Genomic DNA, 228,947 nt, shown 5'->3' with positions numbered 1-228,947 from the left:
CCGCGCGACGAACCCGGCGATCCGGCCGGCCATGCGGGCGAACAAGGGCCGCGCCGCGCGCAGCCGGACGACGAAGACATCCTCCACACCATCTGCGAACGCCTCGCCGGCGATGCCGACGTGGACGCCAGCGAGATCGACGTCAGCGTGCGCGATGGCCGCGTGCTGCTGGCCGGCATGGTGCCCTCGCGCCAGACACGGCGCGATGCGGAAGCGATCGCCGAAAGCGCACGCGGCGTGCACGAAGTGGAGAACCGGCTGAAGGTGGAGAGCGAGGACACGCCGCCGTTCTGACGCTCAGATCACCAGCCAGCGCAGGCCCAGCTTGTGCAGGGAGCGCACCACGCCGCGCGCGTCGAACGGCACCGGCGACGCGGCGTCCGCACCCGGCGACGACCACACCGAAGCCATCAGCCGGCCGCCGATGCTGTGCAGCGCGAAGACCGGATAGGCCGGCAACGGACGCGCCGCATCGCCGGCCAGGTATTCGCTGCAGGACTCCGCGGGGACGATCAGGAAGGCGATCTCCCACGGATGCTGCCTGCGCCATGGCGCGAGATCGTCGAGGCTGCGCAGGTGCACCATGGGGTTGCGCAAGCCAGCCTCGCGCAGGCGTTGCGCCGCGCGTTCCACCTCGCCGCGCGCATCGGGCACCAGCATCACTACGGGTAATTCGGACATCGCCTCTCCTGCGCGCGCGGCAAACGCACCGCTTCCTGCGCAGCAAACGGTGTGCCATCGGATCACGGATGCTGTGTCGGCCTGTCCACGCGATTTAGACGAGGTGTGCACCCGAGCCCATGCACCATCGATAGCGCACGACACACCTCTTCCGCGGAACGCCCCGGTTTCCGCGGCATTCCGGCAACGCCCGGCCGCACGGCGGCGCGCCTCGCCGGCTCACGCCCGCTTGAGAACTCCATGACATCCATTGCACCCATGATCTTGCTGGTCGACGACGATCCCGGATGCCTGCAGGCGACGACGGCCCACGCGAAACTCAAGGGTTGCAAGGTGATCTCCGCCGCCAGTTTCGCCGCGGCGAGCGATGCGGCCACGGCGCATACCTACGACCTGGCTTTGATCGATGTCTCTCTGCCCGACGGCAATGGCCTGGATCTGCTCGAACGCATCGCACTGTCGCGCCATGGCCAGGCCATCGTGCTTACCGGCTTCCCCACGGTGGACACGGCGATCCGCACGGTGCGGCTGCCCGCGGCGGACTACCTGGTCAAGCCGATCCGCGGCGACAAGCTCGAGGAACTGCTGGATCGCGCGCGTGCCAGCGCCGCCCTGCGCCAGGCCGGCGAAGGCCAGCAGACGCACTGCGGCGCGCTGATCGGGCATAGCCGCGCGATGCGCGCGGTGTTCGAGAAGATCGAGCGTGTGGCACCGATGGACATAACCGTACTGATCCACGGCGAGAGCGGCACCGGCAAGGAACTGGCCGCGCGCGCCGTACATGAATTGAGCGGGCGCAAGGGCCGCTTCGTGGCGGTGAACTGCGGCGCGGTGGCGCCGGAGCTGCTGCCCAGCGAGATGTTCGGCCACGAGCGCGGCAGCTTTACCGGAGCGGTGCGCGACCATGCCGGCTATTTCGAACAGGCCGAGGGCGGCACCTTGTTCCTGGACGAATTCACCGAGATGCCCCTGGCGCTGCAGACGCATCTGCTGCGCGTGCTGGAGGAACGGCGCGTCACCCGCGTCGGCTCGAACAAGAGCCAGCCGGTGGACGTGCGCGTGGTGGCGGCCTGCAACCGCGTGCCGGCGGAGGCGGTCGACCAGGGCCTGCTGCGCCAGGACCTGTACTACCGGCTGATGGACTTTCCCATCCGCATGCCGGCGCTGCGCGAGCATCCGGACGACATTCCCTATGTCGCGGCGCACCTGCTGGAGCGGCTCAACGAGCGCTATGGCACCAACAAGCAGTTTTCCGCCGACGCCATGACGCGGCTGCTGGCGCACCATTGGCCCGGCAATGTGCGCGAACTCCGCCACGTGATCCAGCGCGCCTTCGTGCTGGCGGAAGATTCGATCGACATACCCGCGTCGCTGCAGGCGATGGACGCGCCGCTGCGCGACCGCACCCGCTTCGACATGCACGTGGGCATGTCGCTGGAGGAAATGGAAAAGCGCGCGCTGCTCGGCACGCTGGAGTACTTCAACTACGACAAGGCGCGCACCGCCGACGTGCTGGGCATCAGCCTCAAGACCATCTACAACAAGCTCGCCCGCTACGCGTCGACCGACGACGAGCTGGCACACAAGCCCTAGGTGCGGCACCAGGCCATGACGAGCCTCCCTGTTCCCGCCGGTGAACGCATGGTCGACAGCGCGTCGCCACGCCGTGTCCGCCGGCCCGGCCGGCGCGAGAGCCGGCGTGTAATTTCTTCCTTCGCTTGCACTTACTACCAGCAGCGCGCAGCCATCCGCGCGGCCGCGCGCCGCCCTGGCGCCAACGACGCGCTGGCGAACGCTGGCATGGATGTTGCGATACCCGATGCGGCGGCACTGCCGCCGCATCGGCGAGGCGTGAGGGTTCACAGCACGCCCATCAGGAGCAGCACGATCACGATGATCAGCAGTACGCCGAGTCCGCCGCTGGGCCCGTAACCCCAGGCACGGCTGTAGGGCCAGGCCGGCACGGCACCGATCAGCAACAGAACGAGCACGATCAAGAGGATCATCGACAACGACATGACGTTTCTCCTGTCTTCGGTGGCAGCTTGAACGCAGCAGCAACCGTGCCATGCGGCGCCGTCCGCCACCGGACATTCATCCCCCCCTTAGCGGAGACTATCCATGACTGCCACCAACCAGCACGACGTCAAGGTTCTCAACGACCTCATCGCCACCACGCTCGACAGCGCCGACGGCTACGCCGAAGCGTCCAAGGACGCCAAGAGCTCGCAGTTGGCCAGCCTGTTCCGCGACCGCGCGGCCGAGCGCGAACAGGTGGTGGGCAAGCTGCAGCAGCGCGTGGCCTTCCTCGGCGGCAAGCCGGAGGACAGCGGCACCGTACTGGCCTCGGCGCATCGGGTATTCACCAATCTGCGCAACAGCCTGAGCAAGAGCGACGCGGCAGTGATCGACGAGGTCGAACGCGGCGAGGACCACATCAAGCACAAGTTCGAGCACGCGCTGGAGGATGGCGAGGTGACGCAGGATACGAAGGCCATCATCGCCGACGCGAATATCTCGGTGCGCAGCGGACACGATCAGATGAGCCGGATGAAGCACATGCTGCATTCGTAAGCACGGCACCCGCTACGCATGGCGTGGGTTGGGGTGAGCCAAAGGCGAACCCCAACGTGCCCGGCACCGGGAACACCGCGTTGGGGTTCGCTGCGCTCACCCCAACCTACGGCGGACCGCGAGATCGGTTACATCGACAGCAGGCTTGCATCGATATCCTCGATGCCCTGCTCGATCTCGCCGAAGCCCTCCCACGGATCCTTGCGCTGCCGCTTCAGCCGCTGCACGGCCGTGCGGATATCGAACGCATCGCCGCCTTTCAATTTCCCCAGCTCGTCCCAGCGCAGCGGCATCGCCACCGGCGCGCCCTTGCGCGCGCGCAGCGAGTACGAGGCGATGCTGGTCGAGCCGCGGGCATTGCGCAGGTAGTCGACGAAGATCAGCCCTTCGCGGCGGCTCTTGCTGGCCTGGGCGATGAATTCGTCCGGCCAGGCGCGCGCCAGGGCATCGGCAAACGCATGCGCGAAGCCCTTGACCTGCGCCCACGCGCAGGCCGGGCGCAACGGCACCACCACGTGCAGGCCCTTGCCGCCGGTGGTGCGCAGGAAGGACGCCAGGCCCACCTGCCCCAGCAGCTTGCGCACCAGGCGCGCGGCCGCCACCACGCGCGGCCACTTCACGTCGGGCGCGGGGTCGAGGTCGAACACCATCACGTCGGCGTGCTCCGGATCGCTGGCCAGCGCACCCCAGGGATGGAATTCGAGGACGCCGAACTGCACCAGCTCCATCACCGCCTCCGCGTCGTCGGGGCATAGATAGATCGCGCTGTCGCCGCGCTGTTCTTTCAGCTTCGCGCCGCGCACGTGGTGCAGGCCTTTCATCATGTGCTTCTGGAAGAAGCAGTCGCCCGCGGTGCCTTCGGGGCAGCGCAGCACCGAGACCGGCCGGCCGGCCACGCCCGGCAGAAACACCGGCATCACGGACTGGTAGTAATCGGCGACGTCCTGCTTGGTGATGCCCAGGTCGGCATAGATCACGCGCTCGGGATGGGTAATGGTCACCATGGCTGGCTCCTGCGCGGACGAGGCGCCGCGCCTGCGTTTCGATGGCCTGGCCGATGCGGCGGATGCGCGTTCGCGTTCGCGCTCGCGCTCGCCCTCGCCCTGGCCCAGGTCGCCGATGTCCTTGTCCAGGCGCACCGTCTTGAGGCTGGGCTGGCGCAGCAGGCCGTGGTTGCCGTAGCCGCGAAAATACACCTCCACCACCACGGCGGGCGCCACCCACGTGGCCTGGCGCAGCAGGGGATCGATGGTGTCCTGTTCCACCGGCGGCGATTTGCGTATGTGCCGACGCAGTTGCGCGGCTATCTGCCGCAGCTGCTCCGCGCCAAAACCCGTGCCCACGCGGCCGGCGAAATCCCAGCCGCCCTTGGCATTGGGCCGGCCCAGCAGCAGCGAACCGAAACCCTCGCGCGTCCCCTTGCCCGGGGTGTAGCCGACTACCGCGAACTCGTCGCTTTGCATCAGCTTGGACTTGCGCCAGTCGTCGCCGCGGCCGCCGCGGTAGGGCGAGTCGGCCAGCTTGGAGACGATGCCTTCGACCTTCCATTTTTCGGCCAGCTGCAACATGCCCTCGCCGCCACCGGTGTGGTGGGCGCTGAACAGCAGCTGGTGCTGCGTATCGGGCGCGGCGGCCAGCAGGCGCTGCAGCAGCTGCTTGCGCTCGTGCAGCGGCGCGCGGCTGAGGTCGTGGCCCTGCAGATGGATCAGGTCGAAGATCGCATACATCAGCGGCGCGCGCGATTCGCCGGACAGCACCTGCTGCAGCGTGCCGAAGTCGCTGTGCCCATGGCGGATGGCGATCAGCTCGCCGTCCAGGCGCGCGCTGTCCAGGCCCAGCAGCTCCAGCGCATGCACGATGGCCGGCACGCGGCCGGTCCAGGCGATGCGGTTGCGCGACCACAAGGTGACTTCGCCGTCGGCGATGGCGGCGAGCAGGCGGTAGCCGTCCCATTTCACTTCGTGCAGCCACTGGTCGCCGCGGGGCGGTTGTTCGACCAGGCGGCACAGTTCCGGCGCGAAGTATTCGGCCTGGATGGCGGCCTTGCGCGCACCCGGCAGCGCGGCGGCCTGCTTGGCCAGCGTGGCGAGCGAGGCGCGCCGGGCGGTGCGCTGGCGGCTGGCCTTGGCATGCTTCGCCGCGGCGGGTACCGCTTTCTTGCCCGCTGTCTTCTTCGCCATGCCTTTCTTCGCGCTCTTGCTCGCCGCCGGCCCGGCTGCCTCGCCGTCCTCGACCGCATAGCGGTCGTGCGCCTTGATCAGGAACCACGACGGTTGCCGCTCCTTGCGGTGCCCGCGCACCAGATGCCAGCTGCCTTTCAGCCGCTGCCCATGCAAGGTGAAATGCAGATGTCCCTTGCGCAACTGCTGGTCGACATCGCCCTCGGCGGACCACACGCCGCGGTCGTAGCAATCCACGTGGCCGGCACCGTAGTTGCCTTCGGGAATATCGCCTTCGAAATCCGCGTAGGCCAGCGGATGGTCTTCCACCTCCACCGCCAGGCGCTTTACCGAAGGATCGAAGCTGGGTTCCTTCGGCACCGCCCAGCTCTTCAGCACACCGTCGATCTCCAGGCGGAAGTCGTAGTGCAGCCGCCGCGCCGCGTGCTTCTGCACCACGAAGATGCTGCCGCCGGCCTTGGCGCGCGCCGTGGGCGGCGGCTCGGCGGTGTGCCGGAAGTTGCGCTTGCGTCGATATTCCTGAAGTTTCATGGCGGGACCGGCCGGCGCCGGCGCCGCGCCGGCAGTGGGGCCAGCCTAGTGCTGCGGCTGTGACCATAAGGTTGATAGCCGACATCGGTACAGCGGACACGCAGCGGTCACGCCCGCTTTACCCGTGCCACGCTTTGCTGCGATCCCCCTTCCGCTATCCGGGTGGCCCCGCCATGCCTCGTCCGATCTGGAACGGCTCGCTTTCGTTCGGCCTGTTGAATATCCCGATGTCGCTGATGCCCGCGGAGCGCAACGTAGACCTGCATTTCCGCATGCTGGACGGACGCAACAACGCGCCGATCCGCTATGAGCGCGTCAATACCGAGACCGGCGAGGAAGTGCCGTGGAAAGACATCGTGCGCGCCTTCGAATACAAGAAAGGCAGCTATGTGGTGCTGGAGCCGGAGGACGTGCAGGCCGCCCGCTCGGAAAGCAAGGAGATGGTGGAAATCGAGGCGTTCGTCGAGGCCGATGCCGTGGGGCCGGAGTATGTCGAGAAGCCCTACGTGCTGGTGCCGGCGAAAAAAGCCGAGAAAGGCTATGTACTGCTGCGCGAGATCCTGGCGCGCACCGGCCGGGTGGGCATCGCGCGGGTGGTGATCCGCTCGCGCGAATACCTGTGCGAGGTGGTGCCGCGCGACAAGGCGCTGTACCTGATGCTGCTGCGCTATCCGCAGGAGATCGTCGACGCCAGCGAGTACAGCATTCCGGACCAGGCACCCTCGCATTACCGCATCTCTGCGCGCGAGATGGACATGGCCGAGCAGCTGATCGAGGCGATGAGTACGAAGTGGAAGGCCGACGATTACAAGGACGAATACCGCGACCGGCTGAAGAAGACCATCGAGAAGCGGATGAAGTCCAAGGGCGTGGTCACGCCGGTGGAACGGGAGGAAGAGCCGGCCGAGGAAACGGCGACCAATGTGGTGGACTTCATGTCGCTGCTGCAGAAGAGCTTGTCGGATAACAAGCGGACGCCGGCGGCAAAGAAGGCGCCAGCCAAGAAGGCGGCGGCGAGGTCGAAGCAGAAAGCCCCGGCGAAGAAGGCGGCAAAGCGGGCCGGCCACCGGCGACGCTGAAAGAACGCCACGCCGCACGGCGTAGGTTGGGGTGAGCCAAAGGCGAACCCCAACGCATTGCATCGTGGTCGCATTGTTGGGGTTCGCCTTTGGCTCACCCCAACCTACACACGAGGGTAGCGTTTCAGAAACGCAGCCGCACGAACAGCGAAGGCCCATTGACCTTCATATCCAGCTGGTCGTCATACGCATTGTGGCGCTGCTTGATCTTGATCTTGGTGTAGCCGTACTCCGCGCCCACGCCGACGTTCTTCCAGGGAAACCATTCCAGCCCGACCGCCCCGTTGTAGATATGGCCGCCCAGCTTGCCGCCGTTCTTCTTCACGCCCGAGGCATCCACATACACGCGGAACTGGTCGTTGATCGCATAGCGCCAGCCCAGCTGCAGCATCGGCGCCCAGGCGTTGTCGTCGCTCTTGGCGGTGGCCTGCGCCGTCTGCCCAAGCACGGTTGCCTCGCCGCTCAGCCGCGTACTGACGCCGTAGTACGCGGCGCCGACACCGAGGCCGAATACGCCATTGCCGCTGCCGAACCACCAGTGATATGCGGCGCTGCCGAAATCGAAATTCAATTTGCCGCTGACCTTGGCCGAAGCGCCATACGTCACGCCGCGATAATCGATGGCGCGGGCGATATAGCGCGTTTCCTCGCGATTGATCGTGTAGTAATCGAACGAGAAGCCCTGGTGTTCGCCGAGCAGCACGTCGACGCGTGCCCGCGGGCTGAGCTTGTGATCGGGAAAACCGAGGTCGTCTTCCAGATTGATATGGCCGCGGACCAGGTTATTGCGGTCATTCGCGCTGATTCTCGTATCCGTGTTGGCATAGAAGCCGCCCAGCCACACGCTGACGTTATCCAGCGCGGGCGATTGCTGCGCGGCGACGGCGCCGCTGCCGCAGGCGAGCAGCACGGCGGCCGAGAGCTTGGCTGCGACGCGGACGTTCGAGCGCCGGTTCCGTTCGTTCATGCGTGGACTCCTGATGTCGAGGTGCGCTGGAAATCTAGTCAGAACGAAGTCGACATCATGTTGGCCGACCGTGAAGAGCGCGACGACATTGCGTATGGCAAAGAACGTGCGATGAATGCGGCTGCTCGCCAGCGCATGCTTCGCGTGCAACAGCCCGTTCACGGGCGCGTGCCGCGGACTTGAACCGTGCGTGCCCACACTGCGGCAGCATGCATACCGTCGGCGATTTCATTCTCGAACGCCTCAGCGACTGGGGCATCAAGCGCGTGTTCGGTTATCCGGGCGACGGCATCAACGGCTTGATGGGCGCGATGGGCCGCGCCGCGGACCGCTTCGACTACGTGCGTGTGCGCCATGAGGAAATGGCAGCGTTCATGGCCTGCGGGCACGCGAAGTTCACCGGACAGATCGGCGTATGCCTGGCCACGTCAGGGCCGGGCGCCATCCATCTGCTCAATGGCCTTTACGACGCGCGGCTGGACCATATGCCGGTGCTGGCCATCGTCGGCCAGCAGGCACGCTCGGCGCTGGGCAGCGACTACCAGCAGGAAGTGGATCTGCAATCGCTGTTCAAGGATGTCGCCAACTACGTGGAAACCGTCACCACGCCAGCGCAGGTGCGCCACGTGCTGGACCGCGCGATCCGCATCGCGCAGGCCGAACGCGCCGTTGCGGTGGTGGTGGTGCCGCACGATCTGCAACTGCTGCCTGCCGTGCCCAGTCCGCCGCGCAAGCATGGCAACGTGTATTCCGGCGTCGGCCTTGCCCTGCCCCATCCGCAACCGACGGCCATGGAAATGGAGCGCGCCGCCTCGGTGATCAATGCGGGCCAGCGCGTCGCCATCCTGGTCGGCGCGGGCGCGCTTGACGCGTCGGCGGAAGTGCGCGAACTGGCCGAACGGCTCGATGCCGGCGTGGCCAAGGCATTGCTGGGCAAGACCGTGTTGCCGGACGATCTGCCTTACGTGACCGGCCCCATCGGCCTGCTCGGCAGCAAGCCGAGCTGGGCGCTGATGAACGGTTGCGACACGCTGCTGATGATCGGCACCACGTTCCCGTATTCGGAATTCCTGCCGCCGGACGGCCAAGCGCGCGCGGTACAGATCGATATCGCACCGCGCAACATGTCGCTGCGCTACCCGGCGGAAGTGAACCTGGTAGGCGATGCGGCCGCGACGATCCGCCGCCTGCTGCCATTGCTGCGCGAGAAGCGCAATCCGGACTGGCGCGAGCGCATCGAATTGAACGTGCGCAAATGGTGGCGCCTGCTGGAAGACCGCGCCATGGCGCCGGCTACGCCGATCAACCCGCAACGCGTGTTCTGGGAGTTGTCCGCGCACTTGCCCGACAACGTCATCGTCTGCGGCGACTGCGGTTCGCACACCGGCTGGTTCGCGCGCGACGTGAAGCTGCGCGATGGCATGCTCGCCTCCCTCTCCGGCGGCCTGGCCACCATGGGCGGCGGCGTGCCTTATGCGATCGCCGCGAAGATGGCCTGGCCGGACCGGCCGGTGCTGGCCATCGTCGGCGACGGCGCGATGCAGATGAACGGCAATGCCGAACTGGTCACCGTCAAGCAGTACTGCAAGCGCTGGAGCGATCCGCGTTTCGTGGTGCTGGTGGTGTCCAACCGCGATCTGAACCAGGTGACCTGGGAACAGCGCGCGCTGGCCGGCGATCCGAAATTCGACGCGGCGCAGGACGTCGAACCGTTCCCTTATGCGCGCTACGGCGAGCTGCTGGGATTTCGCGGCCTGTGCGTGGATCGCCCCGAGCAGATCGCCGAGGCGTGGCGTGCCGCCTTCGCGGCGGACGGCCCGGTGGTGATCCAGGCCGAGACCGATCCGGACGTGCCGCCGCTGCCGCCGCACGTGAACTGGGAGCAGGCCCGCCACTACCTGAGCGCCCTGGCCGGCGGCGATACCGACCGCGCCGGCGTGGTGCGCCAGACGGCGCGCCAGGTGCTGGCCGGCCTGTTCGGCGCCGAAGATTGAAGCGAGGTACCTCACATGCCCAAACCACCCGCCAACCGCCCGCACGGCAGCGGCGACCGCAACGTCAACGCCGTGGCCCGCCAGGACCGTAAAGGCCAGAAGGACCGCGACCGCAAGATCCGCGAAGGCGAGAAGGCCACCGACAAGGCGGCCAAGCGCGACACCGGCGTGCGCTAGCGAGGCCCGCGCATGGCCAAGGCGCGCATCGGCATCTCGGGCTGGCGCTATGCGCCATGGCGTGGCGTGTTCTATCCGGACGACCTGCCGCAGCGCGAGGAGCTTGCCTATGCTTCGCGCCAGCTCGCCAGTATCGAGATCAATGGCTCGTTCTACAGCCTGCAGCGTCCGTCCAGCTATGCGCGCTGGCGTGACGACACGCCGCGTGGCTTCGTCTTCGCGGTGAAGGCGCCGCGCTATGTGACGCATATGCGGCGCCTGCGCAACGCCGAACAGGGCCTGGCGAATTTCTTCGCCTCCGGGGTGCTATGCCTGCGCGAGAAGCTGGGACCGATCCTGTGGCAGCTGCCGCCGAGCCTGCGTTATGACGAGGGCGTGCTGGAAGCGTTTCTCGCGCAATTGCCGAAGGACACCGAAAGCGCCGCCGCCTTGGCGCGGCGCCATGCGGATCTGCCGGCATCGAAAACCGCCTGGGAGACGGATCGGCGGCGGCGCCTGCGCCATGCGATGGAAGTCAGGCACGAGAGCTTCCGCGACCCGGCCTTTATCGCGCAATTGCGCCGGCATGGCGTGGCGCTGGTGGTAGCCGATACGGCGAAGCGCTGGCCCCTGCTGGAAGACGTCACCGCCGGCTTCATGTATCTGCGCCTGCATGGCGACAAGAAGCTTTACGCCAGCGGTTATTCGCCCGCGGCGCTGCGCGCATGGAGCGCGCGGCTGCAGGCATGGATGCGTGGCGCGCAGCCGCGCGATGCAAGGCTTGCATCGCCCGACAGCAAACCGCCGAAGCGCGCCGCGCGCGATGTGTATGTGTATTTCGACAATGACCAGAAAGTGCGTGCGCCATTCGATGCGATGGCCTTGGCCAAGCGGATGAAGCGCTGATTTTCAGGAAGGGGGAATGGGGATTAATGCGTTTATCTCTAATGGCGGGGCGTGTTCTCGCGCCGCCTTGATTGCTGGGATATTCGAGTGGATTTCGGGGTACATTTTCCCTGGGTGAAATATCGATGATTATGAGGTGAAATGGGAATAATCGTTACGAAACGAACCAAGTATTAATTCCCGCTTTTCACAAAGCTCAATAGCGACAGGCCCTCGGATTCACGTGAACTTGGCGAAGTTTTGATCAATCTTTTGACGCAGTTCACATTTTGCCACTTGTAGCTTCCCGCCCGGAAGCGCAAACCACAGCACAGTGCCACGCCGTGGTGCTGGTTGAAATCAGATGCTTTATTACGGCATCTTTCTAAAATTCACAGTTTGCAAATGGAGGGGACGCATATGCGGCATCTGCCGACTTTCGGTTTCAAGGCGCTCGCAGCTATCGCGCTGCTGGCGGGAATGGCGGTCAGCGCACCTGCCATCGCAGCCAATCAGAATGGCCTGGGCCAATCCTGGCCGAATGCACAAGACGTGAGTTCGAGTCCGCGCTGGCACGTCTATGTATTCGAACGCAACGGCATTCGCTACGTACAGATCAACGACCTCAACGGCAATGTGCGCGCCGCCTTCGCCGCCCAGGGCGGCAGCTTCCTGGTCCTGCCCATCGGCACCGACGCCTCCCGCGTCGCCACACCCCAAGACCCGCAGCCCGCTCCCGCGAACACGCAGGGCGAGATCGTCTACCAGGACAACGACGTCAAGGTGCAGGTGACCCCGCAGGCGAACAGCGTGATGACGATGCAGGCGGTGGATTCGACTTGCAGCGATCCGGTGGAGTGCAGTTCGCGCGTGAACTGAGCTAATTGTTTTGAAGCAACGTTATGGGCGCGGGTGAAAACACCCGCGCCCATGTTTTTATGTGGGAATGCAAAGACAACAACGCACACAACATGAGCGAGGGCGAAGCCCGATGCTCAGTGCGCTTTCGCAGTTGATCTTGATCTTGATCTTGATCTACCGGGTCCCTTGGCGCCGGCGGTGAGGGCTGGACGAAAAGGCCCCGCAGGGGGCGAGGACAGGACGTCCTCGCCTTTTTGATCAGGGCATGGATGCCCTGTCAAAAAGCCCGGCCAGCCCTCACGGACCCTCAGCAGCGCAGCTGCTGAGGGCGCCAAGCAGGGTGCCCTTCTCTTTGCTTACTTTCTCTTGGGCACGCAAGAGAAAGTAAGTCGGGCCGCGGCAGCGGCACGAAACACTCGCCGTAGGCGAGACTCACCAACGTCAACGCGACAACCGCGCGATACCGTCACTGGATGATTCGCTTCGCTCACCCCTTCGGGGCCGCCCTGCGGGCGTTCTTCGCGCTACGCGCTCGTCCGGCCTACGCCGGAATGACGAGGATTGGAGGGTGCGGTGAACTCAGCCCCCCGCCCCTCTCCACGAAGAGGAGAGAGACACATACTCAGCACTCGCAAGGCGAAAAAAAAGCCGCCGCAGGCCCCAACCCTCAGGGTGCGGACACCCGCGCCCCATCCACCCGCCCCCGCAAGGCATCATGCAACAACACCGTCACCCGCAACCCCAGCGGATTCTCCCGCACATGCGCATCGCCACCATAAATCTGCGCACGCTCGCGGATCGTCTCGATCCCCTGCCCGCTGGTGCCCAGCAGCGACATCGCCTTCTTCCACTGATCCTGCGCCAGGCGCATCCCGCCATCGGTGGCCGACGCGCGATGGCAATCCATGCGCATCACCACCCAGCGCATGCCCTGGCTGTGGCCGCCGCGGATCACCAGGTCCACATGGCGCGTGGCCTGGCGGCTCAGCGCGTACACCAGCGATTCGCCGGCCAGGCGGTACAGCGTCATGTGCACGTCGGAGGCCAGATGCTCGAGATCCTGGCCCACCAATTCGCATTCGTAGGTAGCGCCGATCGCGGCCGCGGCCATCGCCACCGGTCCGTCGCGCAGCTGCACCGTCGAGGTCTCGCCCTGCTCGCGCCACACGCGCGGATACAGCGCATTGGTGAGGCGATGCATCTCGTGCTGGGCCAAGGCGGCCTGCCGCGTATAGGCACGCTCTTCGTTGGCTGGGATGCGGTCGCGCAGATGGTCGAGCAGGCGGTTCTGCATATCGCGCATGGACTGGCGCACCTGCTCCAGCGCCTCGGCCGCATGCTTCATGCGCAGCTCTTCCTGGTACAGGCCCTGCTGCGCGAGCAGCAGGCCGTATTCGCGGTCGACGCGCTCGCGCTGCGCACTGGCTTCGCCGCTGGCGGTCTGCGCCAGGCGCGTGCCGAGCATCAGCAAGGTGGAGATGGCGAAGGCGATGATCGCCTGCGCCTGGATCACCGAAGGATCGCGCACGATGGTGGAGGTGAGCGCCACCGCGCAGCTGGCCGCGGCGCCGCCGAAAGCTGCACCGCGCCAGCCATGGCGCAGGGTGAGCCAGGCCACCGGCACGAACATCGCGATGCGGCAGACCTGCATGGCATCCGCGTTCTCGCTGGCGTAGCCGATGCCGGCCAGTGCCGTGAGCGGCAGCAGCAGGCTCATCGCGCCGTCGCGCAGCAGGCCGCTGCGGCGCAGCGATGCCCAGGCCACAGCCGGACGCGTACCGGCCAGCCAGCCGCGCACGGCGAGCGCGAGCGGGGCCAGGGTCAGCGCGCCGAGGTAATTGCCCAGGAAGTAACCGAACACGATGCGCGCAGTGATCGCCGGCGCCGGCTGCCCCGCGGGCATGTGCACCGAGGCCAGCGCGGCGACGTTGCCGGCGGCCGTGAGCACGGCGCAGGCCAGAGCCGCGGTCAGCACGGCGGGAATATCGACGCGCCCATCCGCCTGCACGACCATGGTGCGGCGGCGGAACCAGGCCATGAAAGGCGCGCACAGCGCCATCGGCGGGAAGGCGGCGAAGCTCGCCCAGGCCCAGCCGAACATGCCGTGGCTGAGCCAGGCCTGGTAAGCGACCGGCATCGCCTCGCCGAGCACCAGCGCGGGCCAGTAACGCATGGGCACCAGCAGCAGCGCGGCAAGGCGCAGGCTGGCGGGCAGGTTCCAGTTGGATACCGAAACACTGCGCAGCAAGACGTACGCGGCGGCATAGCCGACGGCCACCAGCAGGTGGCGCCACCATACGAACCGGATCGATTCCTCCTGCATAGCCTCCCTCCCCGTCGTCGCCATCGTCCTCCGACCGTTTGCGTCGGCCGCCTGTGCTCAATCGTTGATCGCCACCCCTGCGCCGCTCGCCTCCCCGGCGTCCTGCTCTCCGGCGGCAAGGGCATCAAGCTGCAATGATCGAACAAAAAAAGCCCGCGGGTTACGTCGTCGGACCGGTAACAAAGAAGCAAGTCTTGAAATGTGTGATGCGCTTCACGCTCGATTGGTGGCGTGAGCTGGGCGAGAGATCGAGCCCTAAGAAGTATCTACTGCGTAAAACCCACCGCGTCCGGACGCTTATTTTGCCACGCGCCAGCGGTCAACGTCAGTGTGCATCGGTTATCTGTCTTGCGGATGACGTAAGAAAGAAGCGTGCCATGGCGGACGGCTAGACCATTGGTCATAGGAATAATTCCAGTCCAGTCCTATTCGTCATGAAAAGACGTCTATCCGCCTGGGCGGATGCAAGCCCCTTGAAAGACTGGCCGCCAAATTTCCAGCGTTTCCTGGTGAATTCACCCAGAAATCTCAGGAAACACGGACGCCGCGCCTCACGGTGGGCAACGCCCACCCGCCGCGATGGTGGACATGCGGCCAAAACCGACCCTATGCGGCACCCTGCCGCAGCTTCGCGGGAAGCGTGCCAGTCCGCTCAGGCCTTGCGGTGCAGCCAGGCGGCGAAGTCGATCGGGTGCGAATCGGTGTGCGGGCCGGCGGGCGCCGGCACGAAGCGGTGGCGGCGGGCGCCGGCGGCAGCGTCGGTGAACAGGGTGAATTCACGCGGCTGGACCGTCACCACGTCCCCAACGGCAAGGGCGTGCGCCGCTACCTCGGCGGCGTTCCATTCGGCCTCCAGCACCAGGCCTTCGCCATGCATCGCCAGCCGGGCACGGGCCACCGGGCCAGCCAGGTCCAGGTGCTGCAGCCGGCCGCTCCATCCGGCCAGGCCGCGGGCGGCGAGCGCCAGATGTTCCGGCCGCAGCCAGGCTTCGACTTCGCGGCCGGCGAGCTCGGCCGGCAACTCGCCCTGGAATACGTGTCCGCCCAGATGCAGGCGGTCGCGCTCGACGTGGCCGCGAAGCCGGTTGGCGCGGCCGACGAAGCCGTGCACGAACGGCGTGGCCGGCTCGCGATAGATCTCGCCTGGCGTGCCGACCTGTTCGATGCGTCCGCGATTCATCACCACCACCCGGTCGGCCAGTTCCAGCGCCTCGTCCTGATCGTGCGTGACCAGCACCGTGGTGAGGCCGAGCGAACGCTGCAGCTCGCGCAGCCACAGGCGCAGCGTGCCGCGTACCTGGGCGTCGAGCGCACCGAAGGGTTCGTCGAGCAGGAGCAGCGACGGCTCCACCGCGAGGGCACGCGCCAGGGCGACGCGCTGGCGCTGGCCGCCGGAAAGCTGGGCCGGATAGCGACGGCCCAGTTCCTCCAGCTGCACGCGGCGCAGCAGGTCGTCCACGCGCGCGGCGATGTCGCGGCGCGAAGGCCTGCGCGCGCGCGGCCGCACGCGCAGGCCGAAGGCGATGTTGTCCGCCACGGTCATGTGCGGGAACAGCGCGTAATGCTGGAACACGAGACCGATATCGCGGCGCTGGGCCGGCAGCGCGAGCAGGTCGGTGCCATCGCGCAGCACGTCGCCGCGGTCCGGATCGTCCAGGCCGGCGAGGATGCGCAGCAGGCTGCTCTTGCCGGAACCGGACGGCCCCAGCAGCGCAACGAATTCACCCTCGGCGATGTCGAGCGAGAAATCGTCCAGCGCGGCGAAGGCGCCGTAGCGGCGGGTGAGCTGGCGGATCGAAAGACTCATGCGGAAGACTCGGAACGTCGGGGGGAGTGCGCCAGTTCGCCGCCATGGCGCGATTCCATCAGCCACTTGGCCAGCAGCGTGACCAGTCCCAGGCAGGCCAGCAGCGAAGCCAGCGCGAAGGACGAAGCGATCGCGCTGTCGCTGCCGCCGTTGTAGACCTGGTCCACCTGCAGCGGCAGCGTATTGGTGAGGCCGGGGAGATGTCCCGACACCACCGATACGGCACCGAACTCGCCCATGCTGCGCGCGGTGCACAGCAGCACGCCGTACAGCAGGGCCCAGCGGATTCTGGGCAGGGTGACGCGGAAAAAGATCTGCCAGCCACCGGCGCCGAGCGTACGGGCCGCCAGTTCCTCGTCGCTGCCCTGCGCCTGCATCAACGGGATCAGCTCGCGCGCGACGAACGGGAACGCCACGAACACCGTGGCCAGCACCAGGCCGGGCCAGGCGAAGATCACGCGCAGGCCGTGAGCCTCCAGCCAGCCGCCATACCAGCCGTGCACGCCGTAGACCAGCACGCAGACCAGGCCGGCGACCACCGGCGACACCGAGAACGGCAGGTCGATCAGGGCCTCCAGCAACCCCTTGCCGCGGAACTGGTGGTGCGTCAGCAACCATGCGGCGGCCAAGCCGAACACGGTATTCGCCGGCACCGCGATGGCGGCGACGGTCAGCGTCAGGCGCACCGCGGCCAGCGCATCGGGGTCTGTCACGGCAGCGGCGAACACCGCCCAGCCCTTGGCGAAGGCCTCGGCGAATACCGCCAGCAGCGGCAGCACCAGCAGGCCGCCGACGCACAGCAAGGCGAGCACGATCAGCGTGGCGTGCCGCCAGCGTCCGCTGCGCGAACGGCTGGCGGGATGATGCACGGCATGGGCGGCGACGGCAGCCATCAGGACACCACGCTCCAGCGCCGGCTCCAGCGCTGCAGGCCGTTCACCGCCAGCAGCACCAGCAAGGACACGGCGAGCATCACCGCGCCCAGCAGCGCGGCCGGTGCGGTGTCGTCGCCGGCATCGATCTTCTGCACGATCAGCAGCGGCACGATTTCCGTGCGCATGGGCAGGTTGCCTGAGATGTAGATGACCGAACCGTATTCGCCCACCGCCCGCGCCAGCGCCAGCGCAAAGCCGGTGAGCAAGGTGGGCGCAAGCAGCGGCAGCAGCACGCGGCGGAAGCTCTGCCAGGGCGAGGCGCCGAGGGTAAGCGCGGCTTCTTCCACTTCGCGTTCCAGGCTCTCGATGACCGGCTGCAGGGTGCGCACCACGAACGGCAAACCGACGAAGACCATCGCCAGCAGCACGCCCAGCCGCGTATAAGCCACCTGCACGCCCAGCGGCTGCAGCAGGTGCCCGATCCAGCCATTGGGTGCGTACAACGCGGTAAGCGCGATGCCGGCCACGGCGGTGGGCAGCGCGAAAGGCAGGTCGATCAGGGCATCGCATACGCGGCGCAGCGGGAAGCGGTAGCGCACCAGCACCCAGGCCAGCAGCAGGCCCAGCAGCAGGTCGATCGCGGCCGCCGCCAGCGCTCCGCCGAAACTCAATTGCAGGGCCAGCAATACCCGGCGCGTGCCCAGGTGCTGCCACCACAAGGACGGCCCCAGGCTGGCCGCCTTCCAGGCCAGCGCCGTCAGCGGCAGCAGCACGATCCCGCCCAGCCAGGCCAGGGTGACGCCCAGGCTGAGGCCGAATCCGGGCAAGGCGCGGCGGCTCATGGCCTCAGTGCCCCGCTTCGCTGAGCTGGTCGTAGATGCCGCCGTCGGCGAAATACGTGGCCTGCGCCTTGCGCCAGTCGCCGAACTGCTCGGCCAGGGTGAAGGTCTTCACCGGCGGAAAGGTCGAGGCGTACTTCGCCGCCGCGGCGGCATCGCGCGGGCGGTAGTAATGCCTGGCCACCAGGGCCTGGCCCTCCGGCGAGTACAGGAACTTGAGATAGGCCTCGGCCACCGCGCGGGTGCCGTGCTTGTCGACCACCTTGTCGACCACGGCCACCGGAGGTTCGGCCAGGATGGTCAGCGAGGGCACGACCACGTCGAACTTGTCCGCGCCCAGCTCCTGCCGGGCCTGCAGCGCCTCGCTCTCCCAGGCGATCAGCACGTCGCCGATGCCGCGCTGGACGAAGGTGTTGGTGGCGCCGCGCGCGCCGGTGTCCAGCACCGGCACGTGCTTGTAGAGCTGGGCCACGTAGGCGCGCGCCTTGTCCGCATTGCCGCCGGGCTGCCGCTGCGCCCAGCCCCAGGCGGCCAGGAAGTTCCAGCGGGCACCGCCGGAGGTCTTGGGATTGGGCGTGATCACCTGCACGCCGTCGCGGACCAGGTCGGGCCAGTCGCGGATGCCCTTGGGATTGCCCTTGCGCACCAGGAACACCACGGTCGAGGTGTAGGGCGTGCTGTGCTCGGGCAGGCGCGACTGCCAGTCCTTGGCCAGCAGGCCGCGGTCGGCCAGCACGTCGATGTCCCAGGCCAAGGCCAGGGTGACCACGTCCGCTTCCAGGCCGTCCTGCACCGCGCGCGACTGCTTGCCGGAGCCGCCGTTGGAGGTGGTGATGCGCAGATCCTTGCCGGTCTGGCGCTTCCAGGAGGCGGCGAAGGCGGTGTCGGCGTCCTTGTAGAGCTCGCGGGTGGGGTCGAAGGAGACGTTGAGCAGGCGCACGTCCTGCGCCTGGACGGTGGCGCCGAAAGCAAAGCCGGCGATGGCGAGCAGCAAGGTCGGGCCAAGGCGTTTCAAGGTCGGACTCCAATGGCGGATGGGGATGGCGTGGGCGCCTGCGCGCTCCACCCTGATGGCTTTGTCCCATGCCAAGCATTCAGAGAGCGTCAGTGGCGTGCTAGGGCGCCGTTGGTCCGGATGGACACGGGCAGGTTGCCGGGTTTTCGGCGGGCAACGAAATGATCGATGCGCATAAGCTCATACGTTCGGCCATATAGACATCCAGATCGAAAACCTTGCCGGACGAGCCCCGGCGGGAGCCAGGGCTCGCTGGCACGCGGCGCAATACTCAAAGTGCGTAGCTGCCCTGTACCGCCAGATGGCTGGCCGCCTGCTTCGCGCGGACGCGCAGATACCAGGTGCCCGGCTGCGGCCGGCTTATCGCGATCGCTTCGTTATTGCCCGCGTGGTCCGAGATGGCATCTGCGTTCGCGCCATCGACGGCTGGTGCGAGCCCGGATTTCAGATAAAGCGTTGCGTCCCCCTTCCCACCCAGCGTACGCAGATGGAGATGGCGTGCACCGGCAGGAACCGCGATGGCGTAGAGCAGGCTCTGGCCCTGGGCGATGGATGGTTCCGAACGGAGCACGCCGCGTTCCAGCGGGATGACGGACTCGGCCGGGGCCGCGCTGCCCAAGGCTTTCATCACCGCCGCGTGCGCATCCAGAATGCCGGCCCCGATCGGCCGATCCGGTGCGACAGGGAAAGCCCGGGCCGTATCGACCAGCAGTTTGCCCACCTGCTCCGCGTCCAGCGCGGGCAGGCCGGCCTGCTTCACGGCACCGATCACCAGCGCAGCGGCACCTGCCACATGGGCGGCAGCCAATGCCGTACCGCTGGATCCGCCATAGCCCGGATCGGCCGGCACCGTCGCTCCTTCGTTCGACAAGGACCAGATCAGATCCTTGGCGCTGCCATCCGCCGCCTCGCCACCGCCCGGGGCAGCCAGCGCGACGCCCGAACCGAAGCTGGAGTTGCCGGCGCGCCCACCCCTGATGCCGTTGGCGGCAACGGCGATGACACCCGGACAGCTCGCTGGAACCGCCAGGTCCACATCGCCGCCGAAATCGCCGGCGGGAGCGATCACGACCGCGCCGCGGAGACGGGCTTCCGCAATGGCGCTTTTCAGGCTGAAGGTTTCCGTGCAGCCGTCCTCGAAGCGGTCGCCGACGCCCAGGGTGATGACCTGCGCCGGATGCTTATTGTCCGGCACGCCGCGGACGCGCCCTCCCGCGGCCCACACGATGGCATCGGTGATGTCCGATAGATAACCCGCACCGCAATGCCCTGCCACGCGGACCGGCAACACTTTCGCCCGATAGGCGATGCCCAGGTTTCCCGTGGGGCCGCCAGCCAGCCCTGCCACGATGCCGGCCGCCCGCGTGCCCTGCCAAGTGCTGGCTTCCCCACCCGGCTCATCGAAGCAGTCCTCGTATTCGGGCGTGTTGCTCCAGTCGCCCGGATCCCAGCCTCCCGCAGCGCGGCCATACTCGTCGCGGCCGGAGGTCAAGGGATCCCTGGTGAAGTCGTAACCGGCATCGGCCAGTGAAAGATCGAGTCCGGGGTGCCGCGTGATGCCTGTGTCGAGCACGGCGACGACGACGTCCTTGCCGTCGGCAAGCTCCCAGGCCTTCTCGACGTTGGCGCCGCCGCGCGGATCGCCGTAGTTCCACCGGGCCATGGGGAAAACATGATGGGAAGACATTCCACGCGGCGATACTTCAGCCGCAAGCCGCGAACCGCCCAGCGCATGCAGACGAACGTCGCGCTCGACATGCAGGACGGCGGGATCCGCCGCGATCGCGCGCATCAGCTTGCGTGCCTGCACGTCGTCCAGCGAATGCGATACGCCGATCAGGTCGCCGCCCGCGGCAAGTTTGCGCACGTAGCTGGCGTACAAGCGCCGAATGCCCAAGCCCAGGTCCTTGAACACGGCCTTGTCCAATCCGCTTCTGCTCACCGCCGCGCTCACGTTCTGCAGGGCGGCGCCCTGGTCGCGGGCTTCGCTGCTGCCTTGCCGGTAGGTGACGATGAAGCGATCGGACGCGCTGGCCTGGCGGGGCGCATCCATGCCGGCATGAAACCCATGCGCATGGAGCTGGGGAACCGATGCCGCCATCGCGGCGATGAGGGTCACGATCGGAAAGCCGATGAGATGTCGTTTCATGCGAATACCTCGGGAAAGGAGCCGGACAAGGTTCGGAGAGGTGGCCACGGCCGCGCGAAGACCTGCGGCTCCCGGTCGCCGCGCGGCATGCGCGCGGCCGGGCCACCAACGGGGTGGCGCGCTCCTGTTACGGGGCGTGCCCTGCACTCATCGGCCGAAGCTCAGGCCATGCGTTCCACTGGATTCGCCGCAGGTGCTCCGCCAGCAGGCCTTCCGCTGCCGCACACGAGGCACCGAAGCGGAAGCGCGCGGCGTGGTCGCCGTCGCTCTTGCCGTAGATCGAACCGGCAAGCGGCCAGGCATCGTGCAGAGCCTTGCTGTGCATCCTTTTCATGCGGTGCTCCATAACGGCGGGGAAGTGGCGACGCAGGCGTTGGCGTCGCGCCGATGGAGTCAGCTTTCCGCAGATCGGGCGGGCGATCACTCACGCTTCCCAACCGGACATCACCTGGCACTGGCGTGCCACGGCTTCTTGCTCACGCAGCGCTGCACGCAAAGCCTGCCGCCACGCGCATCCGAGGGGCAAAACATGACTTGCCGCAGCAGGAGAGAAACTCACGCGGGCTGCATGGGACACCGCGCTTTTAGGCCCGCTCCTACGCCGATCCGCCGCGTCCGACGAAGGCATAGCCGCCACCGCGCACCGTGATCAGCGGCAGCACCGGCATGCCCAGCGCCCTCGCCTTCCGGCGCAGGCGGTAAATGAGCATTTCCAGGCGATGCGGGTCGAACTCGGCGTCCTCGCCATGCCAGGCGCCGATCAGCACCTCCCGCGCCACCGCCCCGCCGCCGGCGGCGAACAGCGGGCGCAGAACGCAGCGCTCGGAAGCGGACAGCGGGATGGACTCGCCCGTGGGAGCCACGAGATTCCAGTCGTCGGTCGACAGGCGCCATCCGGCGGGAGCGGCATGTGCCGCCGCTTGGATGGCCGGTGCCGGCGAAGCCAGTCGCGGCGCACCCGGCAGGCGCCGGCCCACGCTATGCAGACTCGCCGCCAGCAGCGCCATGCCGGCCGGCTTGCGCAGGTAGATGTCGGCGCCCGCGGTAAGCGCGCGGATCTCATCGTGTTCGGCCGTGCGGCCGGTGAGCACCACGATGCCGATCTGCGAACAGCGGCGCAGGTGCCGCGCCACCGAGAGGCCGTCTTCATCGGGCAGGCCCAGGTCCAGCACCGCCAGGTCGAAGCGTTCGGCGAGCATGCGTCGATAGAGTTCCGCCGCGCGGCCGATGCCGACGGCTTCGAAACCGAAGCTCAGCAGCCCCGGTACGAGCACGTCCTCGCGCAGGCGGCAATCGTCCTCCAGCACGGCGACCCGCCATGCACCCTGCCCGCCCGACGAGGAAGAAGTGGCCTGCATCTGCGTCTCTGCCGTGATCCGCTGCGGCGGGCTTTATAGCAGCGCGCCGGTGGCGCCGGCGTATGGACGTCCAAACCTTGCCGCGCTACGCAACAGCAGCTCGGGCATTTCGCGGCGGCAAGCTCCAAGGCGCCATGCGATCACTACCCGCCAGCGCAGCTTCCCCCGGACCCGGAACACAGGCATAAAAAAACGCGGCAGCTCGCGCTGCCGCGTCTTTCACCAGCAGACGGCTTAGCCGACCGCGGCGTCCTTCAGTTTCTTGAGCGGACGGATCTTCACCTTCACCGTGGCCGGCTTGGCGGCGAACCACTGCTCTTCCTTGGTGAAGGGGTTGATGCCCTTGCGCTTCGGCTTGGCCGGCACATTGACCGCGGTGATCTTCAGAAGACCCGGCAGCGTGAACGAGCCGTGGCCCTTCTTGTGCACCGAACCGGCGACCGCACCTTCGAGCGCACCCAGAACAGCGCGCACGTCCTTGGCCACCACACCGGTGGTTTCGGCGAGGTGGGCGACCAGGCCGGACTTGCTCAGAGCGTCCTTGATCGGCTTCAGCGCAGCCGGCTTGGCGGCGGCCTTGGCGGTGGTCTTCTTGGCGGCTTTCTTGGCCATACATTCCCCGTAGTTTTGATGGGTTTGGTTGAAACCTGTGCCTTTCGGCAGGTGGAATGTATGGCATGTGAGCGATGCCGCCAAGACGCAAACGCATAAATGTGTCTTACGGCATGGTGTTTTTTGCGACCGCGTCATGCGGGAGCGCCGTTTTCCCGGCGAAAGACCGCCCGTCGCTGTCCGCCGGAGCTGATTTGCAGGGGTGGCGGCGCGGCCGGCGATGCGTGTGCCGGCGGCGGCGCAGCACAGCCGCGGATACGAAAAGGCCCGCTCCGCGGTGGCGTCGCCACCTGGGAGCGGGCCCGGTGTCCCGCGGCATCGGCCAGGGCTCAGCGCCCGAAAATGATTTCCTTGCCTTCGTGGTCGCGGTCCCAGCCGCGCAGTTCGTCGCGGATGTGGGCGATGCGCTGGCGGCCGAGCGCGTTGCGCTCTTCGTCCAGCACCTGCCCGTCCAGCAGCTCGGCCAGCCGCTGCGCCGTGGGCAGCATGGCGTCCCAGGCGTCGAGCGCGGGGATCGGCGCCGGCAGGGTCATGAAGAAGCTCAGGCCCGGCGAGCGCAGCGCGTCGAGGCGGCTCAGGTCGAAGTTGCCGGGCTTCAGCATGTTGGCCACGCTGAAGATCGGACCGTGTTCGCGCTTGCCGTCGAGCAGGCGGTGATAGATGCCCATGTCGCCGAATTCGAGGCCGGCCTTCTCGGCCGCCACGATCAGGTCGGGCCCGAGGAACACCGCGCCTTCGCGCGCCACCACGAACAAGGTGACGATGCGCTCCACCGGCAACTGCGCCGGGCGCTTGCCCAGCTCCGAACGCGGCGGCACGCGCGGCGCCGCTGGCGCGGGCGCCGGCGCGGCAGGCGGCGGCACCGGTGCCTGCGCGCGCGGCCTGGTTTCCAAGGGCCTGGGTTCCAAGGGCCTGGTTTCCACAGGCCTGGTTTCCAAGGGTGCGGACTCGACGGCCGCGGGCTTCACCGGCTCGTCGACATGCCCCTGCGCGGCCAGGAACTGCTCCGGCGGCGCACGGAGCGCCTCGATGATCGAGGCCGCGGCGCCCATCGGCTTGGCGCTCACCGGCGCGGGCGCGACGCGTTCGCTGGACAGCGTGGCGCCGAGCTTCTCCAATTCCTCGCGCAGGCCCATGTCCAGCTCGCCCTGCTTCGGCTTGGGCTCGTCGAGCGGGTCGAGGCGGAAGTCGTCGCGCGCGCTGAAGCCGGGCGCTTCGTCGGCCACGTCCACGTCGTCGCCGAAGGTCGGCTCGCGCCGCTCCTCGCCGCCCTGCGCGGCGGGCGCGCGGCGGCGGCCCTGTTCCTTCTTCGGCTGGCCGAACAGCCAGATCAGGGCCAGCACGATCGCACCCACGATTAGCAGCGGGACGCCTACCGCGGGGTTCCAGGCCAGGGCGAGCACGGGTTGCATGGTCATGTCGGATTCCTCAGGCTGCGCCGGCAAGTTTGGCCGCTTCGGCCAGGTCCACCTGCACCAGGCGCGACACGCCGGGTTCGCGCATGGTCACGCCGCACAGCTGCGACGCGGCCTCCATGGTGGCCTTGTTGTGGCTGACGAAAATGAACTGCACCTTCTCGCTCATCTCCTTCACCATGTTGGAGAAGCGGCCCACGTTGGCCTCGTCCAGCGGCGCGTCCACCTCGTCCAGCAGGCAGAACGGCGCGGGGTTGAGGCCGAAGATGGAGAACACCAGCGATACGGCGGTCAGCGCCTTCTCGCCGCCGGACAGCAGCGAGATGTTGGAGACGCGCTTGCCCGGCGGACGGGCCATGATGGCCACGCCGGTATCGAGCAGGTCGTCGCCGGTCAATTCCAGATACGCGTGGCCGCCGCCGAACAGGCGCGGGAACAGCTCCTGCACGCCGGCGTTGACGCGGTCGAAGGTTTCCTTGAAGCGCTGGCGGGTTTCGCGGTCGATCTTCTTGATCGCGCCTTCCAGCGTTTCCATGGCGGAGGTCAGATCCGCCAGCTGGTTGTCCAGGTAATTCTTGCGCTCGCTCTGTTCGGCGTGCTCCTGGATCGCGGCCAGGTTGACCGGCTCCAGGCGCTGGATCTTCTGGCCGATGTCGGTGAGCGCGCCGCGCCATTGCGAGGCGTCGGCGTCTTCGGCCAGCTCCGCCAGCAGCGGTTCCAGCTCCAGGCCGGAGGCGGCGATCGCTTCGGCCAATTGCTGGGCGCGCAGTTCCAGCGCCTGCGCGGCGAGGCGCTTCTGCGACAGGCTTTCGCGCAGGCTGTTGAGGCCCTGCTCGATGCGCTGGCGCTCCTGCTCCAGGCGGCGGAATTCCGCGTCGCAGTCTTCCACCGCGCGGCGCGCTTCCACCAGCTGCTTGTCGACCAGCAGGCGCTGGTCCAGATAGGCCTGGCGCTCCGCTTCCAGTTCCGCGATGGGGTCGGAGCCGGCGGCCAGCTGTTCTGCGATCTCGCCGCGGCGCGAGGCGATCTGGCGGATCTGCGTGTCCATGCGCGCCAGGGCCTGGTCGAGCGAGGCCAGCGCGGAGCGCTTGGATTCCATCGACAGCGCCAGCGCATGCGCCTGGTCGGCGGCCTCGCGCGCGTTCATGCGCGCTTCCTCGCGCGCTTCCAGCAGCGCGCGGCGCTCGTTTTCCAGCTCGCGGCGCTGGTCTTCCAGGTCGCCCATGTGGTTGACCGATTCGTCCAGGCGCGCGCGCGCGTCGCGGATCTGCGCCTGCAGTTCGTCCAGCTGGCCGATGATCTCGCCCAGTTCGCCGCTGACCTTTTCGGCGCGGGCGCGGGCGGTTTCCATCTTGCCGCGGTGGCTCTGCAGCTGGCCTGCCAGTTCGGACTGGCGGCGATGGGCGTTGTACAGCTCGCGCTGAGCGTCGTCGCGCGCGCGCTCGGCTTCGAACTTGCGCGTGCGCAGGTCGTCGAGCTCGCCGGTGGCTTCTTCGATGCGCGCTTCCAGCGTGGCGATCTGCTCGGCCAGCAGGCGCATCTCGCGCTCGCGCGCCAGCACGCCGACCTGATTGCCCTGCGCGCGGCGCACGCGCGCCCAGCCCGGGCCGAGCCACTCGCCGGTGCGCGTCATCACCGACTGGTACGGCGCCAGCGCGGAAAGGCCGGCCACGCGCTGGTGCGCTTCGTCGAGATTCTCGGCGGTGAGCACGTGGCTGAGGATCGCCACCGCGGCGGACGGGCCGCGCACGTGCGCCGCCAGCGTTCCGGCGGTGTTGGCGCCGCCCTCGGCGGCATCCAGCAGGGCGAGATCCGCGTCCTTCAGCTCGCCGAAGTCCTTGGCGTAGTCGTGCGCGCCGTCGACCAGCACGCTGTCGAGGAACCCGGCCAGCGCGGTTTCCACCGCCGTCTCCCAGCCCGCTTCCACCTGCAGCGACTCGCCCAGGCGGCGCGATTTGTCCAGGCCAAGCCGCGCCAGCCAGCCGCTGGCGGCGCTTTCCTCCTGGCCCAGCGCGGCGTGCTGCAGCGCTTCGAGCGAGGACTGGCGCCCGCGCGCGGACTGCAGCTGCTGGCGCGCCTCGTTGAGCGCGGACTGCACCTGGCGCTCCTCGTCCAGCACCTGCTCGTAGCCGAGCTTGTGCTGGTCGAGCAGGCCGCCCAGGGTTTCCAGGCGTTCGCGCTGGGTTTCGTGCTCGCCCTGCAATTGTTCGAAGGAAGCGTCCAGCGCCTCGATGTCGGTGGCCTTCTGTTCGCCCTCCAGCGCCTCGCGGCGCTTGGCCAGGTCGATCGACTGGCGGTCCAGATAGGCCAGCTTGGTGCGCTCCACTTCCGCGGCGCGGGCGGATTCGCCAGCGGTGCGGGTGTAGGCGTCCCAGCGCTGCTGCCAGTCGGACAGCTTGGTTTCGGTGTCGCGCTGCGCGTCGGCGGTGTCGTCCTGCAGCTGCTGCAGGGCTTCGAGCTTCGGCTCGCCCTCGGCCAGCGCCAGGCGCAGGCTTTCGGTCTGTTCGCGGTCGGCGGCGATATGCGCGGCCAGTTCCTCGTGCTCGCGCTCGGCCTCGGCCTGGGCGCGCCCCAGGCGCTCGGCGGTCTCGCGGTTGAAGCGCACCTGCTGTTCGACGCGGGCGATCTCGGCGCCCACCTTGTACACCTCGCCCTGCACCTGGCCCAGGTGCTCGTTGGCGGCGGTGTGGCGCTCGCGCACGCTTTCGAGCTGGGCTTCGACGTGGCGCTGCGCGGCCACGCGCTTCTCGATCTCGATCTCGGCGGCGGAAAGCCCGGCGCCTTCGCCGTCGTGCTGGCTCTTGAGTCCGCGGTATTCCAGCGCGCGCAGCTCGGCTTCCTTGCGCGTCTGTTCTTCCTTCAGCGCCTTCCAGCGCTCGGCGGCGCGGGCCTGGCGGTTGAGGTGTTCGAGCTGCTTGTCCACTTCGTCGCGCACGTCTTTCACGCGGTCGAGGTTTTCGCGGGTGGACTTGATGCGGCTCTCGGTCTCCTTGCGGCGCTCCTTGTACTTGGAGATGCCGGCGGCTTCCTCCAGGTGCACGCGCAGTTCTTCCGGCGCGGCCTCGACGATCTGGCTGATCATGCCCTGCTCGATGATCGAGTAGCTGCGGGGCCCGAGGCCCGTGCCCAGGAACAGGTCGGTGATGTCGCGGCGGCGGCAGCGCGCGCCGTTGAGGAAATAGGCGGACTGGCCGTCGCGGGTGACCTGGCGCTTCACCGAGATCTCGGCGTACTGGCCGTATTCGCCCTGGATGGTGCCGTCGCTGTTGTCGAAGATGAGTTCGACGGTGGCCTGGCCCACCGGCTTGCGCGAGTTGGAGCCGGAGAAGATCACGTCGGTGAGCGAGTCGCCGCGCAGGCGGCTGGCCGCGCTTTCGCCCATCACCCAGCGGATGGCGTCGATGATGTTGGACTTGCCGCAGCCGTTCGGACCCACCACGCCGGTCATATTGGTCGGCAGGTGCAGGGTGGTCGGGTCGACGAAGGACTTGAAGCCGGCGAGTTTGATCGTGGTCAGGCGCATGCGGATTCCGCGGCAGCTGGAGAGGGGCTTGCGATTCGACTCGAAGCCTCTCTCCCGTCGGGAGAGGGGTTGGGGTGAGGGTACAGGCGAAGCGAGGCGCCCCACTCCGCCCGTACCCTCATCCGCCTGCCGGCACCTTCTCCCGGAGGGAGAAGGATTCCAGCGGGAAGACTTGAGGACGCAGGATAAGGCCTATGTCCTGGCCGCTCAAAGGCTTTCAGGTATCCGGCGGACGCGCGTCGATGGAAAGCGCGTGGATGCCGTTGTCCATCAGCCCTTCCAGGGCCGCATAGATCATGCGGTGGCGCTTCAGCGGCGGCTGGCCGGCGAACACCGGGCTGACGATGCGCACGTGGAAGTGGCCCTTGCCCTCGTTGGCGTGGCCGGCGTGCTTGTGGCCTTCATCGGCCACGTCCAGCTCCACCGGCGCCAGCGCGGCCTGCAGGCGTTCGCGGATCCGGGCGGCCATCGAGGCGGTCATGTCAGGGCAGCACCTTGCGGAAGGGTTTGACCGAGACGGCAGCATAGACCCCGGCCGCCACGTACGGGTCGGCATCGGCCCAGGCCTGCGCTTCGGGCAGCGAGGCGAACTCGGCCACGATCAGGCTGCCGGTGAAGCCGGCGCTGCCCGGGTCTTCCGCATCGATGGCCGGGAACGGGCCGGCCAGCAGCATGCGTCCCTCCGCATGCAGCTGCTGCAGGCGGGCGACATGGGCCGGACGCGCGCCGAGGCGCTTCTCCAGCGAATCGGGAACGTCGGTACCGACGATGGCGTACCACATGGCTCAGGCCTCCGGACGCATATAGGGGAACAGCAGCACGTCGCGGATCGACACCGCGCCGGTCAGCAGCATCACCAGGCGGTCGATGCCGATGCCCAGGCCGCCGGTGGGCGGCAGGCCTACCTCCAGCGCGCGGATGTAATCGGCGTCGAAGTGCATGGCTTCGTCGTCGCCGGCGTCCTTGGCCGCCACCTGGGCGCGGAAGCGGGCTTCCTGGTCTTCCGGATCGTTGAGCTCGGAGAAGCCGTTGGCCAGCTCGCGGCCGTTGATGAACAGCTCGAAGCGGTCGGTGATGCCTTTGTCGGTGTCGCTCTCGCGCGCCAGCGGCGAGACCTCGACCGGGTGCTGGGTGATGAAGGTGGGCTGGATCAGCGTGTGCTCGACGGTCTTCTCGAAAATCTCCAGCAGCAGCTTGCCCCAGCCGTAGCCCGGCTTGACGTTGCAGCCCAGGCGCCTGGCGTGCGCGGCCATCGCTTCGCGGTCGCGCAGCTCGTCGCGGCGGATCTCCGGGTTGTGCTCCAGCACCGCGTCTTCCATCGACCAGCGGCGGAAGGCCGGACCCAGGTCGATGTCGGCGCCGTCCCAGTGGATCTGCGTGCTGCCGATGACGTTGGCGGCGGTGTCGCGGATCACGCCTTCGGTCAGGTCCATGATCTCGGTGTAGGTGGCGTAGGCCTGGTAGAGCTCGAGCATGGTGAATTCGGGGTTGTGTCGGGTCGACACGCCCTCGTTGCGGAAGTTGCGGTTGATCTCGTACACGCGGTCGAAGCCGCCCACCACCAGGCGCTTCAGGTAAAGCTCCGGCGCCACGCGCAGGTACAGGTCCAGGTCCAGCGCGTTGTGGTGGGTGATGAAGGGCTTGGCCGTGGCGCCACCGGGGATGATCTGCATCATCGGCGTTTCCACTTCCATGAAGCGGTAGGGTTCCGCCTCCAGCCACTTGCGGATGTAGCCGATGATGCGCGAGCGCAGCACGAAGGCGCGGCGCGATTCCTCGGTGACGATCAGGTCGACGTAGCGCTGGCGGTAGCGCTGCTCCACGTCGGCCAGGCCGTGGAACTTGTCCGGCAGTGGGCGCAGGCTCTTGGTCAGCAGGCGCAGGGTGTCGACCTTGACCGACAGCTCGCCGGTCTTGGTGCGCATCAGCAGGCCTTCGGCGCCGACGATGTCGCCCGCATCCCAGCCCTTGAACGCGTCGTAGGTGGCTTCGCCCACCGTGCCCTGGTGGATGAAGAACTGGATGCGGCCGGACATGTCCTGCACCTGCACGAAGCTGACCTTGCCCTGCACGCGCTTGAGCACGATGCGGCCGGCCATCTTCACGCGGCGCGCGAGCGCGTCGATCGCCTCGGCGGTGTGCACGTCCTTGTCGGCGTATTCGGCCTGTAGGTCCCCGGCGAAGGCGTCGATCTTGAAATCGTTGGGGAACGCGACGCCCTGCCCGCGCAGCGCGCGGAGTTTCTCGCGACGCTCAGCAACAAGCTTATTTACGTCTGGCTTGTTCTCGTCGATGGGCAGGTTGTCTGTCGTTTCGCTCATGGTGATTCCGTGATGTCGGCCGTCGAAGTGGCGATGGCCGGGATGTTGGCTAATGGCCGAAGAGTGCGGGATTGTTCTTCTTGAGGACGCTGTACGGGATGACCGACCAGTCCGGGTTGTCGCAATTGCGCGCCACGCGCGCGAAATAGGCGCCGACGTACAGGCCCTTGTCGGTGAGATACCAGGGACCGAAATCCCACACGCCGGGATCGGTGTAGTCGCAGCCGTCGTCGCCGTCGCTCTTCATGGCGTCGGGATAGAGCTTCTGGAACAGCTTCACCACGGCCGGCGCGTAGACCTTCTCGCGGTACTGGTACCACGCGTCGGAGCGCTCGGCCGGCTTGCTGCCGCTGCCCAGCCAGTAGACGTCTTCCAGCGCCAGCTCCTTGCCGGTGGCGGCGTCGATGGTGGTGCCGCTGATGCCGAAATCCGGATGCGCCGCGCCGTAGCAGCTCCAGCTGCTGGAGACGGCGTAGCTGACGAAACGCTCGGTGAGGTAGTGGCTGGACACCTCCGCCGACTCCTGGCCGGAGCCGCCCTCGCCGTTCGCGCAGCCGAAATACCCCTGCAGGCCGCCGTAGAAACCGGTGTCGATGGTGCGGTTGATCGCCGCCATCGCCGCCTCGGGATAACCGCCGACCACATGGAACATGGCGAGCTTGGACAGCGGCTCGGAGAACCACTGGATCTGGTACTTGCCGCCGACGGTTTCCTTCTTGCCCGGCACGAAGCGGAGATCGGCCAGGCGCAGCTTTTCGTAGTCCGACAGCGCACGCTCGAACTTCAGATCCGGCCGCGGCTCATGCACGGAGCCGGCGGCTACGTCGTGCAGTTCGACCGGCAGGCTGGCGCCCTTGCCCGCGCTGAAGCTGCCCTTGAAGCCGTCGCCGGCCTTGGTGAGCACGAAGTGGTCCGACTTGGCTTCGTCGGTGTCGTAGGCGGCCGAGCTGAGCTTGTAGCCCTGCCTGGCAGGTTCGCCGCGCAGCGGGATGTCCTGCTTGAACTTCTCGTAGAAGTAGGTGCCGGAGACGGTGCCGTCGGACTCGTCCAGCTGCATCACGATCGGATACTTGCCCACCGTGCCGCGCAGCAGGCGGCTTTCCGCGTGCAGCGTGGCGGCGGCCAGCAGGCTCACGGCGAACAGAGCGATCGAGGCGCTTCTCATGCGTGGGTCTCTTCCCTGGGAGTGCGGCTCGCAGGCACGAGCGGTGCGCTGCGCATTCAGTCTTCCTTGCCCACCGCGTGCTTCACCGCATGCTTGGTGGCGTTCCAGCCGTCGCGCGCGCCGTGGCCGATCTTGAGGCCCACGTCCTTGGCGCCATGGCCGACCTTCAGTCCGGCATCGCGCGCGCCATGGCCCACCTCGACGCCCGCATCGCGCGCGCCATGCCCGACTTTGACGCCAGCGTCGCGGGCGCCGTGCCCGACCTTGACGGCGGTGTCGCGGGTGGCGTGGCCGACGTCGCGGCCGGCGTCGCCGACCGCGTGGCCGGCGGCCTTGGCGTCCTGCTTGATGCCCTGCCCCGTGCTCTCCTGCGCGCTCGCCATGCCGATGCCTGCCGCCAGTGCCGCACAGGCGATCAGGATCCGGGAGATCTTGCTGCTGCTCATGCGGTCACCTCGTCGGCGGTCAGGTGGAATCGGTGGCGGAGCGCTCAGGCGTCGATGCGCTTGGCGCCCGCGTCCAGGCCGGCCTTCAGGCTGCCTTCGACGAATTCGTCGAGGTCGCCGTCCAGCACCTTCTGCGTATCGGAGCGTTCGATGCCCGTGCGCAGGTCCTTGATGCGGCTCTGGTCCAGCACGTAGTTGCGGATCTGGCTGCCCCAGCCGATATCGGACTTGGTCGCTTCCAGCGCGTCCTTCTCGGCATTGCGCTTCTGCAGTTCCAGCTCGTACAGCTTGGCTTTCAGCATCTTCATCGCGCGGTCGCGGTTGGCATGCTGGCTGCGCTCGGTCTGGCAGGCCACCACCACGCCCGAGGGCATGTGGGTGATGCGCACGGCCGACTCGGTCTTGTTCACGTGCTGGCCGCCGGCGCCGGACGAGCGGTACACGTCGGTGCGCAGGTCGGCCGGATTGATCTCGATATCGATGTCGTCGTCGACTTCCGGCGACACAAACACCGAGGTGAAGCTGGTGTGACGGCGGTTGTCGGAGTCGAACGGGCTCTTGCGCACCAGGCGGTGCACGCCAATCTCGGTCTTCAGCCAGCCGTAGGCGTAGTCGCCTTCCACGCGGAAGGTGGCGGACTTGATGCCGGCCACGTCGCCGCCGCTGACTTCCAGCAGCTCGGCCTTCCAGCCGCGCGATTCGGCCCAGCGCAGGTACATGCGCAGCAGGATTTCCGCCCAGTCCTGCGCCTCGGTGCCGCCGGCCCCGGCCTGGATGTCCACGAAGGCATTGGCCGAGTCCATCTTGCCGGAGAACATGCGCTGGAATTCCAGCTTGCTCACCTGGGCGTCGAGCTTGCCGAGGTCGCTGACGATGGACAGCACGGTGGATTCGTCGTCGTCGGCGACGGCCATCTCCAGCAGGTCGCCGGCGTCGGCGAGGCCGGCCGTGAGCGTGTCGATGCCGCTGACGATGGTTTCCAGGCGGGCGCGTTCGCGGCCCAGCTCCTGCGCGCGCGGCGGATCGTCCCAGACGTTGGGACTTTCCAGTTCGCGGCTTACTTCTTCGAGACGCTCACGCTTGGTGGCGTAGTCAAAGATACCCCCTAAGCGACTCGACGCGGCCCTTGAGGTCCGCGATCTGCGCAAGGATCGGATTGGTCTCGATCATGGATGGAATGGCTTGGAAAATGGCCGAACAGGATAGCAGGCGCACCTCGCCCACGGTAGGTTGGGGTGAGCCGCAGGCGAACCCCAACGGACGTCCGGTCAGCATGGAAGGTCCGTTGGGGTTATCACCCCAACCTACAGTGCCTGCTGATGCACCCCGCGCACCGCGCGCCCCGACGGGTCGGCCGCGGCGGCGAAGGCCGGATCCCAGGCCAGCGCGGCCGGTGAGGAACAGGCGATCGACTTGCCGCCCGGCACCGTGGCCGCGCAGGCCTCGCCGGGGAAGTGCTGCTCGAAGATGCGCCGGTACAGGTAGGCCTCCTTGGTGGCCGGCGGGTTGTGCGGGAAGCGCGTGGAGGCGGCGGCGAATTCGCGGTCGCTGACCACTTGTTCCGCATGCGCCTTCAGCCCGTCGATCCAGCCATAGCCGACGCCGTCGCTGAACTGCTCCTTCTGCCGCCACAGGATCGAATCCGGCAGCGCGCCCTGGAAAGCCTCGCGCAGCACGGCCTTCTCGATGCGGCCGTGGCCGGCCATCTTGTACTTGGCGTCCAGGCCCATCGCCACGTCGAGGAATTCCAGGTCCAGGAACGGCACGCGCGCCTCCACACCCCAGGCCATCATCGCCTTGTTGGCGCGCAGGCAGTCGAAGCTGTGCAGGGCGTCGAGCTTGCGCACGGTTTCCTCGTGGAAGGCTTCCGGCGACGGCGCCTTATGGAAGTACAGATAACCGCCGAAGATTTCGTCCGAACCCTCGCCCGACAGCACCATCTTCACCCCCATCGCCTTGATGCGCCGCGCCAGCAGGTACATCGGGGTGGAGGCGCGGATGGTGGTGACGTCGTAGGTCTCGATATGGCGGATCACTTCCGGCAGCGCGTCCAGGCCTTCCCAGAAGGTGTAGACGAAGCCGTGGTGCACGGTGCCGAGCGCATCGGCGGCCACCTGGGCGGCGGCAAGGTCCGGCGAGCCTTCCAGGCCGATGGCGAAGGAATGCAGGCGCGGCCACCAGGCTTCGCTGCGGTCGTCGTCCTCGATGCGTTCGCGCGCGAAGCGTGCGGCGCAGGCGGCCACCAGCGAGGAATCCAGGCCGCCGGAGAGCAGCACGCCGTAAGGCACGTCGGTCATCAGCTGGCGATGCACGGCCTGTTCGAAGGCGCCGCGCAGTTCGGACGGTTCCAGCTGCTGGCCATGGGTGACTTCATAGGAACGCCAGTTCCTGCGGTAGTAGCGCGTCACTTCGCCGGTGGCGCTGTCGTAGACATGGCCCGGCGGGAAGGCGGAGACGTCCGCGCAGATGCCGACCAGGGCTTTCATTTCCGAGGCCACGCACAAGCGCCCTTCCGCGTCGTGGCCCCAGTACAGCGGGCAGACGCCGATCGGATCGCGGGCGATCAGGTAGCGCTGCGTGGCCGCATCCCACAGCGCGAAGGCGAAGATGCCGTTGAGCTGCCTGAGGCCGCGCGCCAGGAACTCCTCCGGCCCCAGTTCGCGGTACAGCGCGTTGATGACTTCGCAGTCCGAGCCCGTGGTGAAGTCGTAGCCGCTGGCGGCGCGCAGCTCGCGGTGGTTGTAGATCTCGCCGTTCACCGCCAGGGCCAGGCTCTCGTCGCGCGAGCGCAATGGCTGCGAGCCGCTGGCCGGGTCGACGATGGCCAGGCGCTCGTGCACCAGGATCACCCCGGCGTCGACGAACACGCCGCTCCAGTCCGGCCCGCGATGGCGCTGGCGCTGCGAGAGTTCCAGCGCCTGCCGGCGCAGGGCGGCCAGGTCGTCGCCGGGTTGCAGGTCGAACATGCCGAAGATGGAACACATGGTTTGACGCTCCTGAGGTTGGATGACGCGCAAAACTGCGTACGGGGAAAAAGAAAGGGCCCGCTTGTCGGCGGGCCCTTTTGCGTGATTCGAGACTTTTTTCGTGTCTACACGCCGGCCCACCCGTCGATGCGGGGATTGTTATTGGCGTTGTTATTCAGCGCGTTCGCGGATGCGCGCAGACCGGCCGCGTAGGCGGCGAAGGCGGAGCGCTGGATGGCGAAGGCACAGGACATGAGGCCGACTAAAGCACAGCTTTGCTGCGCCGCGCAAGAGCTTTTTTACCTTCCTCGCGGCCGGCGCAGGTTGGGGTAAGCGCGGCGAACCCCAACGGTGCGGCAGCCTGCGAGGTCCGTTGGGGTTCGCCTATGGCTCACCCCAACCTGCGTGCTACGTGCTCACCCAGTTCCGCGCTTCTTCCAGCTGCGCCGTCTCATACAAGCGAAACTCTCCCGGCGACAGAAACCCCAGCGCCTTGGCCAGGTTGCGCATCCAGCCCACGTCGGTGACCAGGGCCGCGCGTTCCCAGCCGCTGAAATGGCGGAAGCCCAGCTTGGCGTCGTCCCACATCGCGGCGGCGTCGAAGCCGGTGAAGTCCTGGTCGATGTGGAAGATCACCCGCAGCTTGCGGTTGAGCGCGAAGGCCGCCTCGATATCGGGAATCACCACCCGTTCGTAGTCCGCCGCGGTGACCTGGTTGTGCGCGGTGAAACCGATCACGCCGGGCGGCAGTCCGGTCATCTGCACGATCATGGCGCCAGCTCCTCGATGGTTGAGACTGACCCTATCCAAGCGCGGCGCTCGTTGCGCCGGCAGCTAGGCGCCGTGAAGAAGCGCCCAACAAATCACCGCGGCAAATCACAACGGCTCGATATGCCGCAGCAGCAGGCGCGGGCTTTCGCGGCCCTGCCAGTCGTTGATGGTCAGCTCGTAGGCGGCGCGCAGCCGCGCCGGCGGCGGCTGGCCGGTATAGGCGCCGAACATCACCGCATCCAGCACGGCGCCGTCGCGCGGATCGCTCAGGCTCAGGCGCAGATGGGTTTCGCCCATCACGCGCCAGCTGGCGCAGGCGAATTCGTTGTCGAACACCGGCTCCGGAAACGCCTGGCCCCAGGGGCCGCCATAGCGCAGCTGCCGCGCCAGCTCCAGGGTGGCGGCGCCGGGCGGCAGTTCGCCGTCGGTATAGAGCACGTGTTCCAGGCAGGCTTCGTCCAGCCATTCGCGCGCGATCGCGTCGAAGGCCGCGGCGAAGCGGGCGAAGTCGCTCGCTTTAAGGCTCAGGCCCGCGGCCATGGCGTGGCCGCCGAAGCGTTCGATCAGGCCGGGCTGGCGCGCATCGATCGCGGCCAGCGCATCTCGGATATGGAAGCCGGCGATCGAGCGGCCGGAGCCGCGCAGCTCGCCGGTGTTGTCCTCGCTCGCCGGAGCGAACGCGATCACCGGGCGATGCAGCCGCTCCTTCAGCTTCGACGCCACCAGCCCCACCACGCCGGCATGCCACGAGGGTTCGAACAGGGCCACGCCGACCGCATCGATATCGGCGGCGCGCGCCACCATCACCTCGGCTTCGGCCACCATGGTCGCCTGCAGTTCGCGGCGCTCCTGGTTGATCGCGCTCAGCTGCTCGGCGTAGCGGCGCGCCACGCGGAAGTCGTCGGTCAACAGGCATTCCACGCCCAGGCGCATGTCTTCCAGGCGGCCGGCGGCATTGAGCCGCGGCCCCACCGAGAAACCCAGGTCGCTGGCGCACAGCGTGGCGACGCTGCGCTTGCCCGACTCCACCAGCGCCGCAATGCCCGCGCAGGCGCGCCCCGCGCGGATGCGCTTCAGGCCCGCCTCGACCAGCACGCGGTTGTTGTAGTCCAGCGGCACCAGGTCGGCGACCGTGCCCAGCGCCACCAGGTCCAGCAGCGTGGAAAGGTCGGGCTCCTTGCCCGCGGCGAACGCGCCCTGCCCGCGCAGCGCCGCGCGCAGGGCCAGCAGCAGATAGAACATCACGCCGACGCCCGCCAGCGCCTTGCTCGGAAACGCATCGCCGGCCAGGTTCGGATTGACCATCGCATCGGCCGCCGGCAATTGCTCGCCGGGCAGATGGTGGTCGGTGACGATCACGCGGATGCCCAGCGCCTGCGCCGCGGCCACGCCGCTCAGGCTGGCGACGCCGTTGTCCACGGTGATGATGAGCTGCGGCTGCGGCTGCAGCGATTCGACCAGGGCGGGACTCAGGCCATAGCCGTGGATAAAGCGGTTCGGCACCGCGTAATCGACGTGGCGCGCGCCGAGCATGCGCAGGCCGCGCACCGCCACGGCCGTGCCGGTGGCGCCGTCGCAGTCGTAGTCGCCGGCGATCAGGATGCGCCAGTCGCCGCCGATCGCCTCGGCCAACAGTTCCACCGCGCGTTCCAGGCCGCCGAGCTGGTGCGGCGCCAGCATGCAGGCGAGCCGGTGATCGGCGTCGGCGGGACTGAGCACGCCGCGCGCCGCATAGATCTGGCGCAGCACCGGATGCACGGCATCGCTCCAGCCTTGCGGCACGCCTTTCGGCGCGCGGCGGCGCAGGCTCAGGCGCGGACTCATCGGCGGCCACCGCGCCAGAAGCGCAGGCGATGCCAGGGACGCTGCAGCCAGCGTTCGCCGCTGGCGAAGGACAGTTGCAGCGGAGCCGCGGCAAGACGCTGCAGCACCGGCCACCAGGCGCCGCCGATCTCGCCCGCCTGCAGGTCCTGCAGATCGATCAGCCAGCCGGTGCCGGCCTTGGCGATGGCTTCGGGCGCACGCGGCACGACATCGACGCCGGCGCGCGCAGCCAGCGCGCCGAGCAGCACGTCGTCGCTCACGCAGGCTTTCAGTTCGCTGCGCACCTTGGTCGGCAGATGGCCGCCGCCCCACAACCACAGGCTGTTCACCGGCGGCAGTCCGCGCTCGCGCCGCTGCGCATTCAAGGGATGCTGATGCAGCAGCACCTGCGCCTCGGTGAGGATCACGCGCCAGCGGCGCCCTTCGGCGCCCTCCGGCAGATGCTGCACGAGGTTCTCGCCCAGCGCCTCGTCCGGCGAGGCGAACGAAGGCAAGGCGATGCCCGGCGGCACGCGCACGTGCCAGCGGTCCGGCGTGCCGACTTCCAGCACCATGCCGGCATCGGCGAACACCGGCTGCAGCGCATCGGCCAGCGTGCGGGCTTCTTCGAGGCCCAGCTGCATCTGCCCGCAGGCCAGCAGGCGCGCGCCGTTGAGATCGGGCTGGATCCAGGCCGGGTCGGCGCTGAGCCAGGTGGCTTCGCCGGCATCGCCGGCCAGCAGCTCACGTGTCAGCGCCGCCGGCGCGAAACCGTCGGCGCAGTCGAAATACGCGGCCAGCCCGCCGAGAAAGCCGCGCGGGCCGTCATCGATGCGGTCGGCGCGCGCCAGCCAGGCGCGCAGCGGATGGTCCGGCTCGAAGCGCGGCAGGTCGGGCAGCCACAGTTCCAGCGGTCGCGCCGCCTCCGCCATCGCCTCAGGCCTCCAGCAGTTCGTACAGCTCTAACCACTGCGCCTCGAGCGTTTCCTTCTCGCGGCGCAGTTCGGCCTGGCGCTGGCCGAGCTTCATCATCTCGGCGGTGGCGCCGTTGTAGACCTCCGGATCGGCGAGCTTGGCCTCCAGCTTGCCCAGCTCCTCGTCGATCGCGGCCATGCGCGTCTCGATCTTCTTGACCTTCTGCCGCGTGGCCTTTTCGTTTTCGCGCTGCGCGGCGGCCGCACGGCGGCGGTCGGTGGCGGACACGGCCGGCGTGCTGTTGGCCGACGTGCTGTTGGCCGGCGCGTTCTTCTTCGGCGAGGAGCCGCGGGCACGCAGCCAGCGGGCGTAGTCGTCGAGGTCGCCGTCGAAGCCTTCGACCTGGCCGTCGGCGACGCGCCAGAAGCTGTCGCAGACCATGCCCAGCAGATGGCGGTCGTGCGAGACCAGCACCAGGGCGCCGTCGAAATCGGCCAGCGCGTCGGCCAGCGCCTCGCGCATGTCCAGGTCCAGATGGTTGGTGGGTTCGTCGAGCAGCAGCAGGTTGGGCTTGTCCCACGCGATCAGCGCCAGCGCCAGGCGCGCGCGTTCGCCGCCGGAGAAACCGTCCACCGATTCGAAGGCGCGGTCGCCGGCGAAATTCCAGCCGCCGAGGAAGTCGCGCAGCACCTGCGTGCCGACGCCGGGGGCTTTGTCCTGCAGATGCTGCAGCGGGCTGGAACCCTCGTGCAGGCTCTCCACCGTGTGCTGGGCGAAGTAGCCGATCTTCAGGTCCTTGTGCATCTTGCGCTCGCCGGCCAGCGGGGCCAGTTCGCCGACCAGGGTCTTGACCAGGGTCGACTTGCCCGCGCCGTTGGGGCCGAGCAGGCCGACGCGGTCGCCGGCTTCCAGGCGGAAGCGCACGTCGTGCAGGATCGCCGCGGGCGCGCCGCCGCCGTCGTCCGGATAGCCGGCGGTGACCTCTTCCAGCTGCAGCATCGAATCGGGCAGGCGTTCGGGCACGGCGAACTGGAAGCGGAACGAGCGCTCGGCGCGCACGGCCTCGGTGCCGGCCATCTTCTCCAGCCGCTTCATGCGCGACTGCGCCTGCTTGGCCTTGCTGGCCTTGGCCTTGAAGCGGTCGATAAAGGACTGCAGGTGGGCGCGCTCGGCCTGCTCGCGCTCGTGCGCGATCTGCTGCAGGCGCAGGTGTTCGGCGCGCTGGCGCTCGAAGGCGCTGTAGTTGCCGGTGTAGAGCTTGGCGCGGCCTTCGTTCAGATGCAGGGTGTGGGTGATCACGCCGTCGAGGAATTCGCGGTCGTGCGAGATCACCAGCAAGGTGCCCTGGTAGCGGCGCAGCCATTCTTCCAGCCACAGCACGGCGTCGAGGTCCAGATGGTTGGTGGGCTCGTCGAGCAGCAGCAGTTCGGACGGCGCCATCAGCGCGCGCGCCAGGTTCAGGCGCACGCGCCAGCCGCCGGAGAACTCGCGCACCGCGCGCTCGTGCGTTTCCGGCGCGAAGCCCAGGCCGTGCAGCAGGCGGCCGGCGCGGGCGCGGGCGTCGTAGCCGTGCAGTTCCTCGATGCGGTGGTGCGCCTTGGCCATGGCTTCGGTGTCGCCGCGGGCCTGGGCATCGAGTTCGTCGCGCAGGGCGATGGCCAGCTCCTCGTCGCCGCCCATCACGTATTCGATCGCCGGGTCCGGCAGGGCCGGGGTCTCCTGCGCCACCGAGGCCAGGCGCAGGCGCGCGGGCAGATCCAGCTCGCCGGCGTCGGCTTCCACCTGGCCCTGCAGGGCGGCGAACAGGCTGGACTTGCCGCAGCCGTTGCGGCCGACCACGCCCAGCCGCCAGCCGCTCTGGATCACCAGGTCGATGTCGGAAAGCAGCAGCCGGGCGCCGCGGCGCAGGGCGAAATGACGGAAGGCGATCATCGGAACCACAACCCATGGACAGGGCGTGCAGCCGCCCTCAGCCGCCCATGATAGCGGACGCGGCGCCCTGCCCCATGGCCGGAATGTCCACCCCATCGCAGTCGCGAGCGGTGCTCGTAGCTTCCCCGCCGCGGTTTCTGCTACAACGACGCCGCACTGCGCAGCGGCCTCGCGCCGCTGCCGCTCGGGGGCAATCGACAGACATATGACGTGCGGAGGCGCAGCCTGACTGCCCCCGTCAACGTGGAGAGGGGACCATGACCAAGTTCGGCATCAGCCTGCCCATGCTCGTATTGCTCGCCGCCGGCGCCGCCGCGCCGCAGCTGGCCCGGGCCGACAACCTGCTGATCAATCGCGTCAAGCAGGAACAGGGCATGAACCTTCCGGCCCGCGGCATGAGCATGGAGCAGGTCGAACAGAAGTTCGGCGCGCCCAAGCGCAAGCTCTCGCCGCGCGGCGGCGATACGGCCAAGCATCCGGTGATCAATCGTTGGGATTACTCCAACTTCATCGTGTATTTCGAGCACAGCCATGTGATCCATGCGGTGCTGAACACCCCGGCCGGCAACAACAAGAATCCCGATACGGTGAACTGAGGGCATCGCCTTCCGGGCGGGAATAGGGAATAGGGAATAGGAAATCGAAGAGCTGCGGCGCTTGCCGCGGCTCTTTTTGCTATTCCCGATTCCCTATTCCCTATTCCCGCCCCCTACAATTCGCGTTTCCCCTTGCAACGCGAGTCCCCCCACATGAGCCACGCCACCTTGCGCCTGCCGGCGGAATGGGAGCCCCAGTCGGCCGTCCTGATCGCCTGGCCGCATGCCGATACCGACTGGGCCGAGCGCCTGGCCGAGGTGGAAACCACCTATGTGGCGCTGGCCGCGGCGGTCACCCGCTTCGAGCCGCTGATCGTGGTGGTCGCCGACGCCGGACTGCGCGCGCATGCCGAAGCGAAGCTGCGCGATGCCGGCGTGGATCTCGCCCGCATCCGCTTCGTCGAACTGCCCTACGACGACACCTGGCTGCGCGATTCCGGCCCGATCACCCTCAAGGACGACCAGGGCGCCTTCCAGCTCACCGATTTCCGCTTCACCGGCTGGGGCGGCAAGTTCGGCGCCGAGCAGGACGACGCGCTGGTGGCCGGCCTGGTGCAGGCCGGCGTCTTCGGCCGCGCCGCGCACAAGCGCATCGACTGGGCGCTGGAAGGCGGCGGCATCGAGAGCGATGGCGCCGGCACCGTGCTCACCACCTGGCGCTGCCTGGTGCAGCGCCATCCGGAGCAGTCGCGCGAGGAGATGACCGCGATCCTGCGCGACGGCCTGCACGCCGGCCGCATCCTGTGGCTGGACTACGGTTATCTGGAAGGCGACGACACCGACGCGCATATCGACACGCTGGCGCGCTTCTCGCCGGACGGCGGCATCGTGTTCCAGGCCTGCGACGACCTGGGCGACGCGCACCACGACGAACTGGCGCGCATGGCCGGCGAACTGGCCGCGCTGTGCACGGTGGACGGCAAGCCGTACGCGCTGCACCCGCTGCCCTGGGCCGAGCCGATCCTGGACGAAGGGCGCCGCCTCGCGGCCTCGTACGCCAACTATCTGATCGTCAACGGCGGCGTGCTGGTGCCCGCCTATGGCGACCCGGCCGACGACGAAGCGGTGCGGATCATCGGCCAGGCCCATCCGGGCCGCGAGGTGGTGCAGGTGCCCTGCCGCCCGCTGATCTGGCAGAACGGCAGCCTGCACTGCATCACCATGCAGTTGCCGGCGGGCATCTACGGCTGAATCTTCTTAAGCATCGGCCGGCGTAGGTTGGGGTGAGCAAAGCGAACCCCAACGTTGCGACACAGTGGCGGGCCTGTTGGGGTTCGCCTGCGGCTCACCCCAACCTACTTACTACGTACAATTGCCCTTTCGCCCCCAGCGAGCAGGACTCCCCATGACCCGCAAGACCCTCAAGGTCGCGTTGCTGCAGGAAACCCATCGCGGCAGCCGCGACGCCAATCTCGACGCCATCGAAGCCGGCCTGCGCGAAGCCGCCGCGGCCGGCGCCGAACTGGTGCTGCTGCAGGAGCTGCACAACGGCCCGTATTTCTGCCAGCACGAGTCCGTGGGCGAGTTCGACCTGGCCGAGACCATCCCCGGCCACAGCACCGAGCGCATCGGCAAGCTCGCCGGGGAATTTAAGCTGGTGGTGGTGGCTTCGCTGTTCGAGAAGCGCGCCACCGGCCTGTACCACAACACCGCGGTGGTGTTCGACCGCTCGGCGAAGATCGCCGGCAAGTACCGCAAGATGCACATCCCGGACGATCCGGCGTTCTATGAGAAGTTCTACTTCACGCCGGGCGACCTGGGCTTCGATCCGATCGACACCGCGGTCGGCCGCCTCGGCGTGCTGGTGTGCTGGGACCAGTGGTATCCGGAAGCCGCGCGCCTGATGGCGCTGGCCGGCGCGGAGCTGCTGCTCTATCCCACCGCGATCGGCTGGGACCCGAACGACGAGCAGGCCGAGAAAGACCGCCAGCGCGAAGCCTGGGTCACGGTGCAGCGCGGCCACGCGGTGGCCAACGGCCTGCCGCTGCTGGCCTGCAACCGCACCGGCTACGAGCCGGATCCGTCGGGCGTGGGCGCCGGCATCCAGTTCTGGGGCACCAGCTTCGTGGCCGGGCCGCAGGGCGAATTCCTCGGCCAGGCCGGCACCGACGGGCGCCAGCTGCTGGTGGTCGAGATCGACATGGCGCGCAGCGAGCACGTGCGCCGGATCTGGCCGTTCCTGCGCGACCGCCGCATCGACGCCTACGGCGACCTGCTGAAGCGCTTCCGCGACTGAAGCGTGACCTCCGGCCGCATGGCTTGCGCCTTCCGGCCTTCGACCCCATGCAGTGATTTCCCTTACGCACCGAACCGACGCATGAGCCTGGACGCCACCGACACCGCCCTGCCCGCCGCCCTCGAAGGCCAGCCGATCGAGCGCGTGCTGCGCGACGGCGTCGAATACGTGGTGCTGGGCACGGCGCATGTGTCGCGCGCCAGCGTGGAAGCGGTGCGCGAGCTGCTGGCGCGCGAGCGCTTCGACGCGGTGGCGGTGGAGCTGTGCCCGAGCCGCGCGCAGGGCATGCGCGATCCGGATGCGCTCAAGAAGATGGATCTGTTCCAGGTGATCCGCCAGGGCAAGGCCGGCATGGTCGCCGCCAGCCTGGTGCTGTCCACCTTCCAGAAGCGCCTGGCCGACCAGTTCGGCATCGAACCCGGCGCCGAAATGAAAGCCGCGATGGACGGCGCCGAACAGCGCGGCGTGCCGGTGTGGCTGGTCGACCGCGAGGTCGGCACCACGCTCAAGCGCGCCTGGCGCAGCGTCGGTTTCTGGCAGCGCTTCGGCCTGATGGGCGGCCTGCTCGCCAGCGTGTTCGAACGCGAGGCGATCGAGGAAAAGGAAATCGAGAAGCTCAAGGAAGGCGACATGCTGGAAAGCGCCTTCAGCGAATTCGCCAATCAATCCGAGCCGCTCTACCGCAGCCTGATCGCCGAGCGCGACGCCTACATGGCGGCGCGCCTGCGCGAAGAAGCCGGCCTGGCCGGCTACGGCGGCGAGCCGCGGCGCGTGCTGGTGGTGATCGGCGCGGGCCACTTGAAGGGCCTGAGCGAACTGCTGCGCACGCAGCAGGGCGATGCGGCCGCGCAGGCGGCCGAGCTGGCCAGGCTGCCGGTGAAATCGAGCTGGCCGAAATGGATCGCCATCGGCCTGGTGCTGCTGGTGTTCGTGGCGATCGGCATCGCCTTCCACCGCAACAGCGCGCTGGGCGCGCAGGCGCTGCGCGACTGGGTGATGTACACCGCGGGCTTCTCCGCGCTGGGCGCGATCATCGCCGGCAGCCATCCGCTGAGTGTGCTGGCCGCGGCCGTGGCCGGACCGATCAAGCCGTTCCGCCCCGGCGTACCTTCCGGCGCGATCAGCGCGATGGCCGAAGCCTGGGTGCGCAAACCGCGCGTGGCCGACTTCGAAACCCTGCGCGACGACATCGGCCACTGGACCGGCTGGTGGAAGAACCGCGTGGCGCGCACCCTGCTCAACTTCCTGCTGGTGTGCGTGGGCACGATTGCCGGCGAGTACACCGCCGGCATCCATATCTTCAAGAGCCTGTTCTGAGGCTTGCGCTCAGGGCTGGTGCAGGCCCTTGACCAGCACGTCGAGCAGTTCGCTGTCCTTGTCCAGGCTCTGCTCCCAGTACATCGCGCCGCCCAAGTGCCGCGACTTGATGAAACCGGTCTTGATGCGCAGCGACTGCGGGTCTTCGTAGCTCACAAACGTGTGCGTCTTCGCATTCCACAGATACGGCACCTGGGCCTGCTCGTCCCAGTAGCGCACGTAGCCGTTCTTGCCGATGTAGTCCGCTGTCAGTTCGCGCCATGAGGGCGCGCCGAAGAACTTGCCGTACTTCTGCTGCAGGCCGTTGTGTTCCGGCGCCACGTCGGTAAACGCGCGGCCGTAGAACGGCACGCCCAGCACCAGCTTCGAAGCCGGCACGCCCGCTTCGAGATACTGCTGCACCGCCTTGTCCGCGGCGCGGTCGCCGGATGGATCGAGCGCCGACGGATGCAGGCCGGCGTGGTGGCCGGTGGCGGGCGTGAGGCTGTTGTGGAAGTCGTAGGCCATCATGTTGAACCAGTCCAGCGAACGCGCCACGCGCGCCAGCTCGATGCCGGCGACGAATTCGTTGTCGGCCGAGGCGATGGTCAGCAGGTAATGCCGGCCCTGGTGCTGCTTGCCCAGCGCGTCCAGGCGCGCGCGCACGGCTTCCAGCATCAGGCTGAAGTTGCGGCGGTCCTCGGGGCGGTGGCTGATGTTGCCGCCGGGGAGCGTGGGGTATTCCCAGTCGACGTCCAGGCCGTCGAGGTCGTGCTGCCCGATCAGCTTCGCGGCGTCGTCGGCGAAGCGCTTGCGCGAGGCTTCGGTGAGCGCGGCCTCGGAGAAATGCCCCGCGCTCCAGCCGCCCACCGACAGCACGATGCGCAACCGCGGGTTGCGCTGGCGCAAGGCCACCAGGCTGGCCAGCGAGGCCGTGGCGTGCGGGCTGCGCAGCACGATGTGGCCTTGTTCGTCGAGCGTGCCGAAGGCGTAGTTGAGGACGTCGACCTTGGCCGGGTCGATGGCCGGCAGCGGGTCGGCATCGGCCACATAGCCCACGATGCGATAGCTGGCTGGCGATTCTTTCGCCACCGCGGCGCCCATCAGCAGCAGGGCCGCCAGGCCCAGCATCCACCGGAAAGCCGCCGGGCGGCCGTGCGACGCAATCCCCACCATGCCGTGTCCTTATCTATCAAGTGTCTTGGTTCTTCGAGTGGCTGGGCAAGCCGCCGGATGGCCCATCGGCGTTGTTGTCCCTGCTCGGACCCACCGACTATACTTCCGAGACTTTAACGCCATGTACCCGTCGGAATCGTGGGAATGATGATGACTCGACTGCAATTGCTCGGCCTGACCGTCGCTGCCGCTCTACTCGTCACTGGCAGCGCGCATGCCGAAGGCGACAAGGCCGCCGGCCGCAAACTGATCTACACCTGCAATGGCTGCCACGGCGTCGAGGGTTACGAAAACGCCTATCCGCGCTACCCCGTGCCGAAGATCGCCGGGCAGAACGCGCAGTACATCATCAACGCCCTGCACGGCTACAAGGCGGGCGACCGCAGCCATCCGACCATGGGTGCCCAGGCGCAGAGCCTGTCCGACAAGGACATCGAGGACATCGCCGCCTACCTGTCCAGCCTCGCCAAGTAAGTAGCCCAAGGGATTCCGATGAATCGTGCGCTCACCCTGCTTTCGTTCGGCGCCGTCCTGGCGTTCGCTTCCCTCCAGGCCCCGGCCGCCGGCAACACCGACGCCGGCAAGCAGAAGGCCGCTGCCTGCTTCGCCTGCCACGGCGCCGACGGCAATTCCGTCGATCCGCAGTACCCGCGCCTGGCCGGCCAGTACAACCTGTACATCCAGCGCGCCCTGCACGAGTACAAGAGCGGCGCGCGCAACAACGCGATCATGAAGGGCTTCGTCGCCACGCTGTCCGAGCAGGACATCGAGGACGTGGCGGCCTATTTCTCCGCGCAGCCGAGCAAGCTCAGCACGCTCGAAGGGCATATCCAGGGCGACAAGTAAGCCCTGAGCTTGCCGCATGAAAAGGCCCGCTCGCGCGGGCCTTTTTCTTTTGCCCCCTCCCCCTCCGCGGAGAGGGTCGGGATGAGGGGGCGGGCGGAGCAGCGGGCGAAGGATCGCCATAAGCTCGACCGTTCTTCCTGATCAGCCCATGGCCGAGTGCCCTTCCCGCTTGCTGTAGTACGGATTGCTGCCGCCCGCGTGGTCGGTGGCATCGCGCACTTCGGTGATCTCCGGCACGCGTTCACGCAGCGTCTTCTCCACGCCTTGCTTGAGCGTCACGTCGACCATGCCGCAGCCGTGGCAGCCACCGCCGAACTGCAGCACTACCACGCCTTGCGCACTCACCTCCAGCAGGCTGATGCGGCCGCCGTGCGCGGCGATGCGCGGATTGACCTCGGCGTCGAGCACGTAGCGCACACGCTCCACCAGGCCCGCTTCCATGCCCGGCATGTCGCCCTTGATGCGCGGCGCGCGGATATTGAGCTGGCCGCCGGTGGCGTTGGATTCGTAGTCGATGCTGGCGCCGTCGAGCCAGGGCGCGCTGTCGCCCTCGATCTGGAACAGGAAGCCCTCGCATTCGATGGTCCATTCGTTGCCGGTGAGCTCGTCCGGCTCGCAGAACTCCAGCTCGCAATTGGCGGCGGGCGTGCCCGGCGCGGTGACGCGCAGGCGGATGCTGAGGCCTTCGATGCCCTGCTGCGAAAGAAGACGCAGGAAATGCCGCTGCGCGCGTTCGGAAATGTCGATCATGCCTGCTCCGGGGAAACGGCCTGGCGCGGGCTGGGGAGCCGCGCCGGAAACAGCACCATTTTAGTCCTCTTTCGCGCCGGCTGCATGGTTTTGACTTTTCGCCACGCAACTTCGACGCTTCGCGTTTTGAATCTTCCGGAGTCCCGACCATGAGCTACGCCGACCTCGCCAGCCAGCACTGCACCCCGCGCAAGGGCAAGGAGCACGCGCTGGATGGCGCGCAGATCGAGGCCATGCTGGCGAAACTGCCGGGCTGGACGCTGGCCGCCGCAGGCAAGGCGATCGTGAAGGACTTCAAGTTCGCCGATTTCCACCACACCCTGGGCTTTATCAATGCGGTCGGCTTCATGGCCAACCAGGAAGACCACCATCCGGATCTCGAAGCCGGCTATGGGCACTGCCAGGTGCTGTGGTCGACGCATGACGTGGGCGGGCTTTCGCTCAACGACTTTATCTGCGCCGCGCGCGTCGAGGCCTTGCTGGCGCGCTGAGCTTGGGCGCGCGCCTGCCTGCTGCGGTTCGCGTCGCCAGCTTCGTGCTGGCGGCGGCCTTGTTGCTGCTGGGGCTGCGCGCGCTGGCGGGCTGGATGGTGGAAAGCCATCTGCGCCATGAGGCGGAGCGCGAACTGCATGTGCTGCAGGCGGGCGAGCCGCTGTGGCGATGGCGCCTGCGGCAGCCGCGCGATCTGGTGGCCGGGCGGGCGTTCGGGAATGCTTCGGTGGCCGCGGATGGGACCGGTCTGAAAGTGACCAGCCGTGACGGGCAGGCTTTCGAACTGGGCCTGCCGGTGCTGCAGCCGATGGATCTGGCGCACTGGCCGTTGCTGCATCTGGACCTCCGCGGCAGCAAGGCCGGATCGCTTTATCTCATCGTCCAGCCGCACGCGCGGGAGCCTTCGTGCATGGCCGACGCTGGCAGGATTCCTGTCGGCGACACGGCCACCCAGGTCTTCGATCTGCGCAAGCTCGACTGGCGGCACGGGGACGCGTCGCCCTGCGCGATGCCGGCCACCGTGGCGTATCTGTTCCGCCTGCGCGCGCAACTGCCGGCCGGCGGGACGCTCGAACTGCGCGACGCGGCGCTGGTGGCGGAGCGGCCGGTCCCGTTGCCCGGCTCCGCTCCCACGGTCGACCTTTCGGCGGGACGGGAGATCGATCTGCGCGAACAGCTGACCGTGGCCCCCACCATGCCGGCCGTGCCGCTGGTCTGGCTGCCGCGCGAAGGCTCGGTCGAAAACTGGCTCGGGCTGCGCGACCGGCTGCGCGATCGGTGGCCGGCCGCCCTCATCGTTTCCGCCGGGTCCACCCCTGTCGCCACCGCGCATGAAGCCGCTCCCGCCTGGCTGGCCTGGTCGATCTGCGCGGCCTACCTGCTGGTGCTGCTGTATACGGCGCGGCGCGATACCCATCCCGCCTGGGACGTGCTGGCCGTGGCGGCCGGCCCGCTCTGGCTGATCGCCGGCCTGCAATGGGGGCTGCGCGCATCGCCGCCGGCGGTGGCGGCTTTTATCGGTGCGCTGGCCTGGGCCGGGTGGAAGGAGACGCGGCGGCGCCCGGCGGATTGGCGCTGGATCGGCGGCAAGCCGAAGGACTGGCTGGCGCCGCTGGCGCTGCTTCCGGTGGCCGCGATCGTGGTGGCCGTGTTCGGCCATGGCTACGCCGCGCCGGAATGGCGCCACGCTTTCTTATATGTCGCCTGGGCCGGCCTGCAGCAGTGGCTGATGCTGGCGGTGGTGCTGCGCCGGCTGGAGCACTGGCCGGGGGGAACGGCGCTGCCGATCCTGGGCACCGCCACCCTGTTCGCCCTGCTGCACACCCCGAACGGAGCGCTGATGCAGCTGTGCTTCCTGGCCGAGCTTGGGTGGGCGTGGTGCTTCCTGCGCTCCCGCCGCCTGCTGCCGGTCGCCCTGGCTCACGCCGGCTGCGCGCTGCTGGTGGAAAGCGGGCTGACCGGCGGGCTGCTGCGCTCGCTGGAAGTCAGTGCGCGTTTTTTCCTCTAGGGCGGTAGCCCTCGGGATTTTTGCCTTTCACGGCAAGCACATCGAGGAAGTTCTTCAAGTCTTCTGGCAAAGGCGCCGAGAAGCCGTAGGCGCGCCCATCGAGCTCGAAGCTCATATGCGCGGCATGCAGGAACAGCCGCTGCAGGCCCATCTCGCGGTACAGCTTGTTCGCTTCCTTGTCGCCGTACTTGGCGTCGCCGGCCAGCGGGTGGCCGACGTGGGCGGCGTGCACGCGGATCTGGTGGGTACGGCCGGTGCCCAGGGTGGCCTGCATCAGGCGGGCGCCGCGGTACTGCTCCATCTCGCGGAAAAAAGTAAGCGAGGGCTTGCCGTTATCGGACACTCTTACCATCCGTTCGCCGCCCTGGAGCACCGATTTCTGCAGCGGCGCGTTGACGTCGAACTTGGCTTTGTTCGGATGCCCGACCATCAGGCAGAGGTATTGCTTGGTCACCGTATTGGCGCGGATCAGCGCCTGCAGCCCGGTCAGGCCGGCGCGGGTGCGGGCGAACACGAGCACGCCGCTGGTGTCGCGGTCCAGGCGGTGGACCAGCTCCAGGTGCTCGTTCGGCCGGGCCGCGCGCAGCAGCTCGATCGCCCCGTGGCTGACCCCGCTGCCGCCATGGCTGGCGATGCCGGCGGGCTTGTCGATCACCAGGAAATGCTTGTCCTCGAAGATGACAGCCTCCGCGACGGCTTCCATCAGCGCGGCCGAAGGCGGCTGCTCGCCAGTCTTCTCCGGGGCCATGCGCACCGGCGGAATACGCAGCATATCGCCGGCGGCGAGACGGGTTTCCGGCTTGGCGCGCTTGCCGTTCACGCGCACCTGTCCGGTGCGCAGCAGACGGTAGATCATGCTTTTCGGCACGCCCTTGAGGATGGTCATCAAGGCGTTGTCGATCCGCTGGCCGTCCCTTTCCGGGCCGATCTCGACTTGACGCACTCCGTGAGGTGCGTCGTGGGAAGTTGCCGTCTGCATTGAAAAAAACCTGACTAAATAGGATACTCGGCCGGCGCTACGTCCTAGCCCGCCGAAACCGGTCCGGGCCGGGACGCCCGCCCGTGACGCCGGCGAGGATAGCGCCGGCCGCTCACCCGGCAGCCGGTCGCTGCTCCCTTTCATCGTAACGGTTCGGGTTGCCGTTTGTCCGATTGTTAAGAGAGATTTCTTAACGAATCGGCGCGGCTGGCGTGATGCCACGAATACCCCGGAGCCGGTAACGGCGCCGTCTTTATGCCGCTTCCCCGCTGCGGCGCGATCCCCGGCAGGCCGCCCAGAAGGCGCCACCGCGGCACGCGACGCGCGGCAAGCCAAGGAAAACTACAATGAAACGTATGTTGATCAACGCGACTCAGCGTGAAGAGTTGCGCGTGGCCATCGTCGATGGCCAGACCCTGTACGACCTCGACATCGAAATCCCCTCCCGCGAACAGAAAAAGGCCAACATCTACAAGGGCCGCATCACTCGCGTCGAACCCTCCCTGGAAGCCTGCTTCGTCGAATACGGTGCCGAGCGCCATGGCTTCCTGCCGCTGAAAGAAATCGCCCGGGAATATTTCACCCCCGGCCTGGATCCGAACAAGGCGAATATTCGCGACCTGATCAAGGAAGGCCACGAAGTGGTCGTCCAGGTCGAGAAGGAGGAGCGCGGCAACAAGGGTGCCGCCCTCACCACCTATATCAGCCTGGCCGGCCGCTACATGGTGCTGATGCCGAACAACCCGAAGGCCGGCGGCGTCTCGCGCCGGATCGAGGGCGAGGACCGGCAGGCCCTGAAGGAAGCCCTCGAGCACCTGACGGTGCCGGACGACGTCGGCCTGATCGTGCGCACCGCCGGCATGGGCCGCGACGCCGAAGAGCTCCAGTGGGACCTGGACTACCTGCTGCAGCTGTGGAAGGCCATCTCGGCCGCCGCCAGCGCGCAGAAGGCGCCGTTCCTGATCTACCAGGAATCGAAGCTGTTCATCCGCGCCCTGCGCGACTACCTGCGCAATGACATCGGCGAGATCCTCATCGACGAGGAATCGCTGTTCAACGACGCGCGCGAGTTCATGCAGCAGGTCATGCCCAATGCCCTGCGCAAGCTCAAGCTGTACCGGGACGACACCCCGCTGTTCTCGCGCTACCAGATCGAGACCCAGATCGAGAGCGCGTTCGACCGCCAGGTCCGCCTGCCCTCGGGCGGCTCGATCGTGATCGACCAGACCGAAGCGCTGACGGCCATCGACATCAACTCCTCGAAGGCCACCAAGGGCAGCGACATCGAGGAAACCGCGTTCAACACCAACTGCGAGGCGGCGGTGGAAATCGCCCGCCAGTTGCGCATCCGCGATGCCGGCGGCCTGATCGTGATCGATTTCATCGACATGGACAGCCCCAAGCACCAGCGCGAAGTGGAAGAGCGCCTGAAGGACGCCCTGAAGCTGGACCGCGCCCGCGTGCAGGTCGGCCGCATCTCGCGCTTCGGCCTGCTGGAAATGTCGCGCCAGCGCCTGCGCCCGAGCCTGGGTGAAGCCACCCAGATCGTGTGCCCGCGCTGCGAGGGCCATGGCCACATCCGCAGCGTGGAATCGCTGGCGCTGTCGACCCTGCGCCTGATCGAAGAGCACGCCATGAAGGACAACACCGGCCAGGTGCTGGTGCAGGCCCCGCCGGCGGTGGCCAACTTCATGCTCAACGAGAAGCGTGCCGGCGTGGTCGAGATCGAGCTGCGCAACAAGGTCCACGTGGTGATCGTGGCCGACGACCAGCTCGAGACCCCGCACATCCAGATCCAGCGCATCCGCGAAGCGGAGATGGGCGAGCACAGCAAGCCCAGCTACGAGCGCCGGACCGTGGTGGAAGCCGCGCCGATCCCGAAGATGGGCCAGGCCCTGGGCAGCGGCGAGCAGCCGGCCGTCAGCGGCATCGTGCCCGCCTCGCCCGCCCCCGTGCGCGAGGAAACCGCGCCGGCTCCGGTCGCCGCGCCGCCGGCCCGCCAGGCTCCGCGTCCGGCCGCCGCGCCGACGCCGAGCGGCGGCATGATCTCCCGCTTCCTGGGCTGGTTCCGTGCCGCCCCGGCCCCGGCGCCCGCGCCGGAAGCCAGGCGCGAAAGCACCCCGTCCAACACCGGCGGCCGCAACCAGCGCCGTGACGAGCGCGGCCGCGGACAGCAGCCGCAGAACCGCCAGCAGCAGCAACCGCAGCAGCGCCGCGACCAGCAGCCCAAGCAGGGCCAGGCCCAGCAGCAGCAACAGCAGGGCAAGGGCAATCGCCAGCGCGGCAACGAGCAGCAGCCGCGCCAGCAGCAGGGCCAGGCCAAGCCGGAACAGCAGCAGCGCCAGCAGCAGCCGAAGGCCGCCGAGGCCCAGGCCGGCGAGCGCAAGCAGAACCCGCAGCAGCCGCGCCAGGAACAGGCCAAGCCCGCCCAGCCGCAGGCCGCGCAGGCGCAGGAACCGCGCCAGCCGCGTCCGGCCGCGCAGCCGCAGCAGGCTGCTCCGGCCGCCGCCGCAGCCCAGCCGATCGCTCCGCAGCAGCCGGCCCCGCAGCCGCAGCGCCCGGCCCCGGCGCCCGCCGATGAAGCCGCGCAGGACGCCGCGCTCGCCGCCAAGCCGGTGACCGATGCCGTCGCACCCGACGCGCTGGATCCGGCCGCCGCCGAAGCCGAAGGCGGCCAGCCGCGCCGTCGCCGTGGCCGCCGCGGCGGCCGCCGCCGCCGCCGTCACGAAGACGCCGCCCAGGCCGGCTCGCCCGACGCGCAGCAGGACAACGAGTTCGATCTGGACGACGAAGACCGCGAGGAAGATGGCGCCGGGCAGCCGGCCAAGGCCGAAGCGCGTCCCGCCGCAGCGGCTGTCGCCGCGACCGCGGCCGCCACCGTGATCGCCGTCGAAGGCATCGAGTCGGCCCATGCTCCGGCGGCTCGCGCCGAACTCGAGGTCCCGGTGGTCGAAACGCCCGCCCCGGCACCGGCTTCGTTCAACCTGCCCGCCCTGCCGCCGGTGCCCGCGAAGGCGGACGAGCCGGAAGCCGTGGCCGCACTGCCGGCCGAGCCGGTGGTGGCGCACGCGCCGGTGGAAGACGCGCCGGTCGCCGCCGACGTATCGGCGCCGCCGGCCACCGTGGCGGAAAGCGAGATCCGCGCCGCCGCGACGGTGACGACGCTGGAGTCCGCTCCGCTGTTCGCCGCCGCCGAGGCCGTGGCAGCCGAACCCGTCGCTGCCGCTCCGGTCGCCGAAGCGCCCGCGGTTGAAGCCGCGCCGGTGGTGGTCCATGTCGAGCCGGTGCTGCCGGTCGAACCGGCTGCCGTGGAACCGATGGTCATCGAACCCGCGGTTGTCGTCGTCGAGACGGTCAAGACCGAGCCGGAAGTCCAGGCGCCGGAAGCCGTCGAGACGAAACACGAAGCGATCGCCGACGAACCCGCTCAGGCGGAGTTGCCGTCGGAAGTCACCGTGGTACCCGCACCGGTCACGCAGCTGCCCGCACAGGGCGATCTGCTGGGCCACGTGGCGCCGCCGGCGCCCCACGCAAGCACGGACGAAGCCGCCGCGCAGGACGACGCTGCTTCGGAAGAGAAGAAGGACAGCCACGCTTCCAACGGCTGATCCGGCGCATCGTGCAACGAAAAAGCCGGGCTTATCGCCCGGCTTTTTTTTATGCCGCGAATCGACCGCAAGCCGCGGTTCGCTACGCCGCGCTCAACCGCCGCCGATCTGGTTGTTGTGCGTATCCAGCAGCCCGTGGATGGTCATCAGGTGCGCGAGGCTCACGATGTGATCCACCTGCAGCTTCTCCATCAGGCGCTGCTTGTAGGTGGACACCGTCTTCGGGCTCAGGTTGAGCTGCTCGCCGATGGTGGTGAGCGCCTTGCCGCGCACCAGCATCATGGCGACTTCCAGCTCGCGGCTGGACAGCGCGTCGAACGGCGAGGCCTCGCCGTCCAGCGTCGCCAGCGCCAGCTGCTGCGCCACCGCCGGCGCCAGGTAGCGGCGGCCGCCGGCGACCTGGCGCACCGCGCACAGCAGTTCGTCGGCGGTGCAGCCCTTGGTGAGGTAGCCGGTGGCGCCGGCTTCGAGCAGGCGCTTGGGAAAGCGCGCGTCGTCCACCACGGTGATGATGATGATCTGCGTCGGCATCTTGGCGCGGGCGACGCGCTCGGTGAGCTCGATGCCGCTCATGCCGGGCATGTGCACGTCGACCAGCGCGATTTCCGGCTCATGCGCGCGGATCAGCTTCAGTCCCTCTTCCGCCGTGCCCGCCTCGCCGCAGATATGCACGTCCGGCTGCTGCTGCAGGATCATCCGAAAGCCGGTGCGGACGAGCTCGTGATCGTCGATAAGAACCAGATTGATCACGTCCCCGCCCTCCGTGGGTCAAGTTCCTGAAAGTAGGCGGCATGCGCAGACGATGCAAGCACCCCCCTGTAAGTGGCGTCCACCAACATAAAAACTTTTTCTCGCCTCCCTTTCCCGGAGCGTTGCCGCCTGGACTTGCGCAAGTATCTTCGATCGCCCTGACCGGGTCTGTCAGTCATGACCTACGGTGTGTCGTCATAAGCTGGCGAGTGTTATCTCCCCGTGATGATTTTCGCGCTTTCCAGAGGCTCCGGACGTGCGTTGGCGCCAGGAAATCCCTAGCGCCTCAAGCAGGTGCCCGCTGACAGCGCAGCTCCCGAAGGCCGCATGGTTTTAGGAGTGATTCCGGCCTGGCTGGCGGTTTTCGCTGGGCCGTGTCTGCGGTGTCGTCCTACATCAGTGGTCGGTGCGATGTCAGGAAAACTTCACCCGCAGATGGATGGACGAAGGCATCCGCCCCTCAGCGCGGCCGTCGCGCAAACGGAAGCACCCACCGCACGCGAAACGAACACGCACGAAACGGACGCCGTGACGTCAGCCAGGGAACAAGAGGAAGACATGGTGCCCGGAGCGGGGGTCGAACCCGCATAGCCTTTCGGCTGAGGGATTTTAAGTCCCTTGCGTATACCAGTTTCGCCATCCGGGCCGAGCGACATGATGCACGTGCGGTGCGCGCCGCCTGCGATATCGCGGCGCATCCTAGCATGCGTGCGTGGCCGGCACGCCGCGTCCTCTGCTGCGCGGATCCCGCTCATGCGGGCAACAAAAAGCCCGCGCATGGCGGGCTTTTTGAATCTTCGCAATGGAGGCCAGGGTCGGAATCGAACCGGCGTACACGGCTTTGCAGGCCGCTGCATGACCACTCTGCCACCTGGCCATTGCCGGCGCATCGTAACCGGAAAGATCACGCTGCGCCTTAAAAAACAAAACCCCGGCGGTCCGAGGTTTTGCTGAAGACTGGAGCGGGAAACGAGACTCGAACTCGCGACCCCGACCTTGGCAAGGTCGTGCTCTACCAACTGAGCTATTCCCGCATCAGAGTCAGAAATCATAGCAGAAGATCGGGATTTGTGAAGAGGCGGCGACGGATTAATTTGCCCGCGCTTACCGCTTTCATCCCCTTCCGAGCCCGCCGGCGCGTGGACCCCGGAAACGAGAAAGCCCCGGATTTACCGGGGCTTTCATCGAAACTGGAGCGGGAAACGAGACTCGAACTCGCGACCCCGACCTTGGCAAGGTCGTGCTCTACCAACTGAGCTATTCCCGCATCGGAGTCGCGCATTGTAATGGCTAAAGCGCGGTCGTCAAGCCTCTGTCACACGGTGCCGTTTTCCTCGTTCGCCGGCTCGTTGCGCGGCGGTTCGCCGCGCAGCATCGGCCATGCGGCGCGCAGGTAGTACAGGCCGGACCAGATGGTCAGCACGCCCGCGATCACCAGCAGCGCCTCGCCGATGTGATACAGGCGCAGCGCCTCGGCGCTCTTCTCGTGCTGCACGATCAGCACCACCAGCGCGATCATCTGCATCACGGTCTTGAGCTTGCCGACGAAGGCCACCTTCACCGCCGCGCGCATGCCGATCTCGGCCATCCACTCGCGCAGCGCGGACACGCTGATCTCGCGCCCGACGATAATCGCCGCCGTCACCGCCATCAGCACGCCGGCCCAGCCGCCGCGATGCGATTCCACCAGCAGGAACAGCGTCACCGCCACCATCAGCTTGTCGGCCACCGGATCCAGGAAAGCGCCGAACGCGGATGTCAGATTGAGCCGGCGCGCCAGGTAGCCGTCCAGCCAGTCGGTGATCGCCGCGAGCAGGAACACCACCGCGGCGGTGATGTTGTGGCCCGGGAACTGCCAGTAGAACACCAGCACCATCACCGGCAGCAGCGCCACGCGGAACAGGGTGAGCCAGGTCGGCAGATTGATGCGCATAGGTTCCTTAGCTCTCATCCGCGCAGTGTCGCATGCGCGCGTCGTGCCCACAGTAACGAAGGTTCAGCCATGCAGGGCCGCATAGATGCGCTCCGCCAGGCCACGGTCGATGCCCTTGATCCGTGTGAGTTCCTCCACGCCCGCCGCTTCCACGCCGGCGAGTCCGCCGAAGGCCTTGAGCAGCGCGGCGCGGCGGCGTGCGCCGATGCCCGGCACTTCTTCCAGCACACTGCGCTCGCGCGCCTTCTCGCGACGCTTGCGATGGCCGCTGATGGCGAAGCGGTGCGCCTCGTCGCGCACGGCCGCCACCAGGTGCAGCGCCGGCGACGCCGGGCCGGGATGCAGCTCGCGGCCGCTGTCGGCGAGGATCAAGGTCTCCTCGCCCGCGCGGCGGCCCGGCCCTTTCGCCACGCCGACCACGCGGATGCCGCTCACGCCCAGTTCCTTCAGCACGTCCAGCGCCTGCGCTACCTGCCCGCCGCCGCCGTCGATCAGCAGGATGTCGGGGCTGGCGCCCTCGCCTTCCGCCACCTTGCGGAAACGGCGCGTCAGCGCCTGGTGCATGGCGGCGTAGTCGTCGCCCGGCGTGATGCCGGCGATATTGAAGCGGCGGTAGTGCGATTTCTCCGGCCCTTCCGGACCGAACACCACGCACGAAGCCACCGTCGCCTCGCCCATGGTATGGCTGATGTCGAAGCATTCGATGCGACGCGGCGATGCATCCAGCTCCAGCAGCCGCTGCAGGTCGTCGAAGCGCGCGCCCAGCGTCTGCCGGCTGGCCAGGCGCGCGGTGAGCGAGGCCTGCGCATTGCGCTCGGCCATCTGCAGGAAGCGCGCGCGTTCGCCGCGCACGCTGGCTTTCAGTTCCACCGTGCGGCCGGATTGCTGGGTCAGCACCTCGGCCAGGATTTCCTGGTCCGGAATCGGCTGGCACAGGATCAGCTCGCGCGGCACCGGGCGGTCCAGGTAGTACTGCGCGATGAACTGGGCCATCACGTCGCCCGGCTCGGCATCCAGCGGCAGGCGCGGGAAGAAATCACGCGTGCCCAGGCTGATGCCGTTGCGGAAGAACAGCACGCTGACGCAGGCCATGCCGGCTTCGATGCGGCAGGCGATCACGTCCATGTCGGCGCTGGCGCCATGCACGTGGTGCTGCGCCTGCAGGCCGCGCAGCGCGGCCACCTGGTCGCGCATCGAGGCGGCGCGCTCGAATTCCAGCGACTTGCTGGCCTGCTCCATCGAACCCACCAGCTCGTCGATCACCGCGCTGCTGCGACCTTCCAGGAACATCTCGGCATGGCGCACGTCGCTGCGGTAGTCGTCAACGGTGATCAGCTGCACGCACGGCGCCGTGCAGCGCCCGATCTGGTGCTGCAGGCAGGGCCGCGAGCGGTTGCGGAAATAGCTGTCCTCGCACTGGCGCACCTTGAACAGCTTCTGCATCAGGTTGAGGCTTTCGCGCACCGCGAACGCGCTCGGATACGGGCCGAAATAGCGGCCCGGCAGGTTCTTGGCGCCGCGGTGGAAGGCCAGCCGCGGATACTCCTCTTTGCTGGACAGATAAATGTACGGATAGCTTTTGTCGTCGCGCAGCAGGATGTTGTAGCGCGGCTTCAGCGACTTGATCAGCTGCGATTCCAGCAGCAGCGCCTCGCCCTCGGTGCGCGTGATGGTGATCTCGGCGCGCTCGATCTGCGACACCATCGAGGCGATGCGTGGCTCCATCCGCGGCTTGAGGAAATAGCTGCCGACGCGCTTTTTGAGATTGCCCGCCTTGCCGACGTAGAGCAGCTCGCCCTCGGCATCGAAATAACGATAGACGCCGGGCGAGGTGGTCAGGGTGCGGACGAAGGCCTTGCCGTCGAAGGCCTGCGGCGGAGTGGGCTGCATAGGGTGAATTCTAACGGGATTCGCCCCTCTCTTATGGAGGCCGGCGTCGCCATTGCAATGGCGCGGATCAGCGCCGGCGCAGGCGCTCGATCAGTCCGGCCACGCCGCGTTCGGCCAGCGCCACGCAGGCGGTGAAGCCTTCGGGGCCGCCGTAGTACGGGTCGGGGAAATCCTGCGGCGGCGCGGCGCCGGTCCAGGGCAGGAACAGGCCGGTTTCGGCGCGTGAGCGAGATGTGACGAAGCGCTGGATGCCGCGCAGATTGTCGCTGTCCATGGCGAAGACCAGGTCGTATGCGTCCAGGTCCGCGGCCCGCAGCTGCCGTGCGCGGTGCGGCGAAAGATCGAAGCCCGCCGCCGCGGCCGCATGCACCATGCGCAGGTCGGCGCCCTCGCCCACATGCCAATGGCCGGTGCCGCAGGAGGCCACCTCCACGGCGAGTCCCGCCTCGGCGCAGCGCTGGCGCGCCACGCCTTCCACCAGCGGCGAGCGGCAGATGTTGCCCAGGCACACGAACAGGACGCGCGGCGCGCTCATCCCTGCGCCGCCAGCCATTGCTCGGCGCGCAGCACGTCGGCTTCGGTATCGATCCCCGGCGGGAACGGCTCCGGCGTCAGGCGCACGGCGATGGCGTGGCCATGTTCCAGCACGCGCAGCTGCTCCAGCGATTCGGCCTGCTCCAGCGGCGTGCGCTGCAGCGTGGTGTAGCGCTGCAGGAAGCCGGCGCGGTACGCGTAGATGCCGATATGGCGCAGGAACGGCGTATCCGCCGGCAGCTGCTCGCGGCTGGCGGCGAAGGCATCGCGCGCCCAGGGCAGCGGCGCGCGGCTGAAGTACAGCGCGCGGCCGGACACGGTGCGCACCAGCTTCACCACGTTCGGATCGAACAGTTCGTGCGCATCGAGGATGGGCGTGGCCAGCGTGGCCATCGGCGCATCGTCCTCGGCCAGCGCACGCGCCACCTCGCGGATGCCGGCCGCCGGAGCGAACGGTTCGTCGCCCTGCAGGTTCACCACGATGGCGTCGTCCGCCCAGCCGTAATGCGCGGCGCATTCGGCCAGGCGATCGCTGCCGGAAGCGTGGTCGGCGCGGGTCATGCAGATATCGATGCCCTGCTGCCCGGCCAGCGCATCGGCGACGCGCCGGTCGTCCACCGCCACCACCACCCGGGCCGCGCCGGCCTGCAGCGCACGCTGGGCCACGCGCACCACCATCGGCACGCCGCCCAAGGCGCGCAGCGGCTTGGCCGGCAGGCGGGTGGAGCCGTAGCGGGCGGGGATGGCGACGATGAAGGGCGGGACGTGTGCGGACATGGCGACCTCGTGTGGAGGCGCCAAGCCTAACCGCTGGGCAAGGTTGACACGAGCCTGGCCCGCGCAGGTTGGGGTGAGCCGCAGGCGAACCCCAACGTTGCCGCGCTGTTGGGGTTCGCCTGCGGCTCACCCCAACCTACGTCAGCCATCGGTGCGCAGTTCGAAGCCGCAGCCGTTCGCCAGCTCCATGAAGCCCGGGAACGACGTAGCCACATTCGCGCAATCCGCGATGCGGATCGGGCCCTGCGCCATCAGGCCGGCAACGGCGAAGCTCATCGCGATGCGGTGGTCGCCGTGGCTGTCCACTTCGCCGCCGCGCAGCGCGCCGCCGTCGATGATGGCGCCGTCCGGCGTCTCCTCGATATTCGCGCCGATGGCCTTCATGCCGGCGGCCATGGTGGCGATGCGGTCCGATTCCTTCACGCGCAGCTCGGCCGCGCCGCGCACCACGGTGCGCCCCTTGGCCGCCGTCGCGGCAATGAACAACGCGGGGAATTCGTCGATCATGTCCGGCACCAGCGCCTCCGGCAGTTCCACGCCATGCAACTGCGCGTGGCGCACGATCAGATCGCCCACCGGCTCGCCGCCGCTCTCGCGTTCGTGCTCGACCGTGATGTCCGCGCCCATCAGGCGCAGCGCCTGCAGCAGGCCGGTGCGGCGCGGGTTGAGGCCCACCGCCGGCAGGCGCAGTTCGGCGCCGGGCACGATGCTGCCGGCGACCAGGAAGAACGCGGCGGAGGAGAAATCCGCCGGCACGTCCACGTCGGTGGCGCGCAGGCGATGGCCGCCGCTGAGGCGCGCGCGGCCGGGCTCGAATTCAATCGGCCAGCCGAAGGCGGCGAGCATGCGCTCGGTGTAGTCGCGCGTGGGATGCGGCTCGATCACTTCCGTCTCGCCCTGCGCATACAGGCCGGCCAGCAGCAGCGCGGACTTCACCTGCGCGCTCGCCACCGGCAGCGTGTAGCGGATGCCCTTGAGCGGCTGGCCGCCGTGCACGCGCAGCGGCGGCAGGCCATCCTGCGTATCGATGCGCGCGCCCATCGCGGCGAGCGGCTCGGTGACGCGGCGCATCGGGCGCCTGGACAGCGACTCGTCGCCGATCAAGGTGCTGTCGAAGGCCTGCCCCGCCAGCAAGCCGGCCAGCAGGCGCATGCCGGTGCCGGCGTTGCCGCAGTCCAGCGCTTCGGCGGTGCCGCGCAGGCCGTGCAGGCCGACGCCGTCGACCACGCGCTCGCCGGCGCTGGGCGTTTCGATGCGCACGCCGAGCTTCTGCAGCACCGCCGCGGTGGCGCGGGTGTCCTCGCCTTCGAGGAAGCCGCGGATATGCGAGCGGCCTTCGGCCAATGCGGACAACATCATCGAACGATGCGAAACGGACTTGTCGCCCGGCACGCGCACGCTGCCGTGCAGCGCGCGGGCGGGCTGGCTCAACCAGTCGAGTCGGGTCACGAAGCTTCTCCGGGCGGCGGCCGGCGGCCGCCGCGGTCTGGGATCAGGGCAAGGCCACCGGGTAGGAACCGAGCACGCGCACCTGCGCGGCGGCGCCGTCCATCTCCTGCATCGCGGCCTGGATCGGCGCGTCCTGCACATGGCCGGACACGTCGATGAAGAAGGCGTACTGCCACTTGCCGGTATGCGCCGGGCGCGACTCGATGCGGTTGAGGCTGACGTCGTGCTTGGCGAACGGGCTGAGCACGTCGTACAGCGCGCCGGGCTTGTCGTTCACGGTGATCAGCAGCGAAGTGCGGTCGTTGCCCGAGGGCGGGAACAGCGAGCGGCCGATGACCAGGAAGCGCGTGGTGTTGTCGGCGCGGTCCTCGATGCCGGTGGCCAGCGTCTTCAGGCCGTACACGCGGCCGGCCGTTTCGCCGGCGATCGCGCCCGCGTCGTCCGCATGCCGCGCCATGCGCGCGGCTTCGGCATTGCTGCTGACCGCGATGCATTCCACGCCCGGCAGGTTGATGCGCAGCCAGGTCTTGCACTGCTGCAGCGACTGCGCGTGCGCATAGACGCGCTTGATGTCTTCCATTCTGCCGCTCTGCGAATGCAGGCACTGGTGCACGCGCAGCTCGATCTCGCCGCAGATGGTGGCTGCGGAAGTAAGGAACATGTCCAGGGTGATCTGGATCATGCCCTGGCCGGAGTTCTCCACCGGCACCACGCCGAAATCGGCATGGCCGGCGGCGACCTCCTGGAATACTTCCTCGATGCTGCCCAGCGGCAGGCCATAGGCGGCATGGCCGAAGTGCTTGCGCACGGCCTGCTCGCTGAAGGTGCCTTCGGGGCCGAGGAAGCCGACCTTGAGCGGGTCTTCCTGCGCCAGGCAGGAGGACATGATCTCGCGGAACAGGCGCACCATTTCCGTGTCGGACAGCGGCCCGCGGTTGCGGTCCACCACCATGCGCAGCACGTGGGCCTCGCGCTCGGGGCGATAATAGTCGATCGCCGACAGCCCTTCGCCCTTGACGCGCGCCACTTCCTGGGCCCAGGTCGCGCGCTCGGCGATGAGCTCCTGGATCTGGCGGTCGATGCTGTCGATGCGTTCGCGCACCTGTTCGAGCGAGACTTTTGATTCGGTCATGAGCTGAGGTTCGGGGGTAAAGATGTCCAAACGGGGGAAACGCATAGTGCCTGATCGGCGGCGGTAAAAGCGATCAGGCACGCCGGTCAACCATGCCGCGCGGCGAAGTCGCGCATGAACTGCACCAGCACCTGCACCGCCTCCAGCGGCACCGCGTTGTACAGCGAGGCGCGCATGCCGCCCAGCGCCTTGTGGCCCTTCAGCGCGAGCAGGCCGGCGGCTTCGGATTCCTTGAGGAAATCCGCGTCCAGCGCGCTGTCGTGCAGGGTGAAAGGCACGTTCATGCGCGAACGCGCGGCCGGTTCCACCGGGTTGCGGTAGTAGCCGCCGGAACCGTCGATGGCCTGGTACAGCAGCGCGGCCTTGTCGTGGTTGCGGCGCGCAATCGCATCCAGGCCACCCTGCTCCTTCAGCCACTGGAAGGTGAGCCCGGCCAGGTACCAGCCCCAGGTATTGGGCGTGTTGAGCATGGAATCGTTGGCGGCGTGATCGGCGTAGCGGAAGATCTTCGCCATCGGCCGCGAGGCGCGCTGCAGCAGGTCGCGGCGCACGATCATCACCACCAGGCCGGAGGGGCCGATGTTCTTCTGCGCACCGGCGTAGATCAGGCCGAAACGGCTGACATCGAGCGGCTCGGACAAAATGTTGGACGACATGTCGGCGACCAGCGGGACCTCGCCCACGTCCGGCACGTCGTGGTACTCGACGCCGTGGATGGTCTCGTTCGGCGTGTAGTGCACGTACGCCGCGCGCGGATCGAGCTGCCAGCTGCCGCGCGGCGGCAGGCGCAGGTAATGCTCGTCCTTGCTGCTGGCGGCGACGTTCACCCGCACGTACGGCGCCGCTTCGCTGGCCGCCTTCTCGCCCCAGTGGCCGTTGACGATGTAGTCGGCGCTGTCGCCCTCGCCCGCCAGGTTCAGCGGAATCTGCGCGAAATGCTGGGTGGCGCCGCCCTGCAGGAACAGCACGGCGTAGTCGGCCGGGATGCGCAGCAGTTCGCGCAGGTCCGCTTCGGCCTGTTCGGCCAGGCCGATAAAGCGCTTGCCGCGGTGGGACAGTTCCATCACCGAGGCGCCGCTGCCGTTCCAGTCGAGCAGTTCGCGCTGCGCGCGTTCCAGTACCGCGGTGGGAATCGCGGCCGGCCCCGCGCTGAAATTCCAGACCCTGCTCACGAGCGACGCCTTTATGAAGGGAATAAGCGCCGCATTATGCCGCGCCGCAACAACCCAGCGTCAACCGTAGAAAACCGTTGCTTTAGAAACGGACGAGCAAGATCAGGGCGATGCCCAGCGCCAGCACGGCGGCGGTGACGATCAGCCACCACACCTCGCCGCGCGGGCCGGCATCTTCCTCGGGCAGGTGCTCCGGTTCCGGCGGCGGCGGCGGCAGTTCCGGCTCGCGTTCCAGGCCCGGGGCATCGACCACGAAGCGGTGCATGGCCAGGCCGATCTGGTCGCCCGGATGCAGCGCCACCCGCTGCACCGGCGCGCCATTGACGCGCAGCGGATAGCGTTCGGAACCCTGCAGCGATTCCAGCCACACCTGCCCGTCCTTCCAGGCCAGGCGGAACGAGGCCGTCTCACCCTGCGGCAGTTCCAGCGGATAGCGGCCGAGCGGGCCGAATTCCAGCGCGCCGTCGACCGGGATCACCCGGCCCGACAGCGGGCCGCCCATCGCCCGCAGCGCCACCGCGCAGCGGGCCGCATCGGACACGCTTTCGAGCGGGGCGCGGGCCTCGGGCAGCTCGTCGGCGCACAGCAGCATGCGGCAATCGCCGACGCTCAGGATGTCGCCGGCGCGCAGCAGCGCCCGTTCGCGTACGGGCCGGGCATTGACGTAGATGCGGTTCCCCTGCGGCAGCACCTGCAGCACCCAGCCGCGGCGATCCAGCTGGATGCGCAGGTGGTGGCTGCCGGCCTGGCGCTCGGCCAGCACCAGATCGTTGTCGGGCGCGCTGCCGATCCTCAGCAGCGGCTGCTCCCAACGAAAATCTTCGCGGGCCGAATGAGGAAACTCGATGCGCATCTGTGAACCAGTCTAGAGACCGGCGGGACTCTAGCAGATACATGCGTCCGCTCCATGCGGCCTGCGCTGAATGCGTGGCTATCGCTGCCATGCGTGGCTATCGCCGCTAATATGCGTGGTTTCTCCGCAGGAACCGACCATGCCCAAGATCGACATCCGCCGCCCGCACCAGCTTTCCGTGCCCGAGGCCCGCGCCGTGGTCGAGCAGGTGGCGGCGCGCATGCGCGAGAAGTTCGGCATGGAGGGCAGCTGGCAGGGCGACACGCTCAGCTTCCAGCGGCCGGGGGTCAACGGCTCGATCGAGGTGGGAACCGACGCCATCCAGGTCCGGGCCGAGCTGGGCATGATGCTGGCCCCGCTCAAGGGGATGGTGGAACAGGAGATCCGCCGCAAGCTGGACGAGCACTTCGGCTGATGATTCTTTAACCATCCGCTATTCCATGGCATAATCGCCCGCTTACGCGGCCGCGACGGCCGCCCTCTTACCGACCGGAACGCATGGCCAAAGACGACGTCATCGAAATGGAAGGCACGGTCATGGAGACCCTGCCGAACACCATGTTCCGCGTGCAGCTGGAGAATGGGCACGTGATCACCGCCCACATTTCCGGTCGCATGCGCAAGCACTACATCCGTATCCTCACCGGCGACAAGGTGAAGGTGGAGATGACTCCGTACGACCTGACCAAGGGTCGTATCACCTATCGCATGAAGTGATGCCGGCCGCCTGCCCGGACGGGCGGGCATCCGGATCGGCCCCACCAGCGGGCCGGGTTCCGCAAACGAAAAGGCCGCGCTGAGCGCGGCCTTTTCTTTCTGCCTGCGAAACCGCGGCGGCTCAGGAAACCACCGCCGGCAGTTTTTCCGCTTCCTCGGTGTCCACCTTCAGCTCGCCGTCGGCGACGCTCAGGCGCACCTTGCCGCCCTCGGACAGCTTGCCGAACAGCAGCTCGTCGGCCAGCGGACGCTTCACCTTCTCCTGGATCACGCGGGCCATCGGGCGCGCGCCCATCTGCGGATCGAAGCCGTGCTCGGCCAGCCAGCGGCGGGCGTCGGCGTCCACGTCCAGCGACACGTGCTTTTCGCCCAGCTGGGTCTCCAGTTCGATCAGGAACTTGTCCACCACGCGCAGGATGTGCTCGAAATCCAGCGCGTTGAACTGGATCACCGCGTCCAGGCGGTTGCGGAACTCCGGCGTGAAGGTGCGGCGGATCACTTCCATCGAGTCGGTGGTGTGGCTCTGCTTGACGAAGCCGATGCCGCGGCGGGCCGCCTGCTGCGCGCCGGCATTGGTGGTCATCACCAGGATCACGTTCTTGAAGTTCGCCTCGCGGCCGTTGGTGTCGGTCAGCACGCCGCGGTCCATCACCTGCAGCAGGATGTTGTACACATCCGGATGCGCCTTCTCGATCTCGTCCAGCAGCAGCACCGCGTGCGGATGCTTGGTCACCGCCTCGGTCAGCAGGCCGCCCTGGTCGAAGCCGACATAGCCCGGAGGTGCGCCGACCAGGCGCGAGACGGAGTGCGCTTCCATGTACTCAGACATGTCGAAGCGGATCATCTCAATGCCCAGCTGCATCGCCAGCTGGCGGGTGACCTCGGTCTTGCCCACGCCGGTGGGGCCGGCGAGCAGGAAGGAGCCGATCGGCTTGGACGGATCGGCCAGGCCGGAACGCGCCATCTTGATCGACGAGGCCAGCGCCTCGATCGCCGCATCCTGGCCGAACACCACCATCTTGAGGTTGCGTTCCAGGTTGCGCAGCACGTCGCGGTCCGAGGCCGAGACCTGCTTGGCCGGGATGCGCGCCATCTTGGCCACGATGTATTCCACTTCCGGCACGTCGATCTTGCCGGTGCGCTGGTCGACCGGCAGCAGGCGCTGGCGGGCGCCGGCTTCGTCGATCACGTCGATCGCCTTGTCCGGCAGCAGGCGGTCGGGAATGTGCTTCACCGACAGGTCCACCGCCGCCTTCAGCGACTCGTTGGTATAGACCACGTTGTGATGCTCTTCGAAGCGCGAGCGCAGGCCTTTCAGGATCTCGATGCTGTCGGCCACGGTGGGCTCGACCACGTCGATCTTCTGGAAGCGGCGGGCCAGTGCGCGGTCCTTCTCGAAGATGCCGCGGAATTCCTGGAACGTGGTGGAACCGATGCAGCGCAGCTCGCCGGAGGCCAGCATCGGCTTGATCAGGTTGGAAGCGTCCATGGTGCCGCCCGAGGCGGAACCGGCGCCGATGATGGTGTGGATCTCGTCGATGAAGAGGATCGAGCCCGGCTGCTTCTTCAGCTGGGTGATCACCGCTTTCAGGCGCTTCTCGAAGTCGCCGCGGTACTTGGTGCCGGCTACCAGGGCGCCCAGGTCCAGCGACCAGATGGTGGCGTTTTCCAGCACCTCGGGCACGTCGCCGTCGACGATGCGCTTGGCCAGGCCTTCGGCCAGGGCGGTCTTGCCCACGCCGGCCTCGCCCACGTAGAGCGGGTTGTTCTTGCGGCGGCGGCACAGCACCTGGATGGTGCGCTCGATCTCGTCCTGGCGGCCGATCAGCGGGTCGATCTTGCCTTCCAGCGCCAGCTCGTTGAGGTTGGCGGCGTACTCGCTCAAGGGATTGCCCTTGGGATCGCCGCCCTCCTCGCCTTCGCGGTCGGTGCCGGGCATGCCGGTGGACGGCTCGTCGCCGATCTTGGCGATGCCGTGCGAGATGTAATTGACCACGTCCAGGCGGGTGATTTCCTGCTGATGCAGGAAGTACACCGCGTGGGAGTCCTTCTCGCCGAAGATCGCCACCAGCACGTTGGCGCCGGTGACCTCCTTACGGCCGGAGGACTGCACGTGGTACACGGCCCGCTGCAGCACGCGCTGGAAACCCAGGGTGGGCTGGGTGTCGCGCTCGTCGCCGTGCGGCAGTACCGGCACGGTCTCGGCGATGATCTTTTCCAGCTCGTGGGTGAGCCGTGGCAGGTCGACCCCGCAGGCGCGCAGGGCGCCGAGGGCCGACTGGTTTTCGGTGAGCGCGAGCAGCAGGTGCTCCACCGTCATGAATTCGTGGCGCTGCTCGCGGGCCTGCTTGTAGCACTGGCCGATGGTGACTTCGAGATCCTTGCTGAACATCCGGACCTTCTCCGCTTGGATGGCAGGGCGGCTAACGCCGCGATGACCACGAAATGGGGGCGCTCACAGCTTTTCCATAGTGCATAGCAAAGGATGCTGATGGGCACGTGAATATTCGTTCACCTGGGTCACCTTGGTTTCGGCCACCTCCCTCGTGAAGACCCCGCACACGCCCTTGCCGCGGGTGTGCACGTGAAGCATCACCTGCACCGCGCGCTCCTGGTCCAGGCCAAAGAAGCTGCGCAGCACCTCCACCACGAAATCCATGGGGGTGAAATCGTCGTTGAGCAGGACCACCTGGAACAGCGGCGGGCGTGCCACCTCCGGACGGGCGGTTTCCAACGCCAGGCCATGCCCTGTGCCTTGCTCGTGTTCGGGTTCGTGCGCCATGAGTTCCGCTGTCTCGATCTTGTGGCCAGTATACCGCCCGGCCCACGCGATGGTTTCCGCGTTCCGGGATAGCACTTTCAGGTGATGGCACAATGTCGTCTTTTCCAGTGCCGGCTTTAAGCGCTATATCCCCTGCCCATGAACGATTCCGCTCCCGCCCCTGCCGCCGTGTGGTGTCCGCGCGTCACCGTCGCCTGCGTGGTGGCCGACGGCGGCCGCTACCTGATGGTGGAAGAAGAGGTCAATGGCCGGCTCGTCTACAACCAGCCAGCTGGCCATCTGGACGATGGCGAAAGCCTGGCCAGCGCCGCCGTGCGCGAGACGCTGGAGGAAACCGGCTGGACCGTCGAGCTCGACGCGCTGGTCGGCGTGCACCAGTGGCGCAGCACCGAGCACGGCCACAGCGTGCTGCGTTTCAGCTTCGCCGCCAGCCCGGTCGGGCACGACCCGGACCGCCGGCTGGATACCGGCATCCGCCGCGCCCTGTGGCTGACCCGCGCCGAAGTGGCCGGCCTGGGCGACCGCCTGCGCAGCCCGCTGGTGCTGCGGAGCATCGACGCCTGGCTGGCCGGCCAGCGCGTCCCGCTGTCCGCGCTGAGCAGCCTGCTGCCCGAGGACCGCTATCCGTGAAAGTGATGCTGGGCATCTCCGGCGGCGTGGACTCCTCGGTCGCCGCCCTGCTGCTGCAACAGGCCGGCCACGAGGTCGAAGGCCTGTTCATGCAGAACTGGGAAGAAGACGACCGCGCCGGCCCCTGCACCGCCGACGCCGACCGCAAGGACGCCGTCGCGGTCTGCGGCCGCCTGGGCATTCCTTTCCATGCGCGCAACTTCGCCGCCGAATACTGGGACGGCGTGTTCGAGCATTTCCTCGCCGAATACCGCGCCGGCCGCACGCCGAACCCCGACGTGCTGTGCAACCGCGAGATCAAGTTCAAGACCTTCCTCGACGAAGCGCGCGCGCTCGGCGCGGACAAGATCGCCACTGGCCACTACGCCCGCGTGGACGAACGCGACGGGCGGCACCGCCTGCTGCGCGCGGTGGATGCCGGCAAGGACCAGACCTATTTCCTGCACGCGCTGGGCCAGCGGCAGCTCGCCGCCACGCTGTTCCCGGTCGGCGAGATCGAGAAATCCGCGGTGCGCCGCATGGCCCTGGACGCGGCCCTGCCGACGCACGCCAAGAAGGATTCCACCGGCATCTGCTTTATCGGCGAGCGCGATTTCCGCGAATTCCTGAGCCAGTACATCCCCGCCCGCCCCGGCGAGATGCGCACGCCAGACGGTGCGCGCGTGGGCGAGCACCAGGGCGTCATGTACTACACGCTGGGCCAGCGCAACGGCCTGGGCATCGGCGGCCGCCAGGGCGCCAGCGGCGACGCCTGGTACGTGGTGGGCAAGGACGTGCGCGCCAACGTGCTGTACGTGGCCCAGGGCGGCGAGAACCACTGGCTGCACTCGCAGCGCCTGCATGCCGACGCTCCCACCTGGGTGGCCGGCGCGGCGCCCGCCGCCGAATTCCGCTGTACCGCCAAGACGCGCTACCGCCAGCACGACCAGGCCTGCACCGTGCGCGTCGACGCCGCCGGCGTGGAAGTGCGTTTCGACGAAGCCCAGCGCGCCGTCACACCCGGCCAGTCCGTAGTTTTCTACGATGGCGAGGTTTGCCTGGGCGGCGCCGTGATCGCCCGCACCGACGCTCCCTACGGCGGCTGGAACGCCGCCCCTGTCCCCGAAGAGTCCGCACAACGTGTTTGAAACCTATGCCATGACCGAAGAGCGCGTGCTCGCGCTGGCCGGCCTGTTCCAGGCCGCCGCGCTCACCCAGCAGCTGGCCAACGATGGGCGCTGCGACGAGAGCGCGTTCGAGAGCAGCGTCGGCAGCGTGTTCCGCATCGACGCGCCATCGGTGGTCGGCGTCTACGGCCATGTCGGCGGCGTGCGCCTGGGCCTGCGCCAGCTGATCGCCCAGCTGGACGACACCGGCCGCGACATGGGCGTCACCCGCATGGCGGTCACCGTGATGCGGCTGGAGCGCAGCCTGTCGCGCAACCGCCAGCTGCTGGACGACCTGCAGAAAGGCATCGTCGCCGCGCAGCGCCAGGTCGAGCACTTCGGCCAGGACTCGCCGCAGGTGGTCAAGCGCCTGGCCGAGCTGTACGCGTCCACCCTGTCCACGCTGAAGCCGCGCGTGATGGTCACCGGCAATCCGCAGCAGCTGCAGCAGCCCAAGGTAGTGGAGAAGGTGCGCGCCAGCCTGCTGGCGGCGGTGCGTTCGGCGGTGCTGTGGCGGCAGATCGGCGGGCGCCAGTGGCAGCTGCTGTTCTACCGGCGCCAGTGCAGCATGCTGGCGCGGGGCTTGTTGACCGGGGTGACGCTGGACAACGGCTGACGCCGCTCAGGCGGCGTCGCCCGCCTTCAGCCCATTACCTTCAACCCATCGCCTTCAACCCATCACCTTCAGTCCTGGCCGCTGCTTCGCCAGCTTGCGCAGCAGCTCGGCAAACGCCTGCAGGTCCGCCTCCCACGGCGAGGCCTCGCGCCAGTACAGCGCGATCTCGCGCCCCGGCGCCTGCCCCTTGAACTTGGCCAGCGCCACTTCCGGCATCGAGGCCAGCCGCTCGTGCGCCAGCGCCGGCACCAGGGCGTAGCCGCCGCGCAGGCCGACCAGGGCGGCCAGGCTTTCCAGGCTTACATCTTGTACGTGGCCGCCGCCGAGCACGTCGTCGGCGCGGCTCTCCGCCATCAGGGTGGCGTCGGCGGCGTCGAGCTGCTCCAGCGTCAGGGTGCGGCGGCCGGCCAGCGGATGGTCGGCGCGCAGCATCACTTCCCAGGGTTCGAAGAACAGCGGGCGCATGGCGATGCCGCTCACCGGCGGCGACGGCTGCGCCAGCACGGCATCGAGCTCGCCTTCCTGCAGGCGGCGCAGCAGGCCGCGCGGCTTGCCTTCCGACAGGCTGAGCCGGGCGCCCGGGAAATGCTGCGGAAACGGCGCGATCAGATGCGGCAGCAGGTACGGCCCCAAGGTGGCCAGCACGCCCAGGCGCAGTTCGCCGCCGAAGGCGGTCTCGCCGGCGCGCGCGGCCTGCTGCAGATGGTCGGCCGCCAGCAGCACCGCATCGATCTGTTCCAGCAGGCGCTGCCCGCCGGCGGTGGGCACCACCCGGCGGCCGCCGCGCTCGAACAGCGGCGTGCCCAGTGCCTGCTCCACTTTCTGCACCTGGTGCGACAGGCCCGAGGGGCTGATGTGCATGGCGCGCGCGGCGCTGTTGAAGCTGCCGTGGCGGCGCACCGCCTGGACCAGGATCAGGTCGCGCAGCGAGACGGCCGATAAATGAGTGGAAATCATCCTGCTGCCCGCGCCTCGCCGCCGAAGCCCCGCATCGAGGCGGCGCAAAGCATAAACGACGAAGCCCGGCACGGGGCCGGGCTCTTGAAAGCCCCTCTCCCATCGGGAGAGGGGTTGGGGTGAGGGTACGGCCGGAGCGCAAGAGTGATGTGCGCCGCTCCGGCCGAACCCTCATCCGGCTGCCGCCACCTTCTCCCGTTGGGAGAAGGATTCCACGATTAAGCGTCGACGGTATCCGCGACCTGCTTGAAATCGGCAATCTGATCGAAGTTCATATAGCGATAGATCTTCTCGCCATTCGCATTGATCACGCCGATGTCCGCCATGTACTCCTCCTTGGTCGGGATGCGGCCCAGGCGCGAGCAGATCGCCGCCAGTTCCGCCGAGCCGAGGTACACGTTGGTGTTCTTGCCCAGGCGGTTGGGGAAGTTGCGCGTGCTGGTGGACATCACCGTGGCGCCTTCGCGCACCTGCGCCTGGTTGCCCATGCACAGCGAGCAGCCCGGCATTTCCATGCGCGCGCCGGCAGTGCCGAGCACGCCGTAGTGGCCTTCCTCGGTGAGCTGCTGCTGGTCCATCTTGGTCGGCGGAGCCACCCATAGGCGGGTCGGGATATCGCGCTTGCCTTCCAGCAGCTTCGACGCCGCGCGGAAGTGGCCGATATTCGTCATGCAGGAACCGATGAACACCTCGTCGATCTTCGCGCCGGCCACGTCGGACAGCGACTTCACGTCGTCCGGGTCGTTCGGGCAGGCCACGATCGGCTCGTGCACGTCGGCCAGGTCGATCTCGATCACCGCGGCGTACTCGGCGTCCGCATCCGGCTCCAGCAGCTGCGGGTTGGCCAGCCACTCTTCCATCTTCTTGATGCGGCGGGACAGCGAGCGGGCGTCCTGGTAGCCCTGGGCGATCATGTACTTCAGCAGGGTGATGTTGCTGTTGAGGTATTCGATGATCGGCGCCTTGTCCAGGCGCACCGTGCAGCCGGCGGCGGAGCGCTCGGCCGAGGCGTCGGACAGCTCGAACGCCTGCTCCACCTTCAGGTTCGGCAGGCCTTCGATCTCCAGGATGCGGCCGGAGAAGATGTTCTGCTTGCCCTGCTTGGCCACGGTGAGCAGGCCCTGCTTGATGGCATACAGCGGAATCGCATTGACCAGGTCGCGCAGCGTAACGCCCGGCTGCAGCTCGCCCTTGAAGCGCACCAGCACCGACTCGGGCATGTCCAGCGGCATCACGCCGGTGGCGGCGGCGAAGGCCACCAGGCCGGAGCCGGCCGGGAAGGAGATGCCGATCGGGAAGCGCGTGTGGCTGTCGCCGCCGGTGCCGACGGTGTCGGGCAGCAGCATGCGGTTGAGCCAGGAGTGGATGACGCCGTCGCCCGGACGCAGGCTGATGCCGCCGCGGGTGGAGATGAAGGCGGGCAGCTCGTGGTGGGTCTTCACGTCGACCGGCTTCGGATACGCCGCGGTGTGGCAGAACGACTGCATCACCAGGTCGGCCGAGAAGCCCAGGCAGGCCAGGTCCTTCAGCTCGTCGCGGGTCATCGGGCCGGTGGTGTCCTGCGAACCGACCGAGGTCATCTTCGGCTCGCAATAGGTGCCCGGGCGCACGCCCTCGCCTTCGGCCAGGCCGCAGGCGCGGCCGACCATCTTCTGCGCCAGGGTGTAGCCCTTGCCGGTGTCGGCCGGGTTCTGCGGCAGGCGGAACAGCGTGGACGGAGCCAGGCCCAGCGCCTCGCGCGCCTTGGCGGTGAGGCCGCGGCCGATGATCAGCGGAATGCGGCCGCCGGCGCGCACTTCGTCGAACAGCACGTCGGACTTCACCTGGAACTCGGCGATCACCTCGCCGTTCTTCAGCGCCTTGCCCTCGTACGGGCGCAGCTCGACCACGTCGCCCATGTCCATCTTCGACACGTCGAGCTCGATCGGCAGCGCGCCGGCGTCTTCCATGGTGTTGTAGAAGATCGGGGCGATCTTGCTGCCCAGGCACACGCCGCCGAAGCGCTTGTTCGGGATGAAGGGGATGTCCTCGCCGGTCCACCACAGCACCGAGTTGGTGGCGGACTTGCGGCTGGAGCCGGTGCCGACCACGTCGCCCACGTAGGCCACCAGGTGGCCCTGCCTGGCCAGGTCCTGGATCTGCTGGATCGGGCCGCGCTTGCCGTCTTCTTCCGGCTGGAACGGCGCGCCTTCGCGCTTGTTCTTCAGCATGGCCAGCGCGTGCAGCGGGATGTCCGGGCGGGTGGTGGCGTCGGGGGCCGGCGACAGGTCGTCGGTGTTGGTCTCGCCCGGCACCTTGAACACGGTGATGGTCAGGCTCGGCGGCACTTCCGGACGGCTGGTGAACCACTCGGCGTCGGCCCAGCTCTGCAGCACGCTCTTGGCGTTGGCATTGCCCTTGTCGGCCTTTTCCTTCACGTCGTGGAAGGAGTCGAACATCAGCAAGGTCTTCTTCAGCGCATCGGCGGCGATGCCGCCCACCTGCGCGTCGTCCAGCAGTTCGATCAGCGGATGGATGTTGTAGCCGCCCAGCATGGTGCCGAGCAGTTCGGTGGCCTTCTCGCGGCTGAGCAGCGGGCAGGCTTCCTTGCCGAACGCCACGGCGGCCAGGTACGAGGCCTTGACCTTGGCCGCGTCGTCCACGCCGGCCGGCACGCGGTTGCTGATCAGGTCGACCAGGAAGGCCTCCTCGCCGGCGGGCGGGTTCTTCAGCAGCTCGATCAGGTCGGCGGTCTGCTGGGCCGTCAGCGGCAGCGCGGGGATCCCGAGGGCGGCGCGCTCGGCGACGTGTTGGCGATAGGCGTTGAGCATGTGGTTCTCGTCCGTTGGCGTGGCGGGAAGCGGAACGTCACCCGAGTTGGCAGGAGGCCGCAAAGCCAGTCCCCAAGCCGCTTCCGGAGGTCGTTTCAGCCGCTCATTTTGCCAGCCGCAGGCCATCTGCCGCAACGCAAGACGTTGTTTCCGCCTGCGTTCGATATCTTGCAATGACGGCAACGGCAAATCGCCCGCCCGGTAACTTGCGCGTAGCGCCGTTTGCCTCAAACTCCCCGGAATCGGCAGAACGGAAGGGCTTGTTTGCGCCCGATGCTCACGCCGGCTGCCCTAGGATCCCCCAGCGACGCCACCTCAGCGCCGCGACCCCAAGCAACAGGAGTTCAACCCATGCTGGATTCATTCGCCACCCGCGACACCCTCAAGGTCAACGGCAGCTCGTACCAGATCGCCAGCCTCGCCAAGCTCGGCCAGCGCTTCGACATCAAGCACCTGCCCTACTCGATGAAGATCCTGCTGGAGAACCTGTTGCGCCACGAGGACGGCGTCAACGTCACCGCCAAGGAAATCGAAGCGGTCGCGCGCTGGAACCCGAAGGCCGAGCCGGATACCGAGATCGCCTTCATGCCCGCGCGCGTGGTGCTGCAGGACTTCACCGGCGTGCCCTGCGTGGTCGACCTGGCGGCGATGCGCGACGCGGTGGTGAAGCTCGGCGGCGACGCCAGGCAGATCAATCCGCTGGCGCCGGCGGAACTGGTGATCGACCACTCGGTGCAGGTCGACGTGTACGGTTCGGAATCCGCGCTGGAACAGAACGTGGCGATCGAATTCCAGCGCAACCAGGAGCGCTACGCCTTCCTGCGCTGGGGTCAGAAGGCGTTCGACAACTTCAAGGTGGTGCCGCCGCGCACCGGCATCGTGCACCAGGTGAATCTGGAATACCTCGGCCGCGTGGTGTTCACCGGCGAGAAGGACGGCCAGTCCTGGGCATATCCGGACACCGTGTTCGGCACCGACTCGCACACCACCATGATCAACGGCGTGGGCGTACTGGGCTGGGGCGTGGGCGGCATCGAGGCCGAGGCGGCCATGCTGGGCCAGCCGTCGTCGATGCTGATTCCGCAGGTGGTGGGCTTCAAGCTCACCGGCAAGCTTGCCGAAGGCGTGACCGCCACCGACCTGGTGCTCACCGTCACCCAGATGCTGCGCAAGCTCGGCGTGGTGGGCAAGTTCGTGGAGTTCTTCGGCCCCGGCCTGAAGGATCTGGCGCTGGCCGACCGCGCCACCATCGGCAACATGGCGCCGGAATACGGCGCCACCTGCGGCATTTTCCCGATCGACCAGGAAGCGCTGAACTACCTGCGCCTGTCCGGCCGCAGCGAAGAGCAGATCGAGCTGGTCAAGTCCTACGCGCAGGCGCAGGGCCTGTGGCACGACGAGAACACCCCGCACGCGCAATTCACCACCACGCTGGAACTGGACCTGGGCGACGTGCGCCCCTCGCTGGCCGGCCCCAAGCGTCCGCAGGACCGCGTGCTGCTGCAGGACGTCGAAAAGAGCTTCCGCGACGCGCTCGGCCCGCTCACGGCCAACCGCCGTCCGCGCAACGGCGACACCTCGAACTTCATCAATGAAGGCGGCTCCTCCGCGATCGGCAATCCCGCCAATGCGGTTTCCGAAAGCGGCGTGCTGGTGGAGAAGGACGGCGAGAATTTCCGTCTATCCGACGGCGCGGTGGTGATCGCCGCGATCACCTCCTGCACCAATACCTCCAACCCCGCCGTGATGCTCGCCGCCGGCCTGCTGGCCAGGAAGGCCGCGGCCAAGGGCCTGAAGGCGCAGCCGTGGGTGAAGACCTCGCTCGGACCGGGTTCGAAGGTGGTCACCGATTACCTCGAGCAGACCGGCCTGCTGAAGGAGCTGGAGAAGGTCGGCTTCTACGTGGTCGGCTATGGCTGCACCACCTGCATCGGCAACTCCGGCCCGCTGCCGGCGGAAATCAGCAAGGGCATCGCCGAGGGCGATCTGGCGGTGGCGTCGGTGCTGTCGGGCAACCGCAACTTCGAAGGCCGCGTGCACCCGGAAGTGAAGATGAACTACCTCGCCTCGCCGCCGCTGGTGGTGGCGTATGCGCTGGCCGGTTCGCTCGACGTGGATCTGAGCAAGGAACCGCTGGGCACCGGCAGCGACGGCAAGCCGGTGTACTTGAAGGACATCTGGCCGAGCAACCAGGAGATCTCCGACACCATCGCCGGCGCGATCAACCCGGCCATGTTCACCAAGAACTACGCCGACGTGTTCAAGGGCGACGACCGCTGGAACCACATCGCCTCGCCGGATGGCTCGGTGTACCAGTGGGGCGATTCCACCTACATCAAGAACCCACCCTACTTCGACGGCATGACCCGCGAAGTCGGCAAGGTGGAGGACATCCACGGCGCCCGCGTGCTCGGCCTGTTCGGCGACTCCATCACCACCGACCACATCTCGCCGGCCGGCTCGATCAAGAAGGACAGCCCGGCGGGCCGCTTCCTGATCGGCAAGGGCGTGGAACCGAAGGACTTCAACTCCTACGGCTCGCGCCGCGGCAACGACGACGTGATGGTGCGCGGCACCTTCGCCAACATCCGCATCAGGAACCTGATGCTGGACGGCGTCGAAGGCGGCTACACCCTGCACGTGCCCAGCGGCGAGCAGCTGGCGATCTACGACGCGGCGATGAAGTACAAGGCCGAGCACACGCCGCTGGTGGTGCTGGCCGGCAAGGAATACGGCACCGGCTCCTCGCGCGACTGGGCGGCCAAGGGCACCTTGCTGCTGGGCGTGAAGGCGGTGATCGCCGAGAGCTTCGAGCGCATCCACCGCTCCAACCTGGTCGGCATGGGCGTGCTGCCGTGCCAGTTCGAGGACGGCCAGAGCGCGCAGTCGCTGGGCCTGACCGGCAAGGAGGTGTTCGACATCACCGGCTTGAACGACGGCGAGTCGAAGGTGGCCAAGGTCACCGCCACCGCGCCGGACGGCAGCAGGAAGGAGTTCACCGTGAAGGTGCTGCTGCTGACGCCGAAGGAGCGGGAGTTCTTCCGCCACGGCGGCATCCTGCAGTACGTGCTGCGGCAGCTGGCGGGGAAGAAGGCGGCCTGAGGCCTTCGTTCCCAACGCTTGAAAGAACGCCGCCCTCAGGCGGCGTTCTTTTTGGGACGGCTTACAGCTGCTGTTCCCAGCTCGCGGTAAAGCAGCGCCACTCGCGCCCTTCCCTGCGCCAGCCCGTCTCCACCTTGAACATGCCCAGTTCCGCCGGGAACAGCTTGCCGCCGCTGCCCAGGGTGACGGTAAAGCGCGCCACGTAGCGGTCGCCGCGCGGCTCCACCTCGATCGGGCCGAGCACCGCATGCACGCTCTCGCCGCGGAACTTCGCCAGGCGCAGCAGATTGCCCAGGTCCTTGGCGCTCATGGCGCCGCCGTTGCCGTCGAAGTCCTCGCTCAGCACGCCGGTGAGCGCGCCGGCATCGGCGTCGGCCGCGGCGGTGCGCGCGGCCTCGATGGACTGGCGGATGCGCACCTCGTCGGGCGCGCGCCGGCAGCCGGCCAGGGCCATCGCCAGCACGGCGAAAAACAGCAGAAAAACAAGCTTGCGCATCGACCGATCACCCCTCGAAAAACCCGCTGCAACGCGGCTTGCCGCTGTACGCGGGCGTATGCTCCAATGCCCTGTGACCATGATGCCCCATGCGCGCGAGCGGCGGCATTCGATACCAGGAGCAGGGATACAACATGAGCAACGAGCGTCCGTGGCTGGCTAATTATCCGGAAGGCGTACCCGCGCAGATCGATCTCAATGCCTACGCTTCCGTCGCCGCGGTGCTGGAGGAAGCCTTCGCGAAGTTCCGCGACCGCCCCGCCTTCCACAGCTTCGGCAAGGAGCTGAGCTACGGCGAGATCGACGAGCTGAGCCGCCACTTCGCCGGCTACCTCACCGGCGTGTTGAAGCTGGTCAAGGGCGACCGCATCGCGATCATGATGCCCAACGTGCTGCAGTACCCCATCGCGCTGTTCGGCGCGCTGCGCGCCGGCCTGGTGGTGGTCAACACCAACCCGCTGTACACCGCGCGCGAACTTAAGCACCAGCTCGAAGACGCCGGCGCCAAGGCGCTGGTGGTGATGGACAACTTCGGCGCCACCGTGCAGCAGGTGGTGGCCGAGACACAGGTCAGGCACATCGTCACCACGGGCCTGGGCGACCTGCTCGGCCTGAAGGGCAAGGTGATGAACCTGGTAGTCAAGTACGTCAAGAAGATGGTGCCCGACTACCACCTGCCGCAGGCCGTGCGCTTCCGCGACGCGCTGGCGCAGGGCGCCGCGCATCAGGCGCCGAAAGTCGAGCTCACCCACGACGACCTGGCCTTCCTGCAGTACACCGGCGGCACCACCGGCGTGGCCAAGGGCGCCATGCTGTCGCACGGCAACATGGTGGCGAACATGCTGCAGGCGGGTGCCTGGATCGGCACCAATGCCAAGGAGGGCGAAGAGGTCATCATCACCGCCCTGCCGCTGTATCACATCTTTTCGCTCACGGCGAACGGCCTGGTGTTCACGCGCCTGGGCGGCCTGAACTGGCTGATCACCAATCCGCGCGACATGCCGGCCTTCGTCAAGGAACTGAAGAAGTCGCGCTTCACCGCGCTCACCGGCGTCAACACGCTGTTCAACGGCCTGCTCAACACGCCGGGCTTCGACCAGGTCGATTTCTCGCGCCTGCACCTGAGCCTGGGCGGCGGCATGGCCGTGCAGCGCGCCGTGGCCGAGCGCTGGAAGAAAGTCACCGGCGTGACCCTGGCCGAAGCCTACGGCCTGACCGAGACCTCGCCCGCGGCCTGCATCAATCCGCTGGACCTGAAGGACTACAACGCCTCGATCGGCCTGCCGATTCCTTCCACCGACGTGGCGATCTGGTCCGAGGAAGGCCAGCCGCTGCCGTTCGGCGAAGTGGGCGAGCTGATGGTGAAAGGCCCGCAGGTGATGCAGGGCTACTGGCAGCGCCCGGACGAGACCGCCAAGGTGCTGGGCACCGACGGCTGGCTGCACACCGGCGACATCGCGCGCATGGACGAGAATGGCTACGTCTATATCGTCGATCGCAAGAAGGACATGATCCTGGTGTCCGGCTTCAACGTGTATCCGAACGAGGTCGAGGACATCGTCATGACCCACCCCGGCGTGGCCGAAGTGGCCGCGGTGGGCGTGCCGGACGAGCATTCCGGCGAAGTGGTGAAGCTGTTCGTGGTGCGCAAGGACCCGAACCTGACGGAGGAAGCGCTGAAGGAGTTCTGCCGCGCCAACCTCACCGGCTACAAGCGGCCCAAGCTGATCGAATTCCGCGATGCGCTGCCCAAGAGCAATGTGGGCAAGATCCTCCGCCGCGAACTGCGCGACGAGAAGAAGCCGGCCGCCTCGGCGGCCTGATGGATCAACTCATGAACCAGCGAGGAGCCTGTCCTCCCCAGGGAGTTCGGACAGGCTCCAGGCTGCCTCGCCCGCGCCGATCCACGCGGGATTCCGCCAGCGGCTGCCGCGACGAATCAATCGTCGTGCCACGTCTCCAGGATGTCGGCGTAGCCGCCCAGCAGATTCCATAGCGGAACCTGCTTGTCCTCCGGTATGCGCGTGTACGCGAAACCGATGTGCCGGTCCGAGATGCGCTTCACCTGGGCCTCCAGATGGATGTGCAGGTCGTGGCCGAAAATCATGTCCAGCATCCAGCTCTGCCCTACTTCGCCCTGCCATCCCAGCGGGCGGCGCAGCAGCGCGCCGGTGGCCGAGATGTCTACCAGTTCCGTCGGCTGTGACTGGCTGCCGCGGCTCATCAGTACGGTCGTCTCGATGCGCATCCGCGCGGGGCGCAGCTGCTCCGGACCATCGTTATGGTGCTTGCCGCCGGCTTTGGTCATGCCTTTCCCTCCCATCCCCGCTGCCGTGCAGCGTCATCCAACTTATTCGCGGCAGGCACTAGTGCCCGTGAAATGGACCCCCGCCGCGCATGCGGCCTATCCCCGCGCCGATCAAACTGCCCTTACCGTGGCGTAAAGCAAGCGCCGTGCCACGTCGTAATATTCTGCCGGCGACGCGCCCGGAACCCACCGGCACGCGGGATTCGGCCATTTCCCGCCGTTTTGCGGGCGCCTTGAAGCTGTGTCGCTTCCATCGAGCGTTTCCATTGCATCGGCGCCGACGCCCAGGCCAGACGCGGCGGGTCACATGCTGCCCTTGCGACGTGGACGATCGAGCCCTTCCAAACCACGCATCCGCGGCATTCTGCCGATGCACCCGCACGCTTGGTAGGCCGTACGCATACTGGACTTGGCCGCATGCAGCCGTTAACCTTGATCGCACGTGGGTTACAGGGTGCGCCTGCCGTTCGAGCCAGACGCCGCCGGAGCACCCGCCCGACACCCAGCAGACCTCCTGTTCACGCCGTGGCGCAGTTCAACGCGCGGCCCGGCTTGCCGTTCGCCGTGGATTGCCTCCCGGTCCGGTTGCAGGAATTGTTCACGGCCAGCCTGACCGATGCCGCCGCAGGCGCGGTTTCATCATGCAAGGCCGTGACGGACGCCAGAGCGCCCGTGGTGATCGAGCCTCAAGGAGTTTCACGGGTGACCGCCGGATGGCCGCCGCCCGAGAGCGGGGGACAGCCTCAGCGAATGCCGGTGGAATCGAACGGTTCCGAACGTGTTGAACGCACTGCAAGCCGTCATGGGCGGCCCAACGACATGCATTGATGAGCACTGAGCCAGTCGAGCCTCAGCCGGTGGCAGCACCGCAGGACGCTTTCGCGTCGGTACCGCAACAGCAGGAAATGCCGCTGGCCATCGTGCGCGGCGAACCCGTGCTGCAGATGCCGCAGGACCTGTACATCCCGCCGGATGCGCTGGAAGTCATCCTGGAGGCGTTCGAAGGCCCGCTGGACCTGCTGCTGTACCTGATCCGCCGGCAGAACCTGGACATCCTGGACATCCCGATCGCCGAGATCACCCGGCAGTATCTGGAATACATCGACATGATGCGGGACATGCGGCTGGAGCTGGCCGCCGAATACCTGCTGATGGCCGCGATCCTGGCTGAGATCAAGTCGCGGCTGCTGCTGCCGCGGCCACCGGTGGAAGAAGGCGTCGAGGAAGATCCGCGCGCCGAGCTGGTGCGCCGGCTGCAGGAATACGAGCGCTTCAAGCGCGCGGCGGAGGACATCGACGCCCTGCCCCGCGTCGAGCGCGACACGGTGGTGGTGCACGCCGACAGCGGCGAGCGCACCGTGATCAAGCTGCCGCCGCCGCTGGACCTGAAGGAACTGCTGCTGGCGCTGAAGGACGTGCTGCATCGCGCCGAGCTTTTCGGGCATCACGCCATCCGGCGCGAGGCGCTGAGCGTGCGCCAGCGCATGGGCGAGCTGCTGGGCAAGCTCGGCGACGCCAGCTTTCACCGCTTCGAGACACTGTTCGACCCCAGCGAAGGGCGGCTCGGCGTGGTGGTCACCTTCCTGGCCATGCTGGAACTGGCCAAGGAAATGCTGGTGGAAATCGTGCAGGAGGAGCCGCTGGCTCCGATCTATGTGAAGGCGAAGGTCACCCAGGCCGAGGAATCCGTCGAAGACGACACGCCCGCGCAGGCGTCCGCCGCCGACTGACCCCGAACCCATCCAGGCACTCTCAACCGAGCATCCTCAACCGATCAGGCCATGCAGATCGAGCAACTGAAGAACATCATCGAGGCGGCCCTGCTCGCCGCCACCCAGCCGCTCACCGTGCAGCAGCTGGGCGACCTCTTCGGCGAGGAAGACGAGGTCGACCGCGAGCAGCTGTCGCGTGCGCTGGAAGCGCTGGCGGAAGACTGCGCCGGCCGCGGTGTCGAGCTGCGCGAGGTGGCTTCGGGCTTCCGCTACCAGGTGCGCCAGGAGGTCCATCCGTGGATCTCGCGCATGTGGACGGAAAAACCCAGCCGCTATTCGCGCGCCCTGCTGGAAACGCTGGCGCTGATCGCCTACCGCCAGCCGATCACCCGCCCGGAGATCGAGCAGATCCGCGGCGTGGTGGTGTCCTCCAACATCATCAAGACGATGGAGGAGCGCGAGTGGATCCGCGTGGTCGGCTACCGCGACGTGCCCGGCAAGCCCGCGCTGTTCGGCACCACCCGCGCCTTCCTCGACTACTTCAACCTGAAGTCGCTGGACGAGCTGCCGCCGCTGTCGGAAATCCGCGACATGGAAGACCCGCAGCTGCGCTTTATCGAAGACCTGCCGGCGCGCGTGATCCGCGACCTGCCGATCGACCCGGAAGCCGAGGCCGAGGAACGCGCCCGCGCTGAAGCAGAAGCTCAGGCCGAAGTAGAAGCTCAGGCCGAAGAGAACGGCGCCGAAGCAAGCTCCAGCAACGAAGACGAGGCACCCGGCCGCACCGAAGGCGAAGAGGAATTCCACGTCGCGGGCCAGCCGGAAGCCGCCGGCGAAGTCGCCGAACCGGCCGCGCCCGCCGCGCCGGTCGAAGAACACCAGGAGGCCGCGGCCGTCGAGGCCGCGGCTCCCGTCACCGGCGAGGAGCACCCCGCCGCATCATCCACCCCCACTGCCGCCGAGGCAGCGGACGAAGCGGACGCCAGCGATGGCGACGCCACGAAAGACACCGAGGAGTACCGCGCATGAATGCGCCGCAGAAATCCGTTTTGACCCTCAAGCGCGACACGCGCACCACCGACGCGCCCGCCCTGGAAGAACGCCTGCACAAGGTGCTGGCCAACGCGGGCCTGGGCTCGCGCCGCATGCTCGAGCAGCGCATCCAGGCCGGCGAAGTCGAAGTCAACGGCAGCGCCGCCGGCATCGGCGCCAGCGTGCACGCCGGCGACCGCGTGGTGGTGGACGGCAAGCAGTTCGTGGTCGCCACCGACAACCGCGACGAGACCGAAGTGCTGGTCTACCACAAGCCCGAAGGCGTGGTGACCACCCGCGAAGACCCCGAAGGCCGCCCCACCGTGTTCGAGCAGCTGCCACGCCTGAAGGGCGCGCGCTGGGTCGCCGTGGGCCGCCTGGACATCAACACCACCGGCCTGCTCCTGCTCACCACCGACGGCGAGCTGGCCAATGCGCTGATGCATCCGCGCAGCGGCCTGGTGCGCGAATACCTGTGCCGCGTGCATGGCGAGGTGCCGGACGAAATCATCGAGAAGCTGAAGGCCGGCGTGGAACTGGAAGACGGCCCCGCCCGCTTCGACGAGATCGCCGTGATCAGCCGCGGCGGCAGCCACAGCTGGTTCCGCGTGGTGATCCGCGAAGGCCGCAACCGCGAAGTGCGCCGCCTGTGGGATTCGCAGGGCTTCCTGGTCAGCCGCCTCAAGCGCATCCGCTACGGCAGCGTGGAGTTGTCGCGCACCCTGCGCCGCGGCGACTGCGAGGCGCTGGGCGAAGAAGCGGTGAAGGAACTGCGCCAGGCCAGCGGGCTGGGCGCGCCGCAGCCGGTGCTCACCCTTAGCCCCGTGCTGCATCAGCGCCGCGCCAGCCGCAACGTCACCGAGTACCGCCCCGAGCGCGGCGCCGGCGGCGCGTGGAGCGGCGCCTACCAGGACGAAGCGCGCGAGCTGCGCGCCTACGACCGCATCCGCGAGGAACCGGCACGCGGCAAGCAGCAGCGCCGCCGTCCGGGCAAGGAAGTGAACGGCAACGTCGCCCGTCCCGAGCGCGGTCCGAACGCGAACGCCGGCCGCCGCAAGACGGGCGGCAAGCGCGGCGTCGCACCGGGCCAGGAACTGCCCTCGGTGCGCACCTGGTTCGCCGGCGAAAGCCGCGAAGGTGGCGGCGGCCAGGGCCAGGGCTACGGTGGCGGCAATCGCCGCAGCGGTGGCGGCGGCAAGCGCGGCCCCGGCGGCCAGGCGCAGGGCGGCGGCAATCCCTACGGCGGCTTCGGTGGTGGCGGCAACCGCGGCTACGGCGGCGGTGGTGGCTACGGTGGCGGCCAGGGCCAGGGCGGCAAGGGTGGACGTCCGCAGGCACGCAGCGGCGGCGCTCGTCCGGGCGGCCAGGGTGGCGGTGGCGGGCGTCCGGGCCAGGGCGGCGGCAATCGCTCCGGCCAGGGCGGCGGCAACCGTCATGGCGGTGGCGGCGGGCGTCCGCAGGGCGGCGGCCGTGGCGGTCCGCGCGGCGGCAATCGCTGAGTCCAGGCGATGGACGCGGTCCGCATCTATCACAACGACCAGTGCACCAAGTCGCGCGCCACACTCGCGCTGCTGCAGGAGCGCGGCTGCCAGTGCGAGGTGATCAACTATCTCGACACGCCGCCCAGCATCGATGAACTCGTACAGCTGCTCGATCAGCTCGGCATGACGGCGCGCGAACTGATCCGCAAGGGCGAGGCGGAATATGCCGAGCTGGGGCTGGACGATCCCGCGCTGAGCGAGCACGACCTGATCGCGGCGATGTCGCGGTATCCGCGCCTGATCGAGCGACCCATCGTCGTTGCCAATGGCAAGGCGAAGCTGGGGCGGCCGCCGGAATCGGTGCTGGGGATTTTGTGAGCGCATGAAAAAAAGCCGCCGAAAGGCGGCTTTTTTTGCGCATGGAAGATTCCGCGCCGTTCCACTTGCTCGTCATTCCGGCGTAGGCCGGAATCCAGTGACGATAAGGCTCGATTGTCGCCTTGATGCTGTGGTCGGTTGCCGGCCGCGATATCGCGACAACCTGGCAATATCGCCACTGGATTCCGGCCTGCGCCGGAATGACGAGCAACTACGGCTGCAGCGAAAACTCATCCGCATCCATCCATGCCGGAAAGCGCTCGCGATGCGCCAGCAGCGGTGCGGGATCCAGCGTCACCGTCGCCACCTGCTCCTGCGGCCCCAGCTCGATCAGCGGCTCGCCCACCGCATCGAGCACCGCGCTGTCGCCCGCATAGGGCAAGTCGTTGCCATCCACGCCGACGCGATTGAGCCCGATCACGTAGCTGAGATTCTCGATCGCGCGCGCGCGCAGCAGCGTGCGCCACGGCTGGCGGCGCGGCGCCGGCCAGTTGGCGACGAACACGGCCAGGTCGTAATCCATGCCGCCCGCGGCGGCTTCCACGCGGCGGTTGCGCAGCCACACCGGGAAGCGCAGGTCGTAGCAGACCTGCGGCAGGATGCGCCAACCCTTCAGCTCCACGATCAGCCGCTCGCGGCCGCCGCCGTAGCGCGTGTGCTCGCCGGCCATACGGAACAGATGGCGCTTGTCGTACTGCGCGAAGCTGCCGTCCGGACGCACCCACAGCAGGCGGTTGTATACGGTGTCGCCTTCGCGGATGGCCAGGCTGCCGCACAGGGTGGCGCCGACTTCCTGGGCCAGCGCGCGCAGCCAGGCCACGCCTTCGCCGTCCATGGTTTCCGCGCTGGCGCGGGTGTCGTTGCTGAAGCCGGAGAGAAACGTTTCCGGCAGCACGATCAGGTCGCTCCTGCCCACGCCGCGCACCAGCGCACCGTAATAGTCGCGATTGGCCGGCGCGTCGTGCCAGCGCGTGGCTCCCTGCACCAGGCTGACAGTCAGAGCTTGCATAGGCGCTCCGCGGCGGCTTCCATGGTGGCGTCGCTCTTGGCGAAGCACAGGCGCACCAGGCGCGTGTCCGGCGCGGTCTCGTAGAACGGCGCCAGCGGGATCGCCGCCACGCCGCCGTGCTTCACCAGCCACTCGCAGAAGGCCACGTCGGATTCGTCGCGGATCGCGGCGTAGTCCACCAGCTGGAAATAACCGCCCGGCACGTCCAGCAGCTTGAAGCGGGACGGCTGGATGAGCGCGCGGAAACGGTCGCGCTTGGCCTGGTAGAACGCCGGCAGTTCCAGGTAATGCTCCGGCGTGCTGGCCATGAATTGCGCGAACGCCACCTGCGCCGGATGGAAGGTGCAGAAGGTGAGGTACTGGTGCACCTTGCGGAACTCCGCCGACAGCGCCGGCGGCGCCACCGCGTAGCCGAGCTTCCAGCCGGTGCAGTGATAGGTCTTACCGAACGAGGACACCACGATACTGCGCCCGGCCAGCTCCGCGTGGCGGAGCACGCTCTGGTGCAGCGCGCCGTCGAACACGATGTGTTCGTACACTTCGTCGGACAGCACCACGATCTCCGTGTCGCGCACGATCGCCGCGAGTTCGTCCAGATCCGCCGCCGACAGCACCGCGCCGGAAGGATTGTGCGGGCTGTTGATCAGGATCATCCGCGTGCGCGGCGTGACGGCCTCGCGCACGCGCTGCCAGTCGATGCCGAAGCTGGGCACGGTGAGCGGGATATGCACCGCCTTGGCGCCCTGCAGGTCAATCGCCGGCTCGTAGCTGTCGTAGGCCGGGTCGAACATGATCACTTCGTCGCCCGCGCGCACCACCGCGGCGATCGCCGCGAACAGCGCCTCGGTGGCGCCGGACGTGACGGTGACGTCGGTGCCCGCGTCGATGCGGCGGCCGTACATGCGCTCGGTCTTCAGCGCGATCTGCTCGCGCAGCGCCGGCAGGCCGATGCCCGGCGCGTACTGGTTGCGCCCTTCGGCCATGGCGCGGCTGATGGCGTCGCGCAGCGGTTCCGGCGGTTCGAAATCGGGAAAGCCCTGCCCCAGGTTGACCGCCTGGTGCTCGACGGCGAGCTGGCTCATCACGCTGAAGATGGTGGTGCCCACCTTCGGAAGCTTGGTGTCGATACGCATCGAGGCTCTGAGGGTTTGGAAGTCCAAACGGGATGCTAGCACGCGGGAGCTTTCGGGCCCGCGCGCCCGCCGCTTTTCAGACTTCCGGACAGGGCCGCTTGCTGCACTGCTCGTGCTTCTGCAGCGTCGCCTGCGGCAGGCGCTCGGCGAGGAAGTCGACAAAAGCGCGCACGCCCGGCAGCAGGCCGCGCCGGCTCGGATAGACGAAGTGCATGGTGCCCTCGGGCACGCTCCAATCCGGCAGCAGTACTTCCAGGTCGCCGTTGGTGATGGCCGGCGCGCAGACGAATTCCGGCAGCAGGGTGACGCCGATGCCGCGCCGCGCGGATTCGAGCAGCACGGAGAAATCGCCGCAGATCAAGCGCGGCTGGATATCCACCACCACGCGCTCGTTGTCCGCGCCCAGCAGCTCCCAGCTGTGCGCGCCCTCGTGCTCGTTCATGGCCAGCGCGGGGATCGCGGAAAGATCCGCGGGCAGCCTCGGACGTCCGCTCTGCTCCAGCAGCTTGGGGCTGGCCACGATCAGCACGCGCGACTGGCCGAAGGTGCGCATCACCAGGGTGGCGTCGGTATCCAGCTTGGAGCGCACGCGGATCGCCACGTCCACGCCTTCGCCGATCAGATCCACCCGGCGGTTGGTGGCCTGCAGGCGCACCTGCACCTTGGGGTACTGCGCCAGGAAGTCCGGCAGCACGTGCGCCACGATGGTCTGGGCCAGCGAGTTGGGACAGCTCACCCGCACCACGCCGCGCGGCTCGGTGCGCAGCTCGTCCACGGCGTCCTGGGCGGCGCGCGCCTCTTCCAGCACGGCGCGGCAGTGCGAATAGAAGCGCTCGCCCACCTCGGTGACCACGAAGCGGCGCGTGGTCCGCTGCAGCAGGCGCACGCCGAGGCGGTCTTCCAGCTGCGCGATGCGCTTGCTCAGGCGCGACTTGGGGATGCCCAGCGCCCGCCCCGCGGCCGAGAAACCGCCGTGCTCCACCACCGAGGCGAAGAAATAGAGGTCGTTGAGGTCCTGCAGGGCGCCGTCGAGTACGCTCATCGTCGTTTCCAATATGAAACAATTCGTTCGCAATCACCCGGCTTATCGGATGATTGTTCCAAGAATATCGTTATTCCCGTCGCCGGCATACCGACCGGCCCCCGAACGAGGAATAGCGCCATGAAAGTCCTGCACATCGATTCCAGCGCCTTGGGCAGCCACTCGGTGTCCCGCGGCCTGACCGCCGCCATCGTAGCCGAGCTGGTCCGCGAACAGCCGGGCGCGGAAGTCACCTACCGCGACCTCGCCGCCCAGCCGATCCCGCACTGGAGCCCGGTGGCCGACGCCGCCGATCCGGCCGCCGTGCTCGGCAGCGCCGTGCTGGAAGAATTCCTGGCCGCCGACGTGATCGTGATTGGCGCCCCGATGTACAACTTCTCCGTGCCCAGCGCACTGAAGGCCTGGATCGACCGCGTGGCGGTCGCCGGCAAGACTTTCCACTACACCGCGAACGGTCCGGAAGGCCTGGCCAAGGGCAAGCGCGTGGTGATCGCCTCCAGCCGCGGCGGCTTCTACGGCCAGGGCACGGCCGCCCAGTCGTTCGACTTCCAGGAGCCCTACCTGCGCGCGGTGCTCGGCTTCCTCGGCATCACCGACGTGGAATTCGTCCGCGCCGAAGGCGTGAACGTCAGCGCCGACCACAAGATCGAAGCGCTGAAGACCGCCCAGGCCAGCATCGGCGTGGTTGCCCGCAAGGCGGCTTAAGTTCCACCCTGCCCTCCACCCCGGCCGGCGCCGCGCAGTTCATCGCGCGGCGTCGGCTTTTCCGGCTTCGTACACGGCCTTGCCGTCGACCCAGGTGCTGAGCGGCTTGAGGTCGGCGACCTGGCGCGGCGGAATGGTCAGCGGGTCGGCATTGAGCACCACGAAGTCGGCACGCATGCCTTCTTTCAGCATGCCCACCTCGCGCTCCATGAAAGCCGCATAGGCCGCGGTGCGGGTAAAGCCGGCCAGGGCCTGGATGCGGCTGACCTTCTGGTCCGGCAGCCAGCCGCCCGGCGGCTGGCCCTTCAGGTCCTGGCGGGTGATCGCCGCATAGATGCCCAGCATCGGATTGGGGCTTTCCACCGGGAAATCCGAGCCGAAGGCCAGCGGCACCTGCTCGTGCAGGAAGCGCTGCCAGGCATAGGCGCCCTTGAGGCGGTCGATGCCCAGGCGCTGCGCGGCCCAGGGCATGTCCGAGGTGGCATGGGTCGGCTGCATCGAGGCGATCAGATGCAGCTTGGCGAAACGCGGGATGTCGTCCAGCGCCAGGATCTGCGCGTGCTCCACGCGCCAGCGGTGGTCGCCCTGCGCGTCCTTGCCCAGCGCGGCCTGGTAGGTGTCCAGCACCATGCGGTTGCCGCGGTCGCCGATGGCATGGGTGGCCACCTGCACGCCGCACTTGTGCGCCTTCTCCACCGCGACGCGGTAGTCCTCCGGCGAGGTGACGAAGATGCCGCGATTGCCGTGGTCGTCGCTGTAGTCCTGCAGCAGGGCCGCGCCGCGGCTGCCCAGCGCGCCGTCCATGTACAGCTTCACCGTATGCATGCGCAGGCGGCCGCTGTCGTCGATCCATTGCCCGCCCTGCATGCACAGCCATTCCAGCGCGGCATGGTTGCCGTCGGCCATTTCGTACAGGCGCAGCGGGATATCGCCGGCCTTGGCCATCTGCTGCAGCACGCGGAAATCGTCCAGGCTGACGCCGGCGTCGTGCACGCCGGTCAGGCCTTGCGCCACCAGCTCCTTGAAGGCGGTGCGGTACATCTCGCGTGTCTGCGCCGGGGTCCGCGGCGGCACCGCATTGCCCACCAGCGGCTGCGCGCCGTCGATCAGCACGCCGGTGGCGCGCGTGCCGACGCGCACGATGCGCCCGCCATCCGGCTGCCAGTCGCCATCGAGCGGCTTGCTGGCCTTCTTCATCGCCGCGGTATTGGCCCAGGAAGCGTGGCCGTCGATGCGCTCGAGAAAGACCGGCCGATCCGGAAATGCCTGATCCAGATCGGCCGCGCTGGGAAACTGCTTGTCCGGCCACAGGTTCTGGTCCCAGCCGCGGCCGAGCAGCCAGGCGTCCTTGGGCAGCTTCGCGGCGAAATCCTTCAGGCGCTGGACGATCTCCGCCTTGGAATGCGCGCCGACCAGGTCGGCCTGGCCGCGGACCATCCCCAGGCCGAGTACGTGTCCATGGGCGTCGATCAGGCCGGGGATCACCGTCGCGCCGTGCGCATCCACCGACTCCGCACCGGCGAACTTCTCCTGCAGTTCGGCCGTGGTGCCTACAGCGAGCAGGCGGCCTTCGCCGTCCCAGGCCAGCGCGGTGGCCTCGGGCCTGGCGGGATCCATGGTGTGCACGCGTGCGTTGACGAGCAGCGTGGCGGCCTGCAACGGCGCGAGGGCAAGCGCCAGCAGCACGGCGGCGGCGAGGCGGCGGGACAGAAGCATGGGCGGCGTCCTGGGGAGGGAATCGCGCCACTTTGCCCGTGCCCGGGCGGGAATGACAAGAAGCGGATGGCGCCGCGCCGGCGGATCAGCAACCGGCGACGGCGAAGCCTTCGATCGAGCGGTCCTCGTACTGCGCCAGCCGGATGGCCGAACCCAGCCCCGGCATTTCCACGCAGATCGAACGGCCCGAGCGCGCGTGCTCGTCGCGTGCGACTTCCCGCGCCAGCGTGATCGCCGGCCCCAGGCGCAGGCCGCTGAACAGGCAGAAGCCCGAGCGGCAGATATTCCATTGGCCTTCGTGCGAAGGCTTGAGCGCGTAGATGATCATCGTGCTTGCCCCTCTGGGATGAAGTACGCCGGCTTGCGGTCGCGCATCCATGCAACGGTCGCCATGCCAGCGTGCGAAGCATGCATCGGCGTGAGGAATCGTCCTATCGGCGTGCGGCACGTCGTTGTGTAGGCGATGGCCTACGTATTTGTGGTCCAAGTCTCAATTTCACTGGCGGCGGCACATTGACGGCCATGGAGCTTGCTGTCGTGGCATGAGTTCTGCGCGACCGTGCCACGGAGCACACAAACAAAAAGGCGCCCCGGAGTGCGGGGCGCCAAAGCCTAGGGCTCAGGGGCATGAGCCATACAGAAGAACGCCCCGGTCATCGGCTGGCATGAGCCTGAAACTCACCGCCTGACTCGCGGGGCAGATGCAGATTGCGCCTATTCGCAATCGGCACCTAGCGGCGAATGGCGCAAGTTCTTGTAGGGGAATTCCGATGAGTGGCGTCGGTATCGCGCCGACACCAGATGAGCGCCCTCTTCCGGCAACACCGCACGGATCGTCCGATGCTTCTGGATCAGGTCCGCCACATGGTCGGCGACGCCCAGGTCGGACGCACCCCGGCCCTCAGCCAACAAAAAACCCGCCATAAGGCGGGCTGCGCTTCCAGGCATGAATGCGGGTGCCGTAGTCCCGGCCGCACTCCTGTGCCCCGAAAAAGAAAAGCCCCATCCATGGGGCTTGCAGCCGTCCCTAGCCGCTTCGTCCTTAGTGTCCGGGGCATCGGCAAAGGAGCCTGACTTGCCGGACAGAGATAGTTTGCGGATTTGTCTTAGGTGGGGGTAGAGGTGAAAGGCGCGTCGTGTTGTAGGGGAATTCCTACAAATACCCTGCCCATACGAAATTCGGACTTTGCGGCCCCGAGAGCCGGATGGCTTCGGGGTAGCATCAAAGATTACGCAAGTCGCACTTTTCAGCTGGACTAAGGGATCGGGATGCCAAACCCATTGCTCGAAGTGGACAAATTCAAGGCATGGGCCGGCACTTACCCAAGCACCGAACGATATGGCGAATGGGAGTGCGACTACACGGAGTGGCCAGCACTTCACGCAGCCGTACTCGAATTCGTCGCCAGCCGCCCGTTCGATCACTGGCAGCGGGGGGAGCAGACGCAGGTCCTCTACGCCATCGCGCGCGACAACGAGATCGAATATCTCGCCGAAGAGATCAGGACCCGCCATCCAGAACTGCTGCTATCGCTTGCCCAAGCCTCGCTTGAGATCGATGAACGCGATGCGCGCTGGCAACTCGCCGTCCAGCTGGCATGGCTGGGCGTCCAAGCGGAACCGCTGCTGTTGAAGATGGCTGACGACGAGCACGAATACGTCCGGCGCCGCGCACTGCAATCGCTGCTTCGAATCGATTCGCCCTCGGTCGAAAAATTCGCCCTGGCAGCCTGGCACCGGCCCGATGAAGCACAGCAGTGGGCGCGAATGAATGCGCTTTATTGCCTGCAAGGCATCGGCTCATCGCAGCTTCCGGCGTTATTGGCCGAGGCCGAAAAGGACGCGCGCCCATACCTTCGCGAGTACGCCAGCCGGATTCTGCGAGGAGAATGTCTTGACTAGCCGTTTCGACCAGGAATGATCAGGTGCGGCAACCCATTCCAGAAAACAAAAAACCCCGCCGAAGCGGGGTTTTTCATGCGTTTCTGGAATGTCGTGCGACACGCCGGAAACTTCGATTGGTGCCAAGGGAAGACCCAGTAACACACGCAACCACTTGATTTAGCCAAATTTACGAAGTCACCCTTAACTTCATACCCAAGTTCGTACCCAAAACCATTCGATTGCCCGTGAGTGCCTCTAGTTCGGGACACTTGGTTTTGGACCGGAGCCTTGGGAGCCAGCGAGAGTACGGCCCCTGGTTCGGCAGTACCCGTTTCCGTAAGCGTCCATTCCATTAGCGCCCCCCTTTTTAGCGGAACGCGCCCCTTCAGCTTTATGTTCCATTAGGGCATGAGGGCAACTTCGAGCCATCCATATAACGCACAACCTTAAGCTCGGCCATCAAGCCGTAGTGCATAGCACTAACCAGGATTCCGTAAGGCCCAGTCACCTGCAAGCACTGGCGTTTCTATCGCTGGTGGACGGCGTGCGCGACAGCGGCACCATGCCACCAAATTTTCCCGCAGAAGGGATCCCGGTGATTTTTGCGTCGTACACCCAGAAAACCACAAGGTCGTCAAAGTGCTTGGCGTTCCTTAGCGCCGGATAGAGCTCATCAAGATTCAGCAACCCCGTTGCGAATTTACCTGGGCCAATGGTCACGTCATGAGGGGGGAGATCATCTGCGTGATAGATCGCCTGCAACTCCATTCCTACTCCCGCCCCTTTGTACACGACTAGCCCCGTCGCCTTTTGTCCCCAGGGTAGGAAGCGATGATCGAGCGCGATGGCCTTATCTGTGCAGTTCCAAAATCTTACATTCAAGGCAACGTGTCCGTCCCCCACCGTCACGCCGGCTGCCTCAACTACCACCGGATCTCGTTCTGTCGAATACGCATCAACCGAATAGGATGGGAGCAACACCAACGCGATAAGCAGCTTAAATCCTAGGGAGGTTTTCATACTCATACTCGTAGCCACTTAGTAGGCGCAGTTCTTTCTTCAGCTCTTTCTCGAGTAGTGCTTTGCACTTGTCGCAATCTCTAATGGCGCGAAGCTTAGCCCTCAGACACTCTATCTGCACCTTGTATGCAGCAATCTCGTCCGCGTCATCTTGAAGCTTACTTGTCTCTCCCACTCTCATGAACGCAGGCCGATTAACACAAATCGTAGGATTTGCGCTCAAGTATTGCTGCCTGTGCACCATTTCATGAGCACGAGTGCAGTCTCCCCAACAAGCCATCTCGTCGAAGGTAATCGTGGGTGACAGGTATACCGAGATTCCGCCAAAGCCGTCGCAAACAATTGTCGACGCACCGCCGACCTGAGTCCCCGGATCCGCTACCTTCGCCTTTCCGTCCGGATCGAAAGCTATAAGCGGGTTACCGTCCACATAGGCATACGTGCTTATTGAGTTACGCAATCCGGTGGGGTCGCTTTGAATATATCGGCCGGTGGCAGGCTCGTAGTCGCGCGCGATGCTATAGACGAGATTGCTCTCAGCATCGAAATACTGGCCGGGAAACCGTAAGTTGAGAACAGCTCCGACACTTAACGGAGACTTCTCACCAAACGGATTCGACTGATAGCCCCACTGCCAAACAATCGCTCCTGCACCATCAGTAGCGGCACGCGGGCTATTTAATCCGTCTGCATGCACGTAGCTCACTGCGCTAACGGAGCCATTCGTATCCACGATAGCTACCGGAACGGCATCCAACCAGATGTAGCTACGATTCGTCGCTCCGTACTCACCAAGGAGCTGGCTGCCTTCGTCATAGGCGAAGCGCTGACTCGCTGATGCCACCTTGGCAATACGCTGCCCCATGGCGTTGTAGGTGTAGCTTCCGACGGTCTGCCCATTGCGCTGCACCACCGTCATGCGATTACGGTCGTTGTAGCCATATCCAAACGTGTCGCTGCCGGCTGCGTTGCCCGTGATATTGCCGTTGGTATCGTACGTCCGGGCGCTGCTACCGATGCTCGTCAGCCAGTGGGTGCCAGTCTGATAGCCGTAGGTGCCCGTGGCGACCCCATTGCTCGCCTTACTGAGGCGGTCGCCGGTCTTGTTGTAGGTGTACGCCTCGATCGCCTGACCCTGCGCATCCTTCAGACCGGTCAGCCGGTACAGCGGGTCGTAGCTGTAGGTCTCGATCGCCGGATTGGCCCCTGCTGCGTTGCCCAAGGCCGTGATGTTACCCATCGCGTCTCGGGCAAAGTGCAGGTTCAGTGCCGGACTGACGACATCCGTCATCGCGTAGTTGGCATCGTAGGTGCGGGTCAGGGTCTGGCCATTGCCCAGTGTGTAGCTGACGATGGGCCCGAACGGGAGGTAGCTGACGTTGGTCACCACATTGCCGGCACTGCCACTGCCCGGTGGCTGCGCGGTAACACCATTGATGCGGCCGGCGCCGTCGCGGCTGTACTGAACGACGGTGCCATCCGGAGTGCGAGTACTAGCCAGCCGGTCGGCCAGAGTGTAGCTGTAGTTGACCGTGTCAACGTTGGTGCCCTGGGTCTGGCGCTTCTGCACCACATTGCCGCGGGCGTCATAGCAGTAGACCGTGGTGACGGCGGTTTCGACCACGCTGGTCCGGCGGCCGACCGGATAGGAACCTGAGCAACCGGTGACGCTGTCGGCCTCGTCGTAGCGGTAGCTGACGTTGGCGTCGCTGGTCGGATACGTAGTGGCGGTGATGCGATTGAGCGCATCGAAGGTGCTGTGCCTGATCACACCCCGCGCATCGGTGGCCTGGATGCGGTTGCCGGCGGCGTCATAGACGTAGCTGGAGGTGCCGGTATCCGGGCTGTGCAGGCCGGTGGCGTTGCCCAAGCCGTCGTAGTCGTACGTCGTATTCAGGCTGTCCGGGTCGCTCACACCCAGGAGCTCGTCGCGAGGGCCATAGGCGAACACGCTCTGGGTGTTCTGCGTGGCGGTGTCGGTGCCGTTGTAGTTGTCGATCGTGCTGACCAGGCGGTTCAGCGCGTCATAGCCTTGCTTGCGCTGGATGCCCAGAGCATCGGCGCTGCGCACCAGGTTGCCATTGGCGTCGTAGCTGTCGGCAAAGCTCGCGTCGAACACAGTGCGGCTCAGGCCGTCCTTGATGTTGGTCAGCTGGCCCAGGGTGTTGTAGCTGCGGGCCAGGGAGCGGCGCAGGGTGTTGCCGGCGTCGAAGGTTTCTTCCTTGGTCTTATTGCCGGCGGCATCGAGCGTGTAGTGAATGCGGTTGCCCAGGGCATCGGTGATATCCGTCAGCCGATGCGCGGTGTCGTAGGTGTAGGTGACCTGGATGCCATCCGGGTCTTTGACCGACGCGACGGCACCATAGGGCGTGTAGCCGATCTGGGTGAGGGCATCGTTGGACGACGCCGTACCGTCTGCGTTGGCGCGGACGGTTCGAGTCAGCAGCCAGCCGCGGGCGTGGTAGGTCGAATCCGTGACGACGCCATTGGCGTCGCGCTCGCGCACCACGCGGCCGTTCTTATCGTAGGCGACCACGGTGCGCACATGGCCCACCGCATCAGTGACTTGATAGAGGTCGCCGGCGCGATGGCAAGCACCACCGGCAGTACCGCAACCCGATTCGTCCGTGCTCCGGTAGTAGCTGTAGTGCGCGGTACTGGTGATATCGGTGCGTGGTCCGGTGGCGCTCAGCAGCAGCCCCACAACCGGGCACTGAGTATCGTCCACAGCATCACAATAAGCATAGGTCCGGCGACTAACGCCTGGAGGCGCGGTTCCCGCTACTGCACAGACATAGGTGGCAGCCCCGCTGACAGCAGGATCCGCCTCGCAATTAGCTACCACTTGGCCAGCAGCGTTATAGACCCAGGTAGTCTTAGCGACCAGATTGCCGCTGCCGTCCAGCACCGATCGACTCAAAGGCAGTCGCCGCGAGGCATCCCAGGTCGTGTTGGCCGTGCGCTGACCGGACAAACCTTGAGCCTCGATATGTTGCGCGAGCAATCCGTTCGAATCGTATGAGCTCGCTGCGACTGCGCCCACGCCATCGGTGCTCGTTGAAACCCTGCCATTTGCTCCGAAGGTGTAACTCTTCGACTCCGACACGCACCCGGCACAGCTCGCCACAGACTGGGTCGGCCGATTGATACCAAGGCTGGCTAGGAAATTGACGCTATTTGTCGCGCCAAGAGGATCAGTGACCACCGCACTAGCAATATCAGTCTTTGACCGACTGACCTGTACCGTGGTGTAGGCGATGGCATACGAAGACACACCACCAGCCATGTAATTGCGTATGGCAAGCCCTTGCGCATCGTAGAAAGTACTGGAGTACGTGGCGCCACTTTCATCTATAACGCTAGTCAGCGCATTCGGAAGGGTTGCACCCGATGTATTGGCAGCCTCGCCATAGTTGTACTGAATCGTTTTACCATCCGGATAGGTAACGACCTGAAGATTGTTGCTTGTATCGTACGTAAAACCAATGGCACCACCATCAGGCTGAACTAGGGTCTTAATCCTCCCCTGGCCGTCGTACGTAAAGGTGAGCGTGCGACCGAAGTCATCCTGCACGCCCACCAACTGGCCCGCATCATTCCAGCTCAACGCCTGTCTACGACCGCTACGATCGGTGATCGATTGAAGGTGACCGATGGCGTCATAGACTTCCGTCTCTCCTTTGGCGTTGAGATATGCCAAAGAGGTATAGTTCCCGCTCGAATCCTGCGTTGAAGTCAGAACACCATCTACGTCGGCATCGAAGACCCACGCACCATTGACAAGATCCGCGATGTACGTCTTGCCATCCTCGCGCAGGAGATAAGCGGAGGTGGCGCTGCCGTCCGAAACTCGATACACGCGAGCCAACTTGAGGTAGTTGACCGTTCGGTTCGCGCCCAGCACGTTTTCAGCAGGTGAAGCGATCCCGCTGTAACCCAAGCTGTTGTAGACCCAGCTGAAGTTAAGTGGGAAGGCGCCGCCGCCGACGTATTCGGTTTTTATCTCGAAAACATTGCCCGTAGCGACATTAATTGGATCACCACAGACAACGCATGGTCCCGGCGGCGCACCACGACTCTTGTCTGGATCAATCCCAGGAGGTGTCGGGCAGGGGCCGCCTGAGTAGCGGCCCACCGAACCTGGAGCAGAAGAGCACGAAGACCATTGCTCCATATAGCGGTGGATATTGTACCCCGGGCCGTTGAATAGCTCGTTGCTTCCGCACCAAAGCTGTTTGCTATATGGGGTCCATAGGGCGCCGTCTACATATCCATCCGCGTGCTCCATCTTGACGCCAAGCAAGACCCCGTACAACGTGAGATTGGAGCCAGGAAAACAACCGTTAGTGGTTCCCCAGCCGGCCTGCAGCGCAGACATCGCGCTTGGATAGCGGACCTTCGTGGGATCCTGGTCATAATTTGCGCTGGCAAAGAAATTGATTGGCGCATGATCCGCTGATGCCTTCAGCGCAAACCCCGCTATCACTGCAAGCAGCAGACAAAGCAACCATCTGTTCATGCACCAGCTCCATTTTGATACGCCACGCCAGAGCCACTAAGTATGAGGAGAAGTAGCTCCCCGGCGCTTTTACCCAAGAAAAAACCGAGGTTGCGCGCAACCTCGGCTCCATTTCGCAATCTTCCACGACAGTATCGCCATCGATTGTGACGATACACTCATCCATGATCGCCCTTCCAATTCCCGACAACCCTGCGGCTCTGGGCACACCCCACAGGCGTTGGCACCTACATCAGGTGCATATCCCATCATTTTCATAGAAAGCAGCAAGACCCGGCAAGGCCACTCAGTCCTTGTAGGGGAAATCCTATAGCTGGCGTCGGCTAATGGGCACTATCGCGGCCGCCACACCGGGCATAGGATCGGCCCGCGACCAGGCTGCAACGGCCCGGTCAACCACGGGGGAACAACTCATGCGCAAACTCAGCGTCTTGCTGGCGAGCTGCTTGCTGGTCCTTTCCTTCACGGCTAATGCCAGGGGTGGCAGCCATAGCAGCGGATCATCGGCCCACTACTCCGGCTCACATCACACCACCAGTCATGGCGGCCACTACTTCGGTGGCTCCGGCTCATCCCATCGCGGCGGCAGCTATCGCAATACACGCACCGGCAATCACTACGGCAAGCACGGACGCTGAAAAAACAGGGGAGAGACACATGAAGGGGCGAATGCTTGCCGTAGTGATCGGTTTGTCGTGCACGAACTGTTACGCAGAGAACTTGCTTTGCCAGGGAAAAATGAACATGCCCGAAGGCCACGCATCCGAGGATAGTCGTGTATTAACCATGGACTTCAACTCGTTGGCTGCAAGCATGGAGACATTTCACGGCAAGGCCTTTGGAGTTCTGATCAAAGGCGATAAAACCTATACGGGAAAGCTAGCGCACCGACCACGTTTTGCGACCCGCCGGACTGACCAGTAGGGAGAGGCCGTTGCCATCCGACAGGGCATAGGCCTTGGCCGCAGCCTTGGCTTTGCGGATCTGAAGCTCGGTCAGCGGATCGGCTAGGCGTGACATAGGGAGGGACCATCTTGGGTAGGATTGAGCAAATCATGCCCAAATTCCTACCCAAAAGTCCAAGACTCCACTGGACGTCTATGGACGCCTAGAAACAAAAAACCCCGCAGCTACGCGGGGTTTCGTGTATTCCATGGACGTCCTGGGACGCTATGAAACTTCGATTGGTGCCCAAGGGGGGACTCGAACCCCCACGACTTGCGTCGCTACCACCTCAAGGTAGTGCGTCTACCAATTCCGCCACCTGGGCAGGTGTCTTGCTGTTACTTCTTTTCCGGCGTCGAGGCCGGCTTGGCCGGAGCGGTCGCCGCGGGGACTTCGGCGCTCTGGGCCGGAGTCGTCGCTGCCGGGACGTCGCCTGCCGGCTTGGTCGCCTGCGGGACTTCCGCGTTGGCCGGCGCCGAGGGCTGCGCATTCTGCGTGGCGGCCGGCGGGTTGGCAAGGCCGGACATCACGCCGAGATCCGCGCCGCCGTTCTGCGGAGCGCCGTGGCGGCTCAGGTAGATACCCATGCCGAGGCTGAGCAGGAAGAACAGCGCGGCGAGCACGGCCGTGGCGCGGGTCATGAAGCTGGACGAACCGCGCGCACCGAACACGGTGGCCGAGGCGCCGCCGCCGAAACCGGAACCCGCATCGGCACCGGCGCCGCGCTGCATCAGGATCAGCACGATCATCGCCGCGGCGATCAGGATGTAGAAGACGCTGAAGATGACGAACATGGTTTCCTAAAGAATCCGTGCGCTCAGTGCGCGGCGGCGCAGATCGCGAGGAAATCGGCCGAGGTCAGACATGCACCTCCGACGAGCCCCCCATCCACATCCGCCTGCGCGAACAATTCCGCGGCGTTGGCCGGCTTGACGCTGCCGCCATAAAGCAGCCGAGTCAGACGGGCGATCATAGCATCCTGCCGGGCCAGTTGGCTACGGATGAATCCGTGGACCTCCTGGGCCTGCTCCGGCGTGGCGGTGCGGCCGGTGCCGATGGCCCAGACCGGTTCATAGGCGATCACCGCGGTATCGAAGCTGGCCACGCCGTTGAGCGCCAGCACGGCGTGCAGTTGGCGGGCGATCACCGCCTCGGTCTCGCCGGCCTCCCGCTGCGCCAGCGTCTCGCCCACGCACAGCACCGGGGTGAGGCCGCCGGCGCGGGCGGCGGCGAACTTGCGCGCCACCAGCTCGTCGCTCTCGTGGTGGTACTGGCGGCGCTCGGAATGGCCGACCAGGGTCCACTGCGCGCCCACGTCCTGCAGCATCGCGGCGGAGACTTCGCCGGTATACGCGCCCTGCCCCTCGTGCTCGCTCACGTCCTGGCCGCCGAAGCCCAGGCCCGAACCGGCATGCTGCGCCGCCAGCTCGGCGATATAGGGAAACGGCGGGAACACCACCGCATCGATCGACGCCGGCAGCCCGGCCGCGATCTCGCTCGCCAGCGCGGCGGCCATCGAGCGGCTGCCGTGCATCTTCCAGTTACCGGCAACGAGCTTCTTGCGCATGGCGCGTCTCCCTTCCTTCGAAAACGCGGCAGCTTAGCGAGCACTCTTTGACCCGGCAACGGCGCGGGCGCTGGCGCGTTCCGCCAACTGACCGCAAGATCGCATCTCCACCCGCGCACCGAAGGAACCGGCATGCCGCAATCCCGCCCCCTGAGCCTGATCACCGGCGCCTCCGCCGGCATCGGCGCCGCCTTCGCGCGCGAACTGGCCGCGCGCGGCCACGACTTGGTGCTCACCGCACGCCGCACGGACCGCCTGGAAGCGCTGGCGGAAGAACTTCGCGGCAAGCACAACGGCAGCGTGACCGTGCTGCCGGCCGATCTCGCCGACCCCGCCGCGCCGCGGCAACTGCAGGCCGCGCTGGCCGAACGCCAACTGGCCGTGGACTGGCTGATCAACAACGCCGGCTACGGCCTGCCCGGCACCTTCGACGCCAACACCTGGCAGGACCACGCGGCCTTTATCCAGGTGCTGATGACCGCCCCCACCGAACTGGCCTGGCGCCTGCTGCCCGGCATGCGCGAACGCGGCTACGGCCGCATCGTCAACGTGGCCTCGCTCGCCGGCCATGTGCCGGGCACGGCGGGACATACGCTGTACGGTGCGTCCAAGGCGTACCTGATCAAGTTCTCGCAATCGCTGGCGCTGGAAAACCGCCACCTCGGCGTCCACGTCTGCGCGCTGTGCCCGGGCTTCACCTGGTCGGAATTCCACGACGTCACCGGCACGCGCGAACTGATGAACCAGATGCCGCGCTTCATGTGGCAGACCGCCGAAGAAGTAGTGCGCGAAGGCTGCGATGCGGTCGAACGCGGCGACGTGGTGCGCGTCACCGGCCGCGTCAACCGTTTTATCAAGGCGCTGGTGAAGCTGATGCCGGACCGCATGGCGCTGGCCTTGTCGGCGCGCGAATCGCGGCGCTACCGGCAGACCGCGGCGCACTGAATCACGGGCGCTTGCAGCTCAGCGTGTCGCCCACCACGAAGCTGCCGCCGCGCATCACCTGCCAGTCCACGCGCAAGCCGCCATCGGCCATGCGCACATAGACGAACTTCTGCGCCGGCTGCACCTCCGGTGCGGAGGTCCACGTCAGCGTGTCGCCTTCCCATCCGCCGGCGCTGAAACGGCGCGCGCCGCCGAAATTGTCGACGATGGCCGCATTGAACTGCTTGCCCTTCGCGTCGTACGTCCACGCTTCCACCGCGCGATACGTATTCGGCGCGATATCGTCGTGATGCTTGAGCACACCCGCGCCGCCGAGCTCCGTGTCGAAGCGCATGGTCGAGGCGATTTTCTTGCCGCTGGCGGGAAACACGCCAGCGCAATGCCAACTGCCCAGCAGCGGCTGCATGGCCTGGATGGGGGGCGGTGCCTCCGCGGCGCTGGCCGCGCCGCCGAGGAGGGTCAAGGCGAACAGGAACGGAACACGCATCGCGGCATCCCCGCATCGAACGTGCCGCGAGGCTAGCGGACTCCCGGCCGGTGCGTACCGACCGGAAGTCATGCATCAGCGTCAGATCAGCCCTGCTTGGATCGAGCCGATCAGATCAGCCCGATCAGATCAGCCCAATTAAATCAGCCCGATCAAATCAGCCCCATCAAATCAGCCCGATCAAATCAGCCCGATCAAATCAGCCCGATCAAATCAGCTTGATCTCGCGCAGCCGCTGCTGCAGATACTCATGCGAGGTGATCGACGTGTCGTAGCGGCTCGGGTTGTCCGGCGTCACGCACTGCGGCAGCGGATCCAGCACCACGTCCGGGTTCGGATGCAGGAAGAACGGCACCGAATAGCGCGGCTTGCGCGCATTGGCGTTCTGCGGGTTCACCACGCGATGCGTGGTGGACGGATACACGTGGTTGGTCAGGCGCTGCAGCATGTCGCCGATATTCACCACGATGGCATCGCCCTCGGTGGTGATCGGCAGCCACTCGCCCTCGCGGGTCAGCACTTCCAGGCCCTCGGCGCTGGCGCCGACCAGCAGGGTGATGAAGTTGATGTCCTCGTGGGCGCCCGCGCGCACGTTCGGGATGTTCTCCTCGGTGATCGGCGGGTAATGGATCGGACGCAGGATGGAATTGCCCTGGTCGGTCTTGTCCTCGAAATAGTTCTCCGGCAGGCCGATATGCAGGGCCAGCGCGCGCAGCACGCGGGTGCCGAGCTGGTCCAGCGCCTCGAACAGGCCGTAGCCGTAGGGCTTGAACGCGGGCACTTCCTCCGGCCACAGGTTCGGCGCCATCACGTCGGCGAAGCGGGAGTCGCGCGGGATCTCGCGGCCCACGTGCCAGAACTCCTTGAGGTCGGCGTACTTGCTGTCCTTGGCGGTCTCCACCTTGAACGGGGTGTAGCCGCGCGCGCCGCCGCTGCCGGGCACGTGGTACTTCTGCTTGGTCTCGGCCGGCAGCGCGAAGAACTGCTGGAAGGCCTGGTAGGCGTTGTCGATCAGCTCCGGCGCGATGCCGTGGCCGCTGATGCCGCAGAAGCCGTATTCGCGGTAGGCCGCGCCCAGCTCGGCCACGAAGGCCTCGCGGTCGGTGTCGTAACGGCGGATGTCGAGGGTGGGAACCCGTTTGACGGTCGTATTCATGTGTCGTGATCCACAGGTAGGCGTGCGGTCGATTTGTCGAACCCGCCACCGCAGGGGCGGGGCACGTCGGGCCAATCCTTGGCGACCTGGGCGGGGCTGGGTCCTTAGGACCGCCCCCGCTGGCTCACGAGCGTTCGGCCGCGGATTTTACGACCTCCGCCAGCTGCTCCGCCATCCGCCTCACCTCGGCCTCGTCGGCGGCCTCCACCGTCACCCGCACCAGCGGCTCGGTGCCGGAGGCACGCAGCACCACCCGGCCGCGGCCGCGCAGGGCTTGCTCGGTCTCGGCCAGGGCCTGCTTCACCTCGTCGCTGTGCAGCGATTCGCGCGCGCCGTTGGCGCGCACGTTGATCATGATCTGCGGCATCTTGTAGAGACCCTGGCGCGCCTCGGCCAGGTCGCGCCCGCCCAGCGCCTCCAGCACGGCCAGCGCGGAGACGATGCCGTCGCCGGTGCTGGCGCGGTCCAGGCACAGGATATGGCCGGAGGTCTCGCCGCCCAGCTGGCCGCCGTGCTCCTTCAGCTTCTGCAGCACGTAGCGGTCGCCCACGTTGGCGCGGATCAGGTCCACGTCCAGCGCGCCCAGCGCCTGCTGCAGGCCGTAATTGCTCATCAGGGTGCCGACCACCGGGCCCTTCAGGCGGCCCTGCGCGGCCCAGGCGCGGGCCAGGATGAACAGCATGTCGTCGCCGTCGGCCAGCACGCCTTCGCGGTCCACCATCTGCACGCGGTCGCCGTCGCCGTCGAAGGCGATGCCGATGTCGGCGCGGTGTTCCAGCACGGCCAGCTGCAGGGTCTGCGGATGGGTCGAGCCCACCCCGCGGTTGATATTGAAACCGTCCGGCTTGTGGCCGATGGCGATCACCTCGGCGCCAAGCTCGGAGAACACCTTCGGCGCCACCTGGTAGGTCGCGCCGTTGGCGCAGTCCAGCACGATGCGCATGCCGCGCAGGGTGAACTCGCTGTCGGCCAGGGTGCGCTTGCAGAACTCGATATAGCGCCCGCCCGCATCGTCGATGCGGCTGGCCTTGCCCAGGCGCTCGGGGGACTCGGTGGTGAACTCGGCCTCCAGGCCCAGCTCGATCGCCGCTTCCACTTCGTCGGACAGCTTCTCGCCGGTGGCGGAGAAGAACTTGATGCCGTTGTCCTGGTGCGGGTTGTGCGAGGCGCTGATCACGATGCCGGCCTGCGCCCGCAGCGAGCGCGTGAGGAAGGCCACCGCGGGCGTCGGCATCGGGCCGAGCAGGCCCACGTCCACGCCCGCCGCGACCAGGCCCGCTTCCAGCGCGGCCTCGAACATATAGCCGGACACGCGGGTGTCCTTGCCGATCAGCACCTTCGGCCGCCCTTCGCGGCTGTCGCGCGCCAGCGCCATGCCGGCGGCGCGGCCTAGGCGCAGCATGAAATCCGCGCTGATCGGCCACTGGCCGACCGGCCCGCGAATGCCATCGGTGCCGAAGTATTTGCGTTCGCTCATGGGGATCCTTTCATCGCGCCGGAGGGCGCGGTTGGTTGCTTATTCGTCGTCGGGCCAGCGCGGCGCGGCCGGACGCGGGTCCTTGCGCACCGCGGGCTCCCCTGCAGCCACGGCTTGCCATACCGCCAAAGCATCGACCGTAGCGGCCACATCATGTACGCGCACCATACGGGCGCCACGCTGCACGGCGATGAGCGCGGCGGCCACCGAGCCGGCCGCGCGCTGCGCGGGATCCTCGCGGCCGGTGAGCTTGCCGATCATGGTCTTGCGCGACAGCCCCACGTAGCAGCCGCTGCCCAGGTTGCCGAAGCGCTCCAGCGCGCGCAGCAGGGCCAGGTTGTGTTCCAGCGTCTTGCCGAAGCCGAAGCCCGGGTCGACCAGCACCAGCCGCTTGTCGATGCCCGCGAGCTCGCAGGCGAACAGCCGGTCGGTAAGGAAGCGGTGCACTTCGCCCACCACGTCGTCGTAGCGCGGATCGTCCTGCATGCCGCGCGGCTCGCCCAGCATGTGCATCAGGCACACCGGCACGCGCAGTGCGGCGGCGGCGTCCAGCGCGCCGTCGCGGCGCAGCGCGTAGACGTCGTTGATCATGCCCGCGCCGGCGGCCACCGCGGCACGCATCACCTCGGGCTTGGAGGTGTCGACCGCGATCGGCAGCGAGGTGCGCGCGGCCAGCTGCTCGATCACCGGGATCACCCGGCGCAGCTCTTCCTCCAGCGGCACGTCGTCCGCGCCCGGACGGGTGGATTCGCCGCCCACGTCGAGCATGTCCGCGCCCTCTTCCGCCAGGCGCAGGCCATGCGCCACCGCCGCTTCCGTGGTGGCGTGGCTGCCGCCGTCGGAGAACGAATCGGGCGTGACGTTGACGATGCCGACCACGCGCGGACGGTCCAGCACCAGGCGGCGGCCGTTGCAGTCGAGCACGGTGGCGAAGAGATCGGCGGCGGACATGGTCACTCCTGGCTCAAGCCTGCGGCGCGGCGCTCAGCCGGCGCCGCCCAGCGCGCCCATGAACTGGCGGTAGTAGCGCAGCTCTTCGATGGAGTCGCGGATGTCCGACAGGGCGGTATGCGCGGACTCCTTGCTGAAGTTCTTGCAGATGCTCGGCGACCAGCGGCGCGACAGCTCCTTGAGCGTGGACACGTCGAGGTTGCGGTAATGGAAATAGCGTTCCAGCCGCGGCATCTGCCGGTGCATGAAGCGGCGGTCCTGGCAGATCGAGTTGCCGCACATCGGCGACTTGCCGGCCGGCACCCAGGCCCTGAGGAACTCCACCGTGGCCGCCTCGGCCGCCGCATGGTCGTCGGCGGAAGCCAGCACCTGCTCCCACAGGCCGGACTTGCGGTGCTGGTTGCGGTTCCACGCATCCATCGCCTCCAGGCGCTCCACCTCGTGGCGGATCGCGAACACCGGACCCTCGGCCAGGATGTTCAATTCCTTGTCGGTCACGATGGTGGCGATTTCGAGAATCGAGTCGTTATCGGTATCCAGACCGGTCATTTCCAGGTCGATCCAGATCAGATTTTCTTCGTTCGCTAGGCTCATGCTCCCTCCTGGGCGCGCAGTCTAGCAGCAGCGGAAGCCCGCCCTGGGCGGTGTATGCCCATTGGCCGGCCATCCTGTGCAAGCGGACACACCTGGACGGCCATGCGATCATCCCCGGCATGCAGACGTTCTTCTGGCACGACTACGAGACCAGCGGCGCCGATCCCTGGCGCGACCGCCCCCTGCAGTTCGCGGGCATCCGCACCACGATGGAGCTGGAGATCGTCGGCGAGCCGGTGATGTTCTTCGGCAAGCCCCCGCGCGAGCTGCCGCCCGCCCCGGAGGCCTGCCTGATCACCGGCATCGCGCCCCAGCAGGCCGAGCGCGACGGCGTGGGCGAGGCCGAATTCGCCGCGCGCGTGCACGAGCAGCTGGCCGCGCCGGGCACCTGCGGGGTGGGCTACAACTCGCTGCGCTTCGATGACGAGTTCACCCGGCAGATGCTCTACCGCAACTTCCACGAGCCCTACGGGCGCGAATGGGAGAACGGCAATTCGCGCTGGGACCTGATCGACCTGGTGCGCATGTGCGCGGCCCTGCGCCCCGAAGGCATCGCCTGGCCGACCCGCGAGGACGGCACGCTCAGCTTCCGGCTGGAGCACCTGGCCAGCGCCAACCATCTCACCCAGGAGCGCGCGCACGACGCGCTGTCGGACGTGCACGCGCTGATCGACCTGGCCCGCCTGATCCGCGTGCGCCAGCCGCGCCTGTGGGACTGGCACTACGCGCTGCGCCGCAAGCAGAAGGTGTTCGAGCTGCTGGACGTGGTGAACATGACGCCGGTGCTGCACGTGTCCTCGCGCTATCCGGCCAGCCGCTATTGCCTGGCCATGGTGGCGCCGATCGCGGCGCATCCGACGCGGCCGGGCGAGATCATCGTGTACGACCTGTCGGGCGACCCTTCGCTGCTGCTGGCGCTGGACGAGGAAGAGATCGCCGACCGCATGTTCACCGCCCGCGCCGACCTGCCCGAAGGGGTGGAGCGCATCCCGCTGCGCACCGTGCGCGCCAACCGCTCGCCCGCGCTGGCGCCGCTGTCGGTGCTCAAGGGCACCGACACCGCCCGCCTGCAGCTGGACGTCGAGCGCTGCCTGGCCAACCGCGACGTGCTGGCCGCCGCCGCAGGCCTGGCCGAGAAGCTGCGCCGCGTGTTCCAGCGCGCCAGCGACCTGCCGCCGCCGGCCGATCCGGAGCTGGCCATCTACGGCGGCTTCCTGCCCGATTCCGACAAGCGCCTGCTGGCCGAAGTGCGCGCCACGCCGCCGGAACAGCTGGGCACGCGCGACTTCCCGTTCCGCGACCCGCGCTATCCCGAGCTGCTGTTCCGCTACCGCGCGCGCAACTGGCCGCACACGCTGACGCCGGAGGAGCACCAGCGCTGGGACGCGTTCCGCCGCGACCGCCTGTTCAAGTCCACCCCGCTGACCGGCCTCACCCTGCCCGACTACTTCGCCCGCCTGGCCCAGCTGCGCGGCGAACTGGCGCAGGATCCCGGCAAGCTCGCCCTGCTCGATCAACTGCAAGCCTGGGGCGAAGAGCTCGCCGCCGACCTTGCGCCCCTGCCCGCCTGACCCCTACCGACCATGGCCAACGCTTACTTCACGCCTGCCACTTTCCGTTTTCTCCGCGCCCTCGAACGCAACAACAACCGCGAATGGTTTCTGGCGCACAAGCCGGAATACGAACGCGACGTGCGCGATCCGTTCCTGCAGCTGATTGCCGACATGCAGGCGCCGCTTACCAAGATCAGCGCGCATTACCGCGCCGACTCGCGCAAGAACGGCGGCTCGCTGTTCCGCATCCATCGCGATACGCGCTTTTCCAACGACAAGCAGCCGTACAAGCCCTGGCAGGGTGCGCGCTTTTTCCACGAGCGGCGGCACGAGATTCCAGCGCCGTCGTTCTATGTGCATATCCAGCCGGGCGATTGCTTTGCCGGCGGCGGCATGTGGCATCCGGAGCCGGATGCCTTGAAGCGTATCCGCGCCTTCCTCGCCGACAATCCGGCGGCATGGAAGAAGGCCACGCAGAGCAAGGCGTTCCGCGAGCATTTCACGTTCTGGGGCGAGGCGCTGACGCGGCCGCCGCGCGGGTTCGATCCGGCGCACGAGCTGATCGAGGACATCAAACGGAAGGACTTCGCCGCGGGCGAAGGCTTCGACGAGAAGCTGGCCTGCTCGGCGGAGCTGCGGCCGTGGATGGTGGAGACCTACAAGCGGCTGGCGCCGATGGTGGATTATCTGTGCGCCACGCAGGAACTGGATTTCTGACTATTGAGTCCCTTCTCCCCTCCGGGGAGCACGCGGGGAGCGCACATGGATGTGCGCGGCTTTGAGGAGCGAGGAAGGTGGCGGCAGCCGGATGAGGGGCGGGTGCTCGCGGAAGAAGATCGACGAAGCGTCGCTCGCTTTTATGCTTCCGCTTCACCGCTCCGTAGGTCCCCCTCACCCCAGCCCTCTCCCCGCAGGGGAGAGGGGGCAGAGGCGTCAGCGTTCGTGGAACTCGCGCTGCGTCGTCAGCAGATACAGCGCACACCCCGCACCGATCACCGCCGTCAGCGCCACATAGTGCGCCGGCGCCATCGCCCCCAGCTTCGCGGCCAGATAAGCAATCAGCGGCGGCGTGATCGCGCCGAACACCGCGTACGCGATGTTGTACGAGAACGACAAACCCGAGAACCGCACCACTGGCGGAAACGCCGCCACCATCACCGCCGGCACCACGCCCACCACGCCGACGCACAGGCCGGCCAGCGCATACAGCAGCATGAAATGCTCCGCGCCCTGCGCCAGATCGCGATACAGCAGATAGGTGGTGACCAGCAGTGCCAGCGAGCCGACCAGCAGGGACCGGCCGCGCCCGAACCGATCCACCGCCACGCCGCCGGCGATACAGCCGAAGCACAGCATCAGGGCCGCCAGGCTGTTGCCGTGGAAGGCCAGCGTCTGCGGCAGGTGGAAACTGCTCTGCGCCAGGGTCGGCGTCATCAGGATCACCACCACGATGGCCGCGGTAAGCATCCAGGTCACCAGCATGCTCAGCAGCACACCGCCGAGCTGCCCGGTCATCACACGCTTCAGCGGCAACTCGCTGGCCAGCTCCTTGCGCTCGCGCATCTGCGCGAACACCGGCGTCTCGCTCAACCAGCGGCGCAGCCACACCGCGAAGAAGCCGAACACGCCGCCCAGGATGAAGGGCCAGCGCCAACCGTAAGCCAGCACTTTTTCCGGCCCCAGGCCGCTGATGCCGGCGGCCACCAGGGAACCGATCAGGATGCCGGCGGTAAGGCCCGAGGTCAGGCTGGCGCAGGCAAAGCCCACGCGGCCGGGCGGCGCATGTTCGGCCACGAACACCCAGGCGCCCGGCACTTCGCCGCCGATCGCCACGCCCTGCACCACGCGCAGCAGCAGCAGGAGCATCGGCGCCAGCACGCCAAGCTGCGCATACGTGGGCAGCAGGCCGATGCAGAGGGTGGGCAAGGCCATCAGGAACACGCTCAGCGTAAACATCCGCTTGCGCCCCGTGCGGTCGCCGAAATGCGCCATCACGATGCCGCCCAGCGGCCGCGCCAGATAGCCCGCGGCGAAGATGCCGTACACCTGCACCTGCGCCAGCCACGGCGGCATATCGGCCGGGAAGAACAACTGGCCCAGCACCTTGGTGAAGAACACGAACACCACGAAGTCGTAGAACTCCAGCGCACCGCCCAAGGCGGCAAGCGCCAGAGTACGCAGGTCGTTGCGGTTCAAGCGTGGGGCGGGCGAGTCCAGCGGGGGAACGGACGGAGCGGCTTGCGTCATCGTGGAGACGGCATCGTGGGGAAGAGTTGGCGGAACATAGCACCCGCCCTGGCCAAATACTCACACCCTCGTCATTCCGGCGCAGGCCGGAATCCAGTGGCGATAACGTTCGATTGTCGCGAGGACATTCAAAAGCGGTGTCTTGGGGCGATACGCCCCATGCCGTGCACCGCTACTGGATTCCGGCCTGCGCCGGAATGACGGCCTTGAGTGCCGCCATCACATCACGGCTGTTCCCATGACCGCACCGTTTGCGTAGGCTAGCGCCGCGCCGGACAGGACGACCGGGGCTGTAGGGGCAACAAGAACTTTTTGCTTTTCCCTTCCCGCCTTCGCAAGGAGACCTGCTCATGAGCATTGGCAAGCGTTTGACCGCCGAATTCTTCGGCACTTTCTGGTTGGTATTCGGCGGCTGCGGCAGCGCGGTGCTGGCCGCGGCGTATCCGGATCTCGGCATCGGCTTCGCCGGCGTGGCCCTGGCCTTCGGCCTGACCGTGGTGACCATGGCCTACGCCGTGGGCCATATTTCCGGCGGGCATTTCAATCCGGCCGTGACCGTGGGCCTGTGCGCCGGCGGCCGCTTCCCGGCCAAGGACGTGGTGCCCTACATCGTGGCGCAGGTGATCGGCTCCATCGCCGCCGCCGCCGTGCTGTACGCGATCGCCAGCGGCAAGGCGGGTTTCGATGCCACCGCCGGCTTCGCCTCCAACGGCTATGGCGAGCATTCACCGAACGGCTATTCGCTGCACGCCGCGATCGTGGCCGAGCTGGTGCTCACCGCGTTCTTCCTGCTGGTGATCCACGGCTCCACCGACAAGCGCGCGCCGGCCGGCTTCGGCCCGCTGGCGATCGGCCTGGCGCTGACCCTGATCCACCTGATCAGCATCCCCGTCACCAACACCTCGGTGAACCCCGCGCGCAGCACCGGCGTGGCGATCTTCCAGGGCAGCTGGGCGCTGCAGCAGCTGTGGGTGTTCTGGCTGGTGCCGCTGATCGGCGGCGCGATCGGCGGCTTGATCTACCGCCATCTGCTGGAAAGCAAGGACTGACGGAAACGACGAAGGCCGGGCGCCGGGGGCATCGGGAAGATGCTCCGGGCGCCCGGCCTTCTTTTATGCGCTTCAGCTGGTGCGGCGGAACATCATGCCCACGCCCAGCGCGATCAGCGCCAGCGGCCACCAGGTGGCGAACAGCTGGCCCAGGTGCAGGTCGAAGCCGAGGTTGCGCAGCAGGAACAGCGCGCCGATCGCGATCAGGATGATGCCGGGGACGCTAGGTTTCATCGGGTTCTCGGGGTGGTTAGGCGACGGCGGCCACTCTGCCACAAGAGCGTAGGTTGGGGTGAGCGCAGCGAACCCCAACGTTGCGGCAGTGTTGGGGTTCGCTGCGCTCACCCCAACCTGCGTCAAGCCTCGGCGAACGGAAACGCCAGCACATCCGCGATCGCATCCGTCCCCGCCAGGCACATCAGCAGGCGCTCCATGCCCATCGCCACGCCGGCACAATCGGGCATCGCATCCAGCACCGCCAACAAAGACTCATCCAGCGGAATCTCGCGCAGCCCACGTTCGCGCCGCACCGCGTTGTCGCGCTCGAAGCGCCTGCGCTGCTCCGCCCCGTCGTTCAACTCGTGATACCCGTTGGCCAGCTCGTAGCGCCCCAGGAACAGCTCGAAGCGCTCGGCCATCGGCGGATCGCCGGGGCGGATGCGCGCCAGCGCGCACTGGCTGGCCGGGTAGTCGTGGATCACCGTGATGCGGTCGCGCGGAAACGCCGGCTGCAGCTTGTGGGTGATCAGCAGATCGAGCCAGTCGTCGCGGCCCAGCCCGTCGGGGCCGATGCCGTATTCAGCCAATGGCGCGCGCAATTCGTCGATCGGCGCATGCAGCGGATCGATGCCCAGCTCGTCCAGGAACAGCTGGCGGTAGCTCTCCACCACCACTTCGGCACGCCGCCCGGCCATGGCCAGCGCGGCTTCGACCAGGGCGATGGTTTCCTCCATCAGCTGGCGATGGTCCCAGCCCACGCGGTACCACTCCAGCATGGTGAACTCGGGGTTGTGGCGGCCGCCGGATTCGCCATTGCGGAACACACGACCCAGCTCGTAGCAATCGCCCACGCCGGCGGCGAGCAGGCGCTTGAGCGGGTATTCCGGCGAGGTGCGCAGCCAGCGCTCGCGTGGGCCGGCGTCGACGTGGCCGCTGAAGCTGGCGCTGAAGCTTTCGATATTCGGATCGGTATTGCCGGCCGCCGACAGGATCGGCGTCTCCACTTCCAGCACGCCGCGGTCGGCGAAGAACTGGCGCAGCAGCGCATTGAGCTGCGCGCGCAGGCGCAGCGAGCCGCGGTCGCCGGGCAGTTGCACGATGCGGGCGGATTCCTTCGCCGTCATGCGCCGCCCTCGTGCTCGGCCAGCAGCGCCAGCAGGCGCTCTTCGTCCCATACGTCCACACCCAGCTCCTGCGCCTTGTCCAGCTTGGAGCCGGCCGCTTCGCCGGCCACCACGAAGCTGGTTTTTTTCGAGACCGAACCGGAAACCTTGGCGCCCAGCGCTTCGAGGCGCTCCTTGGCTTCATCGCGGGTCAGCCCGGCGAGCGTGCCGGTGAGCACCACGGTCTGCCCTTCCAGCGGCGCGGCTTCGGCCTTGGCGGATTTCGGGATGGCGTCCAGCAGGCGTTGCATGGCCGCTTCCGCGTCTTCCAGGGCCTTGAGGTTTTCCCGGTCGGCCAGGAAGTGCTCCAGGTTCGTCGCCGCCGACGACGGCACCCCGGCCACCACCCAATGCGCGGCACCCGCGTCCGCCAGCTGCTTCACGCTGCGGTAGTGCTGCGCCAGCAGCTGCGTGCTCTTGGGACCGAGCTTGGACACCTTGGCGGTATCCAGCAGCACGTCCAGCCCCAGCTTGCCGCGCAGCTTCGGCGACGGCGCGCTTTCGTCGCCGAGCACGATGCCGGAGGCGAGCAAGTCGTCGACCACCTTCTGGTTGCCCTCCTGGGCGAAGAAGCCGTCGATGGAGTTGGCCACTTCGTCGCCGATGTCCGGCAGCACGCGCAAGACCGGCGCCGGCGTGGAACGCACCAGCTCCAGCCGGCCCAGCCACAGGGCCAGCGTCTTCGCCGTGCTCTCGCCGATATGCATGATGCCCAGCGCATACAGAAACCGCGGCAGCGTGCTGCGCTTGCTGGCCTCGATCGCTTCCAGCAGGTTCTCCGCCCACTTGGTGGCGACCTTGCCCTGCTTCACCGTCTCCGGCGTGGTGCCGTCGCGCTCGTCGGCGCGGCGTTTCATTTCGAGGAAATCGTCCAGGGTGAGCTTGTAGAGATCGGCCGGCGTGTGCACGTAGCCGAAATCCACCAGCGCATCGACGAAACGCTCGCCGATGCCTTCGATATCCATGGCACGGCGCGCGGCGAAATGGATCAGCGCCTCCTTGCGCTGCGCGGCGCAGATCAGGCCGCCGGAGCAGCGCCATACCGCCTCGCCCTCCTCGCGCAGCAGCTCCGAATTGCACACCGGGCAGTGCGATGGCATATGCCATTGCTTGGTGTGCGGCGGACGCAGCTCGGGCATCACCCGCACCACTTCCGGAATCACATCGCCGGCGCGGCGCACGATCACCGTATCGCCTACCCGCACGTCCAGCCGCGCCACCTGGTCGGCGTTGTGCAAGGTGGCATTGCTCACCGTCACACCCGCCACCTGCACGGGCTTGAGGCGCGCCAGCGGCGTGGCGGCGCCGGTGCGGCCGATATTGATCTCGATCGCCTCGACCGTGGTGGTCTGTTCCTGCGCCGGGAACTTGTGCGCGATGGCCCAGCGCGGCGCGCGCGAGACGAAGCCCATCTCGCGCTGGCCTTCGTAGTCGTCCAGCTTGTAGACCACGCCGTCGATATCGAACGGCAGGCTGTCGCGCTTCTCGCCGATGCGCCGGTAATACGCCAGCAGCCCCTTGAAGCCCTTGGCCGTGCCCACCTCGTGCGAGACCGGGAAACCCCATTCGCGCAGCTTCTGCAAGGTGGCCGAATGGGTGGCGGGAATCTCGCCGCCCTCCACCACGCCGATGGCGTAGGCGAAGAAGCTCAGCTTGCGCTTCTTGGTGATGGCCGGATCGAGCTGTCGCAGCGAACCGGCCGCGCCGTTGCGCGGGTTCGCCAGCACCTTCTCGCCGTGCTCGCGGGCATGCGCATTGAAGGCCTCGAAATCCTTGCGCAGCATGATCACCTCGCCGCGCACTTCCAGCACGCGCGGCCAGTCCTTGCCGTGCAGGCGCAGCGGGATGGCGCCGACCATGCGCAGGTTGGCGGTGACGTCCTCGCCGGTGGCGCCGTCGCCGCGCGTCGCGCCCTGCACGAACACGCCGTTCTCGTAGCGCAGGCTGATGGCCAGGCCGTCCAGCTTCGGCTCCACCGAGAACACCGGCTCTTTCCGCTGCAGGGTCTGCTCGATGCGGCGCTCGAATTCCGCCACTTCGCGGAACCGCTCCAGCTCCGTCTCGCCTTCCTGCTCGAAGGCATTGCTCAGCGACAGCATGGGAATGGCGTGCTGCACCTCGGCGAAGCCGCCGACCGCGCGGGCGCCCACGCGGCGCGTGGGCGAATCGGACGTGGCCAGCTCCGGATGCTCGGCCTCCAGCGCCTCCAGCTCGCGCAGCAGGCGGTCGAACTCGATGTCGGTGATCTCCGGATCGTCGAGCACGTGGTACCGGTAATTGGCGCGCTCGATCCGCTCGCGCAGCTCGGCGGCGCGGACCTCAGGTTCAGATGAATGGCTCATGCGGGGCTCCTCATGCCGCGCAGTTTACTAAGACAACCGAAAGCCACGCGCCCTGGCCTCGTTTTCGCTTGATCCATCGCATCGGGGCCATCAGGACCACCGGCCAGGCGATCCGGGCATGCCGCCCGTCCCCGCGCTGCCTGTCGCCGCCCAGGCACAGGGCGGCCCAGTCGGCCTCGACCAAACGCTGCGTTACCACGACACAGCAGGAGGTGGAAACGCGGCAGCCAGCGGATCGCCTACGACGGCCGCTCGCCCCGGTCGCGACTGCCAAAGCCTTCACAGCCCTTGCACAGCGGCAAGTTGCGCCAGCGTGCAAGGCCCATGGGGGGTTCCCCTGCGGCTCGCCCCAATCCGCGGCTGCATCGGCAGCTGCCATAGCAGCTATCATGCGCAGGTCATGTCCGATACCTCCGCAGCCACGGAAGTGCCGCCCGAACTGGGTACGCCCAACCCCGGCACAGCTCCCGCCCCGCCTCCCGTCTCCTCGCGCGAGCGCTACCGCGGACTGATCTGGCTGGTCGCCGCCAGCTTCTTCATGCAGGCGCTCGATTCCACCATCGTCAACACCGCCGTGCCGGCCATGGGCGAAGCGTTGGGCGTGGCGCCGCTGGGCATGCGCATCGCGCTCACCAGCTACGTGCTGACCCTGGCCATCTTCATTCCCGCCAGCCCCTGGATGTGCGACCGCTTCGGCACGCGCCGTATCTTCGCCGCGGCCATCGCCATCTTCACCGTGGGCTCGCTGCTGTGCGGCATCTCGCAGACCCTGCCCCAGCTGGTGGCCGCGCGCGTGCTGCAAGGCCTGGGCGGCGCCGCACTGATGCCGGTGGGCCGCTATGTGCTCGTGCGCAGCATCGACAAGCGCGACTTCGTCGGCGCCATGAGCACGGTGGCCACGGTGGGCCTGCTCGGTTCGGTGATCGGTCCGCTGCTCGGCGGCGTGCTGGCGGAGTACACCTCGTGGCGCCTGATCTTCCTGATTAACGTGCCGGTGGGCATCGCCGGTTTCTGGATGAATCGCCGCGAGATGCCGGATTACCGACTGGCCGATCCGCACCGCTTCGATCTTTCCGGCTTCGTGCTGTTCGCGCTGGCCTCGGCCATGCTGCTCACCGCTTCGGAAGTGGCCAGCGGCGGCGGCGGGCAATGGCTGCAGATCGCCGTGAGCGGCGTGCTCGCGCTGATCTTCGGCGGCATCTACGTCTGGCATAGCCGGCATACCGAATACCCGGTGGCGGACCTGAACCTGCTGCGCGTGCGCAGCGTATGGGTGTCGCTGGCCGGCAACCTGTTCACGCGGCTGGGCGTGTCCGGCATGTTCCTGCTGCTGGTGCTGTTCCTGCAGGTGGGCTGCGGCTGGTCGCCGACCATGGCCGGCCTGATGATGGTGCCGCAGGCGCTGGGCTCGATCTGCGCCAAGTGGGTGATCAACCGCCTGCTGCAGCGCATGGGCTATCGCCGCTTCCTGCTGGCCAACACCTTGATCGTGGCGGTGCTGCTGTGCTCGTTCGCCCTGCTCGGCAAGGACTCGCCGATGTGGGTGATCGCGGTGATGGTGTTCGTCTACGGCGGCTTCATGGGCCTGCAGTACACCGCGATGAACACGCTGATCTACAACGACCTGGACGTGAAGTACGCCTCGATGGCCTCGTCCATGGCCTCCACCGCGCAATACCTGTCGATGAGCTTCGGCATCGCGCTCGCCTCGCTGCTGATGGAAGCGCTGCTGCAAGGCCATGCGCACGACGACTACGTGGTGTCGTTCCGCTGGACGGTACTGCTGCTGGGCATCGTCACCGCCACCGCCAGCTGGGTGTTCAGCCGGCTCGGCCGCGACGCGCCGAAACGCAGCGCAAGCGTGTAGCATGCCCCGGTCGCGATAGACCGGAAGGAACCTGAGCATGCATCACGCCGCCGACATCCTGCTCACCCTGTTCATCGTCTTCGTCGCCGCGCAGATCGGCGGGGAGATCGCGCAACGCCTGAAATTGCCGGGCGTGGTGGGCGAAATCGCCGCCGGCTGCGTGGTCGGTCCCTCGCTGCTCGGCTGGATCGCACCGGAGCAGATCGCCACCGGCACGCCGCTCGATGTGCTCGCGGAAATAGGCGTAGTCCTATTGTTGTTCGCCGTCGGCCTGGAGACACGGCTCGAAGATCTCAAGAAAGTGGGCAAGGTCGCCTTCCTGGTCGGCATCCTCGGCGTGCTGGTGCCGTTCGGCCTCGGCGGCGTGTGGGCGCATGCGAGCGGCTACGACTGGGGCAAGTCGCTGTTTATCGCCGCGGCCTTCGTGGCCACCTCCGCCGGCATTACGGCGCGCGTGCTGCAGGAGCTCAATGCGCTGCAGCGCACGGAGAGCAAGGTGATCCTCGGCGCCGCCGTGATCGACGACATCCTGGCCATGCTGCTGCTGGGCGTGGTGGTGTCGCTGCAGGGCGGCGAAGGTTTCAACGCGATGCATCTGATCACCACGCTGGTCGGCGCGATCGGCTTTATCGCGGTGATCGGTTTCGGCGGCGCGCGCGCGATGCGCTGGAATTCCAGCTGGCTGGACAAGCCGCACGGCCAGCATTCGGCGCTGGCGATCGTGCTGGCGCTGTGCCTGGGCCTGGCCTATGTGTCCACGCTGTTCGGCCTGGCCGCCATCATCGGCGCCTTCCTTGCCGGCATGATCGCCTCGGAGACACGCCAGCAGCACGCGCTGGAGAAGCAGGTACAGCCGTTATTGGCCCTGCTCACACCGTTCTTCTTCGTGATCACCGGCAGCAAGATCGACCTGCAGCAGCTGGCCAGCGCGGACGCCCTGATCACGCTGTCCGTCGTGACCGTCATCGCCATTATTTCCAAGCTCGCCGGCGGCTTCCTCGGCGCGCTGTCGCTGGGCAAGCGCGGGGCCACCATCGTGGGCTTCGGCATGGTGCCGCGCGGCGAGGTGGGCGTGGTGATTGCCAGCCTCGGCCTGGCGGCCGGGGTGTTCAGCGACCGCACCTACGCGATCATCGTGGCGATGTCGCTGCTGACGGCGATGGTGACGCCGCCGGTGCTGGCGGTGTTGCTCAAGCGCGACGGCGGCGTAGCGGAACCCGACACTCGCGGCTGACCGCCCCCTCTCCCCTCCGGGGAGAGGGCTGGGGTGAGGGGTCACTCGAAGCGTAGAAGCCGCAACGGAAAGCAAGCGACAACCTGCTCTTCGATCTAATCCCGCCCCCGCATCGCCTGATAAGCCCCCAACGCATCCTGCCGCGACTGCGCCAAATCCACCATCGGCGCCGGATAACCGCTGCGCGACAACAGCGAGCCATCCTTCCACGGCTCATGCAGCAGCGGCAGCGGCGCATCCTTCAATTCCGGCAGCCAGCGGCGCAGATAGTCCCCTTGCGGATCGAACTTCTGCGCCTGCGACACCGGATTGAACACGCGAAAGTACGGCGCCGCATCCGCACCGCAACCGGCCACCCACTGCCAACCGAGCGTGTTGTTGGCGAGGTCCGCATCCACCAGCGTGTCCCAGAACCACTTCGCCCCCTCGTGCCAATGCTGGCGGAGGTTCTTGGTGAGGAAGCTCGCCACCACCATGCGCACGCGGTTGTGCATCCAGCCGGTGTGCCATAACTCGCGCATGCCTGCGTCGACCAAGGGAATGCCGGTGCGGCCATGGCGCCAGCGTTCGAGCAAGGCTTCGTCGGGCTTGGCCCAGCGGAAGTTGGCGAAGCCTGGGTTGAAGTTGTCGGTCGGGGTTTGCGGAAAGTGAAACAGCAGGTGGTGGGCGAATTCGCGCCAGCCCAGTTCGCGCAGGAAGGGTTCGAGATCCGGACGGCGCTTGGCGGCCAGGCCTTGCGTCTGGCGATGCAGGATGTGGTGGATCTGCCGCGGCGAGATCTCGCCGAAATGCAGATGCGGGGACAGGCGCGACGTGCCGTGGCGTGCCGGCAGGTCGCGCAGGCGCGCGTAGCCGTTGAGCGCGTCGTCGGCGAACAGCTCCAGCGCTTCGAGAGCGCCTTGCTCGCCCGGGGTCCAGGTGTCCTGCAGGCCTTTGTCCCAGTGGATGCGCGGCAACAGTTCGAGCGACTTCAATGTCACGCCATGCTTGGCTTTGGCAAAGCGCATGGCCGGCATGGGAATCGGCGCCTGCGGTTCCAACCGCGGCCTTACGCTGCGCCAGAACGGGGTGAAAACGCGATAAGGACCATCCTGCTGCGTAGCGACCTGCCACGGCTCCACCCACAACGCCGCATTGAAACTCTTCGCCTCGATGCCTTGCTCGCGCAGCGCTGCCTTGATGTGCTTGTCGCGCTCGATCAGCGCGGGTTCGTAGCAGCGGTTCCAGTAGACGGCGGTGGCGCCGGCGGCGCGGCATGCGGTGACGAGGTTGTCCAGGGTGCCGCCGGTGCGGATATGCAGGCCGCCGCCCTGCTGCTTCAACGCGGCGGACAGCGCGGCCAGCGAATGATGCAGCCACCAGCGGCTGGCGGCGCCCGGCGCCCAGACACCCTCCTCGTCCGGCTCGTGCACGTAGACCGGCAGGATGTGCCCGTGCTCCGCGCAGGCGGCGGCGAGCGCGGGGTTGTCGGCCAGGCGGAGATCGCGGCGGAACCAGACGAGAGCGGTCATGAGGCTGTAGTGGCTCGAAAGAAGCACGCTTATACGCGATGTTGCCGCAAGGCGCGTACGGCACCGTCAACGATCGAGCTCGGCCATCGCCATGGCGCCCACTCGTGTGTCGACCTCGGCCGGATCGCCATCCTGGATCAGCCATGCCGCCGACAAGCCGGTCCAGGCGAGGATCCAGCGCAGCAGGCGCCGGCGCTCCAGACCGCTGTGTTCCACCACGATGTCCAGCCGGCGCTCGAATCGCTCACGCCTTACTGCCACCGGCTTGTCCGGAAAATCCATGTCCGGGTTGCAGAACAGGTTGGCATAGTCGAACGCACGATCACCGCGCAGATGCTTGGGGTCGATCGCCAGCCAGCCACGCTCGCCGAAATCGAGCACGTTGTCGTGGTGGATATCGCCATGCAACGGGCGCTCGTCCACGCCTTCGGCAAGCAAAGCACGCGCCTCTTCCGCGGCACGACGCAGCCAGCCGCCATGCGAACGAGCCATCGGCTCCAAGGCCTCGAACCAGACCGGCATGGTCACCAGCCCGTCCGGCCATGGCTTGGTGCGAGGCGCATGCAAGCCAGCAATGACAGCGCACAGCACCTCCGTCGCCTCGTCATCCCGCCCGTTCTGCGCATAGGCCGTAAGCGAGCGCTTGCCCATCGCCCGCTCCATCAGCACCGCATCCCCCTCCACTTCAACCGCCCGCGCCGCCCCCTCGCCACCCCACCATTCCAGCAGGATGCCGCCGAAGCGCTCCTCCGGGTCGGTGGCGATCTTGAGCATCAAGGGCTGGCCATCGCGGCGAACCGGCAAAAGGCGGGCACGCGGGGTAACGATGGCCGTGCCGTCGTGGGAAAGTCGCCAGCGGTCGAGATAGGGGGAAAACAGCGCTGCGTCCATGGTTGTCCTGTGGCGCGGTCCGGCCATGCAACCTGCCCATCATCGCCGCCAAACGAGGCCAGGCGCCAATTCTGCTAGGATGACGCGGCTTCGCTGTCCTGGACAGCCGACAACGCTAACGGAGAGATGGCCGAGCGGTTTAAGGCACCGGTCTTGAAAACCGGCGAAGGGTCAAACCTTCCGTGGGTTCGAATCCCACTCTCTCCGCCAGATACCAGAACGCCCCCATTGGGGGCGTTCTGGTATCTGGCGGAGAGAGTGGGTAGAGAGAACCGGTGGCTCGGCTACGCCGAGCCACCGGTTCGACAAATTCGCCGGGAGCGAATTTGGACAGCCGCAGGCTGGCCCCGCAGCGCGCAGCGCGGAGGGGTGAGGCCCATGGATGGGCCTCACAATCCCACCCTCCCAAACCAAAGCGCCCCCTCCATCGAAACCTCACTAAGCCCCGCCCCCCATTTCATTTCCCACCCACCAACGCCCCCACCGCCCTTTCCAACACCACATCCCTCCCCCTCCGCACACTCTCCACCGTCTGCGAAACCCCAATCGTCGGCCGCAACCCCACCCCCTCAAACACCACCCCATCCGGCCCACGATCATTCCTGGTACAAACCCGCGCACTCCCCCCACCCGGTAGCGAAAAGAACAACGGCTGCCCTGTACTTCCAGCAGTAGTCTCCCCCACCGTAATCCCCCGCCGCATCGCCCCGAACATCGCGACAAAATCCTCCGCCGCCGAAAACGTCCGCGCACTCGTCAACACCGCCACCGGCACATCCACGTGATGCTCCGCATCCGCCGGCACCTCGAACGGCACCACATCGCTCCACCCCGGCAACACACCACGCGCCCGATCCGCCGCCGCATAGCTTCTCGTACGAATCAACGGCCCCCGAATCGGCTCCCGCGTCAACAACTGCAACAAGTCCACAGGCGTGCTGCCACCGCCGTTGGCACGCACATCGATGACCAACCCCTTGGACGCGTTCACCACCGACAGATTCGCAAGCAGCGCCTTGGTGCCTTCCGTGTCGTCGAACTCGTCGATGGTAAGGACGGCAATCCCATCCGGCCTCAGCTTGAACGACACTCCGCCGGTCCTGAGCTTCGATTGCTCCGCCAACGTAAGCCGGGTCAACACCCGGTTTTCTTCCTTACCTTCGGCATTCCTGGCGGTGACGTGAACCTGGCTGCCGGCCCGCCCGCCGAGCAAGGCATAGTCATAGGTGCGCACCCGCAGATCCTGCGCCGTGGAGGAACTCTGGTAAGGCGCGATCTCGCGCTCCGCATAAGAACGTATGTCTTCGCCATCGATCTTCACCAGCACATCGCCCACACGCCAATGCTGCGCGGACAACGCCGGATCGTCGATTCCCGTCACCACCACAGCGTTTTCCACCCACTGCGTGCGCAAGCCCGGCCGGCCATAGAAGGCGTCACGCAGAGGCTCGGGCGGATAGACATTGGTGTGGCCGTCCTTCAGCAGTGCGGCGAACCGCATCAGCACGCGGTAATACTGTTCGGTCGATGCCGCCGCCCGCACCTTGGGCAGGAAATCCAGGTAGGCCTGGTTCCAATCCAGTTCGGGCTGGCGGTCGAAGAAGGCGAAGTTGAAGCGGGCCTCCGCCCACAGGCTGGACAACCCCGCGATCTTCGCGTCCTCGCTCAGGTCCGGCGCGAACGGCAGATCCTGGCCGGGCTGGCGCGCCCACAGGCGCTCCTGGCTGCGCGCCGCCTCGACCAGCGGCTTGAATCGCGGGTCGCCATGGAGCGATGCCAGGTCGGCCTCCGCTGCCAGCTGGTCCGCCGAAACGCTGCCGCCCCTGGCCTGCGCGGCCATCAGCGCATCCATGGCTTTGTCCTTGTTACCGGCCAGCGCTTCATCGCGTGCGAGCTGGTACATGGCGGCGTTCCAATGCCAATCCATGCCATTGGGGCCGGCCGTGTAGAACGGTTCGAGGATCGCCGCGGCCTCGGCATATTGCCTGGCCTGATGCAGTTTCAGCGATTCGATATAGCGTCCCGGCAGGCTGGCCGGCGTCGCGGGCGGCGACTGCGCCGCGGCGGCCCCGCAGGCCATGAAACATAAAATCCAAGCCAAGCTTCGCGTCTGCGTCCTGATCATGTCGTCTTCGCTGTTCGAATGGATCGAAGCACTGCTTGAGCCATCCGATCGGCGGCCCCCCGTCGACATCTTCCCTAAAAGCGTTGTGGCGGCCCATAAGAAAAAAGCCCGGCGAAGGCCGGGCTTTTCGTCACAGGCTCAGGCGATTTTTTCCGCCCCGTGCAGGTAAGGCCGCAACACCTCCGGCACCGTGATCGAACCATCCGCGTTCTGATAGTTCTCCATCACCGCCACCAGCGTGCGCCCCACCGCCAGCCCCGACCCATTCAAGGTATGCACCAGCTCCGGCTTGCCCGTCGCCGGGTTGCGCCACCGCGCCTGCATCCTTCGCGCCTGGAAATCCCCGCAGTTCGAACACGAGGAAATCTCGCGATAGGTGTTCTGGCTCGGCAGCCACACTTCCAGGTCGTAGGTCTTCTGCGCCGCAAACCCCATATCGCCCGTGCACAGCAGCACCTTGCGATACGGCAGCCCCAGCTGCTGCAGCACCTTCTCGGCATGGCCGACCATTTCTTCCAGCTGAGCATGCGACTGCTCAGGCGCAGCGATCTGCACCATCTCCACCTTCTCGAACTGATGCTGGCGGATCATGCCGCGCGTGTCGCGGCCATAGCTGCCGGCTTCGGCGCGGAAGCACATCGAATGCGCGGCGAGGCGCATCGGCAGCGCGTCGGCTTCGACGATGCTGTCGGCAACCAGGTTGGTCAGCGCCACTTCCGCGGTGGGAATCAGATAACGCTTGGCCTCGCCGACGTGCGTCGAGAACAGGTCTTCCTCGAACTTCGGCAGCTGCCCGGTGCCCTGCATCGTCTCGGTATTGACGATCAGCGGCACGCTGCATTCCAGGTAGCCATGCTCGCCGGTATGCAGGTTGAGCATGAACTGCGCGAGTGCGCGATGCAGCTGCGCCAGCTGGCCGCGCAGCACGGTGAAGCGCGCGCCGGAGAGCTTGGCGCCGGCGTCGGCGTCCAGCCAGCCGTGGCGGGCGCCGAGGTCGACGTGGTCTTTCACTTCGAAATCGAACGAACGCGGCGTGCCCCAGCGCAGCTGCTCGGCGTTCTCGCTCTCGTCCTTGCCCGGCGGCACCGACTCGTGCGGGATATTCGGGATGCCCAGCGCGATGTGGGCGATCTTCGCCTGCACCTCGACCAGCGCATGCTCGTTGGCCTTGAGCTTGTCGCCCAGGCCGGCGACTTCGGCCATCAGGGCGCCGACGTCCTCGCCCTTGGCCTTGGCCTGGCCGATCGCCTTGGAGCGGGTGTTGCGCAGGTTCTGCAGTTCCTGCGTCTCGGTGGACAGCCGCTTGCGTTCGCTTTCCAGCGCTTCCACGGCGGCTACGTCGAGTTCGTAGCCACGGGTTTCCTTGAGGCGCGCGGCGGTGTCGGCCAGGCGCGAACGCAGCAGGGCGGGGTCCAGCATGATGGGTCCGGATGATGGCCAGGGAACGCCGGATTATGGCGGCCGGGCCCGACTTGCCGCAATGCGACAGGCCGCGGCGCGCCCTCGCCCGCCGCGGCCTGTGATGCGGCCCGGCTTAAACGGCGCGCCGTTCCGCGCGGCCCAGCCACCACGCCATGGCGGCGCCGGCCAGCAGCCAGCCGATCACCTGCTCCACCAGGGCGGCCAGGGTGAAGTCCAGCGGGAAGCGGTACCAGTTCCAGTACGGCACCATGGAGCTGAGCCAGGCGAACAGCGCCGCCGCCACCGCGATGCCCAGGCGCTTGCGGAAGCCGAAGGCGGCCAGGCCCATCACGAAGGCCAGGGCCAGGGCGGACAAGGTGTCCGAGGCCCATTGCCGGCCCAGCTGCGGGCCCATCTGCATCAGATCGTCGCCCTGCGGCATATAGACGATCCACGCGTACGACGAGGACTTGGCCTTTTCCGAATAAGCCTTGACGGCGGCCTCGTCGGACATCCTGGCGGGATCGAACGACGGCAGGATATAGACACCGGCCTGCATCCCCAGCCCCTGATGCAGGCTGTCCAGCACCACGTTTTCCGCCGCCGGCTGGCGTATGCCGGTTTCGCCCAGGCCCAGCGCCATATGTGCCACGGCGCCCCAGATAAACATCACGATGCCGCCGATCAAGGCGGCCACCAGTACGCGCATATCCGTCCCTCCCCCGGTTAGAAGCGCTGCGGTGGCCGGAATCTATGCCTGCGCGCGCAAGCCCCGCAAGGGCGCTCGCAGCAGGCTGCGCTCAGAGGCGCGAGGCGCCGATCGGCAAAGTGGCGACGCGGTGCATTTCCGCTTCGTCCCACAGCGCCGGATCGCGCAGGCAGGCCAGCGCGAAGTCGTGCGCGTCGCCGCCCCAGAACAGGCGGCCGTCGATGGCCAGGGTGGGCACGCCGAAGATGTCGTCGGCCATGGCCGCGTCGAAGTTGGCTTTGAGCTGCGCTTTCACGGCGGGGTTGGCAATCGCCGCGGCGGCATCCGCAATGCCCAGCTCCTGCGCAACCGGCGCGAGCGCTTCGGCCGTGTCGCCCACCTGCCCCTGTCCCCAGATCCATTCGAAGATCGCGCCGGTGGCGCGCGCATCGCTGCCGGCCGCAATGCACAGGCGCAGCGCGGCCAGCGGATTGAACGGATGCGCCGGCGGAAAGCGCAGCGGCTGCCCCGCCTCGCGCGCACGCCACAGCACGTGGCGATAGATGAATTCGCGCTTGGCGGGAATCTCCGCCGGCCCCTTCTGGCCGACGCGGTCGAGCACGCCGGCGAACAGGATCGGGCGCAAGCTCACCTCGTGCGTGCGCATCAGCTCCTCGATGCGCGGCCACTGCAGCCAGGCAAACGGGGAGACGAAGTCGAAGTACCAGACGATGGACATGCGATGGCCTCGGGCTACGGCAGAACGGCGGCGCCCGCGCGGAACGCCGAAGAAAGACCGCTTACTTGCCGCGCGCCTGCCGCCGCGCTTCGCGCAGGCTCAGCAGTTTCTCGCGCAGCTTCAATTCCAGGCCGCGCTCCACCGGCTCGTAGAACACGGTGCCGTCGAGCGCATCGGGCAGGCATTGCTGGCCCAGCGCGATGCCGCCTTCGGCATCGTGGTCGTACTGGTAGCCCTGGCCGTAGCCCAGCCCCTTCAGCAGCCTGGTCGGCGCATTGCGCAGATGCATCGGTACATCCAGCGTGCCGGTTTCGCGGATCGTCGCGCGCGCCTGGTTGTAGGCCGTGTAGGCGGCATTGCTCTTGGGCGCCATCGCCAGCCAGATCGCCAGCTGCGCCAGGCCCAGCTCGCCTTCCGGGCTGCCCAGGCGCTCGTAGGTGTCCCAGGCATCCAGCGCCATGCGCCAGGCGCGCGGCTCGGCCAGGCCCACGTCTTCCACCGCCATGCGGGTCATGCGGCGCGCCAGATACAGCGGATCCACGCCGCCGTCGAGCATGCGGCACATCCAGTACAGCGCGGCGTCGGGGTCGGAGGAGCGCACGGATTTGTGCAGCGCCGAGATCTGGTCGTAGAACTGCTCGCCGCCCTTGTCGAAGCGGCGCGTGCGGTCGGCCAGCACCTGCTCCAGCGTGGCTTCGTCGATGCGGCCGTCCTCGGCCAGCTCGGCGGCGATTTCCAGCAAGGTGAGCGCGCGGCGCACGTCGCCGTCGGCGGCGCGGGCGATCAGCTGCAGCGATGCGTCGCCGATGCTCAGCCCCTGCCCGCCCAGCCCGCGCTCGCTGTCTTGCAGCGCACGCTTGAGCGCGCCGACGATATCGTCCGCCGACACCGCTTCCAGCACGTGCACGCGGCAGCGCGACAGCAAGGCGGAGTTGAGTTCGAACGACGGGTTCTCGGTGGTGGCGCCGACGAAGATGACCACGCCGCGCTCGATATGCGGCAGGAAGGCATCCTGCTGCGCCTTGTTGAAGCGGTGCACCTCGTCGACGAACAGCACGGTGCGCCGCCCCTGCGCGAAGTTCGCCTCCGCCTCGGCCAAGGCCTTGCGCACTTCCGGCAGGCCCGACAGCACGGCGGAAATCGCGCGGAAATCGGCGTCGGCATAGCTCGCCACCAGCAGGGCCACGGTGGTCTTGCCGCAACCGGGCGGGCCCCACAGCACCATCGAATGCACGCGGCCCGCTTCGAGCGCGCGGCGCAACGCCTTGCCGGGCGCGAGCACGCGCTGCTGGCCGACGATCTCGTCGAGGCCGCGCGGACGCATGCGCTCGGCCAGGGGCTTGAGCTCGTCGGATTCGGGGAAGAGGTCGGGGGAGGAACCGCGGGCGGACATAGGACGCCATGATAGCGCGGGGAAGCCTGGGGACGTGGAATGCCCTAAGCAAACGGCTTCGCCGCATCGTCATCCCGGCGCAGGCCGGGATCCGGTAACGGCACCGTCGGGGCAGGCAACGGCCGCCAGAAGCTGCTCATGCTCTTGCAACCTCGCGCCTTGTCGCCACTGGATCCCGGCCTGCGCCGGGATGACGGCAATGGCGAGGCGCCGCCTTCTAATCGACCAAGTGGCGGTGACGGTAGATCGCATAGACCAGCCCAACCACACCCGTCATCACCGCCGGCAACAACAACGTACGCTCCGCCATCACCCCGAACGCCAACGCCCCCACCGCGCTGCCCGCGATAAAACTGCCGGCCACCAATACGCAGACCTGGATGCGCAGGCGGTCCACGTCCAGCCCGCGCAGGCGCTGGCCGAGATAAATGCCGAGGTCGGTGAAGATGCCCGACAGATGCGTGGTGCGGAACGTCGCGCCGCTATAGGTACTGGCCATGGCGTTCTGCAAACCGCAGGCGATCGAGGCGAGATACAGCCCCGCATCGTTGCAGGCGTGGATCAAGGGCACCGCGGCGAACAGCAAGGCCGATTCGACCATCAAGGCCACGCCATAGCGCCGCCCCAGCTTCAGCGTGTGCTGCTGCACGATAAAGCCGCTCAATACCGCGCCAACGAGAAACGCCAGGATCGCCAGCGCCCAGTGCAACAGCTCGCCGCGGTTGCCTTCGGCGGCCGCCACGCCCATCAGCGTGGCGGTGCCGGTCAGATGCGTGATCGCCTGATGGCGAAAACCCATGAAGCCCACCGCGTTGATCATGCCGGCGATAAAGGCCAGCAGCCCTCCGCCGATCCAGGCCCAGCGCGGCAGCTGGCGCAGCATGGAGGAAGCGTCAGTCCTTCAGCGGCTGCGTCTGGATCACCGGCGCGTCGCCGATCACGTCGGCGCCCTTCGGCGGCACGAAGTTGAACGTGGCCGGCGGGATGGCGGGATTGCGCTGCCAGTTGGCGAAGCGGATCTCGGTGACCGCGCCGAGCTGGTCGCGGAAGGTCATGCGCGCCAGGCCGTTGGCATCGAAGCCCAGGTCCGCGTAGTCGAACTGCGGGTCCTTGGCGGTGGAGGTAAGGCGCAGCCAGGCCAGGCCGTCGTGCTCGCCCTGCTCGGTCACCTTGAAGTCGCGGTCCATCTGCTTGAGGTCCGTGAGCACGGTGAGCGGGCTGTGCGCCTCCTCGGTGCTCTGCACGCGCACGGTGACCTGCTCCAGATCCGGGTCGTACAGCCATACGCGGCTGCCGTCGGCGACGATGGTCTGCTTGTAGGGGGCGAGCGTTTCCCAGCGGAACTGGCGCGGCGCTTCCAGCGACAAGGTGCCGGAGCTGCTCTTGCCCTTGTTGCCGTTGGCGTCGGTGAGGATCTGGGTGAACTGGCCGGTCAGCGCATGCAGGCCGATGGCGAAGGTGTCCAGGCGCGCGCGGGCCGGGCCGGCGGCGGCGTGGACGGCGCCGGCGGCGGTGAGGGCCAGCGCGGCGCAGAGGGCGAGGAAGCGGTTCATAAGGTCCCTGTTTCGTGTCGCGGATGGCGGCGCAGTCTGCGCCGACATCGCTTAATGGTTTACTTCGGCGGCGGCGGCGCCAGCACTTCGCGGTTGCCGTTGTGCTGCGGCGCGCTGACCACGCCGTCCTGCTCCATCTGCTCGATCAGGCGCGCGGCGCGGTTGTAGCCGATGCGCAGATGGCGCTGCACGCCGGAAATGGACGCGCGGCGCGACTCGGTGACGATGCGCACCGCCTTGTCGTACAGCTGCGCGTCGGCATCGCCGCCTTCCTCGCCGTCCTGCGGCAGGCCGGAGTCGTTGATGAACTTGCCGTCCGAGGTGGCCTGCACTTCTTCCAGCACGCCCTCGATGTACTGCGGCGCACCCTGCGCGCGCAGCCACGCCACCACGTTGTGCACCTCGTGGTCGTCGACGAAGGCGCCGTGCACGCGCTCCGGCGTGGCGGTGCCGGGCGGCAGGTAGAGCATGTCGCCGTGGCCCAGCAGGGTCTCGGCGCCGGACTGATCAAGAATGGTGCGCGAGTCGATCTTGGAGGAAACCTGGAACGCGATGCGGGTGGGGATATTGGCCTTGATCAGGCCGGTGATCACATCCACCGACGGGCGCTGCGTGGCCAGCACCAGGTGCACGCCGGCGGCGCGCGCCTTCTGCGCGAGGCGGGCGATCAGTTCTTCCACCTTCTTGCCGACGATCATCATCATGTCGGCGAATTCGTCGATGATGACCACGATGTACGGCAGCGGCTCCAGCGGCTCGGCCGCCAGGTTCGGCATCTCGGGGTTCGGGCGGAACAGCGGGTCCAGCAGCGGCTGGCCGGCGTTCTCGGCGTCCTTCACCTTCTTGTTGAAGCCGGCCAGGTTGCGCACGCCCACCGCAGCCATCAGCTTGTAGCGGCGCTCCATCTCGGCCACGCACCAGCGCAGCGCGTTGGCGGCTTCCTTCATGTCGGTGACCACCGGCGCCAGCAGGTGCGGGATGCCCTCGTAGACCGAGAGCTCCAGCATCTTCGGGTCGATCATGATCATGCGCACGTCTTTGTGGCTGGCCTTGTACAAGAGGCTCAGCACCATCGCGTTCACCGCCACCGACTTGCCCGAGCCGGTGGTGCCGGCCACCAGCAGGTGCGGCATCTTGGCCAGGTCGGCCACCACCGGGCGGCCGGCAATATCCTTGCCCAGGGCCAGCGCCAGCGGCGACTTCATCTGGTCGTATTTCTCGGAGCGCAGTGCTTCCGACAGGTACACGATCTGCTTCTTGGCGTTGGGGATCTCCAGGCCGATCACGTTCTTGCCCGGGATCACGTCGACCACGCGCACGCTCACCACGGAGAGGCCGCGCGCGATGTCCTTGTCCAGGCTCGACACCTGCGAGCCGCGCACGCCGGCGGCGGGCTCCAGTTCGAAGCGGGTGATCACCGGGCCGGGATACACGCCCACCACCTTGGCCTCGATGCGGAAGTCCTTGAGCTTCAGCTCGACCTGGCGCGACAGCACTTCCAGGGTCTCTTCGGAATAGCCCGGGCCCTGCGGCGGCGCCTCGTCCAGCAGCGACAGCGGCGGCAGCTCGCCGGCCTCGGAGGCGCCGGTGAACAGCGGGATCTGCGTTTCGACGCGGGCGCGTTCGCTCTTGGGCGCCGGCGGCGGCGGTGCCTCGATGCGCACCGGCTCGCGCTTGGCCTGCTTAACGGCCTCCACTTTCTTGACCACCTCGCGCTCGGCGCGCGCCTGGCGCGCGGCCAGCACTTCGGGGGCTTCTTTGAGCTTGCCGCCGAACCAGCCGGCGATCTTCAGCATGCCCTGCCCGGTCAGGTCCATCAGCTTGAACCAGGACAGGCCGGTGGCCAGGGTCACCGCGATCAGGAAGATCGCCAGCAGCAGCAGCGGCGCCCCCGTGCCGCCGAAAGCCTGCAGCAGGCCGCGGCCCACCCACATGCCGATGATGCCGCCGACGCCCTGGGGCAGCACCGGCTCGTCGCTGAACTTCAGGTACAGCAGGGCCGGCGCGGTGATGAAGAAGAACACCGAGCCGATCAGCCGCAGCGAGGGCTCCCACGGCTGCACCGTGCGCACGCCGCGGTGGCGCAGCACCTGCACGCCCAGGCCCAGCAGCAGCAGCGGGAAGCAGTAAGCCACCAGGCCGAAGATGTAGCGCAGCAGGTTGGCGATATTGGCGCCGACGGCGCCGCCGAAGTTGCGCGCGTGCTCCACCGTGCTGGCATGGCCCCAGCTCGGGTCCTGGTCGTTGTAGCTGAACAGGCAGACCAGCAGATAGAGCGCCAGCGGCAGCAGCAGCAGCGCGCCGGCCTCGCGCAGGCGGCGCTTCAGCTCCTCGCTGAGGCCGCTGGGTTCCTTGTTCTTGTCTTTCTTGACGTTCGCGCTACGCGCCACCGTATTCCTCGCGTGCCGGTCCTAGGGACCTGCTTCTACTGCGTCGCCTGGGCAAAGGCCAGGACTCCAGATACCTCGATACCGCCCCCCGCGGCCCGGTCCGCAGGGGCCGGGCCCCAGGGCCCGCCAACCTCCGGTTGCCGGTTCAGCTGCCTTGAATCACGCACCCGTCTTCCCCATTCTGTCGGGCTCCAACCTTTCGCCGGAGCCTTGAACCGGTGTGAGGAAACGGCCGTAAAGGCCGGATCGAATAGCAATTCCAAGCTGCTGATAACACCCAAGGATTATAACCATGAGCACCCCCAAGCACAGCCGCCTGCTGATCCTCGGTTCCGGCCCCGCCGGCTACACCGCGGCCGTGTACGCTGCCCGCGCCAACCTGAAGCCCACCCTTGTGACCGGTCTGCAGCAAGGTGGCCAGCTGATGACCACCACCGACGTGGAGAACTGGCCGGGCGACAAGGCGGTGCAGGGTCCGGAGCTGATGCAGCGCCTGGCCGAGCATGCCGAGCACTTCGAGACCGAGATGGTGTTCGACCATATCCACAGCGCGGACCTGAGCCAGCGCCCGTTCCGCCTCAAGGGCGATTCCGGCGAGTACACCGCCGACGCCCTGGTGATCGCCACCGGCGCCACCGCCAAGTACCTGGGCATCGAGAGCGAGCAGCACTTCAAGGGCAAGGGCGTGTCCGCCTGCGCCACCTGCGACGGCTTCTTCTTCCGCGGCCAGGAAGTGGTGGTGATCGGCGGCGGCAATACCGCCGTGGAAGAGGCCCTGTACCTGTCCAACCTGTGCAGCAAGGTCACCCTGGTGCATCGCCGCGACAAGCTGCGCGCGGAAAAGATCATGCAGGACAAGCTGTTCGAGAAGGCCGCCGCCGGCAAGATCGAGCTGGTGTGGAACCACACCGTGGCCGAAGTGCTGGGCGACAGCAGCGGCGTCACCGGCGTGCGCGTGAAGGACGTCAACAGCGGCGCCACCCGCGACATCCAGGCCACCGGCTTCTTCGTCGCCATCGGCCATACGCCGAACACCGGCATCTTCGAAGGCCAGCTGGACATGCACGACGGCTACATCAAGATCCACAGCGGCCAGGAAGGCATGGCCACCATGACCTCGGTGCCGGGCGTGTTCGCCGCCGGCGACGTGGCCGACCACGTCTACCGCCAGGCGATCACCTCGGCCGGCTTCGGCTGCATGGCCGCGCTGGACGCCGAGCGCTGGCTGGACCAGCAGACCCCGGCCGCCTGATGAGCGCCAGCCACGCCACCCTGCACTACATCCACGACCCGCTGTGCGGCTGGTGCTATGGCGCCCAGCCGCTGGTCAGCGCCGCGGTCGCCATGCTCGGCGACCGCCTGGCCCTGCGCCTGCACGGCGGCGCGCTGTTCGCCGAGCCGCAGGAACTGACCCCGGCGATGGCCGAGCACATCGTGCGCGCCGACGAGCGCATCGAGGAGATCAGCGGCCAGCCGTTCGGCGACGCCTACACCGAAGGCCTGCTGGCCGAGCAAGGCACGGTGCTGTATTCGCTGCCGCCGATCGCGGCGGTGCTGGCGGCCGAACGGCTCCATCCGCAGGCCGGCTATCCGATGCTGGTGGCGATCCAGCATGCGCACTACCAGCGCGGCCTGCGCGTGGTGGAAGCCGACGTGCTGGCCGAACTGGCGGAAGAGATCGGCCTGGATGCCGCGCGGTTCGCCGAGGCCTTCGCCAGCGCAAGCGGCGCCGAGACGATCGAACACGTCACCGCCAGCCGCCAGTTGCTCGGCGAAGTGGGCGGCCAGGGTTTCCCCACCCTGGTGCTGGACGTCCAGGGCGTGCGCCACGTGCTGCCGCACCACCAGGACTACGGCCGTCCCGATGCCTTCGTCGAACGCATCGCGGCCCGCCTGCCGGCGGTGCACTGAATGACGCGCGGCCATCGCTCGCCGATGGCCGCCGACCGGTCCGGCATGCTCGAAGCCCGTTTCCATCCGCGCATCGAAGAGCTGCCCGCCGCCGCGTGGGATGCCCTGCGCACCGACGGCAATCCTTTCCTCTCACACGCCTTTCTCGCCGCGCTGGAGCGCACCGGCTGCATCCGCGAGGACTGGGGCTGGCAGGCGCACCACCTGGGCCTGTACGAGGACGAACGGCTGGTCGCCGCGGCGCCGCTCTACGTGAAAGGCAATTCGCACGGCGAGTTCGTGTTCGACTGGAGCTGGGCCGCGGCGTGGGAACGCGCGGGTGGCGACTACTACCCCAAGCTGCTCAACGCCGTGCCCTACTCGCCCGTGCCTGGGCCGCGCTTGCTGGCCGGCGATGGCCCGCAAGCACCGCAGCGGCGCGAAACCCTGGTGCGGGCGATGCGCCAGCTGGCCGATGCGCATGGCCTGTCGTCCATCCACGCCAACTTCCTGGCGCCGGACGACCTGCCCGCCTTCGACGACCAGTGGCTGGCACGTTCGGACGTGCAGTTCCACTGGCCCAATCGTGGCTATGGCGGCTTCGACGATTTCCTCGCCGCGCTCAATCACAAGAAACGGAAAAACATCCGCCAGGAGCGCGCCCAGGTGGCGCGCGCCGGCCTGCGGCTGGAAGTGCGCCGCGGCGACAGCCTGAGCGCGGACGAATGGCGGCAGGCGCACCGCCTGTACGAGGGCACCTTCGACGCCAAGGGCAACCACGCCGCACTGACGCGCGATTTCTTCCGTGCCCTGGGCGAAGGCGAACTCGGCGCCGCCACGCATCTGGCGCTAGCCTGGGAGGGTGAGCGCATGGCCGCGATGGCGCTGTTCCTGCAAAGCGGCGAAGCGCTGTACGGCCGCTACTGGGGCAGCCGCGTCGAGGTGCCGGGGCTGCATTTCGAGCTGTGCTACTACCAGGGCATCGAGCACGCCATCCGCGCCGGCCTGCAGCGCTTCGAACCCGGCGCCCAGGGCGAGCACAAACTGGCGCGCGGCTTCCTGCCGGTGCGCACGCATTCGCGCCATTACCTGGCCGACGGCAGCTTCCGCAAGGCCGTGCACGCCGCGCTTGCGCGCGAGGCCGAAGCAGTCGACGCTTACGCCGCCGACCTGCTCGAACACAGCCCGTACGCCCACCGCGACGCCTGACCATGATCCGCCTGCCCCTGCTCGACGCCGCCCATCCCGAGCAGTTTCCCGATCCCGGCCGCGCCATGGCCGACCCCAATGGCTTGCTCGCCTTCGGCGGCGATCTCACGCCGCGCCGGCTGCTGGCCGCGTACGCGGGCGGCATCTTCCCCTGGTACAACGAGGACGAGCCGATCCTGTGGTGGTCGCCGGACCCGCGCTGCGTGTTCCACACCGACCGCTTGCTGGCCAACCGCAGCCTGCGCCGCCAGATCGGGCGCAAACCCTGGCGCATCACCCTGGACCATGCCTTCCGCGCCACCGTCGAAGCCTGCGCCGCGCCGCGTTCCGGGCAGCTGGGCACGTGGATCGTGCCGGCGATGGCGGAGGCGTACACACAGTTGCACGAGATGGGGCATGCGCACAGCGTGGAAGTGTGGGAAGGCGAGCGGCTGGTCGGCGGTATCTACGGCGTGACCGTGGGGCGCTTGTTCTGCGGGGAGTCGATGTTCAGCCGCGAGAGCGGTGGGTCGAAGCTGGCCTTGCTGGCGCTGGGGCGCTTGCTGCATCGGTGGGATTATCCGTTGATCGATGCGCAGGTGACGAACAACCATCTGTTGAGTCTTGGGGCGGTGGAGTATCCGCGCGACACGTTCCTGAAGACGGTAAGGCAGCTGGTGAAATTGCCGGGGCAGCCCGGGAGCTGGAAGGAATTCACGCCGTTGGTGGAAGAGACGATGGCGGGGTTGCGCAAAGGAAGCTAAGTGAATCGCTTCTCCCCTCCGGGGAGAAGATGCCGGCAGGCAGATGAGGGGTGGGTGCTCGCGGCGGAAGATCGACAGGGCGTGGCTCGTTGTCCGCTCTCGCTTCTACGCTCCGCCCGGCCCCTCACCCCGGCCCTCTCCCCGGAGGGGAGAGGGAGCAAGCGCGTTACGCCGCCTTTGCCTCGCGCAGCTTCCGCGCATTCGCGTACGAGTCCAGGATGTTCTCGCGCACCGGCGCTTCGCCGGTGGCCAGGCAATGCTCCCACTCCTCAACGCTCAGCACCGCCGCGAAGCGCGACTGCTCCACCACCGCGAACACGCGATGGATTTCCTCGGCCGTCGCATAGCCAGCACGGTTGGCATACGACACCGCACCCGAGGCATCGTGCAGGAATTCCACTTCGATGCCGCGATCGAAGGCATGCTTGATGGTGGTGTCGTTGCAGTTGTGGGTCATATAGCCCACCACGGTGAGCGTATCGATGCCCCGCGCCTGCAGCCACTCGCCCAGGCCCGTCTCAGAGAAGGCGCTCGGCAGCGGCTTGCCGAACAGCACGTCGCGCCGGCGGCGCTCCACTTCCGCATGCAGTTGCCAACCGTGGCTGCCTTCGGCGAAGGCCGGCGCACCGGCGGGCGAATCCTGGCGGATCACCACCACCGGAATGCCGGCGGCGGTGGCGGCGTCCATAGCGCGGACGATCTTCGGCAGGCTGTCGGACACCGGCGGGTATTCGATCTGCAGGTTGCCGTCGAAATATTCGTTCTGCACGTCGACGACGATCAGCGCGCGGCGGGGTTGGGTGGCAGTCATGGCGCGGCTCCTTGGAGTGGAAAAGGTGTGCACATGCTGCGCTCCGGGCCACTTGCGCGGGAGTGGCCTGAAGGACAATGATCGATGTGATCGGGCCAATCGGAATTCCCCATGCGCAAGATCCGCATCGCCGTCGTGGCGTTCAACGACATCCTGCCCTTCCATCTTTCGGTGCCCTGCGGCGTGTTCGCCGCGGTGCTGCGCGACGAGCAATCGCCGTTCCGCCTGCGCGTGTGCTCGGCCGAGGGCAAGCGCGTGCGCAGCGCCTCGGGCTTCCTGATCGCCACCGACTACGGGCTGGAGGAATTGCGCAACGCGGACATCGTGATCGTGCCCTCGTGGCGCAGCGCGGAGGAGCGCCCGCCGGAAGCCCTGCTGGAAGCGCTGCGCCGCGCCGCCGCGCGCGGCAAGCGCATCGTCGGCCTGTGCATGGGCGCCTTCGTGCTCGGCCATGCCGGCCTGCTGGATGGCCGGCGCGCCACCACGCACTGGGTCGCCACCGGCGAGCTGGCCGAGCGCTTCCCCGCCACCGAAGTCGACCCGGACGTGCTCTACGTGGACGCCGGCCAGGTGGTCACCTCCGCCGGCGCCGCCGCCGGCATCGACTGCTGCCTGCACCTGGTGCGCCAGCTATTGGGCAGCGAGAGCGCCAACCGCATCGCGCGGCGCATGGTGGTGTCGCCGTTCCGCCACGGCGGGCAGGCGCAGTTCATCGAGCAGCCGGTGCCGAGCATGGCCGGCGACGAACGCATGGTCAGGCTGCTGGATGAAATCCGCCGCAAGCTGCAGCAGCCGCATAACCTCGACGAGATCGCCGAGCGTGCGGCGATGAGCCGGCGCAGCTTCACCCGGCATTTCCGCCAGCTCACCGGCAGCAGCTTCGGCGACTGGCTGATGGCGCAAAGGCTCAGCGAAGCGCAGCGCCTGCTGGAGACGACCGCACTGCCGCTGGATCGCATCGCCAGCGCGGTGGGGCTGGGTTCGCCGGTGACGCTGCGGCAGCATTTCCAGCGCGCGTTCCGCACCTCGCCGGCGAATTACCGGCGGACTTTCAACGCAGGCAAAGCAGCGTAATGCGTAGGTTGGGGTGAGCCACAGGCGAACCCCAACGGTGCGGGGCGCCTGGAGGCAACGATGTTGGGGTTACTGGCTGCATCAGCAGCCAGCCCTTCGGGCCATCCGCTACGCGGATGTTCGCTACGGCATCCTGCCTTCGCAGTCGCCTGTGGCTCACCCCAACCTACGCCGGCTCAATCTTCCAGCCCTACCCGCTTGATGCTCTCGTAGTTCGCGAGAAACAACTCCACCACCGCCGGATCCAGCTGACTCCCTGCGATCTTGCGCAGATACGCGATCACTTCGTCCTCCGGCCACGCCGGCTTGTACACCCGCGGAAAACTCAGCGCATCCCACACATCCACCACGCTGAACACCCGCGCCACCAGCGGAATCGCCTCGCCGCGCAGGCCGCGCGGATAGCCGCCGCCGTCCCAGCGCTCGTGGTGGTTGTACGGAATCTCCGCGGCATCGCGCAGGAAATCCACCTGCTGCAGCAGCTCGTAGCCCACCTGCGGATGGGTGCGCATCACCGCGATCTCTTCCTCGCTCAGCGGGCCGGGCTTGATCAGGATCGCGTCCGGCAGCGCCAGCTTGCCGATATCGTGCAGCAGCGCGCCGAAGCGCGCCTTGCGCAGCTCCTCGCCACGCAGTCCGGCCAGGCGGGCCAGCGCCACGGTCATGCGCATGACGCGGTCGGAGTGGTCGCTGGTTTCCTTGTGGCGGATGTCCATGGCATGGACCAGCGCGCGCAGGGCCTGTTCGTTGCCCTTGAGCAGCAGGCGATTGGCGCGTGTCATGCCGCGCAGGTCGCGGTCGATCAGCACGTAGAGCAAGGCACCGGTGACGATGACGAACAGCGTGCCCTTCAGGCTCTGCATCAGGCTGAGCGTGTCGGGGTCTTCCACCAGCAGGCGCAAGACGCGGTTGGACAACCAGATCCACAGGCTGGACACGATCACGTACGCCAGCACGGTGCGTACTTGAGGCTTCAGTCTCATCCGACTTCCCCTTGCCGCCCCGGGAAACTCCGTCCCGGGAACGATAGCCGCGAGCTTACCGCCAATCGCCGGCGAAGCAACGTGCGTCAGGACGTGGCAGCTTCGAGCGCGAAGATGATCGACGCCGGCCGCCCGCTGTGCGGATGCAGCGGTTCCTCGATGCGCGCCACGCGCAGGCCGCAGGCCAGGAACGTATCGACCCAGCCGCCGAGCGTGCGGAAATACCAGGGTGCGGCCTGGCCGAAGCCCTCGCCGCAGCCGGCCCACGAGCCTTCGCGCCAGCCGTCGCGATACGGCAGCTCGCCGCAGGCAACCACCGGGTGCAGCGTCTGCACCAGCAGCGCGCCGCCCGGTTCGAGCAGCCGCGGCACCGCGGCCAGCACGGCCTCGGTCGACTCCTTGCCGAGCAGGGAGAAATTGCAGATCGCCACGTCGGCTTTCCCATGCAGCTCGCCGGCGGCGATCTGCGCGTAGCTCATGGCTTCGAACCGTCCGCCGCCCTGCGCCCGTGCGGCGTCGATCAACGCGGGCACCGCATCCACGCCCAGCACGTCGACGCCATGCTCCGCCAGCGCACGGGCCAGCCAGCCTTCGCCGCAGCCCAGATCGATCGCGCTGCGCGGCCGACGCGACAGCACGGCGTCGACGATGGCGCGGTCGGTCACCAGCCGGCGGCTTTCGATACGCCGCTCGCGCACGGCATCGGTCCATGGCACGGCGTTGCCGTGCCAGACCTCGAGGATGGTGTCTTCGGCGTGCGGACGATCGTGCAAGGGCATCCGCTCCCGCGCTTCAGGCGCCGCGCGCGGCGTAGCGCCTGGCCACGTAGTCGTCGAGGATGCCGATGAACTCCTCGGCAATCCGCTCGCCGCGCAAGGTCATGGCCTTCTCGCCGTCGATGAACACCGGCGCCGCCGGCGCCTCGCCATTGCCCGGCAGCGAGATGCCGATATTGGCGTGCTTGGATTCGCCCGGGCCATTCACCACGCAGCCCATCACGGCCAGGGTGAGGTTCTCCACGCCGTCGTACTTCACCCGCCACTCCGGCATGCGCTCGCGCACGTGCGACTGCACGGTCTTGGCCAGTTCCTGGAAGAACTCGCTGGTGGTGCGGCCGCAGCCCGGGCAGGCGGTGACCAGCGGGGTGAATGCGCGCAGGCCCATGGTCTGCAGCAGCTCCTGCGCCACCACCACTTCGCCGGTGCGAGGAGCGCCGGGTTCGGGCGTGAGCGAGATACGGATGGTGTCGCCGATGCCTTCCTGCAGCAGCACCGCCAGCGCGGCACTGGAGGCGGTGATGCCCTTGGAGCCCATGCCGGCCTCGGTCAGGCCCAGGTGCAGGGCGTAGTCGCAGCGCCGGGCCAGGTCGCGGTAGACGGCGATCAGTTCCTGCACGCCGGAGACCTTGCAGGAAAGAATGATGCGCTCGCGCGGCAGGCCGATCTCTTCGGCGCGGATGGCCGAATCGACAGCGGAACGGATCAGCGCCTCGCGCGCCACCAGCGCGGCGTCCCAGGGTTCGGCGCGCGCGTGGTTCTCGTCCATCAGCGCGGCCACCATGCTCTGGTCCAGCGAGCCCCAGTTGGCGCCGATGCGCACGGGTTTGCGGTACTGGATGGCCTTTTCGATGATGGCGGCGAACTGGCTGTCCTTCTTCTTGCCGAAGCCGACGTTACCGGGATTGATGCGGTACTTGGCCAGCGCCTCGGCGCAGGCGGGTTCCTGCTCCAGCAGCTGGTGGCCGTTGTAGTGGAAGTCGCCGATGATCGGCACTTCCACGCCCATCATGTCCAGCCGCTCGCGGATGCGCGGCACCGCCGCGGCGGCGGCCGGGGTGTTCACCGTGATGCGCACCAGCTCGGAGCCGGCGCGCGCGAGCTCGGCGATCTGCTTCGCGGTGCTGGCCGGGTCCTCGGTGTCGGTGTTGGTCATCGACTGCACCACGATCGGCGCGCCGCCGCCCACCGTCACCTTGCCGATGCGCACGCCGACGCTGGGGCGGCGCGGCTCGGGCTCGGCGGCGCGGGGAGTGGAAGAAGACTGGTCGCTCATGGGGGAACCGATTGCGGATGGCAGGAGACGGGCGCCACGCCTGGGATCGCGGCAGATGGCTCGCAAGGATACTTCAGCCGGCTGGCGGCTTCATGACCCGCCGCTCCCGTTCCGGTGTCCTCCTGACCACGGCCGCGGCGCAAAGCCGCGCGGCATAAGCGCACACGGGCATGGCGCCGCGGCACCGCCGGCTCATCATGAACGGCGTCGCGCAACGAGGGAGCCGCCGCCATGTCTGTCGCCTTTGCCATCCAGACGCCGCCGGCCGCAGCCGCCCCTACCCGCTGCACCGGCTGCGCCCATCTCCCGGCCTGCCAGGCCGCCGGCTACGGCCGGCCGGAGCTGCATGGCCTGCGCTGCATCGCCGAGCGCGTCGGCCTGCTGCGCGACGGCGAATATCTGTACCGCCCGCTCACGCCCTTCCATGCGGTGTACGCGGTGCAATCGGGCATGGCCAAGACGGTGTCGGTGGACCGCGCCGGCCGCGAGCGCGTGCTGGCGTTTCACCTTCCCGGCGAGCTGTTCGGGCTGGACGCCATCTGGCAGGGCCAGCACGACAGCGCCGCGGTCGCGCTGGGGCGCACCCAATGCTGCCGCTTTCCGTTCGCCGCGCTGCGCGATCTCGCCACCCGCCAGCCACAAGTGCAGGCGCACCTGCTGTGCGCGATGAGCCGCCTGATCCATCGCCAGCACCTGGACGCCGCCGGCGGTTCGGCCGACGAGCGCATGGCGGCCTTCCTGGTCGACCTGCACGAACGCCGCAGAGCACTGGGCGACACCGGCGCCCTGCTGCCGCTGCCGATGTCGCGCGCCGACATCGGCAACCACCTGCGCCTGGCCACCGAAACGGTCAGCCGCCTGCTGGCGCGATTCCGCGATGCGGGGCTGCTGCGGGTGACGCGCAGCGGCGTGGAACTGCTGCATCTGGATGGACTGCGCCGCGTGGCCACGTAGGTTGGGGTGAGCCACAGGCGAACCCCAACGATGCCGCACGCTTGAAGGCAGGGATGTTGGGGTTACTGGCTGCATCAGCAGCCAGCCCTTCGGGCCATCCGCTACGCGGATGTTCGCTACGGCATCCTGCCTTCGCAGTCGCCTACGGCTCACCCCAACCTACGCGGGCTACGCCGGGTGCTGGCTACGCGCGCTGCCGGCTCAGGCGCAGGGCATTGCCCACCACCGACACCGACGACAGGCTCATCGCCAGCGCCGCCACCATCGGCGACAGGGTCAGGCCCAGCCACGGATACAGCACGCCCGCCGCCAGCGGCACGCCCAGCGCGTTGTAGACGAAGGCGAAGAACAGGTTCTGGCGGATATTCGCCACCGTCGCCTGCGACAGCGCACGCGCGCGCAGGATCGCGGTCAGCTCGCCCTTCACCAGGGTCAGCTGCGCGCTCTCGATCGCCACGTCGGTGCCGCCGCCCATGGCGATGCCGATATCCGCCGCGGCCAGGGCGGGCGCGTCGTTGATGCCGTCGCCGGCCATCGCCACGCGCCTTCCTTCGGCACGCAGCGCGTTGACCACCGCGGCCTTGTCGGCCGGCGAGACATCGGCGTGCACCGCGTCGATGCCCAGCGTCTTCGCCACCGCCTGCGCGGTGACGGCGTTGTCGCCGGTAAGCATCACGATGCGCAGGCCGGCGGCGTGCAGTGCCGCGATCGCCTGCGGCGTGCTCGGCTTCAGCCGGTCGGCCACCGCCAGCAGGCCGGCGAGCGCGCCGTCCACGGCAAGGAACATCACCGTCGCGCCGTCCTTGCGCATGGCGTCGGCGCGCTGCCGCGCTTCGTCGCCGATGGCGATCCTCAAGCTTTCGAACAGGCGCGCATTGCCCAGCGCCGCGTCGCGCCCGGCCACCCTGCCCCGCACGCCGCCGCCGGTAAGCGTGCGGAACGCGTCCACCTCCAGCACCTTGACGCCGCGCGCCGCGGCGCCGGCCAGGATCGCGCGCGCCAGCGGATGCTCGCTGGGGCGTTCCAGCGCCGCGGCCACGGCCAGCAGCTGATCCCACGGCAGCGCGCCGGTGCTCACCACATCCTGCAGCGCAGGCTTGCCCTCGGTGAGCGTGCCGGTCTTGTCCAACACCAGGGTGTCGACGTCGCGCAGCCTTTCGATCGCCGCCGCGTCCTTGAACAGCACGCCTTCGTGCGCGCCGCGCCCGCTGGCCACCATGATCGAGATCGGCGTGGCCAGGCCCAGCGCGCACGGACAGGCAATGATCAGCACCGACACCAGCGCGATCAGCGCATGCGCCAGCCGCGGCTCCGGCCCCCACACGGCCCAGGCGGCGAAGGCCAGCACGGCCACCGCCACCACCGCCGGCACGAACCACGCGGCGACGCGGTCGGCCACGCGCTGCAGCGGCGCCTTGCTGCGCTGCGCCTGCGCCACCAGGGCCACGATGCGCGCCAACAGGGTGTCGGCGCCGACCTTTTCCGCACGCATGGTCAGCGCGCCGTCCTGGTTGACGGTGCCGCCGGTGATGCGATCGTCCGCGCGCTTGGCCACCGGCAGCGGTTCGCCGGTCAGCATGGCTTCGTCGACGTGGCTGGTGCCGTCCAGCACCACCCCATCCACCGGCACCTTCTCGCCAGGCCGCACGCGCAGCATGTCGCCGGCCTGTACGTCTTCCAGTGCCACGTCGTGTTCGCTGCCGTCGGCGTTGACGCGGCGCGCCGTCTTCGGCGCCAGGCCGAGCAGGGCTTTCAAGGCGGCGCCGGTGCGGCGGCGTGCGCGCAGTTCGAGGAAATCGCCGAGCGTGACCAGGGTGACGATCACCGCGGCGGATTCGAAATACACGCCGACCCGGCCGTGCGCATCGCGAAAACCATCGGGGAAAACACCCGGCAGGAAGAACGCCACCATGCTGTAAGCCCAGGCCACGCCGGTGCCCAGCGCAATCAGCGTGTACATGTTCGGCGACCACGGCCGCAGCGAACGCCAGCCGCGCGCGAAGAACGACGCACCGCCCCACAGCACCACCACGCTGGATAGCAGCGCCTCGGCCCACGCCGCCACGCCATCCCACGGCATCGGCAGATGCCAGCCGAACAGGTGCGGGCCCATCGCCAGCAGGAACACCGGCAGGGTCAGCGCCACCAGCGTCCAGAAGCGGCGCGACAGATGGCGCAGTTCGCCGCCGTCGTCCTCGTCCAGGTTGGGCATCATCGGCTCCAGCGCCATGCCGCATTTGGGGCAATCGCCGGGGCCGACCTGCTGCACTTCCGGATGCATCGGGCAGGTGTAGATGGTGCCGGGCGGCGCGGCGGGCGGCTTGGGGCGTTCGCCCAGATAGCTGGCCGGGTCGGCGAGGAATTTTTCGCGGCAGCGCGCGGCGCAGAAGTAGTAGGTGTGGCCTTCGAAGTCCGCGCGGTGCCTGGCGGTGTGCGGATCGACGGACATGCCGCAGACGGGATCTTTCACGGCGTGTTGCGCGTGGTGGTCGTGCGGGTGGCCATGATGGCTGTGATCGTGCTGCGCATGATCTTCATGGGCCAACGATGGGGCGTGACAGCAACTCGCCGCTGCCGACTCCGCGGCCACCCCTTCCGGCTCCTTGGCATGCGAACCGCAACAAGCCTTCTCCTGCGCGCTCATGCCTCGTCCTCATCGTCCGACAGCGCGCGCAGGATCGGGCACTGGTCCGGCGAGCCGTGCCCCGGGCAGGCCTCGATCAATTCCTCCAGCCCGTCGCGCACCCGCGTCAGTTCGGCGATGCGCGCATCGATCGCGGCCAGCCGCGCCTCCGCCCGCTTCTTCACCGCCTTCACGCCGCGATGCCGGTCCGCCGACAGCGCCAGCAGGTCGCGGATCTCCTCCAGCGTGAAGCCCAGGTCCTTGGCGCGCCGGATAAAGCGCAACTGCCGCACCGCGCCTTCGTCGTAGCTGCGGTAGCCGGAGGCCCGGCGCACCGGCTCCGGCAGCAGCCCTTCGCGCTCGTAGAAGCGGATGGTGTCGATATTCACGCCGACGCGCTTGGCGACGGCACCGATGGTGAGGGTGGGGGTTTGGGTGTCCATGGGGAAAGTCTAGACCATTGATCAAGGTCTAGAGTCAAGCCTGTAGAGTCACGCCCCTGCCAACCGTCCTTTGGGCTGACAAAAAAGAACCCGGCCGTGCGGCCGGGTTCTCTCTTCAACAACCGCCGCGAATTGCACGCAGCGATCGGCAGCGCGAACTCACTGCACGTTCAAGGTCACATCGTCCAGCACGAACGAAGTCTGCAACGAGGAATCCTCGGTGCCGGTGAACTTGATCGTCACCGTCTGCCCGATGTACGGGGCAAGGTTCGCCGTGTGCACCGTATAGCCGCTGGCGGCATTGAGGTTGGAGTACGTCGCCAGGGTGGCCAGCACGGTGCCGGAGCTGTTGAGCACCTGCACCTTCAGCGTGTCGTAGGCGGTGCTGGTGGTGGTCTCCGCCGTGTCGATATGCAGGTAGTACTGCAAGGTGGCGGTGGTCTTGCCGCTGGGGATGGCCACGGACTGCGACACCGTGTCGGTGTGGCTGGAGCCATAGCCGTTCATCCACGCAAACCAGGTGCCGGCATGCGCGGTCTGGCCGGAGCAGCTGCTGTTGCTGCACAGCACGCCGGAGCTCATCGACCACGGCGAGGCCGCACCGCTCTCGAAGCCGGTGTTGCCCAGCAGCTGCGAGGAACCACCGCCGCCGCCGCTCACCGTTACCGCCTGGGTCTTGCTGTTGCTGGCGCCGAGGTTGTCGGTCACGGTCAGCTTGACGTTGTAGGTGCCGCCCGCGGCGTAGGTATGGCTCGGGTTCTTGCTGGTGGAGGTGCCGCCGTCGCCGAAATCCCACGCATACGTGCTGATGGTGCCGCCCGTATCGGTCGAGCTGTCGGTGAAGTTCACCGTCAGGCCGCTGATGGTGTCGCCGAAGTTCGCCACCGGCGTGCTGCCGCCACCGCCGCCGGAACCGGCCAGCGAAGCGACCAGCGCGGCCTGCGGGCTGCCCCAGCCGGTGGCCAGGTCATAGCCGGCCACGGCGCTGAAGCCGTTGCTGCCGCTGGTCACGTCGTGGAAGTTGCTGGTGTAGCTGGTGCCGATGCCGACGTTGTAGATGGCCGGGTTGACGAAGCCCACCGTCGAGTGGCCATTCGCCACCGCCTGCTGGTTCACCAGGGCCAGGAAGCCCGCCCAGCGCGGCGCGGCGAAGCTGGTGCCGCCATAGCCGGTTTCGAAGGTGCCGTTGCTCACCGTCGGGTTGTCGAAATTCGCTTCGGCCGCCACGTCCGGATCGTTGCGATAGGTGGTCGAACCCTTGTTCGCCGAAGTGATCACGCCGGCCAGCTTCTGGTAGCTGGGCGTGCTTTCGCCGGAGGCGCTGGTATAGCCGCCACCGCCATCGGACCACGCCGTTTCCGCCGACCAGGCGCCGCTGCTGCTGGTGGTCAGGTCGGTACCGCCCACTTCCAGCACGTTGGAGTCGGCCGAGGGCGGATCGTAGGCGCTCGACGAGGCGTTGTACGAACCGCTGTCGCCGGTGGCGTTGACGAAGGTCTGGCCCTGCGCCGCCATTTCCTGGTAGATCGGATCGTCGGTGGCATTGTTGAAATCGCCGCCGCCCCAGGAGCAGCTCAGCACCTTGGCCTGGTTGTCCGAGACCATCTTGTTGAGGATGTCGGTGGCGCTGTCGCCTTCATAGAACAGCACCTTGGTCAGGCCCGGCGCCATGCCGATCACATTGACGATGTCGAGGATCTGCTCGCCGTCGTCGCAACTGCCGCCGACGTGTCCGCACTTGCCGTCGAAGCCGCTGACCAGCACGTTGCTGACCGGCACGCTCGAGGACATGCCCGTCTTGGTGTAGTACAGCGAGATGTCGCTGGTGACGTAGCCGTCGAACGAGAAGATGCCCACCGTCTGCCCGGAACCGGTCAGCGAGCCGCTGCCGTAATAGGCCGTGCGCATGTCGCTGGGCAGGAATTCGCCGCCGGGGCCGGAGCCGCCGTGCTGCACCGGCGCCGCATCCGCCTTCTTGTGATAGTTGGTGTGCGGCAGGCGGAAGTTGTCCAGTCCCGACACGTGCAGCAGCGGCACGCTCAGGCCGGCCGGCACGGGTTCGCGGTCGGCGGCGAAGAAGGTGCGGCTCTCGGTCGGATGCGCGTAGTTGCCCATCTTTACCTGGAAGGCGCGGTTGATCGTTTCGACCGGGCCTTCGACGTCGACCAGGCGGCGGTTCGCCGTGGTGCCGGTGACCGTCATGCCATTGGCCTGCGCCCAGGCGACGACCGTGTCGTAGTCATCCTGCGTCGGCGCGAAGCGCGCGGTGAACTGCTCGACGCTGAGGTACTGGTGGTATTGCGGGCTGTGCGGATCCTGCAGGTCGCGCAGCAGCTGGTCGAGTTCGGCCTGGTTGCGCGGCTGCAGGCTGAGGGCGAGCTTGAGGTGCTTGCTCGTATCCAGGTTGCTGATCAGCGGCGCCGCGCCGTTGCGTACGGCCAGCGGCACATGATGGGTTGCCACGGAGCCAACGGCGACGACGCCGGCATCGGCCGCGCTGGCGGGTGGCATCACGCATAGACCCGATGCCGCAACCAGCACGGACAGACCCAGCACGCACCGGATCCGGCTGGCCAGCCCTTGGCGTTTCAAGGAATCACCGTTCTGCATGGCTTTATGGCGGAAATGACTTGGCATGGAATACTCCGAAGGATTTTGAGGACAAACGAACCCCGTGGGGTTGCGTGAACCCTCATCAATGAAAACCGTGCTTGGGCACGGCAGCTTTTGTGTTTTCCGGAATTGCCGAGCGATCCGAGGCGCGTTGCAGCCCCTGCCCCATCTTCTGCACGAAATACGCCCTTCCGCCCTCTGGAAGTGCGCAAGTAATTGCCGCGCGAGTCACAGGATCATTCATCAGCTCCCGACTGATGAATTCAATAAACCTAGGGCGCGACGTCTTGGGGCGTCAACAGAAAATCCCGTGATTCAAATCACGAATCCATCGGAGATAAATCAAGGCCCGGTGAAATGACTTAGGCGAGAAAACGCATTATATCGATGCAATGCGAGTGCATTTACCGGCGCATCAAAAGCTTATGGCTTTATTCGTAAAATATAAATGCGGACGGCGTAATTAATTACATCCGAGTAATTAATTGCGAATATCGATCCGCGACGCGCGGCAGCATCAAGCCGCCGCGGCGATGGTGCGGCGTCGCCAGGGCACGCCGGCAAGCGCGCAGAAGACCGTGGACACCAGCACGGCGGCGCAGGCTCCCAGCAGGGCGGCGAGCCCGCTTTCCACGCCGCCCTCCCGGTAGTGCAGGTAGACCAGCACCGCCGCCACCGCCCCGACCAGGGCGCTCAGCGAAACACAAGGCAGGACGCTCAAGCGGCGCGCCAGCACCAGGCCAATCACCACAGGCGCGCCGAGCAGATAGCTGGCCCCGTAGCAGACGATCGCAATAGCAGCTACTTCGAGGAAGAACTTATCCAGATGCCCCGGCGCATCGAACACGTACCCCGAAAGCAGCAGCGACGCCAGCGCATAAGCCAGCGGCAGCACCGCAGGCGCCAGGGCCACGCCAAGAACGACACGCCACCGCTTCATCGCGGCATCCATTTATGAGCGCTTCCGCAAAGGATCGAGCAGCCGCTTCAGGCCGTTGTGATCGATTTCCAGCGCAAGCGCGAGCAGGTTGCCGAGATCGCCGGGCGGGAAACCCTTGCGCGCATACCAGGCCAGGTAGGCGCCCGGCAGGTCGGCGATCAGGCGGCCCTGGTAGCGGCCATAGGGCATGGTGACGGTGACCAGGCGCTGCAGGTCTTCAGGTTTCATCGCGCGCCTCGCCGTGCAACGCCGGCGTTTGCTTCGCGGCCTCCATCGGGCAGCTCCATCCATGTAACGGCGGCCGAGTGTAGCTGCTTCGCCCATGCGGTCGGCTCCCTGCTGCGGCGCTTCTGCTGACCGGGCATGGCCGTTTCAGGAAACCGTTACCCGGAGCGGCACATCGCGCCGTGTCCGCGATGACCCGCCGGATGGCCCGGCCAAGCCTGTGAAGCGATGGCCGGGGACGATTGCCATGCTCGAGCCAGGTGGCGCGGTTGCGGCGGGTAAACGCAATGTCAATCAATAATTTGCATTGCCATTCGGCGACTTCGCCCCCTGCTGTTAATCGACGCGTCCCACCCCACGTGTAGAATCGTCGTCTTTTTTTACCCAGCCGCATGGTGCAAGCCCTCCACCGGACGCCCGTCCGCGGCCCGACGTTCATCCGCCTGCTAGCCAGCCTGACGGACGCCGACGCCCCGGCCTCCCCGCCTCCCCTGCCGGACCGGTTGAGCCAATGGCTCGACTGGAAGCAGTCCATTGCGCTGTCCACGGCGCTGGACGGCCGGCCGGTGCTGGCGGATGGCGCGCCCTTCACCGACGAGGATGCCGAGGAGTGCGCACGCACGCGCGCCGCGCTGGCCCAGGCCGTCGTGGGCGACCGGGCGCTGTCGCCGGCCGCCGCGCAGGACGAGATCGGCATCGACGCCGCCATCGTCCGCCAGCGCTATCTCACCCATCAGCGCGCGATGCAGGCCGCCACCGGGCGGTTGCGCGGCAGGTTGCGCGACCGGCTCGCCGCGAAAGATGCGGAGATGGCGCGGCTCGCATCCGTGGATGCGGCAATGGAAGTGGCACTGAGTCCGCGCGAACACGCGCTGCTGGCGGCCGCGCCCAGGCTGCTGGGCGCGCATTTCGAACAACTGCGCCAGGCCGCGGAGAACGCCGCGGAAGGTGCCGCGGGAGCGGAGCTCCCGGCTGGGGAAACGTCGGCCGCGTGGCTCGACGTCTTTCGCAAGGACATGCAGAGCGTGCTGCTCGCCGAACTGGATGTTCGTTTTCAACCGGTCGAAGGCCTGCTCGCGGCCCTTCGCGCCAGCTAACTGGAACGCCATGTTCAGAAGTCTCGTTTATCCCCTCGTTTTCGCCGCCGGCCTCGTGGCCGTCGGCTGGATCGGCGCCGGCTACGTCGGCTCCAATCCGCTGGGCGCGGCGATCGCCGCCTTGATCGGCGCCTGCTATCTCGCCGGCGGCATGGAGCTGTTCCGCTACCGGCAGGCCACGCACACGCTGGGCGATGCCGTTGCCAAGCTTGAAATGGCACCGTCCAACCTGGGCGATTGGCTGGGCCAACTGCATCCCAGCCTGCGCAACACCGTGCGCCTGCGCGTCGAGGGCGAGCGCGCGGCGCTGCCGGTGCCGGTGCTCACGCCCTACCTGGTCGGCCTGCTGGTGCTGCTGGGCATGCTCGGCACCCTGCTCGGCATGATGGCGACGCTGCGCGGCACCGGCCTGGCGCTGGAAAGCGCCGACGATCTCCAGGCCATGCGCGGTTCGCTGGCCGCGCCGGTCAAGGGCCTGGGTTTCGCGTTCGGCACCTCGATCGCGGGCGTGGCCAGCTCGGCCATGCTCGGCCTGCTGTCCGCGCTGTGCCGCCGCGAGCGCATGCAGGCGACGCAGCAGCTGGATACGCACGCCGCCACCACCTTGCGCGTGTTCTCCCAGGCGCACCAGCGCGACGAGGCGTTGCGCCTGCTGCAGCGCCAGACCGAGCTGATGCCGACCCTGGTCGACCGCCTGCAGGCGCTGATGGCGAGCATCGAACAGCAGAACCAGGCCGCGCACGAGCGCCAGCTCGCTGGCCAGGACGCTTTCCACGCCAGGACCGAAACCACCTATGCGCGCCTTGCCCACTCCGTCGAGCAGTCGCTGCAACAAGGCGTGGCCGAGAGCGCACGCGCGGTGAGCGCATCGATCCAGCCGGTGGTGGAAGCCACCATGGCCGGCCTGTCGCGCGAGACGGTGGCGCTGCGCGCAGCGGTCGAACAAGGCGTGCAGCGCCATCTCGACGGCGTGTCCGCCGGCTTCGAGACGACCACCGCCAAGGTGGCCGGGTTGTGGAAGGAAGCGCTGGACGAGCATCGCCGCGCCGGCGCGGCGCTTACCGGCGATCTGCGCGATTCGCTGCAGCAGTTCAACGGTACATTCGAACAGCGCTCCGCCGCGCTGATCGGCGACGTCGCCGCCCGCCTCGATACCGCCGCGAACCACGCCGCGGAAGCCTGGCAGCAGACGCTGTCGCGCCAGGAAGCCGCCAACGGCGAGCTGGCTGCGCGCAACCAGGAAGCGCTGGCCGCCGCGGCAGCCACGTTCGAACAGCACGCTGCCTCGCTGGTCGGCGTCGTGCGCCAGTCGCACGAAGACCTGCAGGCGGCACTCACCGCGCGGGACCAGGAACGCCTTGCCGCGTGGACCGAAAGCCTCGGCGCGATGTCCACCGCGCTGCACGGCCAGTGGGAACAGACCGCCGCGCACGCCGCGGACCGCCAGCGCGACATCTGCGACACGCTCGCGCAGACCTCGCGCGACATCACGGCACAGGCCAAGGCGCACGCCGGCGAAACCATCGCCGAGATCGCGCGCCTGGTGCAGGCCGCCTCCGAAGCGCCGAAGGCCGCCGCCGAAGTGGTCGCCGAACTGCGCCAGAAGCTCTCCGACAGCATGGTGCGCGACACCGCGATGCTGGAAGAACGCAGCCGCCTGCTCGCCACCGTGGAAACCCTGCTCGACTCGGTGAACCACGCCTCGACCGAACAGCGTGCCGCCGTCGACGGCCTGATCGCCACCTCGGCCGACCTGCTCGACCGCGTCGGCACGCGCTTCCAGGATCACGTCGAAGCGCAGACCGGCAAGCTCGGCACGGCCGCCGCGCACGTGGCCGGCGGCGCCGCCGAGGTGGCCAGCCTGGGCGAGGCGCTGGGCGTCGCGGTGCAGATGTTCGGCCAGTCCAACGAGGCGCTGGCGGAACGCCTGCAGCAGATCGCCGGCGCGCTGGACGCCTCGCTCGCGCGCAGCGACGAACAGCTCGCCTATTACGTGGCCCAGGCCCGCGAAGTGGTCGACCTGAGCATGCTGTCGCAGAAACAGATTATCGAAGAGATCCAGCAGCTGGCCGAAACCCGCACCGCCGCCGGAGCCGAAACGGCATGAGCGGCGAGATCGAAGCGGAAACCGAATCGACGCCGATCTGGGCCGCCTTCGGCGACCTGATGTCGGTGCTGCTGGGCGTGTTCGTGCTGATCCTGGTCGGCATGATCGGCATGCAGATGCAGCTGTCGAACCAGCTGGAAGAAGAAGTGAAGCGGCGCCAGGCCGAGGCGCAGCGCCGCCAGACGCTGGAACAGGCGCTGGCCGCGCCGCTCGCCGCCGGCCGCGTGACCCTGGTCGACGGCCGCATCGGCATCCGCGGCAATGTGCTGTTCGCGCTCAACTCCGACCAGTTGCAGCCGGAAGGACGCGAGGTGCTCCGGAGCCTGGCCGGTCCGTTGACGGGCTATCTCAAGTCGCGGGACGAGATTCTTATGGTCAGTGGCTTCACCGACGACCGCCAGGTGCGCGACGGCAACCGCCAGTTCGCCGACAACTGGGAGTTGTCGGCCGAGCGCGCGCTTACCGTCACCCGCACGCTGATCGCCGAAGGCGTGCCCGCTTCGTCGGTATTCGCCGCCGCGTTCGGCGCGGAGCAGCCGGTGGGTTCGAATGCAAGCGAAGATGGACGCTCCAGGAACCGGCGCGTGGAAATCGCGCCGGTGCCGCGTCCGGCGCAGGGCTCGCCCGAAAGCCTTATCCATGACTGAAGAGCGGACCTCGGCGAAAGCGAGGCTCGATACGTGGCGCGAACAAGGCGCCGACCGGATCGACCCGGTGCGCTTCCACGTGTTGGAAGCGCTGGAGCAGCGCGCGGCGGGACATGAAGGCGAAGTGCGGCGCCTGCTCGACGAGCGGTTGTCGTCGCTGCTCGATGGCTATGCTGCCATCGTCGAACAAGCTGCCGCGCAACCGCAGTCCGGCACGGCGGCAACCGGCGATGGCCCGCTCCGCTCGCTCGCGCAGACGCTGGCCCGGCGCGCACCCGATGCTTTTCCCGAACTGCCCATGCTGGCCGATGTCCGCCAGCTCTGGTCCGGCCTGCGCACCGAAAGCCAGTTGCGCCAATCGCTGCAGCCCGCTCCCGCCAATGCCGGCCCGCTCAACTCGAGCGCGCTGGCGCATCGCGCCATCGCCTCGATGCGCGAGCTGTCGCCCGGGTATCTGCGGCATTTCCTCGGTTATCTCGATGCCTTGTCGTGGATGGAGCAGCTCCAGATCGAAGGCGCCGCCGCACCTGTCCGCAAGCGCAACCGCGAGAAGAAAGCGACGTAGCGACGTAGGTTGGGGTGAGCCGCAGGCGACTGCGAAGGCAGGATGCCGTAGCGAACATCCGCGTAGCGGATGGCCCGAAGGGCTGGCTGCTGATGCAGCCAGTAACCCCAACATCGCAACCTTCAAGCGTTCCGTATTGTTGGGGTTCGCCTGCGGCTCACCCCAACCTACGCCGGTCGCCGCGGCGCCGTCGAACCGCGCACCACCAGGTCCGCCGACAGCACGCGCTTGCGCGGCGGCACCTCGGCGTCGCTGAGCAGTTCCAGCATCATGCTCATCGCCTCGCGCCCCAGCGCGTTCTTCGGCTGCGCCACCGTAGTGAGCGGCGGCGAGGTGTAGCGGGCGAAGCGGATGTCGTCGAAGCCGACCACCGACACGTCGTCCGGCACGCTCAGTCCATGCGAGCTGAGCGCGCGCATGGCGCCGATGGCCATTTCGTCGTTGGAGCAGAACAGCGCGGTGAACGATTGCCCCTGTGCCAGCAACTGCTCGACCGCGCGCTCGCCGGCCTCGATCGAGAAATCGCCGGTCACGATCAAACCCGGATGCACCGGCAGCTTCGCGCGCTGCAAGGCCAGCCGGTAACCCTGCTCGCGGTCCACGCAGATGGGGCTGGACGGCGGGCCCGCGACGAAGGCGATCTCGCGGTGTCCCAGCATGGCCAGGTAATCCACCGCCACGCCCGCCGCCGCGACGTTGTCGATGTAAACGCTGGAAATCTGTCCGTCCTTGACGTACTCGCAGGCATTGACCACCGGCTGGCGGCCCTGGATCGGAATCGCCGGCACGCGCGGCGACATGGTGATGATGCCGTCGGCGCGGCGCGCCGCGACCATGTCGGCATAGGCCTGCTCGCGCACCACGCTGCCCTGGGTTTCGCCAAGCAAAACCGAATAGCCGTTCTCGTGCGCCACCTGTTCGATGCCGCGGATCACTTCGGAGAAAAAGGGGTTGGCGATGTCCGGCAGCAGCGCCACGATCAACCGGGTGCGCGCGGTGCGCAGGTTGCGCGCCAGGGCGTTCGGCGTGTAGCCGAGGCGCTTGACCACTTCGTGGATGCGCTGGCGCGTGGCCTCGCTGACCACCTCCGGCCGCTGCAATGCGCGCGACACGGTGGCCACCGACACTTTGGCGATGGCGGCGATCTCCTTGACCGTACTGACGCGGGCCGGCGGCGCCTCGGCTGCCGCGCCCTTGCCGTCTTTGCGTCCGCCCTTCGATCCCTTGCCGCTCACGAATGCCGGACTCCCATGCCGCCGATTGGTGCGGGACGATAGCACCCCCGCGCAAGCCGGCAAGCGCCCTGCCAAGGCTCGGGCCGCCGCTCATGCTGCGCCGCAATGTAATGGATTACATGAAATCGTTGCATCGGCATTTCCAAGTCTGTTACATACCAGCGCAGTTTTTTCGCGGTCTTGCCGCTTCCCACTTGCGTGGCTTGCATCGCACTTTTCCCGGTTGTGCCTTGGAAGTCCAGTCCGCATGCGGATGTAATCGAATACATTTTCGATGGTAGCGATACCTCGGAGGGGGAACATGCCTAGCCAGTCCACAGCGACCAGCGACGACAGGATGTGCCGATGAAGCGTCTCGGCATGGGTCTGGTCGGCCCCGGCTTTATCGCCGCCCATCACCTGGATGCGGTGCGCCGCCTGGGCGACGTCGACGTCGTCGGCATCGCCGGCTCCAGTCCCGAATCGACGCAGAAGCGTGCCCGCGAACTGGGCGTCGACCGCGCCTATGCCGGCTACCGCGAACTGCTGGCCGATCCGGCCGTGCAGGTGGTGCACAACACCACGCCCAATCATCTGCATCGCGAGATCTCGCTGGCGGCACTGCAGGCCGGCAAGCACGTGATCTCCGACAAGCCGCTGGCCAGCAGCCTGGAAGAAAGCCGCGAGCTGCACGAAGCCGCGCGCAAGGCCGGCGTGGCCCACGTGGTCACCTTCAATTACCGCGGCTACCCGCTGATCCAGCAGGCCCGCGCGATGATCGCCAAGGGCAAGCTCGGCGCGCAGGTGTTCGTGCACGGCTGCTATCTGCAGGACTGGCTCACCGACGAGCGCGCCTATTCGTGGCGGCTCGATCCCAAGCGCGGCGGCGCCAGCTCCGCGCTGGGCGATATCGGCTCGCATTGGTGCGACCTGGCCGAGCATGTCACCGGCGCGCGCATCGTCGCCGTGCTGGCCGACCTGCATACCGCGGTGCCAGTGCGCGAGGTGCCGGCCGCCTCGCCCAAGGCTTTCGCCAAGGCGGCGAAATCCGCCCCGCGCAAGAAGATCAGGATCGCCAGCGAAGATCTCGCCAGCGTGCTGCTGCGCTTCGACAACGGCGCGCGCGGCTGCGTCACCATCGGCCAGGTGCTGCCCGGCCACAAGAATGACCTGCGCCTGGAGGTCAGCGGCCGCGAGGCGTCGCTGGCCTGGCGGCAGGAGCAGCCGAACGATTTGTGGGTCGGCCATCACAACCAGCCGAACACCGTGCTGACGCGCGATCCCGCCCTGCTCGATGCGGCCGCGCGTCCGTATGCGCACCTGCCTGCCGGCCATCCGGAAGCCTGGCCCGATGCGTTCCGCAACCTGATCGCCGATGCCTATGCCTGGATCCGCCAGGGCGGCGCGCCGGCGAAGAAGCCGTCCGCCCTGCCCACCTTCGCGGACGGCTACCGCAACAGCCTGCTGGTCGACGCCATGCTGAAAAGCCACGCCGCGGGCGGCGTGTGGCAAGACGTCGAAGACCTGACCGCAACACCACGCAAAAGGGGAGCACGGGGATGATGAAGTGGCGCCTTAGGTTGATGATGCTGTTCGAGTACGCGATCTGGGGCGCCTGGTATGTCACCGTCGGCACCTGGCTGGGCCAGACCCTGCACTTCAGCGGCAAGGAGATCGGCGCGGTGGCCGGCACCACCGCGATCGGCGCGATGATCTCGCCGCTGTTCGTCGGCCTGCTCGCCGACCGCCTGTTCGACACGCGCCGCGTGCTCGCCGCCTTGCATCTGCTCGGCGCCGTGCTGCTGGTGTTCGCCGCGAAGCAGACCTCGTTCGCGCTGCTCTACGGCACCCTGCTCGCCTACAGCCTGTGCTACATGCCGACGCTGGCGCTGACCACTTCGCTGGCGATGCGCCACATCAGCGACCCACAGGAAGAATTCGGCGGCATCCGCGTGCTCGGCACCATCGGCTGGATCCTGGTCGGCCTGGCCGTCGGCGCCTGGGGCGTCGAAGCCACCGCCTCGCCGCTGCACCTGGCTGCGGTACTGTCGGTGGTGACGGCGCTGTACTGCCTCACCCTGCCGCCCACGCCGCCGCTGGCGCGCAACCAGCGCTTCGAAATCCGCCACGCCTTGCCGCTGGAATCGCTGCACCTGCTGCGCGACCGCTCGATGGCGGTGTTCGCGCTGGCGTCCTTCCTGATCTGCATCCCGCTGCAGTTCTACTACGCGTTCACCAATCTGTTCCTCAACGAAGTGGGCGTGGTCAACGCGGCCGGCAAGATGACCGGCGGACAGATGTCCGAGATCCTGTGCATGCTGTTGATCCCCTGGTTCTTCCGCCGCCTGGGCGTGAAGTACATGCTGGCGGTGGGCATGCTGGCCTGGGTGCTGCGCTATGCGATGTTCGCTTTCGGCGCGCCGGGCGAGCTGATGTGGATGCTGTGGCTGGGCATCGTGCTGCATGGCATCTGCTTCGATTTCTTCTTCGTGGTCGGCCAGATCTATATCGACCGCGAAGCGCCCACCGCCTTGCGCGCGGCGACGCAGGGCCTGATCACCTTCCTTACCTATGGCCTGGGCATGTTCGTCGGCTCGTGGCTGTCGGGCGTGGTGGTCGATGCCTATGCCACGCCAGGCGCGCACGACTGGCGCTCGATCTGGCTGATCGCCGGCGGCTGCGCCTTCGCCGTGCTGGTGCTGTTCGTACTCGCCTTCAAGGACCGCAGGAGCGCTGTCGGCCAGCCCGCTGCGGTCACGCACTGACGCCCCATCTCCCAAGCTACCCACCGGCCGCCCCGAGAGAATCCATATGATGATGAATCGCAGGCAGTTCCTCGCTCGATCCGCCATGTTCGGCGCCGCGGCATGGCTTGCCGCCAGCCCTTCCGGCCGGCTGCTCGCCGCCGGCGCGCAGGGCAAGGCGCTCGGCATCCAGCTGTACATGGTGCTGAAGTCGTACCAGGCCGATCCGCTCGGCACGCTCAAGACGCTCAAGAGCATCGGCTACAGCGAGATCGAGGCGATCGTCACCACCACCGCCGCCACCCTGCGCGACCAGTTGAAAGAGGCTGGCCTCGGCTGTCCCAGCATGCACTTCGACAGCCTCGGTTTCGATCCGGGCATCGAAGCCGCGCACACCCTGGGCGCGAAGTTCATCGTCAGCAGCATGCTGCCGTCGATCATGCAGAAGGAAGCCGGCGCCCATGCGCCCGAGCCCACGTATTCGCTGGACGAGGCCAAGCGCACCGCCGAATACGCCAACCGCCTGGGCGAGAAAGCGAAGAAAGCCGGCCTTCAATACGCGTATCACAACCACCACCGCGAGTTCACCGACGTCGGCGGCGGCCAGACCTTCTACGACGTGCTTCTGAAGGAAACCGACCACCAGCTGGTGCATTTCGAACTGGACTGCGGCTGGGTGCACGTGGGCGGCAAGAATCCCGCCGACTACTTCAAGGCCAACCCCGGCCGCATCGCGCTGATGCACGCCAAGGATTTCCTGCCCGGCGCGGGCGGCAAGGATTTCCCCGGCGCGGAACTGGGCCGCGGCACGCTCGACTACAAGCCGATCATGGCCGCCGCGGACCGTTCGGGCCTCAAGCACTGCTTCGTCGAACAGGAAGGGCCGTTCAGCCGCATGAGCGACCTCGAGGCCGCGCGTATCGACTACGCCTACCTCAAGCCGCTGCGCTGAACCTCACGTCCCCACCTTCTGCTCCATAGGGAAACACATGGACAACAAGCACGTATACGACGCCATCGTCGTCGGCACCGGCGTCAGCGGCGGCTGGGCCGCGAAAGAACTGACCGAGAAAGGCCTCAAGACCCTGGTGCTGGACCGCGGCCCCATGGTCAAGCACGGCGACTACCCCACCGCGATGAAAGCGCCGTGGGAACTGCCCTACGGCGACGAGCCGACGCGGCACGATATCGAGCGCCACCCGATCCACACGCGACCTTCCTTTTACGGCATCACGCAGTCGACCAAGCATTGGTTCGTCGACGACATCGACAACCCCTACGAGGAAACCCGTCCGTTCGACTGGTTCCGCGGCTATCACGTCGGCGGCCGCTCGCTGATGTGGGGACGCCAGAGCTACCGCCTCAGCCCCATGGACCTGGAAGCGAACGGCAAGGAAGGCGTGGGCGTGGACTGGCCGATCCGCTATGACGACATCGCGCCGTGGTACGACTACGTCGAGCATTTCATCGGCGTCAGCGGCTCGATCGAGCACCTGCCGCAGCTGCCGGACGGCGACTTCCTGCCGCCGATGGAACTGACCTGCGTGGAGAAGGACTTCCGCGACAAGATCGCCGGCAAGTTCGGCGGCCGCAAGCTGATCATCGGCCGCACCGCCAATCTTTCCGCGCCGCTGAAGCACGACAAGAGCCCGCAGCGCGCCCCCTGCCAATACCGCAACCTGTGCATGCGCGGCTGCCCGTTCGGCGCCTACTTCAGCAGCAACTCCTCCACCCTGCCCGCGGCGGAGAAGACCGGCAACATGACCATGGTGACCAATGCCATCGTCTACGAGCTGATCTACGACAACGACAAGGGCAAGGCCACCGGCGTGCGCGTGCTGGATGCCGAGACCGGCCACCAGACCGAGTACTTCGCCAAGGTCATCTTCATGTGCGCCTCGACCTTCGGCACCACGCACATCCTGCTCAACTCCACCTCCAGCCGCTTCCCCAACGGCTTCGGCAACGACAGCGGCGAGCTGGGCCACAACATCATGGACCACCTGTTCGGCAGCGGCGCGCGCGCCATGGTCGATGGCTACGACGACCGCTACTACTCCGGCCGCCGCCCCAACGGCTTCTATATCCCGCGCTACCGCAACGTCGGCAGCGACAAGAGCAGCTTCCTGCGCGGCTACGGCTACCAGGGCGGCGCCAGCCGCCAGGACTGGACGCGCCTGGTCAACACGCCGCTGATCGGCGGCGATCTCAAGCGCGCCGCGCAGACGCCCGGCCCGTGGAGCATCTCGATGATGGGCTTCGGCGAGATGCTGCCCTCGCATCGCAACAAGGTGACGCTGGACCGCAACCGCAAGGACAAGTACGGCCTGCCCGTACTCAACTTCGACGCGGCGCACGAGGAGAACGAGCTGGCGCTCGGCAAGGCGATCGTCGACGACGCGCTGGAAATGATGAGCGCCGCCGGCTACCGCGACGTGCGTTCGTTCAAGGTCCAGGCGAACGTCGGCGCCGGCATCCACGAGATGGGCACGGCGCGCATGGGCCGCGACCCGAAGACCTCGGTGCTCAACGGCTGGAACCAGATGCACGCCTGCAAGAACGTCTACGTCACCGACGGTTCGTTCATGGCCTCCTCCGGCTGCCAGAACCCCTCCCTCACCTACATGGCGATGACCGCGCGCGCGGCCAGCCATGCGGTGGAAGAACTCAAGCGCGGCAATATCTAAGGAGAGCCCCCATGAATCGTCGCGAATGGTTGAAAAGCATGACCACGCTGGCCGTCGGCGTGGCCGCCGCGCCCTCGCTGCTGGCCGTGTTCGACGCGCATGCCGCCGCGCAGAAAGGCGGTCCGGCGCCGCAGTTCTTCACCCCGCCGCAGCACGACACGGTGACCGCCGTGGTGGACATCATCGTGCCGCGCACCGACACGCCCGGCGCCGTGGATGCCGGGGTGCCGCGCTTCATCGACCAGATGTTCAAGGACGTCTATACGCCGGAGGAGCAGAAGCGCTACCTCACCGCCATGGCGGCGTTCGAGAAGCAAAGCGGCAAGCCGTTCGCCCAGCTCGACGCCAAGCAGCGCCTGGCGCTGGTGACCAAGCTGCACGAGCAGGCGCTGATCAAGGGCAAGGACCTCGATCCGGAATCCGCGGCGGCATTCGTGCTGATGACCAAGCGGCTGGCGACGTCGGGCTTCTTCATCTCCCAGCCCGGCTGCACGCAAGTGATGCAGTACGTGCCGGTGCCCGGCGCCTACCACGGCGATATCCCGCTGTCCGAAGCGGGCAATGGCCGCGCCTGGGCGGTCGAGACCGTGCTGAGGATCTGACGCATGAAGACTCTCAAAGGCCCCGGCATTTTTCTCGCGCAGTACGCGGGCGATGCCGAGCCGTTCAACTCGCTGCCGGCGATCGCGCGCTGGGCCGCGTCGCTCGGCTTCGTCGGCGTGCAGATTCCTTCCAACGACAAGCGCCTGTTCGACCTGGAACAGGCCGCGTCGAGCAAGACTTACTGCGACGACGTGGCCGGCATGCTGGCCGAGCACGGGCTTGCGGTGACCGAGCTGTCCACGCATCTGCAAGGCCAGCTGGTCGCTTCGCATCCTGCTTACGACCGCCAGTTCGACGGCTTCGCGCCGCCGGAATTGCGCGGCAAGACCAAGGAACGCCAGGCCTGGGCCGTCGAGCAGCTGAAGCTGGCCGCCAAGGCCAGCCGCAACCTTGGCCTGAGCGCGCATGCGACTTTCTCCGGCGCGCTGGCCTGGCATCTGTTCTATCCCTGGCCGCAGCGTCCCGCCGGCCTGGTGGAAGAAGCGTTCGCGGAACTGGGCCGGCGCTGGCGTCCCATCCTGGATGCCTTCGACGAAGCGGGCGTCGACGTCTGCTACGAACTGCACCCCGGCGAAGACCTGCACGACGGCGTCACCTTCGAGCGTTTCCTCGAAGCGGTGGACAACCATCCGCGCGCCAACATCCTGTACGACCCCAGCCACATGGTGCTGCAGCAGCTGGACTATCTGCAGTTCATCGACTTCTACCACCAGCGCATTCGCGCCTTCCACGTGAAGGATGCGGAGTTCCGCCCGAACGGCCGTGCCGGCGTCTACGGCGGCTACCAGAGCTGGATCGACCGCCCCGGCCGCTTCCGCTCGCTGGGCGACGGGCAGATCGATTTCACCGCGGTGTTCAGCAAGATGGCGCAGTACGGCTATCCCGGCTGGGCCGTGCTGGAATGGGAGTGCTGCATCAAGGACGCCCAGCAGGGCGCGCAGGAAGGCGCGGTCTTCATCCGCGAGCACATCATCAAGGTCACCGGGCGCGCATTCGACGATTTCGCCGCGACCGGCGCCGACCGCCACTTCAACCGCCAACTGCTGGGACTCGAATGAGCCACTCGCCAGGCATTACCCGCCGCGCCATGCTCGGCCAGCTCGCCGCCGCCGCGGCCTTCGGCGCCACCGCGGCGCTGGCTCCCGCCGAGAGCGCATCCGCCGCGCCGCAGAAGAGCGGCCCCGGCCGCCTCAAGCAATCGCTGAGCCGCTGGACGTCCAAGGCGCCGCTGCCGGAACTGTGCAAGCGCCTCAAGAGCCTGGGCTTCGCCGGCGTGGACCTGCTGTATGCGGACGAATGGGCCGTGGTCAACGACAGCGGCCTGAAGGTGACGATGGGCTATCCGGCCAAACGCGACAACTTCATCAGCATGGGTTTCAACGACCCGGCCAATCACGCCACCTTGCTGAAGGAGCTGGAGACCACCATTCCGCTTGCGCAGAAGGCCGGCATCAGCAACGTGATCACCATGTTCGGCAACCGCGTGCCCGGCATCGACGAAAACCAGGCGCGCGACAACTGCATCGCCGGCCTGTCCAGGATCGCACCGCTGGCGGCCGAGCACGGCGTCACCCTGTGCGTGGAACTGCTCAACAGCAAGGTCGATCACCACGGCTACCAGGGCGACAGCACGCGCTTCGGCGTCGAGGTGATGAAAGGCATCGGCTCGCCCAACGTGAAGCTGCTGTACGACATCTACCATATGCAGATCATGGAAGGCGACGTGATCCGCACCATCCGCGACAACATCCAGTGGATCGGCCATTTCCACACAGGCGGCGTGCCGGGGCGCCACGAGATCGACGGCACGCAGGAGCTGAACTACCACGCCGTGGCCAAGGCGATCGCCGACCTCGACTACCAGGGCTATATCGCGCACGAGTTCATGCCGGCCGGCCCCGATCCGTTCGCTGCCTTCGCCGACGCCTACAAGATCTGCACCGTCTGATCGCCTACGGGACCCGCTTATGACGCCGCGCCTCGCTCTCGCCCTCCTCCCCTTCGCACTCGCCGCCGGTGTGGCATCGGCGCAGACCACGCCGCCGGCCGGCGATCCCAAGGCCACCGAGCAATGGGAACCGGTGCCGCCGGTGGTGACGCCGGGCCAGCGCGATGCTGCGCCGCCCTCCGACGCCATCGTGCTGTTCGACGGCCATAACCTCGAGCAGTGGGAAGCCTCGAAAGACCACTCGCCCGCGCACTGGAAAGTCCACGACGGCGTGGCCAGGGTGGACAAGACCACGGGCAATATCCAGACCAAGCGCCGCTTCAAGAACTACCAGCTGCATCTGGAATGGCAGGTGCCGAAGAACATCAGCGGCGAAGGCCAGGCGCGCGGCAACAGCGGTGTGTTCACGGCTTCGACCGGGCCCGGCGACGAAGGCTACGAAATCCAGATTCTCGATTCGTACCGCAACAAGACCTACGTCAACGGCCAGGCGGCCGCGGTCTACAAGCAGGCGGCGCCGCTGGCCAACGCCATGCGCCCGCCGGGCGAGTGGCAGGCCTACGACATCGTGTGGACCGCGCCCGTGTTCGCCGCCGACGGCAGCGTGCAATCGCCCGCCTATGTGACGGTGTTCCACAACGGCGTGATCGTGCAGAACCACACCAAGCTCACCGGCGAGACGCTGTACATCGGCAAGCCGGTGTACAAGCCGTACACCGACGCGCCGATCAAGCTGCAGGCGCATGGCGATCCGTCGGCGCCGATCAGCTTCCGCAATATCTGGGTGCGGCCGCTCGACTGAACGCCGCAGGTTGGGGGAACCCCAACCTGCCCTTACGGGTGGCTCGATCAGGGATAAGGCAGCCACCCCAGCGGCGCCGGCGAACCATCCGGCCGGCTCTGCCACGACAGGCGGTTCTGGCCGTCCGTGCAATTCGCGCCGGTCTCCCACGTCGCCAGCTTGCCGTCGCGCGTGGTCAGCATCGCGTCGTAGCAGCTGCCGGCCGAGTCGTTGAAGCGATAGGTCTGCCAGCCGCCCTGGTCGTTGACCTTGGTGAACACGCGGTACGGGAACAGGCCGGTGGTGACGTCCAGTTCCGCGCCGGTGAGGTTCTGCGTCACCGCGCTGTAGACCGTATTGCCGTTGGCGCGGCGCACCAGCTGCAGGCCGACGTCCTGGCGGTAGCGCCTGATCTCGCGTTCCACCGTGGGGTCGTGCCACAGATAGTAGAAGCTGGACATCGGATAGCCGTAGTTGGTGATGTGCTCGTCCGCCAGCACGCCATTCAAATAGGTGCGCGTCTTGCCGGTCTCGGTGCTGTGCAGGGTGATGCTCTTCTGCAGCACCTTGCGCTGCAATGGCGCCACCGGCTCGGCGGGTACGCTGAACTCCTGGGTGTTGTCGAAGCCGACCCAGCGCTCCACCCGGTGGCGGATGCGCCCCTTGGACCCGTTCACATAGCCATCGATCACGAAATGCCGGCTCAGCGTGGTGGCGACGCTGCCGCTGAGATTGCCCTGCCGGTCGCGCACCACCGTGCTGCGCTGCTTCGGCACCGCCGGCTGCCCGGCCAGGTCGTTGCGGGTCAGCATGCCGGTCACCTGTTTCACCCGGCGGTCCTGGTAGACCAGCAGGGTCGCCGAAGCCCATGCGCCAGCCAGCGGATTATTGGTCAGGCCAGGCACGCTGTTGCTGGCGATGCGCACCGAGACGGTATGCGGCGCGCCATTGCTGAGCAGCGCGGCGAACGGGCTCAGGTCGATGCGATGGGGCACGTTCAACAGCTCCTGCGGCTGCGACGCCGGCCGCCACAAGGCCGCGTCGCCCTCGTCCAGGCTGGGATAAGCCGGATACAGCGGCACCACGCCGGCCGGCTGCTGGTCGATGCTCACCTCCGCCTCGCGGAAAGCGCCGCCGATGCAGTGCGCGGCGAAGCTGTGCTGCGCATCCAGCAGCAGGCGCGGGAACACCACGGCCAGCGGCGCCGGCAGGCAGCTGTACCAGGCGTCGTGGGGTACCACGTGGCCTTGCGTCGAGCCCGTGGCCGGCACGTAGTGATAGGTGGACGGCCGCACGATCACGTCGAGATAGGCGCGCTCGATATTGCGCGGCAGCGTCTGCTGGCGAAACACATTGAAGCTGGCGGCAAGGCGGTCCGACGTTCCGCGCAGGTCGGCCAGGGCGCCGGTCGCGTAATAGTTGCCGTCCCTGTAGTTGCCGGCCCCGAGCGGGAACACCGCATCGGGCACGGCGGGCGCCGGCTCGGCGACGGTGGCCGGATAGAACTTCAAGGTGGCGATGCCGGCGAAGTACGGGGCGGGCACATAGGCCTCCTGCCCTGTGCCGATCATCCAATTGCCCTCCAGGGCCGGCGCTCCGTCGCGGTAGGCCAGTACGGGTAGATAGTCGGTGACGTCGCGCTCCGTATGTCCGCAATAGAGCTCGAAGCAAGGCTGCATCTGCACGTGGTTGCCGGCCAGCGCGACGTTGCCGGAATACAGGTTCACGCCGCTCAGCCACAGGTTCAGCGGCAAGGCCAGGCCCTGCTCCTCCTGGTCGTCGGTGAGCACGAAATCCATCTCCAGCACCACCTTCGCCCACGGCCCCTTGCCGCAGGACTGCGACGAATAGTCGAAGTTGCCGCTGCCCACGCCGTTGGTGGTCATGCGCACTAGTTCCACGCTGCAGGGACGGCTGGACGGACGCGGCACCGGCGGATCGGCGCGCACCAGGAAATCGGTGCCCGGCGTCGGCGCATCGGCCGCGGCACACGCATTCCAGGTGAGACAGGCAAGCAGGACGGACACGGCGACGCGACCGGTAATTCCGGGGAACATGACGACCTCCAGGTGGCTCCCCCCTGCGCCGGCGATGGTAAGAAACGCATTCCGGGAAAAGCGTGATAGGCACCGCAGCCAGGCGCGCCGCCGCGTTCACGCACGGCTTGTCAGTCACGCGAAAGTTGGCGTTGCTTTTGTGCTGCCTGGCTTGCGTGACCATCGACACACACCGGTCATGACTTTGATCGACGGCCTTGCCAGGACGACAGCCGCGTCGTTCGGACGTCCAAACGCAAGCAAAAGACTTCACACGGCCGTCACCTGATTGCAAAACGCCTGTTTCTAAAATCCCCGGCTTGGATCGATCCAATCCACCCTGGCGTCAAGCTGCGCTCCCCGGCGCGGCCGCGTCCTTCCATCCATGAGCACCGCCATGTCCGCAACGCGTCCCGCACCCGAGCTGCGCCATTCCCCTGCCCGCGCCTGGCGTGGCCTCGACGTGCTGGCCATCGCCACGCATGCCTGCGCGGCGCTGCTGGCCCTGGCCGCGGTGCTGCCCTCGCTCGCCGCCGAATCCGCGCCGCTGCGCATGAACCAGCTGCAGTACATCGGCAGCCACAACAGCTACCACGCCGGCCTCGCACCGGGCGAAGCGGCGATATGGAAGCGCACGGATCCGGCGCTGTTCGCCAGGATCGACTACGCGCATCCACCGCTGGCGAAGCAGCTGGACGACGGCGTGCGCCAGATCGAGCTGGACATCTACGCCGACGCCAAGGGCGGCCGCTATGCGCATCCGGCCATTGCCGAGCAGGTGGCGAAGGCGGGACTGCCGGCGGACCCGCCGTTCGCCGATGCGGAGGCGATGCGCCGCCCCGGCTTCAAGGTCATGCATATCCAGGACCTGGACCAGCGCGCCACCTGCCAGCCCCTGGTCGCCTGCCTGCGCGAAGTGCGCGCCTGGTCGCAGGCGCATCCGCGGCACCTGCCGCTGTTCGTGCTGCTGGAGACCGAGGAGGCGCCGCTCAAGCTGCCCTTCCCCACCGTGCAGCCCGAGCCGTTCGACACCACGGCGCTGGATGCATTGGATGCGGAAATCCGCGCGGTGTTCGCGCGCCAGGAATACATCGCGCCCGACGACGTGCGCGGCCACTTCGCCACCCTCAACGCCGCCATCCGCGCGCAGGGCTGGCCGACGCTGGACAGCGCACGCGGCAGGATCGTGTTCCTGCTCGACCAGCGCCACGTCGGCCCGGCGTATCTGCAAGGCCACGCCTCGCTGCGCGGCCGCGTGCTGTTCACCAACGCCAGGCCCGGCGACGACGATGCCGCCTTTACCGAACTCAATGACGGCAGCGCCGAAGAGATCGCGCAGCTGGTCAAGCAGGGCTATCTGGTGCGCACCCGCACCGATGCCGACCTGCAGGAAGCGCAGCGCAACGACACCAGGCGCCGCGACGCCATGCTGGCCAGCGGCGCGCAACTGCTGAGCACCGATTACCCGGACGGCGAAGCGGCTGCCAATGGCTACGTCGTCGGCTTCGCCAGGCACCTGCGCGCACGCTGCAATCCGCAGTTTCCCGAGGCGCGCTGCAGCGACGCGGACCTCAAGCCCTGAACGCCGTATCGATGCCATGACGATGCAAATCGCGATCCACCGCCGGCTGCCCCATGTGGCGGCGTGGCTGCTGCTGGGCCTGGGCCTGGCGCTGATGTCCTCCCACGCTTCCGCCGCCACGGACAGCATGCAGCTGGAACGTGTGGTGCTGCTGTACCGCCACGGCGTGCGCACGCCGCTGCCCGGCGAGATCCAGCTCGACGAAGCCGGCGGCAAGCCATGGCCGCAGTGGAAGCAGGCGCCGAGCCAGCTCACACCGCATGGCATCGCCGGGGTGAAGCTGATGGGCGCCTATGACCGCCAGCGCCTCGCCGCGCTGGGGCTGTTCAAGCCACACGGTTGCCCGGCCGCGGAGCAGTTGTGGTTCTGGGCCAATACCGACCAGCGCACCATCGACAGCGCGGCGGCGCTGGCCGAAGGCTTCGCGCCCGGTTGCCATATCCCGGTGGGCCACCAGCCGCAGGGCAGCGAAGATCCGCTGTTCCATCCGATCGAGGCGAACACCACCGACTGGAACGAAGCGGATGCGGTGGCTTCGATCCAGAGCGCCACCGGCGGCCCGGACGCGCTGACCGCGCCGCATGCCGATGCGCTGGCGGCGATGGCGCAGGTAATGGGTTGCGGTGGCGCGCACGACCCGGCGTGGTGTTCGCCGGGCACATGGCACGGCAGCCTGGCGCTCGCGCCGGAAACGGGACACATGCGGCTGACCGGCCCGATCGCCACCACCTCGGGCACGGCCGAAGCGATCCTGATGGCGTATGCGGAAGGCCGGCCCTTGCCGGAAGTGGGCTGGGGCCGCACCGACGCGCAGCGGCTGCAGCAGCTGTCGCAGTTGCATGCGCTGCTGTTCGAGATCCATGCGCGGCCCAGCTATGTGGCGCAGCGTGTGGCTTCGTCGATGAGCGGGCGCCTGCTCGAACTGTTGCGCAACCCGCATGGGCCGCGGCTCAGCGTGCTGGTCGGCAGCGACAACAATATCGTCGCGCTGGCGGCCGTGCTGGGCGTGCATTTCCAGCTTGGCGGGTATGCGAAGGACGATCCGCCGATCGGCGGGGCGTTTGGGATCGAGGTATGGAAGGACAACAGTGGCAAACGTTACGCGCGCTTGCTGTATCAGGCGCAGAGCCTGGATGAGTTGCGTGGTTTGCAGGTGCTAGATGAGAAGATGCCACCCGCAACGTTGGCATTGGTGCCGCATGGGTGTGAAGCGGAGAAGCTTTGTCCGTTGGAGATCGTGGTGGCTGCGCTGGAGCGTGCGGCGGAGCATGTGCGCTCCAGCAAGGTGGCATGGACCACCGGCACACTGCTGTGGCCTTCATCCACCAAAAGCCTCCCAGGATTGGAATCCTTCTCCCTCCGGGAGAAGGTGCCGGCAGGCGGATGAGGGTTCGGGCGGAGCGGTGCACATCACTCTGCCGCTCCGCCCGTACCCTCACCCCAACCCCTCTCCCAGGGGGAGAGGGGCTCTATCGCGGCTTATTCGAGCCCGTCCAGAAAACTTGCCGTCGGCACGAAATACAGCGACCCCGTCACCGCCCTGCTCACATCCAGCAGGCGGTCGTAATTCCCCGCCGGCCGCCCCACGAACATGTTCACCAGCATCCGCTCGATCCGCGACGGCGAGCGCGCATAGCCGCAGAAATAGGTGCCGAACTCGCCCTTGCCCACCTCGCCGAACGGCATGTTGTCGCGCACTATGTCCAGCTCCTCGCCGTTCTCCTCGATCACGGTGAGCGCGTTGTGCGCGTAGCTGGGCTTGGTTTCATCGTCCAGCTCGATGTTCGAGGCCTTCCTGCGGCCGATGATCTTTTCCTGCTGCTCGACCGGGATCGCATCCCAGGCCTTCAGGTCGTGCAGGTACTTCTGCACGATCACGTAGCTGCCGCCGGCGAAGCCCGCGTCCTCGTCGCCGATGATGGTGGCGTCGAACGCCTCCTGGTTCACCGGGTTCTCGCTGCCGTCGACGAAGCCCAGCAGGTCGCGCGCGTCGAAATACTTGAAGCCGTGCACCTCGTCTTCCACCGCGGCGAATTCGCTCAGGCGCGACATGATCACCGTCGCCAGTTCGAAACACATGTCCATCCGGGTGGCACGGATATGAAACAGCAGGTCGCCGGGCGTGGACGGCGCATGGTGCGCGCCCCGGATCTCGCGGAACGGATGCAGCTCGGCCGGCCGGGGCTGGCCGAACAGGCGGTCCCACGCGGCGGAGCCGAATCCGGTGACGCAGGAGAGGCGGCGCTCCGGATCGCGGAAGCCGATCGAGCGCACCAGCGCGGACAGATCGGCGCACAATCCACGCACGGCCGCGTCGCCGCGCGGGTCGGGCTTGAGCGTCACCACCAGGAAGATCGCCGCCTGGGTCAGCGGGGCGGTCACCGCTTGCGTCATGACAGAAGACACATCGAATCCTTTGCTTGAATGGCCGGTCTTGCCGCGGCGCCGGGTTGCCGCGCCGCGAAAGTGCGGGAACATTGCGGCGCGGCCACGGACCTGTCAATTCGGCTCAGGGCTGCCAGTCCTTCATCCACGCGGCGAACAGCGCGAGCTGGTCCTGGTTCCAGCCGGGGCCGCCCGGCGGCATGCGCGGCTTCTCGCTGCCGTCCAGGCGCGCCAGCACGTGGCGCGCGTTGGCGTAGTCGGCGAACACGGCGTCGCCAGTTGGGTTGGCCATGTAGTCGTACTCGCGCAGATGGACGCCCATGCCGCCCATGCAGCGCGCGTCGCCGTCGGTGAACAGCGGGGCGATGTCTTTGGCGAAGGATACGGTCATGGCTTGCTCCCGGCAGGAATGAACGAGGGCGGCCAGCATGTCCACCGCCGCCGCGCCGCTGTAGGCCCGCGCGGGACGCCACCGTGTTTCCGCGCGGACACCAACCGGCGCCGTGCATCTGCGCCACAATGCAAGGTGGCGCAAACGATCGTCACGGGCGAGGGATCGCTCCCACGCAAGGGGTAAGCACAGCGCATGGCCACCAATGACCTCAACGCCGTCTTCCACGGCCTGCGCCCGCGCCTGCAAGGCATCGCCTACGGCATGCTCGGCAGCGTGGCCGATGCCGAGGACGTGGTGCAGGACGTGTGGCTGCGCTGGCATGCCGCCGAGCAATCGCGCATCGGGAACCTCGAAGCCTGGCTGGTCACCGCCACCGCCCGCACCGCCATCGACCGCCTGCGCGCGCTGAAGGCACGGCGCGAGCACTACGTCGGCATGTGGCTGCCCGAGCCGATGCTGACCGACGCCGCGGACACGCCGGAACAGCTGCAGGAGCGCTCCAGCGAGGTGTCGGTCGCCCTGCTCCTGCTGCTCGAACGCCTGTCGCCGGAGGCCCGCGCGGCCTTCCTGCTGCGCGAAGTGTTCGACGTGGGCTATCCCGAGATCGCCGGGATCATCGACAAGAACGAGGCCGGCGTGCGCCAGATCGTGCACCGCGCGAAGACGCAGCTGCAGGATGGGCGGCCGCGCTATGCGGTGTCCGCGGAATCGCACCTGCGCATCGTGCGGCGGTTCGCGCAGGCCATGGCCGAGGGCGAATTCAAGCTGCTCACGGCCTTGCTGGCCGACGACGCGGAGCTGATCGGCGACGGCGGCGGCAGGACCACTTCGCTGCCCCGGCCGATGCCTGGCGGCAAGCGGATCGCGCAGCTGCTGTATGCCGGCAAGCTGCGTTTCAAGGGCGAGCTGGGTATCGACGTGGTGGAGGTCAACGGACGGCTGGCGATCCTGCGCTCGATCGGCGGGAAGCTGGAGTCGGTGATGATGGTCGAGACGGATGGCGAGCGGGTCACCGATATGTTCGTGCAGCGCAATCCGGAGAAGCTGGTTGGCGTGGCGCAAAAGCTTGGCCTGGAACTGTGGACCCCACTTTAAACCGCCACCTGCCCCCTCTCCCCTCCGGGGAGAGGGTTGGGGTGAGGGGCCGGGCGGAGCGATGAGCCGAGGGTCGAGAAAAGCCGAAGAGCTTTTCTTCGCTGCGTAGAACGACCGTGGCAAGAGTGGCCCCTCATCCGGCTGCCGCCACCTTCCTCGCTCCTCAAAGCCGCGCACATCCATGTGCGCTCCCCGCGTGCTCCCCGACGGGGAGAAGGGTTCAATAGCAGCCTCAATGCACCGGCGTCAGCAGCGGCTTCCCCTGCTCTTTCAACAACAGCACCACGAACTTCGCCGGCTGCGTCTGGCTGGCATTGCGGCCGATGGTGTGCACATCGTTGGGCCCCTCATAGAAGGTATCCCCCGCCTTCAGCGTCACCGGCTTGCCGCCCTTCACGCCCATCACGATCGACCCTTCCAGCACATACACGAAGGCATGCGCATCGTGGCGATGCACCGGATCCACCGAGCCCGGCGGATAGTCCACGGTAATCATGGTGGCCTCCTTGCCGGGGTAGTCGCTCAACGCCTTGGTCATCAAGGTGGCCACGCTGGCATGCGGACCGGTTTCCTGCGCGCCGGCCGCACCGGCGGCCGACAGCAGCAGGGCCGCAAGGATTCTGGAAACGCTCATGCTGTTCTCCTCGTCAGTGATCAGGCCAGCCCGGCCTTGTCCAGGCCATAGGCCTTGTCGAACGCGCCCGGCTGCGGACGGAACGCCACGTTGATGCGGTTCCACGCATTGATCGCCATCACCAGGTAAGTCAGGTCGGTGATCTCTTTCTCCGAAAGCTGGGTGCGCACGCGCTCGTAGAGCTCGTCCGCCACACCCTCGCGCGGCAGCTCGGTCAACGCCTCGGTCCAGGCCAGCGCGGCGCGCTCGCGCGGCGAGAACAGCGTGGATTCGCGCCAGGCCGCCACGTGATACAGGCGCAGCGCGCGCTCGCCGTGCAAGGTCGCCTCCTTCACGTGCATGTCCAGGCAGAAGGTGCAGCCGTTGAGCTGCGAGGCGCGGATATTGACCAGGTCGTGGATCGCCGCCTCGATCGAGGCATGATTCAGGGCAAGGCTGAAATCGGCGAACTTCTTGAACAGCTCGGGCGACTGCTGCTGGTAGTTGAGGCGCTGGCTCATGGTCTTTCCTCGTGGGTGGTGGTGGAAGGCATTGCGTGGCCGGCGGAAGACTGGAACAGGCGACGAGCGGCCGGTAGGCGCGCGCGGCGGCTCACGCTGTTGCCTGCATGGCATCAATGCGCATCACCAGCTCGCGCCCCAGTATTCGGACTGCTCGATCCAGGCATCGAAGTCCATCGCGCACAGATGCGCATCGGTGCCGGGAAGCAGGGAATCGCTGGCCAGCCGCGCGCCGAAATAGGGCGCCAGCGGGTCGGCGACCACGTCGTACGGTGCTTCGATCTGGGTGAGAAAGCGCTGGATGATCTCGGACATCCGCTCGCGCTCCGGCCCCGCCATCTCGATCACGCCGTTGCGCGGCGGACGCACCGCCAGTTCCGCCAGGCAGGCGGCGACGTCCGCGGAAGCCACCGGCTGGATATACGCCGGCGCCAGGCGCAGCGCCTGGTCGTAGACGCTGACCTCGACGATATCCAGCAGGAATTCGAAGAACTGCGTGGCATGCAGCACGGTGAACGGCAGGCCGGACTCGCGGATGCGCTGCTCCTGGAAAGCCTTGCCGCGGAAGTAAGGACTGTCGCCGAGCCGCTCGGTGCCCACCACGGACAGCGAGACATGATGCTGCACGTCCGCCGCCGCTTCCGCCTCGAGCAGGTTGGCGATGGCGGCCTTGAAGAAATCGCACGGCGCCTCGCCGACGAGCACGGGCGAGTTGCTCACGTCGACCACGACTTCGGCGCCCTGCAGCGCCTGCGCCAGGCCTTTCCCGCTGACGATGTCGACACCGGTGGCGCGCGATGCCGCCGTCACCTCGTGCCCCTTGGCGCGCAGGCGGCGCACGACGTTGCGGCCGACCAGTCCGTTACCACCCACCACAACGATGTTCATGCGCTACCTCAACGGGCGATGGCCGATGTCCATGGGCGATCGAATGGCCGCAGCCAGGTTTTCGATGCTAGGCCCGCACCCGCAGCGCCAAAAGCCGCGGCGAGGGACATAGCGCGTTGCCGGAAGCGCACCAATGCGGCGCCGCGTTCCGGCCCACCATGCAGGCCTGGCGGAACGGCGGAGCGGTGCGATGGAAAAGGGGCGATTGGAAGCATTCACCGATGGCGTGATCGCGGTGGTGATCACCGTGATGGTGCTGGAGCTGCACGTGCCTTCGGCCGCGACCTGGACAGCGCTGCTGGAGGACGGCACGGTCTTCCTCAGCTACATCCTCAGCTTCATCTACGTGGGCATCTACTGGACCAACCATCACCATCTGTTCCAGCTGGTCCGCCGTGTCGACGGCAGCGTGCTGTGGGCGAACCTGTTCTTCCTGTTCTGCCTGTCGCTGTTTCCGTTCTCCACCGCCTGGCTCAACAAGGCGCAGCCCGCGCCGGCCGCGGTGCCGACGGTGTGCTACGGCATCACCCTGCTGCTGACCGCGCTGTCGTGGGGCCTGCTGGAGCGCAGGCTGATCGCGGCCAACGGCGGCGAGCACTCGGAGTTGCGCAAGGCGCTGGGCGCGGACCGCAAGACGCGGCTCTCGATCGCGATCCATCTGGCGGCCACCTCGCTGGCCTTGCGCAGCCCGGTGGCTTCCTGCGTGCTGTACGCGGTGGTGGCGGCGATGTGGTTCATCCCGGACCGGCGGATCGAGCAGCGCCTGGGCGGGATTTAGCCGAGACGGATTTTTTTCGCCGCCCGCGTCACAAACGCCCGGGCTCATACGACTAGGGGGCATGGACCGGCCGGCGCCTGCGCCGGCATCCGTCCGGCTCCCTATCGACGAGGCTATCCGCGCATGAGCTTGAACCTCCCGGACAAACCGCAGCACGAGGCCGACGCCCTGGCGTCCAGTTTTACCGCCAGCTATGCCGGCGTGGTCGCCTTTATTGCCGTCGCCGCCGAGGGCAGCTTCGCCCGCGCCGCCGACCGCCTGGGCGTGGGCCGCTCCGCGGTCAGCCGCAGCGTGCAGAAACTGGAAGCGCAGCTCGATGCGCGGCTGTTCCAGCGCACCACCCGCAACACCTCGCTGACCCGCGAAGGCGAGCTGTTCTTCCGCAACTGCCACCCCGGCGTGCAGCGGATCGTGCAGGCGCTGGAGGAAATGCGCGAGCTGCGCGAAGGCCCGCCGAAGGGGCAGCTGCGCATCAGCGCCACGGTGGGCTTCGGCCGCCGCGTGATCGCGCCGCTGCTGGCGGATTTCCGCGCACGCTATCCGGAGATCGCCATCGACCTGGTGCTGGACGACCGCCTGGCCGACTTCACCTCCGACCGCGTCGACGTGGCCTTCCGCGACGGGCAACTGGAAGACAGCCAGGTGATCGCCAAGCGGCTGGTGCCGATGCAGCTGCTGGTGTGCGCGGCGCCGTCGTACGTACAGGCGCATGGCCTGCCGCAAAATGTGGGCGAGCTGGACGCGCATGCCTGCATCCACTACCGCACGGTGGCGGGGCGGATCGCGGACTGGGAATTCAAGGTGGAGGGGCAGAAGCGCAGGCTGGTGCCGCCGTCGCGCTCGTCCTTCAACGATCTGGACCTGGTGCTGGAAAGCGTGCTGCGCGGCGAAGGGCTGGCGCAGCTGCCGGGCTACATGGTGAGCGACTACCTGCGCGAGGGACGGCTGGTGGCCTGCCTTGCGCAATACGCGCCGGACGACCGGGGGCATTACCTGTGCTATCTCAGCCGGCAGCAGCTGCCGACGCGGGTGCGGGTGTTTATCGACTACATGACGGAGGCGGTGCGGGGGTTGGAGTTGATGCATGTGAATGGGCTTGCCGCTTAGCTCGTCATTCCGGCGCAGGCCGGAATCCAGTAGCGAAGACCTGCGATTTTCGCGGCGGGACTTAAAAGCTGCTCTTTGGCGCTGTCACTCCATACAGCCCGTCGCTACTGGATTCCGGCCTGCGCCGGAATGACGAGCAAAGTGCGCGCCGCAGCGTCGATTGATGCCCCCAACGCAACACCATGCGCCCATCCCCGCGCCTACCGCCTCCCTGCCCCGCTGCCTAGCATCACCACGACGCGCATCCAGCGCCCCCCAGCGGAGATTCCCCATGAAAGTCGTGGTCATCGGCGGTACCGGCCTGATCGGCAGCAAGGTCGTGGCGCGCCTGCGCCAGCGCGGGCATGAAGCCATTGCCGCCTCGCCGGCTTCGGGCATCAACACGCTGACCGGCGAAGGCCTCGACGCGGCGCTGGCCGGCGCCGATATCGTGATCGACCTGGCCAACTCGCCCTCGTTCGAGGACCAGGCCGTGCTGGACTTCTTCCGCACCGCGGGCGGCAACCTCGCCGCCGCCGAGAAGAAGGCCGGCGTGCGGCACCACGTGGCGCTTTCCGTGGTCGGCACCGAGCGCCTCAAGGACAGCGGCTATATGCGCGCCAAGCTGGTGCAGGAGCAGATCATCCGCGACTGCGGCATCCCCTACACCATCGTCCACTCCACCCAGTTCTTCGAATTCCTCAGCGGCATCGTCAAAGCCGCGGCCAAGGGCAGGCAGGTGCATGTGTCGCCCGCGCTGATCCAGCCGATCGCCTCGGACGACGTGGCCGACGCCGTCACCGATTACGCGCTGGGCAAGCCGGTGAACGGCACGGTGGAAATCGCCGGCCCGGATGCGTTCGGCCTGTCGGCCCTGGTCGAGCGTTTTCTCACGCTTACCCACGATCCGCACGAAGTCCTGGCCGATGCCAGCGCGCCGTACTTCGGCGCCATCCTGCAGAAGGACTCGCTGCTGCCGGCTTCGGGCGCACGGATCGGCGCGGTGAATTTCCAGACCTGGTTCGACCGTTCCGAGTTCGCGCAGTCGGTATAAGCGCAGATGCCTGCGAGTTCCACGTGAGCCAGCCACAGCGCCCTTCCACTGCACTGCTCGACAAGTACCGCGGCGCGGATTTCCATCCGCTCTACACCGGTACCGTGCGCGTCACCGGCGGCGAGGCCGCGCATGCGCGTGCATCCGGCGTGGCCTGTTCCGACGACGGCAAGCTGGATGTGCGCCTGCGCATGCCGGCGGAACTCGGCGGCCAGGGCGAAGGCACCAATCCCGAGCAGCTGTTCGCCGCGGGCTATGCCGCCTGCTTCCACGGCGCGCTGGCCCTGCTGGCCGCGCGTGCGGGCGTGGCGATTCCGGATGCGGCGGTCACCGCCGCGGTCACCTTCGGCCGCGATCCGGTGGACGGCTTGTTCATGCTGATCGCGCGGGTGCGCATCGAGCTTCCCGGCGTGGCGCGCGCCACCGCCGAAGAACTGGTGCGCAACACCGAGCGCATCTGCCCCTACGCCAAGATGGCGCGCGAAGGCATCGACTGCGTGGTGTCGCTGGACTGAAGCCGCGGCTCAGCCGGCGGCGCGCACGGGACGCGGCGCGGGACCGTCCTCGCCGCCATCGTCGCAGCGATGCAGCGCCAGCAGGCGGCTGCCGCGGTAGGTGATGCGCAGCGGCACGGTCTTGCCGTTGCGCTCCATCTTCGCCGGCGCCAGCGCGGCACAGCCGGCTTCGAGCGGGGCGAGATAGCCCATCAGCATCAACCGCGCGGCGCGGCGCGTTTCCACCACTTTCAGACGGCCGGCATGGATATGCAGCAGCGTGTCGATGTCGGCCTGGTCCAGTTCGATGGACATCGCCATCCTCTTCTTCTTATGTACTGGTGCTTGCGGGAGGCGCAGGCTCGCACACGGATATGACACAACCGCGACGCGTATCACACTCCACACCGCCTTCACGCCGCCAGCTGGCGCAGGGCGATGCCCATGGCGATGCGATAACTGGTCGACAGATCGCCGTTGATCACGATGGTGGCCAGCGGCGCATGCCGCGCGGGGCCGGGCGGCGCCATGGCCGCGCCGCTGTCGTCGTGGATCTCGATATACGGCGAAGGCAAGGCATCCAGCGCTTCGCCCAGGCCGTCGGGTTGCGCGCGCACCTGTTCGGCCAGCTCGCCGGGATCGAGCACCACGAATTCGGTGTCGTCCGCGCGCAGCTCGCGGATGCGCCCGACCAGGTCCTTCACGCCCCCGCACTGGCATACCGCCAGCGTATGTCCCGCCGCCTGCACCGCGCGCTGCAGCGCGGCCACGAAATCGCCGCCGACGGCGTGTCCTTCCGCATGCGGGCCTTGGACGATCAGGATGCTCATAAGCGACGGACCTCGTTGGGGGAACCAGGCCATCTTGGCGCCGCTGCGGATAAAGGCTCCACCAAGCGCGGGTGGCTGCGCATAAATTCCGCGCATATTTTTTTTGCGGCGCATTGCGCTAGAGGTAGGAATCCTTCGATCCGGGCGGCACGCGCTCGCGCCATGCATCGAGCAGTGCCTCGCGCTCGGACGCGTAATCGAACGTGGGCTCGGCGCGCTCTTCCTGCGCCTGCACCACCTCGAACGCAAACGCCTCCTCGCCCAGCTCGCGCCAATCGCTCTGCAGCTGCGCGATACGGTGCATGCCCAGGCGCAGCTGGGTGCGGTGGCGGTTGAGCGCGCCGGTGGTGTTGGCGCTCTGCCCGATCAGCAGGCGGCCGCTGCGCAGGTTGCGGACGGCGTAGATGCCCATCGGCGGGAAAGCCAGCTTGTAGGCCTGCAGCAGGGCTTTGCGCCTGGCGCGGTCCATCACGCTGCTCCGAGCATGGCTTCGATGCGTGCGCGCACGTCGTCCGGCCAGGAAGCGATGCACAGGCGCAGGCGCGGGCGGTCGTCGGCGAACAGGGCACGCGCGGCTTCTTCGAACTGCGGGCGGTCGCCGCCGGCGTCGCGCATGTAGAAGTAGCAGTCCTCCTTGGCCGCGGCCTTGCGGTAGTGGCCGTCGGCGTCGCGGCTGGCGCGCTCCACCAGGCGGCGCAGGGTGGCCTGGGCGCTGATCGGCTGCGCGTCGAGCCAGGCCCAGTGGCGGTCGAATAAATGGATGTTGCGGCCACGCGCGGACGGGGGCGGCTGGTGAGTCGGGGATGGCATAGGGGGTTAATCCTTGGGGGGCTGGGGCGACATATATACCCGGGTTAATTAGCTCGGTCAATATATACCGGGCAAAATATCCGAGAGCCCCGGACGGTGGTGCCTCCCAGCCAAATTCCCCTGGATAGAAACAGCTTTATCAATGATTTGGACAGATTTCCTTCGATCCATGGCAACCCCCCCATAAAGTTGTATATTGCAACCAATAGCTGCCAAGGGGGCCGGCCACCATGAACGACCTGATCGACGACATCCGCGCCGCCTCCCGCCAGATGGCGCGCGAATGGGGCTTCCTGCGCCCCACCCTGGCCGGCACCACCTACTCGCCTTCCGCCGTGCACGCCATCGTCGAACTCGGCCGGCGCGGCACGCTGACCGCGGCCGACCTGGTCGAGGTGCTGGGCCTGGACAAGTCCAGCGTCAGCCGCCTGCTTACCAAGCTGACCGAGGCCGGCGAGATCACCGTGCTCGACAGCGCCGGCGACGCGCGCATCAAGCCGCTGGTACTCACCGAGAAGGGCCGGCGCACGCTGGCCGCCGTCGACGCCTTCGCGCGCAAGCAGGTGACCGCCGCCGCCTCGCACTTCGCACCGGCCCGGTTGGAAACGGTATGCGGCAGCCTCGTCGCGTATGCGCAAGCGCTGCGCGCGAATCGCCTCGGCGTGGCGCCGGTGCAGGAAGACATCCGCATAGAGACCGGCTACGCGCCCGGTGTGATCGGCGGCGTGGCCGCGCTGCATATGGCGTATTACGCGCCGGCGGTCGGCTTCGGCCAGGTGTTCGAAAGCCGCGTGGCGGCGGCGGTGGCCGACCTCACCTCGCGCCTGGACCGCCCCGGCAACCAGATCTGGCGCGCCATGCTCGGCGACACCCTGGTCGGTTCGGTCGCCATCGACGGCGAAAGCATGGGCCCGGGCATCGCCCATCTGCGCACCTTTATCGTCGACGGCCGCATGCAGGGCCGCGGCGTGGGCCGGCGCATGCTGGACGACGTGCTGCGCTATTGCGACGAGCAAGGCTTCCGCGAAATCCACCTGTGGACGGTGAAGGGCCTCGATGCCGCGCGCCACCTGTACGAGCGCGCCGGGTTCCATCTCGTCTCGGAAGCGCCCGGCGAGCAATGGGGCAAGCCGATGGTCGAGCAATATCTGGTCCGGCAACGGCCGCAGTGACATGATCGCCGGCAGCCTTCCCCAGGAAACCGCTGCCCATGAGCGACACCATCGCCGGCCCCGACGGCAAGCCGCGCTGCCGCTGGAGCGCGTCCGCGCCGGACTTCATGCATTACCACGACACCGAATGGGGTTTCCCTGTCGCGGACGATTTCCGCCTGTTCGAGAAGCTCAGCCTCGAAGGTTTCCAGTCCGGGCTGAGCTGGCGCACCATCCTGGCCAAGCGCGAGAATTTCCGCGCGGTATTCCACGGTTTCGATTACCACCGCGTGGCGCGCTTCACCGAGCGCGACGTGCAGCGGCTCTTGAAGAACGAAGGCATCATCCGCCACCGCGGCAAGATCGAGGCGGTGATCAACAACGCCCGCCATGCGGTGGAACTGGCGGAGCGCGAAGGCTCGCTGGCCGCCTACCTGTGGCGCTACGAGGCCGACCGCAAGCGCCCGGCGCCGACCCAGGCCATTGCCACTTCCGATGAGTCGGTGGCGCTGTCGAAAGCACTGAAGAAGCAGGGTTGGAAATTCGTCGGGCCCACCACGATGTACGCCTTCATGCAGGCGATGGGGCTGGTGGACGATCACGTGGAGACGTGCGCGATCCGGGCGAAGGTGGAGAAGGCGCGCAAGGCGTTCAAGCGGCCCTGATCCCGACAGCGCCCGGCGTAGGTTGGGGTGAGCCGCAGGCGAACCCCAACAACGCGATGCGTATCAACGTGCCGATGTTGGGGTTCGCCTGCGGCTCACCCCAACCTACGCTCAGCGAGGCGTAGCTTTAGAACCGGTAGAACGCATACGCCACATACGTGTTCTGCATCCGCTTCGCCACGATCGGACTATCCGACGCATCGCCCTGCAAACGCGCCGCGATCGCTCGCGCGCCCAGGGTCCAGCGCTCGCCGATCCGGTAATCCGCGCCCAGCGAAAACCGCACCGTTTCCACTCCCGACCCCGGCCGATACGCCGCATACCCCGAACGCAGGCTCTGCACATCGTCCACGCCATAGAACGTGCGATTGTGCTTGCCGTCGGCCCAGGTCACGCCCGGCCCCGCCACGAAACTGAGCTTGTCGTTCCAGCGGTACTTGCCTTCCAGGTCGAGCGACGCCGTCGTGCCCTGGTCCTTGCCGGCAACGTCGCTGGACACATTGCCCCGCACCGTCAACCAATCGTGCGTATAGCTGCCGAACAAAGTGACCCGCGCCGTGCGGTCGATATCGCCCATGCCATGCAGGCGCTTGCGGTCGTCCGACTCCTTGCGCGGCTGCACGAAGTCGTACGACAGCGACACGCCGGCGCGCCACTGCCCGTCCTGATGGAAATACATGCCCAGCCCCGCCGGCGAGCCGGAGCCCGGCGCACCGCCTAGAAAGAAACGGCCGTAGCTGGCGCTCACCATCGGCAGCAGCTGGCTGCGCCGCTCGGAACTGCCGGGATAGCGCGGCATGTCCAGCCCGCCGGCGCCGACCACCACATGCCAGCCATCGTCCGCCGCGAACGCGGCGCCGCTGCCGGACAGGAAGAAAACCAGGAACAAGGCACGGGCACGACCACGCGCACGGTGATGCATGGGGAACTCCAGTCGGGGGAAGTGAGGGATGGCTTGCGTGCGCTCACCAGGAGCGCAGGCGCTCCGCCAGCGAACGCACCGCACGCAGCACGTGCGGCCGCGCACCGCAGCCGCAGTCGAGGAACAGCGCGGCCTCGATCTCGGCGGTGCCCGGATCGGGGTTGTCCATCAGCAAGGCGGTGGCGGCCATGATCATGCCGGCCTGGCACGGGCACGGCGGCACGCCGCATTCGGCCCAGGCGCGCTGCACCGCATGCAGCTGGCCCGGCGGCAGGCCTTCGCGCGCGGCCAAGCCTTCGATGGTGACGATCTGCGCGCCCTGCACCACGTGCACCGGCACGCGGCAGGCGCGGGTCGGCCGGTCGTCGACGTGCACCGTGCAGGCGCTGCAGCGTCCGTTGGTGCAGGCGAAGCAGGCGCCGGTCAGGCCCAGGTCCTGGCGCAGCACGCGCAGCAAGGGAGTGTCCGGGTCCGCATTGATCGTGCGGGCCTGGCCGTTCACACTCAGGCGCATCGTGCAGCGTTCCGGCGCGGTTTCATCCGGAACGGCGGCGGGCGGCGCATCGATGGGCAGGCGGCTGGGTTGGGCGCTCATGGCATCGTCTCTTGTGCGGAGGGAGCCGGCCCCTTCCCTGTCCGCGTGCGGGGTGGAGCGGACCGTGCCGGATGTCTGGCAGTCTGGCCGTCCGGATTTAAGAATTCTTTAAAGCCGCGCGCCTAGGCTGCATGACTCATGACACGGCTGCAGCGCCACGAGGGGACCTTGCCGAACATCCTGCTAGTCGAAGACGACCGCATGCTGGCCGACGCCATCGCCGCGGCCCTGCGCCAGGACGGCTGGCACGTGGACTGCGCGCACGACGCCGCGGCCGCGCGCATCGCGCTTACCGACCATGCCTATACCGCCGCCCTGCTCGACCTGGGCCTGCCGCGCGGCTCGGGCCTGGACGTGCTGCGCGCCATGCGCGAGCGCTACGACACCACGCCGGCACTGATCATCACCGCGCGCGACCAGCTCGGCGACCGCATCCGCGGCCTCGACGCCGGCGCCGACGACTACCTGGTGAAACCCTTCCAGATCGACGAACTGCTGGCGCGCCTGCGCGCGGTGATCCGGCGCAGCGAAGGCCGCGTGGCGCCGGTGCTGAGCTGGAAAGGCATCGTGCTGGATCCGGCCCGGCGCACCGTCACCCGCCATGGCGAATCCGTGCGGCTGGCCGCGCACGAATACCGCACCCTGCTCGCGCTGATGGAGCGCCAGGGCCGCGCGGTGGCGCGCGATCTGCTGGAAGACCTGGTCTACGGCGGCCAGGGCGCGATCGAGAGCAACACCATCGCGGTATACGTGCACCAGCTGCGGCGCAAACTGGGCGAGGACGTGATCGCCACCGTGCACGGCTATGGCTACCGCCTGGGCGAGGAACGCTGATGGCCCTGCGCATGCGCTCGCTGCGGCGGCGCCTGTTCGTGGTGATGCTGGCGATCTTCGTGGTGGCCTGGGGCGTCACTCTCACCGTGCTGGGCGTGCGCTATTCGAAGGACCGCACCGGCCTGTGGGACAGCAGCCTGAGCGAGATCGCGCGCGAGATCCTGGTCTCGATGCCGGCCGACGTCAGCCGCCTCGACGGCAATGCCAACCTGCGCCTGCCCGAGCACAGCGCGCCGCCGCCGGAACGGCACGGCAAGCTCGGGCGCCTGATCTTCCAGGTCTGGATCAAGGACCGCCAGCACCTGGTGGTGCACTCGCTGGAACCGTTCCGCAAACCGCTGCAGCCGGATTTCGCCGACGGCTTCGCCACGCGCAGCATCGACGGCGAGGAATGGCGCATCTATGCCATCACCGATTCGCATGGCGAAGTGCAGGTGCAGGTCGGCAAGCCCACCGCGGACCTGGCCAACGACCTGCGCAAAGGGGTGCGCATCGGCCTGATCACCACCGCCCTGCTGGTGCTGGTGCTGGCGGTGGCGATCCAGCGCGTGCTGTTCTGGTCGCTGCGGCCGATCACGCGCATCCGCCAGGCCATCACCGCGCGCGACACGCTGGACCTCGCCCCGCTGCCCGACCACAACCTGCCCGACGAAGTGCAGCCGCTAGTCGAATCCTTCAACCGCATGCTGGCCCGGCTGGACCGCGCGATGCACAACGAGCGCCAGTTCCTGGCCGAAGCCGCGCACGAACTGCGCACGCCGCTGGCCGCCCTGCTCACCCACGCGCAGGTGGCGTTGCGTTCGCACAGCCTGGAAGAAGCGCAGGCGCCGCTGCGGCAGCTGGTCAAAGGGGTGGAGCGCAGCGCGCGCCTCTCGCAGCAGCTGCTGGATTCCGCGCGGCTGGATGCCGACCGCCCGAACAGCGAACGCGTGCCGGTGGAACTGGCCGACCTGGTGGCCATGCTGACGCGCGAGTTCGAGACCATCGCCGCCGCCAAGCAGCAGTCCATCGTGCTCGACACCTGCCCCAGCCCGATCGAGGGCGACGTCGACGAGCTGGGCATCCTGATCGGCAACCTGATCGACAATGCCTTGCGCTATACGCCGGCGGGCGGGCGGGTGGCGGTGAGTTGCCTGCGCGATGGCAACCGGGTGCGGTTGCAGGTGCAGGACAACGGGCCTGGCGTGGCGGAGGAAGACCGGCCGCGGATTTTCGACCGGTTTTATCGGGTGGCGGGGAGCAATGAGCGCGGCAGCGGGATCGGCTTGTCGCTGGTGGCGCGGATTGCGCAGTCGCATGGGGCGAGGATTGAGATTGGCGACGGCCTGGATGGCGTTGGCTTCGGCATCAGCGTGACATTCCCCGCCTGCGATCAAGGCAAGCCGAACCTCACACTCCCGTCATTCCGGCGCAGGCCGGAATCCAGTAGCGACGCGTTTGATGGAGGCGATGGCGCTTAAGGGCTTGCTCTTTAGTGCTTTCGCGAAAGCCGGACAGCGACGCTACTGGATCCCGGCCTGCGCCGGGATGACGAGTAGAGGCGTTACCGCAACTCCAAAGTCACGATGGCCTTCGCCGGCAGCGATACCGCAAGAACACCATCGCCACCGATCTTCGCCCCATCGAACCCCACCGGCTTCACCGCATCCGGCTTCTCGAAGCTGTTGATGGTGTTAATCGCCGGCGCCGTCAACACACGCCCGCTCACCTTCCCGACCTTCATCCCAGGCAAAGCCACCGCCACCCGCAACGCATGCTCCGGATCGGGATTGACCAGCGCCACGTGCACCGCTCCATCCGTCCCCCGCGCCGCGGTGACGAACAAGCCCGGCACCCGCGCGCCGCCATGCGCGTACTCACCCGCGCGCACCTCCACCGGCAACGACGTCGCCCCCTGGAACACCTGGTACAGGTCGAACACGTGATAGGTCGGGGTCAGCACCATGCGCCCCTTGCTGGTGAGGATCATCGCCTGCAGCACGTTCACCATCTGCGCGATATTGGCCATGCGCACGCGCTCGGCATGCGCGTGGAAGATGTCCAGCGTGATCGCCGCCACCATCGCGTCGCGCAGGCTGTTCTGCTGGTACAGCGCGGAGTCGCCGGGCTCGGTGTCGTACCAGGTACCCCATTCGTCCACCGCCAGGGCGATGCGCTTCGCCGGGTCGTACTTGTCCATGATGGCGCTATGGCGGGAGACCAGTTCGTCCATGCGCAGCGCGGCTTTCAAGGTGGCGATCCAGGCGTTCTCGTCGAACGCCACCGCCGAGCCTTTGTGCTTCCAGTCGCCGGTGGGCAGCGTGTAGTAGTGCACGCCGTAGGCGTCGATCTGCGACGCCGCGCCGGCCATCACGGCTTCGGTCCAGGCGTAGTCGTCGGCATTGGCGCCGCTGGCCACCTTGCGCAAGGCGGGACCGCTCATGGTGCGCGCAAAGGTGGCGTACTGGCGGTACTGGTCGGCGTAGTACGCGCCGCGCATGTTGCCGCCGCAGCCCCAGCTTTCGTTGCCGATGCCCAGGTAGGCGATCTGCCACGGCTTGTCGCGGCCGTTCGCGCGGCGCTCGCGGGCGAGATCGGTCTGCCCGTTGCCGGTCACGTATTCCAGCCAGTCGCTCATCTCGCGCGGCGAACCGGTGCCCATATTGGCGGCCAGATAGGTCTGCGCGCCCACCAGCTCGGCGAAATCCATGAACTCGTGCGTGCCGACGGCATTGTGCTCTTCGCCGCCCCACGAGTGATTGGGCCGCACGGCGCGCTTGTCGCGCGGGCCGATGCCGTCGCGCCAGTGGTATTCGTCGGCGAAGCAGCCGCCGGGCCAGCGGATCACCGGTACGTGGATGGCTTTCAATGCATCGACCACGTCCTTGCGGAAGCCGTGCACATTCGGAATCGACGAGTTCTCGCCTACCCACAATCCTTCATCGATACCGCGCCCGAGCTGCTCGGCGAACTGGCCGTAGATTTCGCGATGGATCACCGCGCCCGGACGATCCACATGCACCGTCACCTGCGCACTTGGCGCATCGGCAAATGCAACGCCAACCGCGCCGGACGACACGCAACACCCCAATACCACCACCCACGTGCGCAACCCCATCGCCTGCTCTCCCTCGTACCGGCGCGAATGCCAGCGCGCATCTTGGGCAAGAGCGGCTTGCGATTTCCGGGAATGGCGCTTGTGTTTTTTCCCAACGTGATATGGCGCACAAGCGCATTCCGCAGCCTGTGGCTGCGGGTGTCACGGAGTGACGTAACATGAACGGATCGCGTGTCACATGAGCGATACAGTGGCTTCACGCACGCTCACGCAAGTGACTGAAAGATCGTGCACTGGCTGCGTCAATGTAAGGCCGGCGACAGTCCTGCGCATGGATTGAATGCTTTGACTCGATCCATGTGATTCATGCTAACTAAAATTTCATCACTTGTAACGATGAGCAACTAGACTGCTCCCCGTCAGCGAAGCCCGGTGCGTTGTCTCCCGGGTGATACGGTCCGGCCCGCTCCAGGACGGGCGGAGCCACGCGGAAGGGCACACCGGAAGGGTGTCGTTCCGCGATGAGCTCCTGGTGGTTCCTGCCGTTTCGCCGGCACTCCCAGCGTCGATATCCGTCGCATCCCCTCGGTCTCCACGGCCCAGGGGTCGGGGGTTGCGTTGTACGGACGACCTTCACCAGTGCGCGGAACGCACGACTTAAGCCCGGCCGCCCGACTTTCGGGGGCGACCGACGTATCGCTGCGGCCTTTTTTTCGCCGCAGCCCACCGGGGGAACGGATCGCCCACGCAAGCGAACTCAAATCAAATCTGATGAACAAGACCACCGCAAAAACACTTCTTGCTTCCCTGCTCGCCTCGGCCGCGCTCTACGCCGGCTCGGCTCCGCTGTCCCCCGACGTGCACGCCCAGGCCGCCACCACCATCAAGGCTCCGATCTACGGCGTGACGGTGGATGACATTTCCAATATCAACGCCATCGTTACTTCGCTCAGCAAGCTGCCGTACCGCCCGACGGTGCGCGTGGTGTTCGATCCGGACACCAGCACCGCCGACTACTACGCCGCCCTCGTCAAGCTGCACACCGTGGCTTACACCATGGGCGAGATCATGGACTCGTACTACTTCCCGACCGACATCAACACCTACACCGCGCGCACCAAGGAGCTGGTGGGCAAGCTCAACGGCCTGGTCGACGTGTGGGAGATCGCCAACGAGATCAACGGCGAGTGGCTGCGCCCGAACCCGAACGGCAGCAACTCGGTAGTCAATGCGCAGGAAACGCAGATCGGCCAGATGGTCGCCGCCGCGCACCAGATCGTGAAGGCCGCCGGCGGCAAGACCGCCATCACGCTGTACTACAACGACGACAGCAAGGGCACCAACTGCTGGGAAAAGCCGGTCGACAACTGGAAGACCTGGCCGACCACCTTCCTGCCGCTGACCGTGCGCCAGCAGACCGACTACGCCCTGTTCAGCTACTACCCCTACCAGGACTGCCCGGGGCTGTCGCCGTCGTGGCAGGCTGACTTCACCGCGCTGGAAGGCATCTTCCCGAACGCCAAGGTCGGCTTCGGCGAAATCGGCACCTCAAGCCTGAGCGCGCCGGCTTCCGTGCAGACCAACCTGATCAAGACCTACTACCCGATGGTCAATACGATGAAGGACTCGCGCTACATCGGCGGCGTGTTCTGGTGGAACTACGCCGAGCAGATGGTGCCGTACACCAAGACCTACTGGGGCACGCTGAACCAGACGATCTCGACGCTGAAGGTTCCGCAATAAGACCGCACCGCAGCTCTATCGTAGGTTGGGGTGAGCGCAGCGAACCCCAACATGCGCCGGAACAGAAAACGCCTCCTTGCGGAGGCGTTTTCTTTTTCCGTCCGGCAAAGCGCCGTCCAACCGTCGCCGCGCTTCACGCCGGCACCGCATCCAGGCACTCCCCCAGCAACTGCATCGCATCGCGCAGCTCCGCCACCGACAGGCTGCAATAGCCCAGCAGCAGGCCTGGCCGCTTCGGCGGCACGAAATAATGCGGCGCCATCGAATACAGCCCCAGCCCGCGCTCGTGCGCATACCACATCAAGGCCTCGGCCCGCTCGTGGTCGTAGCCGTTCAACCACGCCACCACATGCATGCCCGCCGGCGAATGCACGATCTCCACGCGGTCGCCGGCATGGCGGCGCAGGCCGGCGATCAAGGCCTCGCGCCGGCACTGCAGCTCCTTGCGCGCATGGCGCAGATGCCGCTCGAAACCGCCACTCTCCATGAAATGCGCCAGCGCGGCCTGCTCGATGCCGGGCGACGACACGTCGCTGAGGTACTTGGCGGTGGTGAGGTCTTCGCGCAGCGCCTCCGGCATCACCAGGTAACCCATGCGCAGCGTGCCGAACAAGGTCTTGGAAAAAGTGCCCGCATAGATCACCCGGTCGCCTTCGTCGAGCGAGCGCAGCGCGGCCAGCGGGTGGGCGTCGTAGCGGAACTCGCCGTCGTAGTCGTCCTCGATGATCCAGCACTGCTTGCGCGCCGCGTAGCGCAGCAGCTCCAGCCGGCGCGGCAGCGACAGCACGGCGCCGGTGGGAAACTGATGCGAAGGGGTGACGCAGATCAGCTTGGGCGCCTGCTCCGGCAACTCCTCGCAGACCAGCCCGTCGTCATCGCAGCGCACCGGATGCAGCTTCGCCCCATGCGCGTGCAGCACGTGATACGCGCCGAAATAATGCGGCTCTTCCAGCACGGCCGTGTCGCCCTCGTCGAGCAGCACGCGCGCGCACAGCGAATACGCCTGCTGGGTGCCGGTGACGATCAGGATCTTGTCCGGCTCGGTCAGCAGGCCGCGCCGGCGCGCCAGGTAGGCGCAGATCTGCTGGCGCAGCGCAGGCAGGCCCCACGAACCGGTGATGCCCAGCGTCGAATAGGCGGCGGCGCGCGCCAGCTCGCGTCCCCAGGCGGCATTCAAGGCCGGATTGGTCAGCGGGTCGCCGTAGCGCATTTCGTAGCGCAGGCCGTAATGCAAGCGTGCGATCTTGCGCTCGCGGAACAGCCGGGCGCGCTCGGCATAGCGCGACTGGGCCGTATCGGCCGCGTTCGCCGGCCGCGGCAGCGACGGCGTCAGCTGCAGGCCCGTGACGTAGCTGCCCGATCCCACCCGGCCGTTGATAAAGCCCTCGGCGCGCAGCTGCTCGTACGCCGCCAGCACCGTGGTGCGCGACAGGCCGAGGTTGAGCGCGAACTCGCGCGTCGGCGGCAGGCGCGAGCCGGCGAGCATGCGCCCGTCGAGAATGGACGACTTCAGCGCGCGGACCAGCTGCGCGTATTGCGGACCTTGACCGTCGAGTTCGAGAAACATGCCGGCGCACACTCCATGGCGTCGGCCATAAGGGTTGCGCACAACCCGGGTGCGCAGCAATCCCAGGGCATGCTGCGGCGCGGCTGCACGAAGCCTGCCCACGCTCAGCCGAACGTGAAGGAGTACACCCGCAGCCCCGCCCGCGGGATGCGCAGGTGCAGCACGTGCTCGCGGTCGTCATGGCTGTCGAACAGCGTGTAGAGGCGGCTGCCCTGCACTTCCACCGCCGGTTGCGGGTTGCCGTCGACGGTCACCTCCAGCGCAGTGGTGCTGTCCGCGCTGGCCACCATGTACAGCCTGGCTGCCTTGAAGCGCAGCTGCAGTTCCACCTCCGTGCCCACCGTACGGGCGTACTGGCGGGTGATCTCCCAGCTGCCGCCGAGCGCGAACTTGTGCATCGCCAATGCCGCGGGAACGCTGAAGCGCCGCGTCCCTTCGCCGCCGCTTTCCGCATTGCCGAAGCCTTGCTGTCCCGCGCTGCCCAGATGCAGTTCCGGCGTGTCGCCCGGCCCCGGCTTGAACTGGTTCGCCGTGTTCTCCGGCGCCTGCATGTCCAGGCCCAGCAGCAGCCGGATCGCGTTCTCCATCTTGTCGTAGCCGCCTTCGCCATAGTGATGGCCGATCAGCTTGCCGTCGCGGTCGACCAGGTATTCCGCCGGCCAGAACTGGTTGTGCCATGCGTTCCAGGTGGACAAGCCGCTGTCCATCGCCACTGGATAGGTGACGCCGGCCCGCGCGATCGCCGCCTGCACATTAGCCGGGTCGCGCTCGAAATCGAACTCCGGCGCATGCACGCCGACCACCACCAGGCCCTGGTCCTTGTAGGTCTCGTACAGGTGCTCGACGTGCGGCATCGCGCGGATGCAGTTGATGCAGGAGTACGCCCAGAAATCGATCAGCACGACCTTGCCGCGCAGGGCGGACATGCGCAGCGGCGGTGAGTTGAACCAGTGGTCGATGCCGGCGAATTCGGGGGCTTGCGTGGACGTGGATGCCACTGCTTCGCCGCAAGCGAAGGAGAGCAGCGCCGCCAACAGCATCGACTTGTTCATCGCCATGGCTCCGCAAAGCAAACGCCCGCTAAGGTGCCCGGCACTGGCGCCGGGCACCCGCCGCCCGGGCTCAGTAGTCGTAGGTGATGCCGAACTGCACGTAGCGCGGCGACTGTGTGGACAACGGCAGGTTGTAGGTCGGGCGCACGCTGGTGGAACTGCCGTAGCGCCCGTTGGTCTGCGTGATCGCCTGCTTGTTGAGCACGTTGTAGATTTGCACGCTGAAGCCCAGCCGCTGGCGTCCCCACGCCGGCCGGTACTGCGCGCCCAGGCTGAGCAGATAGGTCCAGGGCTGGCGCTTGTAGCCGGGCACCACCGGCACGCCGCCGCAGAAATGGTAGAAGGAGCCGTAGCCCAGGCCGGGGTTGGTCTGGTCCGCCCCGTACAGGCCCAGGCAGGTCTTGGGCGCACCGGACAGGATCGCCACGTTGCCCGAGACCAGCCACTCCGGCGCCACCTGGTAGTAGCCGTAGGCTTTGATCTGGTGCGTGCGGTCGTTCGACAGCGCACCGTTGGCGTAATCCATCACCTGCGTGTAATCCCAGTCCACCGTCGCCGACACGTCGGTCTGGCCGATATCCGAACGCACCTGGCCTTCGGTATTGCCGTAGTTGCGCGAGAACAGGTAATCGAGCTTGCCGTACCACTTGCCGTCGAACGGATGCTCCAGGTACATCTCCAGCGCGTAGTACTTGCGCTTGAGCGTGGTGTTGAAGCCCATGTCCTTCTTCCAGTCCAGCGGCACCTCGTAGTAGCCGCCGGACAGTTTCGGCACCTGGATGACCGGGTTGCTGCCCGGGTTGATCAGGTAGCTGCCCTGGATGCCATTGACCTTGTCGTAATCGTTCATGCCCAGCTCGGCCATCTTCGCCGCGATGCGGCCGGTGTCGCCCCAGTCGTCGATGGCGCGGCCGAGCTTGCGCCAGGTGACCTTGGCACCGTACACCCAGGCATCGCCCAGCTTCTTGTCGAAGCCGAGGATCAGTTCGTCCTGGTATTCCGATTTGATATTGGTGGCCGCGGCCGTCTTCGGATCGCGCGGCTGGCCGTATTCGAGATTGGCCGAGATCGGCTGTTCCAGGCCGCGGTAGGTGTCGATCGGCGTCAGCCCGGTGGGATAGCCGGTCTTCGGATCGATGCCGGTGTAGGTGTAATACACGTTGGTAAAGGTGGACGAACCCGCCGAACGCAAGGCCACGGACGCGGGCACCGCCAGGTAATAGCGGCCGGCATTGCCATACACCTTCAGGCTGGAATCGCCGTTGACGTCCCAGGTGAAGCCGAGCCGCGGCGCCAGCTGCGAATGGGTGAGCCGCAGATAAGGCGTGCCGGCGCCGTTGTAGTTGGTGAACTCGTCGTTGCGCAGGCCGATCTTCACCAGCCAGCGGTCGTTGATCTGCCAGGCGTCCTCGATGTATTGCGCCTGCTGTTTCACCCGCACCGAAGCGCTGTTGGCGAACACCTGCCTGGAAACGTAATAGCCGGTCGAGCCGCCCGCATAGCCGCCCGGCGGGCGCACCCACGGATAACCTTGCCAACCCGGTCCGTTCGCGTCCGGGCCGCCGGTGATCCAGGTGTTCGGATCGCCGGACGCATACGCCCATCCGAAGCCGGGGCCGGAAGTGAACTGGCCATCGTGGATGTCGCGCACGTCCTGGTTGTCGATGCCCGCGGTCAGGGTGTGGTCGCCCAGCTTGTAGCTCAGGTCCAGGCGCAGGTTGGTGTTCTTGGTGATGTGCTGCGGATCGAACAGCTGCACCACGGTCTGCGCATTGCCGTAGGAGGAGCCGCCGGTGAGCGCGGGATTCTGCGAGGACTGCCCGATGATCGGACTGAGCGTCGGGTCGTAACCCGGCAGCTCGTTGTAATGCGTGCCCTTCATCTTGCCGTACAGCACCGACAGCGTCAGCGAGTCGGTGAGGTAGCTGGTGAACTTGCCCAGATACAGGTCCGAACCGTCCTTGATGTTCAGGTCGTGGTGATCGAACGGCCCTTCCTTGCCGGTGGCGTAGTCGTATTGGTACAGATTGCCGCGGTAGGACGATTTGTTCGACGCGCCGGTCAGCTCGAGCAGGTTGCTGTCGGTGATGTTCCAGTCCAGCTTGGTGTACCACTTCGGATCGTTCAGCCGGCTATGGTTGTTGTAGCTCGGCGCCAGGTTGAAGCCCACGCCCGCCACCGAACCGACCGCACCCGAAGGCATGCCTGCCGATGCGCCTGTGCCCTGGATGCGTTCGCCCTCGACCGAGGCGAACACATACAGCTTGTCCTTGATCAGCGGGCCGCCGACATAGGCATCGACCGTGGTGGTGGTGGACTTGTTGTCGCCGCGCCGCCAATACAGCTGCCCGGCCTTGGGGCTGCCTTCGCCGTAGTAGATGTCGCGCGGATCGCCCTGCAGCCCCTTCGGCTTCCACAACACCTGCCCGCCGACATGCCACTCGTTGGTACCGCGCTTGCCCACCTGGCTGATCACACCGCCGTCGGAGCGGCCGTACGCCGCGCCATAGCCGCCGCTGAGGATTTCCTCCTGGTCGATCGAACCGTAAGGCAAGGTCAGGCCGCCGAAACCGCTGATCGGATCGGTGGTGTTGAATCCGTTGATGTAATACGCGTTCTCGGTGACGGACGAACCGCCGAACGAGACAAACTTGCGCGGCGACGACGCGCCCATGCCCATGCCCATGAACGTGTCGCTGCCTTCCACCGCTCCCGGCGCCAGCAAGGCGATCGCTTCGGCGCTGCGCGCCAGCGGCAAGCGCGCGAGCTGCTGCGAGGTGACCACGGTGCGCGAATCCACCTGGGTCACGTCGATCGCCGGCAGGCTGTTCGCCGTCACCGTCACCGAGGCCAGGTTCTGCGCGTTCTGCGCCACGAAGGAAACCTCGGTGCCCGCGCCGACGTGCAGTTCGACGTCGGTACGCGTGTCCACCGTCTGCCCGTCGCGCTGCAAGGTAACGGTGTAGGTACCCAGCGGCAGCGCGCCGATCGCATAGCGGCCCGACGCATCCACTGCCACCTGCCGCGTCACGCCCGATGCGTTCTGCACTTTCACCGTGCCGCCCGCGGCGGCCGGCGCCTGGCCGAAGATGCTGCCGGTGGTGGCCTGCGCATGCACGGGCGGCGCCATGGCGCCGTACAGCGCGAGCGCCAGGGCCATGCCGAGGGCGGACGGACAGACCCTGGATCGGGCCGAGCGAATCCGATGCTGGTAGTTCATGCGACTCCCCTTGAATAGCTTGATGGATATCCGCGGCCCGGATGCCGCGAAGACACTGCGGTGGTGCCATCGGCACCGGCGAGAACCACGCCGCGGCCGCAACTGCCTGGCGTGGCGGTTTTGGCGCACAGGCCTCCACGACCTCCCGTGCGGAGGCCTGTGCACGAACACGAGGTCGATCCCCTGCGGTCAGGCGGGCGGCGCTTGACCGTTGCCGCGCAGACAGCCGGCAAGCTTCTTGTGGAAAGCGATGACGCGCGTGGCGTCGGGTGGCTCGGCGAGCATGGTGTAGAGCTCGACGATGGCTTCGGCACGCTGCGCAACGCTCAGCGCGCCGCCGGCCAGCACGATGTAGGACTGCAGCATCTGCAAGGCGGCGGCGAGCCGTTCGGCATCGACGCCGGTCTTGTGCGCCGGCGCGTTCGCCGCCAGCACGTCGTCGGCGGTCATGACGCCCTCGCCGCTGACCAGCCACAGCGCCGAGATGCCCATGGCACGCGCCAGTACCACGCAGCGGTGGCGCGAGATATCGCCGCGGCCGCGGCTCCAGTTGTTCACCGTGCGCGCGGTGACGCTGCAGCAGCGCGCCAGCGCGCCGACGCCGCCGGCACGTCCGATCAGCAGCCGGATGCGCTCGGGGAAATCCTGTTCGGCGGCTCGGGCCGATGCCGCAAGCCTGGTGTCAGCTTGGGCATGCGCCTCGCCTCGGCGGTCGGCTACGTCCAGTGCAAAAGGAACGCCGGATACGGCGGCGCCGGTCGAGATCGTTCTCGCCGCCGCCAGCAAATCATCGGACACGGATACCAAAGCGGACACAGGGTTCACTCCGGATCGACTGGGCTGGAAGAAGGGACTCGCACGGAAGTGGGGAGCTTCCGGCGAGCCAAGGTGGCCGCGTCAAACCGTTGAGTGTGGGGACATCAACTTTTCGTTATCGCGGCTGGAGGCAAAGATAGGCGCCGGCCGCGCGGACGGTACATAACCAATTTGGACGGATTCGTAGAGACCAATTCAGATTGGCGGGGCACGCGCGAGCCTCGCCCGACCTCCCCCTCCGGCCAGGGAACTCAAGCCTTCGCGCAACCTGCCCCCTCTCCCCAGCGGGGAGAGGGTTGGGGTGAGGGGGACCTACGGAGCGATGAAGCGAAGCAGCAAAGCAAGCGACGCTTCGTCGATCTTCCACCGCGAGCACCCACCCCTCATCCGGCTGCCGCCACCTTCTCTCCGGCGGGGAGAAGGAATCCACTTTAGGTTTGGCGAGGGAACCCAAGCCTTCGCGCAACCTGCCCCCTCTCCCCAGCGGGGAGAGGGTCGGGGTGAGGGGGACCTACGGAGCGATGAAGCGAAGCAGCAAAGCGAGCGACGCTTCGTCGATCTTCCACCGCGAGCACCCACCCCTCATCCGGCTGCCGCCACCTTCTCCCCGAAGGGGCGAAGGGTTTTACTAGGCGGGGCTTTCTAGCGCCGCAGCGCCTCCATCTCCGGCAAATACCGCAACTCAAAAAAAGCCGTGTCTCCACCACAAGGCGCCCTTTGCACCAGCGCCACCTCCACATCCCGCCCATCCAGCGGCTCCGCCTTGAACGCCTCGTCGCCCCCGGTCTGCCGGAACACCTCATACACCACACCCGCCGCCCCCTTCCGATCGCACGACATCGCCGAAGCCAGATACACCGCACTCTCGCCGCGGCTCAACCGCGCCGTCCCCGCGCCGTCCTGCACCCACGCCTGCACACCGCTGCCACGCACGTCCGCCACCAGCTGCGCATACGCCGCCGGCGCCATATGCCCGGCAAAGAAGGTGCTCACGAACACCGGCCGCGCCAATACGCGGTCCAGCTGCCGCCGCTCCAGCGCCAGGTAATCGCGCAGGACCTCGCGCGCTTCCGGCTCGCGCCAGCGGCGGTCGTCGATCTCCATCGGCAGGTACCAGCCGGCGATGTCCTGCCCGCCCAGCTCGGCGGCCCAACGGCGCGCCGCCTCGGCATCCTGGCGGGCCAGTGAACGCAGGTAGTCGTCCAGCGCCGTTGCCGGCATTTCCTGGCGCTGGAAGAACGCCGGATCGCTGTGCAGCCCCAGCACGACGCGCAACCCGGCGGCGCGCGCTTCGCGAACCCGCTGCAACAGCCATGCATGCCCCGCGGGATCCGCGAAGGCATCGCCATACTGCGTCCACTGCACCACCAGGGTGTCGAAGCCACGCGCACGCAACTGCGCGAACCACCCCGGCCACTGCGCCACCGCCACCTCGCGGTCGCGCGTCTGCGGCTGGTAGAACACCGCCGTGGCGGCCTGCGCCAGCCACGGCGCCAGCAGCAGCGCCACCATCAACCACCACCGCCGCGCCCGGCTCACCACGCGGTCCTCACGATCAGGAACACCGCGTTCTTCTCGCGCAGATAGCTGGTGAAGGCATGCTGCCCCTCCACCGCCACGCTGAAGCGATGCGGATACGCGTCGTAGCGCGTCTCGCCGAACCACAGGTTCCATTGCACGCCCAGGCCCACGCGGCCGTCGCGCTGGAAGCTGCCCCGGTTGCGGTCGATGCCGGTGAACTGCACGCGCGCATACGGCTCGATCGACTGCCCCTCCACCAGCTTGCGGTGCCAGCCGAGCTGGTAGTCGGCGGTCAGCACCGTCTGCTTGGCGCGCAGATAGCGCGCCACGTCCACGTAGAAGTTCTGCGACCACCAGCCGCCGCCGGAGGCATGCCAGTCGTCGTTGAGGTGCGGGCCGAACGACCAGGAGCCGGCCGCGCGCAGCAAGGTGTCGTTGCGGGTGAAGCGGCTGCCGGACACCGGCGTCTGCTGCTCGGCCGACAGCACGATGTTCTGCGTGGTCAGCGGTTTCCAGTGCACGCCCACGCCCAGCATCCAGCCATGGATCGGCCACACCGAGCCGCCGTTGCCGCTGCCGGCGAACACGCGCGCATAGGCCGCCAGCGTATTGATGTCGGCGCCGTTCCACGGCGGATCGAAGCGGTACTGCCCTTCCATCTGGAAGTAGCTGCGGTACGACTGGCCAGGGTTGGCCGCGTTCGCCGCCGACGACACCGTGTCACCCAGCGTCATGTCGGCATTGAAGCGCCACTTGCGGCCCAGATCCTCGTGCAGGCGGCGCAGCTCGAAGCGTTGCTGGCCTTCGTCCTGCGCGGCATCCGTGGCGTCAGCGGCGCCGGTGCCGCCGGCGTCGAGCTGGTCGATCGCCTGCGCGGCATAGCTGCGCGCCTGGCTGCTGTCGCCCAGCTTCTGGTGCACGTAGAGCAACTGCCAGGTGAGCTTGGCGTCGTCCGGGTTGGCGCGGTGCGCACGCTCGAACTGCACCACCGCCAATTCCGGCGAGCCATTCTGCAGATAGGCGTAGCCGAGCTGCGCGGCAAGCTTGTCGTCGTCCGGCGCCAGCACGGCGGCGCGCTGCAGCGAGAGCAGGGCCGGACGGGTTTCGCCGGCCTGGGTCTGCAAGGCCGCCAGGCGCTGGTAGTAGTGCGCTTCCGGATGCAGGGCGATGGCGTTGTCCAGATCGGTGCGCGCCAGCGCCGGGTCGCGCGGCTCGTCGGCCTGCGCGCGCAGCCACCAGTAGGCGTGGTCCTGCCGCCCGCCCTCCGCCGCGTAACTGTCCAGCCAGGCGCGCGCCACGCCGGGCTGCTCGGCGCTCATCGCCGTGGTCGCCGCGGCGAGCAGGTCGTCGGTCTTCATATGCTCGACCGGCACCGCGCGCCAGGCCTGCAGGGCGGTGGCGTAGTCGCGTGCGCCGTAGGCCTGGTAGGCCAGCGCGCGCGTGGTGTCGGGGTCGGGCTTGCGCTTGTTCGCTTCGGCGTAGGCGTATTCGGCCAGGCCGGGGCGGTCGTTGCCGTAGCAGTCGCCGAGCTGGCGCCACAGTTCCGCCGGATAGTCGGGCGAGAGGTCCGACATCACCTGGCGGATGCCGTCGCAGTCGCGCAGCGCGGCCAGGATCGGCACCTGCACGATGCGCAGCGGCACGCTGTCCAGCGGCCGCGCCAGGCGCGCGCGGTCGGCGGCGGAGAACGCGGCGGCTTGCTTGGCCGCCAGCACCGCCAGCCGCGCGAACAAGGTGCCGGCCTGCGGATTGCCGCCGAACGGATACGAGGCCAGCAGCAGCCGCTCGGCCTGGTCCGGCGCGCCGGCATCCATCAGGCGATAGCTGAGCGGATCGAGCAGGCGATGCCCGTCCGGCTGCGCCACCAGCGCCTCGGCCTGTTCGCGCGCGTCCTCATAGCGCCCTTGCGCCAGCGCCAGCGAGAAACGCTCCTCGCGATAGCTGTCCTTGGGCAGCCGCGCCAGCAGGCGCTGCGTCGCGCCATCGTCGTGGCGCGCCAGCGCCAGCGGCAGCGACGAACGCGCCTGCCAGGCCGCATTGGCCGGGAAGCGCGCTTCGTACAGATCCAGCAGTTCCGGCCGCGCGCGCCCCACCTGCGCCAGCAGGTTCACCCATTGCCGCTCGTCCTTCTCGTCGTCGAAGGCCGGCTGGTGCACGGCGAGATAGTCTTCCAGCGCCTTGCGCTCGCCCGCGGCGGACAGGCCCAGCGCCACGGCCAGTTCCTGTGCCGGCGCGCCGAGTCCGCCACGCGCCTGCAGGTCGCGCGCTTCCAGCGCCCTGCCCTGCATCAGCAGCACATTGAACCATTGCGCGCGTTCGTCGGGGCCGATCTGCCCCAGCTGATCCAGCGCCGCCAGCTGCTGCGCGGCGCGGTTGCGATCGCCCAGATAGATCGAGCGCTGCACCAGCGCGCGGCGCAGTGCCAGGCCTTCACTGGTCTTGGCGAAATCCGCCGCGGCCAGTTCCGCCTGCGTGCGATCGAGCTGGCCCGCCTGCAAGGCGTCGAAGCCGCGTTGCGCACGGCACACCGGCCGGTTGTCGACCTTGCAGTCCACCGCGGCCTCGGCCGGCGGCGGCGCGCGCAGGCGCGGATCGGCCGGCGTATAGCGGCGCTGGTCGTCCAGCACCGTGCGCGCCTTGTCGGCATGGCCGAAATGGCGATACGCCTCGGCCAGGTCCAGCGCGGTGTCGATGCTCTGCGGCGCCAGCGCGCGGGCGCGCTCGAATTCGGCCAGCGCGGTGCGCTCGTCGTTGGCGCGCAGCGCGGCGAAGCCGGCCTGGCGATGGGGATACAACAGGAATTGCTGGTAACGGCTGGCGCTGTCCGGCTGCTGGCCCGCCGCGCAAAGCGGCAGGGCCGGTGCCATGGCGAACAGCGCGGCCGCACAACGAGTCGGCCATGGGCGTTTCATGCCACGCGCTCCGTCCACTGCATAACCTGCTGCACCGGCGGGGCGGCCTCCTTCTCCAGGAGCGCCGCGAGGCTGGGTTGCAGCGCCGATTGCAGGGCCAGCAAGCGGTCGAGCGTGTCCTGGCCGATCACTCCCTGGGCCACCAGGAACGCACCCAGCGGTTGCCCGCTGCGCGCATGGCTCAACAGCAATGCCTTGAATGCCACTTCATCCAGGTGCCCCTGCGCCACCAGGATCTCGCCCAGCATCACCTGCCGGGAAACGTAGTCGTCCCACAGCTGCCGCGCGCGCTCGGCGCCGATGCGCCCGCTGCGTGCGGCGGCCTCCAGCAGCTTGCGCGGATCGTGCTCGCGCTCCGGCGACTGCGCGTACCAGCGGCGCAGCCCCACCGTGACCTGGCCCTTGTGCGCGATCACGTAGCGCACCGGCCGGTCCAGCTTGCGCGCGATCGCCGCCAGCGACACCGGGTCGACGTACGACTCGCTCGCCAGCACCAGCGTGCCGCCGTCCACCCGCAGCGGCAGCACCGCGTACTGCAAGGCCACGGCCGCGGGCAGTGCAGTGAAGAGTTCCGGCGCCAAGGTCTCGGCATCCACCGTCTCGGTATCCACGCCGGCCTGTTCGGCGATCGGCCGCGCCAGCTGCTCGGCGGTGATCACGCCCTGGTGGATCAGCGTGCTGCCCGGATGCAGGCCTTCGATCGGCTGCGCGCGCGCCTGGCGCAGGCGCGCCTCGGTGAGCGCGCCCTGGGTCACCAGCAATTCGTCCAGCGAACGCTTGGAGCGGTTCTCGCCGCCGATGCTGGGGAAATCGTGGGTGGTCTTGTCCCAGGCCACGCGGCGCGGATCGCCGGTCTGCAGGATCTGCTTGATCGCGCGCCAGTTGGCCAGGAAGTTGACCAGGTTGCTCCACAGCAGCCGCGGGATCGCCAGCAGTCCCTGCTTCACCCCGTAGTACGCGGTGACGAACACGATGCGCTGCAGGATGCGGTTGGCCATCAGGCCCGCATTCGCATACAGCACCATGTCCAGCCAATGCTGCCCTTCGAAGATCGACAGGAAGTGCGGCGCGCCCGGCCACAGCTGCTGCACCGTGCCGATGACCAGCAGCTGCGCCAGCACCAGCATCGCGCCGAAGCTGACGAAGTTGGCGATGGCGCCCTTGCGGTCGCGCCACAGGAAATAATTCAGCACCAGGCCGTGCCGCCACTTCCAGCCATGCGTGCGGTAGCCCTGGTAGACGATGCCGATGATCCAGCGCGACTTCTGCCGCACCGCGGTCGAAAGGCGGTCGGGGAAATATTCGCGCACGCAGATCACGTTGGATTCGCGCCGGCTCTGCCCGAACGGCGGCGGCTTCTGGTGCTTGCGGTAGCGCAGCACCGGGAAGCGCACGAAGATCTCCTGCATGCCGCGCGCCTTCAGGCGCAGGCCGATGTCGTAGTCCTCGGTCAGGCTCTGCACGTCGAAGGCGACGCCGTTGCCTTCCTCGATCAGCGCCAGCACCGCGCGCCGGCTGAAGCAGGTGCCGACGCCCGCGCTGGGCACCTGGCCGGCCAGCGCCTCGCGCACCGGTACATCTTTGCCGTGCAGCTCGGCGAATTCGTCCAGGTAATGCAGGCTGGTGAAGTTGTTCCACTGCCGCTCGAACGGATACACCGGAATCTGGATCAGGTCCTTGCGGCCCACCAGGTAGTTGAACAGGCGCAGCTCCATCGCGCAGACCACGTCCTCCGCATCGTGCAGGATGAAACCCTCGAAGCTCAGCTTGGCGCGGCGTTCGAACTGCAGGATGGCGTCGAGCACGTTGTTGAGGCAGTCGGCCTTGCTGGTCGGACCCGGCCGCGCGCACACCACTTTATGCACGTTGGGGAAGCGCGCGCTCACTTCGTCCACGTCGCGCTGCGTGTCGGCGTCGTTCGGATAGGTGCCGACGAAGATGTGGTAGTTCTCGTAGTCCAGCGTGCTGGCGGCCAGCTCGGCCATGTGCCCGATCACGCCGGTCTCGTGCCAGGCCGGCACCATGATGGCCAGCGGCTTTTCCGCCGGCCGGTACAGCTCGTGGTAGTAGGTGCGCTCGTGCCGGCGGTACACCACCAGCGCCTTCCACGTGCGCCGCGTCCAGTACACGAGATCGATGAACAGATCGTCCATGCCGCTCAGCAGCATGAGTATGGCGATCGCCGATACGGCCACGCTCAGGCCGTACAGGTAGGTCGTGAATGCATCCAGCCACCACATCCTTAGTGTTCTCCCCTGTCAGACCGCTTCGCGCCGGCGTTCGCCGCCCTCCAGCGCCCCCTGCAGCAGATCCACGATGCGATCGCTGGCCCGGCCGTCGCCGAATGGATTGCCCGCGCGCGCCATGGCGCCGTAGGCCTCGCCGTCGTCCCACAGGTCTTCGATCTGTTTCACGATCGACGCGCGCCGCGTGCCCGCCAGCCGCGCGCAGCCGCCTTCGATCGCTTCCGGCCGCTCGGTCTCGGTGCGCAGCACCAGCAGCGGCACGCCGAAGGTGGGTGCTTCTTCCTGCAGGCCGCCGGAATCGGTCAGCACCAGCCACGCGTCGATCAGCGCCTGCTGCATGCGCAGGTAGTCGAACGGGCCGCTCAGGTGCACGTTGCCCAGCTCGCCCAGGATGGCGTGCACCGGCTTGCTCACCGTCGGGTTCAGGTGCACCGGGAACAGGATCTGCAGTTCCGGATGGTGGCTGGCCACGTCGGCGATGGCGTAGCAGATTTCGCGCAGGTCGCTGCCCCAGTTCTCGCGCCGGTGCGCGGTGACCAGCAGATGGCCGCGCCCCGCATGTCCGCGCTGGATGCGGCGATGGCGCGTGACCCAGTGCTGCGCGTCGATCACCGTATTGCCGGTGATGAACACGCGCTCGTCCGGCACGGCTTCGGCCTGCAGCGCCTGCGAGGCGCGCGCGGTCGGCGCGAAATGGAAACTGGCGATGCGGCTGACCATCTGCCGCAGGCCTTCTTCCGGGAACGGCCGCGCCAGGTCGTAGGTGCGCAGGCCCGCTTCGACGTGCGCCACCGGCACGCGGTGGTAGAAACCGGCGAGCGCGCCCAGGAAGGTGCTTTCGGTATCGCCTTGCACCATCACCAGCGACCACGGCCGGCTCGCCATCACCTCGTCCAGCAGTTCGCGGCAGCGCGTGCTGAACTGCGCCAGGGTGTCACCTCCGCGTGACAGTTCGATATCCGGCTGGATATCGAAACAGGCGAGCATCTGCCGCGCCATGTCGTCGTGCTGCCCAGTATGCAGCCACACCGGCCTGGCCCAGCCGCTGTTGCGCAGCGCGTGGTAGACCGGCGCAAGCTTGATGATTTCCGGGCGGGTGCCGCAGATGATCAGGATGTCCTGCATGACTCCTTCCCCCTTAAGGATGGCGACGCGTGTCCTGGCCCAGATGTCCGGCGCCGCGCTGCCGCCGCGCAAACGGCGGGGAAGAGCGGTCGTCCGGGGTCCCTGGTTCCCGGATAGACGTGTCGGCTGAGGAGTCCGCGTGGTGGTTTTCGACCTGCGATGGGTGTTGCGTCCGGGTCGCATATTGGGGTCGCGCCGGGCTGCCTGACGATTGACTAAAAGCCATACCTCGACAGACCAATAAAAACGCGCATTCCAGGCCCGTAAGCTTCAACTTGGGGGCGATGCCTCTCCACTCTCGGGAACAGGGACCTGGGCTTCGGAAAATCGTTCTCCGCCATGCGCGCAAGCACGGGGGCATTCGTGGCTTGCGTCGATTTCCATCGCAGCATGTGAGGATTTCCCATGACCAGGTCCCGCCTCAAGCCCTCCGTCGTGAGGTCTCTTCTCGCCAGTGCCGCCCTGGTGTTAACCACGGCAGCCGGCTTGACCTCTCCTGTCCATGCACAGCTGGCCGAACACGCCGACATGCAGTTGCTGCCGGCGCCGCCGCGCTCGCTCGTGGTCGCACCGTCGATGAAGAGCGCGCAGAAGTCGGTGTCGACGCTGACCGCGTCCGGCTCGGTGCAGCGCAATGTATCGCTGAGCATCCTGCTCGGCGCACCGGCGAACGCCTTCGCCGGCGCACCCGGCGCCAATCCCAGCCAGAACACCCTGGTGCTGTACGACAGCACCGGCGCGTGGGCCTGGCTGGGCGAAGCCTATGCGGTGATGGCGGCCAATCTCGTTTCGCACGGCAGCAAGTACACGCTGCACACGGCCGCCAGCTACACCGCCGGCGAACTCAACAACTATACCGGCCTGGTCTATGTCGGTTCGACCTATGACGAACCGCTGCCGACCGCGATGCTCGACGACGTGCTGGCCACCACCAAGCCGGTGCTGTGGATGAACGACAACATCTGGCAGCTGGCCGCGCGCTCGCCGAATTTCGCCGCGCAGTATGGCTTCTCGCCGATGTTCTTCGACTTCAGCAATACGCTCACCGTCACCTACAAGGGCGTGGCGATCCAGCGCAACGCGCTGGCGGTGCCGTCGGGCCTGCTGCAGACGAGCATCACCGATCCGACCAAGGCGACGGCCGTGGCCGTGGCGACCAACGACACCGGCGGCACGGTGAACTGGGCGACCAAGGGTGCGAACCTCACCTATATCGGCGAGATCCCCTTCAGCTATATCGGCATGAACGATCGCTACCTGATCGCGGCCGACCTGATCGGCAAGGTGTCCAATCCGTCGATGCTGGCGCGCAAGCGGGCGCTGGTGCGCATCGAGGACGTCAACGCCACCGACGATCCGGCCGCGCTGCGGGCGATCGCCGATTACCTGTCGAGCAAGGGCGTGCCGTTCACGGTCGCGGTGATTCCGTACTATCTCGACCCGAAGGGCTTCTACAACAACGGCGTGCCGCAGGCGATCCACCTGTCGCAGGCGCGCAACGTGGTGAGCGCGCTGAAGTACATGCAGTCCAAGGGCGGCACCATCCTGATGCATGGCTATACGCATCAGTACTCCAACGTGGCCAATCCCTACAGCGGCGTGTCGGCGGACGATTTCGAGTTCTACCGCTCGCACATCAGCCCCGACAACTACGTGCTGTACGACGCGCCGCCGGCCGAGGATTCGGCGCTCTGGACCCAGGGCCGCATCACCAAGGGCCTGATGGACTTCGCCGCCGCCGGCTTCCTGGCGCCGACCATCTTCGAGCCGCCGCACTACGCGGCCTCGGCGGTGGACTACAAGGTCATCAACAGCATGTTCTCCGCGCGCTACGACCGCGGCCTGTATGCGGGCGGCTGGTGCCCGAACGGCGCCTGCGGCACGGGCACGCCGGACTACACCAAGATCTACGGCCAGTTCTTCCCCTACCTGGTGCGCGACGTCTACGGCAGCGTGGTGATCGGCGAGCAGCTGGGCAACGTGGAGACCGAGGCGTTCAACAACAATCCGGCGCGCCTCCCGGCGGACATCCTGGCCAGCGCCAACGTCAACACGGTGGTGCAGGACAGCGTGCAGAGCTTCTTCTTCCATCCCTATGTGAACATCAATTACCTCAAGCAGATCGTCGAGGGCTTGCAGGGGATGGGGTATACGTTTGTGCCGGCGAATACGGTCAAGCAGGGATAAGCCTTACTACTGAAGCCCTTCTCCCCTCCGGGGAGAAGGTGCCGGTCCCACGGGGACTCCCTTCGGTCGCAGCGGATGAGGGGCGGGTGCTAGCCATAACGGATCGACGAAGCGACGCACGCTTTCCGCTTCCGCTTCTACGCTCCGCCCGGCCCCTCACCCCGACCCTCTCCCCGGAGGGGAGAGGGAGATGGGGGAGAGGCGCATTACGGCTGCTGGTAGGCGCCGATATCGATCTTGCCCGCCGCGCTCAGCCGCGGCTGCCCGTCGAAATCTACCGTTCCCACCGTCGACGCCGGCAACACCACCCCGGCCCCGCGCGCCGCCGAGCCGCTGCCCACGTGCAGATCCGGCATGGTCAAACTGGCGAACTGCGGATTCACCAGCAGCGTGAGCTTGTCCGCCCCGCTGGCGGTGCGATAGCCGGCGATGCCGGTGTAGCTCTTGCCCAGCCACACCCAGTTGGCATTCCCCGCGCCGCCGTCGGCGAAATACAGGTTGTGCTCGATCGTGCCCGGATTGGCATAGCCGGCGTTGCTGGTGGTCTTCGGCCAGAAGTTCACCAGCAGGCCGTCGGCGGTGGCGTACAGCAGGTTGTTTTCGAACACCGTGCCGCTGACGTGGAACTGGATCTGGAACTCGCCGCTGCCGCTGGCCTGCTGGTCGTTGCGGAACAGCGTGTTGTTGACGATGGTGGCGTTCTGCATGCCGCCATTGCCCGAGGCCGCGCCGCCGATCGAGATGCCGGTGATATTGGAGAACATCACCAGGTTGTTGCGCACGGTCACGTCGCTGCTGAACTTGTTCCTGGTTTCGCTGGCCAGCTCGATGCCCAGGTCCGCCCGGCTGACCACGTTGCGCTCGATGGTCACCCGCGTGCCGCCTTCGACGTAGATGCCGTCGGCGGAGAAGTCGCCCGCGGGATACGCCGCATTGCCCTGCGAGCTGATGTTGTACACCGAGTTGCCGCTGATCACGCCGTCACGCGCCTGGCTCTGGAACGTGCCGCCGTTGCGGCCGGACATGGTCTCGAAGCCGAGCGCCGCGATGCCGATGTTGTCGTTGTCGTGCACCGCGTTGTTGCTGATCGTCCACTGCTCCACGTTGCCGGTGAGCGAGAGCGACTCGCTGCAGCCCGTGCGCAGATGGTCCACCTCGTTGCCGCTGATGGTGAGCTGGTTGATCGCGTTGGCCGCGTCGTTGGCATAGACCTCGATGCCGAACGCATTGCCGTTGGGACAGCTTTCGATGCCGTTGGCGATGTCGTGCACGCGGTTGCCGAGGATATTCACCTGGGTGCCGCCGCCGTTGATGTAGATGCCCACCGGCGTGGCCGTGGTGCTCGACGTGCCGTAGTTGCCCACGTCGAAACCCTGCACCGTCACGTAGCTGACGTTGTTGAGGTTCCACAGGCCGCGCATCGCGTTGGCCGGCACGGTGAGGCCGCTGCCGCTGACTGCGGCTTTTTCGCCCGGATAGCTTGCAAACACGATGGGACCGGCCGCGGCGGAACCGGAGGTGTTGACGTCGATCGTCTCGGCATAGGTGCCACCGCGCACATAGACGGTGTCGCCGGCAATCACGCCGCGCGTTGCGCGGCCGATCGTGCGCCACGGTGCATCCAGCGTGCCGGCGGCGTTGTCATTGCCATTCGTGGCGACGTAATACGTGTGGCCTGCGGCATAGGCCGGCGCCAACGGCAAGGCGGCGAGCAAGGCGCAGACGAGGGGAGCGGACTTCCATGCGGGGGAATGCTTCATGCAGGTCTCCGTAGGGTGCGGATGGGGACGTCCGGAATGGACAGCCACGCATGCACACCCGGATGAAACCGCAAGCGCCGGAGCGTCCATGCGCGGACGGCGCAGTCTGCTCGCCCGCGATGGCGCCGTTGTTGATCGGCGTCGCAAGAGGACGCGCTGCGCGGCGGCTCAGGCGTAACGCCGCTGCGTCGATTTCTCGACAATCAGCTTCAGCGCATCGGCCAGCACCAGCACGCGTGGCGTGTCCTCGCGCCGCACCACCAGGGCCGCGAGTTTGTCGTCCACGCTGTCGGGCAGCATCATCACTTCCAGCCCGCGCGCGGCGACAATCTCGTCCAGCCATTCGAAGTAGTCGTCCGACCAGAAATCGCGCCGGTCGGCCGGGAATGGCGGCAGCGGTTCGTCCAGGCTGTCGCTGATGCATTCGTGTAGCACCTGCAACTGGTCGCTGGTAAGCAGGAAGTCCTTCAGGCGGAACAGCAGCGAAGCCTGCATGAGCTGCGGCTGGCCTTCGCCGTGCAGCCAGGCAAGCTCGGCGTCGCTGGCCGCGTTGCGCACGCGCTCGGCGCGTTGCGCCAGTTCTGCGCGTTCCAGCTCGCCGCGGGTGAGCAGGTCGATCAAGGTCTCGAGTTTGTCCATCGCGGGCCGTTGCTCCTTGAGGCTAGATGGGTAACAGGCAACACCGTTCATGGTGAACCGACGCCAACGAGACAGGCTCGAATGCAGCGCATGGCAACGTGTTCGACGCGACGCTGGCGTGACGATGACGTGATATCCACACCATCTGCGCAACGCTTCCCACATCGGCGGAACCGCTCCCTGGCGCGGCCGCGACGGCGTGAACTAAATCACAGCCGGCTGCCTTGCGAAAGTAGTTGCACGCGTAACGCCGTTCACTTTGCAACCACATCAGAACAATCAAACAGAAACATCCTCATCTGAGAGCGTCGAACGTGGAGATCAGCGCGCACAGGGACTTCCTCGGCGGCAGCCAGATGGGCGAGCTGATACGGGCGCACGACTGGTCCGCCACGCTGGGCGCGCCCGCGCAGTGGCCGCGCAGCCTGCAGACGGCGGTGCGCATCATGCTGTCGTCGCGCCACCCGATGTGGGTGGGCTGGGGGCCGCGGCAGGTGTATCTCTACAACGACGCTTATCGCGCGATCATCGGCGGCAAGCATCCCTGGGCGCTGGGGCGCACGATCGACGAGGTCTGGCCGGAAATCCAGGATTACATCGCGCCGCGCCTGGCCCAGGTGCTGGCCGGCGGCGAAGGCATCTACGTCGAAGGGCAGCTGCTGATCATGGAGCGCAACGGCTACCCGGAAGAGACCTACTACACGTTCTCCTTCAGCCCCCTGCCCGACGACGACGGCCGCCCCGGCGGCATCATCTGCGTCAACACCGACGACACCCGCCGCGTGATCGGCGACCGCCAGCTTGCCACCTTGCGCGAACAGGCCGCCAGCACCATGCATGCGCACGGCTGGCAGGACAGCTGCGAGCGCAGCGCCGCCGCGCTCGCCGCCAATGCGCACGACGTGCCGTTCGCGGCGATCTATGTGGCCGAGCCGGATGGCGCCTTCGTGCTGGCCGCCAGTGACGGTACCTCCGCGGGCGAAAGCATCGCACCGCGGCGCATCCTGCCCGGCGACGAGCGCAGCTGGCCACTGGCGCGCGCGCTGGCCGCGGGGCATCCGCTGCACATGCACGACCTCTCCTCGCGCTTTCGCATGCAACTGCCGCGCGGTGCCTGGCCGCTGCCGCCCAGCCAGGCGGTGCTGCTGCCGATCGCACCGGCGGGCGAACATGGCCGCGCGGCGGTGCTGGTGGTCGGGCTCAATCCGTATCGCTTGTACGACGCGGCGTACGCAAGTTTTCTCGAACTGGCCGCCGGCCAGGTCGGCGCCGCCATCGCGCAGGCCGACGCGCTGGAACAGGAGCGCCGCCGCGCGCAGGAACTGGCGCGGCTGGACCAGGCCAAGACGCTGTTCTTCTCCAACGTCAGCCACGAATTCCGCACGCCGCTGACCTTGATGCTGGGGCCGCTGGAGGAATGGCTGGCACGGGAGGAAACCGCGCCGGCCGCATCGCGCAGCCTGGTGGAACTGGCCCATCGCAATGGGCTGCGCCTGCTGAAGCTGGTCAACACGCTGCTGGATTTCGCGCGCATCGAAGCCGGCCGCGCGCAGGCGCGCTACGAGCCGACCGACCTTTCGGCGCTCACCGCCGAACTGGCCAGCAGCTTCCGCTCCGCCATCGAGAAGGCCGGCCTGATGCTTACCGTGGCCTGCCCCGCCGGCTTGCCGCCGGCTTACGTGGACCGGGAGATGTGGGAAAAGGTCGTGCTGAACCTGGTTTCCAATGCGTTCAAGTTCACCTTCGAAGGCGGCATCGTGGTGACGCTGTCGCCGCAGGAAGGCTGCCTGACGCTGGAGGTGAGCGACACCGGCACCGGCATTCCCGCCGAAGAGATGCCGCGCCTGTTCGAGCGCTTCCACCGCGTGGAAGGCGCGCGCGGCCGCAGCATCGAAGGCAGCGGTATCGGCCTGGCCCTGGTGCGCGAACTGGTGAGCTTGCACGGCGGCCAGCTCGAAGCCGTGAGCGCGGAAGGCCGCGGCACCACGCTTACCGTGCGCATTCCCGTGGGCAAGGCGCATCTCGATGCCGCGCGCGTGTTCGAATCCGACAGCACACCCTCGCCCGCCCGCCATGCCGCGCCCTATGTAGACGAAGCCGCGCAATGGCTGTCCGCCAGCGTGGCGCCGGCGCCGTACGTGCCGGCGCCGGAGGGCGCCAGCGGCGAATACATCCTGCTCGCCGACGACAACCAGGACATGCGCCAGTACGTACAGCGCCTGCTGCAGGAAGCCGGCTGGCGTGTGGCATGCGTGGCCGACGGCGAGGCGGCGCTGGCGGCGATCCGCCGCGAACGGCCGTCGCTGCTGCTGGCCGACGTGATGATGCCGCGCCTGGACGGCCTGGCCCTGGTGCAGGCGCTGCGTGCCGACCCCGCACTCGCCCTGCTGCCGGCGGTGCTGCTGTCAGCGCGTGCCGGCGAGGAAGCGAAGATCGAAGGCATCGAGGCTGGCGCCGACGACTACCTGGTCAAGCCCTTCACCGCGCGCGAACTGCTGGTGCGCGTGCAGAGCCACGTCGCCCTGGCGGCCATGCGCCGCGAAGCCGCCGAACGCGAGCGCACGCTGCGCGAACAGGCCGAGCAGACCGAACGGCGCCTGCGCCAGCGCACCGGCCAGCTGCTGGATGCGCAACGCGACATCCTGCAATCGCGAGAGGCGCTGCGCCGGCTCAATGCCACCCTGGAAGAGCGCGTCGCCAGCGAGATCGCCGAGCGCGCCAAGACCGAAGAACAACTGCGCCAGGCGCAGAAGATGGAAGCGATCGGCCATCTCACCGGCGGCATCGCGCACGACTTCAACAACCTGCTGACCGTGATCATCGGCAACCTGGAGCTGATGCAGCGCCAAGGTGCGCAAGGCACGCCCGGGCATCCGCACCGCTACACCGACAACGCGATGCTCGGCGCACGCCGCGCCGCCACCCTCACCCAGCGCCTGCTCGCCTTCGCGCGGCGGCAGCCGCTGGAGCCGCGGCCGGTGGATACCAACCGGCTGGTGCTGGGCATGTCCGACCTGCTCGCGCGCACGCTGGGCGAGAGCATCGCGATCGAAACGGTGCTGGCGAACGACCTGTGGCAGGTGAACGCCGACGGCAACCAGCTGGAAAGCGCCCTGCTCAACCTGGTGGTGAATGCGCGCGATGCCATGCCCCATGGCGGGCGCTTGCGCATCGAAACCGCCAACGTCCATATCGATGCCGACACCGCCCGCGAGGAAGCCTCGCAGGAAGCCATGCCGGGCGCATACGCGCGCCTGAGCGTGACCGATACCGGCGCCGGCATGGCCTCCGATGTGCGCGAGCGCGTGTTCGAACCGTTCTTCACTACCAAGCCGACCGGCCACGGCACGGGGCTGGGGCTGTCGCAGGTGTACGGCTTCGTGCGCCAGTCCGGCGGCTTCGTCACGCTGCAGAGCGAGGCCGGCCACGGCACCACGGTGCGCATCCACCTGCCACGCCTGACCGCGGAGCAGGCGGTGACGGAGCCGGCCGCGCAACCGCTGCCCGACGTCGCCGGCGGCCACACCGTACTGGTGGTGGAAGACAACCCCGACGTACGCGACTACAGCTGCCTGCTGCTGCGCGAACTCGGCTACCAGGTGCTGGCCGCCGAAGATGCGCCCACCGCCCTGCTGCTGCTCGCGCAGCACGCGGAGGTGGACCTGCTGTTCACCGACGTCGGCCTGCCCGGCATGAACGGCCGCGAGCTGGCGGAACAGGCGCTGGCGCTGCGTCCGGCGCTGAAGGTGCTGTTCGTCAGCGGCTATGCGCGGCAGGCGATCGTGCATCAGGGGCGGCTGGATCCGGGGCTGCAGATGCTGGCGAAGCCGTTTACGCATGGGGAGTTGATGGAGAAGCTGGCGGCGGTGATGGAAGTGCGGCAGATGCTGTAGCGCGCCGCCAGCAGGTTTCAGACGTCTCTAGTTGTCGACGCCATCGCACACCACGTCGCTGGACTCCTCGCCAGGATGCTCAGCCGCATCGCGCACCTGCTCCCATTGCATGCGCAGATGCGCCTGCGCGGCGCAGCGTGCGCCCATATCGATCAGGGCGGCAATGCCATCCAGCATGATCGGCAGGCGCCGCGCATCCGCGCCGCCGCGCTCGTGGACGCGCTCGGAGAGGAACTGGAGGGAAACATGGGCGTACGCCAGCCATTCGGTGGCGTCGTTGAGCAATGCATCCGGGCCCGCGTCGGGGTCGGAGTAGTAGTGGGTGTGACGGATGATCCAGGGCTCGCCGTACATGTTCATAAGCAACTCCTTGCCAAGGGAATGCCGCGCCCTCGCTCCGAGAACGGCACGCCGCCGGACAGCACGGCGTGCCGCGACCACACGGACTCGAAGGTTCACCGGTGGCATGTGCTCAGGCCCCGGGCGGCTGGATTGATGAAGGGGGTTGCGGTGTCAGCGGGTTTCGCCGTTGCACGGGGCAACGCGCCGGGTGAATACGGCTCGGATAATTCCTGCGAAAACTCTTAAACCGCGGTGCTTCAACCCTGTCCGCTAGATCGTCGGACGGCCGGGATGTGCGGTGAGGAGGTCGCCGAGGGGATCGGCGAGCGTGCAAGTACCGTATGATCTGGGGTAGCCATGATCAACTCTCATCTAGTTGGTGATGGTCAGCGGGTCAGGGGTGTTGGTAGCACCCTTGGCCCGCGCTTTCACAGCATTGCTGCCATGGTTGCCCGCGTTGCGTCTTGACGTCACTGCGCGGGGAACATCTCGGAAGGTATCAAAGGCCAGTCGGCCTGTCTGTAGGTGCAACCGTGAGTTGCGCATGAGTGGTGTGATTTACAGATTTTTCTGATGGTTTTCGGAGGATTCGCTGTTGAGGCACGCTGCCCCGCGGTTGAATCTGACGTTGAAGAATCCTGTCTTCGTTTCCTTGTTGCCCAGGTCTCTGTCACGTCCGCGTTGGGTAGGAAGTGGATATGCCACCGGCGTTATCGGGACCCACCGTGCGACCAAATTTCGTGTGCACGGAGGAATTCATCTTCGCTGGAACTTGATTCGATCTCAGTAAAATTTCACTCGATCATGGCGCCGATGAGTGCGGCAACAGCTCCCCTCTTCATCGAGTTGCAGTACGCATAGAGCCCGTTTGCGCGCACCGATGGCATTGATCACGAGGACCGATTTGCCGTGATCAGGGAACCGAAACTGGCCACTGCAGATAGCATTGCCTGTCATTAATAATCATCGAGCCGCTAACGTCATCGCTGATCATGACCATCATCCGGTCTAAACCGATGAGTATTAGGATACCGATGGTGATCATCCAACAGTGTCAAAGGCGCCCCATCAGGAGGCGCCTGCTGGAGATCGCCGCTCCCGGATTGAACGAAGGTTCCTTGCGGCCGCGGCATGATAATTTGCCGCTTATGAGAAGATCTACCGCGACCGGTAATCATGAAAACGCAGAAAGCAACTCGTTGACAACTGTAATACCCCAGCCACGGGGAGAGGCAATACGAACGACGGCGCCGGCGTCGATGCGTTCGGCCAGCTCGCCTAGCTTAAGCGCGTGGCGAGAGGGCCAGCCACAGGCCTCCGCATGTTGACGCACCTCTTCCTTCGAAATCGCCACATTACGGTCCCTAAGGGCGATGAAGAGTTCCTTTGCGCGAGACTCGTCCAATGGATGCGCTAATCCAGTGGATAGGTTGCATACCTTACTCAGCTTTGTCATTGCTTGCTGAAGCACTTCATTCATGGCTCTCTCCTTCAATGGCGGCCGTCAAGAGCGTTTCGTGCGCCCACTGCGCAATACGTATCGCCGCACGCCCAGATGCTCTCTCCCAAGCTGCATGCCCCGCTCCAAAGTAAGGCACATCCTGCAGCCAGAGCAAAAGAAAGTGCTCTAACTTTTGCTTCTCCATTAACTGGAATTCCTCGCATCGCGAGTTCTCGTTCTGCCCTGCCAGGACGCTCACCATGATCTCTCCTACCGGCGCATGCTCGGCCTGGATGGCAAATACGGGGCGCGGTAATTCCGGCATAATGTTGCGATCTATGCGTAGCACGAGTCAGTATCCATGGATGAGGGTGGCCTACTGCTGCTCTGGCGCACCAAGGTAGATACCCAGCAAGTCGGGGCGACCGATCTGACAATAAAGCATAGTCTCCAGTAAAGGCCTTTTATCCTCCAGTTCGAAGGCAATAGCCTCATCACTTCGCTGAGCCGACTGGGCTATGTTGGATATGAGCCGCGAATACCAGTCGTCCCTAAGCGCATTGATATCAGTATTTGCCTGAATGCCAATGCGAGCTCTCGCCTCGCCGTCAATCCATTGCATCTCCATCGAGAAGAAACGAATGACATCTGTCGCGTAAGACATTCGCAAGAAAGAACTGACAAAAGATCGCCAAGTTATGAAATTAACGCCTGCGGCCCGAAGTGCCGGCAAGAAAGCCTTGATCCGATAGAGCAATCGACTCACGAAGGCAGCGGATTTTTCCGAATCAACTGGCAAGAAAGCGCCGATAACTGTGAGCGCACCGGAGCGAATCAAGCCATTGCCAACTGATGCGTGTGATCCGGCTAACGCGAACGTGGAGCATGCGCTGAGGATAACAACTGGCGGGATCCTAGCCGCGTGTGCAAGCTGCCACGTGTCGAGCTTCTCCCTGCCAATGCGCAGCCACCCGTTACGCTCGTCACCATCGTGCCCACCGTGGCAGTCAAATACCAGAATGTTGCCGGTGAATTTGTTCAAATGAGCAATTACATCCGCAACACGCTCAACATCAATGAACGAGACTTTTAAACCCTCAAGATCAAAGAAGCCGAGCGCTCGCTCAAGCGTAGATCGGATAGGGTCCGAGTCTGCAAACGATCGGATGACCAATATATCGGCTAGCGCTTCAGCGGCCACTGCGCGAACGCCTGACTCAAGACATTGCGATAGCATAAGATTTCCCGGCGTCATGCCGATTCGGGATGTCTCATACCTCAACATCAGAGGAACGCCATCGACCCGGATCCATTCCAGTGGAGCATCAGCGACAATGGTTACAGAACCCGTCCTTTCGCGCAGGTAAGTCAGGAGACGCCCATCGGTTTCGGCGCTGAGCTTTTGGGATAGCTCGCGGAAAGCCCTCTGCAGTAAGCCCATGCCACGGACGTCTTCTCGCATCGCGAAGCGTTCAATGTCGCGAAGTTCAGCGCCGTGAAAGTTGACGGCATTCGGAAGGCGAAGTGCAGGACTTAAGGTGCTAGATGCCAGCGCCGTGATACCCGCTGACGTTAGGCGCAGTTCTGTCTGGCGCACTATGAGCATTGGGCCGGCGACAGGGTCGCTGTAGAAATTTGGTGGCTTGTAGTCTCCTTCAACAATAACGCGATGGCCGGAATAGCCCTTGTTACGAAAGACTCCATCCTTGATGTATGCGCGAATTTCGGGCGAGCGGATTCGACGAAACTGTTGGTTCCAAAAAGCAGATCCGAAAGCATAAAGGTGGCGTGCCATGGATGGCGCATAGAGGACGACGCCAGTCTTCTCTTTCTGCGTCAATTCGCGTGCGCGATCAATTGACTCAAGGATGGCCTGTTCATAAGCCCCATCAAGCCGACCATCGATAAGACTTACGCCTGAATAACCGAAGCCAAGTGACATTGATAAATGTTCATTCGGCCGCGTAACACCCGCGCCACGGGATGGCGTGTCGCTTGCGACAAAAGGTAATCTGAGGGGGCGCTTCTCAAGCCATCGACGGCTCGTCTCTGGCACAAGATTGCATGCAACCTGCCGAATGATTTCATCGAGAACCTGTGCTCGGTGGCCCTCGTAGTGATCAAGGCCAAATACTCCTTCTGAAGAGGTTACTGATACGAAGATGAAGTTCTGGCCCTTTGCAAATGAGCGTGCCTCTTTCACGTCCTTTGGTAGTCCCAGGACAATCTGTATCGATCTGTCGTCTGGATGCTCTTGCTGTATCAGCCGGAAGAATGGCAAACCTACAATGGATGTTCGTTTTGTTGTAAAGGGTTGCCGGAGGGCGGGCAACTCGTGCGCCCGGGCAAAGACCTCCGCCACAGATGCCGGCAACATAGCAGACCACTCTATGAGCTCCGCAAAATATGGATCCAAGATGTCGGAGCCAAATCCCTGATAAGGGCTGAATTTGCTATCAACTCCTGAAGTCACCAGCCAATATTGCAGGGTGGGAATGTATATTTCGCCGCCATCAGCTTGATCTGCCGCATTCGAAGACATTTCAGCGCCCTGCATATGTGTTTACTCGAAGATTTTCCTGAAAAGAGGGAAAATGGGGTCAGATTGGACTACCCCCCGTTACTAAGTCTAATGCGACCTCACCTGATGCTCGCTTCGGGCAGGAAGCTGACACCGTCCGATGCGCGTGGCGTCAGCCTCCCGATTCATGGCAAACCACTTCAATGTTGTGCCCATCCGGACCAATGACGAAAGCCGCGTAGTACTTGCCGCTGTAGTTCGGCCGAGGGCCAGGCGGGCCGTTGTCCTTGCCGCCTGCATGCAGAGCTGCACGGTGGAAAGCTTCGACTTGCTCGCGACTCTCGGCCACAAACGCCAGATGAAGATGCGCTGGCTTCTCTTCGGTTTGCAGCAGGCACAAAGACACCTTGCCATCCGAACTTAGCTCAATACCTCCAGGTCGTTCGCTGACGATCGCAATGCCGAGCGGTGCGAGCGCCTTGAGGAAGAAGGCTTTGCTCGCTTCGTAGTCACTGACTCCGAACACGACATGATCAAACATACATCCTCCTGAAATACGTTTGAGCGGGACAAGAACAAGCAATAACGGGGTCAGGCCCACTTCCTGCAAGCACGCTGTGAGCGCGCCCGCATAGTTCGAAGGCGACCATCGGGAGAGTTCTATTCAGCACTACGCGGCCTGAGAGACTTAGCTACGGCACTCCAGAAATCATGCTCTTCAGAGCCTCCCTCACGTGAAGCCTGCTGCGCGTATCTCTCGGCATAGAGATGTGCTTCCCTGCCATGGCGCTCACTGAGTTCGTGCGCAGCCCTCAAAACTTCAGTGTAGTCAGGCTCGCTATTGGTCATACCCATTCCCTGCTTATGGAGCTAGTTGCTCAGCCCGCTCCAAGAATAAGCTCTGCAATTCTCCCGCGAGATTTCGCGCACCAAATGTCAAGCGAAATTCACCTTCAACCCCTTCTAGCGCGCATGTTCCATCGATAACGCCCAACACATTGGCGGTCGTATCGATAGCGACCTGACGCGTCAGTTCTATAAGCACTTCCCGCTGATCCGAGTTCAGATCACTGAAGACCGTTAGAACACGCTTCCAATACGGGTCGGACGCTCCGCTCGGGTCGGTATTCAATAAAAGGGCCCGATAAATCGCGTTGTTCTCCTCTACGACAGCGACATTGAGTTTCGAAACAAAGCTCTCTGGCGTCATATCGATTTTCCTCGCCGTATCTGGATCGTCAGGTAATCCTGAAGCTGCGCGCGCATGGTGCCATGCCTCCATCCAAGTGTGCGCTTCGGGTCGAAAGCGGACAGCAGTGCCGGCACGTCGCCTAAGATTCCCCATCCGGCGATACTGGCTGCTTGAAAGGATTCCCCTTGCGGATCAGCTGAACTGCTCCGACGAGCACAAGGAACCCCGCGACCAGGAAGGGCGTCATGGCCCGTGCCTCATAAAAACAAACCGCGGCCGAAGGCGTCATCGGGGTATTCGTTCCGGGAACGCTCGGATCATAGTAAATGGCGATAGGATCGCCGGACTTTATGGAGTGACAAGGGCGCTCGGAATACCCGTACGAAGAGTTCGTAAACTGCCGCCCGTTCACGCTGAATCGATAAAATATCTTCCCGTGATCGCTGCAGTCGACATTCACGACAACTCCCGTTGTCTTCTCACTTTTTTCCTCAAGTCGCTTCCAGCTAGCAACTTGCGATGAGCAAGCACTAAGAACCAAGAAGGCGGGCATCCAGAGCCAGCCGATCTGAAGTCGATGCCCCATCTTCCTGCAATCTCCTTGCAACCCGTGACCAGTCTAAACGGGGTGAGGTTCATTTCTTGCACGCCGTTGCACACACATCCACACAATGCACCGGAGCCATTCCAGACAAGGATGTAAAACTCTTCAGGTCCCCGCCGTACCTTCGCCGTCTTGCATAAGGCGCGAAGGCCAGCCGATGCGGACAAGCAACCCATCTGGCCCACATATCCCCACTTCATAAAGACCCCATTCGCGGTGTCGCAGAACGCCTCCGGGTCGGATCACAAGGTCATCCACCCGTGCAGCGATTGCGTCCACGTCCGGCGTGCGAATGAACACCCCGAAGGGGTTGTGCTCTGCCGGAACGGCCCAGGGGCCAGTTCCTGCCTGGGTCAGGTGCACCTCGCAGCCCCAGCCGCTCATGATCAAGTAGTTAGCGTCACCACCTGTGCGGACAAAGCCCAATCGCTCCCAAAACGGTAGTGCGGCATGCAAGTCGTTACTGGGAACGATGGCGAACGCACCTATGGTGGCGGGAATGGGCATACATCTACTCCGGACGGGGTCGGCTCTTGTCGGTTGCGGTGAGAGCTGAGGCCTTGCGCTAGGTCCGCTTAGGGTCGAAAGCGGACGCTCAGAGTCTAGCCCGATGTCACGTCGATCGGCTCCCAAAGCACCTCAACAGCGAACTTACGGGCCTCTTCCTCGGACTCGACGTCAATCACTTCGTAGCCGTCATTGCACAGTAAATACTTCCACGACACGGATGGATCATTGAGTGCTTCCCTTAGCTCTCGCTTGAGTTCCGCGGCACCTGGAGACGTCTTTTGGCTGCGAACATACAGCCGCTTCGCAACGTCGAGAGAGAGGCCGTTATCGCAGTTGTAAACAGTAGATAGAACCCGCTTGATGTTCGGATATTCGGTCACGCTTCTATCGCCTTCTCACTGGTTAGGTCCGCTTCGGGTCGCAAGCGGACCTTAGCAACTTGTAGGTCATACCGCCTCACGAAGCACGTCAGAAAGAGCAGTCCCCAAGTCGGGCGTAACCGCACTTGCGAGCGCTTGATTCGCGATTGTCCACTCGTCAATCTTTCTTCCCACAACATATCGCTGAAAAACGTTGTAGATCGCGTAATACGCAAACTGCGACGCCTCAGGCAGGAAGAGATCATCGTCTTCCAAGGCGGCAATCGACTCTAGGTAACGCTGCTCGATGCCATTGGCATCCAATCCTGCCCGGACGGCATCAAGTGCCTCGCGAGGCAGTCGACAGTCCAAAGTCTGGGTGCTACCAGTCACAGATTCTTGATAAGCCACCTTGCACCCCTCTGGAAAGTTTGCTTCCCAGACCCGCAATGCGATCTCACCTAAGCGAATACATGCGGCGCGCTTCTTAGCCTCGTCTAAGCTGAGGAACTGTTGAGTAGCCTCGTACATTTATTGTTCCTATCACTCAGTCGATGGCATATCTGCTTTGGGTCGGAAGCGGAACCTATGGCCTAGATAATGCCGTCACACTTCCTTAGCCCGGATTGGCCTCACGCCAGCGCTTCAGCTCCACCAGCTCGTCGTGCACGACCCTCGGATCAGCGTGACCAAAGGTCACCATCTCGTCACCGATCGAGAATCTATTCAGAACCTTATCGATTCCCTGCCTCACCCAGTTCGGCAACGAGCGCCATAGTTGGTCGCGCTCATGGCTACCTACCAGTGCATCGATCGAACGCGAGACCGTTTCGCCGCCGGTATACAAGCCGGACTCGTACCCTTCCAAGATGTCCCGGACTGTCAACATAGACTCCTCTTGCGTCATCTATCGATAACCTGCAGCCCCAGAAGCGCCCGCTGAAAGACCTGCGGATCGCCCGTTCCAGACGCGATAAAGGCGCCGCCTCCCGGAAGCATCGCCACCGCGGAATATTTCTGCCCGAGAAGCGACATGCCACCCCAGGTATCGCATGTCTGGATGCCATGCTCGGCCTGATAGCGCAGGGGCGAAGCCGCTTCGCCAGCCATCATCCTGTCCCGAGCCCCCTCGCATACCGTATGAAACGCGTCCGCGCCTCCCGCGATGTAGCCGGGCAGCGCCATCAACATCAGATTCGGCTGCTTCTCACCCGTCTGCCCATTGGCCGAATACAGGACCGCGCCGACACCGGCGTGCACAACCTGCATTCCCGGGATAGTGAGCTTCACTCCGAACGCTTGCTCCGAATCCCCCAGCGTCCCATCCCACTTCACCGTGGACAGATACTCCTTGAGCTTTTCAATCTCGCCCTCGTCCCTTCCCGAGTAGGAGATCTTGAGATCAAGAACGTAGTCTCCCTTTACGGCAATCAACCACCATCCGTCGTATCCACCGCCATCTTTGGCGCGCGTCCGCTTGTAAAGCTTTCCACTGAGACTGCCGTTGTGAAAGTCCTCGACAGGCTCGGGATATACCTTGCGCAAGATCGGATTGTTTTCCTGATTGGACTCGGCCCTTGCCACTGCAATAGCGAGAACGGTCTCTTTGCGTTCGTCGGTATACATCGTCCCCAACGGCGGATGGACGATGCCCTTGGGCAGAACGATCGATACCCCCGTGCCCGGCAATGCGGTCTCGGGCTGGACGCTGGCCTGCTCACCGGCTTGCGAAGTATGGGAGGTCCAGATCGCCGCTGCGACGCCCGCGGTGATTACGGCGATAACCGCCGATGCAAATATCCTGCGCATTTCCGCTCCTTTTTAGAAAGATTTTAAAACGGGATCAGGTGCAACGCCGCATGATCTTCGCGAAGTGCATCTTGTGTCGGCGGATCGTTCTGATCAGTCGGATCAACCTTGCGCATGCGCTGCGTAACGGTTGCGCCTGACTTGCCATCGGCCAGACGAACGCGCGCCACACATACCCGCCCTAAAGCACGGCAATAGCCACCGCACCACAGAGCTTCTTCATGCCCTTTATTGGAATCCCCTTGGCCTGGCGGCCAACGCTATCCTAGCAACGCACGTGAACGACGGTCTAGAAAAACCCGGGGCATGTCAACTTCCTTCCGGCCGATGCGCATAGGCCCATACCATGCGTCGAAGTCACTGCAGGCCGTGGCGCAACACGATCCGCGGAAGAAAATGAATCCGTCCCCGTTGCCCCTCCGAACTTGAATATCCAGCCACTCCCCCGGATCATCCCGCGCCAATGGAAACCAGCCCCGTTACGCGCCCATGAGCGACCACCATACCCGCACCAGCAAGTTCCTCAGCTACGTGCTCCGCCACGAACCCCAGTCCATCGGCCTGACTCTGGACAGCGAAGGCTGGGCCGATCTCGATGCCTTGATCGACGGCGCCACAGCGTCCGGACAACAGCTCGACCGCGCGCTGATCCAAGCCGTGGTGGCAAGCAACGATAAAAAGCGCTTTGCCTTGTCCGACGACGGCAAGCGCATCCGCGCCGTGCAGGGGCATTCCACCCAGGCGGTAGCCATTGCCTATGAAGCCAGGATTCCCCCGGCGATGCTTTACCACGGCACGGCCACGCGGTTTCTCGCATCGATCCTTGCCGAGGGCCTGCGCCCCGGGCAGCGGCATCACGTACACCTTTCCGAGAACCTGGCTACCGCGACCGAGGTCGGGCGCCGCTATGGCGAGCCGGTGATTCTCGGCGTCGACGCCGATGCCATGCACGCCCACGGCTTTGCCTTCTTTCAGGCGGATAATGGGGTGTGGCTGACGGAGCAGGTGCCTGTAGCCTTCCTGCACCGGCTGCCCGACGCATAAACCGCTGTCCTCCTCTCCATCCCCGAGGTGCCGCATGAACACCCGTCCTCCCCTCCCTCCCTTCACCCTCGAAACCGCCTTGCAGAAAGTGCGCCTGGCCGAGGATGCATGGAATACGCGCGATCCCGAGCGCGTCGCGCTCGTCTATACGGAAGACACGCACTGGCGTAATCGTGCGGAGTTTCTCGACGGCCGCGAGGCGGTGAAGGCCTTCCTGCGCCGCAAGTGGGACCGCGAGCTCGATTACCGGCTGATCAAGGAACTATGGGCATTCGGCGGGCATCGGATCGCCGTGCGTTTTGCCTACGAATGGCACGACGATGCGGGCCAGTGGTATCGCAGCTACGGCAACGAGAACTGGGAGTTCAACGACGACGGCTTGATGGTTAACCGCCACGCCAGCATCAACGACAAGCCGATCGCCGAATCGGAGCGCAAGTATCACTGGCCGCTGGGGCGGCGGCCGGATGGGCATGCGGAATTGAGCGAATTGGGGTTTTAAAGCAAGGCGCTATTTAGTTCGTGTCGACCGTCAGCGCACTGCTCCGCCCGGCCCCTCACCCCAGCCCTCTCCCCGGAGGGGAGAGGGGGCCGGACGTTGAGTGAAATTGTCTAACACGCGGCTGGCCTTTTACGATTCCGCACTATGTCCCGCGCATCCACGCCATTGTTGTCGCAGCTGCGCCGCTTCCGCGGCCTGTGGCTGCTGGCCGTGTTCGCGCTGATGATCAAGCTGGTCGGCGGCTCGCTGTGCGCGGCCGATGGCCTGCAGTATGCGGCCAAGGACACGCAGCGCTCCGCTCTCGTTCAAGCCGCTGCCGCCAGCGACGATGGCAGTGGCGATTGCCTGCTGGGCGAAGGCGGTTCCTGCCATTGCGCCTGCACGCATGCGGTGCCGCTGCCGGCGATGGTGAGCTTCCACCTTGCCGCCGAAACGCTTCCCTCCGAGCTTCCCGCAGCCGCGTCCGGCCATCGCGCCGAACGCACGGCCACCTTGCTGCGCCCGCCCATCGCCGCCTGAAAACCCTCGACACCGCCGCGCTCTCCGGGCGCGGCGCCCTGATGGTTTTTAGGAGACGCTATTTATGTCCGTGCTACGTGCAGCCCTGCTGGGGGTTGCTTGCATGCTTTGCGCCGGTACCGCCTGGGCGGCGGCCGCGCAGGAAAACGCCGGCCAGCCGGCACTGTTCGCCAATCCTTCGCTGCGGCAGGCGGTTCGTTCGGTATGGGACGGCAGTCCCGACGTGCAGGTCGCGCGTGCCGAGCTCAACGCCGCTCAGGCGCGTGCGCGTGCCGCCGCACAGCCGTTGTACAACCCCACGCTGGCCCTCGATGCGGAGAATGCCGACGTCAACCGGCGCACGATGGTCCTGAGCCTTGCGCTCGATCTCTCCGGCAAACGCCGCGCGCGCTCCGAACAAGGCTCCGCACAGTTGCAGGCCAGCCAGGCCGGCTACGACCTGCTGCGCCGGGATGTCGCCACGCGCTGGCTGAAAGCGTGGTCGACGCTGTCGCTTGTCGCCGGGCAACGCCAGCTCGGCGAACGCCGCGTGGAACTGATGCGCCGCTTCGACGAACTCGCGGCGCAGCGCCTGAAGGTCGGCGATATCAGCAGCCCGGAACGCGACCTCGCCGGGCTGGCGCTGGGCGAAGCGCAGATCCAGCAGGCTTCGCTGATTGGCAACGAAGCCGCGGCGATGGCGACGCTGGCCTCGATCAGCCAGGACGCCGCGGCCAGCGCAGGCAATCTGCCGAACGCTTTGCCGCCCGCCTCCGCCACCATCGCGCCGCTCGCATTCGACGACTATCCCGAACTGGTCAGGGCACGCGCACTGCAGGCCGGCGCCGAAGCCGGCGTACAGGTGGCGCAACGCGCGCGGATGCCCGATCCGACGGTAAGCCTCACCGGTGGCCAGGTGCGCAGCGGCCCGGTCAACGACCGCGTCATCGGCGTCAGCGTCTCCTTCCCGCTGCCCGTGCTGAACACCGGCCGCGCCGAAGTGGATGCCGCACGCGCGGAGGCCGACGCCGCCTCCGCCGGCGTGCGCGCGCAACAGCTGGCGGCCAAGGCCCGCCTGCGCGAAACGCAGGCGCGCTACGACGCGCTGCTCGGCGCCGCGCAGGCCTTCCGCATCAGCCGCGCCGCGGCCTTCGACGAGCGCACCGCACTGCTGGAAAAACTCTGGCGCGCCGGCGAACTCGGCACCTCGGACTATCTGGTCCAACTCAAGCAAAGCCTCGACACCGCGCTGTCCGGCCTCGACCTGCAAGCCCAGGCCTGGCAGGCCTGGTTCGACTATCTCTCCGCCGCCGGCCGCCTGACCGACTGGATCGACGGCGGCAACAAGGATGCCTCCCCATGAGCCGCCCCCTGCTCCGCTCGCTGTTGTTCTCGCTCGCCCTCACCGCCGTTGCGGCCCACGCCGAAGGCGGCAAGGAAACACCAACCGCCAACCCGCTCGCGCTCGATGCGCCGGCGATCAAGCAAGCCGGCATCGTGCTGGCCAAACTCGGAACGCGTCCGCTCACCGACGAAATCAAGGCGCCCGGCGAAGTGAAAGCCGACGCCTACTCCACCGTGCTGGTGGCGCCGCGCATCGAATCGATGGTGCTCAAGCGGCTGGTCAAGCTGGGCGACGTGGTCAAGGCCGGCCAGCCGCTGGTGGTGCTGTCCAGCGTGCAGGTGGCCGAAACGCAGGGCGCGCTGATCGTCGCCGAGCAGGACTGGCAGCGCGTCGCCTCGCTCGGCGCGCAGGCCGTATCCGGCCGCCGCTATACCGAAGTGAAAGTGCAGCGCGACCAGGCGCAGGCCAAGCTGCGCGCGTATGGCCTTTCGGACGGCCAGATCAAGAACGTGCTGCGCAACGGCTCGGCCCGCGCCGACGGCAGCTATGAACTGCTCGCGCCCACCGATGGCCGCATCACCACCGACCAGTTCCTGGTCGGCGAGCGCGTCGACGCCGGCCGCATGCTGTTCACCCTGATCAAGGAAGACTCGGTATGGGTCGAGGCGCAGCTGCCGCCCGCCGATGCCGAACGCATCAAGCCCGGCGGCGATGCGCGCATCCTGGTCCATGGCAGCACCCTGCCCGGCACCGTGGTGCAGCGCTCGCACCAGACCGACGAACGCACCCGCACCGTGCCGGTGCGCATCGAAGTCGACAACCGCGGCGACCTGCTGCACCAGGGTGAATTGGTGGACACGCGGCTCGCGGTCGGCGCGGGCAAGCCGGTGCTGGCGGTGCCGGCCGAGGCGGTGATCCTGCTGCAGAACCAGAGCACCGTGTTCGTCGCCAAGGGCAACGGCCAGTTCGAGCCGGCGCCGGTGATCGCCGGCGAGACGCGCGACGGCTGGGTGGAAATCAAGGACGGCCTCAAAGCCGGCGCCACCTACGTGAGCAAGGGCGCCTTCGCCTTGAAGGCGCGGCTGCTGCGCGCGCAGCTGGGAGAAGAATGATGCTCGGCCGCCTCGTCGAACTCTCCCTGCGCTACAAGCTGCTGGTGCTGATCCTGTTCCTGATCGTCGGCGTGGCCGGCTACCAGGCGGTGCGCTCGCTGCCGATCGATGCGTTTCCGGATGTCACGCCGGTGCAGGTCAACGTCTACACCGAAGCGTCCGGCCTCGCCGCGGAAGACGTGGAGCAGCTGCTGACCACGCCGGTGGAATCCGCGCTGGCCGGCCTGCCCAAGGTGCAGGAGATCCGCTCGGTCAGCCTGTTCGGCCTGTCCTATGTGTCCGTCTATTTCGAGGACGCCATGGACATCTATTTCGCGCGCCAGCTGGTCAACGAACGCCTGCAGCAGGTGGGCGACCGCCTGCCCGCCGGCTACGGCAAGCCGGAGATGGGCCCCAATACCTCGGGCCTGGGCCAGGTGTTCTGGTACACGGTGGAACGGGCGGACAAGCAGCTGAAGAACGCGCCCGGCGACATGGACCTGCGCACCCTGCAGGACTGGAACATCCGCCTGATCCTGCGCACCGCGCCTGGCGTCGACGACGTCACCTCGTGGGGCGGCCAGGAAAAGCAGTACCAGGTGCGCATCGACCCCATGAAGCTGATCGCGCACAACCTCGGCTTCAGGCAGGTGATGGAAGCGCTGGAAGCGAACAACGCCCAGGTCGGCGGCAACTTCGTCGACGTCGGCCGCGAGCAATACCTGGTGCGCGGCCTGGGGCTGGTCAAGGATGCACGCGACCTCGGCAATATCGTGCTGAAGACCGAGGACGGCACGCCGGTCTACGTGCGCGACGTCGCCAGCATCGTCGAAGCCGGCGCGCCACGCACCGGCGCGGTCACCCGCGACGGCAAGGAAGTGGTGATGGGCCAGGCGCTGGCGCGCATCGGCGAGAACGCCAAGGACGTGGTGGACGCGGTGAAAGCCAAGCTCGCCACCGTGGAGCAGGCGTTGCCGGAAGGCGTGGTGGTGAAGCCGGTGTACGAGCGCACCGAGCTGGTGAACAAGGCGGTGGGCACCGCGGTGCGCGCGCTGGTCGAAGGCTCCATCCTGGTCGCCATCGTGCTGTTCCTGTTCCTGGGCGAACTGCGCAGCGCGCTGGTGGTGGTGATCGCCCTGCCGCTGGCGATGCTGATCGCGTTTATCTGCATGGAGCAGGCGGGGCTGTCCGCCAACCTGATGTCGCTGGCGGGGTTGGCGATCGGCATCGGCATGATGGTGGATGGCGCGGTGGTGATGGTGGAGAACGCCTTCCGCATCATGGCCGAACGCAAGGCGCACGGCCTGCCGGTGGACCGCACCGCCGCCGTGCTCGCCGCGGCGCGCGAGGTGGCCAATCCGATCGCGTTCGCGATCCTGATCATCATCGTGGTGTTCCTTCCGCTGTTCAGCCTGCAGGGGCTGGAAGGCAAGATGTTCAAGCCGATGGCCTTCAATATCAGCTTCGCCATGGCCGGCTCGCTGATCCTGGCGCTCACCCTGATTCCGGTGCTGGCCGCGCTGGTGCTCAAGCCCAAGGAGGAAAAAGACACGCGCCTGGTGGCCTTCCTGAAGCGCCGCTATGCGCGCGTGCTCGACTGGTCCTTGGCAAGGCGCCGCATGGTGGTGGCCATCGCGCTGGCGGCATTGGCCGGCAGCCTGGCGCTGTTCCCGTTCCTGGGCAAGGAGTTCATGCCCAACCTCAAGGAAGGCTCGATCATGTGGCGCATCACCTCGATCCCCTCGGCCTCGCTGGATGAATCCATCGCCATCTCGCAGCAGGTGGAGGCGCTGATCAAGCAGAAATTCCCCGAGGTCGACACCACCCTGGCCATGATCGGCCGCGCCGAGAAAGGCGAGACGGCGGACGTCAACTACATGGAGGTGTACACGCCGCTGAAGCCCAAGGAGCAATGGCGCAAGGGGCAGACGCTGGAAAGCATCGAGGCGGCCATGCAGCAGGAGCTGAGCGCCGCCTTGCCCACCGCGGTGGTGAGCTATACGCAGCCGATCCAGATGCGCATCGAGGAACTGATCTCCGGCGTGCGCGCCACCCTGGCGCTCAAGCTCTACGGCGACGACCTGGGCGAACTGGACCGGCTCAGCGGCCGCATCAAGGACGTGCTGGCCGGCGTGCCCGGCGTCGCCGACCTGGCCCTGGAAGCGAACCTCGGCAAGCCGCAGATCCGCATCCGCGTCGACCGCGACGCGCTGGCGCGCTATGGCCTCAATGCGCAGGACGTGCTGACCGTGGTGAAGAACGGCATCGGCGGCGAACCGGTGTCCACCTTGCTGGACGGCGTGCGCCGCTTCGATATCGCGGTGCGGCTGGACGACGCCAGCAAGGCCTCGCTGCCGGCGCTGGAGCGCATTCCGATCCGTTCGGCCAGCGGAGCACTGGTGCAGCTGGCGCAGGTGGCCGAAGTGACGCAGGCCGAGGGCTATTCGTTTATCCGCCGCGAGCAGCTGCAGCGTTATGCGGTGATCCAGATGGACGTGCGCGGCCGCGATATCGACGGCTTCGTGCGCGAGGCCAATGCCGCCATTGCGCAGAAACTGAAGCTGCCCACGGGCTACTACACGGAATGGGGCGGCGCCTTCGAGAACCAGCAGCGCGCCCTGCAGCGCCTGGCGCTGATCGTGCCGGCGACGATCTTCTTCATCTTCATCCTGCTGTACACGGCGTTCAACTCGATGAAGTACGCGGCCTTGATCCTTGCCAATGTGCCCTTCGCCACCATCGGCGGCATCGTCGGCCTGGCCATCACCGGGCAATACCTGTCGGTGCCGTCGGCGATCGGCTTTATCGCGGTGTTCGGCGTGGCGATGCTCAACGGCATCGTGCTGGTGAGCTTCCTCAACGAGCAGCGCGGCCAGGGCCTGAGCGTGCGCGAGGCAGTGCTGCGCGGCACGGCGCTGCGGCTGCGGCCGGTGCTGATGACGGCGAGCGTGGCGATCCTGGGCCTGGTGCCGATGCTGCTGTCCAGCGGCGTGGGGGCGGAGACGCAGCGGCCGCTGGCGACCGTGGTGGTGGGCGGGTTGATCACCTCCACGCTGCTGACGCTGGTGCTGTTGCCGACGCTGTACGAGTGGCTGGAGTTGCGTGCCGAGCGGAGGGCACGCAACACGTAGGTTGGGGTGAGCGCAGCGAACCCCAACGGACGCCGCACCGTTGGGGTTCGCCTCCGGCTCACCCCCACCCGCGCCGGATGGAAGCCGTTCGCCCTGCCTTAACCCCATTCCTCACAGGGCAGCGAATACCCTGTTACTCCCCCGAGGAATGGATGCCCCCCATGACCACCCACGCCCTCCCCTTCGATTCGCCCCTGGCCGGCCCCATCGGCTTTTTGCAGTCGCAATGGCCCTGGCTGGCCAAGGACGAGGCGGTGATGCCGCCGCCGCTGCGCATCGACGGGCGCAGCGACGAGGACTGCATGGCGCGCTACCAGGACGGCGACGAACGCTCCTTCCGCGTGCTCTACCTGCGCTACCGCGACCGCCTCTACCGCTACGCCCTGCGCCTGGCCGCGCATCCGCAGGAGGCCGAGGAAGTGTTCCAGGAAGTGTGGCTGGCGGTGGTGCGCGGCAAGAGCGGCTATGCGCCGGGTGCTTCGTTCGCCGCGTGGCTGTTCTCGATCGCCCATCGCCGCGCCGCCGACCGCTGGCGCTCGCTGGCCCGCCATGCCCCGGACGGCATCCATGCCGCCGACGCGGATGAGACCGAGGCGGTGCACGAGAACACCGCCTCCATCGCCCTCCCGCCCGACGGCCATGCCCATAACGACGCACTGGGCAGCGCCCTGCAGCAGGCCGTGCGCGCCTTGCCGCTGCCGCAGCGCGAGGCCTTCCTGATGAAGGCCGAAGGCGGCCTGAGCCTGGAAGACATCGCCCTGGCCACCGGCGTGCCGCGCGAAACCGTCAAGAGCCGCCTGCGCTACGCCCAGCAGCGCCTGCGCGAAGCCCTCCAACCCTGGTTGTGAACGGAGCACCGGCCATGCATCACGACAATGACGACGTCCTCGACGAACTGGTCGCGCTGTACCGCCAGAGCGCGAACGAAACCGCGCCGCGCCGGGTGGATGCCAAGGTGCTGCGCGCCGCCGAAGCGCGCCGCCTGCACCGCGCCTGGCCCTGGCTGGGCCTGGCCATGGCGGCCAGCTTCGCGCTGTGGCTGATGGTGTTCCACGCCATGCCGATACCGCCGGCGCCGCCGGTGCAGGCGCACCACGACGCTACCGCCACCTACCTGCTGCACATGGACATCCGGCCGCCGCAGCAGCACGCCGACGGGCTGTCGCACACCGCCGCCTACCTGTACGCCGACATCAACAGCAACAGCCTGGAGAACGCTCCGTGACCCACCGCCTCGCCTTCGCTCTCGCCACCGCGCTCCTGGCCGTCTCGCTGCATGCCGGCGACGCGCCGAAGGGCTGGTTCCCGGCCGGCTCCTCGCCCGACAGCTACGACATGGGCGTGCAGCCCGGCGACCGCCATGCCGGCGACCGCAACGCGTATATCCGCGCGCAGGCCCAGCATCGTGGCTTCGGCACGCTGATGCAGACCATCGGCGCCGACGCCTACCGCGGCAAGCGCCTGCGCCTGTCCGGCTACCTGCGCACGCGCGACGCCAAGAGCGCGGCGATGTGGATGCGCATCGACGGCAACTTCCAGCAGACCCTGGGCTTCGACAATATGAGCAGCCGCACGCTCAGCGGCGACACCGAATGGAAGCGCTACGACATCGTGCTGGACGTGCCCGAAGGCGCGCAGGCGATCGCCTTCGGTTTCCTGCTGGAGGGCAAGGGCGAAGTGCTGGCCGACGATTTCCACATGGAGCCGGTGGGCAAGGATGTTCCCGTCACCGGCACCGACCGTCCGGCCCTGCCCGCGATGCCGTCCAACCTGGATTTCGCGCAATGACGCCCGCGGGAGGAAAGCGAATCATGAAGATGCCGCGCACTCTGCTCAGCGCCTTGCTGCTTGCGCTGGCCATCACCGGCTGGGCCGGCGCCGCCGAACGCAGGCATGGTTGCGATACGAATCCCGCGGCCACGGCCACCCCGGCGCCCGATTGCCATGGCTCCGTTCCCGGGCTGCTGAACTGGAGCGAGGTCTACGAAAAAGAACAGCGCGCCGCGCCGCATGCCGCTGCACCCGTGCCCGGGAGCCAGCAGGATGCAGGCCAGCGCATGGCCGGAACGATCCTGCTGCCGCTGCGCATGACCGCGGACCATGCGCTGTCGCTGCTGGATTTCCTGGTGCGGCTGTGCGTGCAGTCGATCCTCGGGCCTTGAGGATTCAGCGCGCGCTTTTGCAATCGGCCTGCACCGCCTCGCCCTGCGCGCTTACGCAAGGGCGGAATCCTGCCGGCAGGCCGACGATCTCCCTGCTCGCACCTTGAGCCAGGGCGAAGCGCTCCGGCGGCTTGTCGCAATTGGCGGAAGGGACGACGCAGGCCGGATCGAACAGCGCGAAATGGCATACCCCCGTGGCGCTGGCCAGGCATATGAATTTCGCCACGCCGGCACGCAGTTCGATTCTGCCGTGCACGATGTCGCGTCCGCCCGCGTCGCTGCGGATGTCGGTGACCTGGCCGCCGGTGCAGCCGGCTACGGCGAGGAGGTAGTAAAGCAGAGCCAGTACGTTGCGCATGGTGAGCTCTCCTGGGCGGCGCCGCGTCACATGTTGCGGAACAGCAGCATGAAGGGCTGGCTGACCAGCAAGGTCTCCGGACGCTGGCGCAGGCGCAGCGTGCCCTTGCCGCTGTCGTCGCGGATCACGGCCGCCACCGCTTTCAGGTTGACGATGGTGGAGCGGTGGATCTGCTTGAACACGGCCGGATCGAGCAGGCCCAGCAGTTCGCGGATCGGCTTGCGCATCAGCGCCTCGCCTTCGGCGGTCACCACCGTGGTGTATTTGTGGTCGGCGCGGAAATAAGCCACGTCGTCGATCATGATCAGCCGCGTTTCGCGGCCGGCGCTGGCGGTGATCCAGGTCAGCGGTGGCCGCGCCTCGGCGAAGCGGCCGGCATCGAGCTGGCGCACCAGCGCCGCCAGCGCCTCGCCCGCCAGGCCTTCGCCCGCGCTGCGCAGCTTGATCCGCTGCACGGTGGCGGCGAGGCGCTCCGGCGCAATGGGCTTCAACAGGTAATCCACCGCGCCGCGTTCGAACGCATCCACCGCGTATTGATCGTAGGCGGTGACGAACACCACCTGGGTGGCGGGGCTCGCTTCCGCCGCGGCGGCGGCGACTTCCAGGCCGGTGAGGCCGGGCATGCGGATATCCAGGAAGGCAACCTCGGGACGATGCTCGGCGATCGCTTCGAGCGCGGCGGCGCCGTCCTCGCATTCGGCCACGATCTCCAGCTCCGGCCACGCCTGCTCCAGCTGTTCGCACAAGGCCTGGCGCAACAGCGGTTCGTCTTCGGCAACGATGGTTTTAGCCATGGGCCACCGCCTTGGCAGGCACGGTGAGCGTTGCCGCCACGCCGCTGGGGAAGTTGGCGAGAATGGCCAGCGAAGCGGCATTGCCGTAGACCAGCCCTAAGCGTTCGCGCACGTTCTTCAGGCCGATGCCGGTGCCGCTGCCCGCTTCCGAAAAGCCTTGCCCGTCGTCCGCCACGGTAATCGCCACCGCATCGTCCTTGGCGCGGCCGAGCAGCCAGATGGTGCCGCCGCCGGGCTTGGGTTCCAGGCCGTGCTTGACCGCGTTTTCCACCAGGGTCTGCAGCATCATCGGCGGCAGCGGCGTGGCGAGCAGGTCCGGCGCCACGTCGATCTCCAGCTTCAGGCGGTCACCCATGCGGATGCGCAATATCTCCAGATAAGCGCGCGAACGTTCCAGTTCGTCGGCCAGCGTGGACAGCGCATCGCCGGTGCGCGGCAGCGAGTGGCGCAGATAGGCAATGAGGTGGCCGAGCATTTCGTCGGCGCGGGCCGGATCGGTGCGCGTGAGGTATTGCGCGCTGGCCAGCGTGTTGTAGAGAAAGTGCGGTTCCACCTGCGCATGCAGCAGGTTCAGGCGCGCCACGGTGAGTTCCTTCTCGGTGGCGGTCTGCCGCGCCGCGGCCTGTTCGCCGCGGCGGCGCTCGGCTACGCGGCGGGTGATGGCGCGGGTGATGCCTTCGGCGTTCTCCAGGTTGGTGCCGTCGTCGACGCGGAACCAGTCGCTCCACGCGCCGCTGCACGGCTCGCAGATCAGGGTGACGCTGCTGCTGCCGTCGCCAGGCAGCACCGTCGCGAGGATCTGGTTGTCGCGGTGGTTGAACCAGCCGAACAGCGAAAAGCGGCGCGGCTGGCGGTTGCCGTAAGGGTCGATGCGGCGCACCTTGGCACGCAGCTGGAGGCTGTCCGGCGCGCTTTCCACGTTCTCGCTGCGCGGCAGCTCGCGCACCGCCGCATCCAGCAGGCGGAAGGCCTCGCCGGCCTCGAACGGAATCTCGATCTGCCGGCGCTGGCGGCTGCTCAGGCTGCTGCCGTCGGCCCGGCCCATGATCAGCCGCACGCGCCGCACATGCGAGAACGCGCCGGTGATCACCATGCCGAGCAAGGCCATGCATAACAGCACGAAGGGCCAGGCCGGGCCGTGATAACCCTCGCTGATGCCGTTCCACACGATCACGGCAAGCATGAAGGCCAGGAACCAGGCGAGCGCCAGGCGGATGACGAAAAAGAAACTGGTCATGGAAGGCTTTCCCCGGAAGCGATGACGGGGCGGAGCATAGCCGGGGTGCCGGGGATTGGGACTTCGCTTGTGACGGAAGGCCGTGGGCGCCGACGAAACGGGGGGATTGGCGGATGAAGCCAAGCTCGTCATTCCGGCGCAGGCCGGAATCCAGTGGCGGCAGACTGTATACCGGCGAGGCGTCAAAGCGCTCGCCTTTGGGACTCACGGCGAAAGCCGGACGATATCGCTACTGGATTCCGGCCTGCGCCGGAATGACGGCCGTGCATCGAACGGCACAGGACAGCGCACCGTGTTTGCGGCAAAGATCGCCGGCTCCCCGCCACGAGTGCCCACGGATGCGCCGACCGCTGTTCGCCCTGCTGCTGGCCGCCACGCTCGCCCCAGGCGCGCAGGCTGGCGCGCCGGAGCGCTATCTCGACCTGCTGGACTTGCACGGCACGCCCACCTCGGCCACCGACCGCCGCTTCAACCTGTTCTTCGACGCCGGCGCCTGGCACGGCTACAGCCTGCCGGCGCGCGACGAAGGCACCGGCTTCAGCGGACCGTTCGTGCACAGTCTCGACGGCGGGCGCTGGGCGGGGCGGCGCTTCGCGGCGTGGACGCTGGAGAGCAGTGCGGGCAAGCCGATCGCGCTGGCTGCAACGGAAAGCCACGCCGGCCCCGGCTATCTGGAACGCACGCATGCCGGTGGCGGCTTGTCGGTACGCGAAACCTTGTTCTTCGCCGACGCGTGGCATGCCGTCGCGCGCATCGAACTGAGCGCAACCGCAAGCCGCGACCTGCATCTGCAGGTGGAAGGC

General features: G+C 67.0%; 198 protein-coding genes and 6 tRNA genes (2 of these 204 running past the window's edge). 81 read left to right on the top strand and 123 right to left on the bottom strand.

The features are described 5' to 3' along the window. Positions 1 to 294: the 3' portion of a BON domain-containing protein gene (locus tag FHW85_RS03230; protein ID WP_168647284.1), read on the top strand. It extends 21 nt beyond the left edge of the window; the window shows 294 of its 315 coding nt (coding positions 22-315); its start codon lies beyond the left edge, outside the window; the stop codon is at positions 292 to 294. 3 nt (positions 295 to 297) lie between these two features. Here the strand turns inward: FHW85_RS03230 and FHW85_RS03225 are convergent, their stop codons facing one another. Further along, positions 298 to 681, bottom strand: coding sequence for a hypothetical protein (locus tag FHW85_RS03225; RefSeq protein WP_168647283.1), 384 nt, complete (start codon positions 679 to 681; stop codon positions 298 to 300). A gap of 258 nt (positions 682 to 939) precedes the next feature. Between FHW85_RS03225 and FHW85_RS03220 the strand changes: the two genes are divergently transcribed. Further along, positions 940 to 2,274, top strand: a complete 1,335-nt coding sequence (locus FHW85_RS03220) for a sigma-54 dependent transcriptional regulator (RefSeq protein ID WP_168647282.1) — start codon at positions 940 to 942, stop codon at positions 2,272 to 2,274. Between the two features lie 266 nt (positions 2,275 to 2,540). Here FHW85_RS03220 and FHW85_RS03215 read toward each other — a convergent pair whose 3' ends face one another. Next, the gene (locus FHW85_RS03215; protein WP_208399825.1) at positions 2,541 to 2,693 is read right to left on the bottom strand and encodes a DUF3309 family protein; all 153 of its coding nucleotides are present in this window, start codon (positions 2,691 to 2,693) and stop codon (positions 2,541 to 2,543) included. Positions 2,694 to 2,802: 109 nt separating this feature from the next. Here FHW85_RS03215 and FHW85_RS03210 point away from each other — a divergent pair, with 109 nt between their 5' ends. Beyond that, the gene (locus FHW85_RS03210) at positions 2,803 to 3,255 is read left to right on the top strand and encodes a PA2169 family four-helix-bundle protein (protein ID WP_167256977.1); all 453 of its coding nucleotides are present in this window, start codon (positions 2,803 to 2,805) and stop codon (positions 3,253 to 3,255) included. Positions 3,256 to 3,383: 128 nt separating this feature from the next. On the opposite strand, the gene ligD is transcribed toward FHW85_RS03210, so the two are convergent. Continuing rightward, positions 3,384 to 5,966, bottom strand: a complete 2,583-nt coding sequence (gene ligD / locus FHW85_RS03205; protein WP_168647281.1) for a DNA ligase D — start codon at positions 5,964 to 5,966, stop codon at positions 3,384 to 3,386. A gap of 173 nt (positions 5,967 to 6,139) precedes the next feature. Here ligD and FHW85_RS03200 point away from each other — a divergent pair, with 173 nt between their 5' ends. Beyond that, the gene (locus FHW85_RS03200; protein WP_167256975.1) at positions 6,140 to 7,045 is read left to right on the top strand and encodes a Ku protein; all 906 of its coding nucleotides are present in this window, start codon (positions 6,140 to 6,142) and stop codon (positions 7,043 to 7,045) included. Positions 7,046 to 7,169: 124 nt separating this feature from the next. Here the strand turns inward: FHW85_RS03200 and FHW85_RS03195 are convergent, their stop codons facing one another. After that, the gene (locus tag FHW85_RS03195; RefSeq protein WP_168647280.1) at positions 7,170 to 8,012 is read right to left on the bottom strand and encodes an outer membrane beta-barrel protein; all 843 of its coding nucleotides are present in this window, start codon (positions 8,010 to 8,012) and stop codon (positions 7,170 to 7,172) included. Between the two features lie 209 nt (positions 8,013 to 8,221). Here FHW85_RS03195 and FHW85_RS03190 point away from each other — a divergent pair, with 209 nt between their 5' ends. The 4 genes from FHW85_RS03190 to FHW85_RS03175 all read left to right on the top strand — a co-directional run bounded on the left by FHW85_RS03190 (position 8,222) and on the right by FHW85_RS03175 (position 11,926). Beyond that, positions 8,222 to 10,006: a thiamine pyrophosphate-requiring protein gene (locus tag FHW85_RS03190; RefSeq protein WP_168647279.1), complete on the top strand. Its 1,785-nt coding sequence runs from the start codon at positions 8,222 to 8,224 to the stop codon at positions 10,004 to 10,006. Positions 10,007 to 10,021: 15 nt separating this feature from the next. Beyond that, on the top strand, positions 10,022 to 10,183 hold the full coding sequence (locus tag FHW85_RS03185) for a hypothetical protein (protein ID WP_167256972.1): 162 nt from the start codon (positions 10,022 to 10,024) through the stop codon (positions 10,181 to 10,183). Positions 10,184 to 10,195: 12 nt separating this feature from the next. Continuing rightward, complete coding sequence (locus FHW85_RS03180; RefSeq protein WP_167256971.1) at positions 10,196 to 11,068, top strand: DUF72 domain-containing protein; 873 nt, start codon at positions 10,196 to 10,198, stop codon at positions 11,066 to 11,068. 399 nt (positions 11,069 to 11,467) lie between these two features. After that, the gene (locus FHW85_RS03175; protein ID WP_167256970.1) at positions 11,468 to 11,926 is read left to right on the top strand and encodes a hypothetical protein; all 459 of its coding nucleotides are present in this window, start codon (positions 11,468 to 11,470) and stop codon (positions 11,924 to 11,926) included. A 649-nt stretch (positions 11,927 to 12,575) separates the two neighbouring features. On the opposite strand, the gene FHW85_RS03170 is transcribed toward FHW85_RS03175, so the two are convergent. The 22 genes from FHW85_RS03170 to FHW85_RS03065 form a co-directional block, all read right to left on the bottom strand. Further along, positions 12,576 to 14,231 carry an MASE1 domain-containing protein gene (locus tag FHW85_RS03170; protein ID WP_168647278.1) on the bottom strand — a complete coding sequence of 552 codons (1,656 nt, stop codon included), beginning with the start codon at positions 14,229 to 14,231 and terminating at the stop codon, positions 12,576 to 12,578. Between the two features lie 652 nt (positions 14,232 to 14,883). Beyond that, positions 14,884 to 16,038 (bottom strand): ABC transporter ATP-binding protein, encoded by a 1,155-nt coding sequence (locus FHW85_RS03165; RefSeq protein WP_168647277.1) that lies wholly within the window; start codon positions 16,036 to 16,038, stop codon positions 14,884 to 14,886. Further along, complete coding sequence (cysW, locus tag FHW85_RS03160) at positions 16,035 to 16,931, bottom strand: sulfate ABC transporter permease subunit CysW (RefSeq protein ID WP_167256967.1); 897 nt, start codon at positions 16,929 to 16,931, stop codon at positions 16,035 to 16,037. The genes FHW85_RS03165 and cysW overlap by 4 nt, the downstream gene beginning before the upstream one ends. Next, positions 16,931 to 17,755: a sulfate ABC transporter permease subunit CysT gene (cysT, locus tag FHW85_RS03155; protein WP_167256966.1), complete on the bottom strand. Its 825-nt coding sequence runs from the start codon at positions 17,753 to 17,755 to the stop codon at positions 16,931 to 16,933. Before cysT ends, cysW begins: the two co-directional genes overlap by 1 nt. 4 nt (positions 17,756 to 17,759) lie before the next feature. After that, positions 17,760 to 18,746: a sulfate ABC transporter substrate-binding protein gene (locus FHW85_RS03150; protein ID WP_168647344.1), complete on the bottom strand. Its 987-nt coding sequence runs from the start codon at positions 18,744 to 18,746 to the stop codon at positions 17,760 to 17,762. A gap of 292 nt (positions 18,747 to 19,038) precedes the next feature. Next, entirely contained in the window at positions 19,039 to 20,916 is a 1,878-nt protein-coding gene (locus FHW85_RS03145) for a S8 family serine peptidase (RefSeq protein ID WP_168647276.1), read from the bottom strand. Between the two features lie 127 nt (positions 20,917 to 21,043). Then, positions 21,044 to 21,250 (bottom strand): hypothetical protein, encoded by a 207-nt coding sequence (locus FHW85_RS03140; RefSeq protein ID WP_167256964.1) that lies wholly within the window; start codon positions 21,248 to 21,250, stop codon positions 21,044 to 21,046. 262 nt (positions 21,251 to 21,512) lie between these two features. Further along, complete coding sequence (locus tag FHW85_RS03135; protein WP_168647275.1) at positions 21,513 to 22,274, bottom strand: response regulator transcription factor; 762 nt, start codon at positions 22,272 to 22,274, stop codon at positions 21,513 to 21,515. 234 nt (positions 22,275 to 22,508) lie between these two features. After that, complete coding sequence (locus FHW85_RS03130) at positions 22,509 to 22,886, bottom strand: HU family DNA-binding protein (RefSeq protein WP_167256962.1); 378 nt, start codon at positions 22,884 to 22,886, stop codon at positions 22,509 to 22,511. A 329-nt stretch (positions 22,887 to 23,215) separates the two neighbouring features. Continuing rightward, positions 23,216 to 24,304: a cell division protein ZipA gene (gene zipA, locus FHW85_RS03125; protein WP_168647274.1), complete on the bottom strand. Its 1,089-nt coding sequence runs from the start codon at positions 24,302 to 24,304 to the stop codon at positions 23,216 to 23,218. Between the two features lie 10 nt (positions 24,305 to 24,314). Beyond that, a complete protein-coding gene (smc, locus tag FHW85_RS03120; protein WP_168647273.1) occupies positions 24,315 to 27,824 on the bottom strand; it encodes a chromosome segregation protein SMC in 3,510 nt (1,169 codons plus the stop codon). Positions 27,825 to 28,041: 217 nt separating this feature from the next. After that, positions 28,042 to 28,305 (bottom strand): BolA family protein, encoded by a 264-nt coding sequence (locus FHW85_RS03115; RefSeq protein ID WP_167256959.1) that lies wholly within the window; start codon positions 28,303 to 28,305, stop codon positions 28,042 to 28,044. A gap of 1 nt (position 28,306) precedes the next feature. After that, a complete protein-coding gene (locus FHW85_RS03110) occupies positions 28,307 to 28,606 on the bottom strand; it encodes a YciI family protein (RefSeq protein ID WP_168647272.1) in 300 nt (99 codons plus the stop codon). 3 nt (positions 28,607 to 28,609) lie between these two features. Next, the gene (gene lysS / locus FHW85_RS03105) at positions 28,610 to 30,145 is read right to left on the bottom strand and encodes a lysine--tRNA ligase (RefSeq protein ID WP_167256957.1); all 1,536 of its coding nucleotides are present in this window, start codon (positions 30,143 to 30,145) and stop codon (positions 28,610 to 28,612) included. A 49-nt stretch (positions 30,146 to 30,194) separates the two neighbouring features. Next, the gene (locus FHW85_RS03100) at positions 30,195 to 31,310 is read right to left on the bottom strand and encodes a hypothetical protein (RefSeq protein ID WP_168647271.1); all 1,116 of its coding nucleotides are present in this window, start codon (positions 31,308 to 31,310) and stop codon (positions 30,195 to 30,197) included. Between the two features lie 56 nt (positions 31,311 to 31,366). Beyond that, on the bottom strand, positions 31,367 to 31,756 hold the full coding sequence (locus FHW85_RS03095) for a hypothetical protein (protein ID WP_168647270.1): 390 nt from the start codon (positions 31,754 to 31,756) through the stop codon (positions 31,367 to 31,369). Between the two features lie 44 nt (positions 31,757 to 31,800). Next, a protein-coding gene (gene prfB / locus FHW85_RS03090) for a peptide chain release factor 2 (RefSeq protein WP_167256954.1) occupies positions 31,801 to 32,926 on the bottom strand; the annotation gives its coding sequence in 2 pieces (ribosomal slippage) (positions 31,801 to 32,850 and positions 32,852 to 32,926; 1,125 coding nt in all). A 134-nt stretch (positions 32,927 to 33,060) separates the two neighbouring features. Next, positions 33,061 to 34,740, bottom strand: a complete 1,680-nt coding sequence (gene asnB, locus FHW85_RS03085) for an asparagine synthase B (RefSeq protein WP_168647269.1) — start codon at positions 34,738 to 34,740, stop codon at positions 33,061 to 33,063. Between the two features lie 390 nt (positions 34,741 to 35,130). Continuing rightward, a complete protein-coding gene (locus tag FHW85_RS03080) occupies positions 35,131 to 35,493 on the bottom strand; it encodes an STAS/SEC14 domain-containing protein (protein WP_168647268.1) in 363 nt (120 codons plus the stop codon). Positions 35,494 to 35,598: 105 nt separating this feature from the next. Continuing rightward, positions 35,599 to 37,317 (bottom strand): single-stranded-DNA-specific exonuclease RecJ, encoded by a 1,719-nt coding sequence (gene recJ, locus FHW85_RS03075; RefSeq protein ID WP_168647267.1) that lies wholly within the window; start codon positions 37,315 to 37,317, stop codon positions 35,599 to 35,601. Further along, positions 37,314 to 38,228 (bottom strand): phosphoglycerate mutase, encoded by a 915-nt coding sequence (locus tag FHW85_RS03070; RefSeq protein WP_168647266.1) that lies wholly within the window; start codon positions 38,226 to 38,228, stop codon positions 37,314 to 37,316. Before FHW85_RS03070 ends, recJ begins: the two co-directional genes overlap by 4 nt. A 4-nt stretch (positions 38,229 to 38,232) precedes the next feature. Next, complete coding sequence (locus FHW85_RS03065) at positions 38,233 to 40,143, bottom strand: ATP-binding cassette domain-containing protein (RefSeq protein WP_168647265.1); 1,911 nt, start codon at positions 40,141 to 40,143, stop codon at positions 38,233 to 38,235. 257 nt (positions 40,144 to 40,400) lie between these two features. Between FHW85_RS03065 and FHW85_RS03060 the strand changes: the two genes are divergently transcribed. The 4 genes from FHW85_RS03060 to FHW85_RS03045 all read left to right on the top strand — a co-directional run bounded on the left by FHW85_RS03060 (position 40,401) and on the right by FHW85_RS03045 (position 44,292). Next, positions 40,401 to 40,739, top strand: a complete 339-nt coding sequence (locus FHW85_RS03060; protein ID WP_167256948.1) for a hypothetical protein — start codon at positions 40,401 to 40,403, stop codon at positions 40,737 to 40,739. Positions 40,740 to 40,892: 153 nt separating this feature from the next. After that, a complete protein-coding gene (locus tag FHW85_RS03055) occupies positions 40,893 to 41,930 on the top strand; it encodes an agmatine deiminase family protein (RefSeq protein WP_168647264.1) in 1,038 nt (345 codons plus the stop codon). A gap of 154 nt (positions 41,931 to 42,084) precedes the next feature. After that, a complete protein-coding gene (locus tag FHW85_RS03050) occupies positions 42,085 to 42,975 on the top strand; it encodes a carbon-nitrogen hydrolase (RefSeq protein WP_168647263.1) in 891 nt (296 codons plus the stop codon). Between the two features lie 81 nt (positions 42,976 to 43,056). Further along, positions 43,057 to 44,292, top strand: a complete 1,236-nt coding sequence (locus tag FHW85_RS03045; protein ID WP_168647262.1) for a TraB/GumN family protein — start codon at positions 43,057 to 43,059, stop codon at positions 44,290 to 44,292. 9 nt (positions 44,293 to 44,301) lie between these two features. Here FHW85_RS03045 and FHW85_RS03040 read toward each other — a convergent pair whose 3' ends face one another. Further along, on the bottom strand, positions 44,302 to 45,447 hold the full coding sequence (locus tag FHW85_RS03040; RefSeq protein WP_246866615.1) for a glycoside hydrolase family 18 protein: 1,146 nt from the start codon (positions 45,445 to 45,447) through the stop codon (positions 44,302 to 44,304). Positions 45,448 to 45,597: 150 nt separating this feature from the next. On the opposite strand from FHW85_RS03040, the gene FHW85_RS03035 reads away from it, so the two are divergent. Together FHW85_RS03035 and FHW85_RS03030 are read left to right on the top strand one after the other, a co-directional pair. After that, a complete protein-coding gene (locus FHW85_RS03035; RefSeq protein WP_168647261.1) occupies positions 45,598 to 45,921 on the top strand; it encodes a cytochrome c in 324 nt (107 codons plus the stop codon). A gap of 18 nt (positions 45,922 to 45,939) precedes the next feature. After that, positions 45,940 to 46,293, top strand: a complete 354-nt coding sequence (locus FHW85_RS03030; protein ID WP_167256943.1) for a cytochrome c — start codon at positions 45,940 to 45,942, stop codon at positions 46,291 to 46,293. A 141-nt stretch (positions 46,294 to 46,434) separates the two neighbouring features. Here the strand turns inward: FHW85_RS03030 and FHW85_RS03025 are convergent, their stop codons facing one another. After that, complete coding sequence (locus FHW85_RS03025; protein ID WP_168647260.1) at positions 46,435 to 47,043, bottom strand: NfuA family Fe-S biogenesis protein; 609 nt, start codon at positions 47,041 to 47,043, stop codon at positions 46,435 to 46,437. Between the two features lie 149 nt (positions 47,044 to 47,192). On the opposite strand from FHW85_RS03025, the gene FHW85_RS03020 reads away from it, so the two are divergent. Further along, positions 47,193 to 47,534, top strand: coding sequence for a 4a-hydroxytetrahydrobiopterin dehydratase (locus FHW85_RS03020; protein WP_167256941.1), 342 nt, complete (start codon positions 47,193 to 47,195; stop codon positions 47,532 to 47,534). A 2-nt stretch (positions 47,535 to 47,536) separates the two neighbouring features. Then, positions 47,537 to 49,042: a type II CAAX endopeptidase family protein gene (locus FHW85_RS03015; RefSeq protein ID WP_168647259.1), complete on the top strand. Its 1,506-nt coding sequence runs from the start codon at positions 47,537 to 47,539 to the stop codon at positions 49,040 to 49,042. On the opposite strand, the gene FHW85_RS03010 is transcribed toward FHW85_RS03015, so the two are convergent. Continuing rightward, positions 49,020 to 49,928, bottom strand: coding sequence for an RluA family pseudouridine synthase (locus FHW85_RS03010; RefSeq protein ID WP_243868148.1), 909 nt, complete (start codon positions 49,926 to 49,928; stop codon positions 49,020 to 49,022). The two genes, FHW85_RS03015 and FHW85_RS03010, sit on opposite strands and share 23 nt — an antisense overlap. A gap of 440 nt (positions 49,929 to 50,368) precedes the next feature. On the opposite strand from FHW85_RS03010, the gene FHW85_RS03005 reads away from it, so the two are divergent. Continuing rightward, a complete protein-coding gene (locus FHW85_RS03005) occupies positions 50,369 to 53,629 on the top strand; it encodes an Rne/Rng family ribonuclease (RefSeq protein WP_168647258.1) in 3,261 nt (1,086 codons plus the stop codon). 93 nt (positions 53,630 to 53,722) lie between these two features. Here the strand turns inward: FHW85_RS03005 and FHW85_RS03000 are convergent, their stop codons facing one another. The 13 genes from FHW85_RS03000 to FHW85_RS02940 form a co-directional block, all read right to left on the bottom strand. Next, positions 53,723 to 54,379, bottom strand: a complete 657-nt coding sequence (locus tag FHW85_RS03000; protein WP_167256938.1) for a response regulator — start codon at positions 54,377 to 54,379, stop codon at positions 53,723 to 53,725. Positions 54,380 to 54,938: 559 nt separating this feature from the next. Beyond that, a tRNA-Leu gene (locus tag FHW85_RS02995) sits at positions 54,939 to 55,025 on the bottom strand. Positions 55,026 to 55,182: 157 nt separating this feature from the next. Continuing rightward, positions 55,183 to 55,256 (bottom strand) — tRNA-Cys (locus FHW85_RS02990). 81 nt (positions 55,257 to 55,337) lie between these two features. Continuing rightward, positions 55,338 to 55,413 (bottom strand) — tRNA-Gly (locus tag FHW85_RS02985). A gap of 157 nt (positions 55,414 to 55,570) precedes the next feature. Further along, positions 55,571 to 55,646 (bottom strand) — tRNA-Gly (locus tag FHW85_RS02980). A 48-nt stretch (positions 55,647 to 55,694) separates the two neighbouring features. After that, the gene (gene pgsA / locus FHW85_RS02975) at positions 55,695 to 56,312 is read right to left on the bottom strand and encodes a CDP-diacylglycerol--glycerol-3-phosphate 3-phosphatidyltransferase (RefSeq protein ID WP_167256937.1); all 618 of its coding nucleotides are present in this window, start codon (positions 56,310 to 56,312) and stop codon (positions 55,695 to 55,697) included. Positions 56,313 to 56,375: 63 nt separating this feature from the next. After that, positions 56,376 to 58,202, bottom strand: coding sequence for an excinuclease ABC subunit UvrC (uvrC, locus tag FHW85_RS02970; protein ID WP_168647257.1), 1,827 nt, complete (start codon positions 58,200 to 58,202; stop codon positions 56,376 to 56,378). Between the two features lie 67 nt (positions 58,203 to 58,269). Beyond that, entirely contained in the window at positions 58,270 to 58,737 is a 468-nt protein-coding gene (locus FHW85_RS02965) for a low molecular weight protein-tyrosine-phosphatase (protein ID WP_168647256.1), read from the bottom strand. Further along, positions 58,734 to 59,513 (bottom strand): 3-deoxy-manno-octulosonate cytidylyltransferase, encoded by a 780-nt coding sequence (kdsB, locus tag FHW85_RS02960; RefSeq protein WP_167256934.1) that lies wholly within the window; start codon positions 59,511 to 59,513, stop codon positions 58,734 to 58,736. Before kdsB ends, FHW85_RS02965 begins: the two co-directional genes overlap by 4 nt. A 141-nt stretch (positions 59,514 to 59,654) precedes the next feature. After that, positions 59,655 to 60,962 carry a 3-phosphoshikimate 1-carboxyvinyltransferase gene (gene aroA / locus FHW85_RS02955; RefSeq protein WP_343203661.1) on the bottom strand — a complete coding sequence of 436 codons (1,308 nt, stop codon included), beginning with the start codon at positions 60,960 to 60,962 and terminating at the stop codon, positions 59,655 to 59,657. Between the two features lie 43 nt (positions 60,963 to 61,005). Further along, positions 61,006 to 62,094 (bottom strand): prephenate dehydratase, encoded by a 1,089-nt coding sequence (gene pheA / locus FHW85_RS02950; protein ID WP_167256932.1) that lies wholly within the window; start codon positions 62,092 to 62,094, stop codon positions 61,006 to 61,008. An 86-nt stretch (positions 62,095 to 62,180) separates the two neighbouring features. Beyond that, the gene (serC, locus tag FHW85_RS02945; protein ID WP_167256931.1) at positions 62,181 to 63,266 is read right to left on the bottom strand and encodes a 3-phosphoserine/phosphohydroxythreonine transaminase; all 1,086 of its coding nucleotides are present in this window, start codon (positions 63,264 to 63,266) and stop codon (positions 62,181 to 62,183) included. An 82-nt stretch (positions 63,267 to 63,348) separates the two neighbouring features. Next, positions 63,349 to 64,119, bottom strand: a complete 771-nt coding sequence (locus tag FHW85_RS02940) for an FHA domain-containing protein (protein ID WP_168647254.1) — start codon at positions 64,117 to 64,119, stop codon at positions 63,349 to 63,351. Positions 64,120 to 64,258: 139 nt separating this feature from the next. Between FHW85_RS02940 and FHW85_RS02935 the strand changes: the two genes are divergently transcribed. Together FHW85_RS02935 and infA are read left to right on the top strand one after the other, a co-directional pair. Then, complete coding sequence (locus FHW85_RS02935; RefSeq protein WP_167256929.1) at positions 64,259 to 64,534, top strand: polyhydroxyalkanoic acid system family protein; 276 nt, start codon at positions 64,259 to 64,261, stop codon at positions 64,532 to 64,534. Positions 64,535 to 64,617: 83 nt separating this feature from the next. Continuing rightward, positions 64,618 to 64,836, top strand: a complete 219-nt coding sequence (infA, locus tag FHW85_RS02930; protein ID WP_026636496.1) for a translation initiation factor IF-1 — start codon at positions 64,618 to 64,620, stop codon at positions 64,834 to 64,836. Between the two features lie 121 nt (positions 64,837 to 64,957). Here infA and clpA read toward each other — a convergent pair whose 3' ends face one another. Both clpA and clpS read right to left on the bottom strand, forming a co-directional pair. Further along, the gene (gene clpA, locus FHW85_RS02925; protein ID WP_167256928.1) at positions 64,958 to 67,228 is read right to left on the bottom strand and encodes an ATP-dependent Clp protease ATP-binding subunit ClpA; all 2,271 of its coding nucleotides are present in this window, start codon (positions 67,226 to 67,228) and stop codon (positions 64,958 to 64,960) included. 63 nt (positions 67,229 to 67,291) lie between these two features. Further along, positions 67,292 to 67,618, bottom strand: a complete 327-nt coding sequence (gene clpS, locus FHW85_RS02920; protein WP_167256927.1) for an ATP-dependent Clp protease adapter ClpS — start codon at positions 67,616 to 67,618, stop codon at positions 67,292 to 67,294. 138 nt (positions 67,619 to 67,756) lie between these two features. On the opposite strand from clpS, the gene FHW85_RS02915 reads away from it, so the two are divergent. From FHW85_RS02915 to hflD, 3 genes are read left to right on the top strand one after another with little or no spacing between them, the layout of a single operon-like run. Beyond that, positions 67,757 to 68,248, top strand: coding sequence for an NUDIX hydrolase (locus FHW85_RS02915; protein ID WP_167256926.1), 492 nt, complete (start codon positions 67,757 to 67,759; stop codon positions 68,246 to 68,248). Then, complete coding sequence (gene mnmA / locus FHW85_RS02910; protein WP_168647253.1) at positions 68,245 to 69,375, top strand: tRNA 2-thiouridine(34) synthase MnmA; 1,131 nt, start codon at positions 68,245 to 68,247, stop codon at positions 69,373 to 69,375. The genes FHW85_RS02915 and mnmA overlap by 4 nt, the downstream gene beginning before the upstream one ends. A gap of 10 nt (positions 69,376 to 69,385) precedes the next feature. Further along, positions 69,386 to 70,009 carry a high frequency lysogenization protein HflD gene (hflD, locus tag FHW85_RS02905; protein ID WP_167256924.1) on the top strand — a complete coding sequence of 208 codons (624 nt, stop codon included), beginning with the start codon at positions 69,386 to 69,388 and terminating at the stop codon, positions 70,007 to 70,009. A gap of 54 nt (positions 70,010 to 70,063) precedes the next feature. On the opposite strand, the gene FHW85_RS02900 is transcribed toward hflD, so the two are convergent. After that, entirely contained in the window at positions 70,064 to 70,966 is a 903-nt protein-coding gene (locus tag FHW85_RS02900; RefSeq protein ID WP_168647252.1) for a LysR family transcriptional regulator, read from the bottom strand. 218 nt (positions 70,967 to 71,184) lie between these two features. Then, a complete protein-coding gene (gene acnB, locus FHW85_RS02895) occupies positions 71,185 to 73,776 on the bottom strand; it encodes a bifunctional aconitate hydratase 2/2-methylisocitrate dehydratase (RefSeq protein ID WP_167256922.1) in 2,592 nt (863 codons plus the stop codon). 351 nt (positions 73,777 to 74,127) lie between these two features. Between acnB and acnA the strand changes: the two genes are divergently transcribed. After that, on the top strand, positions 74,128 to 76,878 hold the full coding sequence (gene acnA, locus FHW85_RS02890) for an aconitate hydratase AcnA (protein ID WP_168647251.1): 2,751 nt from the start codon (positions 74,128 to 74,130) through the stop codon (positions 76,876 to 76,878). Between the two features lie 61 nt (positions 76,879 to 76,939). Here the strand turns inward: acnA and FHW85_RS02885 are convergent, their stop codons facing one another. Next, positions 76,940 to 77,374, bottom strand: coding sequence for a hypothetical protein (locus FHW85_RS02885; RefSeq protein ID WP_168647250.1), 435 nt, complete (start codon positions 77,372 to 77,374; stop codon positions 76,940 to 76,942). Between the two features lie 134 nt (positions 77,375 to 77,508). On the opposite strand from FHW85_RS02885, the gene FHW85_RS02880 reads away from it, so the two are divergent. Then, the gene (locus FHW85_RS02880; RefSeq protein WP_168647249.1) at positions 77,509 to 79,197 is read left to right on the top strand and encodes an AMP-binding protein; all 1,689 of its coding nucleotides are present in this window, start codon (positions 77,509 to 77,511) and stop codon (positions 79,195 to 79,197) included. 116 nt (positions 79,198 to 79,313) lie between these two features. Here the strand turns inward: FHW85_RS02880 and FHW85_RS02875 are convergent, their stop codons facing one another. Beyond that, entirely contained in the window at positions 79,314 to 79,682 is a 369-nt protein-coding gene (locus FHW85_RS02875) for a PilZ domain-containing protein (RefSeq protein ID WP_167256918.1), read from the bottom strand. Between the two features lie 827 nt (positions 79,683 to 80,509). Here FHW85_RS02875 and FHW85_RS02870 point away from each other — a divergent pair. The 4 genes from FHW85_RS02870 to arsC are packed head-to-tail and all read left to right on the top strand — an operon-like array spanning position 80,510 to position 84,285. Beyond that, positions 80,510 to 81,412 (top strand): ScpA family protein, encoded by a 903-nt coding sequence (locus tag FHW85_RS02870; RefSeq protein WP_167256917.1) that lies wholly within the window; start codon positions 80,510 to 80,512, stop codon positions 81,410 to 81,412. 51 nt (positions 81,413 to 81,463) lie between these two features. Next, complete coding sequence (gene scpB, locus FHW85_RS02865; RefSeq protein WP_168647248.1) at positions 81,464 to 82,423, top strand: SMC-Scp complex subunit ScpB; 960 nt, start codon at positions 81,464 to 81,466, stop codon at positions 82,421 to 82,423. Further along, complete coding sequence (locus tag FHW85_RS02860; RefSeq protein ID WP_168647247.1) at positions 82,420 to 83,925, top strand: pseudouridine synthase; 1,506 nt, start codon at positions 82,420 to 82,422, stop codon at positions 83,923 to 83,925. The genes scpB and FHW85_RS02860 overlap by 4 nt, the downstream gene beginning before the upstream one ends. Before the next feature lie 9 nt (positions 83,926 to 83,934). After that, positions 83,935 to 84,285, top strand: a complete 351-nt coding sequence (gene arsC, locus FHW85_RS02855; RefSeq protein WP_168647246.1) for an arsenate reductase (glutaredoxin) — start codon at positions 83,935 to 83,937, stop codon at positions 84,283 to 84,285. Positions 84,286 to 84,496: 211 nt separating this feature from the next. Here arsC and FHW85_RS02850 read toward each other — a convergent pair whose 3' ends face one another. The 3 genes from FHW85_RS02850 to FHW85_RS02840 form a co-directional block, all read right to left on the bottom strand. Beyond that, positions 84,497 to 85,294, bottom strand: a complete 798-nt coding sequence (locus FHW85_RS02850; protein ID WP_167256913.1) for an amidohydrolase — start codon at positions 85,292 to 85,294, stop codon at positions 84,497 to 84,499. Continuing rightward, positions 85,282 to 86,427, bottom strand: a complete 1,146-nt coding sequence (locus FHW85_RS02845) for a pyridoxal phosphate-dependent aminotransferase (RefSeq protein WP_168647245.1) — start codon at positions 86,425 to 86,427, stop codon at positions 85,282 to 85,284. The genes FHW85_RS02850 and FHW85_RS02845 overlap by 13 nt, the downstream gene beginning before the upstream one ends. A 76-nt stretch (positions 86,428 to 86,503) precedes the next feature. Further along, positions 86,504 to 87,469: a LysR substrate-binding domain-containing protein gene (locus FHW85_RS02840; protein WP_168647244.1), complete on the bottom strand. Its 966-nt coding sequence runs from the start codon at positions 87,467 to 87,469 to the stop codon at positions 86,504 to 86,506. Between the two features lie 120 nt (positions 87,470 to 87,589). On the opposite strand from FHW85_RS02840, the gene FHW85_RS02835 reads away from it, so the two are divergent. Continuing rightward, complete coding sequence (locus FHW85_RS02835; protein WP_168647243.1) at positions 87,590 to 88,174, top strand: FMN-dependent NADH-azoreductase; 585 nt, start codon at positions 87,590 to 87,592, stop codon at positions 88,172 to 88,174. A 39-nt stretch (positions 88,175 to 88,213) separates the two neighbouring features. Here the strand turns inward: FHW85_RS02835 and FHW85_RS02830 are convergent, their stop codons facing one another. Together FHW85_RS02830 and FHW85_RS02825 are read right to left on the bottom strand one after the other, a co-directional pair. Continuing rightward, on the bottom strand, positions 88,214 to 89,890 hold the full coding sequence (locus tag FHW85_RS02830; protein ID WP_167256909.1) for an amidohydrolase: 1,677 nt from the start codon (positions 89,888 to 89,890) through the stop codon (positions 88,214 to 88,216). Positions 89,891 to 89,975: 85 nt separating this feature from the next. Continuing rightward, a complete protein-coding gene (locus FHW85_RS02825; protein ID WP_167256908.1) occupies positions 89,976 to 90,218 on the bottom strand; it encodes a hypothetical protein in 243 nt (80 codons plus the stop codon). A 962-nt stretch (positions 90,219 to 91,180) separates the two neighbouring features. Here FHW85_RS02825 and FHW85_RS02820 point away from each other — a divergent pair. After that, complete coding sequence (locus FHW85_RS02820; RefSeq protein WP_343203664.1) at positions 91,181 to 91,792, top strand: HEAT repeat domain-containing protein; 612 nt, start codon at positions 91,181 to 91,183, stop codon at positions 91,790 to 91,792. A 486-nt stretch (positions 91,793 to 92,278) separates the two neighbouring features. Here the strand turns inward: FHW85_RS02820 and FHW85_RS02815 are convergent, their stop codons facing one another. Both FHW85_RS02815 and FHW85_RS02810 read right to left on the bottom strand, forming a co-directional pair. After that, positions 92,279 to 92,794, bottom strand: a complete 516-nt coding sequence (locus FHW85_RS02815; protein ID WP_168647241.1) for a hypothetical protein — start codon at positions 92,792 to 92,794, stop codon at positions 92,279 to 92,281. Then, entirely contained in the window at positions 92,772 to 97,313 is a 4,542-nt protein-coding gene (locus FHW85_RS02810) for an RHS repeat-associated core domain-containing protein (protein ID WP_168647240.1), read from the bottom strand. Before FHW85_RS02810 ends, FHW85_RS02815 begins: the two co-directional genes overlap by 23 nt. Positions 97,314 to 97,726: 413 nt before the next feature. Between FHW85_RS02810 and FHW85_RS02805 the strand changes: the two genes are divergently transcribed. Beyond that, entirely contained in the window at positions 97,727 to 97,951 is a 225-nt protein-coding gene (locus tag FHW85_RS02805) for a hypothetical protein (protein WP_168647239.1), read from the top strand. Positions 97,952 to 98,498: 547 nt separating this feature from the next. Here FHW85_RS02805 and FHW85_RS02800 read toward each other — a convergent pair. The 3 genes from FHW85_RS02800 to tpiA form a co-directional block, all read right to left on the bottom strand. Further along, positions 98,499 to 98,583 (bottom strand) — tRNA-Leu (locus FHW85_RS02800). A 13-nt stretch (positions 98,584 to 98,596) separates the two neighbouring features. Next, positions 98,597 to 99,052 carry a preprotein translocase subunit SecG gene (secG, locus tag FHW85_RS02795; protein WP_167256906.1) on the bottom strand — a complete coding sequence of 152 codons (456 nt, stop codon included), beginning with the start codon at positions 99,050 to 99,052 and terminating at the stop codon, positions 98,597 to 98,599. Between the two features lie 23 nt (positions 99,053 to 99,075). Continuing rightward, entirely contained in the window at positions 99,076 to 99,825 is a 750-nt protein-coding gene (gene tpiA, locus FHW85_RS02790) for a triose-phosphate isomerase (protein ID WP_167256905.1), read from the bottom strand. Between the two features lie 132 nt (positions 99,826 to 99,957). Between tpiA and FHW85_RS02785 the strand changes: the two genes are divergently transcribed. Then, the gene (locus FHW85_RS02785) at positions 99,958 to 100,770 is read left to right on the top strand and encodes an SDR family oxidoreductase (protein ID WP_167256904.1); all 813 of its coding nucleotides are present in this window, start codon (positions 99,958 to 99,960) and stop codon (positions 100,768 to 100,770) included. A 1-nt stretch (position 100,771) separates the two neighbouring features. Here FHW85_RS02785 and FHW85_RS02780 read toward each other — a convergent pair whose 3' ends face one another. From FHW85_RS02780 to orn, 5 genes are all read right to left on the bottom strand, one after another. Beyond that, a complete protein-coding gene (locus tag FHW85_RS02780; RefSeq protein ID WP_168647238.1) occupies positions 100,772 to 101,257 on the bottom strand; it encodes a hypothetical protein in 486 nt (161 codons plus the stop codon). A gap of 208 nt (positions 101,258 to 101,465) precedes the next feature. Next, on the bottom strand, positions 101,466 to 102,413 hold the full coding sequence (locus FHW85_RS02775) for an isopenicillin N synthase family oxygenase (RefSeq protein WP_168647237.1): 948 nt from the start codon (positions 102,411 to 102,413) through the stop codon (positions 101,466 to 101,468). Positions 102,414 to 102,537: 124 nt separating this feature from the next. Continuing rightward, entirely contained in the window at positions 102,538 to 103,890 is a 1,353-nt protein-coding gene (gene glmM / locus FHW85_RS02770) for a phosphoglucosamine mutase (RefSeq protein WP_168647236.1), read from the bottom strand. 39 nt (positions 103,891 to 103,929) lie between these two features. After that, complete coding sequence (gene folP, locus FHW85_RS02765) at positions 103,930 to 104,841, bottom strand: dihydropteroate synthase (protein ID WP_210427682.1); 912 nt, start codon at positions 104,839 to 104,841, stop codon at positions 103,930 to 103,932. Between the two features lie 33 nt (positions 104,842 to 104,874). Further along, positions 104,875 to 105,435 (bottom strand): oligoribonuclease, encoded by a 561-nt coding sequence (gene orn, locus FHW85_RS02760; protein ID WP_167256899.1) that lies wholly within the window; start codon positions 105,433 to 105,435, stop codon positions 104,875 to 104,877. A 119-nt stretch (positions 105,436 to 105,554) separates the two neighbouring features. Here orn and sbcB point away from each other — a divergent pair, with 119 nt between their 5' ends. Together sbcB and FHW85_RS02750 are read left to right on the top strand one after the other, a co-directional pair. After that, the gene (gene sbcB, locus FHW85_RS02755; protein WP_168647342.1) at positions 105,555 to 107,006 is read left to right on the top strand and encodes an exodeoxyribonuclease I; all 1,452 of its coding nucleotides are present in this window, start codon (positions 105,555 to 105,557) and stop codon (positions 107,004 to 107,006) included. Between the two features lie 12 nt (positions 107,007 to 107,018). Continuing rightward, the gene (locus FHW85_RS02750; protein WP_167256898.1) at positions 107,019 to 107,705 is read left to right on the top strand and encodes a DUF2461 domain-containing protein; all 687 of its coding nucleotides are present in this window, start codon (positions 107,019 to 107,021) and stop codon (positions 107,703 to 107,705) included. Positions 107,706 to 107,921: 216 nt separating this feature from the next. On the opposite strand, the gene FHW85_RS02745 is transcribed toward FHW85_RS02750, so the two are convergent. Further along, positions 107,922 to 109,235 (bottom strand): MFS transporter, encoded by a 1,314-nt coding sequence (locus FHW85_RS02745; RefSeq protein ID WP_168647234.1) that lies wholly within the window; start codon positions 109,233 to 109,235, stop codon positions 107,922 to 107,924. 350 nt (positions 109,236 to 109,585) lie between these two features. Between FHW85_RS02745 and aqpZ the strand changes: the two genes are divergently transcribed. Beyond that, entirely contained in the window at positions 109,586 to 110,284 is a 699-nt protein-coding gene (gene aqpZ, locus FHW85_RS02740) for an aquaporin Z (RefSeq protein WP_167256896.1), read from the top strand. A 72-nt stretch (positions 110,285 to 110,356) separates the two neighbouring features. On the opposite strand, the gene FHW85_RS02735 is transcribed toward aqpZ, so the two are convergent. From FHW85_RS02735 to ligA, 3 genes are all read right to left on the bottom strand, one after another. Then, a complete protein-coding gene (locus FHW85_RS02735) occupies positions 110,357 to 110,518 on the bottom strand; it encodes a DUF5668 domain-containing protein (RefSeq protein WP_167256895.1) in 162 nt (53 codons plus the stop codon). A gap of 122 nt (positions 110,519 to 110,640) precedes the next feature. Then, positions 110,641 to 111,627, bottom strand: a complete 987-nt coding sequence (gene epmA / locus FHW85_RS02730; RefSeq protein ID WP_167256894.1) for an EF-P lysine aminoacylase EpmA — start codon at positions 111,625 to 111,627, stop codon at positions 110,641 to 110,643. Further along, positions 111,624 to 114,008 (bottom strand): NAD-dependent DNA ligase LigA, encoded by a 2,385-nt coding sequence (ligA, locus tag FHW85_RS02725; RefSeq protein WP_168647233.1) that lies wholly within the window; start codon positions 114,006 to 114,008, stop codon positions 111,624 to 111,626. Before ligA ends, epmA begins: the two co-directional genes overlap by 4 nt. 400 nt (positions 114,009 to 114,408) lie before the next feature. Between ligA and FHW85_RS02720 the strand changes: the two genes are divergently transcribed. Both FHW85_RS02720 and FHW85_RS02715 read left to right on the top strand, forming a co-directional pair. Beyond that, the gene (locus tag FHW85_RS02720; RefSeq protein WP_168647232.1) at positions 114,409 to 115,875 is read left to right on the top strand and encodes an MFS transporter; all 1,467 of its coding nucleotides are present in this window, start codon (positions 114,409 to 114,411) and stop codon (positions 115,873 to 115,875) included. Positions 115,876 to 115,912: 37 nt separating this feature from the next. Further along, a complete protein-coding gene (locus tag FHW85_RS02715) occupies positions 115,913 to 117,109 on the top strand; it encodes a cation:proton antiporter (protein ID WP_168647231.1) in 1,197 nt (398 codons plus the stop codon). 95 nt (positions 117,110 to 117,204) lie between these two features. Here the strand turns inward: FHW85_RS02715 and FHW85_RS02710 are convergent, their stop codons facing one another. Then, a complete protein-coding gene (locus FHW85_RS02710) occupies positions 117,205 to 118,620 on the bottom strand; it encodes a deoxyribodipyrimidine photo-lyase (protein WP_168647230.1) in 1,416 nt (471 codons plus the stop codon). A gap of 66 nt (positions 118,621 to 118,686) precedes the next feature. Continuing rightward, complete coding sequence (locus FHW85_RS02705) at positions 118,687 to 119,499, bottom strand: aminoglycoside phosphotransferase family protein (RefSeq protein WP_168647341.1); 813 nt, start codon at positions 119,497 to 119,499, stop codon at positions 118,687 to 118,689. Positions 119,500 to 119,631: 132 nt separating this feature from the next. On the opposite strand from FHW85_RS02705, the gene FHW85_RS02700 reads away from it, so the two are divergent. Next, positions 119,632 to 119,721: transfer RNA gene (locus tag FHW85_RS02700), tRNA-Ser, on the top strand. 247 nt (positions 119,722 to 119,968) lie between these two features. Here the strand turns inward: FHW85_RS02700 and FHW85_RS02695 are convergent. The 8 genes from FHW85_RS02695 to FHW85_RS02660 form a co-directional block, all read right to left on the bottom strand. Beyond that, the gene (locus tag FHW85_RS02695; protein WP_168647229.1) at positions 119,969 to 121,636 is read right to left on the bottom strand and encodes a S41 family peptidase; all 1,668 of its coding nucleotides are present in this window, start codon (positions 121,634 to 121,636) and stop codon (positions 119,969 to 119,971) included. A gap of 138 nt (positions 121,637 to 121,774) precedes the next feature. Then, positions 121,775 to 123,055: a serine--tRNA ligase gene (serS, locus tag FHW85_RS02690; RefSeq protein WP_167256888.1), complete on the bottom strand. Its 1,281-nt coding sequence runs from the start codon at positions 123,053 to 123,055 to the stop codon at positions 121,775 to 121,777. A gap of 115 nt (positions 123,056 to 123,170) precedes the next feature. Further along, complete coding sequence (locus tag FHW85_RS02685; RefSeq protein WP_168647228.1) at positions 123,171 to 123,746, bottom strand: hypothetical protein; 576 nt, start codon at positions 123,744 to 123,746, stop codon at positions 123,171 to 123,173. Between the two features lie 91 nt (positions 123,747 to 123,837). Next, positions 123,838 to 124,464, bottom strand: a complete 627-nt coding sequence (locus FHW85_RS02680; RefSeq protein WP_168647227.1) for a DsbA family protein — start codon at positions 124,462 to 124,464, stop codon at positions 123,838 to 123,840. Positions 124,465 to 124,525: 61 nt separating this feature from the next. Then, positions 124,526 to 125,857: a replication-associated recombination protein A gene (locus FHW85_RS02675; RefSeq protein WP_168647226.1), complete on the bottom strand. Its 1,332-nt coding sequence runs from the start codon at positions 125,855 to 125,857 to the stop codon at positions 124,526 to 124,528. A 217-nt stretch (positions 125,858 to 126,074) separates the two neighbouring features. Further along, positions 126,075 to 126,740: a YoaK family protein gene (locus FHW85_RS02670; protein ID WP_168647225.1), complete on the bottom strand. Its 666-nt coding sequence runs from the start codon at positions 126,738 to 126,740 to the stop codon at positions 126,075 to 126,077. A 10-nt stretch (positions 126,741 to 126,750) separates the two neighbouring features. Continuing rightward, positions 126,751 to 127,410, bottom strand: a complete 660-nt coding sequence (lolA, locus tag FHW85_RS02665; protein WP_168647224.1) for an outer membrane lipoprotein chaperone LolA — start codon at positions 127,408 to 127,410, stop codon at positions 126,751 to 126,753. 59 nt (positions 127,411 to 127,469) lie between these two features. Next, positions 127,470 to 129,800, bottom strand: a complete 2,331-nt coding sequence (locus FHW85_RS02660; RefSeq protein WP_167256882.1) for a DNA translocase FtsK — start codon at positions 129,798 to 129,800, stop codon at positions 127,470 to 127,472. Positions 129,801 to 130,092: 292 nt separating this feature from the next. Between FHW85_RS02660 and trxB the strand changes: the two genes are divergently transcribed. The 4 genes from trxB to aat are packed head-to-tail and all read left to right on the top strand — an operon-like array spanning position 130,093 to position 133,642. Further along, positions 130,093 to 131,052 carry a thioredoxin-disulfide reductase gene (trxB, locus tag FHW85_RS02655; protein ID WP_167256881.1) on the top strand — a complete coding sequence of 320 codons (960 nt, stop codon included), beginning with the start codon at positions 130,093 to 130,095 and terminating at the stop codon, positions 131,050 to 131,052. Continuing rightward, positions 131,052 to 131,711, top strand: coding sequence for a DsbA family protein (locus tag FHW85_RS02650; RefSeq protein ID WP_167256880.1), 660 nt, complete (start codon positions 131,052 to 131,054; stop codon positions 131,709 to 131,711). The genes trxB and FHW85_RS02650 overlap by 1 nt, the downstream gene beginning before the upstream one ends. A 45-nt stretch (positions 131,712 to 131,756) precedes the next feature. Then, positions 131,757 to 132,899, top strand: a complete 1,143-nt coding sequence (locus tag FHW85_RS02645; RefSeq protein WP_168647340.1) for a GNAT family N-acetyltransferase — start codon at positions 131,757 to 131,759, stop codon at positions 132,897 to 132,899. A 2-nt stretch (positions 132,900 to 132,901) separates the two neighbouring features. Then, positions 132,902 to 133,642, top strand: a complete 741-nt coding sequence (gene aat / locus FHW85_RS02640; protein ID WP_168647223.1) for a leucyl/phenylalanyl-tRNA--protein transferase — start codon at positions 132,902 to 132,904, stop codon at positions 133,640 to 133,642. A gap of 166 nt (positions 133,643 to 133,808) precedes the next feature. Here the strand turns inward: aat and FHW85_RS02635 are convergent, their stop codons facing one another. Beyond that, positions 133,809 to 134,453 carry a cysteine hydrolase family protein gene (locus tag FHW85_RS02635; RefSeq protein ID WP_168647222.1) on the bottom strand — a complete coding sequence of 215 codons (645 nt, stop codon included), beginning with the start codon at positions 134,451 to 134,453 and terminating at the stop codon, positions 133,809 to 133,811. A gap of 111 nt (positions 134,454 to 134,564) precedes the next feature. Here FHW85_RS02635 and FHW85_RS02630 point away from each other — a divergent pair, with 111 nt between their 5' ends. Continuing rightward, positions 134,565 to 135,527 (top strand): helix-turn-helix domain-containing protein, encoded by a 963-nt coding sequence (locus tag FHW85_RS02630; protein WP_168647221.1) that lies wholly within the window; start codon positions 134,565 to 134,567, stop codon positions 135,525 to 135,527. A gap of 176 nt (positions 135,528 to 135,703) precedes the next feature. Here FHW85_RS02630 and FHW85_RS02625 read toward each other — a convergent pair whose 3' ends face one another. From FHW85_RS02625 to ispG, 3 genes are all read right to left on the bottom strand, one after another. Beyond that, on the bottom strand, positions 135,704 to 136,510 hold the full coding sequence (locus FHW85_RS02625; protein ID WP_210427681.1) for an HD-GYP domain-containing protein: 807 nt from the start codon (positions 136,508 to 136,510) through the stop codon (positions 135,704 to 135,706). An 86-nt stretch (positions 136,511 to 136,596) separates the two neighbouring features. After that, complete coding sequence (locus FHW85_RS02620; protein WP_246866614.1) at positions 136,597 to 137,283, bottom strand: methyltransferase domain-containing protein; 687 nt, start codon at positions 137,281 to 137,283, stop codon at positions 136,597 to 136,599. A 19-nt stretch (positions 137,284 to 137,302) separates the two neighbouring features. Next, a complete protein-coding gene (ispG, locus tag FHW85_RS02615) occupies positions 137,303 to 138,562 on the bottom strand; it encodes a flavodoxin-dependent (E)-4-hydroxy-3-methylbut-2-enyl-diphosphate synthase (protein WP_168647219.1) in 1,260 nt (419 codons plus the stop codon). A 231-nt stretch (positions 138,563 to 138,793) separates the two neighbouring features. Here ispG and FHW85_RS02610 point away from each other — a divergent pair, with 231 nt between their 5' ends. Continuing rightward, a complete protein-coding gene (locus tag FHW85_RS02610) occupies positions 138,794 to 139,516 on the top strand; it encodes a helix-turn-helix domain-containing protein (RefSeq protein WP_168647218.1) in 723 nt (240 codons plus the stop codon). 184 nt (positions 139,517 to 139,700) lie between these two features. Here FHW85_RS02610 and FHW85_RS02605 read toward each other — a convergent pair whose 3' ends face one another. From FHW85_RS02605 to FHW85_RS02585, 5 genes are all read right to left on the bottom strand, one after another. Continuing rightward, positions 139,701 to 142,160 (bottom strand): heavy metal translocating P-type ATPase, encoded by a 2,460-nt coding sequence (locus FHW85_RS02605; protein ID WP_168647217.1) that lies wholly within the window; start codon positions 142,158 to 142,160, stop codon positions 139,701 to 139,703. Next, positions 142,157 to 142,582: a heavy metal-responsive transcriptional regulator gene (locus FHW85_RS02600; RefSeq protein ID WP_167256872.1), complete on the bottom strand. Its 426-nt coding sequence runs from the start codon at positions 142,580 to 142,582 to the stop codon at positions 142,157 to 142,159. Before FHW85_RS02600 ends, FHW85_RS02605 begins: the two co-directional genes overlap by 4 nt. Before the next feature lie 159 nt (positions 142,583 to 142,741). Continuing rightward, on the bottom strand, positions 142,742 to 145,138 hold the full coding sequence (locus FHW85_RS02595; RefSeq protein ID WP_168647216.1) for a protease pro-enzyme activation domain-containing protein: 2,397 nt from the start codon (positions 145,136 to 145,138) through the stop codon (positions 142,742 to 142,744). Positions 145,139 to 145,712: 574 nt separating this feature from the next. Further along, positions 145,713 to 146,135: a hypothetical protein gene (locus FHW85_RS02590; protein WP_168647215.1), complete on the bottom strand. Its 423-nt coding sequence runs from the start codon at positions 146,133 to 146,135 to the stop codon at positions 145,713 to 145,715. A 12-nt stretch (positions 146,136 to 146,147) separates the two neighbouring features. Then, positions 146,148 to 146,363: a DUF3820 family protein gene (locus tag FHW85_RS02585; protein ID WP_167256869.1), complete on the bottom strand. Its 216-nt coding sequence runs from the start codon at positions 146,361 to 146,363 to the stop codon at positions 146,148 to 146,150. A gap of 389 nt (positions 146,364 to 146,752) precedes the next feature. On the opposite strand from FHW85_RS02585, the gene FHW85_RS02580 reads away from it, so the two are divergent. Genes FHW85_RS02580 through FHW85_RS02565 form a run of 4 tightly spaced genes read left to right on the top strand, consistent with a single transcriptional unit; the run spans position 146,753 to position 150,776 of the window. Beyond that, a complete protein-coding gene (locus FHW85_RS02580; RefSeq protein ID WP_168647214.1) occupies positions 146,753 to 147,457 on the top strand; it encodes a DUF3348 domain-containing protein in 705 nt (234 codons plus the stop codon). A gap of 10 nt (positions 147,458 to 147,467) precedes the next feature. Continuing rightward, positions 147,468 to 149,564, top strand: coding sequence for a DUF802 domain-containing protein (locus tag FHW85_RS02575; protein ID WP_168647213.1), 2,097 nt, complete (start codon positions 147,468 to 147,470; stop codon positions 149,562 to 149,564). Further along, positions 149,561 to 150,211: an OmpA family protein gene (locus FHW85_RS02570; protein ID WP_168647212.1), complete on the top strand. Its 651-nt coding sequence runs from the start codon at positions 149,561 to 149,563 to the stop codon at positions 150,209 to 150,211. Before FHW85_RS02575 ends, FHW85_RS02570 begins: the two co-directional genes overlap by 4 nt. Next, on the top strand, positions 150,204 to 150,776 hold the full coding sequence (locus FHW85_RS02565; protein WP_168647211.1) for a DUF2894 domain-containing protein: 573 nt from the start codon (positions 150,204 to 150,206) through the stop codon (positions 150,774 to 150,776). The genes FHW85_RS02570 and FHW85_RS02565 overlap by 8 nt, the downstream gene beginning before the upstream one ends. A 167-nt stretch (positions 150,777 to 150,943) precedes the next feature. On the opposite strand, the gene FHW85_RS02560 is transcribed toward FHW85_RS02565, so the two are convergent. Then, on the bottom strand, positions 150,944 to 152,011 hold the full coding sequence (locus FHW85_RS02560) for a LacI family DNA-binding transcriptional regulator (protein ID WP_168647210.1): 1,068 nt from the start codon (positions 152,009 to 152,011) through the stop codon (positions 150,944 to 150,946). A gap of 345 nt (positions 152,012 to 152,356) precedes the next feature. Between FHW85_RS02560 and FHW85_RS02555 the strand changes: the two genes are divergently transcribed. Genes FHW85_RS02555 through FHW85_RS02520 form a run of 8 tightly spaced genes read left to right on the top strand, consistent with a single transcriptional unit; the run spans position 152,357 to position 160,774 of the window. Continuing rightward, positions 152,357 to 153,553 carry a Gfo/Idh/MocA family oxidoreductase gene (locus FHW85_RS02555; protein ID WP_168647209.1) on the top strand — a complete coding sequence of 399 codons (1,197 nt, stop codon included), beginning with the start codon at positions 152,357 to 152,359 and terminating at the stop codon, positions 153,551 to 153,553. Next, positions 153,553 to 154,755 carry a nucleoside permease gene (locus tag FHW85_RS02550; RefSeq protein WP_167256997.1) on the top strand — a complete coding sequence of 401 codons (1,203 nt, stop codon included), beginning with the start codon at positions 153,553 to 153,555 and terminating at the stop codon, positions 154,753 to 154,755. Before FHW85_RS02555 ends, FHW85_RS02550 begins: the two co-directional genes overlap by 1 nt. Before the next feature lie 49 nt (positions 154,756 to 154,804). Next, positions 154,805 to 155,686, top strand: a complete 882-nt coding sequence (locus tag FHW85_RS02545; protein ID WP_167256996.1) for a sugar phosphate isomerase/epimerase — start codon at positions 154,805 to 154,807, stop codon at positions 155,684 to 155,686. 37 nt (positions 155,687 to 155,723) lie between these two features. Beyond that, on the top strand, positions 155,724 to 157,421 hold the full coding sequence (locus FHW85_RS02540; RefSeq protein ID WP_167256862.1) for a GMC family oxidoreductase: 1,698 nt from the start codon (positions 155,724 to 155,726) through the stop codon (positions 157,419 to 157,421). A gap of 11 nt (positions 157,422 to 157,432) precedes the next feature. Then, complete coding sequence (locus FHW85_RS02535; RefSeq protein ID WP_167256861.1) at positions 157,433 to 158,023, top strand: gluconate 2-dehydrogenase subunit 3 family protein; 591 nt, start codon at positions 157,433 to 157,435, stop codon at positions 158,021 to 158,023. A 3-nt stretch (positions 158,024 to 158,026) separates the two neighbouring features. Continuing rightward, complete coding sequence (locus FHW85_RS02530) at positions 158,027 to 159,082, top strand: sugar phosphate isomerase/epimerase (protein ID WP_167256860.1); 1,056 nt, start codon at positions 158,027 to 158,029, stop codon at positions 159,080 to 159,082. Then, on the top strand, positions 159,079 to 159,972 hold the full coding sequence (locus FHW85_RS02525) for a TIM barrel protein (protein ID WP_168647208.1): 894 nt from the start codon (positions 159,079 to 159,081) through the stop codon (positions 159,970 to 159,972). Before FHW85_RS02530 ends, FHW85_RS02525 begins: the two co-directional genes overlap by 4 nt. 19 nt (positions 159,973 to 159,991) lie before the next feature. Then, complete coding sequence (locus tag FHW85_RS02520) at positions 159,992 to 160,774, top strand: DUF1080 domain-containing protein (protein WP_168647207.1); 783 nt, start codon at positions 159,992 to 159,994, stop codon at positions 160,772 to 160,774. 47 nt (positions 160,775 to 160,821) lie between these two features. Here FHW85_RS02520 and FHW85_RS02515 read toward each other — a convergent pair whose 3' ends face one another. Further along, positions 160,822 to 162,780, bottom strand: a complete 1,959-nt coding sequence (locus FHW85_RS02515) for a peptide-N4-asparagine amidase (RefSeq protein WP_167256857.1) — start codon at positions 162,778 to 162,780, stop codon at positions 160,822 to 160,824. A 406-nt stretch (positions 162,781 to 163,186) separates the two neighbouring features. On the opposite strand from FHW85_RS02515, the gene FHW85_RS02510 reads away from it, so the two are divergent. After that, positions 163,187 to 164,371, top strand: coding sequence for a phosphatidylinositol-specific phospholipase C1-like protein (locus tag FHW85_RS02510; RefSeq protein WP_167256856.1), 1,185 nt, complete (start codon positions 163,187 to 163,189; stop codon positions 164,369 to 164,371). A 16-nt stretch (positions 164,372 to 164,387) separates the two neighbouring features. Continuing rightward, positions 164,388 to 165,758 carry a histidine-type phosphatase gene (locus tag FHW85_RS02505; RefSeq protein ID WP_168647206.1) on the top strand — a complete coding sequence of 457 codons (1,371 nt, stop codon included), beginning with the start codon at positions 164,388 to 164,390 and terminating at the stop codon, positions 165,756 to 165,758. A 92-nt stretch (positions 165,759 to 165,850) separates the two neighbouring features. Here the strand turns inward: FHW85_RS02505 and FHW85_RS02500 are convergent, their stop codons facing one another. Both FHW85_RS02500 and FHW85_RS02495 read right to left on the bottom strand, forming a co-directional pair. Beyond that, a complete protein-coding gene (locus tag FHW85_RS02500) occupies positions 165,851 to 166,777 on the bottom strand; it encodes a Dyp-type peroxidase (protein ID WP_168647205.1) in 927 nt (308 codons plus the stop codon). A gap of 103 nt (positions 166,778 to 166,880) precedes the next feature. After that, positions 166,881 to 167,147 (bottom strand): hypothetical protein, encoded by a 267-nt coding sequence (locus FHW85_RS02495; protein ID WP_168647204.1) that lies wholly within the window; start codon positions 167,145 to 167,147, stop codon positions 166,881 to 166,883. A gap of 195 nt (positions 167,148 to 167,342) precedes the next feature. Between FHW85_RS02495 and FHW85_RS02490 the strand changes: the two genes are divergently transcribed. Further along, positions 167,343 to 168,245: an RNA polymerase sigma-70 factor gene (locus FHW85_RS02490; protein WP_168647203.1), complete on the top strand. Its 903-nt coding sequence runs from the start codon at positions 167,343 to 167,345 to the stop codon at positions 168,243 to 168,245. 232 nt (positions 168,246 to 168,477) lie between these two features. On the opposite strand, the gene FHW85_RS02485 is transcribed toward FHW85_RS02490, so the two are convergent. The 3 genes from FHW85_RS02485 to FHW85_RS02475 all read right to left on the bottom strand — a co-directional run bounded on the left by FHW85_RS02485 (position 168,478) and on the right by FHW85_RS02475 (position 170,267). After that, entirely contained in the window at positions 168,478 to 168,879 is a 402-nt protein-coding gene (locus tag FHW85_RS02485; RefSeq protein WP_167256851.1) for a cupin domain-containing protein, read from the bottom strand. A 20-nt stretch (positions 168,880 to 168,899) separates the two neighbouring features. After that, on the bottom strand, positions 168,900 to 169,379 hold the full coding sequence (locus FHW85_RS02480; protein ID WP_168647202.1) for a carboxymuconolactone decarboxylase family protein: 480 nt from the start codon (positions 169,377 to 169,379) through the stop codon (positions 168,900 to 168,902). A gap of 123 nt (positions 169,380 to 169,502) precedes the next feature. After that, complete coding sequence (locus FHW85_RS02475) at positions 169,503 to 170,267, bottom strand: SDR family oxidoreductase (RefSeq protein WP_168647201.1); 765 nt, start codon at positions 170,265 to 170,267, stop codon at positions 169,503 to 169,505. A 205-nt stretch (positions 170,268 to 170,472) separates the two neighbouring features. On the opposite strand from FHW85_RS02475, the gene FHW85_RS02470 reads away from it, so the two are divergent. The 4 genes from FHW85_RS02470 to FHW85_RS02455 all read left to right on the top strand — a co-directional run bounded on the left by FHW85_RS02470 (position 170,473) and on the right by FHW85_RS02455 (position 173,700). Continuing rightward, a complete protein-coding gene (locus FHW85_RS02470) occupies positions 170,473 to 171,045 on the top strand; it encodes a TMEM175 family protein (protein ID WP_246866613.1) in 573 nt (190 codons plus the stop codon). Positions 171,046 to 171,168: 123 nt separating this feature from the next. Then, on the top strand, positions 171,169 to 172,152 hold the full coding sequence (locus FHW85_RS02465) for a LysR family transcriptional regulator (protein WP_168647199.1): 984 nt from the start codon (positions 171,169 to 171,171) through the stop codon (positions 172,150 to 172,152). 271 nt (positions 172,153 to 172,423) lie between these two features. Further along, positions 172,424 to 173,185, top strand: a complete 762-nt coding sequence (locus FHW85_RS02460) for an SDR family oxidoreductase (RefSeq protein ID WP_168647198.1) — start codon at positions 172,424 to 172,426, stop codon at positions 173,183 to 173,185. A 23-nt stretch (positions 173,186 to 173,208) separates the two neighbouring features. Continuing rightward, on the top strand, positions 173,209 to 173,700 hold the full coding sequence (locus FHW85_RS02455) for an Ohr family peroxiredoxin (protein WP_168647197.1): 492 nt from the start codon (positions 173,209 to 173,211) through the stop codon (positions 173,698 to 173,700). 9 nt (positions 173,701 to 173,709) lie between these two features. Here FHW85_RS02455 and FHW85_RS02450 read toward each other — a convergent pair whose 3' ends face one another. The 4 genes from FHW85_RS02450 to FHW85_RS02435 form a co-directional block, all read right to left on the bottom strand. Then, positions 173,710 to 173,994, bottom strand: coding sequence for a hypothetical protein (locus FHW85_RS02450; RefSeq protein ID WP_168647196.1), 285 nt, complete (start codon positions 173,992 to 173,994; stop codon positions 173,710 to 173,712). A 98-nt stretch (positions 173,995 to 174,092) separates the two neighbouring features. Beyond that, complete coding sequence (locus FHW85_RS02445) at positions 174,093 to 174,509, bottom strand: hypothetical protein (RefSeq protein ID WP_168647195.1); 417 nt, start codon at positions 174,507 to 174,509, stop codon at positions 174,093 to 174,095. A 118-nt stretch (positions 174,510 to 174,627) separates the two neighbouring features. Beyond that, positions 174,628 to 174,978, bottom strand: a complete 351-nt coding sequence (locus FHW85_RS02440) for a GIY-YIG nuclease family protein (RefSeq protein WP_168647194.1) — start codon at positions 174,976 to 174,978, stop codon at positions 174,628 to 174,630. Then, positions 174,978 to 175,319, bottom strand: coding sequence for a DUF2239 family protein (locus tag FHW85_RS02435; RefSeq protein ID WP_168647193.1), 342 nt, complete (start codon positions 175,317 to 175,319; stop codon positions 174,978 to 174,980). The genes FHW85_RS02440 and FHW85_RS02435 overlap by 1 nt, the downstream gene beginning before the upstream one ends. A gap of 230 nt (positions 175,320 to 175,549) precedes the next feature. Between FHW85_RS02435 and FHW85_RS02430 the strand changes: the two genes are divergently transcribed. Both FHW85_RS02430 and FHW85_RS02425 read left to right on the top strand, forming a co-directional pair. Next, positions 175,550 to 176,491, top strand: coding sequence for a bifunctional helix-turn-helix transcriptional regulator/GNAT family N-acetyltransferase (locus FHW85_RS02430; protein WP_168647192.1), 942 nt, complete (start codon positions 175,550 to 175,552; stop codon positions 176,489 to 176,491). A gap of 38 nt (positions 176,492 to 176,529) precedes the next feature. Next, positions 176,530 to 177,135 (top strand): DNA-3-methyladenine glycosylase I, encoded by a 606-nt coding sequence (locus FHW85_RS02425; RefSeq protein WP_168647191.1) that lies wholly within the window; start codon positions 176,530 to 176,532, stop codon positions 177,133 to 177,135. A gap of 127 nt (positions 177,136 to 177,262) precedes the next feature. On the opposite strand, the gene FHW85_RS02420 is transcribed toward FHW85_RS02425, so the two are convergent. Beyond that, positions 177,263 to 178,057, bottom strand: a complete 795-nt coding sequence (locus FHW85_RS02420; RefSeq protein ID WP_168647190.1) for a MipA/OmpV family protein — start codon at positions 178,055 to 178,057, stop codon at positions 177,263 to 177,265. A 43-nt stretch (positions 178,058 to 178,100) separates the two neighbouring features. Continuing rightward, the gene (locus FHW85_RS02415) at positions 178,101 to 178,652 is read right to left on the bottom strand and encodes a (2Fe-2S)-binding protein (RefSeq protein WP_208399814.1); all 552 of its coding nucleotides are present in this window, start codon (positions 178,650 to 178,652) and stop codon (positions 178,101 to 178,103) included. Positions 178,653 to 178,790: 138 nt separating this feature from the next. On the opposite strand from FHW85_RS02415, the gene FHW85_RS02410 reads away from it, so the two are divergent. Then, complete coding sequence (locus FHW85_RS02410; protein ID WP_167256837.1) at positions 178,791 to 179,486, top strand: response regulator transcription factor; 696 nt, start codon at positions 178,791 to 178,793, stop codon at positions 179,484 to 179,486. Then, positions 179,486 to 180,946: an ATP-binding protein gene (locus FHW85_RS02405; protein WP_168647189.1), complete on the top strand. Its 1,461-nt coding sequence runs from the start codon at positions 179,486 to 179,488 to the stop codon at positions 180,944 to 180,946. Before FHW85_RS02410 ends, FHW85_RS02405 begins: the two co-directional genes overlap by 1 nt. Before the next feature lie 83 nt (positions 180,947 to 181,029). Here FHW85_RS02405 and FHW85_RS02400 read toward each other — a convergent pair whose 3' ends face one another. Further along, positions 181,030 to 182,583, bottom strand: a complete 1,554-nt coding sequence (locus tag FHW85_RS02400) for an alpha-L-arabinofuranosidase C-terminal domain-containing protein (protein ID WP_210427679.1) — start codon at positions 182,581 to 182,583, stop codon at positions 181,030 to 181,032. A 711-nt stretch (positions 182,584 to 183,294) separates the two neighbouring features. Between FHW85_RS02400 and FHW85_RS02395 the strand changes: the two genes are divergently transcribed. Then, a complete protein-coding gene (locus FHW85_RS02395) occupies positions 183,295 to 184,266 on the top strand; it encodes a hypothetical protein (protein ID WP_208399812.1) in 972 nt (323 codons plus the stop codon). 133 nt (positions 184,267 to 184,399) lie between these two features. On the opposite strand, the gene FHW85_RS02390 is transcribed toward FHW85_RS02395, so the two are convergent. The 8 genes from FHW85_RS02390 to wecB all read right to left on the bottom strand — a co-directional run bounded on the left by FHW85_RS02390 (position 184,400) and on the right by wecB (position 198,725). Beyond that, entirely contained in the window at positions 184,400 to 185,833 is a 1,434-nt protein-coding gene (locus FHW85_RS02390; RefSeq protein WP_168647188.1) for a PLP-dependent aminotransferase family protein, read from the bottom strand. A 104-nt stretch (positions 185,834 to 185,937) separates the two neighbouring features. Then, a complete protein-coding gene (locus tag FHW85_RS02385) occupies positions 185,938 to 186,885 on the bottom strand; it encodes a thioredoxin family protein (RefSeq protein ID WP_168647187.1) in 948 nt (315 codons plus the stop codon). A gap of 70 nt (positions 186,886 to 186,955) precedes the next feature. Further along, complete coding sequence (locus FHW85_RS02380; protein WP_246866612.1) at positions 186,956 to 190,105, bottom strand: TonB-dependent receptor; 3,150 nt, start codon at positions 190,103 to 190,105, stop codon at positions 186,956 to 186,958. Between the two features lie 189 nt (positions 190,106 to 190,294). Then, positions 190,295 to 190,921: a YdaS family helix-turn-helix protein gene (locus FHW85_RS02375; RefSeq protein ID WP_168647186.1), complete on the bottom strand. Its 627-nt coding sequence runs from the start codon at positions 190,919 to 190,921 to the stop codon at positions 190,295 to 190,297. Positions 190,922 to 191,563: 642 nt separating this feature from the next. Further along, a complete protein-coding gene (locus FHW85_RS02370; RefSeq protein WP_168647185.1) occupies positions 191,564 to 192,433 on the bottom strand; it encodes a DUF4434 domain-containing protein in 870 nt (289 codons plus the stop codon). A 23-nt stretch (positions 192,434 to 192,456) separates the two neighbouring features. Next, positions 192,457 to 195,354 (bottom strand): tetratricopeptide repeat protein, encoded by a 2,898-nt coding sequence (locus FHW85_RS02365; protein ID WP_168647184.1) that lies wholly within the window; start codon positions 195,352 to 195,354, stop codon positions 192,457 to 192,459. Then, on the bottom strand, positions 195,351 to 197,594 hold the full coding sequence (locus FHW85_RS02360; protein WP_168647183.1) for a glycosyl transferase family protein: 2,244 nt from the start codon (positions 197,592 to 197,594) through the stop codon (positions 195,351 to 195,353). Before FHW85_RS02360 ends, FHW85_RS02365 begins: the two co-directional genes overlap by 4 nt. A gap of 18 nt (positions 197,595 to 197,612) precedes the next feature. After that, positions 197,613 to 198,725, bottom strand: a complete 1,113-nt coding sequence (gene wecB, locus FHW85_RS02355) for a UDP-N-acetylglucosamine 2-epimerase (non-hydrolyzing) (protein WP_167256828.1) — start codon at positions 198,723 to 198,725, stop codon at positions 197,613 to 197,615. Positions 198,726 to 199,211: 486 nt separating this feature from the next. Here wecB and FHW85_RS02350 point away from each other — a divergent pair, with 486 nt between their 5' ends. Further along, the gene (locus tag FHW85_RS02350; protein ID WP_210427678.1) at positions 199,212 to 200,912 is read left to right on the top strand and encodes a polysaccharide deacetylase family protein; all 1,701 of its coding nucleotides are present in this window, start codon (positions 199,212 to 199,214) and stop codon (positions 200,910 to 200,912) included. A 206-nt stretch (positions 200,913 to 201,118) separates the two neighbouring features. Here FHW85_RS02350 and FHW85_RS02345 read toward each other — a convergent pair whose 3' ends face one another. Together FHW85_RS02345 and FHW85_RS02340 are read right to left on the bottom strand one after the other, a co-directional pair. Next, positions 201,119 to 202,672 (bottom strand): right-handed parallel beta-helix repeat-containing protein, encoded by a 1,554-nt coding sequence (locus FHW85_RS02345; RefSeq protein ID WP_168647182.1) that lies wholly within the window; start codon positions 202,670 to 202,672, stop codon positions 201,119 to 201,121. A gap of 168 nt (positions 202,673 to 202,840) precedes the next feature. Continuing rightward, positions 202,841 to 203,311 carry a hypothetical protein gene (locus FHW85_RS02340; RefSeq protein WP_167256826.1) on the bottom strand — a complete coding sequence of 157 codons (471 nt, stop codon included), beginning with the start codon at positions 203,309 to 203,311 and terminating at the stop codon, positions 202,841 to 202,843. A 314-nt stretch (positions 203,312 to 203,625) separates the two neighbouring features. On the opposite strand from FHW85_RS02340, the gene FHW85_RS02335 reads away from it, so the two are divergent. Continuing rightward, complete coding sequence (locus FHW85_RS02335) at positions 203,626 to 207,204, top strand: ATP-binding protein (RefSeq protein ID WP_210427677.1); 3,579 nt, start codon at positions 203,626 to 203,628, stop codon at positions 207,202 to 207,204. A 27-nt stretch (positions 207,205 to 207,231) separates the two neighbouring features. Here the strand turns inward: FHW85_RS02335 and FHW85_RS02330 are convergent, their stop codons facing one another. The 10 genes from FHW85_RS02330 to FHW85_RS02285 all read right to left on the bottom strand — a co-directional run bounded on the left by FHW85_RS02330 (position 207,232) and on the right by FHW85_RS02285 (position 215,982). Then, positions 207,232 to 207,564: a hypothetical protein gene (locus tag FHW85_RS02330; protein ID WP_168647181.1), complete on the bottom strand. Its 333-nt coding sequence runs from the start codon at positions 207,562 to 207,564 to the stop codon at positions 207,232 to 207,234. Between the two features lie 1,156 nt (positions 207,565 to 208,720). Further along, positions 208,721 to 209,026: a DUF1889 family protein gene (locus FHW85_RS02325; RefSeq protein ID WP_168647180.1), complete on the bottom strand. Its 306-nt coding sequence runs from the start codon at positions 209,024 to 209,026 to the stop codon at positions 208,721 to 208,723. Further along, on the bottom strand, positions 209,019 to 209,336 hold the full coding sequence (locus FHW85_RS02320; RefSeq protein ID WP_168647179.1) for a hypothetical protein: 318 nt from the start codon (positions 209,334 to 209,336) through the stop codon (positions 209,019 to 209,021). The genes FHW85_RS02325 and FHW85_RS02320 overlap by 8 nt, the downstream gene beginning before the upstream one ends. Positions 209,337 to 209,363: 27 nt before the next feature. Continuing rightward, positions 209,364 to 211,529 carry a CHAT domain-containing protein gene (locus FHW85_RS02315; protein ID WP_168647178.1) on the bottom strand — a complete coding sequence of 722 codons (2,166 nt, stop codon included), beginning with the start codon at positions 211,527 to 211,529 and terminating at the stop codon, positions 209,364 to 209,366. Positions 211,530 to 211,680: 151 nt separating this feature from the next. Then, a complete protein-coding gene (locus tag FHW85_RS02310) occupies positions 211,681 to 212,049 on the bottom strand; it encodes a VOC family protein (RefSeq protein ID WP_168647177.1) in 369 nt (122 codons plus the stop codon). 321 nt (positions 212,050 to 212,370) lie between these two features. Continuing rightward, the gene (locus FHW85_RS02305; RefSeq protein WP_168647176.1) at positions 212,371 to 212,718 is read right to left on the bottom strand and encodes a hypothetical protein; all 348 of its coding nucleotides are present in this window, start codon (positions 212,716 to 212,718) and stop codon (positions 212,371 to 212,373) included. A gap of 1,188 nt (positions 212,719 to 213,906) precedes the next feature. Further along, positions 213,907 to 214,194, bottom strand: a complete 288-nt coding sequence (locus tag FHW85_RS02300; RefSeq protein ID WP_168647175.1) for a hypothetical protein — start codon at positions 214,192 to 214,194, stop codon at positions 213,907 to 213,909. Positions 214,195 to 214,260: 66 nt separating this feature from the next. Beyond that, positions 214,261 to 214,704, bottom strand: coding sequence for a hypothetical protein (locus FHW85_RS02295; protein ID WP_168647174.1), 444 nt, complete (start codon positions 214,702 to 214,704; stop codon positions 214,261 to 214,263). Between the two features lie 85 nt (positions 214,705 to 214,789). Next, the gene (locus tag FHW85_RS02290) at positions 214,790 to 215,080 is read right to left on the bottom strand and encodes a hypothetical protein (RefSeq protein WP_210427676.1); all 291 of its coding nucleotides are present in this window, start codon (positions 215,078 to 215,080) and stop codon (positions 214,790 to 214,792) included. Further along, positions 215,077 to 215,982: a hypothetical protein gene (locus tag FHW85_RS02285; RefSeq protein ID WP_168647172.1), complete on the bottom strand. Its 906-nt coding sequence runs from the start codon at positions 215,980 to 215,982 to the stop codon at positions 215,077 to 215,079. The genes FHW85_RS02290 and FHW85_RS02285 overlap by 4 nt, the downstream gene beginning before the upstream one ends. Before the next feature lie 489 nt (positions 215,983 to 216,471). Here FHW85_RS02285 and FHW85_RS02280 point away from each other — a divergent pair, with 489 nt between their 5' ends. The 10 genes from FHW85_RS02280 to FHW85_RS02235 all read left to right on the top strand — a co-directional run bounded on the left by FHW85_RS02280 (position 216,472) and on the right by FHW85_RS02235 (position 225,755). Then, positions 216,472 to 217,026, top strand: a complete 555-nt coding sequence (locus FHW85_RS02280; RefSeq protein WP_168647171.1) for an RNA 2'-phosphotransferase — start codon at positions 216,472 to 216,474, stop codon at positions 217,024 to 217,026. A 34-nt stretch (positions 217,027 to 217,060) separates the two neighbouring features. After that, positions 217,061 to 217,528, top strand: coding sequence for a nuclear transport factor 2 family protein (locus FHW85_RS02275; protein ID WP_167256819.1), 468 nt, complete (start codon positions 217,061 to 217,063; stop codon positions 217,526 to 217,528). A 144-nt stretch (positions 217,529 to 217,672) separates the two neighbouring features. Then, a complete protein-coding gene (locus FHW85_RS02270) occupies positions 217,673 to 218,047 on the top strand; it encodes a hypothetical protein (RefSeq protein WP_168647170.1) in 375 nt (124 codons plus the stop codon). A 64-nt stretch (positions 218,048 to 218,111) separates the two neighbouring features. Then, positions 218,112 to 219,389, top strand: a complete 1,278-nt coding sequence (locus tag FHW85_RS02265) for a TolC family protein (protein WP_168647169.1) — start codon at positions 218,112 to 218,114, stop codon at positions 219,387 to 219,389. Then, the gene (locus FHW85_RS02260; RefSeq protein ID WP_168647168.1) at positions 219,386 to 220,483 is read left to right on the top strand and encodes an efflux RND transporter periplasmic adaptor subunit; all 1,098 of its coding nucleotides are present in this window, start codon (positions 219,386 to 219,388) and stop codon (positions 220,481 to 220,483) included. The genes FHW85_RS02265 and FHW85_RS02260 overlap by 4 nt, the downstream gene beginning before the upstream one ends. Beyond that, entirely contained in the window at positions 220,483 to 223,593 is a 3,111-nt protein-coding gene (locus tag FHW85_RS02255; protein ID WP_168647167.1) for a CusA/CzcA family heavy metal efflux RND transporter, read from the top strand. Before FHW85_RS02260 ends, FHW85_RS02255 begins: the two co-directional genes overlap by 1 nt. 161 nt (positions 223,594 to 223,754) lie before the next feature. After that, a complete protein-coding gene (locus FHW85_RS02250) occupies positions 223,755 to 224,441 on the top strand; it encodes a sigma-70 family RNA polymerase sigma factor (protein WP_168647166.1) in 687 nt (228 codons plus the stop codon). 14 nt (positions 224,442 to 224,455) lie between these two features. Next, positions 224,456 to 224,818, top strand: a complete 363-nt coding sequence (locus FHW85_RS02245) for a hypothetical protein (RefSeq protein WP_168647165.1) — start codon at positions 224,456 to 224,458, stop codon at positions 224,816 to 224,818. Continuing rightward, positions 224,815 to 225,381 carry a hypothetical protein gene (locus FHW85_RS02240; protein WP_167256812.1) on the top strand — a complete coding sequence of 189 codons (567 nt, stop codon included), beginning with the start codon at positions 224,815 to 224,817 and terminating at the stop codon, positions 225,379 to 225,381. The genes FHW85_RS02245 and FHW85_RS02240 overlap by 4 nt, the downstream gene beginning before the upstream one ends. A 23-nt stretch (positions 225,382 to 225,404) precedes the next feature. Continuing rightward, positions 225,405 to 225,755, top strand: coding sequence for a hypothetical protein (locus FHW85_RS02235; protein ID WP_168647164.1), 351 nt, complete (start codon positions 225,405 to 225,407; stop codon positions 225,753 to 225,755). Between the two features lie 4 nt (positions 225,756 to 225,759). Here FHW85_RS02235 and FHW85_RS02230 read toward each other — a convergent pair whose 3' ends face one another. The 3 genes from FHW85_RS02230 to FHW85_RS02220 are packed head-to-tail and all read right to left on the bottom strand — an operon-like array spanning position 225,760 to position 228,144. Continuing rightward, the gene (locus FHW85_RS02230) at positions 225,760 to 226,113 is read right to left on the bottom strand and encodes a hypothetical protein (protein WP_168647163.1); all 354 of its coding nucleotides are present in this window, start codon (positions 226,111 to 226,113) and stop codon (positions 225,760 to 225,762) included. A 26-nt stretch (positions 226,114 to 226,139) separates the two neighbouring features. Beyond that, entirely contained in the window at positions 226,140 to 226,907 is a 768-nt protein-coding gene (locus tag FHW85_RS02225; protein WP_168647162.1) for a LytTR family DNA-binding domain-containing protein, read from the bottom strand. After that, positions 226,900 to 228,144 (bottom strand): histidine kinase, encoded by a 1,245-nt coding sequence (locus tag FHW85_RS02220; protein ID WP_167256808.1) that lies wholly within the window; start codon positions 228,142 to 228,144, stop codon positions 226,900 to 226,902. Before FHW85_RS02220 ends, FHW85_RS02225 begins: the two co-directional genes overlap by 8 nt. A gap of 338 nt (positions 228,145 to 228,482) precedes the next feature. Between FHW85_RS02220 and FHW85_RS02215 the strand changes: the two genes are divergently transcribed. Continuing rightward, positions 228,483 to 228,947, top strand: partial view of a trehalase family glycosidase gene (locus FHW85_RS02215; RefSeq protein ID WP_168647161.1) — the 5' portion only. The gene runs 1,491 nt beyond the window's last position; the window shows 465 of its 1,956 coding nt (coding positions 1-465); it begins with the start codon at positions 228,483 to 228,485; its stop codon lies off the right edge, out of view.

Origin of the sequence: Dyella sp. SG609, assembly GCF_012275375.1 — a bacterium.
Classification (GTDB): Bacteria; Pseudomonadota; Gammaproteobacteria; order Xanthomonadales; family Rhodanobacteraceae; genus Dyella_D; species Dyella_D marensis.
The sequence above is the reverse complement of the archived record's forward strand: the minus strand, read 5'-3'. Positions and strand labels throughout refer to the sequence as shown.

Coding starts and splice junctions, on each gene's coding strand:
- FHW85_RS02465 (WP_168647199.1), top strand. CDS start 171,169: ATGAGCTTGAACCTCCCGGACAAACCGCAGCACGAGGCCGACGCCCTG.
- kdsB (WP_167256934.1), bottom strand. CDS start 59,513: ATGTCCGCACACGTCCCGCCCTTCATCGTCGCCATCCCCGCCCGCTAC.
- FHW85_RS02445 (WP_168647195.1), bottom strand. CDS start 174,509: ATGAGCATCCTGATCGTCCAAGGCCCGCATGCGGAAGGACACGCCGTC.
- FHW85_RS03140 (WP_167256964.1), bottom strand. CDS start 21,250: ATGAAAAGGATGCACAGCAAGGCTCTGCACGATGCCTGGCCGCTTGCC.
- FHW85_RS02830 (WP_167256909.1), bottom strand. CDS start 89,890: ATGCTTCTGTCCCGCCGCCTCGCCGCCGCCGTGCTGCTGGCGCTTGCC.
- pheA (WP_167256932.1), bottom strand. CDS start 62,094: ATGACCGAATCAAAAGTCTCGCTCGAACAGGTGCGCGAACGCATCGAC.
- FHW85_RS02875 (WP_167256918.1), bottom strand. CDS start 79,682: ATGACCAAAGCCGGCGGCAAGCACCATAACGATGGTCCGGAGCAGCTG.
- FHW85_RS02780 (WP_168647238.1), bottom strand. CDS start 101,257: ATGCGTGTTCCGTTCCTGTTCGCCTTGACCCTCCTCGGCGGCGCGGCC.
- FHW85_RS02885 (WP_168647250.1), bottom strand. CDS start 77,374: ATGCGCAAGCTTGTTTTTCTGCTGTTTTTCGCCGTGCTGGCGATGGCC.
- serS (WP_167256888.1), bottom strand. CDS start 123,055: ATGCTGGACCCCGCCCTGCTGCGTTCGCGCCTGGCCGACACCGCCGCG.
- FHW85_RS02220 (WP_167256808.1), bottom strand. CDS start 228,144: ATGACCAGTTTCTTTTTCGTCATCCGCCTGGCGCTCGCCTGGTTCCTG.
- FHW85_RS03225 (WP_168647283.1), bottom strand. CDS start 681: ATGTCCGAATTACCCGTAGTGATGCTGGTGCCCGATGCGCGCGGCGAG.
- FHW85_RS02735 (WP_167256895.1), bottom strand. CDS start 110,518: ATGAAACCTAGCGTCCCCGGCATCATCCTGATCGCGATCGGCGCGCTG.
- arsC (WP_168647246.1), top strand. CDS start 83,935: ATGGACGCGGTCCGCATCTATCACAACGACCAGTGCACCAAGTCGCGC.
- FHW85_RS03190 (WP_168647279.1), top strand. CDS start 8,222: ATGCATACCGTCGGCGATTTCATTCTCGAACGCCTCAGCGACTGGGGC.
- FHW85_RS02545 (WP_167256996.1), top strand. CDS start 154,805: ATGATGAATCGCAGGCAGTTCCTCGCTCGATCCGCCATGTTCGGCGCC.
- FHW85_RS02630 (WP_168647221.1), top strand. CDS start 134,565: ATGCGCAAGATCCGCATCGCCGTCGTGGCGTTCAACGACATCCTGCCC.
- FHW85_RS03040 (WP_246866615.1), bottom strand. CDS start 45,447: ATGGTGGGGATTGCGTCGCACGGCCGCCCGGCGGCTTTCCGGTGGATG.
- FHW85_RS03210 (WP_167256977.1), top strand. CDS start 2,803: ATGACTGCCACCAACCAGCACGACGTCAAGGTTCTCAACGACCTCATC.
- FHW85_RS02265 (WP_168647169.1), top strand. CDS start 218,112: ATGTCCGTGCTACGTGCAGCCCTGCTGGGGGTTGCTTGCATGCTTTGC.
- FHW85_RS02915 (WP_167256926.1), top strand. CDS start 67,757: ATGAACGATTCCGCTCCCGCCCCTGCCGCCGTGTGGTGTCCGCGCGTC.
- FHW85_RS02565 (WP_168647211.1), top strand. CDS start 150,204: ATGACTGAAGAGCGGACCTCGGCGAAAGCGAGGCTCGATACGTGGCGC.
- FHW85_RS03025 (WP_168647260.1), bottom strand. CDS start 47,043: ATGATCGACATTTCCGAACGCGCGCAGCGGCATTTCCTGCGTCTTCTT.
- FHW85_RS02635 (WP_168647222.1), bottom strand. CDS start 134,453: ATGACTGCCACCCAACCCCGCCGCGCGCTGATCGTCGTCGACGTGCAG.
- FHW85_RS02395 (WP_208399812.1), top strand. CDS start 183,295: ATGAACAAGACCACCGCAAAAACACTTCTTGCTTCCCTGCTCGCCTCG.
- FHW85_RS02365 (WP_168647184.1), bottom strand. CDS start 195,354: ATGAAACGCCCATGGCCGACTCGTTGTGCGGCCGCGCTGTTCGCCATG.
- FHW85_RS02540 (WP_167256862.1), top strand. CDS start 155,724: ATGGACAACAAGCACGTATACGACGCCATCGTCGTCGGCACCGGCGTC.
- lysS (WP_167256957.1), bottom strand. CDS start 30,145: ATGAGCGAAACGACAGACAACCTGCCCATCGACGAGAACAAGCCAGAC.
- FHW85_RS03030 (WP_167256943.1), top strand. CDS start 45,940: ATGAATCGTGCGCTCACCCTGCTTTCGTTCGGCGCCGTCCTGGCGTTC.
- FHW85_RS02440 (WP_168647194.1), bottom strand. CDS start 174,978: ATGGACCGCGCCAGGCGCAAAGCCCTGCTGCAGGCCTACAAGCTGGCT.
- FHW85_RS03195 (WP_168647280.1), bottom strand. CDS start 8,012: ATGAACGAACGGAACCGGCGCTCGAACGTCCGCGTCGCAGCCAAGCTC.
- aat (WP_168647223.1), top strand. CDS start 132,902: ATGATCCGCCTGCCCCTGCTCGACGCCGCCCATCCCGAGCAGTTTCCC.
- FHW85_RS02860 (WP_168647247.1), top strand. CDS start 82,420: ATGAATGCGCCGCAGAAATCCGTTTTGACCCTCAAGCGCGACACGCGC.
- FHW85_RS02750 (WP_167256898.1), top strand. CDS start 107,019: ATGGCCAACGCTTACTTCACGCCTGCCACTTTCCGTTTTCTCCGCGCC.
- FHW85_RS03060 (WP_167256948.1), top strand. CDS start 40,401: ATGACCAAGTTCGGCATCAGCCTGCCCATGCTCGTATTGCTCGCCGCC.
- FHW85_RS02900 (WP_168647252.1), bottom strand. CDS start 70,966: ATGATTTCCACTCATTTATCGGCCGTCTCGCTGCGCGACCTGATCCTG.
- FHW85_RS02590 (WP_168647215.1), bottom strand. CDS start 146,135: ATGAAGCGGTGGCGTGTCGTTCTTGGCGTGGCCCTGGCGCCTGCGGTG.
- FHW85_RS02450 (WP_168647196.1), bottom strand. CDS start 173,994: ATGTCCATCGAACTGGACCAGGCCGACATCGACACGCTGCTGCATATC.
- FHW85_RS02250 (WP_168647166.1), top strand. CDS start 223,755: ATGACCACCCACGCCCTCCCCTTCGATTCGCCCCTGGCCGGCCCCATC.
- lolA (WP_168647224.1), bottom strand. CDS start 127,410: ATGAACCGCTTCCTCGCCCTCTGCGCCGCGCTGGCCCTCACCGCCGCC.
- FHW85_RS02715 (WP_168647231.1), top strand. CDS start 115,913: ATGCATCACGCCGCCGACATCCTGCTCACCCTGTTCATCGTCTTCGTC.
- cysT (WP_167256966.1), bottom strand. CDS start 17,755: ATGAGCCGCCGCGCCTTGCCCGGATTCGGCCTCAGCCTGGGCGTCACC.
- FHW85_RS02235 (WP_168647164.1), top strand. CDS start 225,405: ATGAAGATGCCGCGCACTCTGCTCAGCGCCTTGCTGCTTGCGCTGGCC.
- clpS (WP_167256927.1), bottom strand. CDS start 67,618: ATGGCGCACGAACCCGAACACGAGCAAGGCACAGGGCATGGCCTGGCG.
- FHW85_RS02570 (WP_168647212.1), top strand. CDS start 149,561: ATGAGCGGCGAGATCGAAGCGGAAACCGAATCGACGCCGATCTGGGCC.
- FHW85_RS02675 (WP_168647226.1), bottom strand. CDS start 125,857: ATGTCCGCCCGCGGTTCCTCCCCCGACCTCTTCCCCGAATCCGACGAG.
- acnB (WP_167256922.1), bottom strand. CDS start 73,776: ATGCTCAACGCCTATCGCCAACACGTCGCCGAGCGCGCCGCCCTCGGG.
- FHW85_RS02870 (WP_167256917.1), top strand. CDS start 80,510: ATGAGCACTGAGCCAGTCGAGCCTCAGCCGGTGGCAGCACCGCAGGAC.
- FHW85_RS02775 (WP_168647237.1), bottom strand. CDS start 102,413: ATGAATACGACCGTCAAACGGGTTCCCACCCTCGACATCCGCCGTTAC.
- FHW85_RS03135 (WP_168647275.1), bottom strand. CDS start 22,274: ATGCAGGCCACTTCTTCCTCGTCGGGCGGGCAGGGTGCATGGCGGGTC.
- FHW85_RS02805 (WP_168647239.1), top strand. CDS start 97,727: ATGCGCAAACTCAGCGTCTTGCTGGCGAGCTGCTTGCTGGTCCTTTCC.
- FHW85_RS03095 (WP_168647270.1), bottom strand. CDS start 31,756: ATGAGCAGCAGCAAGATCTCCCGGATCCTGATCGCCTGTGCGGCACTG.
- FHW85_RS03200 (WP_167256975.1), top strand. CDS start 6,140: ATGCCTCGTCCGATCTGGAACGGCTCGCTTTCGTTCGGCCTGTTGAAT.
- ispG (WP_168647219.1), bottom strand. CDS start 138,562: ATGAGCGACCAGTCTTCTTCCACTCCCCGCGCCGCCGAGCCCGAGCCG.
- FHW85_RS02255 (WP_168647167.1), top strand. CDS start 220,483: ATGCTCGGCCGCCTCGTCGAACTCTCCCTGCGCTACAAGCTGCTGGTG.
- zipA (WP_168647274.1), bottom strand. CDS start 24,304: ATGACCATGCAACCCGTGCTCGCCCTGGCCTGGAACCCCGCGGTAGGC.
- FHW85_RS02385 (WP_168647187.1), bottom strand. CDS start 186,885: ATGAACAAGTCGATGCTGTTGGCGGCGCTGCTCTCCTTCGCTTGCGGC.
- folP (WP_210427682.1), bottom strand. CDS start 104,841: ATGTCCGCCGCCGATCTCTTCGCCACCGTGCTCGACTGCAACGGCCGC.
- FHW85_RS03005 (WP_168647258.1), top strand. CDS start 50,369: ATGAAACGTATGTTGATCAACGCGACTCAGCGTGAAGAGTTGCGCGTG.
- FHW85_RS02710 (WP_168647230.1), bottom strand. CDS start 118,620: ATGACCGCTCTCGTCTGGTTCCGCCGCGATCTCCGCCTGGCCGACAAC.
- FHW85_RS02625 (WP_210427681.1), bottom strand. CDS start 136,510: ATGAGACTGAAGCCTCAAGTACGCACCGTGCTGGCGTACGTGATCGTG.
- infA (WP_026636496.1), top strand. CDS start 64,618: ATGGCCAAAGACGACGTCATCGAAATGGAAGGCACGGTCATGGAGACC.
- FHW85_RS02825 (WP_167256908.1), bottom strand. CDS start 90,218: ATGATCATCTACGCGCTCAAGCCTTCGCACGAAGGCCAATGGAATATC.
- pgsA (WP_167256937.1), bottom strand. CDS start 56,312: ATGCGCATCAATCTGCCGACCTGGCTCACCCTGTTCCGCGTGGCGCTG.
- FHW85_RS02370 (WP_168647185.1), bottom strand. CDS start 192,433: ATGGTGGCGCTGCTGCTGGCGCCGTGGCTGGCGCAGGCCGCCACGGCG.
- FHW85_RS02745 (WP_168647234.1), bottom strand. CDS start 109,235: ATGACGCAAGCCGCTCCGTCCGTTCCCCCGCTGGACTCGCCCGCCCCA.
- scpB (WP_168647248.1), top strand. CDS start 81,464: ATGCAGATCGAGCAACTGAAGAACATCATCGAGGCGGCCCTGCTCGCC.
- FHW85_RS02495 (WP_168647204.1), bottom strand. CDS start 167,147: ATGACCGTATCCTTCGCCAAAGACATCGCCCCGCTGTTCACCGACGGC.
- FHW85_RS02290 (WP_210427676.1), bottom strand. CDS start 215,080: ATGACGCAAGAGGAGTCTATGTTGACAGTCCGGGACATCTTGGAAGGG.
- FHW85_RS02305 (WP_168647176.1), bottom strand. CDS start 212,718: ATGACGCCAGAGAGCTTTGTTTCGAAACTCAATGTCGCTGTCGTAGAG.
- FHW85_RS02720 (WP_168647232.1), top strand. CDS start 114,409: ATGTCCGATACCTCCGCAGCCACGGAAGTGCCGCCCGAACTGGGTACG.
- FHW85_RS03045 (WP_168647262.1), top strand. CDS start 43,057: ATGAGCCTGGACGCCACCGACACCGCCCTGCCCGCCGCCCTCGAAGGC.
- FHW85_RS03065 (WP_168647265.1), bottom strand. CDS start 40,143: ATGATCGCCTTCCGTCATTTCGCCCTGCGCCGCGGCGCCCGGCTGCTG.
- tpiA (WP_167256905.1), bottom strand. CDS start 99,825: ATGCGCAAGAAGCTCGTTGCCGGTAACTGGAAGATGCACGGCAGCCGC.
- FHW85_RS02480 (WP_168647202.1), bottom strand. CDS start 169,379: ATGAGCCAGCGCCTCAACTACCAGCAGCAGTCGCCCGAGCTGTTCAAG.
- acnA (WP_168647251.1), top strand. CDS start 74,128: ATGCTGGATTCATTCGCCACCCGCGACACCCTCAAGGTCAACGGCAGC.
- FHW85_RS02400 (WP_210427679.1), bottom strand. CDS start 182,583: ATGGGGTTGCGCACGTGGGTGGTGGTATTGGGGTGTTGCGTGTCGTCC.
- FHW85_RS02410 (WP_167256837.1), top strand. CDS start 178,791: ATGACACGGCTGCAGCGCCACGAGGGGACCTTGCCGAACATCCTGCTA.
- glmM (WP_168647236.1), bottom strand. CDS start 103,890: ATGAGCGAACGCAAATACTTCGGCACCGATGGCATTCGCGGGCCGGTC.
- FHW85_RS02380 (WP_246866612.1), bottom strand. CDS start 190,105: ATGAACTACCAGCATCGGATTCGCTCGGCCCGATCCAGGGTCTGTCCG.
- FHW85_RS02850 (WP_167256913.1), bottom strand. CDS start 85,294: ATGCAAGCTCTGACTGTCAGCCTGGTGCAGGGAGCCACGCGCTGGCAC.
- FHW85_RS02285 (WP_168647172.1), bottom strand. CDS start 215,982: ATGCGCAGGATATTTGCATCGGCGGTTATCGCCGTAATCACCGCGGGC.
- FHW85_RS02815 (WP_168647241.1), bottom strand. CDS start 92,794: ATGAAAACCTCCCTAGGATTTAAGCTGCTTATCGCGTTGGTGTTGCTC.
- FHW85_RS02695 (WP_168647229.1), bottom strand. CDS start 121,636: ATGATCAGGACGCAGACGCGAAGCTTGGCTTGGATTTTATGTTTCATG.
- FHW85_RS03050 (WP_168647263.1), top strand. CDS start 42,085: ATGACCCGCAAGACCCTCAAGGTCGCGTTGCTGCAGGAAACCCATCGC.
- FHW85_RS02230 (WP_168647163.1), bottom strand. CDS start 226,113: ATGCGCAACGTACTGGCTCTGCTTTACTACCTCCTCGCCGTAGCCGGC.
- FHW85_RS02430 (WP_168647192.1), top strand. CDS start 175,550: ATGAACGACCTGATCGACGACATCCGCGCCGCCTCCCGCCAGATGGCG.
- FHW85_RS02525 (WP_168647208.1), top strand. CDS start 159,079: ATGAGCCACTCGCCAGGCATTACCCGCCGCGCCATGCTCGGCCAGCTC.
- FHW85_RS02225 (WP_168647162.1), bottom strand. CDS start 226,907: ATGGCTAAAACCATCGTTGCCGAAGACGAACCGCTGTTGCGCCAGGCC.
- FHW85_RS02535 (WP_167256861.1), top strand. CDS start 157,433: ATGAATCGTCGCGAATGGTTGAAAAGCATGACCACGCTGGCCGTCGGC.
- FHW85_RS02585 (WP_167256869.1), bottom strand. CDS start 146,363: ATGAAACCTGAAGACCTGCAGCGCCTGGTCACCGTCACCATGCCCTAT.
- FHW85_RS03010 (WP_243868148.1), bottom strand. CDS start 49,928: ATGACCATCCTCAAGGGCGTGCCGAAAAGCATGATCTACCGTCTGCTG.
- FHW85_RS02280 (WP_168647171.1), top strand. CDS start 216,472: ATGAGCGACCACCATACCCGCACCAGCAAGTTCCTCAGCTACGTGCTC.
- aqpZ (WP_167256896.1), top strand. CDS start 109,586: ATGAGCATTGGCAAGCGTTTGACCGCCGAATTCTTCGGCACTTTCTGG.
- uvrC (WP_168647257.1), bottom strand. CDS start 58,202: ATGCAGCCCACTCCGCCGCAGGCCTTCGACGGCAAGGCCTTCGTCCGC.
- FHW85_RS02935 (WP_167256929.1), top strand. CDS start 64,259: ATGCCCAAGATCGACATCCGCCGCCCGCACCAGCTTTCCGTGCCCGAG.
- FHW85_RS02345 (WP_168647182.1), bottom strand. CDS start 202,672: ATGAAGCATTCCCCCGCATGGAAGTCCGCTCCCCTCGTCTGCGCCTTG.
- FHW85_RS02940 (WP_168647254.1), bottom strand. CDS start 64,119: ATGCGCATCGAGTTTCCTCATTCGGCCCGCGAAGATTTTCGTTGGGAG.
- FHW85_RS02600 (WP_167256872.1), bottom strand. CDS start 142,582: ATGGACACCCAAACCCCCACCCTCACCATCGGTGCCGTCGCCAAGCGC.
- cysW (WP_167256967.1), bottom strand. CDS start 16,931: ATGGCTGCCGTCGCCGCCCATGCCGTGCATCATCCCGCCAGCCGTTCG.
- FHW85_RS02965 (WP_168647256.1), bottom strand. CDS start 58,737: ATGAGCGCGCCGCGCGTCCTGTTCGTGTGCCTGGGCAACATCTGCCGC.
- FHW85_RS03020 (WP_167256941.1), top strand. CDS start 47,193: ATGAGCTACGCCGACCTCGCCAGCCAGCACTGCACCCCGCGCAAGGGC.
- FHW85_RS03070 (WP_168647266.1), bottom strand. CDS start 38,228: ATGGCGGAGGCGGCGCGACCGCTGGAACTGTGGCTGCCCGACCTGCCG.
- FHW85_RS02610 (WP_168647218.1), top strand. CDS start 138,794: ATGTCTGTCGCCTTTGCCATCCAGACGCCGCCGGCCGCAGCCGCCCCT.
- FHW85_RS03170 (WP_168647278.1), bottom strand. CDS start 14,231: ATGCAGGAGGAATCGATCCGGTTCGTATGGTGGCGCCACCTGCTGGTG.
- asnB (WP_168647269.1), bottom strand. CDS start 34,740: ATGTGTTCCATCTTCGGCATGTTCGACCTGCAACCCGGCGACGACCTG.
- FHW85_RS02420 (WP_168647190.1), bottom strand. CDS start 178,057: ATGCATCACCGTGCGCGTGGTCGTGCCCGTGCCTTGTTCCTGGTTTTC.
- FHW85_RS02390 (WP_168647188.1), bottom strand. CDS start 185,833: ATGTTTCTCGAACTCGACGGTCAAGGTCCGCAATACGCGCAGCTGGTC.
- FHW85_RS02575 (WP_168647213.1), top strand. CDS start 147,468: ATGTTCAGAAGTCTCGTTTATCCCCTCGTTTTCGCCGCCGGCCTCGTG.
- FHW85_RS02260 (WP_168647168.1), top strand. CDS start 219,386: ATGAGCCGCCCCCTGCTCCGCTCGCTGTTGTTCTCGCTCGCCCTCACC.
- FHW85_RS02315 (WP_168647178.1), bottom strand. CDS start 211,529: ATGTCTTCGAATGCGGCAGATCAAGCTGATGGCGGCGAAATATACATT.
- FHW85_RS02330 (WP_168647181.1), bottom strand. CDS start 207,564: ATGAACATGTACGGCGAGCCCTGGATCATCCGTCACACCCACTACTAC.
- recJ (WP_168647267.1), bottom strand. CDS start 37,317: ATGAGTCCGCGCCTGAGCCTGCGCCGCCGCGCGCCGAAAGGCGTGCCG.
- FHW85_RS03110 (WP_168647272.1), bottom strand. CDS start 28,606: ATGTGGTACGCCATCGTCGGTACCGACGTTCCCGATTCGCTGGAGAAG.
- FHW85_RS03055 (WP_168647264.1), top strand. CDS start 40,893: ATGAGCCACGCCACCTTGCGCCTGCCGGCGGAATGGGAGCCCCAGTCG.
- FHW85_RS02650 (WP_167256880.1), top strand. CDS start 131,052: ATGAGCGCCAGCCACGCCACCCTGCACTACATCCACGACCCGCTGTGC.
- FHW85_RS02810 (WP_168647240.1), bottom strand. CDS start 97,313: ATGAACAGATGGTTGCTTTGTCTGCTGCTTGCAGTGATAGCGGGGTTT.
- FHW85_RS02530 (WP_167256860.1), top strand. CDS start 158,027: ATGAAGACTCTCAAAGGCCCCGGCATTTTTCTCGCGCAGTACGCGGGC.
- FHW85_RS02485 (WP_167256851.1), bottom strand. CDS start 168,879: ATGAGCGTTTCCAGAATCCTTGCGGCCCTGCTGCTGTCGGCCGCCGGT.
- FHW85_RS02605 (WP_168647217.1), bottom strand. CDS start 142,160: ATGAGCGCGCAGGAGAAGGCTTGTTGCGGTTCGCATGCCAAGGAGCCG.
- clpA (WP_167256928.1), bottom strand. CDS start 67,228: ATGTTCAGCAAGGATCTCGAAGTCACCATCGGCCAGTGCTACAAGCAG.
- FHW85_RS02360 (WP_168647183.1), bottom strand. CDS start 197,594: ATGTGGTGGCTGGATGCATTCACGACCTACCTGTACGGCCTGAGCGTG.
- FHW85_RS03145 (WP_168647276.1), bottom strand. CDS start 20,916: ATGAAACGACATCTCATCGGCTTTCCGATCGTGACCCTCATCGCCGCG.
- FHW85_RS02645 (WP_168647340.1), top strand. CDS start 131,757: ATGCTCGAAGCCCGTTTCCATCCGCGCATCGAAGAGCTGCCCGCCGCC.
- FHW85_RS02425 (WP_168647191.1), top strand. CDS start 176,530: ATGAGCGACACCATCGCCGGCCCCGACGGCAAGCCGCGCTGCCGCTGG.
- FHW85_RS03130 (WP_167256962.1), bottom strand. CDS start 22,886: ATGGCCAAGAAAGCCGCCAAGAAGACCACCGCCAAGGCCGCCGCCAAG.
- FHW85_RS02845 (WP_168647245.1), bottom strand. CDS start 86,427: ATGCGTATCGACACCAAGCTTCCGAAGGTGGGCACCACCATCTTCAGC.
- FHW85_RS03100 (WP_168647271.1), bottom strand. CDS start 31,310: ATGAGAAGCGCCTCGATCGCTCTGTTCGCCGTGAGCCTGCTGGCCGCC.
- trxB (WP_167256881.1), top strand. CDS start 130,093: ATGAGCACCCCCAAGCACAGCCGCCTGCTGATCCTCGGTTCCGGCCCC.
- ligD (WP_168647281.1), bottom strand. CDS start 5,966: ATGAAACTTCAGGAATATCGACGCAAGCGCAACTTCCGGCACACCGCC.
- hflD (WP_167256924.1), top strand. CDS start 69,386: ATGACCGAAGAGCGCGTGCTCGCGCTGGCCGGCCTGTTCCAGGCCGCC.
- secG (WP_167256906.1), bottom strand. CDS start 99,052: ATGTTCGTCATCTTCAGCGTCTTCTACATCCTGATCGCCGCGGCGATG.
- FHW85_RS02460 (WP_168647198.1), top strand. CDS start 172,424: ATGAAAGTCGTGGTCATCGGCGGTACCGGCCTGATCGGCAGCAAGGTC.
- FHW85_RS02520 (WP_168647207.1), top strand. CDS start 159,992: ATGACGCCGCGCCTCGCTCTCGCCCTCCTCCCCTTCGCACTCGCCGCC.
- FHW85_RS03220 (WP_168647282.1), top strand. CDS start 940: ATGATCTTGCTGGTCGACGACGATCCCGGATGCCTGCAGGCGACGACG.
- FHW85_RS03165 (WP_168647277.1), bottom strand. CDS start 16,038: ATGAGTCTTTCGATCCGCCAGCTCACCCGCCGCTACGGCGCCTTCGCC.
- FHW85_RS02295 (WP_168647174.1), bottom strand. CDS start 214,704: ATGTACGAGGCTACTCAACAGTTCCTCAGCTTAGACGAGGCTAAGAAG.
- epmA (WP_167256894.1), bottom strand. CDS start 111,627: ATGACGGCGAAGGAATCCGCCCGCATCGTGCAACTGCCCGGCGACCGC.
- FHW85_RS03175 (WP_167256970.1), top strand. CDS start 11,468: ATGCGGCATCTGCCGACTTTCGGTTTCAAGGCGCTCGCAGCTATCGCG.
- ligA (WP_168647233.1), bottom strand. CDS start 114,008: ATGAGCCATTCATCTGAACCTGAGGTCCGCGCCGCCGAGCTGCGCGAG.
- FHW85_RS02670 (WP_168647225.1), bottom strand. CDS start 126,740: ATGCTGCGCCAGCTGCCGCGCTGGGCCTGGATCGGCGGAGGGCTGCTG.
- FHW85_RS02310 (WP_168647177.1), bottom strand. CDS start 212,049: ATGTTTGATCATGTCGTGTTCGGAGTCAGTGACTACGAAGCGAGCAAA.
- FHW85_RS02580 (WP_168647214.1), top strand. CDS start 146,753: ATGGTGCAAGCCCTCCACCGGACGCCCGTCCGCGGCCCGACGTTCATC.
- FHW85_RS02505 (WP_168647206.1), top strand. CDS start 164,388: ATGACGATGCAAATCGCGATCCACCGCCGGCTGCCCCATGTGGCGGCG.
- FHW85_RS02510 (WP_167256856.1), top strand. CDS start 163,187: ATGTCCGCAACGCGTCCCGCACCCGAGCTGCGCCATTCCCCTGCCCGC.
- FHW85_RS02785 (WP_167256904.1), top strand. CDS start 99,958: ATGCCGCAATCCCGCCCCCTGAGCCTGATCACCGGCGCCTCCGCCGGC.
- FHW85_RS03080 (WP_168647268.1), bottom strand. CDS start 35,493: ATGATCGTGCAGATGACCGGACTGCCGCCCGGCGTGATCGGTTTCACC.
- FHW85_RS02490 (WP_168647203.1), top strand. CDS start 167,343: ATGGCCACCAATGACCTCAACGCCGTCTTCCACGGCCTGCGCCCGCGC.
- FHW85_RS03035 (WP_168647261.1), top strand. CDS start 45,598: ATGACTCGACTGCAATTGCTCGGCCTGACCGTCGCTGCCGCTCTACTC.
- FHW85_RS02245 (WP_168647165.1), top strand. CDS start 224,456: ATGCATCACGACAATGACGACGTCCTCGACGAACTGGTCGCGCTGTAC.
- FHW85_RS03115 (WP_167256959.1), bottom strand. CDS start 28,305: ATGACCGCCTCGATGGCCGCCCGGATCCGCGAACGCCTGCAGGCCGCG.
- FHW85_RS03180 (WP_167256971.1), top strand. CDS start 10,196: ATGGCCAAGGCGCGCATCGGCATCTCGGGCTGGCGCTATGCGCCATGG.
- FHW85_RS02270 (WP_168647170.1), top strand. CDS start 217,673: ATGTCCCGCGCATCCACGCCATTGTTGTCGCAGCTGCGCCGCTTCCGC.
- FHW85_RS02325 (WP_168647180.1), bottom strand. CDS start 209,026: ATGAATGAAGTGCTTCAGCAAGCAATGACAAAGCTGAGTAAGGTATGC.
- FHW85_RS02555 (WP_168647209.1), top strand. CDS start 152,357: ATGAAGCGTCTCGGCATGGGTCTGGTCGGCCCCGGCTTTATCGCCGCC.
- FHW85_RS02685 (WP_168647228.1), bottom strand. CDS start 123,746: ATGCGCGTACTGGTGGCCGCCTTGATCGGCGGCATCGTGATGTTTATC.
- FHW85_RS02340 (WP_167256826.1), bottom strand. CDS start 203,311: ATGGACAAACTCGAGACCTTGATCGACCTGCTCACCCGCGGCGAGCTG.
- FHW85_RS03185 (WP_167256972.1), top strand. CDS start 10,022: ATGCCCAAACCACCCGCCAACCGCCCGCACGGCAGCGGCGACCGCAAC.
- FHW85_RS02275 (WP_167256819.1), top strand. CDS start 217,061: ATGAACACCCGTCCTCCCCTCCCTCCCTTCACCCTCGAAACCGCCTTG.
- FHW85_RS02415 (WP_208399814.1), bottom strand. CDS start 178,652: ATGAGCGCCCAACCCAGCCGCCTGCCCATCGATGCGCCGCCCGCCGCC.
- FHW85_RS02835 (WP_168647243.1), top strand. CDS start 87,590: ATGAAAGTCCTGCACATCGATTCCAGCGCCTTGGGCAGCCACTCGGTG.
- FHW85_RS02475 (WP_168647201.1), bottom strand. CDS start 170,267: ATGAACATCGTTGTGGTGGGTGGTAACGGACTGGTCGGCCGCAACGTC.
- FHW85_RS02840 (WP_168647244.1), bottom strand. CDS start 87,469: ATGAGCGTACTCGACGGCGCCCTGCAGGACCTCAACGACCTCTATTTC.
- FHW85_RS02435 (WP_168647193.1), bottom strand. CDS start 175,319: ATGCCATCCCCGACTCACCAGCCGCCCCCGTCCGCGCGTGGCCGCAAC.
- FHW85_RS02880 (WP_168647249.1), top strand. CDS start 77,509: ATGAGCAACGAGCGTCCGTGGCTGGCTAATTATCCGGAAGGCGTACCC.
- FHW85_RS02680 (WP_168647227.1), bottom strand. CDS start 124,464: ATGTCCATCGTCTGGTACTTCGACTTCGTCTCCCCGTTTGCCTGGCTG.
- wecB (WP_167256828.1), bottom strand. CDS start 198,725: ATGCAGGACATCCTGATCATCTGCGGCACCCGCCCGGAAATCATCAAG.
- FHW85_RS02405 (WP_168647189.1), top strand. CDS start 179,486: ATGGCCCTGCGCATGCGCTCGCTGCGGCGGCGCCTGTTCGTGGTGATG.
- smc (WP_168647273.1), bottom strand. CDS start 27,824: ATGCGCCTGACCACGATCAAACTCGCCGGCTTCAAGTCCTTCGTCGAC.
- FHW85_RS02550 (WP_167256997.1), top strand. CDS start 153,553: ATGAAGTGGCGCCTTAGGTTGATGATGCTGTTCGAGTACGCGATCTGG.
- orn (WP_167256899.1), bottom strand. CDS start 105,435: ATGAGCCTAGCGAACGAAGAAAATCTGATCTGGATCGACCTGGAAATG.
- sbcB (WP_168647342.1), top strand. CDS start 105,555: ATGCAGACGTTCTTCTGGCACGACTACGAGACCAGCGGCGCCGATCCC.